188 protein-coding genes and 19 pseudogenes (2 of these 207 cut by a window edge) are annotated in these 228611 nt (G+C 70.8%); 85 read left to right on the top strand and 122 right to left on the bottom strand.

Annotation, left to right across the window (positions count from 1 at the left end):
- The 3 genes from AC4OXY_RS06760 to AC4OXY_RS06750 all read right to left on the bottom strand — a co-directional run.
- Positions 1-540, bottom strand: partial view of a substrate-binding domain-containing protein gene (locus tag AC4OXY_RS06760; RefSeq protein WP_491993430.1) — the start only. The gene continues 624 nt to the left of window position 1, outside the view; 540 of the gene's 1164 nt are visible here — the first part of the coding sequence; its start codon is at positions 538-540; its stop codon lies beyond the left edge, outside the window.
- Between the two features lie 68 nt (positions 541-608).
- Entirely contained in the window at positions 609-1703 is a 1095-nt protein-coding gene (locus AC4OXY_RS06755; RefSeq protein ID WP_491993429.1) for an ABC transporter permease, read from the bottom strand.
- Positions 1700-3253: a sugar ABC transporter ATP-binding protein gene (locus AC4OXY_RS06750; RefSeq protein ID WP_376294799.1), complete on the bottom strand. Its 1554-nt coding sequence runs from the start codon at positions 3251-3253 to the stop codon at positions 1700-1702. The genes AC4OXY_RS06755 and AC4OXY_RS06750 overlap by 4 nt, the downstream gene beginning before the upstream one ends.
- A 357-nt stretch (positions 3254-3610) precedes the next feature.
- On the opposite strand from AC4OXY_RS06750, the gene AC4OXY_RS06745 reads away from it, so the two are divergent.
- Positions 3611-4807 carry an IS110 family RNA-guided transposase gene (locus tag AC4OXY_RS06745; protein ID WP_491994612.1) on the top strand — a complete coding sequence of 399 codons (1197 nt, stop codon included), beginning with the start codon at positions 3611-3613 and terminating at the stop codon, positions 4805-4807.
- 8 nt (positions 4808-4815) lie between these two features.
- On the opposite strand, the gene AC4OXY_RS06740 is transcribed toward AC4OXY_RS06745, so the two are convergent.
- The 9 genes from AC4OXY_RS06740 to AC4OXY_RS06700 form a co-directional block, all read right to left on the bottom strand.
- The gene (locus tag AC4OXY_RS06740; RefSeq protein WP_491993428.1) at positions 4816-7638 is read right to left on the bottom strand and encodes a SpoIIE family protein phosphatase; all 2823 of its coding nucleotides are present in this window, start codon (positions 7636-7638) and stop codon (positions 4816-4818) included.
- A gap of 121 nt (positions 7639-7759) precedes the next feature.
- The gene (locus AC4OXY_RS06735) at positions 7760-8728 is read right to left on the bottom strand and encodes a cyclase family protein (RefSeq protein WP_491993427.1); all 969 of its coding nucleotides are present in this window, start codon (positions 8726-8728) and stop codon (positions 7760-7762) included.
- A 568-nt stretch (positions 8729-9296) separates the two neighbouring features.
- Entirely contained in the window at positions 9297-12275 is a 2979-nt protein-coding gene (locus AC4OXY_RS06730; RefSeq protein ID WP_491993426.1) for a condensation domain-containing protein, read from the bottom strand.
- Positions 12265-14100, bottom strand: coding sequence for an amino acid adenylation domain-containing protein (locus tag AC4OXY_RS06725; RefSeq protein WP_491993425.1), 1836 nt, complete (start codon positions 14098-14100; stop codon positions 12265-12267). Before AC4OXY_RS06725 ends, AC4OXY_RS06730 begins: the two co-directional genes overlap by 11 nt.
- Position 14101: 1 nt before the next feature.
- Positions 14102-16030 (bottom strand): non-ribosomal peptide synthetase, encoded by a 1929-nt coding sequence (locus tag AC4OXY_RS06720; RefSeq protein WP_491993424.1) that lies wholly within the window; start codon positions 16028-16030, stop codon positions 14102-14104.
- Positions 16027-19221 (bottom strand): non-ribosomal peptide synthetase, encoded by a 3195-nt coding sequence (locus AC4OXY_RS06715; protein ID WP_491993423.1) that lies wholly within the window; start codon positions 19219-19221, stop codon positions 16027-16029. The genes AC4OXY_RS06720 and AC4OXY_RS06715 overlap by 4 nt, the downstream gene beginning before the upstream one ends.
- 300 nt (positions 19222-19521) lie before the next feature.
- Positions 19522-20823, bottom strand: coding sequence for a condensation domain-containing protein (locus AC4OXY_RS06710; RefSeq protein ID WP_491993422.1), 1302 nt, complete (start codon positions 20821-20823; stop codon positions 19522-19524).
- 145 nt (positions 20824-20968) lie between these two features.
- Positions 20969-22309 (bottom strand): MFS transporter, encoded by a 1341-nt coding sequence (locus tag AC4OXY_RS06705; RefSeq protein ID WP_356031136.1) that lies wholly within the window; start codon positions 22307-22309, stop codon positions 20969-20971.
- Positions 22310-22628: 319 nt separating this feature from the next.
- Positions 22629-23357 carry a hypothetical protein gene (locus AC4OXY_RS06700; protein ID WP_491993421.1) on the bottom strand — a complete coding sequence of 243 codons (729 nt, stop codon included), beginning with the start codon at positions 23355-23357 and terminating at the stop codon, positions 22629-22631.
- A gap of 392 nt (positions 23358-23749) precedes the next feature.
- Here AC4OXY_RS06700 and AC4OXY_RS06695 point away from each other — a divergent pair, with 392 nt between their 5' ends.
- The gene (locus tag AC4OXY_RS06695; protein ID WP_491993420.1) at positions 23750-24877 is read left to right on the top strand and encodes a hypothetical protein; all 1128 of its coding nucleotides are present in this window, start codon (positions 23750-23752) and stop codon (positions 24875-24877) included.
- Here AC4OXY_RS06695 and AC4OXY_RS06690 read toward each other — a convergent pair.
- Entirely contained in the window at positions 24817-25653 is an 837-nt protein-coding gene (locus AC4OXY_RS06690; RefSeq protein ID WP_376294820.1) for a MerR family transcriptional regulator, read from the bottom strand. The genes AC4OXY_RS06695 and AC4OXY_RS06690 overlap by 61 nt on opposite strands.
- A gap of 138 nt (positions 25654-25791) precedes the next feature.
- Between AC4OXY_RS06690 and AC4OXY_RS06685 the strand changes: the two genes are divergently transcribed.
- Positions 25792-26199 carry a nuclear transport factor 2 family protein gene (locus AC4OXY_RS06685; protein WP_491993419.1) on the top strand — a complete coding sequence of 136 codons (408 nt, stop codon included), beginning with the start codon at positions 25792-25794 and terminating at the stop codon, positions 26197-26199.
- Between the two features lie 133 nt (positions 26200-26332).
- Positions 26333-27709 carry a hypothetical protein gene (locus AC4OXY_RS06680; RefSeq protein ID WP_491993418.1) on the top strand — a complete coding sequence of 459 codons (1377 nt, stop codon included), beginning with the start codon at positions 26333-26335 and terminating at the stop codon, positions 27707-27709.
- Between the two features lie 181 nt (positions 27710-27890).
- Here AC4OXY_RS06680 and AC4OXY_RS06675 read toward each other — a convergent pair whose 3' ends face one another.
- Positions 27891-28592: a Clp protease N-terminal domain-containing protein gene (locus tag AC4OXY_RS06675; protein ID WP_491993417.1), complete on the bottom strand. Its 702-nt coding sequence runs from the start codon at positions 28590-28592 to the stop codon at positions 27891-27893.
- A gap of 1285 nt (positions 28593-29877) precedes the next feature.
- On the opposite strand from AC4OXY_RS06675, the gene AC4OXY_RS06670 reads away from it, so the two are divergent.
- Entirely contained in the window at positions 29878-30774 is an 897-nt protein-coding gene (locus tag AC4OXY_RS06670; RefSeq protein ID WP_376294827.1) for a LysR family transcriptional regulator, read from the top strand.
- A gap of 72 nt (positions 30775-30846) precedes the next feature.
- Here AC4OXY_RS06670 and AC4OXY_RS06665 read toward each other — a convergent pair whose 3' ends face one another.
- From AC4OXY_RS06665 to AC4OXY_RS06650, 4 genes are all read right to left on the bottom strand, one after another.
- Complete coding sequence (locus tag AC4OXY_RS06665; RefSeq protein ID WP_356031238.1) at positions 30847-31617, bottom strand: SDR family oxidoreductase; 771 nt, start codon at positions 31615-31617, stop codon at positions 30847-30849.
- Positions 31618-32079: 462 nt separating this feature from the next.
- Positions 32080-33831, bottom strand: a complete 1752-nt coding sequence (locus AC4OXY_RS06660) for a sigma-70 family RNA polymerase sigma factor (protein WP_491993416.1) — start codon at positions 33829-33831, stop codon at positions 32080-32082.
- Between the two features lie 798 nt (positions 33832-34629).
- Entirely contained in the window at positions 34630-35670 is a 1041-nt protein-coding gene (locus AC4OXY_RS06655) for a vWA domain-containing protein (RefSeq protein WP_356031123.1), read from the bottom strand.
- 158 nt (positions 35671-35828) lie between these two features.
- Positions 35829-36776, bottom strand: coding sequence for a GlxA family transcriptional regulator (locus AC4OXY_RS06650; RefSeq protein WP_402068039.1), 948 nt, complete (start codon positions 36774-36776; stop codon positions 35829-35831).
- Between the two features lie 299 nt (positions 36777-37075).
- Between AC4OXY_RS06650 and AC4OXY_RS06645 the strand changes: the two genes are divergently transcribed.
- Complete coding sequence (locus AC4OXY_RS06645; protein ID WP_376294836.1) at positions 37076-37876, top strand: alpha/beta fold hydrolase; 801 nt, start codon at positions 37076-37078, stop codon at positions 37874-37876.
- A 302-nt stretch (positions 37877-38178) separates the two neighbouring features.
- Here the strand turns inward: AC4OXY_RS06645 and AC4OXY_RS06640 are convergent, their stop codons facing one another.
- From AC4OXY_RS06640 to AC4OXY_RS06625, 4 genes are all read right to left on the bottom strand, one after another.
- Complete coding sequence (locus tag AC4OXY_RS06640; protein WP_356031118.1) at positions 38179-39087, bottom strand: NmrA family NAD(P)-binding protein; 909 nt, start codon at positions 39085-39087, stop codon at positions 38179-38181.
- A 203-nt stretch (positions 39088-39290) separates the two neighbouring features.
- Complete coding sequence (locus AC4OXY_RS06635; protein ID WP_356031117.1) at positions 39291-39422, bottom strand: hypothetical protein; 132 nt, start codon at positions 39420-39422, stop codon at positions 39291-39293.
- A gap of 798 nt (positions 39423-40220) precedes the next feature.
- Positions 40221-40715: a glycosyltransferase gene (locus AC4OXY_RS06630; RefSeq protein ID WP_491994800.1), complete on the bottom strand. Its 495-nt coding sequence runs from the start codon at positions 40713-40715 to the stop codon at positions 40221-40223.
- Positions 40716-41169: 454 nt separating this feature from the next.
- Positions 41170-41391 carry a hypothetical protein gene (locus AC4OXY_RS06625; RefSeq protein WP_356031115.1) on the bottom strand — a complete coding sequence of 74 codons (222 nt, stop codon included), beginning with the start codon at positions 41389-41391 and terminating at the stop codon, positions 41170-41172.
- 204 nt (positions 41392-41595) lie between these two features.
- Here AC4OXY_RS06625 and AC4OXY_RS06620 point away from each other — a divergent pair, with 204 nt between their 5' ends.
- Positions 41596-42618, top strand: coding sequence for a DNA-directed RNA polymerase subunit alpha (locus tag AC4OXY_RS06620; protein ID WP_402068035.1), 1023 nt, complete (start codon positions 41596-41598; stop codon positions 42616-42618).
- Between the two features lie 541 nt (positions 42619-43159).
- Here the strand turns inward: AC4OXY_RS06620 and AC4OXY_RS06615 are convergent.
- The 3 genes from AC4OXY_RS06615 to AC4OXY_RS06605 all read right to left on the bottom strand — a co-directional run bounded on the left by AC4OXY_RS06615 (position 43160) and on the right by AC4OXY_RS06605 (position 46279).
- On the bottom strand, positions 43160-44098 hold the full coding sequence (locus AC4OXY_RS06615) for an alpha/beta fold hydrolase (RefSeq protein ID WP_491993415.1): 939 nt from the start codon (positions 44096-44098) through the stop codon (positions 43160-43162).
- A 390-nt stretch (positions 44099-44488) separates the two neighbouring features.
- Entirely contained in the window at positions 44489-44650 is a 162-nt protein-coding gene (locus AC4OXY_RS06610; RefSeq protein WP_491993414.1) for a hypothetical protein, read from the bottom strand.
- Positions 44651-45583: 933 nt separating this feature from the next.
- A complete protein-coding gene (locus AC4OXY_RS06605) occupies positions 45584-46279 on the bottom strand; it encodes a hypothetical protein (RefSeq protein WP_491993413.1) in 696 nt (231 codons plus the stop codon).
- A 591-nt stretch (positions 46280-46870) separates the two neighbouring features.
- Here AC4OXY_RS06605 and AC4OXY_RS06600 point away from each other — a divergent pair.
- Positions 46871-47470 (top strand): GNAT family N-acetyltransferase, encoded by a 600-nt coding sequence (locus AC4OXY_RS06600; RefSeq protein WP_491993412.1) that lies wholly within the window; start codon positions 46871-46873, stop codon positions 47468-47470.
- 758 nt (positions 47471-48228) lie between these two features.
- Here AC4OXY_RS06600 and AC4OXY_RS06595 read toward each other — a convergent pair.
- The 4 genes from AC4OXY_RS06595 to AC4OXY_RS06580 all read right to left on the bottom strand — a co-directional run bounded on the left by AC4OXY_RS06595 (position 48229) and on the right by AC4OXY_RS06580 (position 51826).
- On the bottom strand, positions 48229-48861 hold the full coding sequence (locus AC4OXY_RS06595) for a hypothetical protein (RefSeq protein WP_491993411.1): 633 nt from the start codon (positions 48859-48861) through the stop codon (positions 48229-48231).
- 339 nt (positions 48862-49200) lie between these two features.
- On the bottom strand, positions 49201-50016 hold the full coding sequence (locus AC4OXY_RS06590) for a 1-deoxy-D-xylulose-5-phosphate synthase N-terminal domain-containing protein (protein ID WP_491993410.1): 816 nt from the start codon (positions 50014-50016) through the stop codon (positions 49201-49203).
- Entirely contained in the window at positions 49982-50539 is a 558-nt protein-coding gene (locus tag AC4OXY_RS06585) for a hypothetical protein (protein WP_491993409.1), read from the bottom strand. Before AC4OXY_RS06585 ends, AC4OXY_RS06590 begins: the two co-directional genes overlap by 35 nt.
- A 444-nt stretch (positions 50540-50983) precedes the next feature.
- Positions 50984-51826: a S1 family peptidase gene (locus AC4OXY_RS06580; RefSeq protein ID WP_491993408.1), complete on the bottom strand. Its 843-nt coding sequence runs from the start codon at positions 51824-51826 to the stop codon at positions 50984-50986.
- 928 nt (positions 51827-52754) lie between these two features.
- Between AC4OXY_RS06580 and AC4OXY_RS06575 the strand changes: the two genes are divergently transcribed.
- On the top strand, positions 52755-54155 hold the full coding sequence (locus AC4OXY_RS06575; RefSeq protein WP_491993407.1) for a hypothetical protein: 1401 nt from the start codon (positions 52755-52757) through the stop codon (positions 54153-54155).
- 515 nt (positions 54156-54670) lie between these two features.
- Here AC4OXY_RS06575 and AC4OXY_RS06570 read toward each other — a convergent pair.
- The 3 genes from AC4OXY_RS06570 to AC4OXY_RS06560 all read right to left on the bottom strand — a co-directional run bounded on the left by AC4OXY_RS06570 (position 54671) and on the right by AC4OXY_RS06560 (position 58581).
- Positions 54671-55291 carry a hypothetical protein gene (locus AC4OXY_RS06570; protein WP_491993406.1) on the bottom strand — a complete coding sequence of 207 codons (621 nt, stop codon included), beginning with the start codon at positions 55289-55291 and terminating at the stop codon, positions 54671-54673.
- A 905-nt stretch (positions 55292-56196) separates the two neighbouring features.
- Positions 56197-57330 (bottom strand): nitric oxide synthase oxygenase, encoded by a 1134-nt coding sequence (locus AC4OXY_RS06565; RefSeq protein ID WP_491993405.1) that lies wholly within the window; start codon positions 57328-57330, stop codon positions 56197-56199.
- Between the two features lie 108 nt (positions 57331-57438).
- A complete protein-coding gene (locus tag AC4OXY_RS06560; RefSeq protein ID WP_356037634.1) occupies positions 57439-58581 on the bottom strand; it encodes a globin domain-containing protein in 1143 nt (380 codons plus the stop codon).
- A 1112-nt stretch (positions 58582-59693) separates the two neighbouring features.
- On the opposite strand from AC4OXY_RS06560, the gene AC4OXY_RS06555 reads away from it, so the two are divergent.
- The 8 genes from AC4OXY_RS06555 (at position 59694) to AC4OXY_RS06520 (ending at position 80939) form a co-directional block, all read left to right on the top strand.
- A complete protein-coding gene (locus AC4OXY_RS06555) occupies positions 59694-60782 on the top strand; it encodes a hypothetical protein (RefSeq protein WP_362823560.1) in 1089 nt (362 codons plus the stop codon).
- Between the two features lie 90 nt (positions 60783-60872).
- Positions 60873-61658 carry an alpha/beta hydrolase gene (locus tag AC4OXY_RS06550; protein ID WP_491993404.1) on the top strand — a complete coding sequence of 262 codons (786 nt, stop codon included), beginning with the start codon at positions 60873-60875 and terminating at the stop codon, positions 61656-61658.
- Positions 61659-62549: 891 nt separating this feature from the next.
- Complete coding sequence (locus AC4OXY_RS06545) at positions 62550-64385, top strand: asparagine synthetase B family protein (RefSeq protein WP_491993403.1); 1836 nt, start codon at positions 62550-62552, stop codon at positions 64383-64385.
- Positions 64386-64590: 205 nt separating this feature from the next.
- On the top strand, positions 64591-66396 hold the full coding sequence (locus AC4OXY_RS06540; RefSeq protein WP_402070253.1) for an acyl-CoA dehydrogenase family protein: 1806 nt from the start codon (positions 64591-64593) through the stop codon (positions 66394-66396).
- Positions 66393-75845: an amino acid adenylation domain-containing protein gene (locus AC4OXY_RS06535; RefSeq protein WP_491993402.1), complete on the top strand. Its 9453-nt coding sequence runs from the start codon at positions 66393-66395 to the stop codon at positions 75843-75845. The genes AC4OXY_RS06540 and AC4OXY_RS06535 overlap by 4 nt, the downstream gene beginning before the upstream one ends.
- Positions 75846-75847: 2 nt before the next feature.
- Positions 75848-77149, top strand: a complete 1302-nt coding sequence (locus AC4OXY_RS06530; protein ID WP_356037645.1) for an MFS transporter — start codon at positions 75848-75850, stop codon at positions 77147-77149.
- Entirely contained in the window at positions 77146-80187 is a 3042-nt protein-coding gene (locus AC4OXY_RS06525; protein WP_491993401.1) for a type I polyketide synthase, read from the top strand. Before AC4OXY_RS06530 ends, AC4OXY_RS06525 begins: the two co-directional genes overlap by 4 nt.
- Complete coding sequence (locus AC4OXY_RS06520) at positions 80184-80939, top strand: thioesterase II family protein (protein ID WP_491993400.1); 756 nt, start codon at positions 80184-80186, stop codon at positions 80937-80939. Before AC4OXY_RS06525 ends, AC4OXY_RS06520 begins: the two co-directional genes overlap by 4 nt.
- Positions 80940-80956: 17 nt before the next feature.
- On the opposite strand, the gene AC4OXY_RS06515 is transcribed toward AC4OXY_RS06520, so the two are convergent.
- Positions 80957-81268, bottom strand: a complete 312-nt coding sequence (locus AC4OXY_RS06515; RefSeq protein WP_491993399.1) for a hypothetical protein — start codon at positions 81266-81268, stop codon at positions 80957-80959.
- Between the two features lie 75 nt (positions 81269-81343).
- Here AC4OXY_RS06515 and AC4OXY_RS06510 point away from each other — a divergent pair, with 75 nt between their 5' ends.
- A complete protein-coding gene (locus AC4OXY_RS06510; RefSeq protein WP_402070262.1) occupies positions 81344-82930 on the top strand; it encodes a Na+/H+ antiporter in 1587 nt (528 codons plus the stop codon).
- 119 nt (positions 82931-83049) lie between these two features.
- Here the strand turns inward: AC4OXY_RS06510 and AC4OXY_RS06505 are convergent, their stop codons facing one another.
- The 5 genes and pseudogenes from AC4OXY_RS06505 to AC4OXY_RS06485 form a co-directional block, all read right to left on the bottom strand.
- Complete coding sequence (locus AC4OXY_RS06505) at positions 83050-83670, bottom strand: DinB family protein (protein WP_362823925.1); 621 nt, start codon at positions 83668-83670, stop codon at positions 83050-83052.
- Positions 83671-83712: 42 nt separating this feature from the next.
- A pseudogene (locus tag AC4OXY_RS06500) lies at positions 83713-83823 on the bottom strand (transposase); the annotation flags it as partial.
- A 218-nt stretch (positions 83824-84041) separates the two neighbouring features.
- On the bottom strand, positions 84042-84335 hold the full coding sequence (locus tag AC4OXY_RS06495) for a hypothetical protein (protein ID WP_491993398.1): 294 nt from the start codon (positions 84333-84335) through the stop codon (positions 84042-84044).
- Entirely contained in the window at positions 84332-84721 is a 390-nt protein-coding gene (locus tag AC4OXY_RS06490) for an MmyB family transcriptional regulator (protein WP_491993397.1), read from the bottom strand. The genes AC4OXY_RS06495 and AC4OXY_RS06490 overlap by 4 nt, the downstream gene beginning before the upstream one ends.
- A gap of 228 nt (positions 84722-84949) precedes the next feature.
- Positions 84950-85495, bottom strand: a complete 546-nt coding sequence (locus AC4OXY_RS06485) for a hypothetical protein (RefSeq protein ID WP_356040098.1) — start codon at positions 85493-85495, stop codon at positions 84950-84952.
- Positions 85496-86197: 702 nt separating this feature from the next.
- Here AC4OXY_RS06485 and AC4OXY_RS06480 point away from each other — a divergent pair.
- The 3 genes and pseudogenes from AC4OXY_RS06480 (at position 86198) to AC4OXY_RS06470 (ending at position 88479) form a co-directional block, all read left to right on the top strand.
- On the top strand, positions 86198-87382 hold the full coding sequence (locus tag AC4OXY_RS06480; protein WP_402070269.1) for a sensor histidine kinase: 1185 nt from the start codon (positions 86198-86200) through the stop codon (positions 87380-87382).
- Positions 87379-88060, top strand: a pseudogene (locus AC4OXY_RS06475) (response regulator transcription factor). Before AC4OXY_RS06480 ends, AC4OXY_RS06475 begins: the two are co-directional and overlap by 4 nt.
- Entirely contained in the window at positions 88057-88479 is a 423-nt protein-coding gene (locus tag AC4OXY_RS06470; protein ID WP_356040090.1) for a hypothetical protein, read from the top strand. The pseudogene AC4OXY_RS06475 and the gene AC4OXY_RS06470 overlap by 4 nt, the downstream one beginning before the upstream one ends.
- Before the next feature lie 547 nt (positions 88480-89026).
- Here the strand turns inward: AC4OXY_RS06470 and AC4OXY_RS06465 are convergent.
- A complete protein-coding gene (locus AC4OXY_RS06465) occupies positions 89027-89977 on the bottom strand; it encodes a LysR family transcriptional regulator (protein ID WP_491993396.1) in 951 nt (316 codons plus the stop codon).
- A gap of 117 nt (positions 89978-90094) precedes the next feature.
- Here AC4OXY_RS06465 and AC4OXY_RS06460 point away from each other — a divergent pair, with 117 nt between their 5' ends.
- Both AC4OXY_RS06460 and AC4OXY_RS06455 read left to right on the top strand, forming a co-directional pair.
- Positions 90095-90907: an inositol monophosphatase family protein gene (locus AC4OXY_RS06460; protein ID WP_491993395.1), complete on the top strand. Its 813-nt coding sequence runs from the start codon at positions 90095-90097 to the stop codon at positions 90905-90907.
- Between the two features lie 60 nt (positions 90908-90967).
- Positions 90968-91615 carry an NADPH-dependent F420 reductase gene (locus AC4OXY_RS06455; protein ID WP_491993394.1) on the top strand — a complete coding sequence of 216 codons (648 nt, stop codon included), beginning with the start codon at positions 90968-90970 and terminating at the stop codon, positions 91613-91615.
- On the opposite strand, the gene AC4OXY_RS06450 is transcribed toward AC4OXY_RS06455, so the two are convergent.
- From AC4OXY_RS06450 to AC4OXY_RS06430, 5 genes and pseudogenes are all read right to left on the bottom strand, one after another.
- Entirely contained in the window at positions 91605-91988 is a 384-nt protein-coding gene (locus tag AC4OXY_RS06450; protein WP_491993393.1) for a hypothetical protein, read from the bottom strand. The genes AC4OXY_RS06455 and AC4OXY_RS06450 overlap by 11 nt on opposite strands.
- A gap of 292 nt (positions 91989-92280) precedes the next feature.
- A complete protein-coding gene (locus tag AC4OXY_RS06445; RefSeq protein ID WP_491993392.1) occupies positions 92281-92517 on the bottom strand; it encodes a hypothetical protein in 237 nt (78 codons plus the stop codon).
- Between the two features lie 263 nt (positions 92518-92780).
- Positions 92781-94478 (bottom strand): alpha-keto acid decarboxylase family protein, encoded by a 1698-nt coding sequence (locus tag AC4OXY_RS06440; RefSeq protein ID WP_491993391.1) that lies wholly within the window; start codon positions 94476-94478, stop codon positions 92781-92783.
- Positions 94479-94753: 275 nt separating this feature from the next.
- Positions 94754-95538 (bottom strand): annotated as a pseudogene (locus AC4OXY_RS06435) (winged helix-turn-helix domain-containing protein); the annotation flags it as partial.
- 49 nt (positions 95539-95587) lie between these two features.
- The gene (locus AC4OXY_RS06430; RefSeq protein WP_376295539.1) at positions 95588-96466 is read right to left on the bottom strand and encodes a helix-turn-helix transcriptional regulator; all 879 of its coding nucleotides are present in this window, start codon (positions 96464-96466) and stop codon (positions 95588-95590) included.
- Between the two features lie 144 nt (positions 96467-96610).
- Between AC4OXY_RS06430 and AC4OXY_RS06425 the strand changes: the two genes are divergently transcribed.
- Positions 96611-97627 (top strand): aldo/keto reductase, encoded by a 1017-nt coding sequence (locus AC4OXY_RS06425; RefSeq protein WP_491993390.1) that lies wholly within the window; start codon positions 96611-96613, stop codon positions 97625-97627.
- A gap of 235 nt (positions 97628-97862) precedes the next feature.
- Here AC4OXY_RS06425 and AC4OXY_RS06420 read toward each other — a convergent pair.
- Positions 97863-98150: pseudogene (locus AC4OXY_RS06420) on the bottom strand (IS982 family transposase); the annotation flags it as partial.
- 444 nt (positions 98151-98594) lie between these two features.
- Between AC4OXY_RS06420 and AC4OXY_RS06415 the strand changes: the two are divergent.
- A complete protein-coding gene (locus AC4OXY_RS06415; RefSeq protein ID WP_491991204.1) occupies positions 98595-99866 on the top strand; it encodes an IS256 family transposase in 1272 nt (423 codons plus the stop codon).
- Positions 99867-100015: 149 nt separating this feature from the next.
- Here the strand turns inward: AC4OXY_RS06415 and AC4OXY_RS06410 are convergent, their stop codons facing one another.
- The 3 genes from AC4OXY_RS06410 to AC4OXY_RS06400 all read right to left on the bottom strand — a co-directional run bounded on the left by AC4OXY_RS06410 (position 100016) and on the right by AC4OXY_RS06400 (position 102996).
- Positions 100016-100687 carry an enoyl-CoA hydratase-related protein gene (locus AC4OXY_RS06410; protein WP_491993389.1) on the bottom strand — a complete coding sequence of 224 codons (672 nt, stop codon included), beginning with the start codon at positions 100685-100687 and terminating at the stop codon, positions 100016-100018.
- A 175-nt stretch (positions 100688-100862) separates the two neighbouring features.
- Complete coding sequence (locus AC4OXY_RS06405; protein ID WP_491993388.1) at positions 100863-101906, bottom strand: SLAC1 family transporter; 1044 nt, start codon at positions 101904-101906, stop codon at positions 100863-100865.
- Positions 101907-101979: 73 nt separating this feature from the next.
- Positions 101980-102996 (bottom strand): alcohol dehydrogenase catalytic domain-containing protein, encoded by a 1017-nt coding sequence (locus AC4OXY_RS06400; RefSeq protein ID WP_491993387.1) that lies wholly within the window; start codon positions 102994-102996, stop codon positions 101980-101982.
- A gap of 234 nt (positions 102997-103230) precedes the next feature.
- Here AC4OXY_RS06400 and AC4OXY_RS06395 point away from each other — a divergent pair, with 234 nt between their 5' ends.
- A complete protein-coding gene (locus AC4OXY_RS06395; protein ID WP_362817037.1) occupies positions 103231-103803 on the top strand; it encodes a TetR family transcriptional regulator C-terminal domain-containing protein in 573 nt (190 codons plus the stop codon).
- Between the two features lie 42 nt (positions 103804-103845).
- Here AC4OXY_RS06395 and AC4OXY_RS06390 read toward each other — a convergent pair whose 3' ends face one another.
- Positions 103846-106197 (bottom strand): SpoIIE family protein phosphatase, encoded by a 2352-nt coding sequence (locus tag AC4OXY_RS06390; RefSeq protein ID WP_491993386.1) that lies wholly within the window; start codon positions 106195-106197, stop codon positions 103846-103848.
- Positions 106198-106586: 389 nt separating this feature from the next.
- The gene (locus tag AC4OXY_RS06385; RefSeq protein ID WP_362817040.1) at positions 106587-106799 is read right to left on the bottom strand and encodes a hypothetical protein; all 213 of its coding nucleotides are present in this window, start codon (positions 106797-106799) and stop codon (positions 106587-106589) included.
- Here AC4OXY_RS06385 and AC4OXY_RS06380 point away from each other — a divergent pair.
- Complete coding sequence (locus tag AC4OXY_RS06380; RefSeq protein WP_491993385.1) at positions 106798-106965, top strand: hypothetical protein; 168 nt, start codon at positions 106798-106800, stop codon at positions 106963-106965. The two genes, AC4OXY_RS06385 and AC4OXY_RS06380, sit on opposite strands and share 2 nt — an antisense overlap.
- 325 nt (positions 106966-107290) lie before the next feature.
- Here AC4OXY_RS06380 and AC4OXY_RS06375 read toward each other — a convergent pair whose 3' ends face one another.
- Positions 107291-107848 carry a DinB family protein gene (locus AC4OXY_RS06375; RefSeq protein ID WP_376295554.1) on the bottom strand — a complete coding sequence of 186 codons (558 nt, stop codon included), beginning with the start codon at positions 107846-107848 and terminating at the stop codon, positions 107291-107293.
- 750 nt (positions 107849-108598) lie between these two features.
- On the bottom strand, positions 108599-111376 hold the full coding sequence (locus tag AC4OXY_RS06370; RefSeq protein WP_491993384.1) for an ATP-binding protein: 2778 nt from the start codon (positions 111374-111376) through the stop codon (positions 108599-108601).
- Positions 111377-111909: 533 nt separating this feature from the next.
- On the opposite strand from AC4OXY_RS06370, the gene AC4OXY_RS06365 reads away from it, so the two are divergent.
- Both AC4OXY_RS06365 and AC4OXY_RS06360 read left to right on the top strand, forming a co-directional pair.
- Complete coding sequence (locus AC4OXY_RS06365; RefSeq protein WP_491993383.1) at positions 111910-113124, top strand: trypsin-like serine peptidase; 1215 nt, start codon at positions 111910-111912, stop codon at positions 113122-113124.
- Positions 113125-113367: 243 nt separating this feature from the next.
- Complete coding sequence (locus tag AC4OXY_RS06360; RefSeq protein ID WP_402070755.1) at positions 113368-114636, top strand: protein kinase domain-containing protein; 1269 nt, start codon at positions 113368-113370, stop codon at positions 114634-114636.
- Between the two features lie 368 nt (positions 114637-115004).
- Here the strand turns inward: AC4OXY_RS06360 and AC4OXY_RS06355 are convergent, their stop codons facing one another.
- Together AC4OXY_RS06355 and AC4OXY_RS06350 are read right to left on the bottom strand one after the other, a co-directional pair.
- Positions 115005-115850 (bottom strand): hypothetical protein, encoded by an 846-nt coding sequence (locus tag AC4OXY_RS06355; protein WP_491993382.1) that lies wholly within the window; start codon positions 115848-115850, stop codon positions 115005-115007.
- 59 nt (positions 115851-115909) lie between these two features.
- On the bottom strand, positions 115910-116560 hold the full coding sequence (locus AC4OXY_RS06350; protein WP_356038034.1) for a papain-like cysteine protease family protein: 651 nt from the start codon (positions 116558-116560) through the stop codon (positions 115910-115912).
- Positions 116561-116913: 353 nt separating this feature from the next.
- Here AC4OXY_RS06350 and AC4OXY_RS06345 point away from each other — a divergent pair, with 353 nt between their 5' ends.
- The 4 genes and pseudogenes from AC4OXY_RS06345 to AC4OXY_RS06330 all read left to right on the top strand — a co-directional run.
- On the top strand, positions 116914-117798 hold the full coding sequence (locus AC4OXY_RS06345) for a hypothetical protein (RefSeq protein ID WP_356038085.1): 885 nt from the start codon (positions 116914-116916) through the stop codon (positions 117796-117798).
- A 470-nt stretch (positions 117799-118268) separates the two neighbouring features.
- The gene (locus tag AC4OXY_RS06340; protein ID WP_356038200.1) at positions 118269-118718 is read left to right on the top strand and encodes a DUF4395 domain-containing protein; all 450 of its coding nucleotides are present in this window, start codon (positions 118269-118271) and stop codon (positions 118716-118718) included.
- Between the two features lie 7 nt (positions 118719-118725).
- Positions 118726-119154, top strand: a complete 429-nt coding sequence (locus tag AC4OXY_RS06335; RefSeq protein WP_491993381.1) for a thioredoxin family protein — start codon at positions 118726-118728, stop codon at positions 119152-119154.
- Positions 119155-119604: 450 nt separating this feature from the next.
- Positions 119605-119812, top strand: a pseudogene (locus AC4OXY_RS06330) (ISL3 family transposase); the annotation flags it as partial.
- Positions 119813-119862: 50 nt separating this feature from the next.
- On the opposite strand, the gene AC4OXY_RS06325 reads toward AC4OXY_RS06330, so the two are convergent.
- Entirely contained in the window at positions 119863-120387 is a 525-nt protein-coding gene (locus AC4OXY_RS06325) for a MarR family winged helix-turn-helix transcriptional regulator (RefSeq protein ID WP_376292372.1), read from the bottom strand.
- A gap of 52 nt (positions 120388-120439) precedes the next feature.
- Between AC4OXY_RS06325 and AC4OXY_RS06320 the strand changes: the two genes are divergently transcribed.
- On the top strand, positions 120440-121360 hold the full coding sequence (locus tag AC4OXY_RS06320) for an EamA family transporter (RefSeq protein ID WP_491993380.1): 921 nt from the start codon (positions 120440-120442) through the stop codon (positions 121358-121360).
- Positions 121361-121785: 425 nt separating this feature from the next.
- Here AC4OXY_RS06320 and AC4OXY_RS06315 read toward each other — a convergent pair whose 3' ends face one another.
- Positions 121786-122040 carry a hypothetical protein gene (locus AC4OXY_RS06315; RefSeq protein ID WP_376292375.1) on the bottom strand — a complete coding sequence of 85 codons (255 nt, stop codon included), beginning with the start codon at positions 122038-122040 and terminating at the stop codon, positions 121786-121788.
- A gap of 41 nt (positions 122041-122081) precedes the next feature.
- The gene (locus AC4OXY_RS06310) at positions 122082-122483 is read right to left on the bottom strand and encodes a Mu transposase domain-containing protein (protein WP_491994799.1); all 402 of its coding nucleotides are present in this window, start codon (positions 122481-122483) and stop codon (positions 122082-122084) included.
- On the opposite strand from AC4OXY_RS06310, the gene AC4OXY_RS06305 reads away from it, so the two are divergent.
- Positions 122464-122730 carry a hypothetical protein gene (locus tag AC4OXY_RS06305; protein ID WP_491994835.1) on the top strand — a complete coding sequence of 89 codons (267 nt, stop codon included), beginning with the start codon at positions 122464-122466 and terminating at the stop codon, positions 122728-122730. The genes AC4OXY_RS06310 and AC4OXY_RS06305 overlap by 20 nt on opposite strands.
- 44 nt (positions 122731-122774) lie before the next feature.
- Here AC4OXY_RS06305 and sigJ read toward each other — a convergent pair whose 3' ends face one another.
- On the bottom strand, positions 122775-123728 hold the full coding sequence (sigJ, locus tag AC4OXY_RS06300; RefSeq protein WP_491993379.1) for an RNA polymerase sigma factor SigJ: 954 nt from the start codon (positions 123726-123728) through the stop codon (positions 122775-122777).
- 161 nt (positions 123729-123889) lie between these two features.
- On the opposite strand from sigJ, the gene AC4OXY_RS06295 reads away from it, so the two are divergent.
- Positions 123890-125026 carry an LUD domain-containing protein gene (locus tag AC4OXY_RS06295; protein ID WP_376292384.1) on the top strand — a complete coding sequence of 379 codons (1137 nt, stop codon included), beginning with the start codon at positions 123890-123892 and terminating at the stop codon, positions 125024-125026.
- Positions 125027-125441: 415 nt separating this feature from the next.
- Here the strand turns inward: AC4OXY_RS06295 and AC4OXY_RS06290 are convergent, their stop codons facing one another.
- From AC4OXY_RS06290 to AC4OXY_RS06275, 4 genes are all read right to left on the bottom strand, one after another.
- Entirely contained in the window at positions 125442-127760 is a 2319-nt protein-coding gene (locus AC4OXY_RS06290) for an MMPL family transporter (RefSeq protein WP_491993378.1), read from the bottom strand.
- Between the two features lie 224 nt (positions 127761-127984).
- Entirely contained in the window at positions 127985-128473 is a 489-nt protein-coding gene (locus tag AC4OXY_RS06285) for an LmeA family phospholipid-binding protein (protein ID WP_491994798.1), read from the bottom strand.
- Between the two features lie 717 nt (positions 128474-129190).
- The gene (locus tag AC4OXY_RS06280; RefSeq protein WP_376292394.1) at positions 129191-130396 is read right to left on the bottom strand and encodes a cytochrome P450 family protein; all 1206 of its coding nucleotides are present in this window, start codon (positions 130394-130396) and stop codon (positions 129191-129193) included.
- 536 nt (positions 130397-130932) lie between these two features.
- Positions 130933-131124: a hypothetical protein gene (locus AC4OXY_RS06275; protein WP_362817073.1), complete on the bottom strand. Its 192-nt coding sequence runs from the start codon at positions 131122-131124 to the stop codon at positions 130933-130935.
- Positions 131125-131533: 409 nt separating this feature from the next.
- On the opposite strand from AC4OXY_RS06275, the gene AC4OXY_RS06270 reads away from it, so the two are divergent.
- The 4 genes and pseudogenes from AC4OXY_RS06270 (at position 131534) to AC4OXY_RS06255 (ending at position 134102) form a co-directional block, all read left to right on the top strand.
- The gene (locus AC4OXY_RS06270) at positions 131534-131695 is read left to right on the top strand and encodes a hypothetical protein (protein ID WP_491993377.1); all 162 of its coding nucleotides are present in this window, start codon (positions 131534-131536) and stop codon (positions 131693-131695) included.
- A 163-nt stretch (positions 131696-131858) separates the two neighbouring features.
- Positions 131859-132770 (top strand): annotated as a pseudogene (locus AC4OXY_RS06265) (ADP-ribosylglycohydrolase family protein); the annotation flags it as partial.
- A gap of 39 nt (positions 132771-132809) precedes the next feature.
- Positions 132810-133181: a CPCC family cysteine-rich protein gene (locus AC4OXY_RS06260; RefSeq protein ID WP_491994797.1), complete on the top strand. Its 372-nt coding sequence runs from the start codon at positions 132810-132812 to the stop codon at positions 133179-133181.
- Between the two features lie 234 nt (positions 133182-133415).
- Positions 133416-134102: a hypothetical protein gene (locus tag AC4OXY_RS06255; RefSeq protein WP_491993376.1), complete on the top strand. Its 687-nt coding sequence runs from the start codon at positions 133416-133418 to the stop codon at positions 134100-134102.
- Between the two features lie 225 nt (positions 134103-134327).
- Here the strand turns inward: AC4OXY_RS06255 and AC4OXY_RS06250 are convergent, their stop codons facing one another.
- A complete protein-coding gene (locus tag AC4OXY_RS06250; protein WP_402070764.1) occupies positions 134328-134699 on the bottom strand; it encodes a sigma-70 family RNA polymerase sigma factor family protein in 372 nt (123 codons plus the stop codon).
- Between AC4OXY_RS06250 and AC4OXY_RS06245 the strand changes: the two genes are divergently transcribed.
- Positions 134592-135404, top strand: coding sequence for an SDR family NAD(P)-dependent oxidoreductase (locus tag AC4OXY_RS06245; RefSeq protein ID WP_491993375.1), 813 nt, complete (start codon positions 134592-134594; stop codon positions 135402-135404). The genes AC4OXY_RS06250 and AC4OXY_RS06245 overlap by 108 nt on opposite strands.
- On the opposite strand, the gene eno is transcribed toward AC4OXY_RS06245, so the two are convergent.
- Positions 135390-136697 carry a phosphopyruvate hydratase gene (gene eno, locus AC4OXY_RS06240; protein WP_376292406.1) on the bottom strand — a complete coding sequence of 436 codons (1308 nt, stop codon included), beginning with the start codon at positions 136695-136697 and terminating at the stop codon, positions 135390-135392. The two genes, AC4OXY_RS06245 and eno, sit on opposite strands and share 15 nt — an antisense overlap.
- A 163-nt stretch (positions 136698-136860) precedes the next feature.
- Between eno and AC4OXY_RS06235 the strand changes: the two genes are divergently transcribed.
- The 3 genes from AC4OXY_RS06235 to AC4OXY_RS06225 all read left to right on the top strand — a co-directional run bounded on the left by AC4OXY_RS06235 (position 136861) and on the right by AC4OXY_RS06225 (position 139464).
- On the top strand, positions 136861-137283 hold the full coding sequence (locus AC4OXY_RS06235; RefSeq protein WP_356038240.1) for a MarR family winged helix-turn-helix transcriptional regulator: 423 nt from the start codon (positions 136861-136863) through the stop codon (positions 137281-137283).
- A gap of 470 nt (positions 137284-137753) precedes the next feature.
- The gene (locus tag AC4OXY_RS06230; protein ID WP_356038242.1) at positions 137754-137972 is read left to right on the top strand and encodes a hypothetical protein; all 219 of its coding nucleotides are present in this window, start codon (positions 137754-137756) and stop codon (positions 137970-137972) included.
- Positions 137973-138267: 295 nt separating this feature from the next.
- Positions 138268-139464, top strand: a complete 1197-nt coding sequence (locus tag AC4OXY_RS06225; RefSeq protein WP_491994612.1) for an IS110 family RNA-guided transposase — start codon at positions 138268-138270, stop codon at positions 139462-139464.
- Between the two features lie 215 nt (positions 139465-139679).
- Here the strand turns inward: AC4OXY_RS06225 and AC4OXY_RS06220 are convergent, their stop codons facing one another.
- Positions 139680-140429 carry a class I SAM-dependent methyltransferase gene (locus AC4OXY_RS06220; protein WP_491993374.1) on the bottom strand — a complete coding sequence of 250 codons (750 nt, stop codon included), beginning with the start codon at positions 140427-140429 and terminating at the stop codon, positions 139680-139682.
- Positions 140430-140604: 175 nt separating this feature from the next.
- Here AC4OXY_RS06220 and AC4OXY_RS06215 point away from each other — a divergent pair.
- Positions 140605-141113 (top strand): annotated as a pseudogene (locus tag AC4OXY_RS06215) (IS30 family transposase); the annotation flags it as partial.
- 103 nt (positions 141114-141216) lie between these two features.
- Here AC4OXY_RS06215 and AC4OXY_RS06210 read toward each other — a convergent pair.
- Positions 141217-141696 (bottom strand): DUF732 domain-containing protein, encoded by a 480-nt coding sequence (locus tag AC4OXY_RS06210; RefSeq protein WP_491993373.1) that lies wholly within the window; start codon positions 141694-141696, stop codon positions 141217-141219.
- Positions 141697-142037: 341 nt separating this feature from the next.
- On the opposite strand from AC4OXY_RS06210, the gene AC4OXY_RS06205 reads away from it, so the two are divergent.
- Complete coding sequence (locus AC4OXY_RS06205) at positions 142038-142310, top strand: hypothetical protein (protein WP_491993372.1); 273 nt, start codon at positions 142038-142040, stop codon at positions 142308-142310.
- 310 nt (positions 142311-142620) lie between these two features.
- On the opposite strand, the gene AC4OXY_RS06200 is transcribed toward AC4OXY_RS06205, so the two are convergent.
- Complete coding sequence (locus AC4OXY_RS06200; RefSeq protein ID WP_491993371.1) at positions 142621-143337, bottom strand: TetR/AcrR family transcriptional regulator; 717 nt, start codon at positions 143335-143337, stop codon at positions 142621-142623.
- 115 nt (positions 143338-143452) lie between these two features.
- Between AC4OXY_RS06200 and AC4OXY_RS06195 the strand changes: the two genes are divergently transcribed.
- Positions 143453-144151, top strand: a complete 699-nt coding sequence (locus AC4OXY_RS06195; RefSeq protein ID WP_491993370.1) for an NAD(P)-dependent oxidoreductase — start codon at positions 143453-143455, stop codon at positions 144149-144151.
- Positions 144152-144437: 286 nt separating this feature from the next.
- On the opposite strand, the gene AC4OXY_RS06190 is transcribed toward AC4OXY_RS06195, so the two are convergent.
- The 3 genes from AC4OXY_RS06190 to AC4OXY_RS06180 form a co-directional block, all read right to left on the bottom strand.
- On the bottom strand, positions 144438-144929 hold the full coding sequence (locus AC4OXY_RS06190) for an alpha/beta fold hydrolase (protein ID WP_491993369.1): 492 nt from the start codon (positions 144927-144929) through the stop codon (positions 144438-144440).
- An 854-nt stretch (positions 144930-145783) separates the two neighbouring features.
- Positions 145784-145984: a hypothetical protein gene (locus AC4OXY_RS06185; protein WP_376292424.1), complete on the bottom strand. Its 201-nt coding sequence runs from the start codon at positions 145982-145984 to the stop codon at positions 145784-145786.
- Between the two features lie 147 nt (positions 145985-146131).
- Entirely contained in the window at positions 146132-146338 is a 207-nt protein-coding gene (locus tag AC4OXY_RS06180; protein ID WP_376292426.1) for a hypothetical protein, read from the bottom strand.
- Between the two features lie 266 nt (positions 146339-146604).
- Between AC4OXY_RS06180 and AC4OXY_RS06175 the strand changes: the two genes are divergently transcribed.
- The gene (locus AC4OXY_RS06175; protein WP_491993368.1) at positions 146605-147447 is read left to right on the top strand and encodes a hypothetical protein; all 843 of its coding nucleotides are present in this window, start codon (positions 146605-146607) and stop codon (positions 147445-147447) included.
- A gap of 23 nt (positions 147448-147470) precedes the next feature.
- Here AC4OXY_RS06175 and AC4OXY_RS06170 read toward each other — a convergent pair whose 3' ends face one another.
- From AC4OXY_RS06170 to AC4OXY_RS06140, 7 genes and pseudogenes are all read right to left on the bottom strand, one after another.
- Positions 147471-147683 (bottom strand): hypothetical protein, encoded by a 213-nt coding sequence (locus AC4OXY_RS06170; RefSeq protein ID WP_362817097.1) that lies wholly within the window; start codon positions 147681-147683, stop codon positions 147471-147473.
- A gap of 588 nt (positions 147684-148271) precedes the next feature.
- Positions 148272-148757 carry a hypothetical protein gene (locus AC4OXY_RS06165; RefSeq protein WP_491993367.1) on the bottom strand — a complete coding sequence of 162 codons (486 nt, stop codon included), beginning with the start codon at positions 148755-148757 and terminating at the stop codon, positions 148272-148274.
- A gap of 415 nt (positions 148758-149172) precedes the next feature.
- Positions 149173-149391: a hypothetical protein gene (locus AC4OXY_RS06160; RefSeq protein WP_491993366.1), complete on the bottom strand. Its 219-nt coding sequence runs from the start codon at positions 149389-149391 to the stop codon at positions 149173-149175.
- 87 nt (positions 149392-149478) lie between these two features.
- Positions 149479-149772 carry a hypothetical protein gene (locus tag AC4OXY_RS06155; protein WP_491993365.1) on the bottom strand — a complete coding sequence of 98 codons (294 nt, stop codon included), beginning with the start codon at positions 149770-149772 and terminating at the stop codon, positions 149479-149481.
- A 128-nt stretch (positions 149773-149900) separates the two neighbouring features.
- On the bottom strand, positions 149901-150380 hold the full coding sequence (locus tag AC4OXY_RS06150) for a hypothetical protein (RefSeq protein ID WP_491993364.1): 480 nt from the start codon (positions 150378-150380) through the stop codon (positions 149901-149903).
- Positions 150381-150574: 194 nt separating this feature from the next.
- A pseudogene (locus tag AC4OXY_RS06145) lies at positions 150575-151657 on the bottom strand (SpoIIE family protein phosphatase); the annotation flags it as partial.
- Between the two features lie 45 nt (positions 151658-151702).
- Positions 151703-151999, bottom strand: a pseudogene (locus tag AC4OXY_RS06140) (PAS domain-containing protein); the annotation flags it as partial.
- Between the two features lie 447 nt (positions 152000-152446).
- On the opposite strand from AC4OXY_RS06140, the gene AC4OXY_RS06135 reads away from it, so the two are divergent.
- Positions 152447-152920, top strand: a complete 474-nt coding sequence (locus AC4OXY_RS06135) for an Hsp20/alpha crystallin family protein (protein WP_356038330.1) — start codon at positions 152447-152449, stop codon at positions 152918-152920.
- 708 nt (positions 152921-153628) lie between these two features.
- Here the strand turns inward: AC4OXY_RS06135 and AC4OXY_RS06130 are convergent.
- On the bottom strand, positions 153629-158167 hold the full coding sequence (locus tag AC4OXY_RS06130) for an HAD-IC family P-type ATPase (RefSeq protein WP_491993363.1): 4539 nt from the start codon (positions 158165-158167) through the stop codon (positions 153629-153631).
- 693 nt (positions 158168-158860) lie between these two features.
- Here AC4OXY_RS06130 and AC4OXY_RS06125 point away from each other — a divergent pair.
- Entirely contained in the window at positions 158861-159655 is a 795-nt protein-coding gene (locus AC4OXY_RS06125; protein WP_491993362.1) for a SigB/SigF/SigG family RNA polymerase sigma factor, read from the top strand.
- A gap of 596 nt (positions 159656-160251) precedes the next feature.
- Here AC4OXY_RS06125 and AC4OXY_RS06120 read toward each other — a convergent pair.
- The 12 genes and pseudogenes from AC4OXY_RS06120 to AC4OXY_RS06065 form a co-directional block, all read right to left on the bottom strand.
- Entirely contained in the window at positions 160252-160473 is a 222-nt protein-coding gene (locus AC4OXY_RS06120; protein ID WP_402068775.1) for a DUF5133 domain-containing protein, read from the bottom strand.
- Positions 160474-160667: 194 nt separating this feature from the next.
- Positions 160668-161600 (bottom strand): non-homologous end-joining DNA ligase, encoded by a 933-nt coding sequence (gene ligD, locus AC4OXY_RS06115; protein WP_491993361.1) that lies wholly within the window; start codon positions 161598-161600, stop codon positions 160668-160670.
- A gap of 204 nt (positions 161601-161804) precedes the next feature.
- Positions 161805-163654: pseudogene (locus AC4OXY_RS06110) on the bottom strand (complex I subunit 5 family protein).
- 11 nt (positions 163655-163665) lie between these two features.
- On the bottom strand, positions 163666-164010 hold the full coding sequence (locus AC4OXY_RS06105; protein ID WP_491993360.1) for a sodium:proton antiporter: 345 nt from the start codon (positions 164008-164010) through the stop codon (positions 163666-163668).
- Entirely contained in the window at positions 164007-164762 is a 756-nt protein-coding gene (locus AC4OXY_RS06100) for an MnhB domain-containing protein (protein WP_402068781.1), read from the bottom strand. The genes AC4OXY_RS06105 and AC4OXY_RS06100 overlap by 4 nt, the downstream gene beginning before the upstream one ends.
- Positions 164752-165057, bottom strand: coding sequence for a Na(+)/H(+) antiporter subunit B (locus AC4OXY_RS06095; protein ID WP_356040454.1), 306 nt, complete (start codon positions 165055-165057; stop codon positions 164752-164754). The genes AC4OXY_RS06100 and AC4OXY_RS06095 overlap by 11 nt, the downstream gene beginning before the upstream one ends.
- The gene (locus AC4OXY_RS06090; RefSeq protein ID WP_362817120.1) at positions 165054-165362 is read right to left on the bottom strand and encodes a cation:proton antiporter; all 309 of its coding nucleotides are present in this window, start codon (positions 165360-165362) and stop codon (positions 165054-165056) included. The genes AC4OXY_RS06095 and AC4OXY_RS06090 overlap by 4 nt, the downstream gene beginning before the upstream one ends.
- Before the next feature lies 1 nt (position 165363).
- On the bottom strand, positions 165364-165657 hold the full coding sequence (locus AC4OXY_RS06085; protein ID WP_356040458.1) for an MrpF/PhaF family protein: 294 nt from the start codon (positions 165655-165657) through the stop codon (positions 165364-165366).
- Positions 165654-166142: a hypothetical protein gene (locus AC4OXY_RS06080; RefSeq protein ID WP_356040460.1), complete on the bottom strand. Its 489-nt coding sequence runs from the start codon at positions 166140-166142 to the stop codon at positions 165654-165656. Before AC4OXY_RS06080 ends, AC4OXY_RS06085 begins: the two co-directional genes overlap by 4 nt.
- 618 nt (positions 166143-166760) lie before the next feature.
- A complete protein-coding gene (locus AC4OXY_RS06075) occupies positions 166761-167318 on the bottom strand; it encodes a hypothetical protein (RefSeq protein ID WP_356040462.1) in 558 nt (185 codons plus the stop codon).
- Between the two features lie 185 nt (positions 167319-167503).
- Positions 167504-168041: pseudogene (locus tag AC4OXY_RS06070) on the bottom strand (thiamine pyrophosphate-dependent enzyme); the annotation flags it as partial.
- Positions 168042-168740: 699 nt separating this feature from the next.
- Complete coding sequence (locus AC4OXY_RS06065; protein WP_376292454.1) at positions 168741-168923, bottom strand: hypothetical protein; 183 nt, start codon at positions 168921-168923, stop codon at positions 168741-168743.
- A 129-nt stretch (positions 168924-169052) separates the two neighbouring features.
- Between AC4OXY_RS06065 and AC4OXY_RS06060 the strand changes: the two genes are divergently transcribed.
- The 4 genes from AC4OXY_RS06060 to AC4OXY_RS06045 all read left to right on the top strand — a co-directional run bounded on the left by AC4OXY_RS06060 (position 169053) and on the right by AC4OXY_RS06045 (position 172208).
- Complete coding sequence (locus AC4OXY_RS06060) at positions 169053-169805, top strand: UdgX family uracil-DNA binding protein (RefSeq protein ID WP_362817128.1); 753 nt, start codon at positions 169053-169055, stop codon at positions 169803-169805.
- A 2-nt stretch (positions 169806-169807) separates the two neighbouring features.
- On the top strand, positions 169808-170539 hold the full coding sequence (locus AC4OXY_RS06055) for a DNA-formamidopyrimidine glycosylase family protein (RefSeq protein WP_491993359.1): 732 nt from the start codon (positions 169808-169810) through the stop codon (positions 170537-170539).
- A 497-nt stretch (positions 170540-171036) separates the two neighbouring features.
- Positions 171037-171363: a plasmid stabilization protein gene (locus AC4OXY_RS06050; RefSeq protein ID WP_356038354.1), complete on the top strand. Its 327-nt coding sequence runs from the start codon at positions 171037-171039 to the stop codon at positions 171361-171363.
- A 71-nt stretch (positions 171364-171434) separates the two neighbouring features.
- The gene (locus AC4OXY_RS06045; RefSeq protein WP_356038357.1) at positions 171435-172208 is read left to right on the top strand and encodes a GAF and ANTAR domain-containing protein; all 774 of its coding nucleotides are present in this window, start codon (positions 171435-171437) and stop codon (positions 172206-172208) included.
- An 87-nt stretch (positions 172209-172295) separates the two neighbouring features.
- Here AC4OXY_RS06045 and AC4OXY_RS06040 read toward each other — a convergent pair whose 3' ends face one another.
- Entirely contained in the window at positions 172296-173039 is a 744-nt protein-coding gene (locus tag AC4OXY_RS06040; protein WP_356038360.1) for an ANTAR domain-containing protein, read from the bottom strand.
- 127 nt (positions 173040-173166) lie between these two features.
- Here AC4OXY_RS06040 and AC4OXY_RS06035 point away from each other — a divergent pair, with 127 nt between their 5' ends.
- Positions 173167-173523: a MarR family transcriptional regulator gene (locus tag AC4OXY_RS06035; protein ID WP_356038363.1), complete on the top strand. Its 357-nt coding sequence runs from the start codon at positions 173167-173169 to the stop codon at positions 173521-173523.
- A gap of 150 nt (positions 173524-173673) precedes the next feature.
- Here AC4OXY_RS06035 and AC4OXY_RS06030 read toward each other — a convergent pair.
- The 3 pseudogenes from AC4OXY_RS06030 to AC4OXY_RS06020 form a co-directional block, all read right to left on the bottom strand.
- Positions 173674-173947 (bottom strand): annotated as a pseudogene (locus AC4OXY_RS06030) (hypothetical protein); the annotation flags it as partial.
- A gap of 835 nt (positions 173948-174782) precedes the next feature.
- Positions 174783-175241 (bottom strand): annotated as a pseudogene (locus AC4OXY_RS06025) (cation transporter); the annotation flags it as partial.
- 135 nt (positions 175242-175376) lie between these two features.
- Positions 175377-175451: pseudogene (locus AC4OXY_RS06020) on the bottom strand (copper-binding protein); the annotation flags it as partial.
- Between the two features lie 269 nt (positions 175452-175720).
- On the opposite strand from AC4OXY_RS06020, the gene AC4OXY_RS06015 reads away from it, so the two are divergent.
- Together AC4OXY_RS06015 and AC4OXY_RS06010 are read left to right on the top strand one after the other, a co-directional pair.
- Complete coding sequence (locus AC4OXY_RS06015) at positions 175721-176128, top strand: DUF6153 family protein (protein WP_356038369.1); 408 nt, start codon at positions 175721-175723, stop codon at positions 176126-176128.
- 75 nt (positions 176129-176203) lie between these two features.
- Complete coding sequence (locus AC4OXY_RS06010) at positions 176204-177859, top strand: multicopper oxidase family protein (RefSeq protein ID WP_491993358.1); 1656 nt, start codon at positions 176204-176206, stop codon at positions 177857-177859.
- A gap of 186 nt (positions 177860-178045) precedes the next feature.
- On the opposite strand, the pseudogene AC4OXY_RS06005 reads toward AC4OXY_RS06010, so the two are convergent.
- From AC4OXY_RS06005 to AC4OXY_RS05995, 3 genes and pseudogenes are all read right to left on the bottom strand, one after another.
- A pseudogene (locus AC4OXY_RS06005) lies at positions 178046-178617 on the bottom strand (M4 family metallopeptidase); the annotation flags it as partial.
- Between the two features lie 437 nt (positions 178618-179054).
- A complete protein-coding gene (locus tag AC4OXY_RS06000) occupies positions 179055-179918 on the bottom strand; it encodes a TIGR03620 family F420-dependent LLM class oxidoreductase (protein ID WP_491993357.1) in 864 nt (287 codons plus the stop codon).
- A gap of 272 nt (positions 179919-180190) precedes the next feature.
- On the bottom strand, positions 180191-180634 hold the full coding sequence (locus AC4OXY_RS05995) for a hypothetical protein (RefSeq protein ID WP_491993356.1): 444 nt from the start codon (positions 180632-180634) through the stop codon (positions 180191-180193).
- A gap of 595 nt (positions 180635-181229) precedes the next feature.
- On the opposite strand from AC4OXY_RS05995, the gene AC4OXY_RS05990 reads away from it, so the two are divergent.
- The 3 genes from AC4OXY_RS05990 (at position 181230) to AC4OXY_RS05980 (ending at position 184157) form a co-directional block, all read left to right on the top strand.
- Positions 181230-181649 (top strand): hypothetical protein, encoded by a 420-nt coding sequence (locus AC4OXY_RS05990; RefSeq protein ID WP_356038383.1) that lies wholly within the window; start codon positions 181230-181232, stop codon positions 181647-181649.
- 118 nt (positions 181650-181767) lie between these two features.
- Positions 181768-182904, top strand: coding sequence for a PLP-dependent cysteine synthase family protein (locus AC4OXY_RS05985; protein ID WP_356038386.1), 1137 nt, complete (start codon positions 181768-181770; stop codon positions 182902-182904).
- Entirely contained in the window at positions 182901-184157 is a 1257-nt protein-coding gene (locus tag AC4OXY_RS05980; RefSeq protein WP_491993355.1) for an MDR family MFS transporter, read from the top strand. Before AC4OXY_RS05985 ends, AC4OXY_RS05980 begins: the two co-directional genes overlap by 4 nt.
- Before the next feature lie 12 nt (positions 184158-184169).
- Here AC4OXY_RS05980 and AC4OXY_RS05975 read toward each other — a convergent pair whose 3' ends face one another.
- On the bottom strand, positions 184170-185549 hold the full coding sequence (locus AC4OXY_RS05975; protein ID WP_491993354.1) for an MFS transporter: 1380 nt from the start codon (positions 185547-185549) through the stop codon (positions 184170-184172).
- Between the two features lie 159 nt (positions 185550-185708).
- Here AC4OXY_RS05975 and AC4OXY_RS05970 point away from each other — a divergent pair, with 159 nt between their 5' ends.
- Positions 185709-186068 carry an ArsR/SmtB family transcription factor gene (locus AC4OXY_RS05970; RefSeq protein WP_356038394.1) on the top strand — a complete coding sequence of 120 codons (360 nt, stop codon included), beginning with the start codon at positions 185709-185711 and terminating at the stop codon, positions 186066-186068.
- A gap of 229 nt (positions 186069-186297) precedes the next feature.
- Here AC4OXY_RS05970 and AC4OXY_RS05965 read toward each other — a convergent pair whose 3' ends face one another.
- Entirely contained in the window at positions 186298-186702 is a 405-nt protein-coding gene (locus tag AC4OXY_RS05965) for an ArsR/SmtB family transcription factor (protein ID WP_376292478.1), read from the bottom strand.
- A gap of 115 nt (positions 186703-186817) precedes the next feature.
- On the opposite strand from AC4OXY_RS05965, the gene AC4OXY_RS05960 reads away from it, so the two are divergent.
- Entirely contained in the window at positions 186818-188791 is a 1974-nt protein-coding gene (locus AC4OXY_RS05960) for a heavy metal translocating P-type ATPase (RefSeq protein ID WP_491993353.1), read from the top strand.
- Positions 188758-189189, top strand: a complete 432-nt coding sequence (locus tag AC4OXY_RS05955; protein ID WP_491994796.1) for a (2Fe-2S) ferredoxin domain-containing protein — start codon at positions 188758-188760, stop codon at positions 189187-189189. The genes AC4OXY_RS05960 and AC4OXY_RS05955 overlap by 34 nt, the downstream gene beginning before the upstream one ends.
- A gap of 369 nt (positions 189190-189558) precedes the next feature.
- Here the strand turns inward: AC4OXY_RS05955 and AC4OXY_RS05950 are convergent, their stop codons facing one another.
- Both AC4OXY_RS05950 and AC4OXY_RS05945 read right to left on the bottom strand, forming a co-directional pair.
- A complete protein-coding gene (locus tag AC4OXY_RS05950) occupies positions 189559-190212 on the bottom strand; it encodes a thioredoxin-like domain-containing protein (protein ID WP_491993352.1) in 654 nt (217 codons plus the stop codon).
- A gap of 114 nt (positions 190213-190326) precedes the next feature.
- Complete coding sequence (locus AC4OXY_RS05945) at positions 190327-190755, bottom strand: hypothetical protein (protein ID WP_362817154.1); 429 nt, start codon at positions 190753-190755, stop codon at positions 190327-190329.
- Positions 190756-191438: 683 nt separating this feature from the next.
- On the opposite strand from AC4OXY_RS05945, the gene AC4OXY_RS05940 reads away from it, so the two are divergent.
- Genes AC4OXY_RS05940 through AC4OXY_RS05930 form a run of 3 tightly spaced genes read left to right on the top strand, consistent with a single transcriptional unit; the run spans position 191439 to position 195110 of the window.
- Positions 191439-192512, top strand: a complete 1074-nt coding sequence (locus AC4OXY_RS05940) for an extracellular solute-binding protein (RefSeq protein ID WP_356039487.1) — start codon at positions 191439-191441, stop codon at positions 192510-192512.
- A gap of 14 nt (positions 192513-192526) precedes the next feature.
- Positions 192527-194050 carry an ABC transporter permease gene (locus AC4OXY_RS05935; RefSeq protein ID WP_356039485.1) on the top strand — a complete coding sequence of 508 codons (1524 nt, stop codon included), beginning with the start codon at positions 192527-192529 and terminating at the stop codon, positions 194048-194050.
- 1 nt (position 194051) lies between these two features.
- A complete protein-coding gene (locus AC4OXY_RS05930) occupies positions 194052-195110 on the top strand; it encodes an ABC transporter ATP-binding protein (RefSeq protein ID WP_491993351.1) in 1059 nt (352 codons plus the stop codon).
- Positions 195111-195275: 165 nt separating this feature from the next.
- Here AC4OXY_RS05930 and AC4OXY_RS05925 read toward each other — a convergent pair whose 3' ends face one another.
- Entirely contained in the window at positions 195276-195698 is a 423-nt protein-coding gene (locus tag AC4OXY_RS05925; protein WP_491993350.1) for a MerR family transcriptional regulator, read from the bottom strand.
- Positions 195699-195753: 55 nt separating this feature from the next.
- Here AC4OXY_RS05925 and AC4OXY_RS05920 point away from each other — a divergent pair, with 55 nt between their 5' ends.
- On the top strand, positions 195754-196725 hold the full coding sequence (locus tag AC4OXY_RS05920; protein WP_491993349.1) for an SDR family NAD(P)-dependent oxidoreductase: 972 nt from the start codon (positions 195754-195756) through the stop codon (positions 196723-196725).
- A 451-nt stretch (positions 196726-197176) separates the two neighbouring features.
- Here the strand turns inward: AC4OXY_RS05920 and AC4OXY_RS05915 are convergent, their stop codons facing one another.
- The gene (locus AC4OXY_RS05915) at positions 197177-197410 is read right to left on the bottom strand and encodes a hypothetical protein (protein WP_491993348.1); all 234 of its coding nucleotides are present in this window, start codon (positions 197408-197410) and stop codon (positions 197177-197179) included.
- Between the two features lie 392 nt (positions 197411-197802).
- Between AC4OXY_RS05915 and AC4OXY_RS05910 the strand changes: the two genes are divergently transcribed.
- From AC4OXY_RS05910 to AC4OXY_RS05900, 3 genes are all read left to right on the top strand, one after another.
- Positions 197803-198393, top strand: a complete 591-nt coding sequence (locus AC4OXY_RS05910) for a hypothetical protein (protein ID WP_491993347.1) — start codon at positions 197803-197805, stop codon at positions 198391-198393.
- Positions 198390-199046, top strand: coding sequence for a vitamin K epoxide reductase family protein (locus AC4OXY_RS05905; protein WP_491993346.1), 657 nt, complete (start codon positions 198390-198392; stop codon positions 199044-199046). Before AC4OXY_RS05910 ends, AC4OXY_RS05905 begins: the two co-directional genes overlap by 4 nt.
- 459 nt (positions 199047-199505) lie before the next feature.
- Positions 199506-200624: an MFS transporter gene (locus tag AC4OXY_RS05900; protein WP_491994795.1), complete on the top strand. Its 1119-nt coding sequence runs from the start codon at positions 199506-199508 to the stop codon at positions 200622-200624.
- A gap of 76 nt (positions 200625-200700) precedes the next feature.
- Here AC4OXY_RS05900 and AC4OXY_RS05895 read toward each other — a convergent pair.
- Both AC4OXY_RS05895 and AC4OXY_RS05890 read right to left on the bottom strand, forming a co-directional pair.
- Positions 200701-200991 (bottom strand): annotated as a pseudogene (locus tag AC4OXY_RS05895) (acyl-ACP desaturase); the annotation flags it as partial.
- Positions 200992-201043: 52 nt separating this feature from the next.
- Positions 201044-201370 carry a PH domain-containing protein gene (locus AC4OXY_RS05890; RefSeq protein WP_362817167.1) on the bottom strand — a complete coding sequence of 109 codons (327 nt, stop codon included), beginning with the start codon at positions 201368-201370 and terminating at the stop codon, positions 201044-201046.
- Between the two features lie 271 nt (positions 201371-201641).
- Here AC4OXY_RS05890 and AC4OXY_RS05885 point away from each other — a divergent pair, with 271 nt between their 5' ends.
- The 9 genes from AC4OXY_RS05885 (at position 201642) to AC4OXY_RS05845 (ending at position 207424) form a co-directional block, all read left to right on the top strand.
- Positions 201642-201866, top strand: a complete 225-nt coding sequence (locus AC4OXY_RS05885) for a hypothetical protein (protein ID WP_491993345.1) — start codon at positions 201642-201644, stop codon at positions 201864-201866.
- 109 nt (positions 201867-201975) lie between these two features.
- Entirely contained in the window at positions 201976-202317 is a 342-nt protein-coding gene (locus tag AC4OXY_RS05880) for an ArsR/SmtB family transcription factor (protein ID WP_376292499.1), read from the top strand.
- Positions 202314-204050, top strand: a complete 1737-nt coding sequence (locus tag AC4OXY_RS05875; RefSeq protein ID WP_356039459.1) for a SulP family inorganic anion transporter — start codon at positions 202314-202316, stop codon at positions 204048-204050. Before AC4OXY_RS05880 ends, AC4OXY_RS05875 begins: the two co-directional genes overlap by 4 nt.
- A complete protein-coding gene (locus AC4OXY_RS05870; protein WP_376292503.1) occupies positions 204047-204460 on the top strand; it encodes a pyridoxamine 5'-phosphate oxidase family protein in 414 nt (137 codons plus the stop codon). The genes AC4OXY_RS05875 and AC4OXY_RS05870 overlap by 4 nt, the downstream gene beginning before the upstream one ends.
- A complete protein-coding gene (locus AC4OXY_RS05865) occupies positions 204457-204882 on the top strand; it encodes an ATP-binding protein (protein WP_356039455.1) in 426 nt (141 codons plus the stop codon). The genes AC4OXY_RS05870 and AC4OXY_RS05865 overlap by 4 nt, the downstream gene beginning before the upstream one ends.
- A 70-nt stretch (positions 204883-204952) precedes the next feature.
- The gene (locus AC4OXY_RS05860) at positions 204953-205354 is read left to right on the top strand and encodes an STAS domain-containing protein (protein ID WP_356039453.1); all 402 of its coding nucleotides are present in this window, start codon (positions 204953-204955) and stop codon (positions 205352-205354) included.
- A 58-nt stretch (positions 205355-205412) separates the two neighbouring features.
- On the top strand, positions 205413-205769 hold the full coding sequence (locus AC4OXY_RS05855; protein WP_356039451.1) for a zinc ribbon domain-containing protein YjdM: 357 nt from the start codon (positions 205413-205415) through the stop codon (positions 205767-205769).
- A 453-nt stretch (positions 205770-206222) separates the two neighbouring features.
- Positions 206223-206573: an ArsR/SmtB family transcription factor gene (locus AC4OXY_RS05850; protein ID WP_376292506.1), complete on the top strand. Its 351-nt coding sequence runs from the start codon at positions 206223-206225 to the stop codon at positions 206571-206573.
- 446 nt (positions 206574-207019) lie between these two features.
- Positions 207020-207424, top strand: a complete 405-nt coding sequence (locus AC4OXY_RS05845) for a hypothetical protein (protein ID WP_491993344.1) — start codon at positions 207020-207022, stop codon at positions 207422-207424.
- Between the two features lie 135 nt (positions 207425-207559).
- On the opposite strand, the gene AC4OXY_RS05840 is transcribed toward AC4OXY_RS05845, so the two are convergent.
- From AC4OXY_RS05840 to AC4OXY_RS05790, 11 genes and pseudogenes are all read right to left on the bottom strand, one after another.
- Positions 207560-207958 carry a pyridoxamine 5'-phosphate oxidase family protein gene (locus AC4OXY_RS05840; RefSeq protein WP_491993343.1) on the bottom strand — a complete coding sequence of 133 codons (399 nt, stop codon included), beginning with the start codon at positions 207956-207958 and terminating at the stop codon, positions 207560-207562.
- A 38-nt stretch (positions 207959-207996) separates the two neighbouring features.
- Positions 207997-208494, bottom strand: a complete 498-nt coding sequence (locus tag AC4OXY_RS05835) for a hypothetical protein (RefSeq protein WP_362817179.1) — start codon at positions 208492-208494, stop codon at positions 207997-207999.
- Between the two features lie 204 nt (positions 208495-208698).
- Complete coding sequence (locus tag AC4OXY_RS05830) at positions 208699-208788, bottom strand: DUF6126 family protein (RefSeq protein ID WP_362817180.1); 90 nt, start codon at positions 208786-208788, stop codon at positions 208699-208701.
- 14 nt (positions 208789-208802) lie between these two features.
- Positions 208803-209156, bottom strand: coding sequence for an ATP-binding protein (locus AC4OXY_RS05825; RefSeq protein WP_491994794.1), 354 nt, complete (start codon positions 209154-209156; stop codon positions 208803-208805).
- A 119-nt stretch (positions 209157-209275) separates the two neighbouring features.
- Positions 209276-209614 carry an ArsR/SmtB family transcription factor gene (locus AC4OXY_RS05820; protein WP_356037584.1) on the bottom strand — a complete coding sequence of 113 codons (339 nt, stop codon included), beginning with the start codon at positions 209612-209614 and terminating at the stop codon, positions 209276-209278.
- Between the two features lie 5 nt (positions 209615-209619).
- On the bottom strand, positions 209620-209826 hold the full coding sequence (locus AC4OXY_RS05815) for a hypothetical protein (RefSeq protein ID WP_491993342.1): 207 nt from the start codon (positions 209824-209826) through the stop codon (positions 209620-209622).
- An 827-nt stretch (positions 209827-210653) separates the two neighbouring features.
- The gene (locus AC4OXY_RS05810; RefSeq protein WP_402068826.1) at positions 210654-211289 is read right to left on the bottom strand and encodes a hypothetical protein; all 636 of its coding nucleotides are present in this window, start codon (positions 211287-211289) and stop codon (positions 210654-210656) included.
- Between the two features lie 224 nt (positions 211290-211513).
- Positions 211514-212038, bottom strand: a pseudogene (locus tag AC4OXY_RS05805) (gluconokinase).
- A 129-nt stretch (positions 212039-212167) separates the two neighbouring features.
- Positions 212168-212359 carry a hypothetical protein gene (locus AC4OXY_RS05800; protein ID WP_356037592.1) on the bottom strand — a complete coding sequence of 64 codons (192 nt, stop codon included), beginning with the start codon at positions 212357-212359 and terminating at the stop codon, positions 212168-212170.
- A gap of 71 nt (positions 212360-212430) precedes the next feature.
- Positions 212431-212982: pseudogene (locus AC4OXY_RS05795) on the bottom strand (phosphotransferase family protein); the annotation flags it as partial.
- Between the two features lie 445 nt (positions 212983-213427).
- Positions 213428-213579 (bottom strand): annotated as a pseudogene (locus AC4OXY_RS05790) (transposase); the annotation flags it as partial.
- 101 nt (positions 213580-213680) lie between these two features.
- Between AC4OXY_RS05790 and AC4OXY_RS05785 the strand changes: the two are divergent.
- The gene (locus AC4OXY_RS05785; RefSeq protein ID WP_491993341.1) at positions 213681-214277 is read left to right on the top strand and encodes an AAA family ATPase; all 597 of its coding nucleotides are present in this window, start codon (positions 213681-213683) and stop codon (positions 214275-214277) included.
- A gap of 1485 nt (positions 214278-215762) precedes the next feature.
- Positions 215763-216104: an iron chaperone gene (locus AC4OXY_RS05780; RefSeq protein WP_356037600.1), complete on the top strand. Its 342-nt coding sequence runs from the start codon at positions 215763-215765 to the stop codon at positions 216102-216104.
- A gap of 364 nt (positions 216105-216468) precedes the next feature.
- On the opposite strand, the gene AC4OXY_RS05775 is transcribed toward AC4OXY_RS05780, so the two are convergent.
- The 4 genes from AC4OXY_RS05775 to AC4OXY_RS05760 form a co-directional block, all read right to left on the bottom strand.
- Complete coding sequence (locus AC4OXY_RS05775; RefSeq protein WP_491993340.1) at positions 216469-216849, bottom strand: DUF4158 domain-containing protein; 381 nt, start codon at positions 216847-216849, stop codon at positions 216469-216471.
- Positions 216850-216999: 150 nt separating this feature from the next.
- A complete protein-coding gene (locus tag AC4OXY_RS05770) occupies positions 217000-217560 on the bottom strand; it encodes a cysteine hydrolase family protein (RefSeq protein WP_356037606.1) in 561 nt (186 codons plus the stop codon).
- A gap of 248 nt (positions 217561-217808) precedes the next feature.
- Positions 217809-218915 carry a serine hydrolase domain-containing protein gene (locus tag AC4OXY_RS05765; protein WP_491993339.1) on the bottom strand — a complete coding sequence of 369 codons (1107 nt, stop codon included), beginning with the start codon at positions 218913-218915 and terminating at the stop codon, positions 217809-217811.
- A 229-nt stretch (positions 218916-219144) separates the two neighbouring features.
- The gene (locus tag AC4OXY_RS05760) at positions 219145-219783 is read right to left on the bottom strand and encodes a TetR/AcrR family transcriptional regulator (RefSeq protein WP_356037612.1); all 639 of its coding nucleotides are present in this window, start codon (positions 219781-219783) and stop codon (positions 219145-219147) included.
- A 68-nt stretch (positions 219784-219851) separates the two neighbouring features.
- Between AC4OXY_RS05760 and AC4OXY_RS05755 the strand changes: the two genes are divergently transcribed.
- From AC4OXY_RS05755 to AC4OXY_RS05740, 4 genes are all read left to right on the top strand, one after another.
- Entirely contained in the window at positions 219852-221456 is a 1605-nt protein-coding gene (locus tag AC4OXY_RS05755; RefSeq protein WP_491993338.1) for an FAD-binding oxidoreductase, read from the top strand.
- A gap of 842 nt (positions 221457-222298) precedes the next feature.
- A complete protein-coding gene (locus AC4OXY_RS05750) occupies positions 222299-224506 on the top strand; it encodes a putative Ig domain-containing protein (protein ID WP_491993337.1) in 2208 nt (735 codons plus the stop codon).
- Positions 224507-224743: 237 nt separating this feature from the next.
- Positions 224744-225016, top strand: coding sequence for a transposase domain-containing protein (locus tag AC4OXY_RS05745; protein ID WP_491993336.1), 273 nt, complete (start codon positions 224744-224746; stop codon positions 225014-225016).
- A 393-nt stretch (positions 225017-225409) separates the two neighbouring features.
- Entirely contained in the window at positions 225410-225757 is a 348-nt protein-coding gene (locus AC4OXY_RS05740) for a hypothetical protein (RefSeq protein ID WP_491993335.1), read from the top strand.
- A gap of 488 nt (positions 225758-226245) precedes the next feature.
- Here AC4OXY_RS05740 and AC4OXY_RS05735 read toward each other — a convergent pair whose 3' ends face one another.
- A complete protein-coding gene (locus AC4OXY_RS05735; RefSeq protein WP_491993334.1) occupies positions 226246-227871 on the bottom strand; it encodes a phospholipase D-like domain-containing protein in 1626 nt (541 codons plus the stop codon).
- Positions 227872-228149: 278 nt separating this feature from the next.
- A protein-coding gene (locus tag AC4OXY_RS05730) for an Ig-like domain repeat protein (RefSeq protein ID WP_491993333.1) crosses the window boundary here: on the bottom strand, positions 228150-228611 show its 3' portion. The gene runs 1218 nt beyond the window's last position; the window shows 462 of its 1680 coding nt (coding positions 1219-1680); the start codon falls outside the window, past its right edge — the gene reads right to left on this strand; it ends in the stop codon at positions 228150-228152.

Genomic DNA, 228611 nt, shown 5'->3' with positions numbered 1-228611 from the left:
CCGCCGGCTGGGGCCGGGGGAGGCGAGCGCGTGCCAGCCGATGAGTGGGATGCCGGCCGCGTTGGCCTGAGCGACCTGCTGCGAGGTCGAGCCGGGATCGAAGCCGCCGATGACGATGCCCGAGGGCCTCAGCGTCACGGCCTCGCTCATGGCCGCCTGGATGCCGACGGGGCTGCCGCCCCCGTCGATGACCCGGACGTTCCAGCCGATGACGCGCACGGCATCCCGCACGCCGTCCGCGACGCCCGCGACTCCTGGGTTCGTCATGGTCTGCGCGACGTAGACGATCGTCCTGCCGGAGACCGCCGCGGGGCCGCCGGCCGGTCCGTTCCGGGCGGTGCCGGTCTTCTCCGCTCGGGCGACGGCGGCCTGGGCCCTGGCCTGGACCGCGGGGCAGCCGCTCGGGCCCGTGGTGGAGACGGCGGGGCCGTTCGACGAGCCGCGCTGGCAGCCGGCGAGGCCGGCGAAGGCGGCCAGCAGGGCGACGGCGACGGACCGGGCCGTGACGGCGCGGGGCAGGGCCTTGCGGTTGCTGTGCACAAGAGCTCCTCGCGGAGGGACGAGCGGCAGGGTGCGTCCGGGTTCCGGAGCCGGGGCCCTCGCGTGGATCATGGAGCGGTGCCCGGGGTTCCGCCGCCGGAGGCCTTCGACGGAGGCTGCGGCGTGCCGGCCGGCGCGCCGCGGGGCGCGTCGGCGCCGGTGCGCAGTCGGCGCGCGGAGTAGCCGGCCAGTCCCACGGCGAGCAGGAGAGTGCCGCCGTAGAACAGGGGAGTGGTCCAGAAGTCGCCGCCCATCTGTGCGATGCCGGTGAGGCCTACGGCGAGTACGGCCACGGCGACGACCGTGCCCAGGGCGTTGGGGCGGCCCGGTTTGATCGCGGTGGAGCCGAGGAGGGCGCCGGCGAAGGCGGGCAGCAGATAGTCGAGGCCGACGCTGGGATTGCCGATCTCCTGCTGAGCCGCCAGCAGCACACCGGCGCAGCCGACGATCAGCCCCGATGCCGTGAACGCGTAGACGGTGTACCTGCGGGTCGGGATGCCGACCAGCTCGGCGGCGCGCGGATTGGCACCGATGACGTACAGGCACCGGCCGAGCGGCAGCCGCTCCAGCACCACCCACAGGGCGACGGCGAGGCCGAGCACGTAGAACGCGGGCAGCGGCAGGCCGAGGAGCCGGGAGTCGTAGACGTCGGTGAAGGCCGCCGGCAGACCGCCCGGGCCCGGGACGATGCGGCCGCCGCCGGTGACCCAGCCGGTCACGGCGTACAGCATGCTGCCGGTTCCGAGGGTGGCGATGAACGAGTCGATCCGGCCGAACTCGACGACCACACCGTTGACAGCACCCACGACCGCGCCGCCGACGATCACCACGAGGCAGGCCCAGGGCCAGGGCCACGCGGCGTGGACGACGAGTTGCAGCACCATGACATGGGCCAGGCCGAGACCGTAGCCGAGCGAGAGATCGAACGAACCCGTGACGACGGGGACCATGGCGGCGAGCGCGAGGACCGCCGGGATCGACTGGCTGAACAGGATCGAGTCGACGGTGTCCCGGGTGGGAAACGTCTGCGGCAGCGTGAGGGAGAAGACCAGGAAGAGCAGCGCGGTGAGGACCAGGAGGCCGTAGGCGCTCACGAACTGCCAGGCCGGGCCCCGCCGGTGCGGCCGGGAGCGCGGCGCGAGGGAGGAGGGCGGGGCGGTCATGAGCCCGTGGTGGTTCCGTGGTCCGGAAGGGCCGAGGCCGCCCGGGTGAGTCCCGAGACCGTGAGGCCCGCACCGCTCAACTCGGTCGTCACGCACCCGCGGACGAACACCAGGGCGCGCCGGCACACGCCCGCCACCTCCTCGAAGTCGGACGAGACGAGCAGGACCGCGAGCCCGGCGGCCAGCGCCTCGTCGAGCAGCCGGTAGAGCGCGGCCTTGGCCCCGACGTCCACGCTCGCGGTCGGCTCCTCCAGGATCAGCAGGCGCAGGCCCGGCCGGAGCCACCGGCCGATCAGTACCTTCTGCTGGTTTCCGCCGGACAGGGTGGCGAGCGGGGCCTCGCTGTCGCGCGGACGCACCGCGAACCGCACGATCAGCTCCGCCGCCCGGGCGCGTTCACGGCGGGGACCGATCCAGCGCAGCGCGGGCAGGCCTCCCGCGCGGGGATTGGCCAGGAGGTTCTCGCGCACGGTCAGCCCCGCGGCGCAGCCTTCCCGCTGTCTGTCGCCGGGTACGAGGCCGACACCGCGAGCGACGGCGTCCGCGACCGTGCGGGGGCGGTAGGGCCTGCCGTCGAGGAGCACCCGGCCGCCGAGGAAGGGCCGGGCCCCGGCGAGCGCCCGGCCCAGGTCGCTGTGTCCGGCGCCCGAGAGGCCGACCAGGCCCAGGACCTCCCCGGCCCTCAGCCGCAGGGCGACCGCTCCCGTGCCGGCGGTCCGTGCGCCGTCGAGGGTCAGGACGACGGGGCCGCCGGCGGCGCCGGTGGCGGGGCGCGGACGGGGCGGTTCCGCGCCGACGATGTCGTGCACCAGACGGGCGGGGCTGTGGCCCGCCAGCGGGCCGTGGCCGACGAGCCGGCCGTCGCGCAGGACGGCGAAGGTGTCGGCGACCTTGTACACCTCGTCCAGGCGGTGGGTGACGTAGAGGACGCCGTGGCCCCGGTCGCGCAGGGCGTGCAGGACCTGGAAGAGCCGGGCGCAGTCCGCGGCGGGGAGACGGGCGGTCGGCTCGTCGAGGACGACGAGTCGCGCGCGGGCGGCCAGGGCCCGGCCGATGGCGACCAGTGAGCGTTCCGCGGGGCCGAGCCGGGCGATCGGCGTGTCGGGATCGAGGTGTCCGGCGACGGTTTCCAGGGCGTTGGCGCAGCGCTCCCGGGTCCGCTGCCAGGAGATCAGTCCTGCGCGGCGCGGATATCCGGTGGTCAGGGCGAAGTTCTCGGCGATCGTCATCCATTCCACGAGCCCGAGGTCCTGGTGGATGAAGGACATGCCGCTGGAGGCGGCGTGACTTCCGAGGGGATGCCCGGCCACCGTGATCCGGCCCGCGTCGGCCTGGTGGACGCCTGCCAGCACCTTGATGAGCGTGGACTTTCCGGCACCGTTGGGGCCGAGCAGGGCGAGGACGCTGCCGGCCCGGACGTCGAGGTCGACCCCGTCCAGTGCGAGGGTCCCGCCGAACCGTTTGACGAGCCCGCGGATACGGACCAGGGCGCCGTCCTCGACGTCCCTGACCGCGTACGCGGAGGTGTCGGGAGGGTCGGGCACGGACATCTCCGGGGGTCGGCAGGGCGATTTCTTCCCGACTTTCGCCGGTGATACTAGTGGAGAAAATCATGGCATTACGGATTTGTCGCCCGTTGCGCCCCCAACGGGCCAGCCGCGCCGACGACCTCAGGCGGCTCTACCTTCTTGATCGGGTTGATCGAGCCATTCGTAGGGTTGGGTCGCCCAGGGGTGCTGGGTGTGGCTATCAGGCGGCTGCCGTCTCGTGGCATACGACGCTTCGCCGCCCGGCACCCCACGACGACTCGGCCGCCGATTAGGAAGTGCGAACAAGTCGCTGTGTAGAGCAATGCCGGCGAGGTCGTCTGTGGTACGAGCAGAACGAATACGCACGTCAGGAGCATGATGAGCCGGATATGGGCGGGGATCGACAGCGGCAAGGGCCACCATCACGGCCTTGCTCTGGACGCGGACGGCAAGACGCTGTTGTCGCGGCGGGTCGCCAACGACGAGCCCGAGCTGCTGAAGCTGATCGGTGACATCCTGGACCTGGCTGGCGGCCGTGAGGTCACCTGGGCCATCGACATGACCGGCGGGGAACCCGCGCTGTTGCTGGCCCTGCTGGTCAGCCACGGCCAGGAGGTCCTCTACATGCCCGGCCGACTGGTGAACCGGGCCTCCGACGGCTACCGCGGCGAGGGCAAGACCGACGCCCGTGACGCCTACGTCATCGCCGACCAGGCCAGGATGCGCCGGGACCTGCGGCCCATCCGCCCTGGCGACGAGGCCGCCGTGGAACTCAAGCTGCTGACCGGACGCCGGTCCGACCTGGTCGAGGACCGCACCCGCGTCGTCAACCGCCTGCGCGGCACCCTGCTGAGCATGTTCCCGGCTTTGGAACGAGCCCTGGACGTGACCAACACCGGCCCGCTCAGGCTTCTGACGGGCTACCAGACGCCGCCCGCGATCCGCCGGGCCGGCGTCATGCGGCTGACGAAGTGGCTGGCCAACCGCAAAGTCCGCAACGCGAGAACCCTGGCCGAAGCAGCCGTTGAGGCCGCCGAGCGCCAGCACACCTCCATCCCGGGGGAGAAGATCATCGCGAAGCTGGTCCACACCCTGGCCGAGGAGGTGATGGCCCTCAACGAGCAGATCGCCGAGATGGACAAGCTCATCGAGGGCCGGTTTCGCGAGCACGAACTCGCCGACATCATCCTGAGCGTCCCCGGCATCGGCGCGACCCTCGGTGCCGAGTTCCTCGCAGCCGTCGGCGGCGACCTGGACGAGTTCGACTCTCCGGACGCTCTGGCAGCCTTCGCCGGCGTCGCCCCCGCCCCTCGCGACTCGGGCAAGGTCAGCGGCAACCTCCACCGGCCGATCACCTACCACCGAAGGCTCCAACGCGTCTTCTACACCTCCGCGCTGGTCAGCGTCCGCTACGACCCCAACTCGCGGAAGTTCTACGACCGCAAACGCGCCGAGGGCAAGAAGCATGTCCAGGCCGTGCTCGCCCTCGCCCGCCGACGCGTCAACGTCATCTGGGCCCTGATCCGTGACCGGCGGTGCTACCAAGTCACACCGCCGGTGACCGCAGCCGCTTGACAACAGCATTAGGAAGCGTCGAGCCCGCATTCGGCCCAGATGACCTTGCCCTGCCCGATGTAGCGCGTACCCCAGCTCTGGGACAGCTGGGCCACCAGGAACAGACCACGGCCGCCCTCGTCGGTCGTGGCCGCGCGGCGCAGATGCGGGGCGGTGTTGCTGGTGTCGGAGACCTCGCAGATCAGGGTGCGGTGGCGCAACAGGCGGACCCGGACGGGCCCGGAGCCGTGGCGGATGGCGTTCGTGACCAGCTCGCTCAGCACGAGCTCCGCGGCGAAGGAGGCCTCTTCCAGTCCCCAGTCGGCCAGCTGCCGCAGGGCCGAGGCGCGGACCTCGCTGACGAGAGCGGGGTCGGCGGGCAGCTCCCAGGTGGCGATCCGCTGCGGGTCCAGGGCGTGGGTACGGGCGACGAGCAGGGCGACGTCGTCATGGGGGTGGGCCGGCGCCACGGTGTCGAGGACCGCCTCGCAGATCTCCTCGGGTGTGCGTTCCGCGTGGGCGAGGGTGGCGCGCAGCTGGTCGAGGACCACGTCGACGTCGCGCTCCCGGTCCTCGATGAGTCCGTCGGTGTAGAGGACCAGGCCGCTGCCCTCGGGGAGGTCGATCTCGACGGCCTCGAAGGGCAGGCCGCCCAGCCCGAGCGGGGGCCCGGCGGGCAGGTCGGGGAAGGACACTGTGCCGTCGGGGCGGATCAGCGCGGGGGGAGGATGCCCGGCGCGGGCGATCGTGCACCGCTGTGTGGTCGGGTCGTAGACGGCGTACAGACAGGTCGCGCCGATGATGCCCGATTCGCCCGCGGCGGGCTCCTCCCGGTCGAGACGTCCCACCAGGTTGTCGAGTTGGGTGAGGACCTCGTCCGGGGGGAAGTCGAGCTCGGCGAAGCTGCGGGCGGCGGTGCGCAGCCGGCCCATGGTGGCGGCCGACAGCATGCCGTGGCCGACGACGTCGCCGACCAGGAGGCCGACCCGGGTGCCGGACAGCGGGATGACGTCGTACCAGTCCCCGCCCACGTCGGACTCCGCGGGCAGGTAGCGGTGCGCGACCTCGACGGCGTCCTGGTCGGGCAGGCTGTGCGGGAGCAGGCTGCGCTGGAGGGCCAGGACCATGGTGCGCTCGCGCGTGTAGCGCCGGGCGTTGTCGATGGACAGGGCGGCGCGGGTGGCGAGTTCCTGGGCCAGCGAACGGTCGTCGTCGCCGAAGGGAGCGGGGTCCCGCCCGCGGTAGAAGGCGGCCACGCCCAGGACGACACCGCGGGCGATCAGGGGGACCGCGATGAGGGAGTGAACGTGGGTCAGCAGCTCCTCGGTGCGCTCGGGGTCCTGGGCGAGCCAGCCCGCGGCGGCGTGCAGGTCCGGCTCCAGCACCGCCTTCCCGCTGGTCAGACAGCGCAGCTGCGGAGTGGTCGGACCGTAGTCGATGCGCTTGCCGACCGGGTGGAACGGCCGGTCGTCGCGGATGCCGTGGACCACCGTCCGGTACAGGCTGGTGAGGGGGTCGGCGGCCTCCTCGCCGCGCGGTACGGCCTCGGGCAGGTCGATCGTGACGTAGTCGGCCAGTCGCGGCACCGCTGTCTCGGCGAGCTCCTGGGCGGTGCGGAGGACGTCCAGCGTGGTGCCTACGCGCGTGCTCGCGTCGCTCAGCAGCTCCAGGCGGCGCCGGGCGGCGAGGGCGTAGCGCCCCACGTGCGGCTCTCCGACCAGCACGAGTCCTCGCGCCGGGGACGGGGAGCCGGGGCGGCCGCCTGCCGTCACGCCGGGCTCGCCCACCGAGGCGCCCTTGGCGCGCGCACGGGTCCGGCCGGGCGCGAGGCCGGGCACCGTGGTGAGGCGGGCGGCCCGGGACGAGGGGACGGCGGGGGCACCGGAAGCGGCGGCTTCGACAGGCAGGCGCCATGGCTGCCCGGCCGGCGGCGGGACGAGGAGCGGTTCCTGCGGTGCGGGTCCGGGCAGGACGGCCTCGGCGACGAAGCCTTCCACCCCGGTGGCGCTCGTCATCGGACGGCTCACCAGGGTGACCCGCCGGCCGTCGGACAGGCGGACACGGACCGCGGCCCGCTGCCCGCAGGAGATCAGCTCGGCGGCCCGTGCCATGAGGATCTCGCGGTCACGGGGACGCAGTGCGAGGGCCAAGTCTCCGACCCCGACGTTGTGGTGAGGGCCGGTGGCGGTTGCGGCGCCGGTGTCCAGGTACGCCCGCAGCAGGGCCCGCTCACGGTCGGAACTCTGCCCCAGCAGCCGCCTCTCGATGGCGTGGGCCGCCCTGCGTATCACGGTGGCCAGCGCCGGGTCCTCGGCACTCCGGGGATAGCCGAGGCACAGCACACCCTCGATGCGGCCGCTGAGCGGGTCGCGGACGGGAAGCGCACGGCAGGCGTTGCCCTGAGAGCGCTCGGCGAAGTGCTCGGCGCCGTAGACCTGGATGAGGCGGCGCTCCGCCAGCGCGAGACCGATTCCGTTGGTGCCGGCGTACTGCTCGGCGAACACGAATCCGGGCTCACGCTGGAACGCCGGGAGGCTTCTGGCCAGGGACGCTGATCCGAAGCGGCGCAGGAGGACCGTCCCGCTCGCATCCGCGACGGAGATGTTCATCGCGCTGTCGGCGAACCAGGACTGCAGCCGGTCGAGTACCGGCACGGCCGCGCGGACGATACGGGCTTCACGATCGAAGTCGGCCCGGAAGGGAGGACCGGACTGGTCGGGCGAGAGCCCCAGGGCCCGGCAGCGCTGCCACGAGTTCGAGATCGGGGTGCGCACGCAGTCTTCGACCGGCTCACCCTCAAGAAAACGCTCACGGGAACGGGCGGGCCCCGTGCCGTCTGTCGCACGCCCCATCAGTGTCGGTTTCCCACCTGGCAGAACCACGTGTCGCCTCACTCGAGCCTGCAAGAGTTCCTTTTCCAAACAATAGAGCCAATAGGGCATAGGCGAGAAACCGGACATCGGAGGCGGGTGGTCACAGGACGGCGACCGGATTGACGGGCGAGCCCGTCCCGCCCGGGACGTTCAGCGGCGCCACGACGAGCAGGAACTCATACCGCCCCGCCTCCGCCGTCGCGGCCGACAGGGCCTCCAGATCGAGGTTGTCCAGCAGCGGCACCCCCATCGCGGCCACGACCAGGGCGTGGACGGGCGAGTGCACGCCGTCGACGGGTGAGGGCCGTACGTCACTGTCGCCGTCACCGCCGAGCAGCGCGATGCCGCGATCGGCCAGCAGCGGTACCGCGTCCACGTGGAAGCCCGCGCTCGCCGAGGCGGAATCCCAGGCACCGAGGTCCCCACGGCGGCGGACGTGCCCGGAGCGCAGCAGCACCGCGTCGCCCTCGCCGATCCGCACACCGAGCGCCTCCTCCGCGGCGGCGACGTCCTTCGCGTGCACCGCCCGCCCCGGCTCCAGCCAGCGGATCCCCAGGACGGTGGGGAGATCGAGGAGGACTCCCCTCGTGACGAGGGGGCCGAGTGCCGACACCGCGCCGAATCGGGCACCTGCCGCGCCCACCACGTCCTCGGCCGCCCGGCCGCCGTACAGCCGCCCTCGATAGGCGACATGGCACAGGGCGTCGAGATGGGTGACGGCCTTGCCGTGGTAGTCGGCGGCGATGAAGTCCTTGTGGGTGGACGGTTCCGGGCGCTCCACGTCACCGAGATCGGTCATGTGGTGCAGCGCGGGCCTGGGGTTGTCCGGGCCGGGCACGGTGTTCCAGGGCAGCGCCAGCGGGACGACCTGCCCGGACCGCACGCTGGCCGTGGCCCGCCGCACGTGCTCCGCCGTCACCCGGTTCCAGGCGCCACGGTCGGCCGGGGCCCAACGGCCCCATGTGCGCACCGCCTCGAAGAGCGCGTCGAACTCCCGGCGGGAGACCGCGGGCCGGTCACCGGCACCGGCGGGCCCCGGATCCGGGTCGTCGGCGGAGTTCGGGCTCATCCGCACTCACCGTCCCCGGCTTCGACACGGCCCCGGCGACGGGGCATCGCTGCGCCGGCGGGACACCGTCGTGCGGCCCGCCGTCCCGGAATCCCAGCTTTGCACGACCCGCGCCGAACCGCCGGTTCACGCCTCCGCACGGCAGGCGCAGCCGCGGGGCGGCCCGTAGATCGAGGAGGAGCCGGTGAGGCGGGAAGGGAGCGCCACTGGTGGCATGGCAGGTTGATCACGCGGCCCTGTTCGCCGCCACACCGAGCCCCTGTCCGGTGCTCGGTCCGGACCTGGGCCGGAGGCCGAGGGGGTCCGACATCTCGGTGCTTCCCTGCACCGGACGCTTGCCACCGGCCGGGCCGACACGATGGCGCTCCAGAAGTACGACATCCCCGTCATGGGGCGGCCGGGGGTCTTCCAGGAGCGGACACACGCAGCCGTCTGATCACCAACGGCCCCGGTGCCCATGCCACGCCACCCCAGGACGGCACCGGCACGAGGCCTTTCCGGCGGAGTGTGCGGTGTGCGGCGAGCGGCGCCCGGTGCCTTCGCGCAGGCTCCGGGCGCCGTCGGGGCGTCAGCTGTCGTCGCCCGTCATGCCGTCGATCATCTCGGCCAGGACGGTCCGCCGGTCCTCTCCCGGCCGTGCCCGGAGGACACGGGCCAGGCGCGCGCTGTCGTAGTGCCAGTGGTGGTCGAGGTCCTGCGCGACTTCGCCGGACTCACGGACGTCGGGCCGTGAGCCGAGCAGTTCACCGAGGTCGTGCGCCAGGTCGTGCCAGGACACGTGACCGCTGCAGGCGTTGGCGACGCCGTGGACGGGGCGGTCCAGGCACTCGGCCACCGCGCGGGCCAGGGCTGCCGCGTGCACCCAGGCCACCCCGTACCAGGGGTGGCCGCCGGTGCCCGGACGCGGCAGTTCGATCGCGCCGCCGCGGTGGGCTGCCTGGTAGAGCCCGCCGATGGCGCCCCAGCGCAACTGTTCGCGCAGCCTTTCGTGCGCGCCCCAGACGATCGGTGAGCGCACGGCGCTCGCGCCCCCGCGCCCCTCGGTGCCCGCGGCGCGCAACAGCATGGCCTCGCAGTCGAGTTTGCCCTTGCCGTACGGGCTGACGGGCTCGCACATGGGGGACTCCTCGGCGACCCGGTCGGTACGGGGATGACCGTAGGCGTCCACGCTGCTGACGAAGACGAAGGGGCCCCGTCGCCAGGCGCCGACCATCGTCTCCATGGCCGCCAGGTCGACCTCGGGGCGGGTGAAGGTGCTGGCCGCGTGGACGATCGCGTCCGCGTTCGCGACGGCGTCGCGCAGTCCGGCCAGGTCGGAGAGGTCGCCCTCGACGACGTCGACTCCCTCGGCGGCGATCAGATGGGCGGACTCGGGCCGGGCGAGGGCCAGCACGGGGCGGCCCCGGGCGGCCAGTTCGCGCAGGACGAACGCGCCCACGCCACCCGTCGCGCCGGTGACCAGAACGGTCCCGGCGCGCACCTTCCGGGACCGGTCCGGCCTGCCCACGGCCTTGGCGGCGGCCTGCTGTGCCGCGCGTTCGTCGAGGAGCGCGGTCAGTGCCCGGGGGGTACGGGCCTGGAGCACATCGAGACCGGTCAGGGGCAGTCCGAGCTCGGTGCGCAGTCGTTCGGCGAGCTGCACGGCGACCAAGGAGTGACCGCCGAGGGCGAAGAAGTCGTCGTCGGGCGTGGGGACGGGACCGAGCAGTTCGGTGAAGGCCCCGGTGACGGCTTCGGCCCGGGCACCGGACGGCGGGTTCGGCGCGGGTGTCCCGGGCAGCCGGGCGCCGTCGAGCTCTCCGGAGACCGTGCGCGGCAGCGCGTCGAGCAGCGTGACCGTGGCCGGTACGGACTCCGGCGCCAGCGTCCGCCGCAGCAGACCGAGCAGTTCCTGGCCGGACGGACCGACGCTGTCGCGCAGGACGGCATAGGCCACCGGCGGCCCCTGGGCGGGCTGGATCACCGTCGCGTCGGCGACCTGCGGCTGAGCGCGCAGGGCCCGTGCCGCCGGGTGGCCGGCGCCGTCCGCGCCGTCCGCGTCGGCGCCGTCACCGGCCGGCGTCGACCGGGCCTCGGCAACGGGGCCCAGCAGCTTGCTCAGCGCACGTTCCGGGGCGGTCGTCGCGGCGTCGAGGAGCGCCGCGTAGTGCCGCGCGGTCGCCTCCGCGACGGTGTCGTCCAGCGCGTCGCCGTCGTACTGGACGAGCGCCACGGGACGTGCGGCATCGCCCAGCCCCAGTGCGTAGGACAGGGTGAACTTCGCGCCGTCGGTGCTGACATCGACGTACTCGGCCGACGTGCCGGGCAGCCGGAGCACCGTCGGCTCGCCGAGCACATCGGCGGTGACGCCGACCAGCGCGGTGCCGTCGCCGCCGCGCGCCGTGGCGCCGAGGCGTTCGAGCACGAGGTCGAAGGGGATGTGCCGGTGGCGCTGGGCCTCCAGAAGCGCGTCGCACACCCGTCGCAGCAACTGGGCGAAGGACGGGTCGCCGGAGGCGTCGACCCGTACGGGCAGGGTGTTGACGCACAGACCGACCAGGCCGCGCATCGCGGTTCCGCTGCGATGGGTGCCCGCCACGCCGATGACCAGGTCGTCGTCGCCGGTGAGCCGGTGCAGGGCGGCGAAGGCCGCGGTGAGCGACACCGTGAACAGCGTGGCGCCCCGCTCGGCACCCAGCCTGCGCAGGGCGTCGGGCAGCGCGGACCCGAGCGGCACGCTGTGCACGGCCGCCGGCCGGCTGCCGGTGCACGCCGCGACGGTCGTCGGCCGGGGCAGCCGGGGCGGGGTGGCGTGGGCCAACAGGCCGCTCCAGCGGTCCAGTTCCGCGGCGAGGCCGGGGATCCCGTCGTGCTCGCGGCGCGCGTGGTCGGCGTACTGCGGTGGCGTCGTCAGGGTGTGCCCGCCGAGTGCGTCGGTGGCCGCCGCGTAGAGCGTGCCGAGTTCGGCGGCCACGGTCTCCAACGACCCGCCGTCGATCGCGATGTGATGGAACGTCAACAGGACGGTGTGGTCCAGCGGTCCGTGGCGCAGAACCAGTGCGCGTACGGCCTGCCCGGCCGCGAGGTCGAACGGCCGGGCGGCCTCCCGCCGCAGCAGCGCCGGGGTGTGCGCCGCGTCGGTGTCGACCACGGGCACGGGGACCGTGCGCGGTGCCCCGAGCACCACTTGGCAGGGCTCGCCCGCATGCTCCGCGTAGCGGGTGCGCAGGATCCCGTGCCGGGCCACCAGCGCGCTGAGCGCGGTCTCGAACACGGCCGGGTCGAACGGGCCGCGCACCCGGGTGGCGAACGGCACGTGGTACGAGGCACCCGCGCCGCCGAGCCGTTCCGTCAGCCACATGCGACGCTGGGCGCGGGAGAGGGGGACGGGGTCGCCCGCCGAGGCGGTGCCGCGAGTGTCCTTCGGCGTGCGGGCGGCGTCGCCTGGGGCGGCGCCGGCGTCGGTGGCCGGGGTGCGCTGTGCCGCTCCGGCGCGGGCCCGGCGCAGCAACTCCCGCTGGAGCTGCTGCTGTTGCATCCGTGACGTGGAGTCGGCGTCAGTGGGCATCGCTGTGCTCCGGGCTCTCGGGGTGGAGGTCGCTGTGGGCGGCCAGCAGGGCGCGTTCGACCAGGTCGGCCTGTGCGGCGACGGTCGGGGCGGCGAAGAAGTCGGCGAGGGAGAGATCGACGCCGAGTTCCTCGCGCAGGTCGTCGGTGACGGCGAGGGCGAGCAGCGAGTGGCCGCCGAGGGCGATGAACTCGGCGTCGGCGCGAGTGACTTCGCTGCCCAGTGCCCGGCTCCAGACCTCGGCGACGGCCTGTTCCAGCGGGGTCAGGGCGGCCGCCGGGCTGTCGGCGGGGTCGTCGCCGGACGGCAGGGCGCGTTCGGTCAGCGCACGCCGGTCGACCTTGCCGGCCGGCGTGAGGGGAAGCCGCTCCACCACGGTGACCGCGTCGGGCACCAGGTGCGCGGGCAGGAGACCGGCGAGCCGCTCGCGCAGGGCTTCGGCACGGGGCACGGGCCCCGGCGCCGCGACGACGAACCCGACGAGGCGCGCCTCGAACGTCCCGGCGCGGTCGACGGCGACGGCGGCGTCGTCGACCTCCGGCTGCCGGCGCAGGGCGTGTTCGATCTCCGCGGGTTCGATGCGGAAGCCGCGGACCTTGACCTGGTCGTCGTTGCGACCGTGGAACTCCAGGATGCCGTCCGGGCGGAAGGACGCGATGTCGCCCGTACGGTAGAGCCGGCCTGCGACGGGGTCGTCCACGAACCGCTCTGCGGTGAGCTCCGGCAGACCCGTGTAGCCGTGGGCGAGCCTGCTGCCGCCGATCCACAGCTCGCCCCTCTCGCCGACCGGGACCGGGCGGCCGTCGGCGTCCAGGACGTGCGCGGTGGCCCCGGCGATCGGCCTGCCGATCGGCGGCGGAGCGTCGCAGTCGCGCTCGGTGACCCGGTGGGCGGTGGCGAAGGTGGTCGTCTCCGTCGGCCCGTAGCCGTTGACGAGCTCCAGCCAGGGGAACGTGGTGAGCACCTCACGGGCCGGCGCGGCGGCCAGGGCCTCGCCGCCCACGACGACCGAGCGGAGCTGGGCGAAGACGCGGGAGCGACGGGCGGCGAGCTGGTGGAAGAGGGCCGTGGTGAAGAACGCCACCGTCACGCCGTGGCGCTCGACGTGCCGGGCCAGGTCCTCCAGAGAGGGCCGCTGCACCGTGCAGACGACGACCGCGGCGCCGTTGGCGAGCGCGCCCCAGACCTCGAAGGTCGAGGCGTCGAAGGTCATGGGCGAGTGGAACAGGACGCGGTCGCGGGCGGTGAGGGTCACGTAGTCCGGCGCGGTCACCAGCTCGGCGACGGCACCGTGCGGGACGGCGACGCCCTTGGGACGACCGGTGGAACCGGATGTGAACATGATGAACGCCGCGCCGTCCGGATCGGACTCGTCCAGCGGCCCGCCGTCCGGCAGCGGCTCCTCGGGCAGGGCCAGGACGGGCCCGGTGAGCGCGGCCGCCTCCAGCAGCTTCGCGTCGCCGACGGTGAGCGTCACCCCCGCGTCGGAGATCATCGCCTCGGTGCGCGGCCGGGGCTGGGCCGGATCCAGCGGCACGCACACGGCGCCGGCCAGCCACAGCGCGAGCTGCGCCACGACCGTGCGGGCCGACCGGTTCGTCAGCAGCGCCACCCGGTCGCCGCGGACCACCTTGTTCTCCCTCAGGCGTGCGGCCAGGGCGCGGCCGGACCGGAGGAGACCTCCGTAGGTGAGGGTGGTGTCGCCGTCCACGACGGCCAGGGCGTGCGGGGCGAGTTCGGCGTGCCGGACGACGAGCGCCGGGAGGGCCGTCGCCGCGGGCGGGTGAGACGGGGTGCGGACGGGCTTCGGGCTGAGAAGTGTCATGTCAGGCTCCTGCCGGTTGCGGGGTCCGGCGCTGGTCCAGGAGGGCGGCGAAGGCGCGCAGGTCGGTGCTGCGCAGCAGGTCCCGAGCGCGCGGGCGTACTCCGGTGGCGTGCTCGACGGCCACGAGCAGCCGCGCGGCGACGACGGAGGTGCCGCCGGCGTCGGTGAAGTTGTCGTCGAGGCCGGTCCCGGGGCGGCCGAGGAGGTCACGTACGGCCGTCAGGACGAGCCGTTCGGTCGGTGAGGCGTCGGCGAGGTCGTCCTGGGCGGCGGCCGCCACGGGAGCGGAGCTCTGGGCCGCCAGGGCGATCCGGTCGACCTTGCCGTTGGCGTCGAGGGGGTAGCGGTCGACGATCCGGACGGCGGCGGGAACGGCCTGCTCGGGAAGCCAGGCGCGCACCGCGGCGAGCAGCTCGCCGGCGGCGGGTTCGGTGCCGTCCGCGGGCCGGACATGGGCGACCAGGCGGGCGTGCCCGGAGCTGTCGCGCAGCACGGTGACGACGGCACCGCGCACCCGGGGATCCTGCTCGAACGCGGCCTCCACCTCGGCCGGTTCGATCCGAACCCCACTGATCTTGACCTGGTCGTCGAGCCGCCCCAGGAACTCCAGGCAGCCGTCGGCGTTCATCCGTACCCGGTCGCCGGTGCGGTAGAGACGGTCGACCGCGGGCCGCGCCAGTTCCTCCGGCGGGGCCGTGAACCGGTGCGCGGTGAGCTCGGGGTCGAGGTAGCCGAGCGCCAGGCAGTGGCCGCCGATCCGCAGCTCGCCGTCCCGCCCGCGGGCGACCGGCCTGCCGTCGTGGTCCGTGACGACGACGGTGACACCGGGCAGCGGGGTGCCGATGGGCGGCGGGGCCTGCTCGCCCGCCGTCGCGTCGGTGCCCCGCATGGCGTGGGCGGTGGTGACCACGGTGGCTTCCGCGGGGCCGTAGGCGTTGTGGACGGTCGCGGTGACGTCGGGGCCGGGGTGGCGGCGCATGCGGTCGCCGCCCACGACGAGGTGGCGCAGCTTCAGGCCCGTGGGCCATGGCCGGTCCAGGAGCGGTTCCACGGTGGGGGTGGCCGCCACCGAGACCGTGACCTGGGCGTCCCGCCACCAGTCGGTCAGCACCTGCGCGTCCCAGCGGGTGTCGTCGGGGGCCGGGACGAGGGCGGCACCGGAGGTCAGCGCGGCCCACAGCTCCAGCAGGTGCGGGTCGAACGCGACACCGATGAGCAGCGACTGACGGTCGCCCGGTGCCAGTCCGGTCTCGGCCCGGTACCAGTCGAGGGCGACGGACAGCGAGGCCTCGGCCACGGCGACCGCCTTGGGTCGGCCGGTGGATCCGGAGGTGAGGACGGCGTACAACGCGCCCTCCGGCGCGCGCCGCGCACCACGGCCGCCGCTCGCGGCGAAGGCCGCCACCACGGTGGCGGGGGCGTTCACGCCGTCGGTGGGCAGGGGGAGCGGGCACCGCTCCCCGGTCCGGTGGCCTTCGGGCAGGACGCCGGGGTCGCCGACGAGGCAGACGACGTCGAGGTCCTCGGTGACCGCCTGGGTGCGCCGCTCGCCGGGGCGAGGGCCGAGCGGCAGGTACACGGCGCCGAGCCGGGCGAGCGCGACCGCGGTCACCACGAGGGCGGTGGAGCGGTCGAGGCAGACGCCCACCAGGTCCCCGGGGCGAACGCGGTCGCGCAGGGCGGCGGCCACGTCCGTGGCGGCGGTGTCGAGTTCCTGGTACGTCCAGGTCCGGGCGCCGTCGATCACGGCCGCCGTGTGCGGCGCGCGCAGGGTCCACTCCTCGAAGCGGGCGAGCACGCGGGTCGGTTCGCCGGAGGGGCCGTGGGCGATGCTGAGCGTGGTGCCGGTGCCGGTGCCGGTGCCGGTGCCGGTGCCGGTGCCGGGTGCCGTGGACCTGGCACCGGGGTCGGGCGGGGTGTGGTTCATCATGACTCCGAGGAACGTTCGGCGACGGCCGCGAGGGCGTCGGCCTGGTCGGCGAGTACGGGGTTGCCGAAGAGCAGCTTCAGCGGCGGGCGGGTGCCCAGCCGGGGCTCCAGCCAGGCCGCGAGCTCGGCGGCGAGCAGGGAATGTCCCCCGCTGCGGAAGAAGTGGGAACCAGCGTCGAAGCGGCCGTGGCCGAGGACCTCGCGCCAGCCCTCCGTGAGCAGGGCCGTCATCGGATCGTCGGACACGGCGGCCGCCGGCCCGTGCGCGGACCCGGCGTCGGCCTCGGACCCGGAGTGGGTCCCGGACCCGGCCTGGACTCCGGACTCGGCGGCGGTCACGGGGTCGAGCGCGGCCGCACGACGGGCCAGGGCCGTACGGTCGGGCTTGCCGCCGGAGAGCGTCGGCATGGAGTCCAGCACGGCCCACCGGGCGGGCACGAGAGGGCCGGGCAGCCGGCGGCTCAGCTCGGCGTGGAGCGCCTTCTCGTCGAAGTCCGCGCGCTCGGCGCCGTCTTCGAGGAAGCCGACGAGGCGGGGCCCGCCGGGGCTCTCACGGTCCAGCACGACGGCGCACGACCGGCCGCCGAGCGCAGCGGACGCCGCCGCCTCGATCTCCTCCAGCTCGATGCGGTGACCGCGCAGCTTGACCTGGTTGTCACGCCGTCCCAGGAAGTACAGCAGACCGTCCGAACCGCGGTAGCCGAGGTCCCCGGTGAGGTAGACGCGCTCCCCGCCGAGAGCGTCGACCGCGACGAACCGGGCAGCCGTCGCCTCCGCGTTGCCCGCGTACCCTTCGGCGAGACCGGGCCCGGCGATGGCGAGTTCACCGACGGCACCGGACGGCAGCGGGCGGTGGTGGTCGTCCAGTACATGGACGCGCTCGCCCGGCAGTTCGGTGCCGAGCGGAACCTCGGCGCCCTCGGCGAGCGCCGCACGGGAGACCTCGTGCACGGTGGAGCTGATGGCCGCCTCCGTGACGCCGTACACGTTGAGGACGGTGGCGTCGGTGTCGGCGAGGATGCCGCGCAGTGCCGGCGCGGGAAGGCGTTCGCCGCCGAGGACCAGGAGCCTCGGTGCCCAGCTCTCGTCGCGCAGTGCGGGGCGCAGGTCCTCGCGGGTGGCGAGGAAGTAGCTGGTGGGCAGGTTGGCGACGGTGACCCGGGCGGATGCCAGCAGGTCGGCGAGTTCCGCACCGGTGGGCACCTCGTGCTCGGGCAGGACCAGACACGCACCGGCGTGCAGGGCCGGCAGCACCTCCTCCAGCGCCACGTCGAAGGACGGCTGGGCGAACATCAGGACCCGGTCGGAGGCCGTGAGGCCGAACCGGTCCGCGGTCGCGGTCAGATGGTGCTCCAGCGCCGCGCGGCCGACGGCGACCGGCTTCGGTGTTCCGGTGGAGCCGGAGGTGTGGATGACGTAGGTGGTGCCGGGCAGCACACCGGCCTCGTGGGCGCGGGGCAGCACCGGTGCGTCGATCCGGGCGGTCGGCAGCGTGTCCGGCAGGGCCGGGGTGGTCTCGCCGGTGAGGACCAGCGCCGGGGCGAGCCGCTCCAGCAGCAGTCCGAGCCGGCCGGGCGGGTCGGACGGGGACAGCGGGCAGTACACGGCGCCGGTCCGCAGGCATGCCAGCAGGGCGACGACCGAGTCGGCCCCGCGGGGCAGGACCACGGCCACCGGCCGGCCGGGCGTCACACCCGCGGCGCGCAGACGCTCCGCGAGGGAGCCGACGCGCTCGTCCAGCTCGCCGTAGGTGAGACGGCGCGCGCCGCACAACAGGGCGGGCAGAGAAGGGTGTTGAGCGGCCACGGGATCGAGCAGATCGCGGTCGGCGGCGACCGGGACGGGCCGGGCGGCGGGCTCCACGACGGCGGGAGCGAGCGCGGCCAGCGGCGCCTCGGGGGTGTCGAGGTAGGCGCGCAGCAGGTCCAGGAACCGACCGGAGAGCAGCCGGGCGACGTCCTCGCCGAAGAGGTCGGCGTCGTAGTCCCAGACCAGGGTCATCCCGGGCGCGCCATGACGCGGGGTCACACCGCGCCGGTCGTCCGGCAGCAGCACCACGTCGAGGTCGAAGCGGGTGGTGCCGGTGTTGAACCCCTCGAAGAGGGTGATGTCGAGGCCGGGTACGTCGATCTCGGGCAGCGGTGCGTCGTGGGCGCTGAACATGACGGAGAACAGCGGATTGTCCGCGCCCGAGGTGTGCATGCCGAGCGCCCGGGTCAGCTCCTGGACCGGCACGTCCTGGTGCGGCAGGGCACGGATGAGGGTGTCCGTGACGTCGTCCATGGTGTCCTGGGCGGGAGCGGCGCCGTCCAGGACGAGCGGCAGCGGGATGGTGTTCACGAACATGCCGACGGCGTCCTCGTAGCCGAGGGGGCGGTTGCCGACGGCGGTGCCGATGACCATCCGGGAGCGGCCGCTGTGCCGGCGCAGAAGCTCCGCGAACAGACCGAGCAGCGTGGCGAACGGGGTGAGACCGCGGGAACGGGCGTGCCCGCGCAGCCGCTCGGCGAGATCGGCGCCGATCGTCTGCCGCAGTTGCCCGCCGTGGTGCCGGCGGCGGGCGCCGGGGCGGGCGAGGCCGGGCAGTGGCAGGTCGTGGGGCTGGTCGCGCAGCTCGTCGCGCCAGAAGGCGAGGGACTCGGGCGCGAGGGCGGCCTCGGCCCGGGAGCGGACGTGGTCCGCGTACGACGGGGCGGGCGGAAGCTCCAGCGTCTCGCCGAGGACATGGGCGCGGTAGACGCGGAAGACGTCGCCGAGCAGGGTCGCGAAGGAGTGCCCGTCGTGGATCAGATGGTGCTCCACGTGGACCAGCCGGTGATGACGCGCGGCGAGCCGCACGAGCGTCCAGCGGATCAGCGGTGCCTCGAAGGTGTCGAGCGGCGACTCGGCCTCGGTGCGCAGCAGCCGCGCGAACTCGGCCTCGGGGTCGGCCTCCTCGCCGAGGTCGACGGTGCGCAGCCGCGGCAGGCACCGCGGCGCGACCCGCTGGCCCGGTACGGATCCCGTGGCGGCGACGAGTTCGAGCCGCAGGCCGTCGTGGCGGGCCAGGGTGGCGGCGAGACCCCGGCGCAGCGCCTCGGTGTCGAGGGTGCCCCACAGGTCGAGTGATGCGGTGAAGTTGTAGGCGCGACTGCCGGGCTGCAGCTGTTCGTGCAGCCAGACGATCTCCTGCGACGAGGAGAGCGGAAGCATGGGCGATCCCTGAGGTCGTCGGGTCGGTGTCCGGCGCCGGTCACGGTCGTGGCCGGCGGTGGTCGTGCGGGCGGCTCCGCGGATCGCGCGGTGCCGTGTCAGAGGGGGTGGTGCGTGAGAGTGCTTCGGGTTGCGCGCATCCGGTGCGTGCGATGCGTTCCGCGCGGCGAGTGCGTTCCGGTGTGCCGGGTGCGCTGGTGGCGCAGGGAGGGGTGCACGAACGGCGCCTGCCCCACCGAACTGCCCACCGACCTGCCTGCCGAACTGCCCAGCGGTTCGGCCGCGTTCGGGTGCAGGCGGTCAGCGCACGGTCCGCTCCGCGGGGCGCAGCGCCTCGGTGAGCGCGTCGAGCGCCCGGTGTGCGGTGTCGTCGTCGAGGACGGCGCGGTCCCACACCATCCGCAGCCGGATCTCCGCTCCCTGGGTGACGGAGACGGCGAAGGGAGCGCGGACCGGTCTGCCGTCGACGTGGATCTCCCGTCCCTCGACACCGGCCAGTCTGAGCGGCGGCCGGCGGCTGTCGTCGTCCACGGTCAGCAGTCCGTCGAGAGCACCGGTCCAGCCCGAGCCGGCCGCCCGCACCGCGGCCACGACCACGTCGAACGGGACGTCGGCCCGGTCGAGGTCGTCCCACCAGGCGTCGGCCGTCGCCCCCGCTGCGGGCTCGTCCCGGGTGTCGGCGGGGAAGACGACGGTGTTGAGGAAGCAGCCGACGACCGGGTCCGCACCGGCGGGGCGGCCGCCCCACGGGTAGCCGAGCGGGACGACGTGGCCCGGCCCGTACAGCGCGCGGGCCGCCGAGCGGCAGGCGTCGAGCAGCGCGGGGAAGGGTACGCCGTGGTCGGGCGCGGGCAGCCGGGCCTGGGCTGCACCGCTCGGGAGCGCGCCGTCGGGTACGCGGGCGGTGCGGGCCGCAGGGGCCTGGGCGCGCAGGGCGTGCAGCCGGTCCGCCCAGTACGCGGTCGCCTCGGGTGTCTCCGCCCGTTCCTCGGCGGCGAGTTGGAGAAGGACGGCTTCCCGGTAGGCGGCGCGTTCGGCTTCTGTCCGCTCGCGTTCCCCGGCTGGCGGACGGGGCCCGGTGGCGTCCTCGGCGTACGCGGCGCCGAGTTCCTCGACGATCCGCGCCAGCGAGCGGCCGTCGCAGACCGCGTGGTCCAGGACGACGGCGACGATGTCCTCCTCGCGATCCGTGTCGCGTACCAGGAAGAGCCTCAGTGGTGGGCCGTCCGGATCCCAGTCGGCCAGCGCACGGCGCAGTGTGTCCGCGGGCCGTTCGCCCGGAGCGGGAGTCGGCCGGGTCACGTGGACGTCCGGGTCCCCGACGCGCAGCACGGGGGTCCCGCGGACGACGGCCGGCCGCGAGCGCAGCACGGTGTGCCGCGCGGCGAGCCGGCGGGCCGCTGTCCGCAGACGCTCGGGGTCGACGGCTCCGTACGGGAAGGCGAAGAACATCGGCACCACGTCGGGGCGTCCCGACGGGTCCAGCGAACGCACCAGTACGAAGCGGCGCTGTGCCCCGGTGACCGGCAGCAGGGCGTCGGACCGGTCGTCGGCGGTGAGACGCCGGAAGCGGGCCAGGTACTGGCCGGTGATGCTGAGCACTTGGTCCTCTCAGTCGTGGCCGCGGTGGCGCGGCACGGGGCGGTGGCGGGTACGGACGATGTGCGGCCTGCCGCACGGGTACGGCGGTGGCCGGTGGGCGGTGCTCGCGCGGAGCTGTTCCGGCGGTGCCGCTCGGGTCGGGCGGTCAGTGGGTGGGCGCGGGAGCGGACTGTTCGGCACCGTCCGCGGTGGTGGTCTCCTGCGGGCTCCCGGGGGCCGCGCCCGCCTGGGGGTCGCCGGGTCCGGGCAGGTCCCGCATCCGGCGCAGCGGGGAGAGCAGCAGCGGCAGCGGTACGGCGAGGAAGCCGGCGGCGCACCAGGCGAGCGCCGTACGCGACCCGAAGGACCCGGCGAGAGCGCCGCCGAGGAGCGCGCCGAGCGGCAGGGTGCCCCACATGAGGAAGCGCAGCGTGGCGTTCATCCGGCCGAGCAGCCGCGGCGGGCACAGCCCTTGACGGAAGCTCACCTGGGCGACGTTGTAGACGACGGCGCCGAAGGAGACGACCGTCGATCCGGTGGCGAAGAGGACCGCGCCGAGGACTCCGTGGCCGGACAGCGGCCAGAGCACGGCGAACGGGCCGGTCACGATGACGGACAGGAGGATGACCCGGGCCTGGCCCAGCCGGGCGGCGAGGCGCCCGGCGCACAGGGCGCCCAGGAGTCCGCCGACGGCCGATCCGGAGAGCACCAGCCCGAGCGCGCCCGGCTTCAGCCCGACGACGCGGACGAGATGCACGGTCTGTGTCGCCATGAGGACGGCCGTGCAGAGGTTGGCGAGGGCGGTGGTGAGGGCGATGACGCGGAGGAGCGGGTGGCCGACGACGAACCGGACGCCTTCGCCGATCTCCTTGCGCAGCGACCCGCCGGCCGCCGCCGCGGGCGTTTCCTCGGGCTGCTCGACGCGCAGCAGGAACAGGGCGGAGAGCAGGTAGCCGATGGCGTCGGCGATGACGGCGAGGTGTGCTCCGGCGAGCTGCACCAGTCCGCCGCCGACACCGGGGCCCGTCACCTGGGCGGTGGACCGGACCGTCTCCAGAGCGCCGTTGCCGGCCACGAGCTGCTCGCGGGGGAGGATCTGCGGCAGGTAGCTCTGGTGGGCGACGTCGAAGAACACGGTCGCCACGCCGGTGACGAGCGCGACGGCGTAGAGCTGGGCCATCGTCAGGACGTGGGCGAGCGCGGCGGCGGGGACGGTCGCCATCGCCGCGGCGCGCACCAGGTCCGCGCGGATCATCAGGGGGCGCTTGCGCATGCGGTCCGTCAGTGCTCCGGCGGGGAGCCCGACGAGCAGGAAGGCGGCGGTCTCCGCGGCGGTCAGCAGGCCCACCTGGAAGGCGGACGCGTGCAGTTCGAGGACGGCCACGAGGGGGAGGGCCACCAGCGTGACCTGGGCGCCGAGCTGTCCGGTGGCAGCTCCCGCGAGCAGCAGCCGGAAGTCGCGTATGCGCATCGGGCCACCGGTGGCGGCTCGGGATGTGACGGACATGTGAGCGACATTCACCGAAACTGCGATCCGGAGTCAAAGGATCGCGGTCAGTTTCGGTCGATTCTTGCGTCTGTTTGGCGCCAAGGTAGGAAAAGTTTCACATAAACGAGGTTCCTCCCGCATGAATTACCGTCACCGGCCAAGCCGCACGGGTTCGGTGAGGGCGGGCGACGACGCGGATGCGAGGGGCGCCTCAAGTGGCACCCCTCACATGGAGTGGTCAGTTCATTCCTGACCGAAAATGCACATGCGTGATCACGACCGTGCGGAACCTCTCGTTCCGTCGGCTATGCGATTCTCGACCGCAGGTGTTGCTCCGTCAGCCGTTCAGCACCGTGCGTTCTCCCATCACCACGACAGGGTGGAGCGTGGGGTCGAGGGTGTGCAGCAGGTACTCCATCGACGACTTGGACTGGCTTATGCACGCCGATGTGCCGCTGCCGTGGTCCATGTGCAGCCAGATGCCGCCGCCTTCCGACTGCCCCTCCGGCCGGGCCGGGTCGTTGGGCGGGGTGCCCTTGACGCGGTTGTAGTCGATGGCGATGACGTAGTCGAAGTCGTGCCAATACGACCTCTTCCAGGACCGGGGCGCCTGGAAGCCCGCGGAGCGGGTGTACGGCAGCTTGGCCCAGGGCGCGGCGAGCACACCGCCCGCGTCACTCAGCGTGAACACTCCCACGGGGCTGCGCAGATCACCCTCGTGGTGATGCGTCGTCCAGCCCTTCCGCCCGTTGTGCGCCGGCCAGGACCGCTCCTGCCGCCACCCGGAGCCGTGTTCGGTGAAGACCGCCACGGTGGAGTCGGGGGAGTTCTCGCCCGCCCCGAACACGGCCACGACCTGACGCGAGTCGGCCGGCACCTGTTTCCACCACCGATCCCCGATGCCGGGTACGCGCCTCAGGGCCGCCTTTCGAGGGCGGGCGGCGTCCGCCTGGACACGCACGGCGGCGCTCCGATGACCCCCGGCGCCGCACGCAGCGAGGGACAGCACCAACAAGACACCACAGCTTGCGACGGCGGCTGCCCGCACGTGACCTCTGCTTCGCATGCGCCTCATGATCGCAGGTTGCTTCGAACGGCTGTGCACAGCTTGGTCATACGCCGCTCGGTGGCCACGACGCGCGGTCGTAGACCGCAACTCCCACCGATGCCGGAGGGTTCGCCGCCGATGGCGGCTGTCGATACGGCCGTGGGCCGCACCCGAGGCCGTTGCCACCGGCCGGGACACGGGCTGACGATGTGCGCTGTCGTGCCGTGCCGCCGGCGCCGGCCTCCCCGGCGGTTGATGGCCTTTCTGGACTACTTCGCGTGCGCCGTCGCGGCGCTCGGCTTTCTGGCCACCCGCAGCTCCGCACCGAGTGCCGGCGCGCCCGGACAGCCCCGGCACGCCGCGAGACCGGGGTCCTGGTCGCCACGCCTGGCCCAGCCAGGGAGCAGCGAGTGAAACACGCCCTGTTGAGGCCGCCCGAGGCGCGCTGGCTGAACTCTGCGCGGCTGAGCGCACACCTGGACCTCGCCGCCCACACCCGTGTCCACCCGCCACTGGCCGAACCGGACCGGGACGCTCTGCTCACCCTGGCCGAAGCCCTCGCCCCGTCCGGCCGCGGCGGCGCCGGCTTCCCGTTCGCCCGCACGGCCCAGGTCGTGCTCGCCACCGCCGACCGCACCGGCGCGCCGCCGGTCATCGTGGTGAACGGCGCCGAGGGCGAACCGGCCGGCGCCACGGACAAGACGCCGCTCGGCGGCGCTCCGCACCTGGTACCGGACGGCGCCTGCCTGGCCGCGACTGCGTTCGGTGTCGAGGAGATCGTGATCGGAGTCGCCGCGGGCAGCCCCGGCGAGAGAGCGGTCCCGGCCGCCCTCGTCGAGCGTGAACTTCCGTGCCCGACCCGGACCGTATGCCTGCCCGAGCGCTTCGATTCCGGCGAATCGGGGGCCCTGATCCGGGGCATCAACGGTCTGCCGGTGGTTCCGGCGCCGCTGAAGACCCGCGCGGCCGACGGCGGACCGCGCGGGGTGCGCCGCCGTCCGGCGCTGCTCGCCAACGCGGAGATCCGGGCCCGACTCGCCGTCGCGGCCCGGCGCGGACCTGCTCACCGTCGACCGGCCCAGGACGAGGAACTCGCGCCGGTCCGCACCTTCACGACCGAGCTGCTGCGCCGGCCCGACACCAACAGGTACATCTCGGGCATGGTGTCCGGTGGCTGGGCTGAGCTTCGCACACCGGGGCCGGGGCCTGCGCGGGGAGCCGCGTCGTTGACCGGGAGCTTGTACGGTCCCGCATGGCGGCACACCGAGGGCGACGGACGTTGTCGCCGTCACTGTCGCTGTCACCCGTCTTCGATCCGCGGCATCCGGAATCCGGGCGGGCGGACGGCTGAGTACGTTGCTCAACCCCCGCTGGCCACCCGCCAGTTGTGGGCGATCACCACTTCTGCCCCGCCGAGGCGCAGGGCGCCTACGGCACCGCTACAGACGCACGCCGGCCTTCATCGGCGTCCGCGGGGCTACGTGTGGTCGGGGATGCTGGTGCGGAAGACGGGCCAGCAGACTTCGGTCCGCCACTGAGTGCTGTCGGGGGTGTGGCGCCGGCTGTGCAGGTAGTACTCGCGCATCGGGCCCTGGACGGCGAGTGCGTGACGTGCGACGTACGCGGCCAGGGTGCCGTAGGCGCGGTCGACTTCCGAGGGCGGCCCGCAGTGCTCGATCACGGCGAGTTCGGCCGGTGGCACGAGCAGAGGTTGGACCCTTCCGACCGGGCGGAGGGGGCCGTCGCAGGGCACGAAGACGGTCGCCTCTCCCCGGTGCAGGGTGAACAGTTCGTCCCCGTACACGCCGCCGGCGTGCCCGGTCTCCCGCAGCCCCTGGCTCGCTACCGTCGCGAACAGTTCGCCGAGGGCGCCCTGGAACCAGGCTGCCATGTCCTGGCCCTCGACCGTCGCAGTGATAGCCGCGGCCTGGACGGCGCCGACGCTGCGCAGCTCGATACCGGGGAAGTCGGCGGAGGCGGGCGCCGACAGGAGGTCGCGCAGTGCCGCCACGGCGCGCTGGGTGCGGCCCAGTTCCTCCTCCAGCCGGTGAAGGTGCGCGCTGATGTGCCGATTGCGGGTGGGAACGTCTGAGGCGGCCAGGACCGTTCTGATCTCCTCCAGAGGCATCCCGAGGTCGCGGAAACGGCGCACGATCTGGGCCGTGGGGATCTGCTCGGCCGAGTAGCGCCGGTATCCGCTCCTCGGATCCACATCGGCTGGTTCGAGCAGCCCGAGCTCGTGGTAGTGGCGCAGGGTTTTGACGGTCATGTGGGTGGCTCGGGAGAAGTCCCCGATCGACAGGTGGCTCGTCACCCGTCGATTGTGCGGCCTCCCGTAGGGGGAGAGTCCGGCGGAGCCCTTGCCTTGACTCTCCCGCGACGGCCGCCGGAAGCCTGCTGCCCACGGCCGGAACCGGGCCGCCGATCACACCGAGCAAGGGAGCGGACCTCCATGTCACACATCACCACCGCCGTCGATGTCGACGAGGTCGTCGGTCGCTACGTCGCCGTCTGGAGCGAGGCGGACGCCGCCGCACGCCGGCGCGCTGTCGCCGAGCTGTGGGCCGCGGACGGCGTCGAGTTCGTCGAGGGCACCCAGTTCCGCGGCCACGACGCACTGGTCGACCGGGTCGCGGAGGCGTACGGGCTGTTCGTCGCGTCCGGCACCTATCACGTCACGCACGACGACCACGTCACTGTTCACGACGACATCGTCATGCTCACCGTCCAGCTGACGTACGCCTCGGGCCCCCAGGTGGGCCAAGTGGCCTGGGCCGCCCGGGTCTTCCTCGCCCTCGACGACGACGGCAGGATCCTTCAGGACTACCACCTGACCGTCCAGCCACTGCCCGAGGCATAGGGCCTGGCCGGTCCGCCCCGCGTGGTCGTCTCGGAACGGGATGCGGGAAGAGAGCGGGCCCAGCCCCGCCTCGTCCGGTTCCCGTGTTCGTTTTCCCTGGGGCCACGGTCAATATCGTCTTAACATCCGTCAGATGAAGGCTCATGGAATATTCAAGAATCGCCTGAGGCCCGCTGTGGCCGCCGCCGTGCATGCGGCGGCGGCCCTGCTGCTTGTTCTGGCGGGCACCGCTCAGGCCGCACCCGGCGACAACCCCGGGGCACTGACGACGATCACCTCCTCCTCGGAGCTGTCCAAGCTCCAACTGGTCGAGCACCGCGTCCCTACGGCTTCTCTCGACAACCTGGCGAGCGAGATGGGCACGTCCCGCGGGGTCGACCAGGTGCTCGCCAGTGCCAACCATCCGATGCGGAACGCGGCGGACTGCCACAGCACCGAGACCGCCGCCCTGCCGGTGAAACCGACCGCTGAGTCCGCCTACTGCTGGGACACCGGTGACGCGGTGACGCAGGACTGGCTGCCGCAGTCCGTGACCTCTTCCGGGGACGCGGACAACGACGGTATGTGGGGCACCAACAAGGTCATCCTGGCCGGGTGGGGGCAGAACGGCGCCACGACCAGCGACCACATGGGCCGTATCGCCTTCATCGACGCCAACGATCCGGGCAACTTCAAGTACCGCTGGGTGCTGCCGGTCATCCCGCTCAACGGCGGTACCGACTACCGCGCGCTCAAGTCCCACCTCGGCGGCATGGTCTGGTACCAGGACAAGCTGATCGTCACGTCGTGGGAGGGGGACGCCGACAACAACGTGATGTACGTCTTCGACATGAAGCGGATCCTCCAGGCCACCGTCAACAGCTCCGCGATCGGCAAGGTGAGCGGCGGCTGGTCGGCGGACGGCTATCAGTACGTGATGCCGGCCATCGGCTCCTACAGCCTCGCCGGCGGGGCCTGCAACGCGGACAACGACGACTCCCGGCCGTGCTTCGGCTCCATCTCGCTGGACCGCAGCAGTGTGCCGGACAGCCTGGTCGCCACCGAGTGGTTCTCCTCCGGAGGTACCCAGCCCGCCCGCATCTGGCGGTACGACTTCAGCTCCGAGCCCGGCTACCTCGCCACGGACAGCAGCGGCCACGTGAACGCCTCGGCGGCGTACGAGACGAAGGCCGTCGGGCTGCAGGGAGTGCTGTCGCACAGCGCCACCAGCGGCGGCACACCGAACTTCTATGTCGACGATGCGCGCGGCGGCGTCGGCCAGCACGGCATCCTGTGGCGGCAGAACACCAGCGGGGCCAAGGGGGCCGCCAACTGCGGGCAGGACATCACGTACGCCTGCTGGGGCCAGCACACCGAGAGCATGTCCTACTGGTGGAGTACGGGCCGGATGTGGACGCTCACCGAATGGGCGGCCGACAGCGCGGGGCACTGGACGGGAACCGATACCGCGATTCCGCAACGGGTCCTGTACTCCGTGCCGTTGTCCTCGGTAGACAGCTCACTCGGCTGACCGAGCCGTGTGCCCCGGCACATCGGGTCCCGCCCCGCCTCACCCGAGTGCTTCGTGGCCGCGCCGCGACCACGTTCGAGGTTGCCGACGTCGGGCGGGGCGGTGGCACCAGCGCACCGCCCCGCGTCGGATGGGAAAGCCGTGCCGGTCCGGTCCTTCGCGGCGGCCGATCGTCTCCTTCCTACTCGCCGCGCGCGGCGAGCCGTTCGGCGATCTCGTTCTTGACCGTCTCGTGCAGTTCATGTGCCGTGAAGCCGAGGCCGCGCAGGATCCGCGCGGCCGGGCTCTCCTCGACGCGGATCAGGCCCAGCAGCGTGTGTTCCGTGCCGACCCAGTCGTGGCCGAGGTCGGCCGACGCGCGGCGTGCCTGGACGATGGCCTCCTTGCTCTCCGGCCGGAAGGCGATGTGACCCCGCAGTGCCTTCTCCCCGGCCGGCGGCATCGCTTCCTCGATCGCGTCGCGGATGCGTTGCTCCGACCCGGTCTTCGCCACCAGCACCTCATACGCCAGGCCCCGCGGTTCGCCGAGCAGGCCGAGGAGCATGTGTTCGGTGCCGATGAAGTCGTGCTTGTGCGTTCGGGCGGCCTCCTGTGCCAGCACGATGCCGTGCCGGTTCAGGTTGGTGAACCGCTCGAACGCGGCGGGCGTGTGGCGTTGCTGGGCGGCCTGTTTGGACACGCCGATGGCGTCGCCGATCTCGGTCCATGACGCGCCGGTCTGCTTTGCCTTGCTGACGTAGTGGTCGATGAGCTGGTCACCGAGGTCGGACAGCGTCTGGGCGCGAAGTCGCGCCTCGCTGATGCGGGCCAGTTCGTTGGCGTCGGGGAGTTCCTCGTCGAGCCGGGCGATCAGGTCGGCGAGGCTGATGTCGAGTGGGCTCATGCGTCAATTTTAAGTTGACGATCGGTCGCCGTCAACTTGTAATTGACGATCGATGCGGCGCTCCGCTGGCCGTCCCGCTGACCAGGGTGCGCTACGGGATGCGAGCCGAGCTCCACCGTGAGTGTCCCGGGCGGACGGTGCCGGGCTGTGCCGGACGGGTCCCGCCCCGCCAGGCTGATCGGCACCGCTGCGTGTCCCTTGGCTGTCGTGATCGTTGCCGGGGTATGCGAAAGATCATCACGACCGCAGCGCTCGCCTTGGCCGCCATCGCCGTGGCTGCTCCAGCTCATGCCGACAGCGGCGACGGTGGCAACGGCAGCGTCGCCACTGCGCCGACCGGGGATATGGACCGTACGCTTCTGTGCGCACTCACTTCGATCACCGGAGTGGGCAGGGGCACTCATTTCTCCGACTGCGTGAACGGCGGCCCAGCGCAGCCGTAGCGCGGTCCGCAACGCATCCATGGAGCGGATCGGTACGACGGAGAGGTGCCCCAGCCCCGATGGGGCACCTCGACCGCGCCGACGGTGGCGACGCGGCGCAGAAGAGTCATCGGTGGTGCGCGACCGCCGTCTCAACGGCGGACCAAGCATCACGGGACCGCAAGTGTCCTTGGGCAGCGAAGCCTGCTGAAGAGGGGCCGGATACCGATGGGGCCCTGAGCCGCGTGAGCTCGATCGATCACCGGCTCCGACCCATGACACCTGGGACGGCGGCCGGACGAATCCGGCGACCGTCACGACACACAGGCCAACCGGGTCGAAGCCCGTGGCGAAGCCGTGGTCGGGTGAGAGGGTCGCCCCGGACTCCTCGACCTCCTGCGCGCCGACGAGAACCTGCTGCGCACCGGCCGGCCGACGTACCTCAACGGCCATGCAGAGGTGCACTTTGCGGCTGAACCAGGACAACTCGACGGGATCGGCCCCGCCCGCAACGACAACAACCAGATCCGCCTGACACCGTCCAACAGCCAGGTGCCCGCGTCGCCCATGGTCAACTTGGGGTTGTCCGTCCGGATCGAGGCCCGGCCGGGACACGAGGAAGAGGTTCAGGCCGCCATCACCGCGGCGCTCACGGACGTCGAGGAGCAACCGGGCACCGCAGCACCTGGAGGCAGGCCGTGCCCGCCTGGCCCGGCTCCAGGAGTTGTTCGCGCACCCGCCGACGATCGAGTACGCCGATGTCCTCGCAGCCAAGATCCCCGGTACTGCCTGCTGGTCGGACTTACCATGACGACGTTGACATGGGGGGACCGCGGTCCACCGCAGGGAGGGAACGGGAGCCGATGAGCCTTCGTCAGTTCGAGTACGCCCTGGCCGTCGCCGCGGAGGGCTCGGTGACGGCGGCGGCGGAGCTGCTGCACGTCGCCCAACCGTCGATGTCCCAGCAGATCCGTAACCTGGAGCGGGAACTCGGCGTGGAACTGTTCGCCCGCACCCCGACCGGACTGGTGCCCACCGTGGTCGGCCGCGCCTTTCTGCGGGAGGCGGAGGTCGCGGTCAGCGCGGCACGGCGGGCGAGGGCGACGGCGCGGGCCGGTGCCGATGAACTGGTGGGCGAGCTGGTGGTCGCGGCGCAGTTGGGCTTCGGCACGCGGCAGCTGCCGGGCGCGCTGGGCGCGCTGCGCCGCCGCTTCCCACGGCTGGAGGTCACCGTCTTCGAGGAGCCGAGCTCCGCCGAGCTGGAACGGCTGTGCCGCCGGGGTGTGCTGGACCTCGCCCTGATGGCGGCGTGCGAGCGGAGCCCCGCCGACGCCCACCACCTCGGCGACGAGGAGTTCGTCGTGGTGCTGGGCGCCGGGCACCGGCAGCTCGCCGCGGACCGGGTGGATCTGCGCGAGCTGGAGGGGGAGCCGTGGGTGAGGTTCGACCGTGACAGCGCGCTCGACGGCGTGCTGCTGAACGTGCTGCGGGAGAACGATCTGACCCCGACCACGGTCGCCCGCGTGTCCCAGACCGCGACGGCCGTGCGCTGGGCCGCCCACGGGCTGGGGGTGACGCTCGTCCCGGCCTCCGCGGTCCCCCATGGTCACGAGCACCTCGTGCGCCCGGTGTTCCCCGTCGTGTCCCAGCCCGTCATCGCCGTGCTCCGGGCCGGCGCGGGCCCGGCGGAGACGGCCCTGCTCGAATTCCTGCGTCAGGAGATGTGGTCCGATTCCGATTTCTTCTCACCGGTGCCCTGACGGCCTGGTGGAGGGAAGCGGGTGCCGCTGAATTCCTTTTGCCGCACAATGTGCCCCGGAATTACGTCGGCGTCAACCCCTGGGGAATTCTCCGCCGTCCACGACGAGATTGCTCCCGGTCAGCCAGCTCGCCCGGTCGGACACGAGGAACAGCACCGCGTGGGCGATGTCGTCCGGTTGGCCGTCACGCCCCAGCGGCACGGTGGTGGTGTTCTGGACCAGTGTCGGGTCCAGGCGCGCCCACTGCTCCCGCGTTGCTTCGCCGCCTGGGGTTACGACCTTGCCAGGAGTCACTGTGTTGACCCGGATCCCGAACGGGGCCAGTTCCGAGGCCAGCCCCCGGCTGTAGTTCTCCAGCGCCGCCTTCGCCGCCGTGTAGTGCAGGAACGGGCCTACCGGGGTGGGGACCACGGCCGAGGAGACGTGCACGATCGTCCCCGAACGCCGTTCCCGCATCCCCGGTACCAGCAGCGAGTCCAGCCGAACCGATGCCAGGTAGTTGAAGTCCAGCGCGTCCTGCCATTCCTCGTCGGGAATGGCCGAAGCATCCTTGTACGGTCGCGCCCCACCGGCGTTGTGGACCAGGACGTCCACCCCGCCGAGCACTTCCTGCGCGGCCGCGGCGAGCGTCTCCAATCCAGCACGTGTCCGGACGTCGGCCGGCACCAGGGTGGCCCCCTCCGGCACTGCGCTCGTCGCCGACCTGGCGGTCGTGAGCACCTCGGCACCCGCGTCCAGGAGTTGGCGCACGACGGCCGCTCCGATTCCGCGAGAACCACCCGTGACGAGGGCTCGCTTTCCCTTGAGCTCTCGCGTTCCCGATCCGTTATCGATCGTGGTCATGCCATTGGTCCTCTCGATCGCGTAATTGTCCGCCCGACAGAAAAGATTCGACGTGCGCAGCGCGTGAATCTTCGAAAGAATCGCGCCTGTCGCCGCGTCGAGCTGCTTCACGGTACGTACGGAAAAGAGCGAGAGGCAAAGACGAAATGCCAGCAGGGGGCATAGGCAATTCCTATGGCGCCCGGCGAGAACCTGTCCAAGGCCAGCGGCCGGCCAACCGGCCCCACGCGAAGATCCGGTCCGCGCCGCGACCGACGGTAGGCAGCGTGACGGTACGGGCGGAGCGCCGGCCGATGGGGACGGCGACGCAGGACAGCAGGCCGTCGTAGGCCGCCACACGGGAGAGCGCCGAGCGTGCTTGAGGCAGCAGGGTGTCGGAGCGTGAGCCGTTGGACCAACGCGCTCGTCACCAGCTTGGAGGCAGTCCCGTAGCCCGCGCGCCGACCCACGGTCAGAGGCCCGTCAGAGTTTGGTACCGAAGTCCTGGGTCCACAGCGGGCCGCCGGAGGCCTGGTTGACGCCCACGCCTATTTCCTTGAAGGCGCAGTTGAGGATGTTGGCCCGATGGCCGGGGCTGTTCATCCACGCGTCCATCACGGCCTGCGGGCTCGACTGGCCCTTGGCGATGTTCTCGCCGTATGTCGACCACTGGTAGCCCGCCGCGGTGATGCGCTGTCCGGGGTCGGTGCCGTCCGGGCTGACGTGGTCGAAGTAGTTGCGGGCGGCCATGTCGTCGGAGTGGCCCTGAGCGGCCCTGTCCAGGTCCGCGTTCTCGCTGACCGGCGAGCATCCGGCGGTCGCTCGCTGCTGGTTCACCAGCGTGATGACCTGGGCGACCTGTCCGGAGGCCGTCGGCGGTGCCTGCGGTGCGGTGGGAGCGCTGGTGGTGACGGTCGACCGGGGAGCGGGTGTGTCGGTTGTCCGGACGGGTCGGGGGCTCTTCTTGGCGGGACTCTTCTTCTTCGTGTGGGTCGGGGAGGGCGACGGGGACGCCGAGGGCGAGGACGAGGCCAGTGCTGCGCTGGGTTTCGCGGCGTCGACGGCCGGGTCGTCGGAGGAGCGTTCGGCGGCGGTGGTGTGCGGTGCGGGGTTCGAGCCTGCATACCAGATGCAGGCGCCCGCCAAGCCCGCCACCGCGACGGCTGTGCCGGCGGCCCGCCGTCGTATGCGTCGGCGCCGCCGGGCTTTGCTGCGGGACTCCTGCCGGCCGGGCTCCGCACGGTGCCCGGCCCCACCCGGGCCTTCGCCGGAGGCGGAGGCCGGTGCGGCGCCGCTCGGGCCGAAGCCCGGCCGGGCAGCCGAGTGGCCGCCGCCTGCGTACGGCTCGGCAGAGGAAGGGACGCCGTACCCGGCGCCGCCGTCGGCCGGGGAGGGGCCGGGCTGCGCCGGGAACGGGGTGGTTGCCGCGACCGGGGCCGTGGCGACGGCCGAGCGGGTGGCGGCGAGCAGCGCCGACGACGCCGCGACCAGGGCCAGCCCGGCCAGCAGACCCTCGGCGGGCAGCAGGCCCTGCCACAGACCGCCGCAGCGCGTGCAGTCCCGGGCGTGGCGCGCTATTCGTTTGCGCCACAGTGCCGAGGGCAGTCCGTCCCAGGTGGCCAGCAGGGCGCGCTGGTCCTCGCACGGCGGGCGCGTGTCGAGTGCCCGTACCACCACACGGGCCGCTTCGAGGCGTGCCTTCATCCGCTGTACGCGGACAGCGGTGTGCTGGGGTGACAGTTCCAGGGCTGTGGCGACCTCGGCGCGGGTCAGTTCACCGGCACACTCCAGCCACCACAGCGCCAGCACTTCCTGATCGTCGGGCTCCAGCCAGCGGGTCGCGCGGGCGGTTTCCTGCCGTTGCCCGGACAGCTGGAGCCGCATGATGGTCAGGTCCACGAAGTCGGCGCCCGGGTCCGCGAGTTCGCCGGCTTCCTCGACGTCGGCGGGGGCGAAATGCCGGTTGTGCCGGTATGCCCGCACGCGGTTCATGGCGATGGCCACGAGCCAGGAGCGGAAGCTCTCGGGGGTGCGCAGGTCACCGAGCGCGTCGAGGGCGCGGAGCATGGTCTCCTGGACCACGTCGTCGACGTCGATGGAGCCGTTCAGCGCCCGGCCCACGATGTTGTAGACCAGCGGGAGATATGCGCTGACCAGGGCGTCCTGGGCCGCCGGATCTCCCGCTCGGGCGGCGTTCACCAGTGCCGCCGTCTCCTCCGTGCGCTGTGTACTCATCAAAACTTCCCTGTTCTCGACGCCGAACGGTGCTGTCCGATATCTGGGAGACCGCTGGGTGCGGCGCCGATAACGGTTACTCGGAGAATTGCTCGACTTCTTCGGTGCGTGGTCTGCCGCGAAGGCTCACAGCATCGACACACCGTCCGCAATGGAGGAGGTCACACCGAGCTCCAAAAGAGCGGTGCCATGTGCGTCCGTCGTCTTGCAGGGTTCGGGCAGGACGCGCTCGACCGATGAGGTCGCCTGCCCCCCTCGGCCGTATCCGGCAGGGCGCGGCGGCCGACTGCGGCCGAGGTCCCGCTGTCCGAGCCACGCTCGGGCGTGGCCGTGGACCACCGGGCGGACACCTCGCTGCACGGCCGGCTATGTGCCCCGCCTGACCGGGCACCCGTCCGACCCTGCCCCCGCCCTCGCCGCCACCACTGCCCTCGCCACCGGCACTGGCGAAGTGGGGGAGTGGCGGGGCAGGGCGCTCGCGCTCACCGTGCGGCGTCCTGTGGCCTCCGCGCGTGTGCACCACATCGGGCTTCGGCGAGTGAACGGGCTGTGCTGTGGGGTGTGAGGGGGACCCTCCGTGTTCCGGTCCGTCGTACGGAGCGCGCTCCGGTTCGTCGGGTGGCGTGCAGGGTGTGGCGGGTGGTGGTGCGCAGGTGGGTCAGGGTGTCGGGATAGGCATCCAGGGTGTAGTCGACGTCGAGCGCACCGGGCCGGCGGCGGCCGGACAGCCACTGACCCACCGGCCGGTGCACAGCGGCGTCGGCACTGGTGCGTAGGCCGTTCCGTGGGCCGGGGATGTCAGACCATGAGCAGGAGTCGTGTGTTCGGGACGAGCTTTCGGTTCACGCTGGTGCTCTGCACGAATATGGTGAAGTCGTCGTTGTGGTCCGGCTTGACGCGAACTTCCTCGCCCGGCAGGCCGAGCAGAGCCCGGGCCGCGGGCCCCGTGTAGACCCGGTCCGTCTTCTTCTCCAGTACCGCGATCTGCTTTCGTGCCTGGACCTTTTCCGACTTGCTCAGTTGGTAGAACGCACCGCCGGTGCGGTATGTGTGCCCGCAGGCGATGACCCAGTCCCGGATCGCCGCGTCGCGAGTCACAGCTATCAGCTGGTACTGCGACGGATTCACCGGGGTGAGGCCGGCCGCCTTGATGGTGTCCTTGTTGACCGCCTCGGCACCCGTGGAGAACACCGCCCGCGATCCCCGGATGCCCCGGGTGCGCCCCACCATGAACTTCTCGGTGGCCTCCTGGATGACCTGCCCGGCCTCCTCCAGACCCTGTGTGCTCGTGGCGTCCCAGACGGCGATGTTGTCCTTCGGGAAACCGCACTGCATGGCCTCGCGCTTGCCCATCTGGTCCGGCACGAGGACGGCCAGCGTCCAGTTGTCCGCCTGAGTCGCCATCATCTTGGCCACGGCATCGACCAGTTCACGTGGGTCCGTGGCAGGGGCACCGGGGCAGCGATGACTTGCGTTCTCCTGCCCGTCGGTGAGCACGAACGTCAAGAAGCTGTGGTCGCCGTACAGTTGAGCCGTCTGCGCGAGCTCCCGCTGTGACTTCAGTGCGGCCGCCAGCAGCGCAGTCATGCCACCGACCCGGTACAACTGCTTCAGTGACGGCATCCTCAGCACGTCCTTGTCGTAGATGACGCACTCCACCTTGTCCGCGAAGACGTACACGGTGACGCGAGTCTCCTGGTCCAGCTCCCTCGACCGGCGGGCAAGATAGGCAATCTGCTGGTCTGCGACCTCGACGACCTTGCGACTCAGATGCGACATGGACGAACTGGCGTCCAGCACAAGAGCAACGTGATTGATGTAGTTCTGACTTCCGGACAAGACAGCTCCCCCTCGTTCCGACTCGATGCTTCCACCGTCTCACGCACCACTGACAATCGATCTTGACTCCCAACGTGGACCCTGGTGCGTGTCAGCTCGCCCTGCGCCCCGCCCCGCACCGACCCGCTCAGCTCCGCCCGTCGCGCTTGCCTGCGCCGTCAGCCACCCTGGTGCTGGAAGGCGCGGCGATAGGCCGTGGGCGTGGTGCCGACAGTGTCACGGAATCGGGCGCGCATGTTGGCGCCGCTGCCGAGGCCGCACCGGGTGGCGATCTGTTCCACCTGGAGGTCGGTGGTCTCCAGGAGTTCTCGCGCGCGGTTGATGCGGGCGGTAAGGAGCCATTGGTGGGGGCTTACACCTGTTTCCTGGCGCCATAGGCGGGTCAGGCTGCGCAAGGAGACGCCGGCGTGGTCGGCGAGGCGGGGGATGCTGAGGTCTTCGTCGAGGCGGCGCAGGGCCCATGTCCGGGTTTCGGTGAGCGTGGTGGCCTGGGGGGTGGGGAGGCTCCTCGCGATGTACTGGGCCTGTCCGCCGTCGCGGTGCGGGGCGGCGACGATCTCCCTGGCGATGTCGTTCGCGACGGCTGCGCCGAGGTCCTTGCGGACCATGTGCAGACACAGGTCGATGCCGGCCGTGACGCCCGCGGAGGTCAGGACGGTGCCGTTGTCGATGTAGAGGACGTTGCGGTCGACGCGCAGCTGAGGGTAGAGCTCTTCGAGGGCATCCGCGCTCGCCCAGTGCGTGGTGACGGTACGGCCGTCCAGCAGTCCGGCCGAGGCGACGGCGAAGGCGCCGGTGCAGATGGAGGCGATGCGTATCCCGGCGCGGCCCGCGAGCTTGAGAGCGGCCCTCACCCGTGGGTGCGGAGGGCGCCGGAAGTCCTCGAAGCCCGGGACGATGATCGTGTCCGCATCGGCGAGCGCTTCGAGTCCCGCGGTCAGTCCGAGGGTGAAACCGGCGCTGGTGCTCACGGCCTCCTGGGTGTCCCCGCACACGGTCAGCTCGTAAGGGGTGTTCGGACGGGTGTTGAAGATCTGCGTGGGGATCCCCAGATCCATGGGCAGCACGCCGTCCACCGCCAGGACCATGACCTGGTGCCTGTTCATGGCCGTAATATTACGGCCGTCTCCTGTCCCAGAGGGGGCGAGCCAGTCGCCCTTCCCGGACCAAGGGGCGTCACGTGGGTAAATCTCCTGTTCAGACCCGGATCATCCGCCCGAAGAGCAGTGGCCCATCTGCACCATGCATTGGCCCCATTCATGGCCCAAAAAATGCGCATGCGGGCAGATGAGCCGTGGCGTGGATGGGAGGCTCCGGAGCAGGATCGAAACGCGAACGCGGGGCAACCGGCTCCACACACCAGTGGACCGGCCCGAGAGTCCCGGCCGTGGACGAGGAGTTGACTGTGACTTCGCAGAATGTGGTGGGCCGCTTCTTCGACGTGCGGGGTGGACAGGTGTACGCCCACGTCCGCGAGGGTGACGGCCCGGCTCTGATCTTCCTCCACTACTGGGGAGGATCGCGGCGCACCTGGATCCCGGTGCTGCAGCGTCTGGACCCCGGGCAGGGCTTCGTGGCCTACGACCACCGCGGATGGGGCGACTCCACGAGCGTGCCGGGACCTTACGACCTGGAGCAGCTCGCGGACGACGCGCAGCGGGTCATCGACGTGCTCGGAGACTCCCGCCATGTGCTCGTCGGGCACTCTATGGGCGGCAAGGTGGCCCAGATGCTGGCCGCACGCAAGCCCGCGGGCCTGACGGGAGTCGTCCTCGTGGCGCCCGCGCCGCCCGCACCGGTCGGAGTGACCGCGCACATGCAGGAGACGATTGCCCACGCCTACGACAACGAGGAGGCGGTTCTTCAGAGCATCGACCTGATGCTGACCCACGGCGGGCTGACTCCCGAGCTGCGCCGGCAGGTGGTCGAGGACAGTCTGCGCGGAGGCGACCAGGCCCGTCTCGCCTGGCCGCGCCAGGGCCTGGTCCAGGACGTGTCGGCCGGTGTCTCGGCCATCGAGGTGCCGGTACTGGTTCTCGCAGGCAGCCACGACAAGGTCGAGCCCCCGACCGTGCTTGCCGACCACCTGCTGCCGCTGATCCCGACCGCCTCACTGACTGTCCTGAGGGGCACCGGCCACCTCTCGCCCCTTGAGGTGCCCGACCAAGTGGCCGCGCACATTGATGCGTTCGTCGCTCAGCTGTAGACAGAGCACGGCACTTCAGCCGCGCATCACCCTCCCGCGGGGTGACCGGACACCGCTCCATGGGCCGTACAGCCGCCCCTGTTCCCCGCCCGCATCCACCGATCAAGGCGCCACCCGGCGACCGTACCGATCTACCCCGTGCCCGGGCACCTGACGAGAGAGACACATCGCGATCACCGATGCACACCTGTCCGCCTTCGAGCGGCCCGACCTCCGAGTTGCTGTTCGTCGCCTGCGTCCTGCACGGCATCGGACTGGCCAGGGCCGTGACCCACGCGTCCAGATCACGATCGACCCTGGGGCTACGAGGCCGGTGTGTTCCTCAGGAGGTGGTCGAACCCGAGCGGGGGGCGTCCGAGGAGTTCGGTGATGTCGTTCGTGGCGCGGTCGTAGCGGTTTTCGCGGTGGAGCCGGGCCATGGTGGCGATGTGCTCGAAGACGTGGGGCGGCAGGTCTGCCTTCTTCAGGTCGTCTTCCAGCCATTCCTCGTACGGCACGTCGACATAGGTCACGGGGCGGCCCAGGGCTGTGGAGAGTTCGGCGGCGATGGCATTCATGTCACGGGACTGTGCGCCGGTCAGCTCGTAGACCCGGCGGGATGGCGAGGTCGGGGCGAGCAGGAGATGTGCGATCACCTCCGCCACGTCGGCCGCGGCGACCGGAGAGGTCCGGGCGGAGCCGAACGGGAGGCGAATCGTACTGTCACGCTGGACCGAGGCGGCTGCGACCCGGGCGAACAGCGGGTTCTCCATGAAGACCGTGGGCCGCACATGTACGACCGGTGCCCCAGACCAGTCGAGGACGTGCTCGGACAGCCAGTGCAGTCGCTGCTGCCGGGATTCGGTGGTGCTGGTGAGGCTCATCTGCGACACCGTCATCTGCGACATGCTCACCAGCAGATCGAGGCCGTCACCCTCCTGGATGGCCGCCGCAACTGTCGTGGCGGCCTCCAGGTATACGGGGGACACGCTCATCCCGAAGTAGGCGCGGCGGCAGCCCGAGAGTGCGTCGACGACGTCGGCGCCGTGCGTGAGGTCGCCGACCACCACCTCCACGCCGTCCAGGGCCCGCAGCACCGCGGCCCGTTCGTCGTCGTGATGCACCAGAGCCCTCACCGGCATACCGTTCGCTCGCACATGATCGAGGACCATGTTTCCGACTCCGCCGACTGTGCCACCGACGCCGGTGACAAGGATGGGTCCTGCGCCCATGTCGATCGCCTCCTGTAGTTCGGACCGGGGTGTCCGGTTGCTCGGGAATGTCCGGCCTCGGGTTGTGTCGGTCGTCCGCGCATCCGCCGACCGACGTCTGGGTGATGTTTGTCCGCAAGTCCTCCTGCCGTACCGGATTCCCAAGGCGGGGAGACTGCTGAAGGGCTTGTGGACATGGGCTCACCTGACGTTCTGATGGCTGGTCATGAGCCGGGGACAATCACCATCCGGAAGCGCGCCTTGCCGGTCGGCGTCTTCCGGTAGTCGGTGTCCACGCCGTCCAGTGGCACGGTCTCGGTCACAGGCCGGATGCCGTGCAGGGCGCTGAAGGACATTGCCCTTCCTCGACGTCCGATGCGGTGCCGGCCGGGTGGCGGTGCAGGATGGAGGTGCCGGTGAGCGGTTGGGACGGGGGTGACGCCCAAGAGGATGGTGTCGGCTCCGATGACCACGAGTTCCCCGCAGGGGAGGCGGGCCGGGCACTGTGGCGGTGATGGCTTCGGAGTTGCCGGCGGTGGCGAGGACGCCCCGGCGCGAACGAGGGACTGGAGGGACCTGGCGACCGGGGTGCCGTAGGCACTGTTGACGTAGTGGTGAGCGCCGAGTTGCCGGGCGAAGTCGGCCTTCTCCGCGCCCCGCGCGATCATCACGGTCCCTAAGCCCGTCGCCGCCGCGAACTGCACTCCGAGATGGCCGAGGTCGCCGAGGCCGAGAACCGCGACCAAGTCGCGGGGCCGAGCGGAGCTGTTCCGCAGGCCGTTGACGACGGTGACGCCTGCGCAGGCCACAAACGGTTGTCGTGCATGTAAAGATCTTTGGAGTGGCACTCGGTGTGGGCACTCGCCAACGCCATGGCCGCATCCCAATTCCGGAGCCGTTCCGCTGCCCGGACCCGCTCGAACACTCCACAGCAAAGGTGGCGGAACCTGTGGATTCGGGACATGGTTCGCTCGACCACCCGGGCGATGGGTCCAGGCGGTCGGAGTTGTCGACTGGTGCATGGGCCCACGCTGCATTGGCATCGGCGTCCACTACCTGTCCGGCCATCTCCGCTCGGCGGCTCGGCCTCGGCCTCACCGTCCACCGTGCGCGGCAGCTCACTCTGGAGATGATGGATCGGGCCGACATCATCCTCACGATGGACGTCGCGGCGCTCGACGTCCTCCGCGAAGTCTGCGGCGAGAGTAATCGGCCCAAGCTCGCCCAGGACCTCGGTGACCGAGACATCCCGGACCCTGATAGGCAAAGACCAGGCAATGCTCAACGTGTGTGCCGTCCTCGTCGAGCCGGGAAGGGATCTGCATGTCCGCCGGCCTCACCGGTGAGCGGCTGACTCGCGACGGACGGAATCTCGTCCACGCGCCTGTCCAATATGTCCGGACGGCCGTATGCGGGGGCCGCTCCGACACGCCCCGCCGAACGCGGGGGTCGGCCAGGAGCGGACCTACCGATTCCGGCAGTCGGGCCGACGACACCTTGCTGGTGGGGGCGACCGCCGCTTCGCTCCGCTTCAGGTGCCGAGCGTTGTGCGTCTGCCCGTTCCCGGCCGGCGACGCCAGCGACACAAAAAAGGTGGGTTTGCCTAGTTCGGTCAGTTTCGCCTGTGTCCCCGCCCCACTCCTCGACATCACCCCGGGCTGCACCGGTGGATGACGTCCGCGTCCGGGACGGCCACATCCCCGCCGGTCGCCAGCACCACGTCGGGCTGGAGCCGGTCGGTCGCCCGACGAGCTCGGAGTGGGCCGAGCGGCACCCGGGCCATGTCCGTCACGGCGGCTGGCGACGCCAACTTCGTATGTCCGCCGGTCCCGCCCCTCCGCCCGTGACGACGAGGCGGAGAGAGGCGCGGTCCACTGCCACCTCGTCCGCGGTGCGAGCGGGCGCCCGGACAGGCCGCACAGCGGCACCGGATCGGTCAGGGCGTGCACTGTCACTGTCCGGCGCCGGCAGCGGGACCGGGGAGACGCATGGACGGCCCGAGTGACGGAGCGTGGGGTGGGCTCCCAGCAGTGGGACGATCCTGGTGGCGCGCCTTGCAGGTCTCTGAGGAGCGCGGCGTGCCGCGCTTGGGGACAGGGGGGCCTACAGTTTGGTCATCTTGGCGTACGGGCTCAGGATCCGCACTTGTTCTGAGCCGAAGTCCACAAGTACCGCGATTCCCTCCTCGATGCTGATGACCCGGCCGAGGCCGTACACGTCGTGTGTGACCTGGTCGCCTTCGGTGAAGTGCTTGGGGGCTGGTGTGACGGGGGCCTTGAAGGGGCTGGTGGGCAAGTGTCGCTTCGGTGCAGCAGGCTTTGTCATTGCCCCTAGTATGCGCCTACCGCCCGCGCTGGTGGCTGTCTCGCTCATCGTTCGGCTCCACTCCGGCAGGAGTGGGGCCTGCTCGTCGGTCGGCAGACGGGCGGTGTCGGGCGGTTCGGCTTCACTATCAGGCCGTACGACCCGTACCCTTCGTGGTGTCTACGGCGTCAGATAGCGGGCGCCAAAATCTGGAGGCAATACCTCGTGCTGATTGCTCAGCGTCCTTCGTTGACCGAAGAGGTCGTCGACGAGTTCCGCTCCCGGTTCGTGATCGAGCCGCTGGAGCCGGGCTTCGGCTACACCCTCGGCAACTCCCTGCGCCGTACCCTCCTGTCGTCGATCCCCGGCGCTGCTGTCACCAGCATCCGCGTCGACGGTGTCCTGCACGAGTTCACCACCGTGCCGGGCGTCAAGGAGGACGTCACCGACCTGATCCTCAACATCAAGCAGCTGGTCGTCTCCTCGGAGCACGACGAGCCGGTCGTGATGTACCTGCGCAAGCAGGGTCCGGGTCTGGTCACCGCCGCCGACATCGCGCCTCCGGCCGGTGTCGAGGTGCACAACCCCGACCTCGTCCTCGCCACGCTCAACGGCAAGGGCAAGCTGGAGATGGAGCTGACCGTCGAGCGCGGTCGCGGCTACGTCTCGGCCGTGCAGAACAAGCAGGTGGGCCAGGAGATCGGCCGTATCCCGGTCGACTCGATCTACTCGCCGGTTCTGAAGGTCACGTACAAGGTCGAGGCCACGCGTGTCGAGCAGCGGACCGACTTCGACAAGCTGATCGTCGACGTCGAGACGAAGCAGGCCATGCGTCCGCGTGACGCCATGGCGTCGGCCGGCAAGACCCTGGTCGAGCTGTTCGGTCTCGCCCGCGAGCTGAACATCGACGCCGAGGGCATCGACATGGGCCCGTCCCCCACGGACGCCGCCCTGGCCGCCGACCTCGCGCTGCCGATCGAGGAGCTGGAGCTCACGGTCCGCTCCTACAACTGCCTCAAGCGTGAGGGCGTCCACTCGGTGGGTGAGCTCATGGCGCGCTCCGAGGCCGACCTCCTCGACATCCGCAACTTCGGTGCGAAGTCGATCGACGAGGTCAAGGCGAAGCTGGCCGGCATGGGCCTGGCCCTCAAGGACAGCCCGCCCGGATTCGACCCGACCGCCGCCGCGGACGCGTTCGGCGCGGACGACAACGGGGGCACGGGTTTCATGGAGACCGAGCAGTACTGATTGCTGCGCCGGGTCGCGGCCGAATCCAACCCCGCCCGGCCGTAGCAGCTGTACTCCTTCCGGGTACTTGATGGTCTCGGGTACCAGCACGGAAGGCAGTGGTAGCCCTTCACGCGGCGCTGTATGCCGGAAGTGAGGGCGGTCACGGCAGGTACGGAAGGGCGTGGGGCTTCGGCTGGGTACGTGGCCGGAGCCCCACGCTCCGTTCCGGCGGGGGTGGTTACGCCTCCCAGCCGGCTGCCGCCCGCCATGGGACTCGCCCCGGCTACCGGCCCCTCCGGAGCGTGCGTTCGCGGTGTGCGTCCGTCGCGGAGAGTGGGGCAAGCAGTTCGTGCGAGCTATGTCGCTCTCCGGGCTCGCCACTGTGGCCGACCGGGCCTCGTGGGCTTGCTACGACGGAAAGAAAGCCTGACTGCTGTTCCATCGCTGTATCGCTGCATCGCCGCGAGGCTCGCGTGATCACGAAGTGCTGCCAACGCTCTTCGTCGTGTGGATCGTGCTGGAGCATGTGTGGTTCTGGTCGTGTACGGGGGCGGCGGAGTCATCGGGAGGCCGCGGTTGATGCTGCCGTGAGTCTGTCCACGGCCGTGGCGACTTCCTCGGGACTGGAGATCATCGTCAGGTGCCGGGCGCCCGGGATGAGCGTTGCAGGCGGTGCGCCGATGCGCCGGGCGGTCTCCTGAGGCGTCTGCCGGGTGAACACGTCGTCCTGGGCGCCGAACACCACCGACTTGGGCAGGCGCACGTCGGCGAGCCGGGCCACCTGATCCGCGGGCAGACCGGGCACACCGGCGGCCAGCATGCTCCACAGCGCGTTCTCCGCGCCCGGTACGCGAAGCGGGCGTCGCCACTGATCGAGGCCGGCCGCGTCCAAGCGTGGACAGGCGGGCCCGCACTGTGCGTCGTACACGCTACGGATCACCGTGTCGATGCCGAGCCCGATCCGCAGCAGGCTGGTGCGGTACGGGTCGATCAGCACGTACTTGAAGGCCGGCGGCGGCCCGGCACCCGTGTCGAGGGCGTCACCGTCGAGAAGCATCACACCGCCCAGCCGGCCAGGAGCCCGCAACGCTGCCTCGGTGACCACGGCGGCTCCGCTGGAGTGCCCCACCAACAGCGGGCGCTCGCCCGGACCGCCGAGGTGCATGGCGTCCAGGAAGCCCATGAGCTGCCGGGTGAAGTGGTCGACGGTGTAGGGGCCGCGGCGCTCGCTGTATCCGTCGCCGGTCAGGTCGAGCGCGTACACCCGGTGGTTGCGGGCGAGCAGAGGGGCAAGGCGCGACCAGGTGTCGACGGATTCGAAGGCGCCGTGCACCAGGACAACGGGTGGGCCCCCCGTGCCCCAGGTCTGGTAGCGCGTGCGGATGTCGGCGGCCTGCACGTACCTGAGTCCCCGCGGCGGCGCGTCGCGTCCGGCCGTGACGCCGTTGTAGACGAACGAGGCCGCCGTGACGACGACGAGTACGACGGCACTGCCCAACGCGGCGCGCCGCAGCCACCGCCGCAGCCGGGCACGGCGTGGCCGGAGCGCGCGACTGGCAGGGACTGGCGTTGGAGCGGATGACGGTTGGGTGCCCCCGTCTCCGTCGCCACCCGGGGCGCCGTCTCCGGCTCGGCAAAGATCAGCTGTCACAGCGCAAGCATCGCCCACGGCACACTCGCGGTCATCCTGCGGGAGGAGCCTCTGTGACTACTCCTCTGGGCGTAGGGGAGTACTGGGCGCATGGGAGGGCCGGGGTGTTCTGGGCGGTGGCCGACGTGGCTGCTGGCCGGGATGCGGGGGCGGGCGAGACTCTTCGGGTGAATTATGTGAGTGATGGTTGTCTGGTTGGTGGTTCGTTATTTGTTGGGTGGTCCGTAAACCATATATTCATTCCAGCGTTTGCTGTGGCGGCGCTGGTACGCAGAGTTTGTTGATGTTTTTGCTGGCTGCGATGTCGGGAGGAACTGTCGTGCGAGTGGCTCGGTCTGTTTTCGCTGCTGCGACGGTGGCGGTTTCTGCCTCTGTCATTGGGTTGCCGTTGTTCTTCACGGATTGGGTGTCGCGGGGTTCGGGGGTCGGGCAGGTTCGTATGGTCGGTGCGGTGGGGGCTTCGTGGGGTGAGGGTGGGGCGTCGGGGTTGCCGTTTGCGGATCCGGGCTGGGAGGGGGCGGGTTGGTCGTGTCGTCGGTATGAGGGTCCGTATTGCGGTTGGGTGAGGGCGTATTGGGGTGGGTGTGACAGGGAGTGGGGTCTGAGTTTCGGGGTGAAGGATCCCGCTGTGTTGTGTCCTCTTGATCCTCGTCCGACTTCTTCTGGTGCGGCGAGTTCTTCGGGTTCGCCGAGTCCCTCTGGTTCGCCGGGTTCTTCGGGTGGTTCGGGTTCTTCGGGTGGGTCGGTTGCGGGTGGGGGTGGTGGTTCTTCTGCGGGGCTGGGCAGCTTAGAGGGCCGCGGCCGTGGGGCTGTGTCGGGTCGTTCGGCCGCTTCGGGCGGTCTCGGCGCTCTGCGGCATCGCCGTGGGGGGCGGTTGGTTCAGGCGGGCTCTGCGGGGAGGCCTGCGGTGGGCGGTGGTGCCGGTGGTCGCGCGCGTTCACCGGAGGTGCGGCAGGGGGAGGCGGGCGTGCCGTCTCCTGGTGCCAGCCTGCATGCCAGGGCCGGTGCAGCGGCGGCGGAGGACGGTGGCCGGGCCGAGTGCGCAACGGGTCTTGCCCGGGCTGCATGCACGGCGGGTCTTGTGCAGGCGGTCCATGCGGCCGTGAAGGGTTATGTGTCAGTATGTCCAGCGGTCGGGTGGACTGCCGGAGGTGGTGATTGTGCGGGTGCGGGTGCGGGTGCGGGTGCGGTGCCGTCCGGGCGTGGCCGGTCCGACTCTCTTTTCGGGGGTGTGCCGCTCGGCGGCTGGGAACACTGGATTGCCGGCATCTCGGGTTCCTGACGTGGTGTGGGGTCGGGGACCGGGGGTGCTGCCGTCTTTTGGGTCGGGTGTCAGTCGTCGGAGCGGTGTCGGCGGTGCCAGGCGGTGGCGAGCATGCCGAGGAGCATGAGCAGTCCGCCTGCTGCGATGAGGATGTGCTGGGTGCTCAGGAGGCCGGTGCTCCAGCGGGCGGCCGTGTCCGCGGGGGCGTCTTTGCGGGGTGAGGGAAAGGTGGAGGGGCTGGTGCCGCCGTGCGGACCGGCGCGGTCTTCGCTGTCGTCGTCGTGGTTGTGGTCGTTGCAGTGGGCTTCGGGGAAGGGGAAGGCGCGTTTGTGGTTGTCGTAGGTTTTCACGACGAAGAGGGGGTGGATTCGGAAGAAGTCGCGGATGGCGAATTCGTACTGTCCGGAGGTCTGGGTGGGGTAGTTCACGCTCAGGAAGGTGGAGACGGTGAAGGTCGACCAGGGCTGTTCCGGTGACCAGGGTGTGGATTTCGGGGTGCCCTGCAGGACGAGGGCTTCGGGTCCGCGGTGGCCGTTGGTGAGGAACGCTCTGATGGTCGGTTCGATGAGGACGACGCGGCGGTGGCTGCGGCAGTCGCGCCAGGGGTTGTGGTGGTCGTGGTCGCGGTCCCCTTCGTGCAGCCGGACAGAGGCGGGGGTGTGCCGTGCGGTCGCGGTCGCGGGCGCGGTGGCGTGGGCCGGTGGGGATGCGAGGGCGATGGCTGCGCTGGCCAGTGGTGCTGCGACCCAGGGGCGATGGTTCATCCGGTGACCTCCGTGAGTGGCGGGCGCGGGCAGCCTCCTGCCGGCCGGGATATCCGAATCCTGGTAGAAACTATGAGAAATCAGCTCGTCATATCGTTAACGTCCACGGGTGCCGTACTACTTGTCACTCCACCGCAGCAGTCCCGTGGGGAGCCGAACCGCGGGCGGTCTTCTCCCGTCTGGCGGAGGCTGGTGGCGAGGGCGTTTGGGGCGGGGCGATCGAGCTCTCGGCGCCGTACCGAAGGCGCCGGTGGGCTTGTGGTTCATGAGCGCAATCAGGCAGGCCGGTGCGCTGCACCATGCGCTCGTCCGGCGCCCTCCCCAGCTGGGCCCTCAGGATTCGGCGGACCTGCGCGGCCGTGCGATCTGCGTGCTCCTTCTCCAGCGTCATAGGGTTCGAGGCCGACCGACCCGACGAGTTGTGGGTCGCTCCCTTCCCTGGTCCCCGTTCCTCGCCGACGGACCTGGCGGAAGCCTTCCGCTGCTCCTACGTCGACGAGGCCATGGCCCGAGCTGTTTCAGCGAGGTGGGCGGCGGCTGGGTACCTGTTTTGGACCGAGGCGTCTGAAGGGGAACCAGAGATCGCGGTGAGTGCGTCACGTGATCGTGACGACTTCTCGGACGTGCTTGCGCACTGCGAGCCCTAGCGACGCGGAGAGGATCACTGACCTGCACACTCTGGCTCGAACGGCGTACTACCAGGCAGGTGGACTGTCAGCCATGGAGCTCGCTCCCCCCGAAGCGCTCTCCAGCCGCCAGGAGAGCTGGATGCGTGCGATCCAGTCCAACGACCGGACTGTGGTGTGCGCGGAGCGAGAGAGCGAGTTGGTGGGCGTTTTGGCGATGGGCCCTCCCTACGAAGCTGATGTCGATGCCGCGTCTACGGGCCAGCTCTACCAGATTCACGTCCGCCCCGGCCTTTGGGGACACGGCATCGGCAGCCACCTGCACGCGGCATTCGTGCAATTTCTTCGCGATGCATCACTGGCCACGGGTGTATTGGAGGTATGGGAACGCAACAGCCGAGCCCAGGCCTTCTACACCCGGCACGGATGGAGGCGGGATGGACATCATCGGCCTGGTCCGGGTAACGCGCGCTACGTTCGCATGTGTCTCGGCCTGGGTCTCGAAGCACAACCGGGTCGAAGTGGTCAACTCGCTGCAGAGTCCCGGGCCAGAAGGGGGTACTGATCCACCGGCACCTCGCCGAAGAGAACGAAGTTCGTGTGCTGCTGTTCTCAGCGTGTGGTCGGTTGGCGGAATCGGCGGTAGTGCGTTCCTCCGCTGATCAGGGCTGTGATGCTTACGGCGGCGGCTGTCCAGATGCCGTCGGCGCCGGTCTCCGCGAGTGAACTTTCCGTCCGCTACTGCGCGAGCGCATGCGGCGTGCCGCGCGCGGTGTGTGGTGTGAGCTGCTTGTGCGGCGCCGGAGGGGTCGGCCGCGTCGGCGTACGGAGCGGGCCGGCGGTGTGTGCGGGTGGGTTCGCTGGGCTGGCTGCTGGGGGAGTTCAGGGTAGGGCGCCCGATCGTGACGGGTCCGCCGGATGCATTGTCGTGGTGCCCGGGATGGCCCTTACCGGGTGTCCAGGCTTCCGGTGCGCGGCCAGCCGGCAATGGCTGACGTGGTCGGCGGGTGCTCCGAGGAGGTGCGTGGCCCCCGTTTCAGGGGCGGGCTCCTGGCGTAAGCGCTCGCGCCTGTTCCCACTGTTCGGGGGGTGCGGTGGAGGCACGGAGGGCAGCGGGGCGGCGGGGGCGGAAGATGCCTGGGCGGGCGGGCTGGCTGGTGGTGGGGGGAAGGGTGCGGGCCCGGGCACCAGGGAGTGATGCCTGGTGTCCGGGCCCGTTGGCGCGCGTGTGGCGCGTGGGTTGTCGGATAGCGGTTGGGGGGGGTGGGGTTTCCCGGCTCGATTGCGGCGGGCCGGGGCCCCGTGTGTGCTGTCGTATTGCGGTCAGTCGTTCCAGCCGCCCTCGCCGCCGCCCTCGCCGCCGCGGTCGCCGCCGCGGTCCCCGCCCCGGCCGCCCTCGTCCCAGCCGCCTTCGTGGTCGCAGACCACGCGGAAGCTGGCCACGACGCCGTCCTTGACGTGGACGCCGTCCTTGACGTGGAGGTCGTCGACGCCGAAGCTCGTGCTGTGGGCGCCGACGGTGGCGATGGGGGCGCCGTTGTCGCAGACGGCCCCGCGGAAGACCTCGACGCGCTTGTGGCTGTCGTTGCGGACGTTGAGGGTCTTGGCGCCCAGGCCGCTGATCACGGTGATGCAGTCGCCGGGGCGGGCGGAGTAGGACCGCTCGTTGACGAAGATGCGGCCCTCTTCGTGGCGCCGGCCCTCTTCGCGGCGGCCGCCGCCGCCTTCGTTGCCCTTGCCTTCGTTGCCCTTGCCTTCGTTGTTGTTGTTGCTGTTGTTGTTGTTCTTGCCCTGTCCGGAGTCGCCGCTGAAGGGTGCCTGCGGGGCGGCGACGGCCGCGGGGGCTGCCTGGGGGGCCGGGGCGGAGGCCGCCGAGGCGTAGGTGATGCCGGTGACGGCGAGTGCCGCGGCGGCTCCGGCTGTGGCGGTCACCATGGTGGAACGAGCGAGCTTCATGTCGCTTCTCCTGTCTGTTATCTCCGAGATGTCGGCTCGTCAGCCGACTGCGATCAAACGTACTCATGGCTGTCGTATCGGTCATTTCGGAATGTCGATGGGAGGGGGCCGATCGGGGTATATGCGGCTGCTTCCGCCGCTCGGCCGGGATGTGAAGTGACCGGAGAAAAAGGCGTATTGAATGACGATTAGCCCTTCCGAATGATCTGCTGACGCTTGCTCACCCCATATCGACCGCGTGTCGCTGCGAAATGCCTGAGTTGGTCCGTGCTAGAGGACCGGCTGTGCCGAAGTCTGCTCGTCGTTCTACCCGGCAGGACACGGCACGGCGGCGGCGAATCAGCGCTCTTCGGGCCCGGTGTTGTCGGCTGGCAGCAGGAAGCAAGCCGTGGCGGCCGGGTACGGGACCCTGCGGTGGGCTTGGAGGCAGAGGTCTTCGGGTGGCGGAGCTGCTCTTGCCGGCCGTCGGAAGTCGGTGCAGGGCGGGGGTGCGGGGTGCACGGGGCGAGCACCTGGCCTTGCTGAACGGCTGCATGCGGTCGGCGGGTTCCTCGGCGGCCGTGATGTTCGGGATGGCCGCCTCCTCCTGAGCGCGCCAGGGCACCCAGCCGTCGAGCAGGCGCGGCCGCCCTCGCAGGACGCGCACCGCCGACGCGGACCTGCGCGGAGTCGCTCAGGCGGTGAGGACCTTCCAGGCCGCCCCTCGATGGGTGCTCCATTGCCGACGATGGTGACGATGTGCCGGCCCGTTTCCGGCGCGTGCTGTCCGGCCTTGGCCATGCCGTCGGCGTACGACAGGACCGCCGATGCGGGGGAGTGTGCGATGTGGTCGTGCGTGGACTCCTCCCGGCTGAGGTATCCGGAGAGCCCGCCGCGTTGCCGCAGCCCGGAGAACTCACCGGCCCGCCCGGTGGCGACCTTGTGGACGTGTGTGTGGTGCCGGACATGCCATGGCAGTCGGTCGCGCGAGGAGTCGAGGAGCCGGTGCAGTGCCAGGGGCAGTTCCGCGGTGCCGAGGTTGGGTCCCGGATGGGCGCCTGCGGCCGCGACATGGCGGATCAGGAAGTCGCGGATCTCCCCAGCGCGCCGGATCGGCTGCGCATGGCGCGGTTTCTTCAGGTCAGAGGGCTGGTTGACGCGTGCCGGCAGGCTCATGACGCTCCTCCGCGATGCTGCCGTGCTGTCGGCGGATACTCAGGGCAGCCGATGCTTGCTGGAAGAGTCGCTGCTCACCGGGAGACCGATGCCCCGAGGGCTCTCTGCTCCAGGGCGTGCCGGAGGGCGGAGCCGACCGCGGGGCGGGTGCCTCCGGCCGGCTGACGCATGCCACCGGGCGTCCTGCCGACCGGTGCAGACGTGGCGTGACGAGGGACCACGCACCTTCGCTCTCTGGCTCCTCCTGCACCCATCGCACGTGCGCGGCCGCAGGGAAGTGGGCGAGTTCCGCCGCGAGCTCTGCCTCGGCGAACGGGCAGAGGCGCTCCAGCCGGACGATGTCCGTGTCCGTCGGGCCGGAATGTCTTGGCGGTGGGCGTCGGGGTCGTGGGGGGACCTTGCCCGTGCACAGCAGCACGCGTTCGACCTGGACGGGGTCCACCGTGGCGTCCGGCAGGACCGGACGGAAGGAGCACTGGGCGCACTCGGCCAGGGTGGAGGTGGCCGCCTTCGACCGCGGCATCGACTTGGGGGTGAAGACCACCAGCGGCCTTCGGCCGCCCAGAGTCTGCTGCCTGACCGGATGGAAGTAGTCGCCCGGCAGAGAGGGGCGGGCCCACGGTCGTGTTGCCCTGCGCGCACAGTTGCTGGCGGTCTTTCGGCATGACCGCGACGACACCTACGTGCCGTGCCGGTGGCAGACCTCGGCGAAGGACGCCGCCGGTCTTGGGCGTCCCTGTCCGTGTGAAACACAACGCCGTCGACTCGGCGGCCGCGGGTGCGGACCGCCATGTCGATCGTGCCGGTGACGAGTTGGGTGCGCATCCGGTCGGTGATGGACCAGCCGGTCGCGTGGAGCGGGCGGATGTCGATGACTGCGGCCGGATGCAGCCACCCGGCTGCCCCTTATCAGGCAGGCCCTGAGGGGAACGCCCTGGCGCTGCACTCGCCAGGGCGTCCGTATGGGTTACGGCTTCGGGAGGGCGCAGGTCGGCAGGGTGAGGTCTATCTGGTTGCCGGAGCCCACGCAGGGGGCGATGAGGTAGGTCTCCTCGGCGTAGCCGATGCCCTGGTGGATGGTGACGTTGCCGTTCTGGTCCACCTCACAGGGGTTGTCCAGTGTGCACTGCTCGCCGTTCTCATTGGTGGTGTTGTTGACCGCCACCACCTGGCCGGTCGAGGTGTCTATGACCGGTGAGCCCGAAGTACCGCCGATCACATGGCAGCCGGAGGTGTACCGGACGGAGTCCTTCCAGGTCCAGTCGGCCTCCCTCACCTCGTGGGCGAAGCCGTCTATCGCGCAGGAGTAGGTGGACTGCCAGTACCCGGAGACCACCTCGATGTTGTGCCCCTGCACCGGGTGCGTGGTGGCCAGCGGCAACGCGTCGATCTGGTACTGCTGGCGGATCTGGGCGTAGGTGCTGCTCAGTTGGTACAGCGTTATGTCGGTGTCGGTCATCGTCGCGTACAGCACCTTGGTGGCCTGCAACGTGCCGACCTGGTTCGCGTCGGCGTCCAGCAGCGTGAACGTACGGCTGGACGGCTGGTCGGTGATGACCTGCCCCGCGGCGGGCATTCCGCTCTCCAGGCAGTGCCCGTTGGTCATGACCATCGCCGGGTCGTCATCCGCCGCGGCGGGGGAGCGTACGACGGATCCGGAGCAGTCGTCCAATGCCACGGTCCCGGCGAAGCTGACCTGTGCGTCCGCGGGCCTTGTCGCGGCCTCGACCGGTGCGGCGGTCACGCCGAGCAACGTGATGACGGCGAGACTTCCTGCCGATAGAGCGGCGATGAGAGAAGGTCTGTTCATGTGGGGGGATCCTCTCCGTACCGGAGTGTTTCCGGATTTGGCATGCGCATTGTCGGATGGCGGGGTCGAGAAGAGAACCCCTCGGGCAGTGGACAGGGGCCCGCCGGGTGCGGAGCGAAGCGTGGCGTGCATGCCTGACCCGGCCGAGCGCGTCGGCGGGGACGCCGGATACGGGACGGCGTACTGGGCGGACATGTCGGACGACGCCCGCGAGCCGTGCGGCCAGTACGGCTGCAAGTACGACGAACTGGTCCTGGACGGGGGTGCGGAGACCGACGTGTGCGATGGCGTGGTGCCCGTCCCCCCTCCCTGCGGAGCGGACGCGCTGGACGAGGAGGCCGGGTCGTCGAATCGGACGACCTCGGCGACTGCGAGACGCCGCGGGAGCCGAGCAGGAAATGTGGGGCGGGGCATGATCGGCGCCCCTTGGCGTCGTGCCGATTCGGTAGTCATCCGCAGGCCGCGGCACCTCGGACATGGAGAAACGGGTGACGCGCAACCGCCCCTGCTGTTCGACCTCTCGCTGGACCGTCAGACGTTCCGCGTTGAGGCTGATCCTGCTGCGCACGTTCTGAACGAGGCGCCCGTAGGCATGTCGGCATGAGGGCCCAACGGGCGTGGGAATTCGCCATGTTGGGGTGCCCCGGTGCCCGGCGTGAGCGTTCAGCTCGGTTCTTCCCCGAGCCTCCCGCACAACAGATCCGTCACGAGCTCCCGCGCCTGCGCGAACCCGCTTGCCAGCAAGGGCTCCCGTTCTGGGGCCGGCTGCCGCACCTGTTGTCGTCGTTCGTCTCCCGCACGCTTGTGGGCGAGCGTGCGCTGGTGCTCCGGTACCAACCGGACAGAGATATTCGATCAACTGCTCAACTCGTCAAAGGGGCACGCCATAGGCTGCTGCCCCACACGAGGGTCAGTCGAAGGGGGCGTCGTGCCACGGTCCGACACGGCGGTCAGGGCGCGTACCCGCCTGTTGTTGATGTACAACCTCACACCTCAGGTACGGGTGCCCGACGAGATGCTCCGCCCGCTGACCGAGGCGTTCGACCTCGGCCGGTTCGCCGCCCACGTCGAGGCCGCTGGGTTGTTGCTGCCCCGGCTGGTGCTGCACGAGCGCGTACCCGAGATCACGCTGCCGCCGAGCGCGGTCCGGGTCGACGGTGCGGCGATCACCCTGGCCGTCACGCCTCGCCGGGACCCGCTGCTCTTCGTGGACGTCGAGATCGAGGACGGCGCGGACGGCTCGGACGCAATCGCCGAGACCCTCTACGCCACCTGGCAGGACCGCTCCGCGACGCGCGTCGGCGGGGCGCCGCTGACCGAGTGGCTCGACGGGCGCCTGCGCGCGTACGGCGTCACGGACCTGCCCGCCGACCAGCCGCCGCTGGAGTTCGGCCGGAACGTCCACCAGAGCGTCTTCCCTGGTGCGGAGCTCGCGCGACGGCTGCTCGCCGAGCACGTACCCGGCGACGCGGTCGGCCCGGACGTGGTGACGATCGTGCTCCGCGGCACCATGGACGGCGGCACCGGCGCCACGCTGGGCATACGTCGGCCCGAGATGCTGAACAACCCGGGCCAGACCATGGTCGCGCACGGCAGGGGCGTGTCAGCGATCGTCGGCTACGCGCCGCCGGTGGAGAACGCCTTCGGGTTGGCCGCGGCCGGCATCCTCAACGCGGTCGCGGCGGTGCACCGCATCCGGCGGCAGGCGTTCGAGGCTCTGGAGCTCGACCGGGTCGCGGTGGTCGAGACGGCGGACGATGCCCGCACTCTGGTCGCACGGCTCTCGCGTCGGCTCAGCGACCTCCAGCTCGACCTGAGCTTCAGCGTCGAGGCGTACGCCGATACGACTTTCATCCCGGAGCTGCTGGTCGAAGGCTTCCACTCGTCGCTGCGCGGCGTCGCGGCGCTCGCGGACGCGCTGGCCAACACGTCGCGCATCGTCGAGCGAGTGGACGCGGTGCTCGCGACGCGCCGCGTCGATCTGGAGACGGCGTCCCAGCGGTACGCCGAGCGCCGCGACCGGGTGCTGGCCGCGGCGCTCGCCGCCGGCTCGGTCATCGCGCTCCCGCCTGCACTGCTGCTCGCGTTCTTCGGTGTCAACAGCAGCGACGTGGACCCGCGCCGGTCGATCCTGGACGTCCACCACTACGGTGTCGCATACGCGCTCGCCTGGTTGCCGTTCCTGCTGCTGATGGGGGCCGGCCTGGTCGCACGCCGCCGCATATCGCTGCGTCTGTCCGACCCGGACGCCGACATTCCGGCTGTCGATCCCGACCGGCGCCGAACCCGGCGCACCTGGCTCGGACGATCGCGGCGACGCGGTCGGTGACGCCGAGCTTCGCGGACACCGCGGACACGGCGGACATGTCGCTGCGCAGGGTCTTGCCGGAGATGTCTGGCTCACCGGCCGGTCACCACCACGCGGGCGAACAGGGGCACCGTTCGAAGGTGGACGCGGTGTCGGGGCTGCGTGTCCGAGGTGTGGTCCGTGGCGGCGGAGTGCTGCGGCGCCTTGAGCGGCGCGTGTGTCCCGGTGTGGGGCAGCGCGGGGCGGGCGCGGCTCGTAACGGCTCCGATCTCACCCGTTCGGCGGTGGGGAAACGCCGGGAGGCAAGCCACTGGCGAGGGCGCGGGTAAACGTGCCCGCGGGCCGCCCGCGGTGCAGAAACCCCAGGTGGATCGGTCAGTGAGTGAAACGACGCCGCCCGGGCGCCAGGGTGTGACGCCTGGTGTACGGGCCTGGTGGTGTGTGCATGGCGTGTGGGTTGTCGGACAATGGTGGGGATGGGGTCCCCGGCCCGATTGCGGCAGGCCGGGGCCCCATATTGCGCGGTCGGTCTCGGATCAGTCGTTCCAGCCGCCCTCGCCGCCGCCCTCGCCGCCGCGGTCCCCGCCCCGGCCGCCCTCGTCCCAGCCGCCTTCGTGGTCGCAGACCACGCGGAAGCTGGCCACGACGCCGTCCTTGACGTGGACGCCGTCCTTGACGTGGAGGTCGTCGACGCCGAAGCTCGTGCTGTGGGCGCCGACGGTGGCGATGGGGGCGCCGTTGTCGCAGACGGCCCCGCGGAAGACCTCGACGCGCTTGTGGCTGTCGTTGCGGACGTTGAGGGTCTTGGCGCCCAGGCCGCTGATCACGGTGATGCAGTCGCCGGGGCGGGCGGAGTAGGACCGCTCGTTGACGAAGATGCGGCCCTCTTCGTGGCGCCGGCCCTCTTCGCGGCGGCCGCCGCCGCCTTCGTTGCCCTTGCCTTCGTTGCCCTTGCCTTCGTTGTTGTTGTTGCTGTTGTTGTTGTTCTTGCCCTGTCCGGAGTCGCCGCTGAAGGGTGCCTGCGGGGCGGCGACGGCCGCGGGGGCTGCCTGGGGGGCCGGGGCGGAGGCCGCCGAGGCGTAGGTGATGCCGGTGACGGCGAGTGCCGCGGCGGCTCCGGCTGTGGCGGTCACCATGGTGGAACGAGCGAGCTTCATGTCGCTTCTCCTGTCTGTTCTCACGGAGATGTCGGCTCGTCAGCCGACTGCGACTAAACGTACTCATGGCTGTCATATCAGTCATATCGGGAGTGTGTGGCAGAGGGCCGATCGGGGTATCTGCAGCCCTGTCTGCCCCTCCGTCGGGATGTCAAGTGACCAGAGAGGAAAGGCAGATTGAATGACTATTAGTCCTTCCGGTTGATCTGCTGACGCTTGCTCACCCCAGGCCCCCCGCGTGTCGCTCTGAAATCCGTGCGTTGAACCGTGTTAATGGAACGGCTGGCCGAAGATGGCCCGGCAGGAGTCGCGCAGTGGCGACGAGTCAGCTGTCGCGCGACGCCGACCGCGGGCCCGCGCCCTGATGGAGTTCACCCGGCATCGAGGCGCTGCACTCCGGCCTGACCGGTCCCGGTGTGACGGAGCGGTGCAGTTGGCGAGTGAGCGGTGCGGTTGGCGGGTCCTAGAGGACCTCAGAGGCGGCGACTCGCGGCCGGCGAGATCGCAGCCAGATTCGCGATCAGCGCGCCATCCATGAGGGATCATGAGGCTGCCGCGGCTGTCCAGCGTCGTGGAACACCGGCTTCTGGTGAACTGTCGAGTCGCACCGGTTGCCGCGGCACGCTGCTTCCGGCGAGGTGTTGGCTCAACGCCTGAGCCGGAGGACGCCTCTTCCCCCGGCGAACACGGTCGCACGTCGCCCTGGCGGCAGAGGACGGCGGCACCCGAATGGATGTCACCGTCGAGCTGTCCGCACGACCTGCGAGGCAGCGAGCTCTTCGTCGATGATGCCGAGGCTTCCCGTTTCTTCCGCAGCGGGGTGATGGGCTACTCGGCCACCAGCTCTGGCCGTCGCCTGGACGGCATGGAACGGCTGACCAACGCCACCTGGATCGGATGCCCCCTCAGGCCGTGCCGTAGGGGCATCCTGTCGGCACTCCTGTGGTCCGGTGTACGAAGGCCGGCCGCAGGTCGGGATCCTCGGGGTCGTAGTAGTGGTGGAACACCGCGGTCGCGCCTCCGGACAGGGGCGGGACGATCCAGCTCCAGTCGGTCGGTACCGGGCGCCCGTGCCGCCTCTCGCGGTCCACGTGGGCGAGGAACCGCCGCGACTCCGTGTGGTGGTCGGCCATGCTCACCCCCGCCTGCTCGTAGGAATGCAGGACGGCCAGGTTGAGCTCGACCAGGGCGCGGTCGCGCCACAGGGTGCGCTCGTTGCGGGTGTCGAGGCCGAACAGTTCGGCGACGGCGGGCAGCAGGTTGTATCGGTCGGTGTCGGCGAGGTTGCGCGAGCCGATCTCCGTGCCCATGTACCAGCCGTTGAAGGGCGCGGCCGGGTACGTGACCCCGCCGATCTCCAGCGACATGTCGCTGACGGCCGGTACCGAGTACCAGCGCAGACCGAGGTCGGCGAATCCGGGATGGTACGGATGCGTCAACGGCACCTCCAGCACGGCGTCCTCGGGCACCTCGTAGAACTCCGGGGCCAGGCCGGAAGCGGGCTGGACCAGCAGCGGCAGCACCTCGAAGGGGGTTTCGCCGCCCTTCCAGCCCAAGTCCCTGGCCAGCGCCACCCGGTGGGCACTGCGAGGGTCGTCCGCGTAGCGCACCAACTGCTCACCCAGCAGCCTGGCGGCGGGACGGCCGGGGCGATCGGGGGCGAAGACGCTGATGACCGGCCGGATACGGCCTCCGTTGGTCGCGATCCGCAGATGCTCGAAGCACTCACTGGCGATGTCGTCGGGATGCGTGACGTGCCGCAGGTCCCGCACGATCAGGTTGTTCCAGTAGAGCCGGCCTATGCAGCGCGCCGCGTTGCGCCAGGCCACCCGCGCGCCGAACGCCACCTCCGCCGGAGTGTGTTCGTACGTGCCGAAGCGGTCCACCTGCGCCGTGACCTCCGCGAGCCGTCGGCGCGGATCGCCGTCGCCCGGGTTCTCGGCGGCGTACTGGCGGATGAACACCTCGGCGGCCGCCAGAACGGCCTCCTGCGCCGGTGGGCGGCGCCGAGCTGAATAGGGCGAAGGGGGGAGCTGCACTGGATTGTCTCCTGCTCGGGGTCTGGCACTCATACCGGTCCGGCGGGCGGGCGCGGCAAGCGGGTGGCAGCACGGCCGGGGCCGGGTCGGCCGGATCGGACCGGGCGCTCAGTCCTCGGGCGGTTCCCGCAACTGCCGGGGCAGCAACGAGGCCTCAAGCGCGGGCACGTCGAAGGGGTCGAAATGGATCCGCTCCGGCGGGATGCCCTGCCGGGCCAGGGTGGCTCTGGCCTGCGTGACCATGTCCACCGGCCCGGAGAGGAACGCCTCGTGCCGGTACCACGGCCCGAACTCCTTCAGCACCCGAGGCAAGGTGCCCTCCAGCCCCGCAATACGCTCGTGCGACACCGCGGCCCGCACCGAGAGCCAGTGGTGCCGCTGGGACATCCTGAGCATGTCGTCCAGGCCGTAGAGCTCCTCAGCGGTCCGCGCGCCGACGAAGACGTCGACGTAGCGCTCTGTCCCGGTGCGGGCCGCGTCCTCGACCAGGGCCTTGATGGGGGCCATACCCGTCCCGCCGGCCACGCACACCAGGTCCCGCTCGGTGCGCGGGTCGAGCGTCATATCACCCTGAGTGGGTCCGAGCCGCACCACGTCACCGGGCTTGGCGCTGTAGACCAGGCCCTGACTGACCTGGCCCTGGGCGATCGCACGCACGTGGAAGGTCACGGTGTTGTCCGGTCGCGGTGCGTGCGCGGGCGAGTAGTAGCGCCACGCCTTGGGGTGCCAGGGCGTCTCCACGCTCGCGTACTGGCCTGCCGTGTACGGGTAGGGCGCGTCGGGCCGCACGGTGATCTCCGCGATGCCATGGCCGCGGTGCAGGTGGTGGATGATCTCCGCCTCCCACACCGCGGGCGCCGTGCGGGCGTCCTCCCTCGCGGCGTGCATCATCACCTGCGCGACGACGTCGTATCCGTGCGTCCATGCGGCGGCCAGCTCCGGGCTCCACGCCGGGCCGGCGTAGCGGGCCAGGGAGGTGAGCAGGCACTCGCCCACCGCGGGGTAGTGGCCGTCGAGCGCCCCGAACTTGCGGTGGTCGCGGCCCAGCCTGCCGCAGAACCGGATCAGGTTCTCCGGGTCGTCGACGAGGTCGACGATCTGCAGCAGGCCGCGCAGCAGCCGGTCGCGCTGGACGTCCAGATTGTCGGGGAAGAGCCCGCGCACCTCGGGGTGGCGTGCGAACAGAATGGCGTAGAAATACACCGTCATGTCCGCTGCGTACGGACCGACCACGGCCACGCTCGCGCGCATCAGGGCGATTTCCTCCGCGGTCAGCGGCACGAGGTCGGGCAGCGGACTCGGCGTCGGGGGTGAAGGAGTGGACGGAGGCTCTGCTGATTCCGGTGACTGCGCCGCGGCATCCGCTGCGTCACGGCGTTCTCGCGACGCACGGGAGAATATCACCGGGCGCCTCCCGCTTCATATTGAATCGTCATCACCATGAGGGAAATTCAGTTTCAGGGCAGTGGGGAGCGGGGACCGCCGCTACCAGCGCAATCGGTCGCGGCTGCCGGGGACAGGCCGATGGCCGGCACAGGGTTGCGCTGTGCCGGATGCCCACCCAGCACCCAGAAAGGGTCCGCCATTCGGCTGTGACGCCGTCACGATACGACGCCACGGATCAACTCGGCCGCGCGCGGGCGACTTGGGAACGGACGGGGCGGAACTCCCTGGGGCGTCCTGCCGTTCGGTGGTGATCGGCAGGAACGCATTCACCCTAATGCACAATCTTCACCCGTCAACCGGAGGATAGGCACGACCTCGCCGCCACTCGCGTGCCTTCGCCCCGCAAGCTTGCCTGTAACGCGCGCGTTCGGCGCCGAGCAGGGGGAATTGATGCGGAATCGACCGGAGGAAGCGTGTGGAACCGGCCGGAAACAGACCTCCGGCGCGGCGGACGGGCAACTCCCGGTAATCCTTTCCCATTTCTGCTGGTGAGGCGTCGAGCTCGCCCCGAATTGCCACGTGAAACCAGTCGGGTTCGGTCGCTGCTGCGGATTCACAAGGCATGGCTCATGACAGCGTAATACCAGGTGAATTCAACAAGCTGAACATGATCTCTGTCGGTAAATCCGGATATCCGGGGCACTTCGTCGGGCTTCGCGAGGCTCGATCACGAGCTCGATCGCGAGCTCGACCGGGTGGTGCGGCGTCGGCTGGGGCAGGGCGCGGCGTGGGTGGGGAGCGCGCAGACGAGGGGCCGGAGCCGTTCGTAGACTGATCGTGGGGTCTCGCCGGTTGAGCTCTGCGGTGATGGGAATGCGGCGAGGTGAAACGGGCGCGGGGAACCACGCCTCCGCCCTGTGTACACGCACCCGCGCACCAAGCTGATCATCCACCTCCTTGAGCGCGAAGATAGGCCCATGGAATACATCGTCGCCGCGGGAGGGGTACTGGTCCTGGCGCTGGTCCTGACCAGCATCCTGCGCACGCTCGTGGTACCCCGAGGCCTCTACTCCGCGCTGGTGTTCCGCCTGTGGTGGACACTGCGCAGACTTCTGCGGCTCAAAGCCCTCCGCGGCGGCTACGACGCGATCGACCGCGCCCAGACCTGGCTCGCCCCGCTGATGCTCATCGGCATGCTCGCCAGCTGGCTCGCCGGTGCGCTCCTCGGCTTCGGCCTCCTGCTGTACTCGCTGTCCCCGCTGTCCTGGACCACCGCGTTCCGGGAGGCCGGGTCCAGCCTGTTCACGCTCGGTTTCGCCAGTGGAGCAAGGCTGAAACTGTCGGTGCTCGACTTCGTCGCCGCAGCCACCGGCCCCGTTCTGATCGCCCTGCAGATCGCCTACCTGCCCACCCTCTACGCCGCCTACAACCGTCGCGAATTGGAGGTCACCCTGCTCCAGGCACGGGCCGGCGAGCCCGCCTGGGGGCCGGAGATCCTCGCCCGGCAGTGGCTGGTCGACACCGAGACCGCCCTGCCGGCGCTGTACCGGGCCTGGGAGCGGCTCGCCGCGGACATGGGCGAGAGCCACTCCACGTACCCCATCTTGCTGACCTTCCGGTCGCCGCGTCCGCACCGCAGCTGGCTGGTCGGGCTTGTCGCGGTGATGGACGCGGCGGCGATGCAGCTGGCGCTGGACCCCCGGCTCGCCCCGCCGGAGGCCCGGCTGGTGCTGCGGGCCGGCTTCACCGCTCTGCGTGACATCGCCCGCGCGCTGCGCATCCCTTTCGACATCGACCCGTCGCCGGATGCGACGATCCGGCTCACCTTCGCCGAGTTCGACGCGGCCGTGGACATGCTGGAGTCGGCCGGCTTCCGGGCCGAACGCCCGCCGAAGGAGGCGTGGCCGCACTTTCAGGGCTGGCGGGTCAACTACGAGGCGATCGCCTATGAGCTGTGCCGCCGCTGCGACGCCGTACCCGCGTTGTGGACCGGCCCCCGCGACTTTCCCGGCGGCCCGATCCCGCCCGCGCGCCCGGCGGACCGACGGCCTCGCGGCCTGGCGTAGGACGGCCGGGACCGCCCCTCGCCCACCGGCGGTCCCCGGCCTGTGGCGGGAGGTTCCCAATGGCGGACTGAAGCACCCACTGGCTTCCCCATGGAGAGGCCAGTCCGTGAGACATGGCTGCTAAACTCCTTTGGGAGGGTTCGTGATCTCTCCCAGGTTGGCCCGCGTGATGAGCGAGGTGCCCTACCAGTCACGTCCCGCAGGTTCTGGGTTCACGTGCCCGCCCAGTACGACCCCGCACAGCCGGCGTCGCTGATGGTGTTCCAGGACGGATGGTGGTACCTGGACCCCCAAGGAGAGGTCCGTGGCGCGATCGTCCTGGACAACCTCGTCCATCGCGGCGACATCCCGGTCACCATCGGGGTGTTCGTCGACCCCGGCGTCTTCCCCGACGCCGAGGACCCGAAGAATCGCAACACCGAGTACGACGCGTTCGACGACCGGTACGTCAGTTTCCTCCTGGACGAGATCATCCCCGAGGTCACGCGGCGGTACACGATCGCAGAGGACCCTGATCGGTGGGGCATCTGCGGTGGCAGCAGCGGCGGCAACTGCGCCTTTACGGCAGCGTGGCTGCGCCCGGACACGTTCCGCCGTGTCATCGGGTGCCTGTCCAGCTTCACGCAGATGCCAGGCGGCAACCCGTACCCCGAACTGATCCCCGGCGTTCCCCGCAAGCCACTGCGCGTCTTCCTGCAGGCGGGCCATCGTGATCTGCGCTGGAACGAGCCCGAAGCGAACTGGCTCGCCGACAACTTGCGTGTCGCGGCCGCGCTCGCGGAAGCCGGTTACGACTTCCGCCTAGTCCTGGGCGACGGCGGCCACAGCCCCAACCACGGTGGGGTCCTGCTCCCTGATGCCTTGCGCTGGTTGTGACGGTCGGGTGATCCCCCGGACTAGCCGGTCGGCTGGTCCGGGGCTGCGTCGTAGCGGCGCCGGTCTCGGATCTGGGCCCAAGGCTTCGATGACCCGGTCGATCCCGCGAGCTTGTCGTTCAGGATCCGGACCTCCTGGGCGAGTGTCCGAACGAGCCGGGCGATCACAGCCTCACCTGGGGCGGTTGGTGGACCGGGTGCGGTCACGGACGAGATCGTCGCGGCGGTTCGTCAGGAGCCGGAGCTCGATGACGGCCACGTCGCCGGGCGGCCATGTCCACGGCACCGTGGTTCAGCGGTACGAAGCCGCCCCAGTCGGGATCGATCTGCCAGACATCACCGGCGGGCCCTTCAGGATCAGCCGGATGAAGTTGCCGCAGCCCTGCTCGGCCGGCATGAGCGTGCCCCGGGTCATGGCCGGTACTCCGTCGGCAGATCGATGCCGGTCTCAGTGGCGGCTGTGATGCTGACGACGAAGACGTCGGGAGTGCCACGCCCTTTTACCGGAGTTGGCCTCGGAAGATGGCGATCTGCGTTTGCGGTAGGAAAATTGGAGTAGGAAAACAAGACATCGTGGTGGCGTGAAAGTAAACGGCGGTGGGCCGTTGGGGGATTCCGGGGGCGTGGGCATCCTTGCTGGACAGGGCAGTGGGCGGTGTTTCCCGGGCTTCGGCCCGTCGGTGCTCTCCCGGAGTTTGTCGAGGGTGTTCCCGTTCCGGGACCGGTCGGTGAAATGGATCACAGACGTGCGGCGGCGGCGCTCACTAAGATCACGATTGTCGAACGTTCGGCTCCGGTTCCCTGGCCTCTTCGGTCCCCATGAGACGCCACGCAACTTGAGCCATGTGTTCAAGCGTCGACATCCCTGCACTGCCTGAACGTAAGGAAAAGTGTGTCCGGTATTGCCGGTTGGCTCGATCGACGCCGGGATTTAAGGTCTTTCGGCTTGACGGTCGAGCAGATGGCTTCCGATCTCGTCGTCCGTGGCCGCGCAGGCGGCACAGTATGGCAGGAACGACAAGTCGCCCTGATCCAGAGGGACTCGGCGCAGGCCCCGCAGCCACCGCGGTCCCCGCAGTCCTGGCGGGCCGCGGTCGTCACCGATGACCTCGGTGACACCCTCGCCGTCGCGGTGTGCGACGGACATGTGCTGCCCCCCAGCGACCTCGATTCCCCGACGACCGGTTCGGACATGCCGGTCACCGGTGGCAGCGCAGCGGCGCGGGCCGTGCTCAAGGCCTACCTGCGGTGGGGCCGTTCCGCCCCGGCTCATCTGGACGGGACGTTCGCCTTCGCCGTCTGGGACGTCCGCACCGGAGAACTGCTCCTCGGCCGCGACCGGTTGGGTGTGAAGCCCCTGAGCTACGCGCTCACCCCCGAAGGGGTCGTGTTCGCCTCCGACGTGGCCACCGTCGTGCGCCATCCGATGGTGCGGGCCGAGCTCGACGGGGCTGGACTGGGCGCCGTCCTCACGCAGTTGCGCAGCCCCGGTCTGGGCGTACTGCGCAGTGTGCGCGAGGTGCGGGCCGGTCATACCCTCTGCATCGCGGCGGAGGGCCGTACCGAGGAGCCGTACTGGCGCCTGGAGGCCCGCCCCCACGAACTCGGCCTCGACAGCACCGTGAAGCACCTCAGGGATCTGCTGGAGGACGCGGTGGCCAGGGCCGAGCCCGGCGAGAGAGCAGCCGTGCTGCTGTCGGGCGGGCTCGACTCCAGCGTGCTGACGGGTCTTGTCGCCTCCGGCGGCCGCAGCGCGCCGCAGACCTTCACCGTCCTGTTCGGCGACACGTCCGCACCCGTCCCGGACCGGCCGTACGCCGAGGAGGTGGTCCGGCTGTGGGGCTGCGACCACCGGGAAGTCGCGGTCCGGCCCGATGAGTTGCTGGACCCGGTGACCTTGGCGGAGGTGCTCGCCGCGAAGGATCAGCCGACACCGTTCGGCGACAAGAACATCACCCCCTATCTCTTCAGCGGGCACGTGGCGCGGCATGCGCGGGTCGTGCTCAGCGGGGAGGGCGCGGACGCGCTGTTCGGGGGCCTGGGCGGTGCCATCGACGAGGGCCGGGTCCTCACCTCCTTCCCGTGGATCGAGCGGTCGCGGCGGTTCGGGATGCCGTACGGCATCGGCACCGGGCTCTTCGACCGAGCGCTCCTGGAGGACGTCGACGTCGACGGTCATGTCGACCGCATGTTCCGTGAAGCACTCGACGAGGTTCCCCATCTGCCGGGCGCGGCTCCGGTCGACCGGCTCGCGCGTCAGGTGGACTACCTCACCGTCACCCGGCTGCTGGAGCAGACGGTGCTCCACTCCGAGCGGCTGAGCACCGCGGCCGGCCTGGAGGTGCGGTTCCCCTTCACCGACCACCGCCTGCTCTCCGTACTGTTCAACGTGCCGGCGGCGATGAAGTCCTTCGACGGCAGGGAGAAGAGCCTGCTGCGCACGCTGGGACGGGACGTGGTCCCGCCGTCGGTGCTCACCCGGGCCAAGGTCCCCTACCCGATCACCTACGACCCCCACTACAAGGCCGGACTGGTCGGCAGGCTGCGGGACCTCCTCGACGACACCACCGCGCCCGCACGTCCGCTCGTCGACCTGCCGGCGATCCGTCGTACGACCGAGGACCCGGCACTGCTCGACCGCGGAGGCTGGCTGGGCCGCGCCGATGCCGAGATGGTGCTCCAACTCGACGACTGGATGCGGCGCTTGAACGTACGGACGCGGGTGTAGCTGGCCGTAGAGGACAGTCGGCGGGCGTCCTGAGCGCCCACGCCCGGCCCCCTTCCTGCCGGAAGTCCCTCCTGCCCGAACCTCTCTTCCCCGAACCCTTCATTCTTCTCCACCTCTCACCGCCACGCTCGCCCACCCCTGCTCACACACAGGGTGACTTGGCATGCCCCAATCACGGGCACCGACCTCGATGTGAGGACCTCCTTTGGCAAGTTCACCGTCAAGGACTACACGGAACGCGACCAGCGACCCGGACCGTGTCAGCTTCCTGGAGGAGCTGTACCAGGGACGATTCCGCTGGGACCTCATCCGGGACTTCCCGGTGCAGGACCCGGCCGACGCGCGGACCGGCGACCGGATGACCGAGGAACTGGACGCCCTGCTGCGCGAGCGCGTCGACGCCGACGACGTGGACGCGCTCGCCGCTCTGCCCGAGGGCCTGCTTGACGAACTGGGCGGTCGCGGCTACTTCGCCCTCCAAGCGGACACGTCCCTGGGCGGACACGCACTCTCGCACTACAACACCTTCCGCATGGTGTCGGCGGCCGCGGCGCACTGCACCCCGGTGGCGCTCTCCCTCGCCATCGAGAACGCGCTCGGCGCCGGGGCCTTCCTGTCCGTCGTCCCGGACGGGCCGCTGCGCGAGCTGCTCGGCGACGTGGTGTGCCGCGGCGCCCGGTCCGCCAGTGCCGACAGCGAGCCCCAGGGCGCGGCGAACCAGCGCCGCTTCACCACCGCGACCCGCATCGACGGCACCGACGACTACCTCCTCAACGGGCGCAAGGTCTTCGTCGGACACGCACCCGTCGCCGAGCTGGTCAGCGTCTCGGCCACCGTCCACGAGGACGGGGCCGACCGGGTGCGGATGTTCTTCGTCCGCACCGACAGCCCCGGCGTGACCAGCGGAGACTGGCACACCTACATGGGCATCAAGGGATTTCCCAACGGCTGGCTGGAGTTCCGGGACGTACGGGTCACCGGCGGGCACATGCTGGTCGAGCGTGACGCCGGGCATGTCGTGCGGACGACGCCCGCGACCGCACGCCTGGTCGGCCGGGGCCGGATGCACCTGATCGCGGCGCCCGCGCTGGCCGTCGCCCGGCTGTCCGTGGGGTGGATGCGGGACTTCGCGTCCCGCCGTGTCATCGACGGGCGGTCGCTGTCGGAGTACGACGAGGTGCGGCGCCGGCTGGCCGACAGCCTGGCCGAGACGTTCGCGATCGAGACCATGGCCCAGTGGTGCCTGCTCCCGGACGACCAGGACAGAAACCTCAACCTGCGGTTCGAGCAGAACGCCGTCAAGAACGCGGCCTCACTGCTGGCCTGGGACATCGCCGAGCGCGCCATGTCCCTGCTGGCGGCCGAGGGCTACGAGACGGCGGCGAGCAAGCGACTGCGTGGCGCTCCGCCCGTGCCCGTCGAGCGGTACCTGCGCGATCTGCGCAATCTCCGGATCTCGGGCGGTGTCGACTTCCAGATCGACAACTGGATCGGACGGCTGTCGATCCTGTCGTACTACTACCCGGAACCGGAACACGCCGAGGAACTCCTACGGGACGGCGCGGTGCCCCTGGACACCACGGGCACGGTCCTCACGCCCCGCAATCTGGACCACCTGCACTGGGCGGCCGACCGGACCCGGGACTTCGGGCGCACCTGCCTCGAACTCGCCCGGCGCCACCCCGACCGGGAGGAACTCGCCGCCCAGGAAAGGACGTTGATCCTCCTGGCCGGCACCGCCAGGGAACTGCTCGGCATGTCACTGACCCTGGCCCGCGCCTCCACCCTGTCGGCGTCCGGGGACGACGGCGCCCAGCCGCTGGCCGACATCTTCTGCACCGCGGCCAGGCAGCGGATCGACGATCTGCACCGCCGGCTCCAGTGCCCGCCCGCCCCCGACGTCACCGCGGTCACCACCGCCTGGATGTCCGGAGCCGGATTCGGCTTCCTCACCCCCGACGGCACACCCCGCCCGTCGCACGCTGACCGCACCGAAGAGAGCGCCATATGAACACCCCCGCGCAGTGCGTCCCGCTGTCCGTCGGCCAGGAGGCGATGTGGGTCGCCTGGAAGCTGGACCCCGGGCAGTGGAGCCACATCATCCCCACCCCCTTCCGGGTGCGCGGCACCCTGGACCTCGAACGGCTGCGCCTGGCGGTCGCCGAGGTCGGCGAGGCCTTCCCGCAGCTGCGGGCCCGGGTGCGCACCGGACAGGAGGGATCCGTCCTCGACTGGTCGGACGCACCCGAGATCCCCGTCCGCCGCAGCCGCACCGAACTCGGCCAGGACGCCGCGATCCGCCAGGCCTGGCAGACCCCGTTCGACCTGCGCACCGGACCGCTCGCGCGCGTCGACCTCATCGACGGCCCGGACTACACGGTCCTGCTGATCGCCGTGCACCACCTGGTGTACGACGGCGCCTCCATCCTGCTGCTCCTGGACGCCCTGCGCACCGCCTACCAGGGCGACCCGCTGCCCCGCGAGGACCACGCCCCGGCGCTCGCCGCGTTCGCCGCGCACTCGCGCGAACTGGCCGACGGCCCGTCCGGCGAGGCCCACCGCCTCCACTGGAAGGCGGAACTGGGCGACTTCGGCGGCGACTTCGCGCTGCCGGCCGGCTCGGAGGAGCCGCGGTACACCGTCATCAGCGAGAAGCTGCCGGCCGACCTGGCCGCCGCCCTGCGCACCCGCGCCACCGAGGAAGGCATGTCCTTCGCCACCGTGCTCATGGGCGCCTACTTCGCGCTGCTGAGGCGGCACAGCGGCGCGTCGGACGTGCTGTCGTTCCTGCCGTACCACGGCCGCTGCCTGCCCGAACTGACCGGGCGGGTGGGCTACTTCGTCAACGCGCTGCCCGTGCGGGTACCGGTGCGCGACGACGACACCTACACCGACCTGCTCGGCCGTGTCCGCGCGCGGGTCAAGGAGAGCCTGGCGCACGGCGATCTGCCGCTGCCCGCCATCATGCGGTCCGCGGGACTCACCGGCCCCGACGCCCAACGGCGCACCCATCAGACGGTGTTCCAGTACTGGCACGCCGGACTGCGCGACGGCGTCGACGTCCACGACGTGCGGCTGCGTCACGACGGCGCAGAGGCACGGCTGAGCCTGCTGGACATGGAGAGCACCGCCGGCTTCCGCCTCGCCCTCATGGTCCGCGAGGACAGCTGTGGCACGCACCTGCTGTGGAAGGACCCGGCGGGCTCGCTGGGCGCCTCGGTGGTGCGCGCCATGGCCGACGACTATCTGGCCGTGCTGCGCGCGATGGCGGACAACCCGCGGGCCGGGATCGGCGGCGTGGCGGCAGCGGTGGCCGCCGACGCGGGAGGCACCGCACACGACGGAACCGCACACGACGGCGGCGACAGCGACCACTCGCCGGCCGCCACCGGCGTCGAGGACGACGCCCGTCTGACGGTGATGGCCGAGGTCTGGCAGTCCGTGCTCGGCACCGGGGCCGTCGCGCCCGGTGACTCGTTCTTCGAGCTGGGCGGCCACTCCCTGCTCGCCGAGATGCTCGTCGGCGCGGTGCGCGAACGGTTCCCGGCCGCCACCGCGACCATCCGGCTGCTCTTCGACCACCCGCGGCTGGCGGAGTTCACCGCCCACGCGCTGCCCTCACCGGCTCCCGCCGACACCCGCCGTTCGGCCGAGGACCCGTCCGACCAGCCCACTGCGGCCGTCACGGCCACGCCCGCCGCCGGGGAAGCCACCGCCGGCCCGGAGACCTCCGCCGCCGGGGACCCGGTCCAGGGCGTCGGAGACGTCTTCCCGGCCTCCAGCTTCCAGCGCCGTATCTGGCTGGCCCAGCGCGTGGGCGGTGACCAGGCCGCCTACAACGTGCCGCTCGCCTGGCGTGTGGAACACCCGCTGGACGCCGTCGGCGTCGGCCGGGCCCTGGCCGCGACGATCGAGCGCCACGAGATCCTGCGCACCGCGTTCCACGAGGTCGACGGCGATCTCATGCAGACCGTGCGCGCTCCGTGGGCTCCCCGAGTCGAGCGGGTCGACCTCGGTGACCGGCCGGACCCCGAGGCCGCGCTGCAGGACTGGATCCGCACCGCGGCCCACGAGCCCTTCGACCTGGCCTCGGGACGGCTGCTGACCGCCGCGCTGATCGAACTCGGGCCGGCCGGCCAAGTGCTCTTCGTGTGCCTGCACCACCTGCTGTGGGACGGCGAGTGCGAGGACATCCTGCTCAGGGAGCTGGACACCCACTACATCGAGGCGAGCGACCCCGAGGCATCCCGCACCGACGGGGACACCCCGGTCGCGGCCGCCGGGGACGTACACCCGACCTCCGCGCACCAGGAACGCATGTGGTTCGTGGACCGCTTCGAGAACGGCCATCTCTACCCGGGCGCGCCCACCTATCACAACCTCCCGCTCTTCCTGCGCCTGGAGAAGCTGCCGGACCGCGCCGAACTGGCGGACCGGGTCGCGGCCGTCGTACGCGCCCATGAGGCACTGCGTACGGAACTGGTCGAGCTGGACGGCCGGGTCGTGCAGCGGGTGCGGCCCGACGCCACCGTCGTGCCCGAGTGGCTGCGGGCCGCGCCCGGTGCCGGGGCCGGGGCCGGGGTCGGCGTCGACGTCCCGGACGTCCTGACGGAATGGGCACGCACGCCGTTCGACCTGTCCGCGGGTCCGCTCCTGCGGATCGCGGTCCGGCCCGACGAGGGTTCCTCCGGAGGCTGGGTCGCCCTGTGCGGGCACCAGGCCGTGATCGACCGGGTGTCCCTGGAGACGGTGGCCGGGCAGATCCTGGCCGGGCCGGACGCGCGGGCCCCGCGGCCGACCGGCTACCAGGCGTGGCGCGACGCCGACGACGAGGACACCCGCCGGGCACATCTCGCCGCCCGCGCCGCCGTACTACAGCCGCCCGCCGACCCGCTGCGCCTGCCGGAGCGCCGTACCCGTGACGCCGTCCACGTCTACGAGGAGCGGTCGGTGGCGTTCACCGTGCCCGCCGACGTCGCGCTGGGCCGGGTCGCCGAGCGGCTCGGGGCGCAGGTGGCGGACGTCGCCCTCGCCGCCTTCGCTGCCGTGCTCCAGTGGTACTCCGGCCAGGAGGACATGGTGCTCGGACTGTCCCACGCCGGGCGGCGGGAGCAGGACCGGCATGTCGTCGGACCGCTGAGCAACCTCCTGCCGGTGCGCCTGCGCCCGCAGGCGGACCTCTCGTTCGCCGGACTCGTCGAACGCACCGCGGCCGAGACGGCCCACGCCCGTGCCCATGACCGGGCTCCGTTCGACGAGCTGGTCCGCCTGGTCGACCCGTCGAAGGACATGAGCCGTACGGCACTCTTCGACGTCCTGTACAGCTACCTCCCCGCCGCGGCGGCGCTGCCCGCCCCGGAGGGCACCACGGCACGCCTGGTGGACGCCGCCGGGGGACGCGGCAAGTACGACCTGCACCTGTGCCTGCGGCCGGACGGCGACCACGGCCACCGCGCCCATCTCGTGTACAACGGCCGCTACTTCGACCACGACCAGATCACCGCGATGGCCGCCCACTACGTCACGGCACTGCGCGTGCTGAGCGAGCGGCCCGACTCCGGCGTGGCCGACATCGACCTCCTGTCCGAGGCGGAGCGCCACACCCAGCTGCGGGTGTGGAACGCCACCGAGGCCCACTACGACGAGACCCCCGCCCACGACCTCATCCGGCGCCGCGCCGAGGCCAGGCCCGCGGACGTGGCACTGACCGACGGCGCGCACTCGGTCGCCTACGGCGCGCTGCTCACCGACGCACAGGCGGTCGCCCGCGGCCTGCTCGCCGCGGGCGTACGACAGGGAGAACTGGTCGCCCTGCTGTTCCCGAGGGGCGCCGACCAGGTGCGTGCGGTCCTGGGCACCCTGCTGGCCGGGGCCGCCTACCTGCCCATCGACCCCGCCATCCCGGACGAGCGCCGGGAGTTCATCCTCTCGGACTCGGGCGTGCGGCTCGCGCTCGCCCCGTCGCACGCGGCGGACGGACACGGCTTCGACGGGCAGGTGCTCGCCCTGGACGAACTGCTCGATCCGGCGCACCGGGACGACGACGCGACACCGCTGCCGTCGGTCCCCCTAGACTCGCCCGCCTACTGCATCTACACCTCGGGCACCACCGGCCGGCCCAAGGGGGTCGTCCTCACCCACCGCAACCTGGTGCGCCTGCTCGTCAACGACCGGCTTCCGTTCAGCTTCGGGCCGCAGGACGTGTGGACGATGTTCCACTCCTACGCCTTCGACTTCTCGGTGTGGGAGCTGTTCGGCGGCCTGGTGCACGGCGGCCGGGTCGTGCTCGTCTCCGAGGACGAGACCCGGGACCCCGGGCTCTTCTTCGACCTGCTCCAGCGCGAACGCGTCACCGTGCTCAACCAGACGCCGAGCGCCTTCCGCAGGCTGCTCGGCCTGCGGCCCTCGGCACCGGGCGGACTCGCCGCGCTGCGCTATGTGATCTTCGGCGGTGAGGCGCTGCGACCGGCGATGCTGACCGAGTGGTCCGAGCGGTTCCCGCACGTGCGGCTGGTCAACATGTACGGCATCACGGAGACCACCGTGCACGCGAGCGTGCGTACCGTCTCCCGTGGCGACATGGAGACGGACACGAGCGTCGTGGGCACGCCGATACCGACCACGCGGCTGTATCTCCTGGACCGGCACACCGGCCGCCGGCTGCTGCCCGTCGGCACGGTCGGTGAGATCTACGTCGGCGGCGACGGTGTCGCGGGCGGCTATCTGGGCCGGCCGGAACTGACCGCCGAGCGCTTCGTGCCCTCGCCGTTCGATGACGGCACCCTGTTCCGCAGCGGAGACCTCGCCGCCCAACTGCCCGACGGCAGCCTGCGTTTCATCGGACGCGCCGACTCCCAGGTCCAGCTGCGGGGTTACCGCATCGAGCCGGGCGAGGTGCAGACATGCCTGTGCGAGCACCCGGACGTCTCCGACGCCGTCGTGTTCGCGGAGGACGACCGGCTGATCGCCGTGGTGCAGAGCGAACAGGGGCTGGGCGCGGGGGAGTTGCGCGGCCATCTGGCACGCCGACTGCCCTCGTACATGCTGCCCTCGCTGTTCCACGTGGTGGCGAGCATCCCGCTCACCGTCAACGGCAAGGTCGACGTGGCGTCGCTGCGGGCGCAGACCGCCGCCCTCGCCGCTCCCGCCCGGCGCGAGCCGCGTGCCGGTACCCCGGCCGTGCTGGCGGCCGTGTGGCGCGAGCTGCTCGAAGTGCCGACGGTGAGCGAGGACGACTCGTTCTTCGGGCTGGGCGGGCACTCCATGCTCGCGGTGCGTCTCATCGGCGAGATCGCCGAGCGGTTCGGCGCGGACCTGCCGATCAAGACGCTGTTCGAGACGCCGCGCCTGGGAGACCTGGCGGACCTGATCGACCGGGCCTCGGGCCGGTCGTCCGCCGACGCCGCCCCGCCCACGCCCGGTGCCACGCCCACTGTGGCACCGGAGGCGACGGCCTCGGCGACTGCCGGTCCCGGAGACCGCTCGGCGGCACCCGGCACGGAGCCCGCATCGCCCGCGAGCGCCTTCCAGCGGCGCATGTGGCTGGCGGAACAGACCGGCCAGGGCTCGCCCGCCAACGTCTTCCTCGGCTGGACCGTCGAAGGCCGGCTGGACCCGGCGGTCCTGGAGGACGCGCTCGCCCGCCTCGTCGCCGGGCACGAGATCCTCCGGACCGCGTTCCGCGCACAGGGCGGCACCGTGCGCCAGGTGGTCCAGGCGCCCTGGCGGCCCAGGATCGAGATGTGCGAGCCCACCGGTGCGGAGGGCCCCGAGGAGACGGCCACGCGCTGGCTCGACGGCGCCGCCGGCCGCCAATTCGACCTGGCCTCGGGCCGGTTGCTGCGAGCGGCCGTCGCCGACTGCGGGCCGCGCGGCCAGGCGTTCATGCTCTGCCTGCACCACCTCGTCGTGGACGGCGAGTCCGTGCCCGTCCTGCTGCGCGAGCTCGAACGCTGCTACCGCGACAGCCTCGCCGGGCTGCCGTCGGAGCCGCCCGCACTCCAGTACCGGGAGCACACCGCCGCCGCCGAGCGCTCCGGAGACCCGCACCGCGCCGCCGACCTGGACTTCTGGGCGGACCGGCTGGCCGGCTGGCCGGCCCGGCTGGACCTGCCCGCGCCGGTGCGGACCGAGGCCGACGGAGCAGTCCGCCTCGCACTCCCCGAAGGGCTGCTGGGCCGACTGCGACCGGTGATGGACGAGCACGGAGCGACCTGGTTCATGCTCATGGCGGCGGCGCTCGCCACCGGCCTGCACCGATGGAGCGGCCTGCCGAGGGTGACCTTCGGCGTTCCCGCGAGCACCCGTGACCGCGGCTCCGCCGACCTGCTCGGCCCCTGCCTCAACCACGTCGTCCTGCGCTCCTCGACAGCGGGCGACGCCCCCGCTCGCGAGACGCTGCGCGCGATGCGCACAGAAGTGCTGGACGCCTTCGAGCACGCCCGCACGCCCTTCGACGACGTACTGGCCCGCCTGCGCCCCGAACCGGCAGCGGACCGGCCGCCGTACGGCGACGTCGTGCTCAACATGAACCTGCGCGGCGACCGGCGCGCCGTGCTGGGCGGCGCCGTACTGCGCCCGGTGTTCGCCGAGTCGCTGTGGTCCCACGAGGCCAAGTTCGGCATCACACTGACCGTGGCCGAACAGGACGGCGAACTGGACGCCGTGCTCTCCCACCGGGGCGACCGCGTGTCCGCCGCCGACGCGGCCCGCCTCGCGGACTCCGTCGCCGCGTTCCTCGTGGAACTCGCCGACGGCCGACGGCCCGCCCAGTACCGGGACTTCGTCCACGCCCAGGAGACGGCCCGCGCCGGCGCCCGGCACGAGACGGATCTCGCGTACTGGAGCGAACACCTCGACGGGGCACCCGCGTACGTGGAACTGCCCGCGCCCGAGGAACCCGCACCGCACGGGGTGGTGGACATACCGATGCCCGCGGGTGTGGGCGAGCGGCTGCGCGCCCTCCACGAGCGGCACGGCATCTCCCCGTTCATGGCGGCGGCGACGGCACTGGGCATCCTGCTGCGCCACCGCACCGGTACGGACGACGTGGTGATCAGCAGCCCGATGACCAACCGCGGTTCGGGCGGCCTCGCGGACGTCTTCGGGCCGTGCCTGAACACCGTGGCGCTGCGCTCCCGGCTGCGGCAGGACGCGACCGTGCGCGAGGCGCTGGAAGCGATGCGGGACACGACGCTGGACGCCTTCGCGCACCGCGAGGTGGCCTTCGAGGACGTCGTCGACCGGATCAACCCGCCCCGCAGGCCGGGCCGTACCCCCTACTGCGACGTCTCGCTGGCGTTCAGCACGGCCGCGGTGCGCCCGCCGACGCTCGGCGGACGCGCCCTGCGCGCGGTCGAACTCGACGGCGGCGACGCGGCGTACACCGGAAAGCTCGGGCTGACCGTCGCGCTCGTCCTCGACGGCAGCGAACTGCGCGGCCGCATGGCCTACCACGGCGGCCTCGTCCGGCGCGACGACGTGGCACAGATGGCCGACACCCTGGCCACGCTGCTGGCCCAACTGCCCGAGAACCTGGACGCCCCGGTCACCGGGCTGGAGCTGATCCCGCACGAGCAGCTCGACCGGATACGCACATGGGAGCACGGCCCGCTGCCGGGTCCCGCGACCACCGTCCCCGAACTGGTGCTGGAGCAGGCGCGCGTGCGGCCCGACGCGACGGCGATCGACAGCAGCCGGGGTGCGCTCCGCTACGCCGGGCTGGTGGCCCGCGCCCGCTCGCTGGCCGGGACACTGCGCCCGCACCTCCCGGCCGACGAGCCCACGGTCGGGCTGCTCCTGGAGCGCGGCGAGGACTTCGTCGTCGGCATGCTCGCCACCTGGTTCGCCGGGGCCGCGTTCTGCCCGCTCGACCCGTCCTGGCCGGCCGCCCGGCAGGAGTTCGTCCTCGGCGACGTCCGCGCCGACGTGCTGCTGACCCGAGCTGGGATCACGCTGCCGTCGACCGGCCGGGCCACGGTCGTCGACGTCACGGACGTGACACCGGCCGAGGCGGCCGAGAACGGTGCCGAGGCTCTTCCCGCATGGTCTCCGCAGGCCACGGCCTACGTCATCTACACCTCCGGCACCACCGGAACCCCCAAGGGCGTCGTGGTCCGCCACGGCGGCCTCGCCAACCTCGTACGGTCGGTGGGCAGCACGCAGGACATCGGCCCCGGGGACCGCTGCACCCACCTGCTGAGCGTCAGCTTCGACTCCTCGCAGATGGAGGTGTGGCAGGCCCTCGCCCATGGCGCCTGCCTGGTCCCGCACGAGGAACCCGTCGCCGCGTCCACGCTCGGTGAGTGGCTGGACCGCAAGGGCGCGACCGTGGCGTTCAGCGCCACCGCGCTGGCCGAGGCCATGTGGAGCACCGGCACCGCCCTTCCGCGCGGGCTGCGCTGGCTGGGCATCGGCGGCGCGGCGCTCTCCCAGCGTCCGCCGGCCGGGCTGCCCTACCGGCTGCTCAACTCCTACGGCCCCACCGAGAACACCGTCGCCGCCTCGGAGCACATCGTCGACGGCTCCGGCACCGCGCCGCTGAACTGCATCGGGCGGCCCATCGCCGGCGTGCGGATGCTCGTCCTCGACGCGGCCGGCCGACGCTGCCCGCTCGGCACCACCGGCGAGATCCACCTGGCCGGTCACAGCCTCGCCGTCGGGTACCTGCGGCGTCCGGAACTGACGGCGGACCGCTTCCGCACGATCGAACTGGACGGCGCGCCGCTGCGGGTCTACCGCACCGGCGACCTCGGCCGCCGCCTGAGCGACGGCACCGTGGAGTACCTGGGCCGGGCGGACCGGCAGCTCAAGCTCCGTGGTTACCGCATCGAGCCGGGCGAGATCGAGCACTTCCTGCTGCGCCGGCCCGAAGTGGCCCAGGCCGCCGTGACCGGCGACCCGCAGCGCACCCCGGCCCTCGTCGCCTATGTGACCCCGCAGGGTGCGCACCGCCCCGACAGCGCCGAACTCCTGCGCCGCGCACGGGCGGAGCTGCCCGCCTTCATGGTGCCGGAGGCCGTCGTCGTACTGCCTGCCCTGCCACTGACCACCAGCGGCAAGGTCGACCACGCCGCGCTGCCCAGGCCCGAGCGCACCGACCTGGTCGGGGCGGCCGGTCACGTCGCACCGGGCAACGACACCGAACGGCGTGTGGCCGCCCTCTGGTCGGAGGTCCTGGGGCTCGCCGCGGTCTCGGTCCACGACAACTTCTTCGACCTCGGCGGCAACTCCCTGGCCCTGGCCAAGCTGCACAGCAGGGTCGTCGCCGCCTTCGCCCGGGAGCTGCCCATCACCGCCCTGTTCGAGCACCCGACCGTCGCCGCGCTGGCGAAGGCACTCGACTCGGCGCGTCGGTCCGGCGAGTCCACCGACGGCATCGCCGAGCCCAGGCGTCCGCAGCGCTCCGGCAGGCAGAACCGGCGCGGCCGGCGCCGTCCCGGTACGAAGGAAGGTGCGTGATCATGACGAACGGGACCACACCGGCCTCCCCGGTCACACCCGCGCCCGGCATCCGGCAGCACCGGACCCTGCGCGTGCTCCTCGTCGCCGAGACCATCTCGATGCTCGGCACCCAGCTCAGCGCGGTCGCCATGCCGTGGCTCGTGCTGCAACTCACCGGATCCGCAGGTGACATGGGGCTGGTCATGGCGGCGCAGCTGGCCGCCATTGCGGTGTTCGGCTTCTTCGGAGCCTCCTGGACCGGACGCCTCGGGCCGCGCACGGTCATGCTCGTCGGGGACACCGTCCGCGGCCCGCTGGTGGCACTGCTGCCGGTGCTGTACTTCCTCGACTGCCTGAACACGGCCACGTTCGTGGTGGTGATGTTCGCGATCGGCGCGTTCTACGCCCCGTACGCAGCGAGCCAACAGGCCATCCTGCCGGGCGTCGTCGGTGAGGACGAGCAACTGCTCGGCCGGGCCAACGCCGCCCTGCAGAGCGCGACCCGGCTCAGCGTGCTGCTGGGCCCCGTGCTCGGCGGCGTCCTCATCTCCCTGCTCGGCGCGCCCACGGTGCTGATCGTGGACGCGGTGTCCTTCGCCTGCTCGGCCGTACTGCTGCGACTGTGCCTGCCGCAGACGCCCACGACCGGGAAGGGCACGGGGCGTCGTTCGCCCGCGGCCGGGTTCCGGCTGCTGATGCGGGACCGGCTGCTGGGCAACTGGTCGGTGGCGCTGGCACTCGGGGAGATGGCCTGGCAGGCGCTGTTCGCGCTGCTGCCGGTGATCGCCGTGACGCGGGAGCACGGCTCCTCCGTCGTGGCGGGCGCTCTGCTGACCGCCTTCGGCGGCGGCGCGCTCGCGGGCACCCTGCTGGCCGGACGGCTGCTGCGCCGGGTGCCCGCCAGGACCCTCGCACTGACCGGTCGCGTGGCGCTGGGCGCCGGCTTCCTCGCACTGCCGCTGCCGTTCGGTGTGCCGGGCCTGTTCTGCCTGCTGGTGTGCGTCGGCTTCCTCAACGGCGTGTCCTCCGCGCCGGTCGCCACCGTCCGGGTGCTGCGCATCCCGGAGGAGCACCGCCCCGAGGCACTCACGGTCGCCACCGCGCTGGCCCTGATCGGCGGCACTGCGGGCTGGGTGCTGTCCGGCACGCTCGCCCAGAAGGCCGGACTGACCCCCGCCTTCTGGGGGCTGGCCGCCCTGCAGCTCACGGCCGCCGCCCTGTTCGTCTTCGGCGCCCTGGGCACCGCGTCCCCGCCCACCGCGCCCTCGACCGATGACCCCGCCGAGGTCACCCGCACCGACCCCGCGAAGGACTCCCGATGACGTACGACCAGCAAGAAGACCAGGAAGACCAGGAAGGCCAGGAACACCTCGTCGCCGTGGTGGGCATGGCGGGCCGGTTCCCCGGCGCCCCGGACGTGGAGCGCTTCTGGGAGAACCTGTGCGCCGCCCGCGAGACGATCTCCGTCCTGCCCGACCGCGCCGACCCGGCACACCCCGACTACGTACCGGCCTACGGCGTGCTCGACGGGGTGGGCGAGTTCGACGCCGCCTACTTCGGGCTGTCGGCGCACGACGCCCTCATCACCGACCCGCAGCAGCGGCTGCTCCTGGAGTGCGCCCATGAAGCACTCGAACGGGCCGGGCACGGCGGCGAGGACCGACCCGTGACGGGCGTCTTCGTCGGAGCCGGGAACAACGGGTACGCCGAGGCGGTCCGCGCCCGCATCGACGAGTTGCCCTTCCTCGACGAATGGCGGCTGCGGCAGGCCACCGCGCCCGACTTCGTCAGCACCCGCATCGCCTACCACCTGGACCTGACCGGGCCGGCCCTGACCGTGCAGACGGCCTGCTCGACCTCCCTGGTGGCGGTGCACCTGGCGGTGCAGGCGCTGCTGAACGGCGAATGCGACCTCGCGCTCGCCGGCGGCGCGAGCGTCGTCCCGCACCTGCCCCGCATGCGCTACACCCCGGGCGGCATCGTCGCGGCCGACGGCCACTGCCGCGCGTTCGACGCCGACAGCGACGGCACGGTCGGTGCCAGCGCGGTGGGCGTGGTCGTCCTGCGGCCGCTGTCGGACGCGCTGGCGGACGGCGACCACGTGCACGCGGTGATCCGGGGTTCCGCGGTGAACAACGACGGCCGGCACAAGGCGGGCTTCACCGCGCCGAGCGTGGTGGGCCAGGCCGAGGTGATCCGTCTCGCCCACGAGGCCGCCGGCGTCGATCCGGACGAGGTGGGCTATGTGGAGGCGCACGGCACGGGCACCGCGCTCGGCGACCCGATCGAAGTGGCCGCGCTCAGCCGGGCCTTCGGGCCCGGAACCGGCCGTGGTGGCGGCCCCTGCCTGCTCGGTTCGGTGAAGACGAACATCGGTCATGCCGACTCCGCGGCGGGCGTGGTGGGCTTCATCAAGGCGGTCCTCAGCGTGGAGCACGGCGTCGTCCCGGCCACGCTGCACTACCGAAAGCCGAACCCGGCCATCGACTTCGCCTCGTCCGCCTTCGAGGTGAGCGGCAGCACGCGCGCGTGGCCGACGGACGGCCCGCGGATCGCCGGAGTCAACGCGCTCGGTGTCGGCGGCACCAACGCACACGTGGTGCTGGAACAGGCGCCACCGCCCGCGGCCTCCACACCCGTCCGCCGCAGGCAACTGCTGGTGGTCTCCGGCCGGACCCCGCAGGCCGCCGACACCGCGGCGAGCCGCCTGGCCGACCACCTGGAAGCGCACCCGACGACGCCTCTGGCCGACGCGGCATGGACCCTGCAGTCCGGCCGCGCCCACCACGCCCACCGCAGGTTCGTGGTCGCGGGCGACACGCGGGAAGCGGTGAACGCCCTGCGCGGCCGGGCGGCGGCGACGGGCGTCGGCGCGCCGTCCGACGTCGAACAGGTCTTCCTGTTCCCCGGCCAGGGCGGTCAACACGTCGGCATGACCGCGGAGTTGTACGACACCGAGCCCGAGTTCCGGCGACACCTGGACGAGGTGGCCGAGGCGGTCACGGGTCCGCTCGGACTGGACCTGCGGGAGGTCCTCTATCCCGGCACGCAGGCGGAGCGGCCGTCCGCCGCCGAGCGGCTGGCGACCATCGGCGTCGGCCAGCCGGCGGTGTTCGCGGTGCAGTACGCCACCGCACGGCTGCTGATGTCGTGGGGTCTGCGGCCGAGCGCCGTCACCGGGCACAGTCTCGGCGCGTACGCCGCGGCCTGCGTCGCCGGAGTGTTCTCACCGGTCGACGCGGCCCGGCTGGTGGCCGAGCGCGGCCGGCTCCTCGCCACCGTGCCCGCAGGCGCGATGGCGGCCGTACGCCTGCCCGAGGCCGAGGTCCAGCCGATGCTCCCGGCCGATGTCACGATCGGCGCGGTGAACGGCCCGGGCCAGTGCACCGTCACCGGACCGGCCGCGTCCATCGCCCGTTTCGCGGAGGAACTGACCGGCCGGGGGATCGAGGCGCGGGTCCTGCGGATCGCCACTGCGGGCCACTCGCCGCTCGTCGACCCGATCGCGCACCGCTTCGCCGAGGCGGTCGAGGCACTGCCCCGCGAGCGGCCGGCCCTGCCGGTGCTCTCGGACACCACCGGCTCCTGGGCGGATCCCGAGGAGATCCGCACCGCCGCCCACTGGGTACGGCACCTGCGCCGGCCCGTGCGGTTCGGCGAGGTGCTGGACACCCTCTTCGGCACCCCGGACCGCGTCCTCGTCGACGTCGGCCCGGGTCGCACCCTGGCCACGCTGGCCCGCCAGCACGAGCGCTACGACAGCAAGCAGGCCGTCGTCCACGTCGCCCCGCACCCGGCGGAGGAGACGTCGGAGACGGCGACGCTCCTGTCCGGCGTGGGGGAGTTGTGGGTCCGCGGCGCCCGGCCGGACTTCCCGGCTCTGCACGGCGCCCAGCCACGCCGCCGGGTACCGCTGCCGACCTACCCGTTCGAGCGCCGGAACCACCTGGTGCCGGCACCGCCCGAGCCCGGTACGCCCGCGGTGCCGTCCGAACCCCACGGCCGTCCGGTGCCGCCGCCCGCACCCACCGCGCCGCAGGTGGCCGAGGCACCGCGGACGGAGACCGAGGCGGCGACAGCGGCCGGCCGGCCGTCGGAGCACCCGAGCGTGCTGGACGCCGTACTCGGCGCCTTCACACAGGCGCTCGGCCATCCCGACATCGACCCGCACGAGGGTCTCTTCGACCTCGGCGGTGACTCACTGACCGCGACGAAGCTCGCCGCCTGGGCCGCCGCCTCGTTCCACGTCACCCTCAACGCCGGGGACGTCCTTCGCTCCCAGACCCCGTCGGCGATCGCCGCGCTGCTCCAGGAGCGCGGTGCGGCATCCGATTCCGCCAAGGAGACTTCCGCCTCATGACCGCCACCCCGCCGCTGGGTACGGCCACCCGCCGCAGCCCCTGGCTGACCGGCCGCCCCCTGGCCCAGCCCCCCGAGCGCCACCTGTACTGCTTCCCCCACTCCGGCGGGTTCCCCGGCGAGTTCGTCCGCTGGGGCCAGCAGTTGCCCGGCACCCAGGTGTACGGAGTCTGCCTCCCGGGACGCGGCAGCCGCGCCGCCGAACCACCGCTGACCGACCTGGGCACGGTGGTACGCGAGCTGCTCGACGCCACGCAGTTCACACCGCCCTACGATCTCTTCGGGCACAGTCTCGGCGCGCTGGTCGCCTACGAAGTGACACGGGAACTGATCGCCCGGGGCCGCCCGCTGCCCGAACGGCTCATCGTGTCGGCGTGCCCCGCACCACACCGACCGCGTCACGCGGCACGGGTGTCCGACAAGACGGACGCCGAGCTGGTCGCGGCCCTCGACGAACGCTACGGCGGCATCCCGCCGCAGATCGCCGCGGACGCCGACCTCATGGCCCTGCTCCTCCCGGTGTTCCGCGCGGACCTCACCCTGCTCGACAACTATCGTCACCAGGCGGGCGAGCCGCTCCCGGTGCCCCTCGACGTGCTCGGCGGGGACACGGACGTCGTCACCGGCGAAGCCCTCACGCAGTGGAAGGAGCACAGCACCGAGTCCGTGACGGTGCGCCGGTTCCCCGGCGGTCACTTCTACTTCCGCGACGATCCGGCACCGCTCCTGAGCGTGCTCGCCCGCCGGACCTGACCGCCGGCCGCTTTCGCTCAGGGACGCCACGGCGAGCGGTGGCCGAACGACCTTCGGTCCGGGTGCGGGGCCAGGGACAGCCGCATCAGATGGATCAGTCGTGCTCGATGCGCCGGCTCCGACACGGCCTCGTTCCCGCTGAAGCGCGGCTGTTCCCGCCCCGGCAGCGGACGGATGACGTCGTCCGGCGCGGACGGACCGGCGTCCCCGGGGACGCCGGCCACCGGGAGAGGCGGTGCCTCGAACCAGATGCCGTGGATTTCGCGATGCGGATGGTTCGAGTGGGCGAGAGCGAACTGCCTGAGCGGCGCGACCATCGGCTGCGTCACCGCGGTATGTCGGTTACGTTGATAAAGCACCTGGTCACAGGGGGACCACAAGATGTAACTCACCGGGGACGCTCCATGACCGGCCTGATCGTCGTCCTGCTGCTGGTGGTCCTGGCCACCGCCGTGGCGACAGGTGCCCGGCGCTGGAGCCTGCCCGCCCCCTCGCTCCTCGTGGTCGCGGGCCTGGTCGTGGGACTGATGCCCTGGGTTCCCGAGGTCCGCCTGCCGCCTCACGTGATCAACGTGCTGGTGCTGCCACCGCTGCTCTACGCCTCGGCCGGGGAGATCTCCGTCCGCGACCTGCGTACCGTGTGGCGGCCCGTGACCGGCCTGGTCTTCGGCCTGGTCCTCGTCTCGGCCGTCGCCGTCGGGTACGTGGCTCATGCGATCACCCCGCTCACCGCCGCGACCGCGTTCATCCTCGGCTCCGTCCTGGCCAGCACCGACCCCGTGGCCGTGACCGCGCTCGGCCGGCGCCTGTCTCTCCCACCGCGTGTGCAGGCCATGGTGCAGGCGGAAAGCCTGTTCAACGACGCCACCTCCCTGGTCCTGTACAAGGTCGCCGTGGCCACCGCGGTGTCCGGCAGCGCCATCAGCGTGCCCGGGACCGCCCTGCAGTTCCTGATCCTGGCAGGCGGAGGAGCCCTCATCGGGGCGGCGCTCGCCGCAGTGGTGGCCCTGATCCGCAGACGGACCGACGACCCCATGCTGGAGACCGTCATCGCATTGGTCAGCCCTTACGCCTCCTACGTCATCGCGGAGCAGTCGCACACGTCCGGCGTGACCGCCGTCATCGTGTCGGGGGTCGTCCTCGGCAGCACGCGCCACAAGCTCGGCGACGCCTCCGTCCGCCTCCAGGTCCGCGCCGTCTACGACACCGTGACCTTCCTGCTGGAGAGCGTCGTCTTCGCTCTGATCGGCCTTGAGCTCCCCTCGGCCGTCCGTCATCTCGCGCGCGACGAGCACGGCTGGCCGCTGTGGGTGCCGGTGATCGCCTTCACCCTGCTGGCGATCCGCCTGCTGTGGATCTTCCCGCTGTCCGCCCTGATCCACCACCGGCACGGGCAGGGCGACAACCGCCTGTCGTGGCGGGTCCCGGCCGTCCTGTCCTGGGCGGGCACCCGAGGCGTCATGCCGCTGGCAGCCGCGCTGTCCATCCCGCTGGCCACGCACACGGGGGCGCCGCTGCCGCACCGGGCGCTCATCCTCACGCTCACCACGGGGACCGTCGCGGTCACTCTCGTCTTCCAGGGCTTCACCCTGGCCCCCGTCGTCCGCCGCTCCGGCATCGCGCTGGAACCCGAGCACACCGCCCGCGAGGAGGCCCGGACCCGCCGGCACATCGCCCGCGCCGCTCTCGACGAGCTCAAACTGCTCGGCGATCCGGAACACCTCGCCGATCTGGGCACCGCCGCACAGGGCGCGCTCAAACAGGCCCGTCGTCATCTGGAAGCCCGCATCCACCAGGTCGAAGACGCCCACTACAGCGACCCGGACGCCCGCCCCGCCGACGCCTACCGCGAGATACGCCGCACACTCATCGCCATCGAGGCGGCCGAACTCCAGCGCCTCTACCAAGCGAACAAGATCAGCCACGACACCCGGCGCCGGATCCAGTACGAACTCGACCTCGAAGAAGCCAGCCTCCGCCCCCGCGACTGACTGCCGGCTTCAGCAGCCCCCTCATACGTTGGTGCGGAACCGGACAAGACCTCGGCAGCGGCCACGGCGTCGTACAGGGCGCGGAACAGGATCTGATCACGGCCCCTGCGCGTCACGCGCTAAAGATCCGCCGACGTGTTGGCGGAACCGACGCGGTCGGCCCTGGCGACGGCTGCTGCGGCGGCTCGCTCGATCTTCGCGCAGTGGGCTTCCCAGAAGGCCGGATCGTCCTGCGGGAGCGCGTATTCAGCTGTCGTCCCTGTCGAGTTGTCGAGCTGCTCGCGCAGGATGTCGGCGTGTCCGGCGTGCCGGCTGGTCTCGGTGAGCATGTGGACCAGGACGTTGAACAGCTTCACGTCGGGGCGTGGCCACCAGGGCACGTGGCCGGGGGAGTCGATGGCGAGGGCCGTGATCGTCGCGTCCGCGTGCTCCCATACACGACGGTAGCGATCGATGATCTCCTCACGCGTCTCGTGCTCGGTCGCCCACATGTCGGCGCCGCGTTCCCCGGCGTCGTCCCACCGGGGCAGCGGTTCGGCGAACGGCCGGTCGAAGACTTCGCCGAAGTACCTGGACTCCCAGACCGACAGGTGCTTGACCAGGCCGAGAAGGTTGGTACCCGTGGAGGTCAAGGGGCGGCGGACGTCGTACTCGCCGAGCCCGTCGAGCTTCCAGAGCATCGCTTCGCGCAACACTCGGAGTTCGCCGTGGAGGTAGTCCTTCATCAATGCATCGATCACGGAGCACGAGCCTGCCATGCGGCCCCGACGGGCTCAAGGCGTCCACTCCCGGGGCAGATGCAACTGCCGGTCCGGCGGACACGATGCCGTGTCGGTGGCGGCATGGACACTGTCCGCGACCTGGCAGTTCGCCCGCTTCCCCACAGCCGCGCAGCCCCGCAGTACTGGGGGCCACCCCGGCATCGCCGCGGACAAGCTGCGATGCACGTTCGCCGCGGCCGGCTGGCAGGTCATCGTCCTCAAGAACGCCACCCGCCGCAGGAGTTGTTCGCGCGACCGGACGGGGAGGCACTGCGTGCGAAGCCACGCCGACCTCGGTGTGAGCAGCCATGCCTCCGACGACACGCGCGACGCCTTGTTGTCCGGCACCGTCATGACCAGGTGCCGGTCGCGATGACGCGCCGGCCGCCGGTTCCGAGCTGCTGTCGGGGGAGACCGGAGGAGGCCTGCACGGCCGTGCTGGAGGGGATACTTCCGTCGGCCCGTGGCCTCGGGCAAGTCGGGCGAGAGGCGTCGCGGGAGGGCCGCGCGTCGTGCCGCGCCCGCAGACGGCGGAAGTCCTCGTCCGCCTTCAGCTCGGCGACGAACCGCGCGGTCCCGGTCTCACGCGGGTCGGCATCCTCGTGCAGGGCCGCGTCGCGGTCTGCGCGGCGATCTCCGGTCATTCCGGGAGCAGTTGACGGACCTCAGAGGAAAGGAACATGTCCCGGGCCAGGTCGTGCCCGGGTTCATACATCGGGGCAAGTGCGCGGGCCCGCTTGTTCGCGGCCAGCACGTCGAACCGCCGGTTGCGCACGTACGCCGAGCCGTCCACCCACGTGTCGAGCAGTTGGTGCACGTCCGGGGCGACCTCGGTCTCCGAACGCCGTACGGGATCCAGGGCGGCGAGCGCGCTCATGCATGCCGAGGCGTCGGCGTCCAGCTCCAGCGATTGCCCGAGCGCGTCCCCGGTACCTGCGGTGAGGGATGCCGGTCGACGCCCTGTGCCAGCCGGGTCGTCCCGGCGCCGACCGGAGGCGGGCAGCTCCGCGGTCGTCGACGAAGAAGTCACCCAGGAGATGGGTGACGCGGTGTTTCCGCACCGTGTGGATGATCCCCTCACACATCAGCGCCGGCCCTGTCTCGCAATGCCTTGCCCCTGGCCGGGTCTCTCGCATAGGCGATGTCACGCAGGCGCAGTCACTGGGGCTCCTTGCCTTGGCTCTCGCTCGCGCCTTGTCGGTCGCGCGGAGGGCGGGGACGGTGCCCCGCCGGGGACCGACGTGTGTGCCGTGCGGCGTCAGGCCGCGTCGTACTGCTGGGTGGGCGCGCTGGTGGTGTCGGTGAGGTGGGCGCGGGTGGCGCGGGTGCCCTTGGCGAGGAGGGCGGTGGTGCGGGCGACCAGCATGCCGATGGCCAGGAAGATCAGCGCGTCGGTGAGGGCGTCGCCGGTGATGCGGTGCGTGAGCATCCAGCGGCCGAGCTGGGCGGGGAAGATGTGCACGGAGGCGTACGCGAACAGCAGCCGGGCGCCGATGACGACGGTCCACAGCGCGGCGTAGGGGGCGCGGCCGGTGGAGAAGGGGGCCTTGTGGTCTTCGTCGTAGCGGACCTTGAGCAGCGCGGCGGCGAGCAGACCGAGCAGCAGGCCGGCGGCCAGGCCGATGATCTCCAGGGTGAGGCCGTTGCCGTGGGTGGCGATGTTCTTGGCGAAGATCGGCACGACCGCCGCGGCGAGCAGGATCGGGCGGGCGAGGCGGAGCCAGGCGATCTTCTTGTAGCCGAGGTCGGCGTGGAGCACGGTGGTCAGGACGGCGAGGTTGACGATCCAGACGCTGGCGTTCATGGCGGGTCCTTCGCGGTGTGGTGGTGCCGGGGACGGGCTGACGTCCTCGAAGCTACGAGCGGGGGCGGGGTCGGTTCGTCGGTCTGTGGGTGGGTGCCGGGTGGAGTCCGGGTTGATGCCGCTGAGCTGCGTGAATGCCCTCTCGGTTGGGTGGTGGCGCATACGCGAGCGCCCCTGGGAGCGGATCCCGGGGGCGCTGGGTGTGGTGGTCCGAGGGCGGTCGCTCAACCACGGGAGGTGAGGCGCTTGACGAGACGGACGACGAGGCCGATCAGCATGGCGTTTCTCCCTTCACAGCATGGAAAGTCCGGGACGGGTACGGGCGGAGCGGAGCGGGGATCAGCCGCGGCGCTTGAGTGCCTTGACGAGACGGACGAGGAGACCGATCAGCATTGCTGAACTCGCTTTCGGTGGGCGTTGTTTGGGGTGCCTGACTGGTTTCCACGCTAGGTACGCGGCCGGGGCGGTCGCGTCAGCGTGATGGTGGAGCGCGGGTGGAGACCGGGTTGACGCCGCCGGTGGTCGCCGGGTGCGTGGACGGCAGGCGCCACCGTCTTTTCCCCGTGCCGGGTGGTGCCCCTGCGGCCCGGCACCAGCACTGATGGCATTGATGCGGGGCGCGGTAGGGTCCGTTTATCGCGTCAGGCCCAACCCGAGCTGTCCGGCCCGGCCGGCGCTCGCCTGCTTGTTCCGGGAGTCCGCATGCCCGCCGCCGTCCCCGCGCTTCGCGACCGGCCTGCCTATCTGTGGGGCATCCGCGTCATGCGGCTCGCCGGTCTGGCGGCCCTGCTCGCCGCCACCGCGCACGCTCATCCACCCGCCGGCTGGCACGGCCGGGGACTGGCGATCTCCTGCGCGCTGGGAGTGACGGCGGGCGGGTGGCTGCTGTGGATCGCCGCGGAGCACCGGCAGCGACTGCTGACCACGGCGCTCGCCGCGACGGCGCTGGGCGGGGGTGCCCTGGGCGGACTGTCCCCGCACTCGCCCGGCATCGCCGCGGCGCCCGTGGGGGCGATGGTCGCGGCGGCGGCCCTGGCCCCCGAGACATCCATCGCGATCGCCGTGGCCGCGTCACTCGCCCTCGCCGTGACCACCATCGTGGTCGGCGGGGGTACGGCGGTGATGCTCGGCTACCTGGTGCTCATCGGTGCCGGTCTGGGGACGGGCTTCATCCGTCTCGGCTACGTCGAGCGCGCCGACCAGGCCGAAGCCCTGCTGGAACAGACCCGCCGCGCCCAACAGGCCGAGGCCCAGGCCGCCGTCCTGCACGAGCGCACCCGGATCGCCCGCGAGATCCACGACATCCTCGCCCACTCCCTCGGCGCCCTGTCCATGCAACTCGAAGCCGCGCAGGCACTGCTGCAGAAAAGCCCGGCAACCAGCGAGGACCCCGCCCTGGGCAAGGCCCTCGGATGTGTCGGCCGGGCCGGCGACCTCGCCCGCGCGGGGCTGACCGAGACCCGCCGCGCCGTCCATGCCCTGCGCGAGGACAGCGCACTCCTGCCTGAGCTACTGGCCCGCCTGACCACCGGGCCCGAGCAGGACGGCACCGCCCCGGCCGTCCGCCTCCAGGTCCAGGGCACTGTCCGCCGACTGGAGCCGGACGCCACCCTCGCAGTGCTGCGCACCGCACAGGAGGCGGTCACCAACGCGGCCAAACACGCCCCCGGCCAGCCCGTCACGCTCACCCTCGTCTATGCCGAGGACCACACCACGCTCACCGCCGCCAACCCACTGCCCGACGCCGCCGCTCCCCGGCCCCTCGGCGCCAGCGGAGCCGGCTACGGACTGACCGGGCTGCGCGAGCGCGCCCTGCTGGCAGGCGGCACCCTTCACACCGAAGTCATGGACAACACCTGGCGGGTGTGCGTCACAATTCCCAGGTGACCGGTACCACCTCGCCCATTCGAGTCCTCGTCGTCGACGACCAGGCCGCCGTCCGGGAAGGACTGGCGCTGCTGCTGGACACCCTCCCGGGTGTCGAGGTCGTCGGCCAGGCCGAGGACGGCAACGCCGCCGCCGCGCTCGCCCGCGACCTCCAGCCGGACGTGGTGCTCATGGACCTCAACATGCCGCACTGCGACGGCATCGAAGCCACCACCCGCATCCTCGCCGACCGTCCGGACATCCGCGTCGTGGTGCTGACCACCTACGAGGACGACACCTCCATCCTCGGCGCCCTCCAGGCCGGCGCCCTCGGCTACCTGACCAAGGCCGCCACCCGCGCCGACATCGGAACGTGCCGTCAAGGCCGCCGCAGCGGGTCAGGCCGTCCTCGACCCCGCTGTACAGCGCACCCTGCTCGCCGCCGCCACCGGCACACCCGCCCCGGCCACACCCGCCGACTCCGCCCCGGACGATCTCACCGCCCGCGAGGCGGACGTACTGCGCCTGATCGCCGAAGGCCGCTCCAACCGGGAGATCGCCCGCCAACTCGTCGTCAGCGAAGCCACCGTCAAGACCCACATCAACCGCATCTTCACCAAGACCGGAAGCCGCGACCGCGCCCAGGCCATCCGCTACGCCTACACCCACGGCTACGCCGAGCCCGGAACGAGCACGTGACCACCCACCCGACGACACCACCGACGACACCCCCGACGCCGACCCGCTCCGGGCTCCCACGCTGGGTCGGACCGCTCTATCTGGCCCTGAGCGCGATCCTTCTGCCCTGGATCGTCTACCTCTCCCTCTCCCTGCCGGGACGCCAGCTCTCCGAGCACTACCGCATGGCCTGGGTCGGCTTCGACGTCTTCCTCCTCGGCCAGCTCGCCCGTACCGGTGCCTACGCCCTGCGTCCCCGCCGGCGCGACCGCGTCCCTCCGCACGCCGCTGCCAGCGCCGCCATGCTCTGCGTCGACGCATGGTTCGACGTCACCACCAGCACCTCGCACGACCTGCCGCTCTCCCTCCTCCTCGCCGCGGCCGTCGAACTCCCCCTCGCCGGCCTGTGCTGGTGGCTCGCCAGCCGCCCCCGCACCTGAGCACCCAGTCCAGCGTCCTGCCTCTACGCGCATCGCCGCACAGTGCAGGCACAGCCGCCGATCACGCACTGGGATATTCGCGGCCAAGTGACTGCCCGTCAGGTGGCCGCGAGCGGCGAGCGTGAGGCGGCCGACGGCGCGAGGCCGCGGCGCTCGGGCGGAATCGCGGTCGCGGGCGAGGACAGTACCTGTCGCTGCCCGAGGAGTTCGTCGTGCTCTCGTACCGGAGTTCCGGCACGGTGCACGAGGTCCGGCGGACGGAGACGGGCTGTGCGGTGGCCGAGCTCGGTGAACTCGGCTCCCACACGGCCCCCCACTGCACCGTGACGCTCTTGTCGAGCATGGTCTGCCGAGCCCCGGACACGACACGATTCTCAGGAGGCCGAGCCACCACCCGAACTCACGCGTCGGCGCTGCTCTGATGGGCCACCTGCGGGCCGTCTGCCACGGCGAGAGCCCGCCGGATGCGCACACGCTGTTGCTGCTCGACCTCGTGAAGGCGCCCAGTCGAGTGAACGGAACGATCCGCGGTTGACCGATCGGGAGTTCATCGGCCCGGCTTGCCGTGGGCTCCCGCCGGCCGGGAGGCGGGCGGCGGTGGCGTGAAGAGTGCCCGGACGGTTTCGGCGGCCAGTTCGCGCAGCCAGGTGTGGGCGCGGTCGTCGTCGTAGCGCTGGTGCCACAGCAGGTACAGCGGGACGTCGGGCAGTTGGAGCGGCAGCGGCAGGGTGATCAGGCCGAGCTGCTCCCGTGCCGTGCGGGTGACCGCCTCGGGAAGGGTGACCATCAGGTCTGTGTCGAGAGCGAGTTGCAGTGCGAGGGCGGCGGTGGGCCCGGCGGCGACGACGTGGCGTTCGTGGCCGAGCGTGGTCAGGGCGTCGTCGATCGGGTCGCGCAGGCGTCCGCGGCGCGAGACGGTGAGGTGTTCGGCGGCCGCGTAGCGCTCGACGCTCAGCGGGCCTTCGGTGAGCGGATGTCCGGGACGGACGGCGACGACCAGGTGGTCCCGGCCGACGAGGCGGTGGCGGATGTCGGGGAGCGTCGGCCGGCTGGAGCTCGATTCGAGGTCGACCTCGCCCCGGCGCAGCTCGGGGGTGTCTGTGCCGGGCTCGGCGGGCAGGCGCAGCTGGACGCCGGGGGCCTGGTGGTGGACGGCGGTGATCAGGGCGCTTGCGCAGGCGGCGGTGAGGGCGTCGTGCCAGCGCACCGTGAACACCCGCTCCAGAGCCGACAGATCGAGTTCCGCTTGCTCGGCCAGAAGGTGGTGGGCTTGCTGGACGAGGGCGTGGACTTGGGCTCGCATGGCCAGTGCGCGGGTGGTGGGGACCATGCTGCGGCCGGTGCGGACCAGGATCTGGTCACCGGTGGCCTTGCGGATGCGGCCCAGGGAGCGGCTCATCGCCGGTGCGGTGACATGGAGGCGGGCCGCTGCCCCGGCGACACTGCCCTCCTCCAGCAGCGCGTCCAGGGCCGTGAGCAGGTTCAGATCCAGTTGCATGAGAGTAACTCTACGAGTGAAAAGCATGCACTTGTTGTTAATCATCGGGCCGCCTACCTTCGAAGTGCGGTCGCGGGCCAAGCCGCCCCGCATCGACCGAACCCCAGGGAGCCCGTCATGAGCACAGCCGTGCCGTTCGACGCCGACGCGCCGCTCATGTCCGACGTGACCGCCGCGGTGAAGACCGCCGGCCGCACGCTGCGCGACCGCTACACCACGCACGCCCGAGGCGTGAGTCTGAACGAGGTCGTCGACGAGATCCACGCCAACGACGACGCAGTGCTCGACGTGCTGCGCGAACCGCTCCTGCGGGCCCGGCGAGGATCGCACTGGGCCGACGACGAACTGGCCGGAGGCGCGCTCCCGCCCGGGGAATGGTGGGTCGTCGACCCGGCCGAGGGCAACGTCAACCACGTCCACGGCATGCCGGACTGGGCCGTCACGGCCACTCTGGTCCGCGACAATCAGCCGGTCCTCACCGTCGTCCACCTGCCGCTGACCGGCGACACCTACACCGCCGTCGCGGGCCACGGCGCCCAGCTCAACGACCGGCCCCTCAAGGTGTTCGCCAAGACCGAGTTGGCCGCCGCACTCGTGGGCACCGGCCAGGCCAAGCCCGGCGAGGACATGGACACCTTCCGCCGCATCGGCGAGTCGGTCACCGCCATGCTCGTCAACGGCCTTGTCGTACGGGTGTCCGTGCCCGCCACGATGCAGCTCATCCACGTCGCCGCCGGACGCATGGACGCCTTCTGGCAGTTCTCCGACGTCCGCTCCGGCCTGGTCGCCGGCGCCCTGCTGGTCCTGGAGGCCGGAGGCACCGTCACCGACCTGGCGGGCGAACCCTGGAGCACCGGCAGCCGCGACTTCCTGGCCGCCGCCCCCGGCATCCACACCCCCGCCCTCACGGTTCTCAAGCCGATCGCCTGACCGCGCAGCGGCCTGTATCCCTCCGTTCGTGCCACCCGACACCGCAAGGAGCATCGCCTCATGACCAGCATCGGCATCCTGGGCGCCGGCCGCGTCGGCGCCAACCTCGCCGGCAAACTCGCCGCGACCGGACACCACGTCGTGCTCGGCCGCCGGAGCCCGAAGGAGGAGACCGCACAGCCCGCCGAAGACGCGGGCCCCCGCGTCTCCTTCGCCGACCAGCGCACCGCCGTCCGCACCGCGGACGTCGTCATCAACGCGACACCCGGCGACAGCACCCTGGACCGTCTCACCGACCTGCGAGCCGAACTCGCCGGAAAGATCCTCGTCGACGTCTCCAACGCCACCCGCGACGCCGACGACGGCCTGCCCGGCGACCTCGTCTACCCCGGCAGCAGCCTCGCCGAGCAACTCCAGGCCGCCCTGCCCGACACCCGCGTGGTCAAGACCCTCAACACCATGCTGTTCATGGTCATGACCGCCCCCGAAACCCTGGCCACCCCGCCGACCGTCTACGTCTCGGGCGACGACGAGGACGCGAAGAAGACCGTCACCGGTCTGCTCGGCGACCTCGGCTGGCAGAGCACATGGATCGAGGACCTCGGCGGCATCACCACGGCCCGCGCCACCGAGGCCATGGTCCTGGTGGTGCCCCACGTCCTGCGCCGGCACGGCTTTGCGCCCTTCGCCGTCTCCCTCACCCGCTGACCTCACCGGGGCCAGGCGGGAAACCGTCCGCGACGTCGTTCGCGCCGCAGACCCAACTCGCCTTCCGCGCCGCAGCCCTGGGCCCCGCCGCCTGCACGCACATGTCGTACGACAACGGCGGTGTTCCGCGCGGGCGAGGTTTCAGCCGCTCCATCGGTCCGCTGGGCAGTTTCGCTGTGGCCGCGAACGTCCAGACCAGGAAGGTGGCGAGCACAGGCGCGGCCGCGGGGTGAACCGCGGCCGCGCCGAAGCCGGTTCGCGCGACTGCGGCAGGGGCGAGCAGGAACAGGAACACCGCCCACACGACTTCCGCCAGGAACGCGAGGGACAGCCTGGTACCCGCAGAGCCGCCCGGCCGGGAGGGATCGGCCACGCTCCAGCAATCGAGCCAGTACGACGATGAGCAGCAACGTGCCGACGAACAAGCCGAGTTGACGCAATGGAGCACGCAGGGCGGCCCACATCGTGGGGTGGCGGCCGGGAGACGCACTCCAGACGAAGACCGTGAAGACGACCGGCGCGCTGACGATGAGCAGCCACGGTGTGGACAGGAGCGCGCCCCAGCGGTCCGTGATCGAGTCGCGTATGTCCTGCGCCGAGCCGAGGGCCACGACATCCGCGAGTGACACCGCGATCGCCGCGTAGGTTCGGAGCCTCTCGACGCGCTACACGTCCGGATCGCGCACCGAGTCGGAACCAGCGCCACGGAGGAACAGGCGCCAGGCGGCGCGGCGGGCGCTGCGGGCGAGGCGGTACAGCCCCATCACGGGAGTCAGCAACAGCAGAACCGGTGACAGCAGAAGCAGTACGCCGCCGGGCAGACGGCCGAGGAGCCCGAGCAGCGCGGGCCAGTCCCGGAACTGTTCCGGGCCGCCGGGGCCGGGGGACGGAGGAACGGGCACCCCGTTCTGCGCCCGGGCCGGAAGTGGGCCACTTCCCGGTCGGATGGAGATCAAATTCTGCACACCTCGACCTCGGGCACCGCTATGCCTTCAACGCGTCACCGGCAAGACGCGCGTGCCCTGCGAAGCGGTTCCCGCATGATCGGCCACCACCGCGTCCGGCGACCTGCGCTTGCGTTTGACGGCTCGGATGATCTGGCGGAGGTCGGCCGCTGTGAGGTTTCCCAGATGCCGTTTCACGAGCGACCGCGCCTGGTTGCGGGTTACAGGAGCTGGGCGCCGTCGCGGTGGTGCGGGCCGCGGGGCCCGTAGTCGACGTCGGCTCCGTGGTTGCTGCTGGCAGCGATCGGGGCGGGGATGTCGTGGGGGTCCATGACCGACTCGATGAAGATCATCTTGTCGTTGGGTGCGCTCATGGCTTTGCGCAGGTCGTCGGGGGTCTTCACGACGAAGGAGCGCGCCGTGGTGTCCGGGCACAGCACCTTGGGCAGTTCCGCGTACGCCCAGGCGGCGATGTCGTTGTAGCGCTCGTCCCGACCGAGGTAGCCGCGCTCGATGGTGTATCCGCCGTTGTTGATCAGCAGAACCACGGGCTTGTGGTCGTGTCGCATGATGGTCGACAGCTCCTGCGCGGCCTCCTGGAAGGAGCCGTCGCCCACGAACAGCAGGTGGCGGCGCTGCGGCGCAGCGGTCAGCGTGCCGAGCAGCGCCCCGACCGAGAAGCCGATGGAACCCCAGTTGACCGAGCCGACGAACGTGCAGCTCTCCGGCAGTTCGACGCCGAACAGCGCGTACGAGGTGCCGTTGTCGACCAGGAGTACGTCGCCGGGCTTGACGTACTCCTGCACCGCCTTCCAGTACGCCGTCTGGGTGAGCTTCGCGGAGCCGTCTGCCGCAGGCGGCTTCGGCGCCGCGGGCTTGCGGACGGTGCGCTCGGCGACCGGCGAGACGGCGTCGATGACACCGCGCAGAACGTCCTTGAGGTTCACCGCCTGGAAGTTCGCGACCCCGACGTCGGCCGAGTGGCTGCGCAGGTGGATGGACTCGGCGGGCAGCTTGGCCGAGAAGTCGCCGGTGGTCACCTCGATCGGCCGATAGCCGATGGTCAGCAGGCGCTCGCTGCCCTCGACCGCCTCGATCGTCTCCGGCGCGCTCGCCCTGCCGTTGTAAATGCCCACGTAGTTGGGCAAGGTCTCGTTGATCACCGCCTTGGCAGTGCTGCACGCCGCGATCGGCAGCCTCAGCTTCTCGGCCAGCTCCGTCACCTCCGCCGCGACGCCGAACCGGTCGACGTCCAGGTCCACGAGCATCGCCGCCGACTTCGCCCCGGACAGGAAGCTCGCGACCGCGGCGACACAGGAGCGCAGCCGCTCGGGATCGCTCGGCGGCTGCTCAAGTACCAGCGGTTCGGTCGGGACCTCGATCTCCAGGTAGGCGATGTCGGAGGGCACCTCCATGTAGACCGGGAGCTTCTCCCGCCACGCGGTCGAGATCAACCGGTCGATCTCCATCGCCGCATTGCGCGGCGTCAGCCTGACCTGGGCCGCCGTAACCTGCGAGAAGGCGCTGAGGAAACGGTCCCAGGTGCCGTCGGCCATCGTGTGGTGCATGCCCAGATTCCGCTCGATCGACCTGAGCGGGATCGATCCGCAGACGGCGACGACCGGGACGTGCTCGGCGTAGCATCCGGCGACCCCGTTGATCGCGCTCATCGCGCCCACGGCGTTGGTGACCAGGAACGCGCCCATGCCCTTGAGCCGCGCGTATCCGTCAGCCGCGTAGGACGCGTTGAGCTCGTTGCAGTTGCCGACCCACTCCATCGCGCCGCCATCGTGCATCTGCTGGAGCAGTTCGAGGTTGTAGTCACCCGGGACGCCGAACACGTGGCCGATCCCGGCCTCCGCCATGCGGCGGAGCAGGAAGTCGCCGATCGTCATCCGTTTGGTCTGGGACGAAGGCATCGCAGTGGTCTCCTGATCGAAAAGGTCATGATGGGGCTGGCCACACCCCCCTGGCTCGGATCAGCGGGTACTACTCCGTGACATGTCCTTCAGACAGCCGGCCGACGGCTTTCCCATACTCCCCGCCGTGCCGGACCGACGCGCGCGGACCAATCCGGCCGAGTGAACCGGCTCGTGCGGTCGCACAACACCGTCCAGGCTCATCTGGCCATCTGGTCAGCTTTCGAGGGTGAGGCCGGTGCCGGCGAGGCGAACGTCGATCAGGTGCGGCCGCTGTGACCCGGATCCTGCTTCACGAGCGACCACACTCTGTCCTGCGGACTCAAGGCAGGTGCGTGGCTGGAGAGTTGGAGGACGGTGAGCCAGTCGACGTGCGTGCCGAAGAACGTGCACAGCGGATCAGCCGGGTGCAGGCGCAGGTTGTCCCAGACCAGCACGATCGAGCCACCCAGCTGGATGTGCTCCCGTACCAGCAGATCGCGCGGGTCCCGCCAGCCGATCCCTTTCGGCGGCTCTGACGCCTCCCGGTACTCGCGGACCGGACAGAACAACCGGGACCATTCCCTCGCTTTGGAGCACGTCGTCCGGCCATGGACACCCGACCTGGGCCCCGGCCGCGCCCCCGCACCACCGGCGTACAGCCTCCGCGACCCCAGCTCCTCGCACGCGGCGGGATCATCGACTGCCCGGCCTGATCCTCGAAGACCACCCGGGCGTCGCGCTCCGCCGCGATGATCTCACCCGCGGCCACACCTCCTGCTCCCACACCTCCACCCCTCCCTTGTCGCGCTCGATCGCCCGCCGGGCCGGCTGCTGCCACGACCAACCGCTGCTGCCGCAGCAGCCGCCGGGTGCCCTCCACCGTGTAAGAGACGTGCAACGACCGGCCGATCACCGTCTTGATCCGCGCGAGCGTCCACCACTGATCCGCCCACCCGTGTACCAGCGGCCAGCGCTTCAACTCCTGCTCGAACCGGGCCATCTGCGTCCCGCTCAGCCGCGGCCTACCCGAGTAGCCTTGCGCGGCGCCCCCGGCCGCGCTGCCCTGACGGCACGCACGAGGACTGAGTGTGACGACTATGCGATGCTCGGGCGCCAGGTGTCCGAGCTCAGCCATTCGGCGGAACCTGGGAGTGGCCAGACTGGTGCGCGGGAGCGCTCCAGCTGGCGAGGAGCCTCAGGCGGTCTGCGGAGGGGGAGCCCGGTTCGGCGGTGTAGATGCCGAGGGTCTGGTCGGGGTCGTCGGTGGCGGTGAAGGACTCGTAGCCCAGGACGAGGTCGCCGACGAGGGCGTGGTGGTAGTGCTTGGTGCCGTGAGTGCGCTGGAAGACGTCGTGATCGGCCCACCAGCGGCGGAAGTCGGGGTCGCGGAGGGAGAGTTCACCGACGAGGTCGGCCAGGGCGGGATCGTGAGGGTAGCGTCCGGCGTACAGGCGCAGGGACGCCACCGCTCCGCGGGCGCCGTCCTCCCAGTCGGCGTGGAGCGTGCGCACCTGCTCGTCGAGGAAGATGAGCCGGGCCATGTTGCGTCCGCGTGCGGGCAGTGTCTCGAAGTCGGTATAGAGGGCGCGGGCGAGGTGGTTGCTGGCCAGCACGTCCAGACGCCGCCCCAGGACCAGGACCGGGACGTCCGTGAGCGTGTCCACCAGCAGCCGCAGGCCGGGACGGACACGCTGCGGCGGCAGCGGGCGCGGACGGGAACGGGACGGGCGCGCGATCCGGAAGAGGTGCGCGCGCTCAAGATCGTTCAGTCGAAGGGCGCGCGCGATAGCGGCGAGGACCGCCTCCGAGACGCCGGCGTGGCGCCCGCGCTCAAGGCGGATGTAGTAGTCCACGCTTACGCCGGCGAGCTGGGCGACCTCCTCGCGCCGCAGTCCGGGCACCCGCCGGGTGCCGGGATGCGGCGGCAGGCCCGCCTCCTCGGGGGTGATCTTCGCACGGCGTGAGCGAAGGAATTCCCGTAGCTCCGCATTCAGCTCCTGACCCATGGCACCACGGTAGATCCGGCAGACCCCGGCGCGGAGCCGCGAGGGGGGCCCTGCTGGACCCCTGGTCGGATCAGGCTTCTCACCTCGGCCGACGGCCGTGTTTGGCTGGCAGCACAGCACCACAAATCCAGGAGGCGATCTGCGATGAAGCGCAGGATTCTCGGCGGCACCGGCATGTCGGTGAGTGAGTACGCACTCGGCGCGATGATGTTCGGCGCCATGGGCAACACCGACCACGACATGTGCATCGGCATGATCCACACCGCGCTCGACGCCGGCATCAACCTCATCGACACCGCGGATGTCTACTCCGGCGGGGAGTCGGAGGTGATCGTGGGCAAGGCGCTCAAGGGCCGCCGCGAAGAGGTCGTGCTGGCCACCAAGTTCGGGCTGCCCATGGGAGACGACGCCAACCGGCGCGGCGGCTCGGCCCGCTGGATCCGGCGCGCGGTCGAGGACAGCCTGCGCCGACTGGACACCGACCACATCGACCTCTACCAGATGCACCGCCCGGACCCCGACACCGACATCGACGAAACCCTCGCCACCCTGTCGGACCTGGTCCGTGCGGGGAAGGTCCGGGCCATCGGCGGCTCCTTCTTCGCGCCCGAGGAAACCGTGGAGGCCCAGTGGACGGCCCAGCGCCGCGGCCACCACCGCTTGCGCACCGAGCAGTCCCCGTACTCCATCCTCACCCGCGGCATCGAGAGCCGCGTGCTGCCCACCGCCCAGCGGCACGGCATGGGTGTGCTGACCTTCGGCCCGCTCAACTCCGGCTGGCTCTCCGGCCGCACCGACCCCACCACGGGGCACCGCAACGCAGGGCTCGGGGCGAAGATGTTCGACCTCTCCCAGCCCGGCGTGCAGGCCAAGGCAGACGCCGTCCAGAAGCTCACCGCACTGGCCGCCGAAGCCGAACTGCCGCTCGCCCACCTCGCCGTCGCCTTCGTCCGCTCCCACCCCGCGGTCACTTCCGTACTGATCGGCCCCCGCCGCCCCGAGCAACTCGCCGATCTCCTCACCGGCGCCGACGTGGAACTCGGCGACGACATCCTCGACCAGATCGACGACATCGTTCCGCCCGGCGTCGACGTGAACCCGGACGACTTCTACATCGACCCCACCCCGCCCATCACCGACAAGCGGCTGCGCCGCCGATGACGCAGGGCAGTGCGACTGCTGACGACATGCACCTCGTTGTACCACCGGCCCTGACCAGCAGACACGCCCTTTCCAGAGGAGCCCAGTCGCCTGATCGGTCCCGCCATGACGTCCTGTGCCGGGCAGTCCGCCTATGCAGCGCGCCCGCATGGCGCAGCCTGGCCCGGGCCTTGACCGGCTGCGGGACGTCAGCGCGCAGATCAGGAATGGTTGACCGTTTCAACTGCCCTTCCCGGTTGTCGAACCAGAGGTCGCTGTCCATGGCCAGCTCCCGGATCATCCGCTTGACCAGGGGCAGCGCCGCTCACAGCCGCTTGTTGTAGCTCGACTGTTGAGGGAGGTAGGGGACCATGCCGGTCAGGTGCTTGCGGGCGAAGCACAGCCAGCGCGCCTCGGAGCGGTGGCCGAGCAGGGCTTGCGCCACGGCAAGGCGGACGAGCCCGGAGTCGGTCAGCAGCGGCGGCCGTCCCGTCCACCGAGTCCCTCCGATCTCGTCGTCGAATTCCACCTCCAACGCGGTCAAGAGCCGCCTGCGATGCCAACGCCGCGAAAATGTTCGGCCGCTGCGAAGAACGCACTGGCATCACCCCGTTCATGAACCTGGTCACCCAGGTCATGAGCACCGAACCCGATGCCAGCGCCAAGCGCGTCTTCTGGATCGTCGACAACGGCTCCTCCCATTGAGGTAACACGGCTCCGACCGGCTGGCTGCAGCGTTCCCGAACACGGTCATGGACCACACCCCCGTGCACGCCCTGGCTGAACCAAATCGAGATCTACCGGGCTCGACCGCCACACCGTCGGTCACCACGAAGAATCCTCCGGCGCACTGGCAGCGTGATCAACCCCCGAAGGACTTCCAGAGCCGACCACTGTGGGGCGTGTCTGAAAGATCGTGTAAGTCCGTGATGTGACAGGCTGGTCAGGGCTCTGACCTGGGGCCTTTGGCCAGCCGGGACGGACGGACATGAACGACAACGAGATCCCGGCCGTCGAACCGGCCGAGGACAAGCTCGTGGATGAGGTCGTCGAGCGGCTGCTGGACCGCGCCGACGCCTCGGGCGCAGCCCTGCTGGGTGACGGCGGGCTGCTGACAGAGGTGACCCGGGCCGTGCTGGAGCGGGCCCTGGACGCGGAGATGACCGATCACCTCGGATACGAGAAGCACGATCCCGCGGGCCGCGGCTCGGGCAACAGCCGCAACGGCACATCGCTGAAGACGGTGCTGACCGATGCCGGCGCGGTCACGCTGGCCGTTCCGAGGGATCGTGACGGGTCCTTCGCGCCTCAGCTGGTACCCAAGCACGCCAGGCGACTTGCGGGCTTCAACGAGCAGGTCCTGTCGCTGTATGCCCGCGGCATGTCGGTGCGCGACATCCGCTCGCACCTGGCCGGCCTGTACGGCGTCCAGGTCTCACCGGACCTGGTCAGCAAGGTCACCGACGCCGTCACCGACGAGCTCGACGCATGGCAGAACAGACCGCTGGACGCCGTCTGGCCGATCATCTACATCGACGCGCTGTGGGTGAAGATCCGCTCCGGGTCCGTGGCCTCCCGGCCGGTCTACCTGGCCGTCGGGGTGGACATGGACGGCTGCAAGGACGTGCTCGGCCTGTGGGCCGGCGACGAGGGCGAAGGCGCCACGACCTGGATGACCGTGTTGTCCGAGCTCCGCAACCGCGGCGTCGAGGACGTGTGCATCGTGGCCTGCGACGGGCTGAAGGGCCTGCCCGACGCGGTCACCGCGACCTGGCCCAAAGCCACCGTCCAGACATGTGTGATCCACTTGATCCGTGCCTCGCTGAGGTTCGCCTCCAAGCAGCACCACACCAAGCTCGTCTCGGAGCTGAAGGCCATCTATGCCGCCCCGACCGAGCAGGCGGCCGAGCAGGCCCTCGCCGACTTCGCCGCGGGCGAGCTGGGCCAGAGGTATCCCGCGATCGTGAGGACCTGGCAGGCCGCGTGGAGCGAATTCACCCCCTACCTCGCCTTCCCGCCGGAGATAAGGAAGGTCGTCTACTCGACGAACCTGATCGAATCGATCAACGCACGGCTGCGGAAGGCCACCCGCAACCGCGGCCACTTCCCCTCGGAACAAGCCGCGCTGAAGGTGCTCTACCTCGCCGTCCGCGAGCAGATCACCCCCAGAGCACGCGATGTCAACCACGTCGCGGCACACTGGAAGAAGGCACTGAACCAGTTCTCACTCTTCTTCGAGGACCGGCTCAACACCAAGTGAAATCCGAGGACTTACACAAAGTTCCGTACGCGTCCCCACTGTGAAGCAGTTCTGCCGGTCGGCCTCACCGGCGGTGGCGATCACCGGCCGGGAGGTGGCTTGGCCGTCTTCGTGCCCCGCCCGGTCCGGCGACTTCCCCCGGTACGGCGTCAGCCCAGCGGGTCGGTCGTGTCGCGGAGCATGGTGAGGACGGGGGCGTACATGCGCGTCTTGATGGTTCCGAGGCTGTCGCCGGCCTTGCTCGCGTGAGCCTCGGCGAGTTCGAGGGCGGCGGTGCGCAGGGCGTCCTCGTCCACGGCCTGATCGACGATTCCGGCGGCGGCTGCTTCCTGGGCGCCGAAACGACGGGCGGAGACCATGGCGTGCTGGGCCGTCTGCGGGGTCAGCCGGGACTGGATGAGGGCGGACATGCCCGGAGTGAAGGGGATGTTGATCTCTGCCTCGGGCAGGCACCAGAAGCCCCGGTCGGCGCGCATGAGACGGAAGTCGTGGGCCAGGGAGAGCATCGCTCCGGCGGCGAACGTGTGTCCCTGCAGTGCGGCAACGCTGATCAGCGGGAGGGACAGGAACCTCGCGAACAGACCGTGGACCGAATTGACGTAGTCCACGCGCTCGTCGCTGTGTGCGGCGAGCCACTCGAGATCCAGACCGTTGGAGTAGAACTTCCCTGTCGCAGCGGTCACCAGGGCGCGGGGACCTTCCGACTTCTCCACCTCGTCGAGAGCTGCGTCGACCGAGGCGATCCAGTCGGGGTGGAAGCGGTTCTCCCCGTCACCGAGGTCGAGAACGAAGACGGCGTCGTGGCGGTCGAGGGTTGGCATGAGGGCTCCTTGGGGACGTTTCGGTGGGGCAGGGCACATGGGTCGGGTGGAGTTGGGTTCTGCTGGGCCGCACGCCGGTGCCGCAGGCTGGCACCTGCCGGTGGACCGGGCCGGTGGGCGCTGGAGGAACGAGGCGATGCCTCCGGCATGCGTCTCTCCGCCGCCGGAGCGGAGGTCAGCTGAGAAGCGTTCGCCGGGCCCGGTGACGCAGGGTGGCTGCGGCCAGCAGGACCAGCGCCGAGGTCGCACCGGTGAGGAGGATGGCGGTGAAGGCCGGCACTCCGGGGAGCTCGGACGCGTGGATCCAGCGGATGGTGAAGTTGGTGGATGCCGCCACCGGGAAGCTGAAGATCCACAGGCCCGGATGGAACGCGGGCTGGCGCAGCTCGGGCAGGAGGAAGACGACGAGGAGGACGGTGAAGAGCAGGGTTCCGGCGAAGCCGTAGCCGACGGTGTCGAAGACGCCCTTGTGAGCGGCGGTCCAGGCGATTCCGCCGGTCGCCGGTGGGATGGTCAGGACGGTGAGGGCCGGGCGGGCGGGCCCGGGCAGGGGGCCACCGGTGACGAGGCTGCCGAGGATGACGGTGCCGAAGGCGAGCCAGTACAGCAGCCCCACCGCGAAGGCGGCGTCGGCGACGCCGGGCAGCCTGAGCGTGGAGGCGACGGCACTCGCCACGAAGGGTGCGGAGGAGAGGGGCAGCAGATAGCCCGGGTGCAGGGCGGTGGTGCTCAGGGCACCTGTGAGCCAGTGGGCCAGAAGGCGTGCGGCGAGCAGGGCGGCCACGGTGAGGAATATCGCGTAGACCCAGCGTGCCCCCGTGAGCCCGAAACGGGAGAAGTGGCCCGCGATCAGCATGCCGATGAGGGGGACGTATGCGAGGGCGAAGCCGTCGCCGGGATGACGCATGTCGTGGCGCAGGTTGCGCCACCGGGTCCCGCCATGGCGCAGGTACTGGGCCAGCAGCACCAACCAGACGAGGCCGCTGACGGTGAACAGCGCGTCGCTGACCTGTAGAGCGGACGGAAAAGTGGTTACCGCTGCCTGCCAGGCCCCGCCGAGGCCGGCGGCGCCGAGGGAGACGGACAGCAGCCTGATCCGTGCGGCGCGGGTCGCTTGGGAACCGTAGGCGTCGGAGACGATGTCGGCGGCTGGACGCGCGGGCCCGCTGCCGCGCGGGGCCGTGCTGGTGTGCTCTGTCGTGTCGACCATGTCGGTCATGGGGGAACCTCAGGGGGATTGCCAGGGGCGCGGGCCCGGACTCGCCGGCCCGGCGGCGCAGGTCGTGGCGTGGTCAGGCGTCCATGTTCAGGACGACGCGGAAGCGTGCCTTGCCCGAGAGCATCCGTTCGTAGGCGTCCAAGGCCCGGGTGAAGGGCATGGTCTCGGTGGCGGGGCGGATGCCGTGGGCGAGGCTGAAGGCGAGGTTGTCCTCGTTCTGGATCGACGATCCGGTCAGGCTGCCGACGATGCGGCGGGTGCCGAAGATCAGGTCGGCTGTGGCGACCGTCAGCGGGTCGGGGGCGGCGCCGACGACCACCAGCGTGCCGCCCGGGGCCAGCCCGCGGACCAGGGGGTTCATGGACGTACCGCTGGATGCCGTGGCGACGATGACCGAGGCGCCGCCCAGGTCGGCCAGTGCCGTGCCGGGGTCGGTGCCGGTGCTGTCGATGTACTCGTGGGCGCCCAGTTCCCTGGCGAGCTTTTCCTTCTCCTGACCGCGGGCGACGGCGGCCACACGGTGTCCGAGGCTGCGGGCGTACTGCAGGGCCAGGTGACCCAGTCCGCCGATCCCCTGCACGGCGACCAGGGCGCCCGCGGGGGTGGGGGCCTGCTGGAGCGCGGTGAGGGTGGTCAGTCCGGCGCACAGCAGCGGGGCCGCCTCGATGGCCGGCATGCCGTCGGGGACGCGGACCAGTCCGCTCGCGCGGGCGTACGTCACCTCCGCGTATCCGCCGTCGACGGTCGTGCCGGTCTGTTCCTGGTTGCGGCAGTTGACGAAGTCGCCGCGGCGGCACGGTTCGCACTCCCAGCAGTTCCCGTTCAGGAAGCCCACGCCGACGCGGTCGCCTGGCCGCCAGGCCGTGACGCCCGCGCCCACGGCATCGATCACGCCGACGATCTCGTGGCCGGGGACGACGGGGCGTGAGGGGTCGGGGCGCAGTCCTTCCACGGCCAGTACGTCGGAGTGGCAGACACCGCATGCCTCCACCCTGAGGCGGACGTGTCCGGGCTCCGGTTCGACCAACTCGCGCTCGACGAGCCGGAGCTGGTGGACACCGGTCGCCTCGAATGCTCGGTAGGCGGACATGACGTTTCTCCTCGGTGCTGCCTCTGCCGACACAGGGAGGGCGGGGCTGGGGGCGGGAACCGGCATCCAATATGACCGGTCGCTTCAATATGACCGGTCGCTTTAAAATTAGTCAAGCAGGTCCGAGGACAGAGCCGGGCCACGATGCCGTCGTGGGCGGGAGTCACTCCCCGCGGCCTGGGTTTGACCTGCGGTAAGGCGACCGGACATATTGAACCCGAGGTGGTGGTGAGGATGGCACGCGCGTCCAAGCGCGAGGAGATCGCGCAGGCAGCCCTGGAGCAGTTCCGCACACGGGGCTTCAATGCCACCGGCATCAGCGACATCACGTCGGCTGCCGGGGCTCCCAAGGGCTCGTTCTACAACCACTTCGCCAGCAAGGAGGAGAGTGCTCTCGAAGCACTGAGCCGCTACGCCGCCGAGTTGCGGTTCGACCTGCTCGACACGCCCGGACGCCCCGCGCTGGAGCGGCTGCGGGCGCACTTCGAGTTCCTGGGCGCGGACACGGTCGCCAGCGGCTTCGCCCGCGGATGCCTGGTGGGCAACCTCGGCGCCGAGGTGGCGGACCACTCCGCGGAGATCCGCTCCGCCGTCCAGGGCGGCTTCCAGCGGTGGGCCGCGCACATCCGGCGGGTGCTCACCGAAGCCCACGAGGCAGGTGAGCTGGACGCCGCTCTCGACGTCGAGGAGGCCGCGCTGTTCATCCTCAGCGCCTGGGAGGGCACGCTGATCGCGGCGCGGGCCGACAAGTCCTCCGCTCCCTTCGACGCCTTCTTCCACATGGTCTTCGGCGTCCTCCTGCGGTGATCACGACCGGCCGCTCCGTACACGACTCGTCGCCACAGCGGCCTATGGGCGCTGTTGCGGGAGGCATTGCTCGGTCCAGACCGTCTTCGCGTCGTTGGTGTAGCGGATGCCCCAGTTGTGTGCGAGCTGGGCGCAGATGAACAGGCCGCGGCCGCCCTCGTCGACCGACCGTGCGTGGCGCAGCCGCGGGGCGGAGGTGCCGCGGTCCTGGACCTCACAGGTGAGGGCGCGGTCGTGGATGAGGCGCAGCAGTACGGGTGGGTCGCCGTACCGAAGGGCATTGGTGACCAGCTCGCTGACGATTTCCTGTGTGTCGTAGGCGGTGTCCTCGTCCAGGCCCCAGGCCGCGAGTTGGTGCCGGGCGTGCCGCCGTGCGAGGGCAGGGGCGGTGGGCTCCGCGTCCAGCGCCCAGGTGGCTACGCGGTCGGCGGGGAAGGGGCGGGTGCGGGCGAGGAGGAGGACGGCGTCGCCGGGCAGGGTGTCGGCGCGCAGCCGGTACAGGACGTCGTCGCACAGGTCCTGGAGGGGCCGATCGGTGTCGGCGAGCATGCGCCGGAGCGACTGCGGTTCGCTTGTGCCGTCCTCGCCCCGTACGGCGGACAGGAGCGAGGCCGTGTAGAGGGCGAGCACGTCTCCGTCGGCCAGGGCGACGGTGGTGGTGGCGTACGGGGGCCCTTCTCCGACGCCGAGGGCACCACCGTTGGCCGGCTCGACCACTTGGGTGCTGGGACCGGGGCCGACGATGACGGGCGGCGGGTGTCCGGCGGAGGCTATGGCGCACGTGTGAGTGAACGGATCGTAGAGCACGCACAGGCAGGTCGCGCTGAGGGGCTGCGTGCGCAGGGGATCGCCCCGTGGCAGCGCCCTGCGCTCGCGCACGAGACGCGCCGTGGCGTCGTCGAGCCGGGCGAGGAGCTCGTCGGGTTCGAGGTCCAGTGCGGCGAGCGAGGCCATGGCGGTCCGCAGTTGCCCCATCGTGACGGCGGTGTGGATGCCGTGCCCTGCGACCTCCCCGACCACCAGGAGCGTTCGGGCGCCGGGCAGGGCGCAGGCGTTCGACCAGCCGCCCGCACCCCGTTCGTCGGTCACATGCAGGTTGGCGGTCTCGATCGCGGTCTGCGACGGAGGTGCGGGAGGCAGCAGATGGCGCTCCAGTGCCGCCGCGATGGTGTGCTCGCGGGTGTAGCGGCGGGCGTTGTCGATACCCAGGGCGGTGTGTGTGGCCAGTTCCAGTGTGAGGGCGAGTTCTTTCTCGTCGAAACCGTCGGATCGCTTGGTGCGATAGAGGCTCAGCAGCCCGAGCACCTTTCCACGCAGTGTCAGTGGTGCGACGAGCAGGGCGTGCGCGCCGGATGCGCGAATTGCCTCGGCCCGCGCCGGATCGGCCGCCAGCCAGGGCGTGTCGGGGCCCAGGGCAATCGTGCGGGGCCTGAGGTCGGCCAGGGCCTGCGCGTACGGGGTCGGAAACGGCAGCGCGCGGACGTCTCCCACCGGATGCGCCCTGGCCTGCCGGTCACCGCCGCTGTTCCCGAAGGCGGCCCGGCGTAGCGGCACATCCCGTCCCAGAGGACTCAGCGGTGGCTCCTCTCCCCGCACCACAGGCTCCACCACTTCCACCACGGCGACATCGGCGAACCCAGGAACCAGAGCGTCGACCAGCCCCTGGCAGGTGGCCACCACATCCAGGGTCTGTCCCACCCGCTCCCGGACGGCATACAGGGCCTGGACTCCGCGGTGTGCCTTCTCCTGACCGGTCACGTCGTGTGCCACGACCACCGCCCCCGGTGCATCGTGCAGGGGCAGCACCGAGACGGTGTGCGTGTGCTGGGGCACGCTCTTCGGTTCAGCCCGCATCACGTGGTCCGTCATCGACGTACCGTCCGTCATGGCCTGGCGCAGGATGTGCGCCAGTTCGCCGGGGGATGAAAGGGGCCACACATCGGGCAGGGGGCGTCCTTGGATCTGCCGTGCGCTCGCGCCGGACAGGGCCTGCGCGGGAGCGTTCGCCGACACGACGTGCAGCTCTTCGTCCACCACGAACAGAGCCCCTGCCATGTGGGTGGACACCGCATCGAGCACCGCGCTCTCGATGCCGGGAGCCATCCCGTCCGCAGGTAGGAGGAAGATCCTCCACGTCACCGAACCGTCCTCGCTCAGCACCGGCTGCACGCGCAGGCCACCGTCGGCGACTCCCGCTGCGCCATCACGCAGGGCGTCGTGCCCGCCGCGCTCCGCGGCATCACCGCCCGGTGCGGCGACAGGGCTGACCAGGTCGGTCACCGGCCGCCCGATCACCTCGCCCGCCGGGTGCCCCAGCAACTCCTCCGCCTGGTGGCTCCACTGCACGACCACGCCTTTACCGTCCACGATCATCAGCGGCGTCTCACCGGCCACGGCAACCACCTCCGTCTTCCAGCTTGCCCGGTGGCCAAGGGCTGCGCCGCCGCAGATCGACTCCCAGCTGCGGCTCTGCACGAAGGGCGCTTCGAGAGAACCGTTACGACCGCCACCGCCGGACCGCATCGAAGCGCGGGCGCCGACGACACGGGGCTGACCGGCGGATCCTCGCGGCCCACGCCGGTTCCGGCTTGGCTTACGGCGTCCCCAGGATCAGCGCCCGGGTGCGTGACGCCGATGAACCAGTGAACGATGAGAGAGCCGCTCGGCTGATGAGGTCACCGCGGATCGCCCGGCCGCGGCGGAGGCTGCGTCGCCGACGCCGGGCCGCCCCAGCATCGTCAGCCGTGGCGACATGGTCGTCATCAACGACATGAGGTCCGGTCTCATGGGCTGGGTGTCATGCGCAGTTCGACCCAGACGAGTTTGCCGGCGGGTGGCCGGTCCTGGCCATCGGCCTTGAACGCATCGGCGTCAAGATCGCACATACTCTGGGTGCCGACGTCACTGGTTTCAGCCACAGCGAGAACAAGCGGGAGGGCGCCGAGCGGCTCGGCGCGGACCACTTCCACTCCACCGACGACTTTGGTCGGCTCCATGATGGGCGGCAGCCGGGAGGCCCAGGAGATTCTCGACTTCTGCGCGGCCCACGCGCTCGACTCAGGCATCGAGTTGGTCAGTGCAGCGGAGATCAGCGAGGCCTTTAACAGGGGGGTGGAGAACGATGTCCGCTACCGCTCCGTGATCGACGCCTCGGCCGTCTGAAGCGGCTTTAGGTTGTACGGCGTGGGGCGAGCGTGCCATCCGCAGGCCGCACCAGCTCGGCGTGCCGTGTCGGTGGGCAGCGGCGGGTCCTGTTCGGAGCCCGCCGCTGCGCCGTGCCCGGCGTGAGGGCCGCTCCCATCCACGCCCTGTCCTGTGACGCCGGTTCACGGCGTGGGCCGAGCTACGCCGTGGGTGTTGTGAGGGATTTGGGGGGACAGGTCGGGTGGAAGCAGGGGAGGTGTTGTCACAGGCAGCCGGTCAGCTGTCGCGATCCGGCCGTGGTCCTGTTGACGGCCCGCCTGACAGCCCTTCACCGCGCCGTCGGTCAGCCCATGCTCTTGGCGCCGTCCAGGGACTCGCGGATGATGTCGGCGTGGCCGGCGTGCTGAGCGGTCTCGGCGATGATGTGCATCAGCACCCGGCGGGCCGACCACTGCGCGCCGGGCTCGAACCACGGGGCTTTCGGCAACGGCTGCGCGGTCTCCAGGTCGGGCAGAGTGGCGACCAGGTCGTCTGTCCGGCGGGCCACCTCGGCGTAGTCGGCCAGCACACCAGCCAGCGTCTCACCGGGCAGCAGCCGGAACTCGTCGGCCCGCCGGGCCCAGTCGGCCTCGGTCATGGCCGTGAAGTCTCCCAAAGCCGACGGGCCGTTGAGGATGAACTCTCCCCAGTTCCGCTCGACCGCGGCGACGTGCTTGATCAAGCCGCCCAGGCAGAGCTCGCTGGCGGTGGTCCGCAGCCCCGCCTGCTCATCGGTGAGGTCACGGGTGGTGAAGCGCAGGTAGTGCCGGTGCTTGGCCAGCATCTCCAGCAATTCGGCGCGCTCACCGGTGACGGCCGGCTCCCCAGCCAGGTCGCGGGTGGTCAGCTCGTTGGAGGTCATGGTCTCCGCCTTCCGGTGTTCCTGTTCCGTCGGTCAAGGACCACACTAGGAGCCATTGCGGTCAGATGCTGTCCTAAATTGCCAGTTTGCCAGTTGCCAAGGACAAAGGACGGACCGCAGTGACGACCAACTCTCGGCACTCGTACTGCCGCAGGCTGCCGCCCGGGCCGAGAAGACAGCTCATCTGGTTGGTCGGCGGCAGGGAACGAGCATCGAGCGATGCCGGGCGACGGACTGTACCGGCCTATCGGCACCGCATTCTGCATGTCGAAACACGGCCCGCCGCCATCACGCTCTGGTGGGACTGGTGTGATCAATGTCGATGAGAAGCGATGTCACTGCATCGCGAACTCGTCGGCCGGCCGACGTGGCTTTGTAGGGCCCGGCCCCGTTGGCGGAGGTGGGGCTCGGGTCGGTGGGGTGATCGGTCCGCGAGTCTTGATCGCCGCAGGGCGCCGGGAGTGAGGTCGAGACCGAGTTGCGCAGGGAACGTCCGGCAGCGCAGCTCGCTCACCGGTCAGGCCCGCTGCTGCCTGAGTGCGCCGACCGCCGAGCCATCAGGCACGAACGGCACCTGCGCGTTGCCCTGGACACCTGCACGGACCGCGACCGTCGACTCAGCCCCGCCCCGCCTGTACCCGCATCAGCGGCCTCCTCACTCCGTGGCGGCAGGAAAGACAGCCCGGGAGACCCCGCTGCCCGGGATGTCACTCTGTCGCGACCCGGGCGACTTACGTGTGCTGGGCGGTGTCAGTGCCGTAGTTCCCCGGTGTCCGCATGGTGCGGCTCTGCTGTCCGCTCTTCCCACTGCGCAGTGGTGCGCGGTTCATTCGGCCGCAGGCCCGCTGCGGCGATCTCCGCGCGCGCCCGCGCCGCGAGGCCTTCTGCGCCGCACCGCTCCGCCACATCAGCACCCTCGAAGAGGAGTTCCGCCGCTCGCTCGGCACGGCCGCAGCGTCTGAGGGCGATGGCGAAGTCAACCAGTGCCTCGGCGTACAGGTACTGGTTCGGGGACTTGCTGAGCGTCTCCACCGCGCGCGCCAGCAGCACGAGGGCGTCCCCGTCCTCGGACACCGCCGCGCTGAAGCGCAACGCCTCACCTTTGGCGGTGGGCGTGCCGTAACGCTCCGCTCGGCGCAGTGACTGCGCTGCGAGAGCGCGGGCGCTCGTGGGCTCGTCCGGGGCGAGGGCGAGGGCGAGGTGTCCCGCCCAGGGACACCAGGTCGGATTGAGTATGCCCTTGGCCTCCAGTCGTTCCCCAGCGGCGGTGAGTTGGGCGATGGCTTCCTCACGACGGCCACGGGCGAGCAGCAGGCGCCCGTACAGCGCCTGGGGGTCCGGGAAGACCACCGCGTTGGGGTAAGGGGGCGCGAAGTCGTGCATCTCGGCGACGCTCAGCGCTTCCTCGCTGTGGCCGCGGGCCAGCAGGACGTCGAGCAGCAGACCGACCGCGTACCACTTGGCGGGCAACCTGGGGCCGACGCGGTCGGCCAGCCGGACCGCCTCACGCGCGCAGCGCTCGGCCTCGGCGAGCATTCCGCGCCGGAAGTGGACCAGGCCGAGGAGGTTGAAGCCGAAAGAGAGGTGAGCTCCGCTCCAACCGACCTGCTGGCATTCGGCGATGGCGGAGCTGAACAGTTCCTCCGCACGGTCGCACTGGTCGGCGTACATGTATCCGAGCGCGGTGATGCTGGGCAGTTCGAAGCCCCAGTCGGGGTCGGTGTAGCTGAGCCCCACGGCGCGTGTGGCGACGGCCAGCGCGCGTTCGGCCGGCTCACCGCGCAGCGTGGCGTCCCAGGTACGCAGGCACAACAAGGCCTTCTCTCCGACGTTCTGCCCGGACAGATGCTCGGCGAGCCGCGCGAGTCGACGGGAACGTACAGGCGCCTGTACCTCCTGCGCGTCGAAGACCCGCCACAGGTGGTGCGCGGCCTGCAGGCGCAGCCGCGCCCCGTACGACCGTGTGTGGGCGGCCTCGGCCCCCACCACAGCGGCTGCCTCGCCGAGCTGGTCGTTGTGGGCGAGGGCCTGGGCCAATCGGAAAGTGGCGTCCTCTCTGAGCGCGGGGTCGAGGTCGGGAAGCTCCAAGGCCGCAGAGAGGTGGTTGACCGTGGTGGCCGGGGAGGTGAGCAGAGCAGAGCAGCCGAGCTCGTAGAGCACCGCCGCGCGCTCCTCGGCCGGGGGCGGTTCGCGCAGCGCACGCTCCAGGCAGCGATGAGCGGCGTCCGGGGCGCCTTGGCGAAGGTTCTCCCGCGCGGCCGCGCGCAGTTGCTCGACGGTCTGTGGGTCGTTGCCCGGATGGGTCTCCAGCAGGTGCCGGGCGGCGACAGTGATGTTCAGGCCCGCGTCGATCACCGCACAGGCGGCCTGCCCGTGAATGGCGGTGCGCATCGCCGAAGGAATGGCCCGGTACACGGCAGTGGCGATGAGGGGGTGGACGAACTCAAGCGTCCTGGTGCCGGTCAGGATACGAGCGACGCGCAGTGTGTCCGTGGCGTCCTGAGCCTCGGCCGGTGGCAGCCCGGCCACCGAAGCCACCAGTTCGGGGGAGATCTCGGTACCGAGTACCGCTGCCGCCCAGGCAAGCCGCACGGCCCGGTTGCCGAGCTTCTCCAGTCGCTTGACCAGTCCGGTGCCGCGGGAGGACGCACCAAGGACTCGCAGCAGATGGGCCGACTCCTCGGAGGGGGTGAGACCTCGGTCCTGGACCTTGGCGACGAGTTCGACGGTCTCGTAGGGGTTACCGCCGGTGACGGCCCAGCACTCGCGGCAGAACGGATCGTCCGCCTCCGGCCCGAGTGCGCCGCGCACCAGCTTTGCGACCGACTCCGGGCTGAGGGCGCGCACGGTGATCGGATGCGAGCCGCGGCCGCCGACCAGTTCACGGAACGCCTCGGCCTCGGCGGGCAGTTCGTCCGGGCGGTACCCCAGGACGATCAGGACGGGAAGTTCCTGCACTCGCACGGCGAACGTGGCCAGCCAGGTGAGGGACTCCGCATCACCCCAGTGAGCATCGTCGACGACCATGACGATCGGCGCCCTGCGCACGGCGAGTTGGGTGAGCACCCAGTCCAGCCCGTCCCGGACGCCCTGTGGATCCGGCACGGCGCTACCGGCCTGCTGCGCGAAGAGGCCGACGGCCGGCCCCGCGATCTCGTACCAGCCCCCGAAGATCTCGCGACGCTCGGCCTCGGCGCAGGACGCCAGGACAGGCTGCAACAACTGCCGGACGACGTGGAAGGGAACCGTAAGCTCCTGCTCGCTGCCGCGCGCGGACAGGACCGTGCACCCGTGGGCGGCGGCCATGCCTCGGATCTCCGCCAGCAAAGTCGTCTTGCCCAGCCCCGCGGCGCCGCTCAAGAACAGCAGCCCGCCACCTGAACCACCGCCGTCCGCCGAGCGGTTGCACAGCGCCTCAACTGCCGCCCGCGCGGCGGCCACTTCAACGTCACGCTCGTACAGGGGCGTTACCGCCCGGCTGGGGCCTGCCGAACCAACTCGCCTCTCGCTGCGCTCCTGCTCCGGCACGCTATTCCCCTCGCTCCCCAGCCTGTTGGCCAGCCTAGCGAAGTGGGGCGCTCCGTGGCCGAAATGTGCAGGAATCGTGTCGATGGCCTTCCCGGCGGGGAGGAGAAGTGGTATGCCGTGTGCCGCCGCAGGGGGGTACCGGTCGAGTCGCGATCCCGACGCGCCGCCTGCTCGGTGACCACACAAGCCCGCGGCAGGACGGGGCGGTTCGGGTCTTCAACCGCGCGGACAAGCTGCCGATGCGACGTGCTCGGGCCTGTGCTCGTAGCGGCGATGGCGACGCCGGCGTTCGATGAGCCGCGCGATGGCGCGTTCGACGATCCGGCGATGAAGGTCCCGGCGCGTCTGACGGGAACTTTCACCGCCTCTCCTCCGTTCGCCCGCGACTCCCCAGGCATAGTGGGGTGTCGCACGTGAGAGGCCTCCAAAAACATGAGTCCTTCCTCTCGTGCGCGCAGCGCGTGACCGCGCTCAGTATCGGCCTGCGTGGACACGGCCGAGCAAGTACACGTTCCAACGGGGGATATCGCACCATGCGTTCCATATCTGTGCCCTTCGCACGTCGACGCGGACGGCAGCGCACCGTTCTCGCCACCACCGGGCTCGCCGCGGCCCTCGCACTCACCGCGACCGCCTGCGGCGGCTCCGGTTCGCACACGGCGAACGGCGGCGCAGGTGCCACCGCTTCCCAGTCGGCCGACGGCGCCGACGGCAAGGTCCAGGTTCCGGCCGGCCTCGCGAACAAGCTGAAGGAGCACGGGATCGACGTCTCCCAGTGGGAGAGCGGCGGCTGGAAGAACTGGGACAAGTCCAAGTGGCTCAGGGACGCCAAGGACTTCGTCAACCCGGTGATCAAGGGACTGTGGAAGCCGGACCGGATGCAGTCGGCGCAGGAGGCCAACAAGACGGTCTCCACCCAGGACGCCTCCGCCGGGCAGGGCACGAGCGATCAGCCCCCGCGGCCCGTGCAGGCCCTGCCCGAGAAGACCCCGTACCACCAGTACTCCGCCCCGGTCGGCAAGGTCTTCTTCGACTCGCCCCGTGGCCCGATGGTCTGCTCCGGCACGGTCATCAAGGACGTCAACCACCCCGGCAGGTCCAACCTCGTGTGGACCGCCGGCCACTGCGTGCACGCCGGGCGCGACGGCGGCTGGTACCGCAACATCGCCTTCGTGCCGTCGTACAACGACGACGGCGACTCCGCGGCGCAGATGCGCACCGCCGGCGCCGCCGAGGCCGCTCCGTACGGCACCTGGTGGGCGGACTGGGTCTCGACCTCGAACGAATGGATCCAGCGAGGCGCCGAGGTGGGCAACGACGGGTCCCCGTACGACTACTCCGTCCTGCACGTGAAGCCGGAGAACGGCAGCGGCAAGTCGCTGGAGGAGACCGTCGGCGCGGCGCTCGACGTGGACTTCTCCGCGCCCTCGGCGAACCAGGTCGCCGAGATGGGCGCCTGGGGATACCCGGCGGCACCGCCGTACAACGGCCTGAAGATGTTCAAGTGCCTCGATCGGCCCGGCCGGCTCTCCATGGGCCCGGCGCTGCCGGACATGTACCGCATCGGCTGCACCATGACCGGCGGTTCGTCGGGCGGTGGCTGGTTCCGGGTGGTGAACGGCAAGACCGTGCTGGTGTCGAACACTTCGATCGGCCCGGCCGACCACTCCTGGCTCGCGGGCCCGCCGTTGGGCCAGGAGGCGAAGGCGGTGTACGAGAGCATGAGCCGGAAGTACGGCGGACAGTGACACACGCGTGACGAAGGGCCGCTCCTGTCGACAGGGGCGGCCCTTCGCGTTGGCCGTCAGAGCCCGTGTGAGCCCGCCGGGTCTGCGCAGGCCGTCGGTGTCCGCCGGTGTCCGCCGGAGTGTCGGGGCGCGGCCCCCGACCACTGCCGGGGCGTGCCACAAGGTCGGCCCCGGATCACAGAGATCCCACAAGAACGGCCCCTACGGTGCCTCGGCGGAAGTCGGCAACGAGGGGGGAACACCATGGATCGCTCACGTCATCTGGGCGGACGCTACCGTCTGGAAGAGGTCCTGGGGCACGGGGGGATGGCCGAAGTATGGCTGGCATACGATGTGTTGCTGTTCCGCCAGGTCGCCGTGAAGACGCTCCGGCCGGAACTGGCGGCCGATGCCGAACACTGGGCGCGTTTCCGCCGTGAGGTCGTCTCGGCGGCGCTGTTGGGCCACCCGTCCGTCGTCGCCGTGTACGACGCGGGCGAGGACACGATCGACGGTCACCTCGTCCCGTACCTCGTGATGGAGTACGTCAAGGGCGCCACACTGCTCCAACTCGTGCGCGAGGAACCGGTCGTCGGGCCCGAGTACGCGCTGGAACTCACCGCCGGCGTGCTGGAGGCGCTCGATCACGCCCACCGTCACGGCATCGTCCACCGGGACATCAAACCGGCGAACGTCATGCTCGGCGACGAGGGCACCGTGAAGGTGACGGATTTCGGTATCGCCCGCTCCGTGGATCGGGCGGGTACGACCCTCACCCGTACGTCGGTGGTGGTGGGCACGGCCGAGTATCTCTCACCGGAGCAGGCCCGGGGCGAGCAGGTGGACGTCCGTACCGACCTGTACTCGACCGGCTGCCTGCTGTACGAACTGCTCACCCGCCGACCCCCGTTCACCGGTGACAGCCCGCTGGCGGTGGCCATGAAGCACCTCTCGGAACCGCCGGTGCCTCCCTCCGTCCACGTCCCGCAGTTGCCCGCCGCCTACGACACCCTGGTCCTGCGCGCGCTGGCCAAGGACCGTGCGGACCGGTACCAGACCGCCGAAGAGATGCGCGACGCCATCGGGAAGGTACTCACAGAACGTGCCACGCCGGTCACGTCGGCTCCGCTGGCCCCGCCCGCTCCGCCTGCGACGCTTCGGCACACCCAGCCACAGCCGCCCCGGGATCCCCGGAAGGACCGCCCCGTGCGCCGACTGCGCATCCGCCGGCCACTCCAGGCGATGGCGGTGCTGCTGGGAGCCGCCGTGTGCACCTACGTGATCATCGGATCCCACGCCCCCGCTCGTCCCCGGATCGCGGCACCCTCGCTGATCGGTGACACGATGGCCGAAGCCCGATCGAGCGCCCAGGCAGTCGGCGTACGCGTCCAGCCCGTCCGACACCGGGCGTGCCCTCACCCCGGCACGCCCGTCGGCCGCGTGTGTGAACAGACACCCTCGCCCGGCAGCCAGGTCTCACGTCACGCCATCCTGCGGATCACCCTGTCTCCCGGCACACCTCAACAGAGGTAGACCTGTCTTGCGGCTGCCCTGCTCAGGCCGCCGAATCCGCGGTGCGGGTCGCGGAGTGCCGGGCCGTCGTGCGTCCAAGCCGAACGCCAACGAATACGACCGGAGGCGACCGAACGCGACCGACCCCGGGGCCATCGCGCGGTACGGAGAGCCGGGGGAGCGGTGGATGTGATGGAGAGCTGGGATCGGGCGGCGGCCCAAGTACCCCGGGAACGAGACCACTTGGCGGCAAGGCGTGGACGCTGATGCCGATGGGCGCGAAGTCCGGGCGCCCGTCGGCACGGGTCCGGCCGCGGCTCACCCCCGTGCGCCAGACCGGGGATGAGCCTGAGGCACGGGGGTCCGGGGATCCGGCCCGGGAAGCCCACTCAGCCGACGCGGCGCGAGCGGCGCAGGCGGCGGAGGCCGAAGCAGGTGCCGAGCAAGGCGGCGACAGCCGCAGTGGCGGTGCCCGCGGTGACGGCTGCTCCGGCAGCCGCCGTAGGGGCGGCGGACACGCGCGGGGGCGCGGCCGTACCGCCGTAACCGCCGCCCTTGCCCGCCCGGTCGTAGGCGGACCCCGGGAGCTTGTCGCCGTATTTCGCGTGGACCAGGTGCTGGTAGGCGGCGAGTATCATGCCGCCGTTGCCCACGGCGCGCCGTGCGTCGGGGTCGAGCGGCAGCACACGGCCGTCGCGCACCATGTACCACGCGTCGATCTGCGGTTCCTCGAAGACGGTTCCGATGCCGTGCGCCTCGCTGACGTAGTCGGTCTCGTCGCCGCCGGTCGCGATGTTGACGACCTTCCAGCCCTTCGCCGTCCGTGCGGTCCACACCGAGGCGACCTGGCCGTCCGCGGAGACCGCCTTGGTCGCGACGAACTGCCGGTCGGCCACGGGGGCGCCCGGGCGCCCCGCGACGAACCCCGGGTCGAGGAAGGAGACGGTGACCGACGGCCCGACGAGGTGCGGCCGGGCCGCGCGCTGTGCGGTCGCGCCGTCGCGGGCGAAGAAGCGAGAGAGGGTGAGGAGGGTGGCCGGGGTCGACGCCGCATCATGTGCCTGAGTGGTGTCGGCGGCGGTGAAGGGCGCGGGGAGGGTGCCGGCGGTCGCCGCGTGGGCGGTGGCGGGGGCGAGAGCGCCGAGGGTCGCGGTGACGGCGAGCGCCATGACCGCCGCGCTCTTGCGGACGGGCTTACGGCCGGCGGGCGCGTGCCCGTTCGGCGTGCGGTGCATCGACGACCTCGGGGTTGGTGACGTCTGGGTCGGTGACGTGCGGATCGGCGTCATCGGGGTCACGCTCCGATCCCGTAGAGCGAGTGGGTCCACGTGAACGTGTTGTTGCTCACGTAGTAGTCGTAATCCCCCCAGTTGTAACGGTAGTTGGAGGGCCACGGGTCGCCCCAGTAGACCTGGTTGGTGGAGGTGTCGTAGCCGTACAGCACATGCATGTGCCCGCCCCCGGAGTTCCACTCGATGCGCGTCTCGACCGGGCGATCGGCGCTGATCTCCGTCTGCACGGTGCTGTAGCGCAGGTAGCCGCTCACGTATCTGCCCGGGTTGATACCCATCCAGTCGAGGGCGTTCTGCACGTCGTCCAACGCGGCCTGCCAGTTGCCGCAGGCGCTGCCCTGGGGCCGGTTGAAGGCGGCGTCACAGAACTGGTTCTGGGTGTAGTTGCGCCCGAACCACGAGGCGATGGTGTCGCCGCTCGCCGCCCAGCACCAGTTGCTGTTCTCCTGGGCCTGCATGGTGATGTTGAGCCGCTTGGCGGCGGGAACGGCGGGGTGAGCCGCGGCCCGAGGAGCGGCGTGCGGGGCGGCGTCAGAGGCGGAGCGCGGAGCGGCGTGAGCGGTTGCCGTGGGCACGAGGGCGGCCGCCAGGAAGGCGACGGCCGCGAGGGCCGTTGACGCCAGCCGTCTGCGACCCCGGGTGGTGATGGACATGGCGTTCCTCCCAGTCAGGGTGGGGGTGGAGGAGCGCGTCCGGACGCTGCGACAGCAGCATCGATCTCTTGTCGGGTTTCGGTCAATGACGTTATCCACAGGGCTGGCGGCGAAGTGAACACCACCCGTACGGTTGTGAACGCCACAGCAGGTACCAGCAGGTGGCAGCGCGCGTCACGCCCTGTTCCAGGACGGGGAAGTGAACGTTCATAGATGAACGATCCGAGGGGGGTGGGGGGGAGGCCCAAGTGACAGCACACAGCACCGATCGCCGCACCACCCCACGCTCCGCCGCCGGTCCAGCCCCCGGCTCGTCCCGCCGCCCCACCCCCGAGGCCGAACTCGCCGAAGTCCTGCGCACCGGCCCGTTCTCCGCCGCGCTGCGGGCCGCGCTCGCCGCGCGCGGGCTGGCTCTGCATCGCGTGCAGCACCGGCTCGCCCAGCGCGGCATACGTGTCGGTGTGACCAGCCTCAGTTACTGGCAGCGCGGGGTGCGGCGGCCCGAGCGGCCCGAGTCGCTTCGTGCCGTCACCGCGCTGGAGGAGGTCCTGGAGCTTCCGCCGCAGGCCCTCACCCGTCTGATAGGCCCACGTGCCACCAGCGGCCGTCCCCCGGCGGCCCGCCCGTATCGCACCCTGCTCGAACCGGCCGCCGCGCTCGAATCGCTGCTGGCGAGTCTGGCGGCACCGGCGGACGGCGGGCTGCACACCGTCATCCACTACGAGCACGTTCACATCGGTGCCCATCGAGAGCTCACCGCACGCGACTCCCAACACGTCGTACGGGCCCACCGCGATGGCGTCGACCGCTATGTCGCCATCCATCACGGCGACCCTGGCTGCGACACGGAACGAGTACGGGTACGAGGTCTCGGCAACTGCCGGGTCGGGCGGATCCGACGTCACGGCGCTTCGGGAGTGATCGTCGTAGAACTGCTCTTCGACGGGCGGTTGAGAGCCGGCGAGACCGCCGTCCTGGGGTACCGCTTCGAGGACGGAACCGGCGCGCCCAGCCATGAGTACGTTCGTGGCTTCACCTACGGCGGCGGCCAGTACGTCCTCCAGATCGGCTTCGACCGCACCGCCCTGCCCGTCCACTGCCGCCGCTTCTCCCGCCCCTCCGCGACCGCCCCTCGCGAGGCGGTCGCCGATCTGACACTGAACGCCCATGGCTCCGTCCACCTCGTGGAGCAGCAGATACGGCCGGGCGTCCTCGGCATCACGTGGGAATGGGACTAGGAGTTGTCCGCGCGATCACGCTGGAACTCGCATGACTGCGGACGCAACGGCAGCCGTGACCATGGTGGGTTGGCGGACCGAGGGCTCTCCTCCGCGGCGGCTGGACGAATGGTGCGGGTGCGGGGGGCAGGAGTGGCAGAGGCCGTCATCGGATGAATTTTTTTCGCGGAACGATCGAAAACCGGCCTATTCGAATGCGGAAACGACTGCTGATCGGGCACGCGTACCGGTTCCAGCTCACCCCGGTGCTGTGAGGGCCGTTCCTGACCCCCCGTTGGTCGGCCCCCGTGTGTCCGGCAGGTGGGCGGTGATTGACCGCGGTGCGGGTGACTGCTGCAATGACGGCATGTTCTCCGCGACGTTCCTGGTGATCAGGGCGCACATCGATTTCGGTCGCGTGTGGTCCGCCGCGTGTTGTTGACCGCGCGCCCCACCCACCGGAATCCCTCCCTACCGTCCCGGAGTTCTCCATGCCCGACCGCACCCCCGGTGTGCCCGTCCGCGTCGACCCGCGTGGGCCGCGCTTCGCCGCCGTTCTCACCACCCTCGTTCTGCTTCTGGTCCTGGTCACCGGCAGCGGCGTGCTGCTCGCGGCGCAGGGCGCCGTCTTCGCTCTCGGTGCGGTTCTGGGATTGCGCTGGTCCCCGTACGGCTGGCTCTACCGTCGGTTGGTGCGTCCCCGTCTCGGGCCGCCGCAGGAGCTTGAGGACGAGCGGCCGCCGCGGTTCGCGCAGGCCGTCGGCCTGGGCTTCGCGGTCGTCGGCGCGGCGGGTTACCTGTCCGGTGCCACCTGGCTCGGCATCGCAGCGAGCGCGGCGGCGCTCGCGGCAGCCTTCCTGAACGCAGCCTTCGGCTACTGCCTGGGCTGCGAGCTCTACCTGCTCGCGGTCCGCAGCCGGGCCCGTCTGAGCCAGGGGTGAGGCGGCCGTGAGCGATCCGACCGGGCTGATCGTGGCCGCCGTCGTGCTGGTGGCCGCGACCGTCTTCGGGCTGGTCCGCGTCCGTCGCGACGGCAGGCTGCGCGACGGTGGCCGGGGCGACGCGCTGCGTTTGTCCTCCGGTGAGCTGGGTGCGGCGCTCGGCGAGAGGGCGACGCTGGTGCAGTTCTCGACAGCCCTGTGCGCGACCTGCCCCGGCACCCGGCGACTGCTGGTCGGCGTGGCCGCCGAGACGCCCGGCGTGCGCCTGGTGGAGATCGACGCCGAGGCGCGGCTCGACCTGGTGCGTCGCGTCGAGGTGATGCGCACGCCTACGGTGCTGGTCCTCGACCGCGCTGGTCGCGTCGTGCGCCGCGCCTCCGGGGCGCCGACCCGGGCCGATGTGGTGTCGGCGGTGGAGTTGGCTACGGCGGACTGATCGCCGAGTCCGGCGGGTCCGGGCTGTGATGAGGGCTTGGGTGGCCGGGTCGTGTTCGAGGCCGAGGTCGCTGAGGCGTCTTGCGGGGCGGGGATTGCAGGCGTGCCGGGCGGCGTCGTTGGGTCCGCAGGCCCGGTAGAGGCGGATGGCGTGCTGGGCGGGGCGTTCGTGGTCGGGGTGGATGGTGCCCAGGTGTTCCAGCAGCGCCAGGACGGTGTCCCGCTCGCGTGGTGTGGCCTCGGAGTCCTCGGCCTTGCGGGTCAGACAGAACGGGGCAGGCGGAGCCCGGCGTCGGTGGCCCTCATGGCGAGGTGCTCGCGTACTGTGTCGACCCAAGGCAGTCGCCGCTCTGGGCGAAAGGGCCGCTGCCGCAGGGCCTGCGATCCTGGAAAGAGCGGACCCTCAGCAGTACCCGCCCCGCCGGAGCGGATCGGCGAGGCCACCGACGCCGACCTGCCTGGTATCAGCAGTTTCGCGGCCGGGCCTGAACAACGACTCCGATGCGGTGACTGCCGGGCTGACCAGTGACTGGAATTCCGGCCCGGTCGAAGGAGCAGTCAACCGGATCGAGACGATCAGACGGTAGATGCTCAGACGACAGATGTTCGGCCGCGTCGGCTTCGGCCTCCTGCACAAGCGGGTCATGCTCTGCTCATGAGGGCTTCCGTCAGAGCTGCCAAGGCGCCGGTCGCAGACCCCGGGGGCGGGTCAGTCACCGCGGGAAGGACGCGGATGCTCCATGCGGGAGAGCCAGTTCGTGAGCAGAGCCTCCAGTGACTCGGCCTCGGTGGGCGTCAGTAGATCCAGCAGGTGGCGTTCGTTGCGCATGTGGTCGGTGAACGCGCGGTCGATCAGTTCACGTCCGGGTTTCGTGAGGGCGACGATCCGGCCGCGCTGATCGTCGTCGGCGCGGCGGCGGGTGACGAGTCCGGCTCGCTCCAGGCGGTCGATCCGCTTCGTCATCGCGCCGGTGGTGACCATGGTGTGCGCGGCGAGCTCACCGGGTGCCCGCTCGTATGGGTCCCCGGCGCGGCGCAGCGCGCACAGCACGTCGAACTCTCCCTCGCTGAGGCCGTAGTGGCCGTACACGAGGCAGAGTTCCTCCGTGAGTCGGTCGGCCAGGCGGTGCAGCCGTCCGATCACTCCCTGCGGGGTGATGTCGACGTCGGGGCGCTCGCGGCGCCAGTCCGCCTGGATGCGGGCCACGCGGTCCATCGGTTCGCCGTGCTCCATGCACCCCATGATAACTTCCCGGGAAGTTATATTAGCTTCCATGGAAGCTAATATGCGCTGGGCAGCACTGACCGCGGTCGCACCGGTGGCCTGGGGAACCAACTACTTCGTCACGCACGAGTTCCTGCCGGCCGACCGCCCGCTCTACGGGGCTGCCCTGCGGGCGCTGCCCGCCGGCCTTGTCCTGCTCGCCCTGCGCAGACAGCGGCCGCGCGGCGCGTGGTGGTGGCGGTCCGCGGTGCTCGGGCTGCTCAACATGAGCGTGTTCTTCGTCCTCGTTTACGCCGCCTCCCAACTGCTTCCGACAAGCGTCGCCTCGACCGTCATGGCGGTGTCCCCGCTGACGATGATGCTCATAGCCTGGCCCCTGGTGTCCGAACGTCCCCGGACCGCCCACCTGGCCTGCGCCGCGATCGGACTCGCCGGGGTCTGCCTCATGCTGCTCACCGGGACGGAGGGGGTGAGCGTGCCGGGCGTCCTCGCCTCGACCGCCGCCATGCTGGTGTCGTCCTTCGGGCACATCCTGGCCAAACGGTGGAGTGCCGGTGTCGATGTGCTCGCCTCGACCGCCTGGCAGCTAACCGCCGGCGGTCTGTTCCTGCTCCCGGTCGCCGCCGCAGTGGAAGGCCCTCCACCCGCGCTCTCGACGCCGACTCTCCTCGCGTTCGGCTACGTCGCCCTCGTCGCCACCGCGCTGGCCTTCACCGCCTGGTTCACCGGACTGCGGTACCTGCCGGCAGGAACCGTCGGACTGATCGGACTGCTCAACCCTGTCACCGGCGTCCTGCTCGGCACAGCTGTCGCCGGAGAGACGCTGACTGTTCAGCAACTGTGCGGACTGGTCCTGGTCCTGGCCGGAGTTGTCCTCGGTCAATCCAAGCGCGCGGGCCGACGCGACAGAAGTCAGGTACCTCCCCATTCGGTAGCCGACGAGCGTCCCGTGCAAGCACCCTCTACGCGCAATGCCCCGTGACGATCAGAAATGCGGGTAGAAGCGCGGGCAGAGCCCGGGCAGGGATACGCGCGAGGACGAGCGAACTTCCGCCGTCTCACCACACATCGCTGATATCACGGGTAGCGATCGACTGATCGCCTCACGGAACCTGTGCGTTTGGCCCCACCACTGGACGACGCCATACGCTCCCCGCTGCGGGAAGCTCTGCACTGTGACCCGGGGGCTTTCCCGCGGGGAACCCGGACCGCCTGCGGTGGGTGCGGAAGTTGGCGGCATCATCGCCGGCGGCTTCCGCGGCCAGCAGAACCCCTTCGGCCGGGTCCCGCCTATGGGCCCTGATTACGGGGAGCAGGTCGGTCAATGCCCGCCGAATGTCGGGGAGTTTGAGTCTGCGGGTCAGTTCCATCGCCCCGGCGAGGGGGTCGCCGTGCGAGCCGGGGACGTTACGAAGAGCGGTGGCCGTCGCTAGTCCCCTCTCCTTCAGGGGCGACGGCGCAGCGGGGCGAGGCGGATGTGCCCGGCTGCAGGCTGTGGCCCCTGGAGGGGCGGGTCGGCTCGGGAACGCGGCGTCCGATGTGGTGGTCGAGGATGGAGATGAGGTCGTTCTCGGTGAGCCGGCGGGCCGGCGCCGCGGTGCCCAGGGCCTGGTCAGCCTCGGCGGCGCCGTGGAGTTTGGCGAGTTGGTCGGCCTCGGCCATCTCCGGCCGCATTCTGCGGGCGCCGGCCGCTGGGGGCTCCACTAGGACGCGGCCTCGGTTCGAGCCGCAAGAAGGCGGCCTCTTCGGCGCTGCTGGCTTTCGGGGGGGCGGTCGCCTTCCCTGTCCTCGCGGGGCGGGCAGGGCTCGTCCTTGACCGACGGGACGCCCGGGGCGGATCGCTGGTGACGGGCGGCCTCGACGGCGGCGGTCTCGGTGACCGTGGTGACGACGACCTCGTCGCCGTGGAAGCGGGCCCAGACGGTCTGCCCGGCCAGCCGGCGCGGAACCGAATACCGAACCGAATCGATGGAGAGTGTCGCGCCGTTGGCGACTTCGACGTCGTCCCAAGGGCCGCGGCCAACGGATTCTCGGGCAGCGCGTGCTGTTCCTCGGCGCGGGCCTCGGCGGTCCGTCCGGCGCCGGATGGCCCGGCGGATCTGCATCGCTGCCGTGCGGGAGACTTCCCGGCCCATCTGGGAGGCAAGCAGCGACGCGGATGTCCTCCGGCAGTTCCTCAACGACAACGGAATCCGTGGAGTCGAAGCCGTGTTCGTCACCACGGGCCTGTTGAGCTGCGACCTTGCCGAAGCTCAGCGAGCCTTCTTCAGCGTTCCGTGGCGCGACGCCGAACGCCGGTTCCACAGCGACGCCTTGGGCCTGCTCGCCGAGGACGCCGCTGACGGCACCTGAGAGCAGGCGGAGGCCTGACCACCGTCGCCGGCCCGTGGGGACGGTCAGGACAGTTGCCATGGGTGGAGCTTGTCCGGGTTGCGTACTGCCCATATGCGCGTGATCCGGTCGTCGTCGGAGACCTCGAACGCGAACACCGTCTCGATCCGGCCCTCGGACTCGACCACCAGGCCCGGCAGCCCGTTGACCGTGCGCTCAAGGATCGTGCGGGGCGGCGCGAACCGGGCGATCGTGCGGTAGAGGTGGGCGATCTGTTCCGCGCCCTCGATCGGCAGCAGGTGGGCGATGGCGCGGCCACCGCCGTCGGAGATCGCGGTGGCGCCCGGGTCGAGCAGGCCGAGCAGGGCCTCGATGTCCTGCGCCTCCCAGGCCGCCCTGAACTGCCGGACGACGCTCGCCTGCCGGGCCGCGTTCGGGCTCGCCCCGGCCCGCGCGGCGGCGATGCGACGGCGGGCCGAGGACGCCAGCTGACGACACGCCGCCGGGCTGCGGCCGACGATCCCGGCCACCTCGGCGAACGGGTAGCGGAAGACGTCGTGCAGCACGAACGAGACGCGCTCGGCCGGAGTCATCGACTCGAACACGACCAGGAAGGCCATGGTCACCGACTCGTCGAGGGTGATCCGGTCGGCCGGGTCCACGACGGCGCCGCCCGCCGCCCCGGCGATCCACTCGGCCGGGTCGGGCAGCGGCTCCGGGACCCATTCGCCGACGTAGGTCTCCCGCCGGGCGCGCGCAGAGCCGAGCAGGGTCAGGCAGATGCGGCTGGCCACCTTCGTCAGCCAGGCACCCGGCGACTCGATGGCCTCCTGCTGCGCCCGGGACATCGCGTACCAGCGGGTGTAGGTCTCCTGGACGACGTCCTCCGCGTCGGCCAGGGAACCGAGCAGCCGGTAGGAGAGATTGAGCAGCTGTCGCCGCTCGCTCATGATCGTGCTCAGACCCGGGTCCTGCTGCTCGTCTGTCTGCCGCTGTGTGTGTTCCGACGGGGTGGTCATACGCTCTCCGGCTCCCTTGTTCACGGTCCCTCTCCATTACGACGAATCAGAGCGGCGGAATGTGAGGTCGGCGGTGCGCCTCACATTCGGCGGGGCTGCGTGGTCGGACTGGTGAAGAGGAGCACACCGTCCACAGGACACGACGAGACAGGACGCTGAGCATGAACGACTTCCAGGAGATCGCCGACCGCGTCGAGATCGAGGCGCTGCGCGGGGAGTTCACCGACGCCGCGATGATGCGCGACCGTGCCCGCCTCGCCGCGCTGTTCACCCCCGACGGCGTTCTGCGCATGCCCAACGTCCCGGTCGAGCTCATCGGCCGGGAGGAGATCCGGACCGGAGGCGAACGCCTGCAGAGTCAGTGGGACTTCTTCGTGCAGAACAGCCACCCGGGCACGATCCGGATCGACGGCGACACCGCCACCGGTCGCACCTATATGCAGGAGATCGCGCGCGTGCTCGACGGCCGCTCGGGCCTGAACTTCGCCATTTACCACGACACCTACCGGCGTACACCGGAGGGTTGGAAGTTCACCGAGCGGGTCTACGAGGTCAGGTACGTCGACACCACCCCGCTCCGGGGTTCGGCGCCCGGCCCCGACGCTCAGGGGCATGGGTCCGGTAAGCCCGAGGACGCAGGCCGGGCGCCGGGCACGATTGAGGCGGACGCGTCGGCCACGGGTGCGGCCGACGACTTCGGCGCACCGGCGTCCGTCGAGCGGCTGGACCGGGCGGTCGCGGCGCTGCGGGCGAACGGCTTTACCGCCGAACTGCTCGACGACGCCGCGGCGGCCCGCGCCCGCGTCAGGGATCTGATACCGGAGGGCGCGGGCGTGTTCACCGGGGCCAGCGAGACCCTTCGGCTCTCCGGTATCGCGCGGGACATCGAGACGGGCGACCGCTACCAGGCCATCCGGCCGCGCGTGCTGACGATGGACCGCGCCACCGAGTTCGACCAGATCCGCAGGCTGGTGGCCACCCCCGACGTCTTCGTCGCCAGCGTCGCGGCCGTCACTGAGACCGGCTCGCTCGTCATCGCCTCGGGCAGCGGCAGCCAGCTGCCCGCCTCCGCCGGCGGCGCCGCAAGGGCGATCTGGGTCGTCGGGGCGCAGAAGGTGGTGCCCGACCTGAACAGCGCTCTGCGCCGGGTCGAGGAGCACGCCCTTCCGCTGGAGACCGCGCGCGCCCAGGCCGTCTACGGGCAGCCGAGCGCGGTCAACCGTCTCCTCGTCCTCAACGCGGAGCCGCAGCCCGGGCGCGGCACCGTCCTGCTGTTGCGCGAAGCCATCGGATTCTGAACCACCAGGAGTCGTCCAAGGGCTGCTCCCCGCAAGGCGTGCCTCCACTGGCTGTGGCGGAGCGTAGGTGCACACGTCGGTGGCCGGCTGAACGGCGACGACGGACGATCGCGAGGGCACGGCCCTGCTCACGCAGCAGGGTTCCGAAACTTTGCTGTGCTCAGCGGGCGCGGCGCCGTGCTGACGACGAATCGATGCCCGGCCCGGCCCGGCCTGGCCACGCCGGGCCGGGCCGGAAAGTCGGCTACCCGCCGCGGGTGCGCCTCCCGGCCGTACCCCTCGGCTGACCGGCCTTGCTCTTTGTCCAGGAGTTCGTGCGGATCCGCATCCGTCTCAACTCGTGGACGCGGCAAGGCCGGAGCCCGTGACCGGGCGATGGTCACGGGCTCCGGTGGGCTCGTTGGCGGCTGTTGTGTCAGTGCGGGGCCTCCTGGACGGCCCCGCCGACCGCGACGGGCAGACCCGGACGACTGTGCCCGTCCGTGCCGTCCGTCTGCTGATATGCCGCCAGTCGTTCGCCCTCGATGTCGAGGTCGGGCAGCAGCCGGTCCAGCCATTTCGGCAGCCACCAGCCGGCCCGTCCGACGAGGGCGAGGACCGCGGGGACAAGCGTCATGCGGACCAGGAAGGCGTCGATGAAGACGCCGACGGCGAGGGCGAAGGCGATCGGCTTGAGCATGGTGCTGCCGCCGGGGATGAAGCTCGCGAACACCGCGAACATGATCAGGGCTGCGGCGGTGACCACGCGGGAGGCGTGGCGCGAGCCGGCCAGGACGGCCTCCCTCGGTGCGGCGCCGTGGACGTGTGCCTCGCGCATGCGGCTGACCATGAACACCTCGTAGTCCATGGCGAGTCCGAACAGGACGGCCATCACCAGGATGGGCAGGATGCTGACCACCGGCCCGGTCTCGGCGACGCCGAGCGCGCTCGCGAGCCAGCCCCACTGGAAGACGGCCACGACCGCGCCGAAGGTGGCGGCCACCGAGAGCAGGAAGCCCAGGCTGGCTTTCAACGGGACGATCACCGAGCGGAAGACCAGCAGCAACAGCAGCAGCGACAGGCCGACGACGACGAGCGCGAAGGGGATCAGCGAGCTCGCCAGCCGGTCGGAGACGTCGATGTTCACGGCGGTCGTACCCGTCACCGAAACCTTGGCCCCCGTCTGCTGCTGCCAGGTGGGTGCCTCGTCGCGGATGTGCAGTACGAGGTTCTTCGTCTTCTCGTCCGAGGGCCCGGTCTTCGGCACCACCTGGATGACGGCCGCGTTCCCATGGTCGATGACCTGCGGCTCGCCGACCGCCGCGACGCCGTCGGCGGACTTCAGATCCTTCACGAGCGCGGCGGTGGCCGCTTGCGGGTTCGTGGCACGAGAGGTGTCGGCGTGGACGAGCAGCGGCCCGTTGAACCCGGGCCCGAACTTCTCGGAGACAGTGTCGTACGCCTGCCGCTGGCTGCTGCCCGCCGGGGCGGAACCGTTGTCGGGCAGGGCCAGTTGGAGGCTGTGGGCCGGGATTGCGACCGCGAGCAGGCCGATCAGGACGGCGAGCAGCGTGAGCAACGGGCGGCGGATGGCGATCCTGCCCCAGCGTTCGCCCATCGTCCTGCGCCCGCCGTGTTCGCCTGCGTGCCCGCTGCCGTGTTCGCCTCCGTGTCGGCCGTCGTGTCCGTCGTCTCCGTCGTGTGCGCCTCCGTGGGCGGCCTGCTCTCGGCGGGTGGCGCGCGAGCCCGGTTTCGGCCGCAGCCGTTCACCGGCGAAGCCCATCAGCGCGGGCAGCAGAGTGGTGGAGACGCCGACGGCGATCAGTACGGCTGCCGCGCCGCCGACGCCCATGACGGTGAGGAACGGGATGCCGACGACGGCCAGCCCGCACAGCGCGATGATCACCGTCAGTCCGGCGAAGACGACCGCGCTGCCCGCCGTGGCGGTGGCCCGGGCGGCGGACTCCTCGGTGTCCATGCCGGTGGCGAGTTGGGAGCGGTGACGGGAGAGGATGAACAGGGCGTAGTCGATACCGACCGCGAGTCCCAGCATCGAGGCCAGGGACGGGGCGGTGCTGGAGATGGTCGGCACGCCGGTGAGCGCGGACAGGCCCAGCAGGGTGACGGCGACGCCCGTGATCGCCGTCAGCAGCGGCAGGCCGGCCGCGAACAGCGAGCCGAAAGTGATCGTGAGGATGACGAGGGCGACGGCCACGCCCATCAGTTCCTTGGTGTGGCCGGTGCTCTTGCTGCTGCCGTACGCGGATCCGCCGACCTCGACCGTGAGCCCGGCGTCCTTTGCGGGCCGGGTGGTCTTCTCCAGCGAGGTGAGGCTGTCGTCGTGCAGGTCGGCGCGGCTGACCTGGTAGCGGACCTGGCCGAGTGCGGTGGTGCGGTCCGGCGATATGACCTTGCTCCGCACGGGGTCCGTCACGCCGACGACCTGGGGAGCCTTGTCGGCCTTCGCCATGGTGGCACTGACCGCCTCGGCGTACTGCGGCTCGGTGATCTCGTGGCCCTCGGGGGCGACGAAGACGAGCTGGGCGCTGGTCCCGGCCGCCGAGGGCAGCTCCTTCTTGAGGGTGTCCATGGCGGTCTGGGCCGGTGAGCCCGGGACGGTGAACTCGTCGTTGGTCGTGCCGCCGAATGTGATCACGCAGGTGACGACCGCGGTCAGTATCAGCAGCCAGGCGGCCAGCACCGCCCGGCGATGCCGGAACGCACCGCGGCCGAGCCGGTAGAGGAGGGAAGCCATCGAAAAGGTGCTCCTTGAGGGTGACTTGCCGGGGTGAGCGGCACGTTGGAGCCCGCGTACGGGGCCGGGCAGCGCGGGGTCAGGTGCGGAACGCGGCAGGGCCGCCGCTCAGGACGAGGCGGAGGCCGCTGTCGGTGACCGTGAGCCGACGGGGCCGCAGCTTCAGCGGAAGGTCGGTCGGGGAGACAGTGCGGGTGCCCCCGGCCGGGATCTCGTTCGCCAGGTCATCGGGGAGGGGGTGGTTGCCGGTGAACGTGGGCCGGCCGGATGTGACGCGGATCGTCCGGCCGGTCGGCCAGGACAGGAGTGACGGGGACGGTCAGGGCGCCGGCAGGGCCGATGCGCGCGATCAGCCGTCGGTTCGCGGGATCGGGGACCACCACGCTGTCCGGACGGCTCCCGCCGGCGCCGGCCAGGGACGCGGGGTCGACGTCGACGATCACGCTGGACGATCCGACCGCGCCTCCCTCCCCGCTCCGGCGCACCTGATGCAGGTGGGCATCGACGGCGAGGCCGATCACGTGCCGGGCGGACACCACGTCCGCCGTCAGCTCGACGTCCGGGAAGGTGCCCCGCGCCAGCTGCCACAGCGCGGGCATGTCGCCCAGCCCGACGTCCGGGGTGGTGCCCAGGCGAGTGCCGGCCACAGTCGCGATCCGTTCGGCGATCCGGTGCCGGACCAGCGCTTCCGCCGTGTCGGCGACCGCGGTCAGGGGGGAGGACGGCGGCCGGGACGAGCGCCGTACGCCGCCCCGGGCACAGCCTGGAGGCCACCCGGCCAGAAAGTGTCATGACTGACACGATACACAAACTGTCATGACTGACACTTTCCATGGATGCGGCAGGCAGCCGGGCCCGGGGAATGGCGCGTCAGGATGAACGCGTGGTGCAGGAGGGGGCCGTACGGAACATGCGGGACGCGCAGGACCCGCAGGACGTGCACGACCTGCAAGGCGGGCCTGGTCTTCGCCGAGGTCCTCGACTTCATACGCTGCTCAAGCAGGAGATCGCCCGCCGCCCGGCGGGCGAGCCCTCGCAACACCGCCGTACTGGGCGGACCGCTCGCCGCCGCCGGGCGCCTCGACGGCGGCCTCGGCATCACACGTGTCATATGCCGCTCACGCCCACGTGGACCGCACGCTTCACCATCCGGCGCGTTCAAGATCCGCTGGTTCTACGACGGAACGCCCCGACCCGTGGAACGGCGCGACTTCGCCGCCCCGCTGGCAGCCGCCGTGGCGGTTCCCGCGGCCCTCGGCACCTCGTCTTCGGCCCAGGCGCGGGCGCCGTACCTGTACGACGTCGGTTTCGTCCGGCATCCGGAGACGGCGGAGCCGGCCCGGTTCGCTGCGGTCGGGCGTGCCGTCTGCGGAACCGTACGCGTGCCAGCTCTCCAACCGGATTGAGTCGCTGTCACGAAGGAGCCGTGTCTACCAGCGCACCGGCAGTTCGCGCAGGCTCCGCATGAGGCTGTTGCGCCACTGCGGTGTGCCGTCACCGTCGAAGGCCAGGCGGGGGCAGCGGTCCAGCAGGATGCGTAGGGCCAGGGATGCCTCCAGGCGGGCCAGCGGGGCGCCCAGGCAGTGGTGCAGGCCGTACCCGAAGGCGAGGTGGGCGCGGGTCGCGGCCGGATCGCGGTGGATGTCGAACCGTTCGGGGGCGGGGAAGCGCGCGGGGTCGCGGTTCGCGGCGGCGATGGAGAGGACGACACGGGCGCCCGCCGGTATCCGGGCGCCGCCGAGGGTGATCGGTTCGGCGGTGTAGCGGTAGGTGCCCGCCGGCACCGGCGACTCGAAGCGGAGCGTCTCCTCCACGGCGCCCTGCAGCAACTCGGGGTCGGCGCGGAGGGCGGCAAGCTGCCCGGGATGGCCGAGGAGCAGGTGGACGGCGTTGGCGATGAGGTTGACGGTGGTCTCGTGCCCTGCGACGAGCAGGAGGAAGGCCATGCCGAGCAGTTCCTCCGGGGTGAGCCGGTCGGCGCCGTCCCCGTCGTGGGTGCGGACGAGGGCGTGCAGCAGGTCGCTCTCCGCCGCGTCCCGCAGCCGCCGTTTCTCTTCCGCCAGCCCGGCGAGATACGCGGCCATCTCCTGCGCGGCGCGGGTGGACTGCTCCGCATCGTCGAGGGCGACGACCTTCGTGGACCACGCCCGGAAGGCAGCCCGGTCCAGGTCTGGCACGCCGAGCAGCTCGCAGATGATGGTGAGGGGCAGTGGATAGGCGAATGCAGCCACAAGGTCGGCACGACCGTCGGCGACCACGGCGTCCAGGAGCGCACCGGCCGCCTCCTGGACGCGGGGTCGCAGTGCCTGGACGCGGCGGGCGGTGAACTCGCGGGCCACCAGCGTCCGTAGGCGGGTGTGATCGGGCGGATCGGCCTGGAGCATGTTGCGGCCCACGGAGTACAGCCCGTCGTCCTCGAAGTCGGCAGAGTGCCGTACGTCAGTGCGCAGCCTGGGGTCGACGAACGCCGCGCGCACTTCCTCGTGCCCGACCACCAGCCACGCCTCGTCCCCGGTGGGGAAGCGCACGTGGTGGACAGGCCCGCGGGAGCGCAACGCGGTGAAGGCGGAGTACGGGTCAGCGGTGAAGTCGTCGGTGAGGTCGGCGAGTCGGACGGTGGCGTGCTGTGTGCGCATCGGCGGCTCCCGGGACTGAAGTGGGGACTACTCCCCGATTAGATGTTGGGAGTGACCCTAGCATGAACCGGGGAATTGTCCCCGGTTCCGTTCCGTCCCTTGGCTGGGGATGCCGACCCCTTGAATTGAACGCGTTCAAAACATGTGGCAGGCTCGCTCCGAGTTTGCGCTGGAAGGTCGCGACGGTCTGCAGCTTGCTGTGTGCACGCGGCTGACACTCTCAAGCGGATGGATGGGGGTATGGATTCAACGCACGAGGTCCTGGCCGAAGCTGACCATGGCGGGCAGTCGGCACCACGGCCAGGTGGCAGGATGCGCCACCCGGCCCATCGACTCAACAGGCCCTTCGGCCTGGTGGCTGCAGTTCTCGGGTGCCTGATTCTCGCGTGCACTTCGTGCGCCGGCGCCGGCGGCGAAGCAGCCGTGATCCAGCAGGCCGAGCTGGTCGGGGATTGGAGTAGTGCGGCCGGCGCCAGAATGCACGTGTCGGCCGACCACAGCCTGACAGTGAGTGGCATCAACCACGCCGTGCCTGACTACAGTTGTTCTACGAACATCACGGTCGGCAGGTGGCGGTTCTGGGTGCAGGACGGCTCGCCGCAGAGCTTGACAGCCTCGGACTCGGCGACCGAGGGGGAGTCCTTCACGGTGTCGGCGAACACCGGCGATTCGACCAGATGGTGCGACCTCGAAGCACGGGTCCAGCGTGATGGCCGAGGGTTCAGCATCTGTCTCGTCCTGGACCTTGACCAGACATGCACTGTTGAAGAGCTCCTGCGCAAGGACTCGACACAACCCCTCCAAGGCTGCCCGGCCACCGACCCTCCTCCCACCTCTTCGTCCACCGCAGCGCCGCCTGCGCGCAGAACCTCCCACCCGGCGTCGTAGAACGCCTGGCACGCGACGAGGGCTGGGTCGTGCGCCTGTCCCTTACCGAGGACTGCGCACAGACACCTGCCGAGGTTCTGCTCGACATGTGCCGGACGTGGGACGGCTATTCGGCCGCCTGCTTCCCGGAACGCCCCCACTTGCCTTGCCAGAACACCCTGCAGTACACCGACGACGCCGACCCCTCTATGCGCCGACTCGCCCTCGAAGACCCCGCTGCCACGGCGGACCTGGTCGAGAGGTTCAGCCGTGACCCCGACCGCGGTGCGCGCTGGCGGGCCCTACGCGACCCCCGCCTCACTGCACCACGCCACCGCCACCGCCACCGCCACGGCCGCAGTCGCTGACCCGCCCGTCCCGGAGCACGTGATGCACCACCTCCTGGACCGGCAGCCACCAGGCACGACCTGATCAGCTGGGTGTCGGTCAGCAGGGCGGCGGCGATGTGCGTGCCTCGACGCGGTCCCTCCGCAGCTTCCACCGTCGCCGCCGCGATGGGCGGGCCCGCCAGTGCATTCCTCCACGCGATGAAACCAGTGGCCGGCATGGGCTGGAATTGGCACGATGTCCGGCAATGGCCTCCCACTCGTACTCCTTCAACAGTCTTCCGGTCGATCCCATCGCCACCGCCCGCGACGCCTTGAACGGCCTGGCCGTCGGCGACGCCTTCGGAGCCCAGTTCTTCGTCCCCGACAACCTCCCCGCTCTGCGTGCCCAGCAACTGCCCGAAGCGCCCTGGCCATGGACCGACGACACGGAGATGGCCTGCTCCGTCCACCAACTCCTCATGCGACGAGGCGCGGTGGACCAGGATGAACTCGCCCGCTCCTTCGCCGAACGGCACGACTTCGACCGCGGCTACGGTCCTGCGATGAACCGCCTGCTGCGCCTGGTCCGCCAGGGCGGCGACTGGCGTGAACTCGCGGCCGGACTGTTCGACGGTCAGGGCTCCTGGGGCAACGGGGCCGCGATGCGCGTCGCCCCTCTCGGCGCCCGCTACCCAGGCGACCCGGAACACGCAGCCCGGCAGGCTGCCATGTCCGCCGAGGTGACCCACACCCACCCCGAGGCCATCGCCGGGGCCGTCGCGGTCGCCGTCGCCGCCAGCCACGCCGCGGACCGCCGCAGCGAACCCGTGACCGGCCCGGACCTGCTCGCCACCGTTTTGGACCTTGTCCCGCCCAGCCGGGTACGCGACGGCATCGTCGAGGCCCGTACGCTCCTGGACCAGCCACACGTCGAACTCGCCGCCCATCATCTCGGCAACGGCCGCCAGGTCAGCGCCGTCGATACGGTCCCCTTCACCCTCTGGTGCGCCGCCCGCAGTCTGACCGATTACGCGACTGCCCTGTGGACCACTGCAACGGCCGGCGGAGACGTCGACACCACCTGCGCGATCGTCGGCGGCATCGTCGCCTCCCGCGTCGGCACCGAAGGCATCCCCGCCCCCTGGCGCAACAGCACAGAGACCCTGCCCGCTTGGCTGCACGGACGCCAGTCCTGGAACGCCGCCCACACCGCCACCGTGGCCGACCGCCACCCCTGCCCCTGCTGCGGCGACCTCGTCCACGACGAACCGCGCGGCTCGAGCGACATCTGCCCGGTGTGCTTCTGGGAGGACGACCTCTCACAACTGCGCTGGCCGACCACGACCGGTGCCAACCGCGTCTCACTGATCGAAGCGCAGCGCAACGTGCAGCGCTTCGGGGCCTGCGACCAGCGCGGCCTGCGTTTCACCCGCCGCCCACTCCCCGACGAACCACTCGACCCCCTCTGGCGACCGATCGACCCGCAGCAGGACTCGTTCGAGGACCCCCACGACCCCGTACCCTGGCCCGACTACCAGCCGGACCTCTACTGGTGGCGGCCGACGTTCTGGCGGCGCGAACCCAGATGACCGGCAGGCAGGTCGGCCGTCCCGCAAGCTACTGCTCACTGTGGCCCGACCCACCGAAGCTCTTGTCCACTGGCGGGATGCCGCCCCCTCAGGGCCGCGGCTGCCATCGTTCCCAGGAACCCAGGCAGCCCCGGGAGGCGGTCGGCAACCGGTGACCGTCCCGCCGCACGACACGCTCCGGCCCTGTCCGAGAATGATCGTTGACACGGTTGTGACGGTCGGACGGGGGATGAGATGACGACGGGTACGAAGCGGGGCGGGAGGAAGCGGGCGGGGGATCCGGAATATCCCCGCCGCCCGGTGCTGACCGCTTTGTTGGTTCCGGTGGCCGCGCTACTGCCGCTTGTCGGTGGGGTATTGGGGCCGCTGCGCTGGATGCTGGTGCCCTCGATCGTGTTGTGTCTGGGCGGCGTGGTCTGGCTGCTGGTCGCGGTGATGTCGTTGTCTCCTTCCGCCGTGCTGCGGCGGGTGGCCCTGGCGCTGATGTTCGCGCCGATGATCGCCACACCGTTGTGCGCTATGCAGGCGTCCCAGGCCCTGGTCCTGCAGGCACGAGGCGTGTCGGAGTCGGCCGTGATCACACGGATCGAGGTCCACCACGGGAAATCGACCACCTATGACTGCACGCTCCGCTACGACGGTTCCGCCACACCGACCGCCGATGCCATCTCATGCGGTGCAGACGACCGGGTCGGCGAACGCGTACAGGTGGTGCGGGATCCCGGGGGGCTGGTCGATCCGGAATTCGACTGGCGGGTGCGTGCCGCCCGGGCCGATGTCGTGTTTGCCGCCGCGTCGGAGATCGCCTTGATGGTCGTCTCCGTCTTGGCCGTCGCAGTCGGCGCGGTCATCCACATCGTCGGCCTCCGGCGTGCGGGCACAAGCTGCCCAGTCGGCACGGACCTCAGACCCTCCAGCTGAGGCGCTCGCAGGCCCGGTGAAGTCTCGGCCAGAGGCCGTAAGGCGTAAGAGCCCAGTCGCTTTTGGACGCTGCTCTGGACCGAGAACACCGCTACCCAGCTGGCCCAGGGCAGGCCGTAGCGTGACGGCCGGGAACGGCAGGCTAGCTCGCCGGCCCGCCGTGGACGGGGCCATGCTCGGGGTACGACTGCAGACTCGACCACGGCGCGCCGCCGGTACTTCCGGTCAGCTGGGGTCAGTTGCGCTCTCGGTGAGGCCCAGCAGTTCCGCCGTTGCCGCGGTGCGGTGACCGAGGGCGTCGCGCAGGATGAGGGCCGGGTCGGGGTTCTGGTCGGGCAGGCAGTCGAAGAGGAAGTCGGAGTAGGCCTGCAACCACAGGGACTCGCCCAGACGGGAGGGCCCCGGACGAGAGGCCGCCGACGGCTCAGCCGGCACCGGACGGCGACGAATGGTGCGCAGGGCGTTGAGGCAGCGGTTTGTGGCGATGCGGTGCAGCCACGTCCGGACCGAGGAACCGGCCTCGAAGCCGTCCAGGCCGATCCGGGCAGCCAGGAGGAGGTCGCGGCGCTGCGCCTCTACACCGGTGACCGGTGCCAACCGCGGCATCGGACGCGCACTGGTCGAGGCGGTCCTGCGCGGGAAGGCGCGACGCGTCTACGCCGCGACGCGGCAGCCCAGCCTGGTCGGTCACATCCAGCGGCACAGGCCGCACAGATCGAAGCGGTCGCGGAGCAGATCGAGGATCTGGACGTGCTCGTCAACAACGCGGGACTGGCGATCTTCGACGATTTCGGGGACCGTCAGGTGCTGTCACAGCACCTGACGGTCAACTCCTTCGGGCCGGAAGCCGTCACGCAGGCGTTCACGCCTCACCTGCCGCACCTGCGACGGTCGCGCGGGGCCATGGTCAACGTGCTGTCGCTGGCGACGCTCGCGTCGGTGCCGGGATGGCGGGGTACTCGGCTTCCGCGGCCGCGGCGCTCGCGCTCACCCAGACGCTGCGCCTCCAGCTCGCCGCTCAGGGCGTACTGCTCGAACGCGGGAACGCCGCGCTGCCGACCGACCTGCGATGAGCCCGACGGCACCCACAACGGGCCGCGCGCCGACAACGGCCGACCCGCAGTGCAGACCCGTCTTCGCAAGGCTCATAAGGTCCGACACTGCCGCCAGGTCGAGGTCGCCGACACCACGCACGCCCAGGCCGCCCTGCAGAGATCTGTCTCCCTGGCACGCGAGCGGCCCCCGATCGATCTGGGAGCCCGCGTGGCCTCCATCTCTGCCTGCTGTTCAGGCCCGACGTAGTGCGGAGCGGCCCGCGTAGCGTGCCGATTCGCCCAACTCCTCCTCGATCCGGATCAGTTGGTTGTATTTCGCCGTGCGGTCGGAGCGGGAGAGCGAGCCGGTCTTGATCTGACCGCAGCCGGTGGCCACCGCCAGATCCGCGATGGTGGTGTCCTCCGTCTCGCCCGAGCGGTGGGACATGACAGCCGTCCAGCCCGCCTGGTGGGCCGTGGCCACGGCGGCCAGCGCCTCGGTCAGGGTCCCGATCTGATTGACCTTGACCAGGACCGAGTTGCCGACGCCGGTGCGGATACCCTCGCGCAGCAGCGTCTCGTTGGTGCAGAACACGTCGTCGCCGGTGAGCTGGCAGCGGTCGCCGACGCGGGCGGTCAGCTCGCGCCAGCCCTCCAGGTCGTTCTCCGCCATCGGGTCCTCGATGGAGACGACCGGGTAGGCGTCGATGAGCTTGGTCAGGTAGTCGGCGTGCTCGGAGGGGGTGCGGCGGACCCCCTCGCCCGCGTAGTCGTACACCCCGTCGCGGAAGAACTCCGACGACGCCGGGTCCATGACCAGGCCGATGTCCGTGCCGGGGCGGTAGCCGGTGCGCTCGATGGCGGTCATCACGAAGTCGAGCGCCTCCTCGGCGGTACGCAGCGCGGGCGCGAACCCACCCTCGTCGCCGACGCCCGTGGAGTGCCCGGCTGCCAGCAGATCGCGGCGCAGGGTGTGGAAGACCTCGCTGCCCATGCGTACCGCTTCGGCGAAGGTGTCCGCGCCCACGGGCGCGATCATGAACTCCTGGAAATCCAGCGGATTGTCGGCGTGGGCGCCGCCGTTGACGATGTTCATCATCGGCAGCGGCAGGAGGTGGGCGTCGGCGCCGCCGAGGTAGCGGTAGAGGGGCTGGCGGTGGGCCGCGGCGGCGGCCTTGGCGGCGGCGAGGGAGACGCCGAGGATCGCGTTGGCGCCGAGCCGGGACTTCGTGGCGGTGCCGTCGAGGGCGACCAGCGCGGCGTCGAGGCCCGCTTGGTCCGCCGCGTCCCGGCCGCGCACGGACGCCGTGATCTCCCCGTTGACGTGGGCCACCGCGTTGTCGACGCCCTTGCCGTGCCAACGCGCGGAGTCTCCGTCGCGTAGTTCGACGGCCTCCCGGGCCCCGGTGGAGGCGCCGGAGGGGACAGCCGCGCGCCCCAGGGACCCGTCCGCCAGAACGACGTCGACCTCGACCGTGGGGTTGCCCCGGCTGTCGATGATCCGGCGGGCGGTGACGCTCTCGATGCCGGCGTCCACGGTTCCGACTGCCTTTGCGGACATGGGATGTCCTTCCCGTTGTGGTGTGCCGTGGCCCCGGCTGCGACGACGCTGGCGCTGAGCCCGACAACGGCAAACTGTACAGCAATGCTGCTCAGTTTTGCTGTACAGCATTGCTGTGCAGGTCAGGTGCGCAGCCTCGCTGACCAACGGGGTAAAGTGCCCTATGCCCACCTCGGAAGCCGCCGCCATCGCCGTCGAACTGCGCACAGCGATGGGCAAGCTCACCCGACGCGTCAAACACGAGGACCGCATCCCGCTGGGCCAGGCCGCCGTGCTCGGTGCACTCGACCGCAACGGCGCCATGACCACCAGCGACCTCGCCGCCGATCAGCGCGTACGCCCCCAGTCGATGGCCCGGGCGGTGGGGCTTCTCATGGAACAGAACCTGATCACGCGCCGCGCGCACCCCACCGACGGCCGCAAGTCCCTGGTCGAACTGTCGGACGCGGGCCGGGCCGCGCTCGAAGCGGAGCGCGGCCGCCGGGCCGGGTGGCTCGCGCAGGCCATCGAGGCCGAACTCACGGAAGAGGAGCGGGCGTTGCTGGCACGGAGCGCCGCCCTGCTGGAGCGGCTCGCCACGCGCTAGTACCCCGCCAGGCAACGTTCGCTCCGTCGCGACGCCCGGCACGCGCCCCGAACTCTCGGCTTCGAAGCGAACAGGGACGTACCCCCCTTCACCGCACCTGCCGAAGGCCCAAGTGCGCCCACCACGACGACTTCCGCTTCCGGCTCGCCACGTACGTGGCCGACGTCGACATCTCCGCCACGGCCGGGCGTGGTCACCGCGACAGCGGGGCGGGGTAGGGGTACAGGTGTCGGCGGCCGTGTGCCGCGGCGCGCCACAGCAGTGCCGCCGTAGTCATCGAGGGGCATCGCCGCGACTTCGTCGTCGAAGTGGAGGGACGGGTGGTCAGGCGGGCCAGCCGGTCGAGTTGGGCAAGTTCTCGGTCTCCCAGCGTTACCTCAGCCCCCACGAACTCCGTAGCGATTGAGGCGTCCTGGCGGCGCTGATCATCCTGCGTCATTCGGGACGAACACACCTGGCTCGCCGCGTTCATGTCCGAGGCTTGGGACAACCACCCTGACGAGTACGCGGCAGGTGTCGCCGACTCGATCAACAAGGTCTTCAACCCCGTCAAGGACTTCCATGCCGCGGCCGATGTCCTTCATGTAGACGCCGATGCCGCCTGGATGCTGCCGATTTACGGAGGCCGCCGCCTCGTGGCACATCTCAGATCGCTGGGCTGGATGCCGTACGCGCTCCGACCGTCATGAGGCAGGTCCAGGAAGGTCTGATCCTGTCCGCTGGGCGTCGGCGGCGGGAGCTTCAGGATCAGGCGGCTCTACCTTCTTGATCGGGTTGATCGAGCCATTCGTAGGGTTGGGTCGCCCAGGGGTGCTGGGTGTGGCTATCAGGCGGCTGCCGTCTCGTGGCATACGACGCTTCGCCGCCCGGCACCCCACGACGACTCGGCCGCCGATTAGGAAGTGCGAACAAGTCGCTGTGTAGAGCAATGCCGGCGAGGTCGTCTGTGGTACGAGCAGAACGAATACGCACGTCAGGAGCATGATGAGCCGGATATGGGCGGGGATCGACAGCGGCAAGGGCCACCATCACGGCCTTGCTCTGGACGCGGACGGCAAGACGCTGTTGTCGCGGCGGGTCGCCAACGACGAGCCCGAGCTGCTGAAGCTGATCGGTGACATCCTGGACCTGGCTGGCGGCCGTGAGGTCACCTGGGCCATCGACATGACCGGCGGGGAACCCGCGCTGTTGCTGGCCCTGCTGGTCAGCCACGGCCAGGAGGTCCTCTACATGCCCGGCCGACTGGTGAACCGGGCCTCCGACGGCTACCGCGGCGAGGGCAAGACCGACGCCCGTGACGCCTACGTCATCGCCGACCAGGCCAGGATGCGCCGGGACCTGCGGCCCATCCGCCCTGGCGACGAGGCCGCCGTGGAACTCAAGCTGCTGACCGGACGCCGGTCCGACCTGGTCGAGGACCGCACCCGCGTCGTCAACCGCCTGCGCGGCACCCTGCTGAGCATGTTCCCGGCTTTGGAACGAGCCCTGGACGTGACCAACACCGGCCCGCTCAGGCTTCTGACGGGCTACCAGACGCCGCCCGCGATCCGCCGGGCCGGCGTCATGCGGCTGACGAAGTGGCTGGCCAACCGCAAAGTCCGCAACGCGAGAACCCTGGCCGAAGCAGCCGTTGAGGCCGCCGAGCGCCAGCACACCTCCATCCCGGGGGAGAAGATCATCGCGAAGCTGGTCCACACCCTGGCCGAGGAGGTGATGGCCCTCAACGAGCAGATCGCCGAGATGGACAAGCTCATCGAGGGCCGGTTTCGCGAGCACGAACTCGCCGACATCATCCTGAGCGTCCCCGGCATCGGCGCGACCCTCGGTGCCGAGTTCCTCGCAGCCGTCGGCGGCGACCTGGACGAGTTCGACTCTCCGGACGCTCTGGCAGCCTTCGCCGGCGTCGCCCCCGCCCCTCGCGACTCGGGCAAGGTCAGCGGCAACCTCCACCGGCCGATCACCTACCACCGAAGGCTCCAACGCGTCTTCTACACCTCCGCGCTGGTCAGCGTCCGCTACGACCCCAACTCGCGGAAGTTCTACGACCGCAAACGCGCCGAGGGCAAGAAGCATGTCCAGGCCGTGCTCGCCCTCGCCCGCCGACGCGTCAACGTCATCTGGGCCCTGATCCGTGACCGGCGGTGCTACCAAGTCACACCGCCGGTGACCGCAGCCGCTTGACAACAGCATTAGGAAGCGGCGTGGTGAAGTTCGGGGAACCCGCGGCGGCAGCCTTGCGGACGGCTGCCCAGCCGCTACTTCGATGACTTTTCCGCCGCTCCGGCCAGGCGGTTCAGTGTGACGCCGGTCGCGATTCCCTGGGCAATGCGGCCGAAGACGGCGGCTGGATGGGGGCCCCACTGACCGGAAGGCCGGCGAGGGCTCCGAGGTGTGGATCAGGCGCGGCACCGCAGCAGGGTGAGCGGCGGGTTGGCATAGAAGTCCTGCCAGAAGTCACTTCCGAACTTCTCGATCCCGGCCGGTGAGATGGGCAGCGAAATCCATGTGACCTCAGTGAATCCCGCCTCTGTCAGGCACCGCTCGTATGTCTCGCGCTTCGGAGGAGTCGCATCGAAGGAGACCTCTTGACCCGGCAGCAGGGCGGTAATCCTTGTCGGGATACCGTGCTCCGAATCTCCTTCCCTGGCTTCGCAGCGAAATCCGTACTTGTCCAGCGGCGGACCGTCGAAACGGTATTCGGGGTTCTGCGCGAACAGCACGAACGGTGCCCCCGGCTTCACGCTGGCATGGATCGTGCGACACATTTTTTCGACAGCCGTCATGTCGTCGGCGTAGTTGAAAAGCTGTACCGCTACCGCGATGTCGAACGGCTCCTCGGGCTCGGCCAGCTCGGCGACGTCGCCGACGGCATATCGCACACCCAGCGGCTGAGCCTGCTCGATCTTCTCGCCGACCGCGATCATCTCGCCGGAGATGTCGATACAGAAGACATCGGCCGCACCGCGCCGCTTGAACTCGCGGGCGTAGAATCCAGTTCCCCCACCGAAATCGATGACACTCTTGCCGGTGACGTCGCCGACTTCGGCGAGGACGCCAGGAACTTCCCCGTACTGGATGATCGGCAGCGCCTTGAAGCCCTCGAAGGATTCGCCGATCCGGTCGTACTGCTCACGTGCGTTGGCCATGCGTCATTCCCCCTGCGTGTGCGTGTGGTTGTCCGCCTGTTCGGCAGTCTCTACGGGGTCGGCCGTCGCGTCGTATTGGCGTAAACTACAAATATTCCGTCAGTTGACCGGATCCATATACGACGAGGCCCCCGCCGACCGTGGCTTGAGTTCTGGTAATCGTCGGGAGTGGCACTGGGCCCCCGAGCAAAGCCTTCACGCTCTGCGTAGACGGTTTTCGACCGGTCGGAGATGCGCGTGGTCCACGAGACGACCTACAAGGCCCTCTACGTCGAGGGCCGTGGAGAGCTCCGCCGCGAACTGACCAAGGTACTTCGAACCGGCCGGGCCATGCGCCGGCCGCGCCGGCAGTCCGACAAGCGCCGGCCCAGCGCCATCAAGGGCATGGTGATGATCAGCGACCGGCCCGCAGAGGCCTCCGATCGAGCGGTCCTCGGGCACTGGACAGGCGACCTCATCATCGGCAAGGACGGCAAGTCCGCGAACGCCACCCTCGTCGAGCGGGTCACCCGCCACGTGATGCTCGCCCACCTGCCCGCAGGCCACATCCCGGTCTACTTCTGCAACCCAGCCAGCCCCCGGCAGCGGGGACCGAACGAGAACGCCAACCGGCTGCTGCGGCAGTACTTCCCCAACGGCACCGAGCTGACCGTCCACAGCCGCGAGCGGCTGGACGGCGTCGCCGCCAAGCCCCTGGCCGCAGCCAGTTGATCACCCGTGCTGCCACGACTCCTGGAATTCGCCTAGAGGCTGACGGGGGCTTCGACAGGTGCTCAGATCGTTCCCGTCAGCTCTGGTGCCAGCGGTACTTGTCCTGCGGACAGATGTACGCCCTCACCGCCGCGTTGATCATCCGTGCCTGGTCCGTTGTCACGGGGTTGTGCGGGGAGGCGAAACGCCGCTTGGCTGCCGCGATCTCGTCTCGGCCGCCCAGACTCGCGCAGTGCTCACGTCCCCACTGGATCACCTGCTCCGGAGTGGTTCCCAGGAACGCGGGACGTGCTCCCAACATGGCGCTTATGTATCTCTCTCGTACCTCGCCGGTCGGCTCCGGCGGCAGCACGGCACGAGCCGGTGTCGGGGCGAACGGCGGCGCGGACGCGGTGGTCGACGGCTTCCCCATGGTGGGGTCCTTGCCGTGATAGGCGGACGATGGCAACGACGTGTCTCCTTTTCCCGTGCGGCACGCGGAGAGGAGCAGCATGGCGGCTGCGGCTGCCGCCATGGTGATCACTTTCGCTGTGCCGATGGTCATGATGTCCTTCACGCGGGGACGCAGGCCCGGCCCTTCCGGGTAGCTGTAGCGTCTCCCGTTCCTTCGAACGGAGGCCGAGCAGCCCGGGAACGGCCGGACGGCACGATCATTGCTCGGCGGGATCCTCCCACCATCCGCTGATCCGGTACGGCCAGTTCTGGTGAACGACGCTGAGTCTCTGACCTCACTTCTCGCTGTGGTCGTCCACCCGTCCAGTCGGTGATCGGTGTCGTCCATCGGCCGGTACAGGGCCATCCACACCGCGACCGGACATACGGGCTGATGAGGATTCCTGAAATTGGATCTGCCCGCAGAATGTGCTGTTTCCCGGGATCGATGTGCGGGTGGGGCGGGTGAACGGCTCCTCCAGCGTCCTGGTGGTGGATGCGGTGTGGCCGGCTCGTCCGGGCCGGTGCCTCGACTGCGGCGAGCAGGCGAGGCGCGTGCACAGCACGTACCAACACACCCTGAACGAGCGGCCTTTGGACTTTCGCCAGGTCATCGTCCGGCCGCGGGTGCGCCGGCACTTCTGCGACCGGAAGAGCTGGTCCCGCAAGACGTTCGTCGAGCAGGTGCCGGGCCTGTCCGAGCGACGCCGCCGCTCCAGCACCGGGCTGACGGGCTGACTGCGGTCGGATCACGATCGAGCTCGGCGGACGCCCGGCCACCTGGCTGTGCCGACGTCTGCGGATGACCGCGGGCCGGACCCGGCTGCTCAGGCTGCTGAAGGCGGCGACGGTACCGGACCGCGCCCCGCGGGTGCTGTGAGTGGACGAGTTCGCCTTCTGCAAGGGCCGCACTTACAGCACCGTGCTCGTCCACGTCGAGGCCGGCCGCGTCGTGGACCAGCGCGGACAGCTCCTCGAACGTCTCCGCCCTCGCACGTGGGGCATGCCCAATTCCGGAGTTCACCGAGCCTGTCGGCGTTTGGGACGCTCAGCGTCGACGTGGGATGCGCAGCGTCTGTATGAGCTGGGCGAGTTCCTCCCGGAAGAGCTTCTCCGGGCTGGTGGTCTGGGTGTGCATGTGGCCGTAGACCTCCAGTGACACCAGTCCATGCAGGTGCCCCCAGATGCGCAGGGCGAGGGCGACGGCTGCGGGCGGCAAGTCCGGGAAGGCCGGACGCACCTTTTCGAGGAGCCCAGGGTCGAAGTCGGACCAGTCGAAGGCGCTGTCCTGGTAGAGGTGCCGGGCGTGGGGCCAGGCGGCTGCCGCGAGGGCGGTGAGCCCGGTGCAGACCCGGCGAGCGGCATCCGGGGCGGGGCCTCCCTCGGGGGCCTGGTAGCCGGGCACGGGGTCACCGTAGATGAGGCGGAACCCCTGGGGGTTGACCAGGGCCCAGGTCCGGAAGGCGTTGGCCCACGCCTCGATCCGGATGGCTGGATCGGCGGAGGGCGTGGTTTCCCAGGCCGTGTCCACAGCGTCGGCCAAGGCGGTGTACACGTCGTTGATCAGCGTGGTGACCAGGTCGTCCCTGGTCGGGAAGTACCCGTAGATGGCGTTGGCGGTCATGCCCATCTCGCGGGCGATGGCCCGCAGGGTGATGGCGTCCGGCCCGCCCTTGGCCATCAACGCCAGTGCCACCTCCTTGATTTCGGCCGTGGTCTCGGCCCGGAGCCGCTCGCGTCTTCCCCTGCTTCCCGTGGCTGTCACAACCGGCACTCTACAGCGTCGACTTACTGAGCCTTGTAACTTAACTTCACGCCGTATAGTTTCTGCACGGCGTCACCAACAGTGGCGTCCTACTTCTGCATGCACAGGGGAGAACATGCACATCGGAGCCACGGGGACCATCGGCAGCCGGGTCGTCACCGAGGCCCTCGACCGAGGCCACAACGTCAAGGCGTTCAGTCGGGACGCCGTTCAGGCGCAGCGCGAGGAGCGTCGGGACAACATCACCTGGACGAGCGTCGACGTCCTGGACCCGAAGAGCATCGCGGGCATCCTGCCCGGCCTCGACGTCCTGATCAGCGGATTTCAGCCGGGTAATGCCGCCAAGGACTTCGCGGACACCGTCCGGCGCTCGATCGCCGACCCGACCGTCTATGCGACGGCGGCGCGGGCTCTGCTGAAGGCTCTGGAGAGCCGCCCACAGACCCGGCTCATCGTGATCGGCGGCGCCGGCAGCCTCGAAATCGAACCGGGAGTGGTGCGCGCAGACTCCGACGAACTGCTGCACGCCGCCCTCGACCAGCTTGGGTTGCCCCGCGAATACGCCGCAGCGGTACGCGGTCACCGCCACGCCCTGGCCGTCCTGCGGACCTCGAACCGGCTGTGGACCTACTTCAGCCCCGCGGAGGAGATCGGCCCCGGCGAGCGCACCGGCCGCTTCCGGATCGGCGGCGACCAGCCGGTCCTGGACGCCGACGGCCGCAGCCGCATCTCGGTGGAGGACGCGGCCATCGCCTTGATCGATGAGGCGGAGCTGCCGCGCTTCGTGCAGCGCCGCTTCACCATCGGCTACTGACAGCCACAGCCCACGCCCCCGTGGGGGACCTCATGAACTCCCCCACGGGCGCGGCAGATCCGCACTTGGGCGTAGCCATCACGCGACCGCGCCCAGAGCCCTGAAAGGTTCGGACCACCACCGCGCACGGCCTGCATGCCGGCGGCGCCGGTCCTGCACGAGAAGCCGATCCGAGACGTCCCCACCGGAGGTGCCGTGTAGGAGGAGCCACAGCCACCCACCGGCACGTCCATCTCCGAGCCGTCTCCGTAGTAGTGCAGAGAGCCCCGCTGGACGCACCCACTGCTCACCGGGCCGAATCCGACCATCGCTCCCGCAGGCCAGGCGTGCGGACTGGCAATGTTGTAGGTGACGTCGTAGTTGACGGCCACCACATCCTGGTTACCTCCGGAACGCCCCGTCGCACTGCCAGTGCGCCATAACGTGGTGGTACTCGCTGTCGCCGGGGCGCGGGTCCCGTGCTTGAGGGCCGGGCAGCAGGGTCGACGGTGGGTCCCACGAGCACCATCCCGACGACGCGGTCCGGATGCCGCACGGCGGCATCCACCGCCACCTGGCAGCCGAAGGATCCGCCGCGGAGCACCACGTGGTCCAGGTCGACGGCGGTCAGCCACTCCACGAGCAGGTCGGCCAGCGCCCGCAATACCAGCGGGTGCCGGGGTCCGGCGCTGGCGCCGAACCCGGGAAGGTCGACGGTCCACGTGTCGTGACGATGACCGAGGATCTCGGTGAACGGCCGGAACTCCCGGCTGGAGACTCCGGCACCGTGGACGCACACCACCGACGGTGTCCGGCCCGCGATCCGTCAGGCCACGATCGGTCGGCCACCCACCGCCACCGTGATCCGTTGCATGATCGATCCCTACCCGGAGTCCGGAACGACGATCAGGACACCGCCCCTCGTGTCCGCGCGAGGCGCCGGTTCGGCTGGACCCGACGGCAGCACCGGGCAACCGGATCAGCATGACCTGGGGATTTGTGCTCGTCGACGTAGATCTCGATCGTGACGCTCATGCGTCTTGAGTACGTGGCGGTGAACTCCGGCTCGACCATGGTGGATCCGGGTCCGCCCGCGAGGGCTTCGGGCAGGCCGTGTGGTGGAGCAGGGTCGCTGCCCTGGCGTACGCGCACGAGGACACCAAGGCAGAGTCGCACGCTCGGCGGGTGAGCCGGGTGAGCCGGGTGAGCCGGGTGAGCCGGCCGGGGCGAAGGCGGCGAGGGCGCGGTCGGCCGGTCAGGCTCCGATCTCGTCCGGCCCTACCGCCGTGCCCTGAACCAGCGGCAGGGCAGATGACCGGTACTCGCGCCGACCACCGTGCTGCTGCCAGCGACGCCTACGGTCCGGACAGGAGAAGGTGATCGGCATCCCCAACGATGTCGTCGCCACCGAGGTGGTGTGCCGGCTGCGCTGCATCCGCCATGCCAGCGCGCGCTGCGAGTCACCCAACTGCAACCTCCTCGCCGAGCGGATCGTGATCGCCGGTTATCAGGAGCTCATATCTGGAGCTCACCTGGTGGATCCGGTGGATGGAGACCACAACCCCACCACCCGGCGCATGATGGAGTCCATCCCGGGACAGGCAGAGGAACACGCCTACGACCTCGCCAACCTGCTGGAGACCGACACCCGGCTCACTCGCCCGACGTCCAGGCCTGTGGCCCACCGCCGCGCCACTCGATCAGGTCCGAGTCGTCGACCGTCGTGTCGGTCTCCGGGAGGCCCTCCCGGCGCAGAAACTCCACCACATCGAGCAGGTGGTACGCGGTACCGACGAACTCGCCATGGATCGTGACCTGCCGGCCGCCGTCGGGGCCCGGCGGCTGGACAGTCACAGGCGCGCCTTCCATGCCCACCGGGTTCCCCGTCGCCGAGGCACTCATGCCGGCCCGCGCCCGTCGAACACTGTCCGTGACCGGGTATGAGAGGCGTGGGCGTCCGTCCCGCTGACCCGACTGGGCGGCGGCGTGCGAGGGCGCCGCTCACCCGGGGCTACCGCTGGGAATCGCGAGCTCACGGCCACGGTAGAAGCCTTCCCGCTCCTCCACGACGTACGGGGCCATGGCGGCACGCCGCTGCGTCTCCGGTTCGGACGTCCGCCAGGCGTCGCACGTCTCCTGGGACTCCCAGAAGGACACGCCGGTGATCTCCTGTCCGTCCTCGGACCAGTACGCGAAAGCACGGCGCATACCCCGTGGACGGGTGGCCGGCCGCCACGCCCTCTCGAAGTCATCGAGGGTGCCCGGCCGAATGCGACGCGTGGTCACCCAGACGAAGTTTTCCGCCACCCCGGCCTCCTCCGCTACGTCGGCCCGGCTTGCCGGCGCCCATGTGACCACCGTAGGTCCGCGGCACCGATGGCGCCTGCGCGGCGATGTCACGTGCTCCCGAGAATCCGGCACGGAAGGCGGAACATGATGGATGTATATCCCCGTTCCGGGAGGAGAGGTGCGGAATGACCGAGTCCTGCCCTGGTGGTGCCGAGGGCGTGGCGGGCGGCAAGTCACGGTTCGACGACATCTACGACCGTCCGGACCCCCGCGCGTACTTCCGGCGGCTGGCCCCGCTTGAGTACGAGATCCCGCATCACGCCCAGCCCGTCTTCCGGCAGGTGGCGGCCGACCGGGCCGCGCTCGCCGATGGCCACCGGGGCAGGCCGGCGATGCTGGACGTGTGCTGCTCGTACGGGATCAACGCCGCACTGGTGAACCACGACGTCACGCTGGCGGAGATGTACGAGCGGTACACCGCTCCGGGGCGCCGGACGATGCCCACGGCGGAACTCGCGGCGCAGGACAAGGAGTTCTATGCCGAGCGGCGTCGACCGGACGCCGTACCCGTGTTCGGCCTGGACGTTGCGGCACCCGCCGTGCGGTACGCGTGTGAGGTGGGCTTGCTGGACGCCGGCTTCACCGACGACCTGGAGCAGGGCCCGCCGGGGGCCGGCCTGAGCGGCGCGCTCGCCGAGGTCGGCCTCATCACGCTGACCGGCGGCGGCAGTTATGTCACCGCCCGGACGTTCACGGCACTGCTGGGCGGCGTCCGAAGGCCGGTGTGGGTCAGCGCGTTCGTCCTGCGGACGGTGTCGTACCACCCGATCGTCCGGGCACTGGCCGCACACGGTCTGAGTACTACCGTCGACGTCACCCGCACCTATCCGCAGCGTCTCTTCACCGACGAGCGGGAACAGCGGTATGCGATCGAGGCGGTACGGGCACTCGGAGGCGATCCCGCAGGGTGCGAGGAGGACGGTCGTTTCCACAGCCTGCACTACGAGTCCCGGCCCGATACGGGGTGACACCCACGCGGCCGGGCAAGGACTCACCGTGCGCAGCCGACGTCCAGTACCTCGACCACGTCGCCGTGCACGGTGTAGACGAGCCAGCACCACTCGCCGAACGCCGCTGCCAGGTCCGGCGCCCGGGTCTCCGCGCCCTCGGCGACCGCGTCGATGAGCGCGATGATCTCCTCGTGCGTCTCGTCCGGCATGTCGAAGAGCACGTTGGCGGCGGGTTGGATCAGTTCGATTCGCATGACACCCCCGCGGACGGGCAAGCAGGGCACCAGGTGAAGCGGCGTACACCTCCGCTCGGCTCGATGACCGGGCAGAACCCGGGGAAAGTTCCTCATGACCACCATAAATCCACTGCATCGGCGTCAGCGCACGGCAGTGCGCGCTGCCCGCCCCGGCGCCTGCACGCGTCTACGAGACGGCCGCCCGCGCGAGCGGTTACCACGCCGATGTGTCCACGCTGGACATCAAGGAGTGGTAGGAGATTCCTGGGGTCGGCGAGTCGATCGCGGAGAAGGTCGAGGAGTGCGTCCGCTCCGGCAGTGTGTCGGCGGTTGACGGGATATGCGCGCAGATCCCGGCCGGCGTCCGGCGACTTATGGCGACCCCCGCGCTCGGCCCGAAGAAGCCCCTGGCCCTCAACGAAGAGCCTAAGCCGGGTCACTGCGCCGCGTGCGGCAGGACCTCCACCAGCTGTGCCCCCCCCGCCTCGGCCGGGCGCCCTGCCCCTTTTTCGGCGCCGATATTTCACGCAGACACGCAGGTAATCCAAATCTCAACATGTGGGCGCTCCTGTCCGTTAGGTAATTCGCTGAATAGCATTCCGCTAATCAAAGGAGTTGCAATGGGTGAACACGTTCACGTCCGCGTGTGGGACGGCCTGAGTGTGAGCGATGGCGGCGAATCGATCGAGTTCTCGCACTGCCGGTGTGGCGCCACCTGGTCCACGACCCACCGGGTGGACGAAGGAGCCCCAGAGGAGTAGGCGGGTACTCGCCGGAGGCGAAGGTGCCTCCGGCGAGTACGGTGCGCGGGCGGCCGTCGGAGAGGCGGTGGCGGACCTGGTAGGTCTCGCCCTTGGTGGTGTTGTGCAGGCCGGTCTGCCGTAGCCCGTCGCCGGTGTCGATGCGGTCGTAGTCGCCGGGCCTGTCGTCGGCGGCCAGGTCGGCGGCGCGCAGGGGGCCGCCGCACTGGAGGAGGGCCGGACCGGTCAGCTCGTCGGGCAGCGGGTCGAAGTCGGGGAGCCCGGAGATGTCGGGGCCGCGTTCCAGCTCGCTCCGGGCCGCCTCCCCAGACGGCAGCGGGGGCTCCGGCACGGCGCGGTTGACGGAGGCGAGCTCGGGCAGCCGCAGATCCGGGTACGGCGCGCCTTCCCGGCTGCCGATGCGCGGGGGTCGGTGATCGTGCCGGTGAGGGCGGAGACGGCGGCCGTCTCCGGGGAGGAGAGCCAGACCGCGCCATCGTCGGTGCCGGAGCGGCCGAGCCAGCCTGCCTGGTGGATATGCGCTCTGGCGGCGATCAGGTCGAAGGTGGCACCCGTCCTGGCGAGGTCGGCGAGGAACTCGCGGGAAGTGGGTTGACGTCGAAGCTCACGGCCGGTCGGTCCGGCGGCCGACGACGATGACGGCGGCCACGGCGAAGTCGCACAGGCTGAGGTTGGCGGAGAAGCCGATGACGGCCTGCCTGATGGGCTCGCCCCCGGCGAGATCGACCTCGCCATGCTCGAACCGCTCATCGCCCGTCCCACCTCGCCCGGCAGCGTCGTACCGGTGCGTCCGGTTCGCGGAAACCGGCCTCGCGGTCCTCGGCGCGCAGGAAGTCGCGCACCGCCGCGTCAGAGGGGAAGACGGAGGTGGTGGCGCCCGGCTCGGCGCCCTGTTGGCGATGACGTGCCGGTCCATCGAGGACAGGCAGTAGACCCGACCGCTCCAGCACACGGAGGTCCAACAAGACCGGGATGACCCACTCACAATCCGGTCCGGGGCAGTCTGGCAAGAGCGTGTCGTACCGGTGAGCGGATGCGACACGCTCATGGGTTCAGCCCAGCAGAAGGGTGACAGCGCCGACCCGGCAGTTGTTCCAGGCGATGCCTGCCCGTGCGCCATGGGTGGCGGTGACCACCCAGGGGGAGACGAGAAGCCAGACGCCGAAGGGTGCAATGGTCCATGCCAGGCGGAACATCCGTTCGTGGACGACCCAGGGCGAAATCGCGGCATATACGCCAGCCAGGAGGCTCAGACCCTCAAGGTCGATCGCCCTGCCCGAGGAAGCCGTGCGTTCGAGTCGCTCCCGCATCTCTGCAATCTCGGGGTGCTGTCGCCTCCTCTCCATAAGGGGCTTTATGTATATACCTTTTGTGGAGAATGAGCCGCGCTCAGGAAGGGGAAATGCCGGGTCGATGGTCGACCCGGACGGAGGTGGTCATGCGAGGAAGGACGTCCCGCCGGGCGCGCGCAGCACTACCGGCCGCTGTTCGTGCCCAGCGTGATCTGACCCATCCCGCGTTCCGCCGCCACCGCCCATTCCGATTCACCGGATACGGGGAGGGGCTGCCGGCACGGCGTTGATGTGTCGATGTTCGGCGCGGCCCGGGCGATGGCCCTGGCCGTTGCCGCGGCTTCCTCGTCGTCCCGTGCGGACACCGCGAGAAGGCGGAAGGGGGCGGGAGGCCGGAGTTCGACGCATACCGCGGGTCTGTCCCGTCCCACTGCTGCGAAGTCCTTCCCGGCCTGATGACAGCGCGCACCGATGGACAGGGTGCCGGCCATGCAGATGCCGCGCTCGTGCACCCCGCGCAGGGCTCGCCACCAGTCAGGCTCGACGGTCACCCGGCACACGGCCGCCAGCGGCACACGAACGTCGCCACGACGGGCGGCCGCCTTTTCCCACCACGCCAGATGTACGACCACTTGATCTTCTGTGACGAGCATCTCCGCCATGGTTGAGCGCCTCCTCACCCCGTGGGATCTGGGGCCGTGGCTGTCGTCCCGCCACAGGGGACGTCGGCCTCGGAACCTCGTCCCGGGCCCCTTGCCCCACGGGTGCGGGTGGTCCGCCTTGCAGCCTTGGTGCGCCTGTCCGCGGAGAGCGCTTGCGGTGCGGGCGCTCGGTATGGCTGGACCGGGTGGCGCAGCGGCGGGGGCTGCTCGGCCCAGACGGTCTTCCCGGTGGGCGTGTGCCGGGTGCCCCAGCGCTCGGCGACCTGACCCACCAGGAACAGGCCGCGACCGCCCTCGTCCAGAGCACGGGCCCGGCGCAGGTGCGGGGTCGTACTGCTGGCGTCGGAGACCTCGCAGATCAGGGCGGTGTCGTGGATGAGCCGCAGCTGGATCGGGGGCTGGGCGTGGCGGATGGCGTTGGTGACCAGTTCGCTGACGATCAGTTCGGTGCTGTCGGCGGCGTCCCGGAGTCCCCAGACCGAGAGCTGGCGTGCGGCCCGTCGGCGTGCGGTGGCGACGACGGATGGATCGGCGGGGAGGTTCCAGGAGGCCACATGGGAGGCGCCCATGATGTGGGTGCGTGCGACGAGCAGGGCGGCGTCGTCGTCCGGGGTGCCGGGCAGGAGTGTTTCGACGATACGGTCGCATGCCGCCTCGGGCGAGGGAGCGGCTCGGCTCAGGGTGTCGAGCAGGGTCCGCTGTCCGGAGCCGATGTCGCGGTGGCGGGTTCGGACCAGTCCGTCGGTGTACAGAACGATCAGGCTGTCTTCGGGCAGCCGGCTGTCGGTGGCTTCGAACGGCAGCCCGCCCACGCCGAGCGGCGGTCCGGGGACCACGTTGAGGAAGCGCACCGCGCCGTGGGGGGTGACGAGGGCCGGCGCGAGGTGGCCCGCGCTGGCCATGGTGCAGTGGCCGGAGATGGGGTCGTAGACGGCGTAGAGGCAGGTCGCGCCCACTTCGCCGACCGATTCGATGCCCTCTTCGATCTCTTCGAGGATGAGGTCGTCGAGCTGGGTCAGCAGTTCGTCAGGGGTGAGATCGACGTCGGCGAGGGTACGTACCGCCGTGCGCAGTCGGCCCATCGCGGCGGAGGCGTGGATGCCGTGGCCGACGACGTCGCCGACGACCAGGGCCACGCGGGCGCCCGAGAGAGGGATGACGTCGAACCAGTCGCCGCCCACACCGGCCTGCGCGTCGGCCGGCAGATAGCGGGTTCCGGTCTCCACGGCCAGCCGCGTCGGGCGGTGGTGCGAGAGCAGACTGCGTTGCAGCACCAGGTCGGCGCCGTCGGCCTCCTGCGGAACGTCGGCCTGGAGGAACCACTGCACGTGCTGCTCGGCGTCCATGAGCGGACAGGCCCGCAGGTCGGCTTCCACCTGGCGGCCCCCTCGGTCGCGCAGCGCGACCCGCCCCGTCCACGCCTGCCTCTGTGCAGCCCTCCGCCGGGCCGCGTCGGGAAGACCGGAGCCCAGGAGACCGGCCGCCGGGCGCCCGACGATCTCGCCCGGCGTGTATCCGAGCAGCAGCCGGGCACCACGGCTCCACGCGGTCACGACGCCCTGCGCGTCGATGGCCGCGACGGCTGCGTCCGCCACGTGCGGAGTGACATACGTGCGCATCGTTCTCAGTCCCGTATGTGTCCCGGCGGGTCGGCGAACGCGCCGCACACCGCCGCGTCACGACGGCCAAGAGCCAACATTCAACTAATGGAACACCGACAGGCGGATGAGCATTCCGCTGACGGGTGCCGTCCGCCAGCGCCGTCCGGGTCGATGCCGTCGGCCTCAGCGATGCGCGAAGAGGCGTTCGTTCCTGCCCGCCCGGTGACCATGCAGGACCGGCCGCTCACGGTGTGTTGCGACTCCACCTCGCCGTACACGGAATCGCGGGAGCACGTGCAGCGTGTCCTGGCGCGTAGCGAGCCGGCGTTCACGGGGCGTCTCGGTGTTGCGGTCGATGAGGACGGTCCGAACCGGCAGTCAACGGCGGTTGATTCGCCCGGCCGGGCGGAGACGCGCACCATGGAAAGTGACCCACATAGCCCCACCTCGCGGAGGTGAACCGCGATGACGCTGCCCGTACGACACCGGCCCGGCAGCTTGCTGGAGCGGCGGCTTCCAGGCTTCGGATGGGGTGAACCCATCGCTGCCGAGTTCGACGAGCTGTTCCAGCGGATGAACCAGCTGCTGGAAAGCACATCCGCCCCAGGCGAGCCGGCCTGGTCCCCTGCGGCCGACATGCGGGAGACCGACGACGCCTATGTGATCGAGGCCGACCTGCCCGGGATCAAGCGGGACGACATCGACATCGAGATGAGCGAGCGGGAACTGCGCATCACCGGGGAGTGCAAGGAGCGGGAGCGCGAAGGCGTCCTGCGCCGCAGCACCCGCCGCACCGGCCGTTTCGAGTACCAGGCCCTCCTGCCCGCAGATGTCAGGTCGGAGGAGGTGAGCGCGACCCTGCACGAAGGTGTGTTGACCGTCACCGTGCCCAAGTCGCAGGCCACCAAGCCGCGGCACATCGAGATCACCGAGTCCTGACCCCTGCTCGGTGCGTGCTGCGAAGCCGTCGCACGGCAGAGTTCATCCTGCCCGAGCAGCTCTGCCGTCCGACGGTGATCTGCCGGGACAGCGAGGTGCGGACACGAAGATGTCGGTGCCCCACGTCACGACCGTCGCCGCGGCACTTCGCGCCTGCCGGTCCGCATGGGCCGCTCTGGCGCCGGATCCGGCGAGCTCGCCCACCTCTCGTCGGCTTGACGACGACGAACCGGGCCGGGCGGGAAACCACTGCCTCCCGCTGAGCCGATGCAGGCCCCCTGTATGCGCCACGTCTCGGGGCCGCAGCGCATTTCGGTGTCGAGCACGATCAGGCCGAGGGGCGGGATCAGGCCGAGGGGCGTGGCGTGCACGAGGCGTTCCACGGCCGTCGGATCTGCGGCACGTACCGCCGCGTCGCCTGATCACCGAGCAGGCCGAGTCCTGACCGACGATCTCCCGCCCGCCCCGGATAGCCGTCAGAGACCGTGCCCCCTCAGGTGTCGACACTGGCCGCAAGGTCGCCTGGACAAGGGCCCTATCGGGTTGGTTGACGGGGAGGCGAGCAGCGCTGGGCAGGTCGGTAAGTGCGGTGATCTGGCCGGTGATACGGCGCAAGCCGGCGGCGTTGCCACGGGTGGGTCAGGGGCCTGGTCCGGCAGGGCGAAGATGCCGTCGAAGTGGACCAGCGCGGGTGGGAGGTGCGGACGTCTATGGCCGGACAGCGACTTGGAGCCGTCGGAGGAGTTCCTCGATTCCCGGTACCAGCCGGGGGCCCAGGACGGCGACGCCCATCGCGGTGGCCACTCCGGCCCAGGCCACCGGACCGAGCGGTGTGCAGCCGAAGAACTGGCTGATCAGTGGCGTCTCGACAAGGGCGACCAACACCGCTGCCGAACCGAGGGCTGTCATCAGCACCAGCGGGCTGTGCCGCCGGCCGGTCACGGTCTGGGTGAGCTGGGCTCCGACCACCCCACACAGCGCCATCGTGCTGGTCCGTCGCGCGGAGCCGGGCGTGATCGTGCCGATCAGCCAGGCGGTGCTCGCGCCCAGCGTGGTGACGATGCCCCGTTCGCGAATCTGACGTGTCAGCGGATCGCCGAGAGCCGCGACGCCGACCGGGACGCTGTCCGCCAACGCCGATTCACCGTCGGGGTTGTCCTCGGAGGTCTCGTCGCGTGGTGTGACCGAGACCGCCATCGCCGGGAACATGTCGGTGAGCAGGTTGACCAGCAGGATCTGCCGCGTGGACAGCGGTGAGGCGCCGGAGAGCAGGGTCCCGAGCACCGAGAAAGTGATCTCACCCGCGTTGCCGCCGATCAGCACGCTGATCGCATCCGCGACGCTGCGCCACAGGGCTCGGCCCTCGGCGACGGCGGCGACGAGCATGGACAGGTCATCGCTGGTGATCACCAGGTCCGCCGCGTTCCGGGCCGCGGCCGAGCCGCGGACCGCGATGCCGATGCCGATGTCGGAGGCGCGGATGGCGGCGGCGTCGTTGGCACCGTCGCCGACCATGGCGACCACTCGCCCGGCCGCCTGCAGCGCCTCGATCACCTGCAGCTTCTGCTCCGGTGCGACGCGGGCCACCACGTCGCAGTCGCCCAGCAGGCGCGCCCGTCCGGCGCGGTCCTGTTCGGCGAGTTGGCCGCCCGTGATCACCGATACGTCGTCGGGCCAGCCGAGTTGGACGGCGACCGCACGAGCCGTCTGCGGGTGGTCGCCGGTGAGCATGACGGGCCGCACACCGGCGTCGCGGAGATCGGAAACCAGCGGCGCGGAGCTGGGACGAGGGGTGTCGGCCAGAGCGACGTAGCCGAGGAGTTCCAGGTCCGCGAGAGGGCGATCGAGCGCCTCGGCAGGTTCTTCGGCGTCCGTCAGCGGGCGGCTGGCGACCGTCAGTATCCGCAAGCCGTCCGCGGCCAGGGACTTCGCGAGGTCGTCGGTGCTGTCTGTGCAGGCAGGCAGTACGACCTCGGGGGCGCCCTTCACCAGCAGCACGCGGGAATCGTCCGCGGTGGCGCCGACTGCGGCGGCGTAGCCCCGGCTGGCCTCGAAGGGCTGGATCGCGAGGGGCTTGCGCCGTGAGCCGGCCGGGGCGGCGGCGAGGATGGCCTCGTCCGTGGAGTGCGCGTGGATACCCGCCTCGTGGTCGGGGGTGCGGCAGGTCAGCGCCGCCGACTGCAACAGGGGCGCCGCCTCGGTGGCGTCGGCCGGGTGCTGGTCGCCGTCCGCCGTGGCGACGCGCACCACGTGCAGGCGGTTCTGGGTGAGGGTGCCGGTCTTGTCGAAGCAGATGGTGTCCATGCGACCGAGGGCCTCAAGGGCGCGTGGGGTGCGCACCAGTACACCGATCCGGCTGAGCCGACGGGTTGCCGCCAGTTGTGCGACGGTCGCCACGAGCGGCAGCCCCTCGGGAACGGCGGCCACCGCGACGGCCAGTCCACCGCGGACCGCCTCGCGCACCGGTCGGCCGCGCAGCAGCGACAGCCCCGTCACGGCCGTTCCGCCCAGCAGCGTGAACGGCAGCATCCTGCCGGTCAGTTCGTGCAGCCGGGCCTGGACGCCGGGCGCCGGCCGAGCGTGTGAGGCGAGGCGGGCCGCACGCCCGGCCTCGGTCTGGTCGTCGGTGCCCACCACGACGGCACGGCCATGGCCGGCGGCCACGGTGGTGCCGGCGAAGACCATGCAGTGACGGTCGGCCACCGGAGCCTGCGGTGTGGCGTCCACCTGCTTGGCCGTCGGCAACGACTCGCCTGTCAGCGAGGACTCGTCCACCTCCAGGTCCTCGGCCTCGATCAGCCGTCCGTCGGCCGGTACGACGTCTCCGGTGTACAGCTCGACCAGCTCGCCCGGCGCGAGGCGGCGCGCGTCCACGGACCGGGTCTTCCCGCTCTCCACGTCGACGATGCGACGGGCCTCCTGACGCTGCCCCAGCTTGAGGCCGGCCAGCGCGTGCTCGGCGCGCAGCCTTTGGAGCCCTCCCACCAGGGCGTTGACCCCCAGCGCGCCGGCCACCAGCAGCCCGTCCACCATCGCCCCCAGGAGAGCCGACGCGGTCGCGCCGACCAGCAGCAGGGGAGTGAGCGGGTCGTGCAGTTCGGCGCGGACGGCGCCGACCAGACGGAACGTCAGGCGAGCGGGGGCGAGCACGGGAAGCCTGGCGGCCCTGCCGGCGGACTCCCGGAAACCCGCGAGCATGCTCGGCTCCACCGTCCGGGCGCCGGTCCGCAGCCGCGCCAGCACCTCCTGGGGCTGTAGCGCGTGCCAGGGGACTCGGGGCGGCGGGTGCGGCGCATGGTGGGCACTCGCCTGGAGCGCTGCGCGCCAGCCCGATGCGAGGGAGGCGGCTGCGGCGGCGTTCACCGGACCGATCCGCAGGCCCAGCGGGAGGGTGACGCGTTTCGAGCGGGCGCCCCGGGTCACCACCAGCAGACCGGCCAGCGCGGCGCCCGCCTCGGCGAAGAGCTTGGAGTGCTCGCTGACGGTCCGCGCGGCGGGGATGGCTGCCAGCAAGCGCCACGCGCCTTCCAGCCCGTGCAGCAGCAGGACGTCCGCGCCCCACACCACCGCGCTGCGGGCGTCGGTGAGGGAGACGGCGATGTCGCTGCGCAGCAGACCCGCGAGCACGTCACGGCTCTCGGGGTTCAGTTCTTCCTCGGTCTTGGCCCGGACGCAGGGAACGTGGGCCACCGTGAGCACGACGCGGCCCTCGCCCTGAAGCTGCTCCACCGCGTCGGCCAACGGCACGTCCAGGCCGACGAGTTGGTCCACGAGCGCGTCGAAGTCACCGAGTGATCCGTCGTCCCGCACCACCACGTGGAGACCGGCCCGGCGGGCCGCGTCCAACGCGGCCTCGGCCAGTGGGTCGATCTCCCAGCCGACCAGCACGGTACCGATGTCACGGCCCCGCTCCGAAGCGATCATCAACCCGGTGTCCGACTCTCCCTGGTCGGGCACCGGGCGCAGTGCGAGCCTGTGCTCCTCGTCGGGCCGCAGGGCGGCCGCCGCGGCCTGCCACAGATGGTCGTGGTCCCATTCGGGCACGTTGGGGTGGACGTCCAGGACCGTCCGCCGGGTGCTTCGCAGCGCCTCGGGATGGAGGACCACCGTGTCGACGAGCTCCAGCTGCCTCAGCCGGTCCAGGCTCCGGACGAGCACGCCCTCGCAGGCCAGCTCGGTGCACAGGGCCGCGGCGAAAGCGGCTGGTCCGTAGCGCGCGGCTTTGGGGTTCCCGGCCAGCAGCGCCTCGGCGCTCTCGTGGACATCGCGGGTGAAGAGGAGGGCTCCGGCCGCGCCGAGGAGGGCTCCGGTGACAGCATGGTCCCGGTACTCCTCGCCCGGGTACCGGTGAAGCGGCGGGCGGGCGACCTCGCGGCCGGCCAGGCTCAGCCGTTCCGGCGCGCAGACGGTGTCGTGCGCGGCGTCGAACGCGGCGGCCCGCGCCACCGCCTCGGCCAGCTGACCCGCCCGCAGTGCGGCGTCCAGCGCGAGGGCGGTCGGCGACTGCCCGATCCCGTTGGCGGCCGCGTTGACGGCGGCCAGGACCAGATCCGTGGCCGAACGGCCCAGACGGCGTCGCAGCACGGTCCGCATCCGCGGGTCCTCACGCAGCAGTGCCACCCCGGCGGTCAGCAGGCGCGGCCCCTGCTTCAGGCGGACAGTCCGCGCCGCGACCGCGGTGCTGATCCCGACCGCGTCGCAGAACAGCGCGAGCGCCCCGGAACGTATGCCTCCTGTATGGCCCGGATGCGCGGGCTCCAGGACATCCTCCTCCGGCCGCTCCAGCTTCTGCCGGCCGGCCAGTTCCGTCGCCCTGTCCACCACACGGTCGGTGACGGCGTCCTGCGTCGTCTGTATCACCAGCCGCGCCAGCCCGCCGTCCCAATAGGCGGCCAGCACATCCGGATGTTTCGCCAGACCGGCTGCCACGCGCCTGGCAGCCGCCTCCATACTGCGCACGGTGGCGCCCGGACGTGGGCGCAACGGGAGCTGCACACGGGTGCCGGCACGCCAGTATCCCTGGCCGGGAGCCATGGCGTTCAGGCCGACCCGGCCGACCCGCACAGCGCTCTCGGACACCGTCACTGCACCGCGTTCGGTGGCACGTACCCCCGCTTCTGCCGCGGAGGCCGCCAGCCGGACAGCAGCACGCGTGCTCGGGAGGACGCGGCGAGCGACCTGCGCCGGCGCCCGCACCGAGAGGCTCAGCCCTGCGGCTGGAAACCGGCTCAAAGCGCTCAGGATCATCTCTCACCTCGCGGAACCGCTGGAGTCACCGACCGGCAGACCGGCCCGAGGCCTTCTTGGGAGGGCGCTTACCGGCCGCGCGGCCACCGGCCTGCGACCTGCGACTTCCCTCGGCACGCCCCGGGCGGGACTGTGTCAGCCAGACCACCGCGGCGCCAGCGGCCGCCAACGGCCACTCGACCACTCCAGCGGCACCCATCAGTCCGGCGCCCGCGTACGCCGCCATGCGTCGTGATCGGGGGGAGACGACGCCCACCGTGTCAAGGACGGTGTCGAACGCGTCCTTGACCGCGGTCGCGCCTGGTAGACGGCTCACTGTCGTCGTGACGGTGTCGACGGGATGGAGCAGCTTCTCTGTCGCCGCGGACGATGACGCTCGCGCATTCTCGGTCATGTCCGTCTCATCTCCTACGGAGCCCGTCCGCGATGCGGATCGGGTCGGTGGCGGGTGTCCGGTACCGGGTACCTGGTACGCGGAGCCTTACACGGAGAACGGCGGTCGGCCGTCTCATGAGCTGTCGGACGCGGGGGTTTAGTGTCCCGGTTCGCGGGAACGGGACGAATATGGTGTTTCGGACAGGAGGCACATCCGTGGGTCGCGACGTTCTTCGTCGCCCGGATGGAGTCGTCCGAAGCGCGATCGCCATTCCACGGTGAACGGTCGTTCGTTCCGTAGGAGAGTGGCGAGACATCATGCCAAGTCGTACGACTGCGCCGCATCGTGTGCACGACGACGCCCCGGATACCGAGCAGGCGTTTCTCCTGCTCGCCGATCTGCCTTCTGGCCGCAGACACGACACACTCCGTGAGGAGCTGGTCGAGGCGTGGCTGCCGATGGCCGAAAGAATCGCCGGCCGGTTCCGCGGCCGTGGGGAGAGCTACGAGGACTTGTGCCAGGTCGCCGCGCTCGGACTGGTCAAGGCCGTGGACCGTTTCGACCCCGGGCGGGGCCACGCCTTCGAGAGCTATGCCGTCCCGACGGTGACGGGAGAGATCAAGCGGCACTTCCGCGACCACATGTGGTCGCTGCATGTGCCGCGACGGGTCCAGGACCTGCGCAACCGGGTCCGCACCGCCTGCCGGGACCTGTCCCGTGGAGTGGCGGACGGCTTGCCGAGCGTCGGCGAGATCGCCGAGCAGGCGCATCTGAGCAAGGAGGACGTCAGGGCCGGACTGGACGCGCTCGGGAGCTTCAGCGCGCTGTCCCTCGACGCCGACGTCTCTCAGGGGCAGGACGGTTACTGTCTCGGCGACACGCTGGGCGCATGCGATCCGGCGCTGGACACCGTCGTGGACCGCGAGGCCGTCAAGCCCCGCCTGGAGGCCCTGCCCGAGCGCGAGCGCGCCATCCTCTACATGAGGTTCTTCAAGGACATGACCCAGAGCAGCATCGCCGAGCAGTTGGGGATCTCCCAGATGCACGTCTCGCGCCTGATCAGCCGCTGCTGCCATGACCTGCGCGACGCCGTCCTGGAGGACGCCGCGTAGGGCTTGTCGATTCGATCGAGACGCCTCATCGGGAATCAAGGAGCCACGTGCCCCGGCGCCGGGGGCCGTGCCAGGCCGACCGGGTGACCGTGGCCGTCGCGAGTGCGCTGACGGAGACCGCGGCGTGATGGCGTGAGGCCCAAGGATTGCACAGCGTGCGATGCGGACTGGTCCTCGAAGCGCCCGTGGGTGCCGAAGTCCCTCCCGCCCGCGCCATCCAGCGGCTGGGTACCACGGCGTTGGCGGCCAGCGTGCCGCACGCAGTACTTCCGCCGCCCCAGTACTCTCGGCGGCGCGGGTGGTTCGCCGCGTGCACCACGGCACGCGCGGCGAGTTCGGGCTGGTATATCGGGGGAACCGGTTGCAGGCGGCGCGCCACGAGCGCGACGCGGTCTCCTCGTGCGGCGAAGGCATGGGCTGAGGTCCTGACCGCGCCTCCGCTGGCGCCGGTGATCACCACGACCCGCGGGCTGTGCCGGTACGGAACCCGACCGTTGCCGGGTGATCCGTGCTCCGTCCCGCTCGCGTATCGCCCGGTGCGGTGCGGTCGGCAGGTGCTCGGGACGTCGACGCTCTCGCCTGTAGACCCGGTGCGCTCAGCCGTGCTGGAAGGCCGATGACGCGGCCATGAGACGTTCGGCCCGCATCGCGGCGTCGGCGACATCGTGTTGCCCCGTGAGCACGCACAGTGTGTAGGCGGCGTCGTCGAGCTGGCGGCGGCGCAGCGGGCTCGACGGCTCGCTGAGCAGGGCGGCCTGCGCGTCCCGGTAGGAGCGCAGCGCAGCGGCGACGGTTCTGACGTGGGGCGTCAGCATCATGGTGTCCCTTCGCCGGACCAGGCCGTTCGGACCTGGTTCCGCTGAGGCGACCGGAGCGGCGCGGCGTGCCCTCCGGTCCGGCAGTGCCGGTGCCGTGCGCCTCGGCGATCGTGCAGGTCTTCCGGATGCGTTCCATGGTGCGCGTCCTCACGCGAACGGGCGACTCGGCCTTGTCCCGCACGGCCTCCCACACGTCATGCGAGGTCGTCGAGGCGGTGTCGCGCCCTGTCGAGGGAGCGACGACAGCGGCTCAGGTCCCGCCACGGGTTCCCGTGCTTCTCCAGGCGCCCGGGAAGGGTGCGCAGGGTCCAGCGCCGCGGGCCCAGCTCCGGGTCGTCGAGTTCCGTCCACTCCAGCGGGGTGGCGACCGGGGCGTGGGGACGGGCGCGTACCGCGTAGGGGGCGACCGAGGTCTGGGCGTAGGCGTTGCGTTGGGTGTCCAGGTAGAGGCGGCCCCGGCGCTTGTTCTTGCGTGCCTCCGTCGTCAGCCGGTCGCTGTGCCGTGCCGCGAGCAGGTCGGCGACGCGCCGGGCGAAGTGCCTGGCCGTGTCGAAGTCCGTGTGCCGGTCGAGCGGTACCAGGAGGTGCAGGCCACGGGATCCCGTCGTCATCAGCGCGGGCCGCAGCCCCAGCTCGGTGAGCAGGTCGCCCAGCCGGCGCGCGCCCCACCGGACGTTCTCGAAGCCGTCGCTCGCACCGTCGGGTGGGTCGAGGTCGAAGACCAGCCGGTCGGGGCAGTCCAGGCAGTCCGCCGGGCTCAGCCAGGGATGCGGGGTGATGCACGCCTGGTTGGCGAGGTAGACGAGGGTGGCGGTGTCGTCACAGACGGCCATGGTGAGACTGCCGCCCTCTTTCGGCACCCGCACCGTGCGGATCCAGTCGGGGAAGTAGTCGGGAACGTCCTTGTGGTAGAAGGACTTTCCCCCGTAGCCGTCCGGATGGCGTTCCATCACCAGCGGCCGGCCCCTGAGATGGGTGAGCATCGGGCGCGCCACGGTCCGGTAGTAGTCGATCAGCTCGGCCTTCGTGATCCCGTCGTCCGGGAACAGTTCCTTGTCCGGGTTCGACAGCGGCACGACGCGGCCGCCGACCCGCATCTCGTCCTGGGTCCTCGTCCGGGTGCTCATGCGTTCCACCTCGATTCGCCCCTGCGCCGTACCCGCACCACGGCCGGCACGGCGGTGGACAGGTTCGTCACCGGGGCGGAGACGGGCATCGGGAGCCACCCCTTTCCGCCGTAGGAACTCCCGGCCGTCCGAGTGCCCGCCGCACGGGATCCCAAGCAGGCGAAGCGTTGCCTCCGGTCACGGGCCGGTGGTGCAGCCGGTGCACTACAAGGTCATGGCGACCAGCAGCACCGCCACCCCGACGGCCAGCCAGGCCACGTAGTCACCGAGGTGCCCCGAGTGCAGCCGTCGCAGCGGTACGACGACGCGCTGTCCCACCCCTTCGCAGACGGCCGCGGCGCGCCGCACGAGCGGTGACCGGAGCGTGGGACCCCAGACTGCGGCCGCGGCGAAGAGTACGGCCAGGGCCGTCGAGGCGAGCGCGAGAAGCACGCCCTCGGCGCTCCACCCGGCGTCCGGGACCGGCGAGGACGGTGCGACGGTGTGGCCGAGGACGGCGGCGGCGTACGCGGTGCGGTCGGTGAACTGACGCGCCGCGCGGGCGAGGGCGACGCCGCATCCCGGGAGCAGCCCGACGGCGAGCGAGGCGGCGAGCAGTACGGCCGGCACGGCGAGCATCGGGACGGGGACGCGGCGCTGCGGATCGCGGATCTCCGGTTCCTCACCGTCGCCGGTCGTCTGCGGACCGGCGTACCGTTCACGGGGCGGAGGCCCGGCACCGCCGAAGATCCGGGCACCGGCCCGCATCACGGCCCCGCCCGTGAGAGCCGACACGAACACGAACACCGCGGGAAACCAGGGGAACTGATCCTCCCCGGCGTGTTCGGCGACGGCCTTGCCGAGAGCCGTGCCGAACGGCGGCAGGCCCGCCAGCCCGAGACCGCCCAGGGCGAACAGCGCGCCGACGAGCGGGAGATCGCGGCCGCGCCGGTACAGCCTGTGCTCGTCGACGGAGCCGTGCCGGTCGAGCAGGACACCGGTCGTCGCGAACAGGGCCGCCTTCACTCCGGCGTGGGCGGCGACGTACAGGGCCACCCCGGCCGTTGCGGCGGGGGTGAGCAGCGCCGTACCGGCGAGGAAGAGGCCGACGTGCCCGACGGTGGAGAAGGCGAGCAGACGCTTGAGATGCCGCTGCTGCCAGCACATCACCGCGCCCACCAGCGCCGTCAACACCCCGGCTGCCACGAAGACGGCGCGCAGATGCGGCTGCGCGATGCCGTGCGGCCCGGAGAACACGACCCAGTAGACGCGTGCGACGCCGTAGACCCCTAGTTCCACCATGACGCCCGAGAACAGCATGCACACCGGGGTAGGCGCGACGGAGTGGGCGTCCGGGAGCCAGAAGTGCAGGGGCACCACCGCAGCCTTGACCAGCAGTCCGGTGACGATCAGCACGAAGGCCACGGACAGCAGGACGTCGGCACGGTGCCGGGCCAGCTGCACGCCGATCTGCGCGAACCCCAGCTCACCGGTGCGGGCGTACACGAGGCCGATGCCGAGCAACGAGCAGTAGGCGCCGAGGGAGTTGACGACACCGAAGACCAGGGCGCCCTGCACCGGCCGTGGATCCTCGATGCGATAGCCCGTGAGCGCGTAGGCGACCGCCCCATCAGCTCGAAGAAGACGAACGCGTCGAACAGATCGCCGGTCAGCGCGAACCCGACCATCCCCGCCTCGAACAGCAGCAGGAGAGCCGGGAAGGTGCCCGCGTGCGCCACGGGCGGCTCGTCGAAGTAGCGCCAGGAGTAGACGACGACCGCGAGGACGAGCACGGCGGTCAGCAGGGCGAGACCGACACCGATCCGGTCGCCGACGAGCACGATGCCGACGCTCTCGCCGTGCACCGGGGACCAGCCGCCCAGCCACGAGACGCTGCGCCCGTCACCGGTGCGCAGCCACAGCCAGGTGAGACAGCCGGCCTCCAGCACCGCCCAGGCCGTGACCAGCGCGTCGATGGCCGGACGCGGCAGCCGTCGTCCCACGACCACGAGGGCGACGGCACCCAGCAGCGGTACGGCGACGGCGAGCGGCAGCAGATCGGCGGTTCGCGGCATGCCCGGCCCCGTCAGCCCTTCAGCCCTGTCAGGGAGTCCGGGTCGATCGTGCCGTGCCGCTTGCGGATCTGCATGGCGAGCGCCAGCAGCAGCGCGGTGACCGTGGCGCCCACGACGACGTCGGTCAGCGCGAGCGCCTGCACGACCGGATCGACGGTGCGGGTGCGCAGGGGAGTGTCGGTGAAGTACGGCGCGATGCCGCCGCGCCGGTATCCGACGGTGAGCAGCAGCACGTACGTCGACGACTGCGCCACGGCGAGACAGCCGACCGCGTGGATGATGTCGCGACTGGTGACCATGCCGTACACGCCGGCCAGGAAGATCCAGCCGGCTGTGAGGAAGGGCAGGACCGTCATGTGCCGCTCCCCGGGCCTGAGTTGTCCGCCGACTTCACCTCGACGGCCTGGTCGAGGAAGTTGGCGAGCAGGACGATGATGCCCGAACCGACCTCGACGCCGACCGCCGCGTTCAGCAGCGGCACCAGGCCGCCCGAGGAGAGCTGTCCGAAGGTGCCGAGCGGCAGCACGTTCTGGAGGTAGGCGCCGCCCGCCACCAGCCCGGCCAGACCCAGCGCCGCGAAGGCACCCGCGCCGAACGCGTCGGCCACGTCGAGCACGGCCAGCGGACGGATCCGTTTCAGCACGCGGTAGTCCGCGGCCACATATGCCATGTGCAGCCCGGTGGCGAGAATGACACCGCCCTGGAAGCCGCCGCCCGGCGACAACTGGCCGTGCGCCACGATGTACACGCCGGTCAGCAGCGTGAGCGGCACCATCACCAGGCCCAGCAGCCGGGTACTGGGCAGGACCCGGCCCGCGCGTGGCCGGCCGATCCGCTCGTCGCGTGCGTGGCGCAGGAGCACGATGGTCCCGAGCACCGAGGCGAACAGGATCGACTCCTCCCCGAGGGTGTCCAGGGCACGCTGGTCGAAATTGACCGACGAGACCACGTTGGCGGTGCGCTGCCGCAGGGACGCGGCCACCGCGCGGGTGGCGTAGGGGTGCACCGCCGTCCCGAAGTGCGGCAGTCCGGTGCAGGCGAGCGTGTACACGACGGCGAACACGACGGCCGCGGCCCAGAACAGCCGGACACGTGCGCTACGACTCATCGCCGCCCTCGGGCCCACGGCCGCCCTGCTCGTGGCGGGCTGCCGTGTCGCGGCGCACCTTGCGGACCGTCAGCAGGATCAGCAGCGGGGTGACCGCCGTACCGACGCCCAGCTGGGAGAGGGCCACGTCGGGCGCCTGGAGCAGGGTGAACAGGACGGTGAGACACAGGCCGAGGACAGCCAGCAGGACGGCCTGCCGCACCGGGTCGCGGGCGAGCGCCGCGGCGGTGGCGCTCGCCGCCACCAGCAGCAGTGCGACGGCGATCAGATATTCCTGGGCGGTGGCGGTGCTCACTCCGGGGAGTCCCTTCGCAGCAGATGGTCGTGCTGGGCCGTCGCCCTGCCGATCGCCATCGCGGTGACCGCCCCGCCGAGCACCACGATCACCGCGATGAGGAGCAGCTTCACGGCGGCGCGCCCGGGCCCGGTCTCGACGGCCAGGGCGAGTACGACGAGCGGTCCGCCGACGGTGGAGGCGGGGGTGAGGGCATGCAGCCGCTGATACGGCCGGGGTAGCGCCACCAGGCCAACGGTGGAGAGGAGGAGCACGCCCGTCCCGGCGACGAGCAGGACGAGCGCGCATACATGACGAGCCGTCATCTCATGTCTTCCCGTGGGTCTGACGCGTGTCGGGGGCCTCGATCGACCGGCCGCCGAGGAACCGGGCGAAGACCAGCGTTCCGGCGGGCCCGAGCACGGCCAGGACGAGACCGAGGTCGGTGAAGGAACTGCGGCCGAATCCCTGGGCCGTCAGCAACAGGACGGAGGTGACGACGGTGGTCGCGAGATTGAGCCCCGCGAGCCGCTCGACCGCCGAACCCCGGCCGGCGGCCCACACGCACGGCGGCATTCCCAGAGTCAGCAGGACCGCCGTCGCGAGCAGCCAGGCGTTCACCGCCGCCGCCCCTCGGTGAGTACGTCTTCCAGCCGCGTACGGTCTTCGGTGAGGAAGTGAACGACGGCGCGTTGCCCGCCTTGCATCTCCTGCCCTTGGACGTCGACGACGTACGCGCCAGGTGTGGCCGACAGCACGGCGCACGCCCACGCGGCGCCCGTGCCGGACCGTAGCGACAGCGTCTTCAGGCTTCCCTCCGGCGAACGGCCGCGCACGGCACGCGCGGTGACCCCGCACAGCCGCCCCAGGTCGCCGAGAACCGCACCGGGCCACATCAGAGCAGCCGATGCCCACCTCCGGGCTCCGCCGAGCCCGGCCCCCGACGCCGTGCGCACGGCGCGTGCCGCGACCGCCGCGATGGCCGCTCCCCCCGCGGCCACGAGGAGTTCGAGGGCCGTGACGGGGGTGATGAACATGAGGTCGACGGCGACCAGCACCGCCCACCACACCAGTACCTCGCCGGTGGCCGGCCACGTCTGCCGCATCGCCCCTCCTCACGCGGGTGTGCCGTCGCGGACCAGCAACGTGTACCGCGCACGGCGATTCCCATGCTCCACGCACGCCGGTGAGCGCGATCCGTCAGGCCGAGCATCACCGTGATGGAGCACCACCGTGCGTGATCACACCTGCGCAGTTCGAACCGTGCGCAGGTGACGCCGACCACCGTTCTCGCGTGACAGCGATCCGCCGCTGACGGGATCGTCGAGCGGGATACGAGCTGCGGATGTGGAGGTAGGCGTGGCCGAAGTCCTTGTGCGGGGCGACGGCCAGTGGCCTGACCCGGTGGCAGAGTCTCCAGCTGTCGGTGGGCGTGCGGTGGCGCCGGGGCAGGGTTCCGGCTGGAAGGGGCGGCTGACCTGGCGATCGCCTCCGACGTCATCGCCTGCCTCGGCCCCGCCACCCGCCGCGCCGCCCGGCAGGCCATCACCCGGGAACCGCCTGTGGTCCACCAGTGATGGCGCCGGCCGCCGATGGCGTGACCGACAGAGCCGAGGAGGTACAGGAGGCATCCGATCATGCGCAGGCGGTTGAAGAACGAGCGGTAGTGGCGCTCTGCGCCCGCACCACCTGGCGGGGCGAGGTCCTCCGTGGACAGACCGCGGTCAGGCCGGGGCGTGGCGGGCCTGGCCGCCGTCGGAGAGAAGTTCGTCGAACAGCGCCCGGTAGTGGACCATGGCGCTGCGCAGCTGTTCGGTGGTGGCCTTGTGGCCCTCGCTGAGCATGTCGATCTCGTGGGCGGCCCTGTAGTGCTCAAGGGTGCGGCCGTGCTCCACGGAAAGATCCTTGAGCTGCTGCTCGTAGTCTTCGGTGGGGTAGCCGCGTTCCTGCATGACGGAGGTCACCAGCTGGTCCGCGTCGTGCACGGCGTCCTCGGGCCGGTCCACGAACTCGTGCTGCACGTGGTCCCAGTCCCGTGAGTATCGCTCGCGGAGACGGTCGGGCAGGGGCTTGATGTCGAGTCTGTCGTGTCGCTTCTCACGTGCGCTGAGCTCGCGCTCGGCAGCAAGTCTGCTGTCGGCCTCGTCGACCGTCCGTTCGTACTCGGGACCATAGCGCTCACGCAGGGCCCGGTGCCGTGTGAAGAGAGCCAGGCCTACAGCGATCAGCACGACGACGACCGCGACGGGAATGACGATTGCCAGAAGTGTGCCGGTGGACATCGAGCCGACCTCCTTCCGAAATCCTCGCTATCTGCTACCTGCCGTGTTCCCGATCTGCGGGAATTACGCCTCTTCGAGAAAGAGGTCTGCCGACGCCGAGAGCGCCGTCGTCGGCATCCACGGTGCCGTCGAAGAGGAGCCGCTCGAACGCCCATGCGCACGCGCCGCCGCATCGGGTGACATCGGCCGAGCGAGCGGGCGATGTCGGCGTACCCGACGTCGGGGATCGACTGGGGGGCAGGAACTGCGGGACGCCCTCCATCGCGCGCATCTCCCAGGTCACCTGGTTGAGGTCCCGGTTGTTGAAGACAGCGACGATCAGTCGCGGATCCGCCCAGTCCCGCCAGTCCTTGGCGATGGTGATCAGCTCCGCCATGCCGTTCATGTGCATCGCCCCGTCACCGACCAGGGCGATCGTCGGCCGGTCGCCGTGCGCGAACTTCGCACCGATGGCGTACGGCACGCCCGGCCCCGTGGTGGCCAGCGTCCCCGAGAGCGAGCCACGCATCGCGCCGCGCAGCTTCAGGTGCCGGGCGCACCAGTCGGCGGCGGAGCGGAGCCGGAGTCGGAGGACAGGATGACGTCGTCAGGGAGCAGTCCGCACAGCGCGTGGGCGGCGTCGCCGACGACGTTGACCTCGAACGGGTACCGCGGCCCCACCATGTGCGGGTCGATGTCGATCCGCACGGCCCGTGTCTGGCCCCTCGGTGCGTCGAAGGGCGTCTGTCCATGTCATGCCCTGCCGCCTGTGTCGCCGGAGGTAGCCCGGCCGGAGGGGGCTCTGGCGAGCGGCTCCTGCCGCCGGCAGGGGGCTTCCTCGGGATCGTTGGGCCCGCGAAGCCGGTCCTGCCGGGCGGGAGCTCGGTGCAGGACGACGCCGACAGACCGCGTAGACGTAAAGATGCCGCCCACGCTGGTCGGTCACGGACGGGGCAGCGCCGCCCCCGCGCATCGGCTCGCGCACCCGACCGACCGGGGGGCGAGCACGCTTCCAGGAGACCGGTCGTTGTTTCCACCGATCCGATCCCCGTGATGTCCGCCTGCGCTCGACGGCTCCTTGGCGCCTACCCGCCGCCCGCGGGCGCGCTCAGCCACGCGCCGGCCGGGGCCCAGGCCCGCCAGACTGCCGCGCTTGCCGCCCGTTTGCGGTACCTCACCGGCACTGACGTGCAACTGCTCCGCCTGTGCGGCCAGGCGGAGCCGACCAGCTGGACGCGCGCACGGGACACGATCCGCACGACAACGCCACGACCGGACACGCACGCCAGGCCCTGGCCGCGACCGAGCACCGGACCGAGACCAGCGGTCTGCGGCGGCTCGTGTGCCCGGAGCGTCCACGACAGCGAAGCCACCGTGCGTTGCGCCCCCGACCTGGTCGAATCCGTCGCCGCCGCCCTGCACCGACCCCAGCTGCTGGAGCTGTCACAGGGACCGGGTGCCGGTCGCCGGAGGGTCGGACCTCTTGTCGTCTTTCGCCTTGTCGCCCTCGGCCTTGGCCCGTACGTCCCGTGGGGTCGGGGTCACGATGCTCCGTTCCTCCGCGGACCGCTCTCGCGTCTTGTCGTCGGGCTGGGTGCCGCCCCTGCGGTTGCGGTTGGCATTCATGGCAACGTCCTCTCCTCTGTTCCACGCGGCGGGTCCGTGTCCATGCCGCGAGTACCCGGGTACTCGGAATCCGTAACGGCTCGCGCAGGGCGCACGGCTCAGGACCAGGAGGAGAAGGGGCGACAGGCCATGGCCGGAACGACTGCCGGGGCACCCGGCCGCGATCATGACGCGACGCCCTACCTCCCGGGACGGCGCGCGGGGCTGCCCGGGCTGCGGAAGGCGGCCGCGCAGTGCCGGGGCTGTCCGCTGTACCAGGACGCGACCCAGACCGTGTTCGGCGAGGGCGACACGACGGCACGGGTCCTGCTCATCGGCGAGCAGCCCGGGGACCAGGAGGACCGTCAGGGCCGGCCGTTCGTCGGCCCCGCGGGCAAGGTGCTGAGACGTGCCCTCGCGGACGCGGGCATCGATCCGGAGCGGGTGTACGTCACCAACGCGGTCAAACACTTCAAGTTCACGCGCTCCGAGGGCCGCAAACGCAGGATCCACAAGGCCCCGACACTCCGCGAGATGACCGCCTGCCGACCCTGGCTCAGGGCCGAGCTGAGAGTCGTGGCACCGGAGGTGGTCGTCGCGCTCGGCGGCACGGCGGGCAAAGCCTTGCTCGGCTCGGGATTCCGGGTGACCGAGCAACGCGGCGCCCTGCTGCCCTGGCCCGGCCTCGCCGGGAGCGACGGCGAAGGCGATGGTACGGGCGACGCCGAGCAGGGGATCAGCGGGCTGGTGGCGACGATCCATCCGTCCGCCGTGCTGCGCGCCGACGACGTCGACCGCACGCGGATCTACGACGGCCTCGTCGACGATCTGCGCATCGTGGCCCGCCTCATGGCCGACGGCGACGAACCCGACCGGCGAGCCCAGGGCCGTACCAGGAGTTAGCCATGCCGGAGTTGCCCGACGTCGAGGGTTTCCGCCACGTGCTGGACGGCTGTGGCATTGGCCGGTGCGTCCGGTGTGTCGACGTGCGCGACACAGGTGTACTGCGCGGGGTCGGTGTGCGACGCCTGCGGCGGGAGGTGGAGGGGCGGCGGCTCGGCTGGCCGTGGCGGCACGGGAAGTTGCTGATCGTCCCGGTCGGGGACGGCCCGGCCCTCGTCTGGCACTTCGGCATGACCGGTGAACTGGTGCGCGCCCGTGCCGACGATCCGCCTGCCGCCCATGACCGGGTCGTCCTGGCCCTGGACGACGACCGGCAGGTCCGCTACCGCGACCAGCGCAAGCTCCAGGGCATTCGGCTTGCCCCGAACCAGCGGGCGCTGCGACGGATGCTGGAACTCCTCGGCCCCGATGCCCTTGAGATGACCCGCGCCGACTTCCTGGACCTGCTCGTCGCGCGGCGGGGCGCCGTCAAAGGCGTGCTCATGGACCAGTCCCTCATCGCGGGGCTCGGCAACCTGCTCAGCGACGAGATCCTGTGGCGCGCCCGCGTGGCACCCCGGCGCCCTGCACGAGCGCTCGACTCCGCCGAGGCGCGCCGTGTGTTCACGGCGATGCGCGGCGTACTCGCCACCGCCACACGGGCCGGCCGCGTACCACGGCGTCGAACCTGGCTCACCGGCCACCGCGACGACGGCGAGCCGGAGTGCCCCCGCTGCGGACGACGGCTGCGCTGACACCGTGTCGCCGGCCGACGCAGCGTCTGGTGCGCACACTGCCAGCACTGATCGGGCCGTCGCACCAGCCGGAGGGCTCCTCGGGCACGGGACGGTCCGGATGGACCCCGGTGTGCCGTGGGTCGAGGCCGAGCCGCACGCGTCTCTCTCCCTTTTCGGCCGTCACCCGGCGGCTCACCCGGATCAGGGGTGCCGTCCTCGTAGTACCCGCCCCACACACGCCACCGGTCGGCCGGGTTCGACGCCGAAGTATCCGCCATCTCCGATCAGGATCCACTACGGCGCCGCGTTCGCCGTCGGCGAGGACCGCGTACTCCCGCAGCACCCATACGGCCGTAGGCCGACGGAAGGGCACGGTGTACCGACGGACGGGGCCGGGCGCTCGGCGTGTTCCCCCGTCCTCCGTGGATGGGACGGCCGCGCCGGGGAACTCGTCCTCCAGTGCGGACTCCGGCACGAAGTGAAGAGGCCGTCACGGAAGGCGGAGGAGAGGCGTCATGCCATCCGGATCGAGTGCCAAGAGGGAACGGCAGTACGAGCACATCAAGAAGAGCGCCGAGGACCGTGGTGAGTCGACGCGGCGGGCCAAGGAGATCGCCGCGCGTACGGTCAACAAGGAGCGGGCGAGGTCGGGCGAGTCGAAGACCGCGAGCAAGGTCTCGACCCGTGACCCGAAATCGGCGTCCCAGCGCGGCGGGCAGCGCTCGCACAGCGGTGCGGAAGGTCCCACGAAGGACCAGCTCTACGAGGAGGCGAGGAAGCGCCACATCCACGGTCGCTCCTCGATGACCAAGAGGCAGTTGGAGAACGCCCTCGGCCGTTGACGACTGATGTACGAGGAACGGCGAGATGCCCAGGTCCGTCCGACCGGGCTCCGTGACGGGGAGGTGGGAGCATGCCGTCCGGTTCCGTCGCGAGCCCCTCGGGCGGCGGCGATCCTTCGGGTCTGGAGGAATGGCTGCGTGGCATCGAGGTGCTCGCCAGCGCGGCCAAAGGCGTCGACACCCAGCAGGTCCCGGAGGTTCTGTGCCGGGCCTGTGTCCGTCTGCTGCCGGTCAGCGGTGCCTCGGTGTCGATCTCCGGTGGCCCCACGGCACGAGCCATGTGGTGTGCCAGCGACCGTGTGGCGGCCCGGCTGGCGGAGGCGCAGTACACCCTGGGTGAGGGGCCATGTCAGACTGCGCTCGGTGCGGTCGGCCCGGTGCTGGCCGTGGACCTCGCCGAAGAGCCGGGCAGCGGGCGGTGGCCCGTCTTCGCCCACGAGGCCGTCGGGCTGGGGGTCCGCGCGGTGTTCTCCCTGCCGCTGGGCACGGACGAGGCGGCGATCGGGACCCTCGACATGTACCGTGACCAGCCCGGAGGACTGTCGGCGAGCGAACTGGCCATCGCGCTGTGGGCGCGGGACGCGATCACGCTCGCCCTCATGAAGCTGCTTCCCCACCCCGGCTCCGAACAGGTGCCGGGAGACGAGGGAGCGCCATGGATGAGGGCTTCGCAGGCCGAGCACAGCGAGGTGTATCAGGCCATGGGCATCGTGATGGTGCAACTCGGTGCGGATCCCGAGGAGGCTCTCGACCGGATGCGGGCGCGCGCCTTCGCCCAGGGGCGTACGGTCACGGAGGTGGCTCGCGACGTGGTCGCCCGGAGGTCCGGCTTCCGGCCGGAGTGACGGCCTGAACGTCGCCGGGCGAGGGTGCGTCGGAGACCGCCGCGCCGTGTCCGTGACACCGGGTGGAGCGTCTGACGTGCATCGTGCTCACGAAGGTCCGGATCCTTGGGACACGGGGCGTCGAGCCCGGCCCCTGCGGGTGCGGTGCCGTGACGGGCTGTCGGTGGTACGTGTCCGTGCCACGGCTGCCGTGAGTTGCCGTTGGACCTGGTCCGGCAGGGGTGCTCCCTGCACGGTGGTGACGACGTCCCTGGCCAGGCGGTGCAGCTTGATGTTGGTGTTCTGGGATGCCGCGACCAGTACATCCCATGCCGCGTCGGGGTCCAGGCCGAAGGATGCCATGAGGATGCCGCGGGCCAGGTCGATCTCGGGGCGGGTGCGCATGGCGCGCCGGAGCTGGATGACCTCGGTCTGCAGGAGACCTTCGTCGGTGTCCTCGCAGGGCGCCCCGGGGTTCCGGGCGGGGGAGAAGAGGCCGTGGGTGTCGGTGTAGGAGAGCAGACGTTGAACGGCGGGACTGGCAGCGGTCACGGTGACCGTCTTGCCCGCCGCGATCGCGTCGCGGCGTACGGCCAGGAGCACGTTGAGTGCGGAGCAGTCCGCGAGGTCCAGTTCTTCGAGGTCCAGGTCCACGCCCTCTTCGGAACGTGCGAGGGCATCGTCCAGGGCGCGGCGGAGGCTCTGGCTGTTGTCGAGGCAGAACTCTCCGGTGACGGTGACGGTCACACGGATGTCGCTCGGCCCCGCGTGCGCCAGCAGGCTTCTGATCGTCGGCGGCCTGCGGCCGGCATCATCGTCGGCAGCTGTCGTGTCCCAGGCCGGTAGCGGCATGCTCGCCTCCTCCGGTTTGCCGGTTGTCTCTCTTCAGGCTCACTCGGCCCCCGTGACCCGTCAAGCCCTGCACGAATCAAAGTTCGTGTTTTGGATAGCGCGAACAAGCGGTCGTAGCATGGTGACCATGACGGAAGTCCACGGAGTGCCCGAGCCGCACAATGGGTGGACGTTCCTGACCAACCATGCGCGCGTGCTGGCCAGCATCGCCGACAACCGCAACGCGCGCGTCCGCGACATCGCCGCGCGTTGCCGGCTCACGGAACGCGCCGTGCAGAAGATCATCGCGGACCTGGAGCAGGCCGGGTACCTCTCCCACACCCGCAACGGCCGGACCAATCAGTACAGCATCGACCCGGGCAAGGTCCTGCGCCATCCGGCCGAGGCCGGCCTGACGGTGGCATCCCTGCTGTCGATACTGCTCAGGGACGAGGCCGACCGCCAAGGCAGCGACGACAACATCAACGTCCGGCACGGGTCGTGAGCGGCCCGCCCCCGTTGCTCGTGATCCATTCGACAACGGCGTGATCCTTGAATCCGCTACTGCGATAGCACCGACTCCTGCGTTGACACATCGACACATCGACATGGGTGCCGGATCGAGCGGGATCCAGGAGTCGTTGCCGTGGCCGCCCCGGATCATGTGCTTGACCAGCGGAAGAGCCCGCCCGCAGACGCTTGTTGTACCCCGATCGATGGGGCGGGCGGGGGAACGGGTCGCTCAGCCGCTTGCGGGCGAAGCGCAGCCATCGGGCCACGGAATGGTGGCCGAGCACGGCCTGGGGCGGACTTTACAGCCATCGCGTTCCTCCGCTCTCGTCGTCGATCTTCACGTGGAGTGCGGTCAGGAGGGTCTTCAAGTCGGGCGCCGCAAACGGATCTTGGGGACCCTCGCCGCGTCCACACACCCGAACTACCGGCCCATCGCTCGTAAGAGCTCAGCCGCGCATTGACCGAACGGAGCCAGACCGCCATGCCGGACACAACCTCCGCCAGTCCCGGTCCTCGTGAGTTCTTGGCGCGCTACCAGCGGGCGATGCTGGACAAGTCCGCGGATGACCTGGCTGATCTGTATGCGGTCGACGCCGTCCACGAATTCCCGTTCCTCTTCCTCCCGGCATGCCGCCGCGTCACGAGGGACGCGAAGAGGTCCGCGCCGGCTACCGAGCGGCCTGGAGCGCAAGCCCGGCGCAACCGCAAGAGATCCGCGATGTCGTCGTGCATGACAGCACTGACCCCGAGGTGATCACCGTCGAGCGAGTCGTCACCGGGACCGTGACCACAACTGGCCAGCCCTTCAGCCTCCCCGGCCTCCTCGCGATCCGAGTCCGCGATGGCCAGATCGTGCACGTCCGCGACTACATGGACGGGCTCGGCGTGGCCCACGCCATGAACCGACTGGCCGCCGTGGTTGCCAGCCTCAGTGACCGCCACTGAAGCCCTGGCTTCGGACTCATTCGTACCAGGAAAAGCAGGCGAGTTGGGCGTATGCGCTGAGATGCCCGCTCGCGTACGCGAGGGAGAAAAACCCGCCTGGGCGGGGCACTGCGGCACTGCTTGCGTCGGCATGGCCATGGTCGGGCTCGTGGATAGGGAGCCACGCGGGTGCGGAAGGGCTGTGGTGGAGCAGGTCGGCCAGCGGCGCCGCGAGGACGGGGACGTCCCGCAGGAAGGCGTCAGTGGCCTGGCAGCCGCGCGCAGGGCGCTGATCCGGTTTTCGGCGATGGCAGGTCCGGTGCCGTCTACGGACACCAGCGTGCCCATGGTCGCGGCGCCGTGCCGGGCGTTCGCCCAGGTGGTCCGGTGGAAGGGGAGGGCGCCCCAGACCACGACCGGTGCGGCCAGGCTCAGCGACAGCCACTGCCAGTTGTCGAACTGCAGACCCGGCACCATCGCCATCAGGACCACGGGCACGGTGAGCACCAGCGACACGAACAGCCGCTGCCGCAGTGACAGCAGCTCGCCGTCGACCGGGGGAGCGACCTCGCCCGTGCCCTCGTCGGCCGCGACGGGTGCGGGCGGCTCCTCCGCAGTGTGGCCGGTCTTCTCCACCGTGGCGATCAGATCGGTGACGTCGACGCCTTCTCCGTAAGCGACCTTGGCCTTCTCGGTGGCGAAGTGGACGGTCGCGGTGACGCCGTCCATGCGGTGGAGCTTCTTCTCGATGCGGGCCGCGCAGGAGGCGCAGGTCCTGCCGCCGATCGAGAGCTCGACCTCGGAGGCGGGGGCAGGTGTCGTACTGGGGACTGGTCTTCCCGGGAGCCATGCTGGTCATAGGCGTATCTCGTGGAGGATGCCGGAGCGTGCGGCGTCCGTATCGGCGGAGCGGCACGTACCGGCGCGGGAGGGATTCGGGTATCCGGCCTCGTCGACGGCGGCCCGGACAGCCTCCTCGTCGAGGGGCGCTGCGCTTCTTCCTCCCGGGTGTGGATGCGCGCGACCTGGCTCGACGGGTGGCAGCAGGGCAGGTGCCGCGTGACACGCCAGGGGCGGCGGCGCAGGTCACCCTCCTCGAAGGTGTGCACCTGTGTTTTGGCTGCCCAGAACGCCGAAGCGGTCTGGGTGGCGGGCCCGGTGATGGTGTGAGGCGTTGCACACGTCTGCAGGTCGACGAGCGGTGCGTACCCCCTGGGGGTAATATTCGGACCTGGTGATCGATCCGCACGGCACAGGTGGAGTTCATGGTGGTACGGGCGGTACGCGGCGGCAGCGGTGCCGTCCGCTGGGCGTACGGGGTGTTGCTCACCCTGTGCGTCGCGCTGGCCGTGCTGGTGCACCACGACACGTCTGTGATGAGCGCCTCGCCGTCCATGCCCGGCTCCGTGCATGCCGCACACGCCATGTCTGACGATGCGGCACCGTCCGCCTCGGGCACCTCCCCGCACAACGCCGACGACAACGGCTGCGCCATGCCCGGGATGCAGCACTGCGGTGCAGCGGGCATCGGCTCGGTACACCTCGTGCTGCCCGGCCGGAGCACGACCGACGTGATCACGCCATCAGGCCCCGCCGGCGAAGGGCGCGCACCGGCCGCTGCGGTCGGCCGGGCCCCACCCGATCTGTCCGTCCTCTCGCAACTGCGCATCTAGGCCGCGCCGGACGGCGCGCGATGTGCCGTCCCTCCGCGACCACATCGGCAGTTACGACACAGAGGACGACAACCCATGAACAGCATCAACCGCCGCTCCGTTCTGCTCGCCGGACTGGGAGTCGCCGGCGTCGGCGCGCTGGCCGCATGCAGCGGCAGCGCCAGCGGCAGCTCCGGCTCCGCAGGCGGCAACGCCCTGGTGAGCCCGACCGCCTCGGCCGTCGCCGCCGCCGAGATGAAGCGCAGGGGCACCGGACGGCAGCGGAAGCTCACCCTGACTGCGGCTCCCGCCATGATCGACCTGGGCGGCGGCGTCATGCCCAGGACCTGGGCCTTCGACGGCCGCACCCCGGGCAAGGAGGTCCGGCTCTCGGTCGGCGACACCCTGGTGGCAGAGCTGTCCAACCAACTCCCGAACAAGACCACCACCTCCATCCACTGGCACGGCATCGCCCTGCGCAACGACATGGACGGCGTGCCCCCGGCCACCCAGACGGCCGTCCGGGCGGGCTCCACCTTCACCTACAGGTTCATCGCCGACGCCCCCGGCACGTACTTCTTCCACCCGCACGTGGGTGTCCAGCTCGACCGCGGCCTGTACGCCCCGCTGATCGTCGAGGACCCCAAGGAGCCCCTCGCCTACGACGACGAGTGGGTCGTACTCCTCGACGACTGGGTCGACGGCGTCACCGGGACCCCCGACGAGGTCTTCGCCGACCTCAAGCGGGGCATGGGTGACATGGGCGGCATGGACATGAGCGGAATGGACATGGGCAGCAGCCCGAGCCCCAGCAGTTCGAGCGACAGCATGGGGAACATGGGGGACATGGGCGGGATGAGCATGGGTGATTCCGCCTCCCCGTCGGCTTCGGCCTCCTCCGGTGGCATGTCGCAGAGGTTCATGCTCATGGGCGCCACCAGCAAGCTGCTCGGCGGCGACGCGGGTGACGTGAAGTACCCGCACCACCTGGTCAACGGCCGGGTGGCGGCCGACCCGGACGTCTACACGGGCAAGCCCGGCAAGAGGGTCCGGCTGCGGATCATCAACGCGGGCTCGGACACCGCCTACCGGGTGGCTCTCGGCGGGCACAAGCTGACCATCACGCACACCGACGGCTTCCCCGTCGAGCACCAGGAGGTGGACGCCCTCCTGGTCGGCATGGGCGAGCGCTACGACGTGCTGGTCACCCTCGGCGACGGCGTCTTCCCGCTCGTCGCCCTGGCCGAGGGCAAGAACGCGAACGGCCTCGCACTGGTGCGCACGGGCTCGGGGAGCATCCCGAAGGCGACCGTCCGCCCGAAGGAACTCGACGGCATGATCATGACGGCCTCCCAGTTCCGGGCCGCCGACGGCGTGCGGCTGAAGTCGGCGAAGACCGACATCACGCACCAGATCAAGCTGACCGGCACCATGATGAAGTACAACTGGGCCATCAACGGCACGCCGTTCGACATGAACCGTCCCGAGGCGCACCCCATCGTCATCGAGGAGGGTCAGCGCGTGCGGCTCGACTTCGTCAACACCACGGACATGTGGCACCCGATGCACCTGCACGGCCACACCTACCAGATCGGTGACTCCGGGCCGCGCAAGGACACCGCGATCGTGCTGCCCAAGAAGACGGTGTCGGTCTTCCTCGACGCCGACAACCCGGGCCAGTGGATGCTGCACTGCCACAACGCATACCACGGCGAGGCCGGGATGATGGCGAACGTGGCCTATCGCGCCTGACGTTCTGTGCGGCGGGTTCCGGGGCGGGCTCGTGCGGCGGCCTTGAGCCCGCCCCGGACGGGTCGGCCCCGACCCCGATCAGCCCGGCGTCGCGCCGTCGGCATGGGCCGCCCGGTCCGAGGTCGCATCGAGGGCGGCACCGCGTCGAAGGCACCCGCGGGTGCCGCCCTCTCGATCACCCGGGGATCAGCTGACGTTGACCGCCGACCAGGTCGCGGCCACCGCGTTGTACTCCGTGCTGCCGGAGTCGTAGAGGTCGGCTGCTGCCGAGAGGGTGTCCGAGCGGGCGTCCGAGGAGGCGGTGGTCGAGGTCAAGTACTCGGTCAGCGCTACGTCGGCGAGTCGTAGCTGATCCCGTTGATCGTCTTGCTGCCGCTGCCCTCGGACAGCAGGTAGAAGAAGTGGTTCGCCACACCGGACGAGTAGTGCACGTCCAGGTTGGCGGCGTCGGAGGACCAGGAGTCGGCGGAGTCGCCGTCCTTGCTGGGCTTGTCCATGTAGCGCAGCGGGGTGCCGCCGCCGTAGGTCATGCAGAAGCAGCTGTCGTCCCAGAGCGCGTTCGCGTAGTCGTTGTCGTAGTGGACGCGAGAGTAGGAGTCGACGCCGTCGTTCTTGATGCCGCTGCGGCCGAAGGTGTTCATGTAGAAGTTCCAGGTCTCCGGTGCGCCGTAGGCCGCGTCGTCGGCGGCGGACTGGTCGGTGGAGGAACTGGAGGCCGGCGTAGGCGCGCCCGTAGCGGGTGTGGACGGTGCCTCGGTGTCCTTGACGACGTCCTTGACGATCAGCTTCTCCTTGCCGGGGTCTGTGCCGAGGCAGTGATGGTCAGGCTGGTGGCGAGGAGGGCTCCTGCTGCGACCGCGGTGGCGATGGCCGGAGTGGTGCGCTGGTGGCGCACGTAACGGGGAGTCACACAAGCTCCCAGGGGGGCGTTGACTCGACAAATCAACTGGGCTTGACCGCCGTCCCCCATCCGGCGAGTTGGGGTGTGGCTGCGCTCTCGCACGTCTCGGCCCCGCACCACTTCGTGTGCGTCTCCTCGCCTCAAGTCGGCACCTGTGCCATGCAGGTGGAGGGTGGGACGGATTCCCCTGCCCGCCCCACGGAACGGCACTTCGCTGACCAGCCGTCGGCTGCCGCCGACGTGACCGTTGCTGCCGAACGACTCTGGCTCCGTTTCTGTCTCGCCAGGCGGTGCCTATGCGAGGAGCACAGCAGCCAGTTCACGCCAGGCGCTACGCGCGAACGTGCCCCGCGAGTCGGTGGCGATCTGCACGGCGATGTGGTCGGCGCCGGCCTTGCGTCGTTCTGCGAGGCCGGCCGCGATGTCCTCCGGCCTTCCCCAGAGAAAGAGGGCGTCGACGAGGCGGTCGCTTCCTCCGTCGGCCAGGTCCTCCTCTGTGAACCCGGACCGCAGCCACGCGGACCGATAGTTGGCCAAGGGCATGTACGGGGCGAGCGCGTCCCGCGCGCGGGCGCGTGCCGCTGCCGGGTCGTCGTGCGGGATGACGGTCTGCTCCAAGGCGAGCAGTGGCCCCTGCCCCAGCAGTTCCCTGGTCCGGACCACGTGCTCGGTGTCGACCAGGTACGGGTGGACGCCGAGGGACCGACGGGCCGCCAGTCGGGTCATCCGGGGCCCGTGTGCCCCGACCAGCCGTGCGGTGGCCGGCAGCGCCATGGCTGTCGAATCGAGTCCGTCCAGGTAGTCGGCCATCGCGGTGTAGGGCCGCCGGTATGTGTCGACTATTTCGCCGTGGCTGACGCCCAGACCGACCACCAACCGGTCTCGATCACCTGCTGGAAGTGCGTGGTAGGCACAGGCCAGACGACGCGCGGGCTGGGCCCAGATGGAAACACAGGCGGTGGCCACGGTGACCTGACGCGTCGCGTTCAGCACCCCGGCCGCGCGGAGCAGGTCACCCCGCGGATTGCCGCCGGGCTCACCGCCGAGCCACAGGGCCCCGTACCCGAGTTCCTCGGCCTCCGCCGCGGCGTCGGAGGCCTCGCCGCGGTCGCCGTGGGTGAACGCCAAGCTCCAGATCCCGAACGTCCCCAGTTCCATAGGCTTCCTCCTGATATCGGGTGCCGCCCTTCTTATCCGGGCGGCCACCTCCACCGCCAGAGCGCCAACGGGGGAGGCGCGCTCGGACTCGTTCAAATGAGCCACGCAAAAACGCGGCCAGTGAGGAAGCGGACTCCCCGGCCGTGGGGCTCACATCCGCCTGGTTCCGGACAGCCAGCGCCAGGGGCCCTCGCTCCGGCCGGACTGAAGGGCGCGCGCCGGTCGGACGAGCCTCGCGCATGACCCGTCGGACACGGTCCAGGAGTCTCGCGTCATGAGAGATCGCTGCCGGCGAAGGAGAGACTGGAGCTCTCATTCGTCAGCGGGAAGTCCGGCACGATCGTGTCAGCCGACGCGACCACGGCCGCGCGGTCGGCGGCCAGGTCGCGCACGACGGACAGACAGGACGCGGCCCGTACGTGAAGGCGAACGGTGCAGCGTTCGTCCCCCCACCCGCGGCGGCGCAGCACGTACTCGGCGCGCGCGGTCCGCAGCAGGACAGTCACGCCCTGAGTGGCCGCGCCCATCGCCAGGCCGACCGTGCAGGCAGGCCAGAAAGTCACTGTCGGCAACGAAGACTCCGCCGCGCACACCGTCACCGCGACGCAGGGCAACGCGTTCGATGCCGAACGGATCGCAGGCGGTAGGCCCGGCAGCTTCACGGCGCCGTCGTGGAAGGGCGCCTTCGGCCGGGATTCGAGCGTGCCGCTGGACATCCCGCGACGGCGGCCCTTGAGCACTGCGGCCCGGAGGATCGCGACGACGTCGGTCCAGGCCGCAATGTCGAATGTCGCCCGCGGAGCCGGGGTCGTTGGCCAGGGCCTGCCGGAGGGGCATCCGCCGACCGCGCGACCTTTGAGCTCGTCCTGTCGTGATTGCTCATCATGCCGGGCATCGCGGAGGCGTGCCCCTCGGCCAGGTCGGCCATGGCGATGGCCTGGCGATGGTGGGGGATCGGGGATCGGGGATCATCCCCGCCGCAGGCGGCCGGCAGAAGCGGCGTCACCGCTGCGGCAGCGGTCACCGTGATGGGACGGAGCAGGGGCGTGACACGCTCATGGCTCGGGAACTCCTGGAGGTGCCGAAGGGGCCTTGGGTGTGCCGGTACGTCGCCGGTGAACAGTGCAGCGGCACGCCACGCCGCAGGGACAGTCTTCAGACCGCGGGCGCCGGAGGTTCCCGGCCGCTCCCACGGCGCGCCAGGGGCTTCATGTTCCTCAGTCGTGTGGGGTGTAGGTTCCGGCGCCCCGCCCGGCCGCTACGCGGCTGCCCGAATATGACCCAGGGTGCCTGGTCCATTACGCTGTGCATGTGATCGGGCTGTGGATCAGGGTGAGGGCCGGCGGGCGTTCGGGCCATGTCGGTCTGCTGCTCGGTCTCGTCGTGATCATCGTCGTCCACCTCTCGGGCACGGTGCACGGTGCTTCCTTCGAGGGGCCGCACCTGGACGCCGTCGAGGCTGTGGGCGCGCACCACGGCGCATCAGACGCCCCGACCCCGGAGCACGACCACAAGGCCGGCGGGCACATTGATCACGCCGCGGACCGGCCGCGCTCCGTCTCCGCCGACGACATCGTCCTCGAACCCGGCGCTGGCGGGCTCGCCCTGATCCCGGTCGGCGCAACAGGCCCCTTCGGCACAGGCGCCACCGCTCCAGGCGATCCGCCAGGCGGCAAGGGCTGCCCCGACGGCCGGTACACCCTCGCGCTCCACTGCATCTGGCGGCAATAGGCACCGCCCGCACGCTCCGACCCCGGCTCACGCGCCGGCCCGAGGCGTGCCCGCGTGCCCACCGAACCGTCAATCACCGCCCCTGCCTTCGCGCAGGGCGCGAAGGAGCCGTACGCCCATGCATCTCTCCCTGCTCGAACAACTGGAACCGCCCGAACCCCTCGGCGCCCACGCGCCGCTGCCCCTGATCGCCCGCCGGCCGGCCCAACTCGTCGGCAACACCCCGGTCCTGTGGATCGACCAGCCCTTCGCCCCGCCCGGCCGAGGCTTCTACGCCAAGCTGGAGGGCACCAACCCCGGCGGCATCAAGGACCGCCCCGGACTGCACATGGTCCGCGAGGCCCGGCGGCGCGGCGACCTCACCCCCGGCGCGCCGATCGTCGAGTCCTCCAGCGGCACCCTCGGCCTGGGGCTGGCCCTGGCCGGACTGACCTACGGCCACCCCGTCACCGTCGTCACCGACCCCGGCATGGAACCCGCCATGGTCCGCCTGCTCACCGCCCTCGGCGCGCACGTCGACCGGGTCGCCGCCCCGCATCCGGAGGGCGGCTGGCAGGAGTCCCGCCGCGAGCGCGTCGCCGAGCTGCTCGCCCGCACGCCGGGTGCGTACTGCCCGGACCAGTACCACAACCCCGACAACGTCGCGGCCTACCGCCCGCTGGCCGCCGAGCTGATCGCCCAACTGGGACGCATCGACGTCCTGGTGGCCGCCGTCGGCACCGGAGGCCACTCCGCCGGCACCGCGTCCGTCCTGCGCGAATCCTTCCCCGGCCTGATCCTCATCGGGGTGGACTCGGTCGGCTCGACGATCTTCGGCCAGCCCGCCGCGCCGCGGCTGATGCGCGGCCTGGGCTCCAGCATCCACCCCGAGAACGTCGACTACGACGCCTTCGCCGAGGTCCACTGGGTCGCCCCGGCCGAAGCGGTCTGGGCCTGCCGCCAACTGGCCCGCCGCCACTACGCCTCCGGCGGCTGGAGCGTCGGCGCGGTCGCCCTGGTCGCCGGGTGGGCCGCGCGGACGTATCCGCCGGGCACCCGGATCGCCGCGATCTTCCCGGACGGTCCGTACCGCTACCTGGAGACCGTCTACAACGACGCCTGGTGCCGCGAGCACCGGCTCTTCAGCGAGGAACAGCCATGGGAGCCCGACGAGATCGCCGCCCAGGACGCCTGCGTGGTGACCGGCTGGACACGGTGCAGCCAGGTCCGCGACCCGCTGGGGCGCGAGCGGGTGAAGGCGGTGGTCGTCCGATGAAGGGGTTGCGGGCGCAGGTGGCCTCCTTCGACCGCCCGGCACAGCTGTTGATGGTGAACCAGTTCGCCATCAACCTGGGCTTCTACATGCTGATGCCCTACCTCGCCGACCACCTCGCCCACGGTCTCGGCCTCGCCGCCTGGACAGTGGGACTGGTGCTCGGCATCCGCAATCTCTCCCAGCAGGGCATGTTCCTCGTCGGCGGCACCCTCGCCGACCGCTACGGCTGTAAGCCGCTGATCCTCACCGGGTGCGTCCTGCGGACGGTGGCCTTCGGCCTGCTCGCGGTGGCGGGGACTCTGCCGGCGCTGATCGTCGCGTCGGCACTGACCGGCCTGGCGGGCGCGCTGTTCAACCCGGCGGTCCGCGCCTACCTGGCCGCCGACGTGGGACAGGAACGACGCGTCGAGGCCTTCGCCGCCTTCAACGTCTTCTACCAGGCGGGCGTCCTCATCGGCCCGCTCGCCGGACTCGCCCTGCTGACCTGGGACTTCGGGGCGGTGTGCGCTGTCGCCGCACTGATCTTCGGCGCCCTGGCCGTTCTCCAGACCCGCGCTCTTCCGCCTCGCCCGCCGCAGGAACGCGGCACTGAGCCGGCCTGGCGCGCGGTGGCCGCCGACTGGCGCACCATCGCCGCCAACCGGCCGTTCCTCCTCTTCGCCGCCGCGATGGCCGGCTCGTACGTCCTGGCCTTCCAGGTCTACCTCGCCCTCCCGCTGCGTGCCCGTGAACTCTTCGGTGACCGCACCGGGGTCGTGACAGGTGCCGTCTTCGCCGTCTCGGCGCTCGCCGCGCTGTCGGGACAGCTGAAACTGACGGCGTGGGCGAAGAAGACGCTGTCCGGTCCGCGGGCCATCGCCTACGGGCTGGTGGTGATGGGGGCGGCGTTCCTGCCGCTGCTGCCGGGACCGTACGGCGGAGTTCTCGGCACGGCGTGCGGCGTCGTCGGCCTCACCTTGTGCGCGGCTCTGCTCGCCTGGGGCGGGGCGCTTCTCTACCCGTTCGAGATGGACACCGTCGTCCGGCTCTCCGGGGACCGGCTCGTGGCGACGCACTACGGCGCCTACAACACTGCTTCCGGCATCGCGATCTCGCTTGGCAACCTGGCCGTCGGGGCGCTCTTCGACACCGGCGTGCGCTGGCTGCCGTGGACCGTGCTGGCGGCCACCGGGTTCGTGTGCGCGGGACTGGTGGCTCGGCTGCACCGTGCCGGGTACCTCGCGGTGCCCAGCCCGGTTCCGGTGCCGGGGTGACGCGGTAGGCGGTCAGGGGTGGGCCGCGTGCAGCGGGTCGGGCCGGTAGTGGTGGCTGTGCCGCCAGCCGGTTCCGACCCGTGTGGCACCGGCGAGGTGTGGGTGGTCGCCGTCGAGGCCGGCGTGGTCGTGCTCGACGACGACCACCGTCTCCCGCTGCGACCGCGACTGTGCCGACGGCGACCTCCACAGCCGCAGGGCCAGCAGGGAGGCGGCCAGCGCGATCACGCCCAGCGCGCCCACGGCCGACTCCAGTCCGGCCTCCGCCCCCACCCACCCTGCCAGCGGGTACGTCAGCAGCCAGCAACTGTGCGACAGCGAGAACTGCGCGGCGAAGGCCGCCGTACGCTCCTCGGCCGACGCCGCGTTGCGGATCAGCCGCCCGGTGGGGGTCAGCACCATCGAGCAGGCGGCACCGAAGGCCGCCCACACCACCAGCAGCGCGGGCCAGCGCCAACTCCCGCCGTGCGCGGCCGTGATCGCGCCGAGCCCGGCGAAGACCACGCCGAGCAGCAGGGCGCCGCGCAGCATCACCGTCCGGTCGGAAACCTTCTCCAGCACGCGCGGCAGGAGGAGGGCCACGATCATCGAGCCGCCGCCGTACGCGCCGAGCGCGAGGGCCACCATTCCCGCCGGCAGGCCCAGGAAGTCGCGGACGTAGACGACGGAGTTGACGGTCACCATCGCACTCGCGGCGGCGACCGCGAGATTCAGGGCGAGCAGGGCGCGCAGTTGCGGGAGGGTGAAGAAGAGGCGGCTGCCCGCGGTGGCCTTCGCGTACGCGCCGCCGGCGCGCGGCGCGGACGTGGCCGACGTGGTCGAGGGCTTGGGCAGGACCGCCGAGACCACGAGCGCGGCCGAGGCGAGGAAGCCCAGCATGGTGCCGGTGAACAGCCAGTTGTAGGTGATCACGGACAGCAGGGCCGCCGCCAGCGCGGGGGAGAACAGGCTCTCCAGGTCGTAGGCGAGCCGTGACATCGACAGGGCCTGCGTGTAGTCACGCTCGTCCGGCAGGACGTCCGGGATGATGCCCTGGAAGGTCGGGGTGAAGGCGGCCGAGGCGGACTGGAGCAGGAAGACGAGGACGTAGACCTGCCAGACCTGGCCCACGAACGGCAGGAAGAGCGCGACCGCGGCCCTGGTCAGGTCGGCGGTGACCATGACCGCCCGGCGCGGGATCCGGTCGGCGACCGCGCCGATCGCCGGGGCGATCAGGACGTAGGCCACCATTTTGATCGCGAGCGCGGTGCCGAGCACCGAACCGGCGTCGGCCCCCGCGATGTCGTACGCGAGCAGCCCGAGGGCCACCGTGGCCAGGCCGGTGCCGACGAGGGCGATGACCTGGGCGGCGAAGAGGTGGCGGTAGGTGCGGTTGCGCAGGACGGCGAGCATGGGGCGGCTCCCGGGCGTGACGGGTCGACAGCACGACGGCATGCCGATCGGCTCGGCATCGAGTGTAGCTGTCATGTGCGCATCTGCGCACATGACAGCTGGATGTCACCGTTCCCTGCCCGTATCCGCTCCGTCGCCGGCTGGCTCTAGGCTGGCCTCATGCCCCAACGCGACGCTGTCCCAACTGCACCCTCGACGCATCTGCGTGCTCCGGACAGCGCCCGGCTGGCCGAGGCGACCGAGGTCTTCGCCCTGCTCTCGGACTCGACCCGGCTGCATCTGCTGTGGCTGCTCGCACAGGAGGAGGCGGACGTCGGTTCGCTCGCCGAGCGGTGTGACGCGTCCCGGACGGCGGTCAGCCAGCACCTGGCGAAGCTCCGGCTGGCCGGACTGGTGGAGACGCGGCGCGAGGGCCGGCACATCCACTACAGCCTCCGCGACGGACATCTGCGGCGCCTGGTCATGGAGGCACTCAGCCACGCGGACCACCGGGTCAGCGGGACGGCCCCGCACGACTGACCGGGCAGCCGTCCTGCCGGATCCACCCTTCGGTGGTGAAGGTCTGCCAGGCTCAGTCGCCTTCGAGGGCCGGGGTGTTGATCTGGTTCGCACGGCGGCAGTTGAAGGCGGCGGTGTTGTCGGCCGCGAGGCTCGCCGTGTTGCCCCCGCCGTACTCCTCCAGGCTTCATCCGCCGGATGGGCGCTCCCGGTCAACGTGCGGCTTACGGCGGCCCGTCGACCGAGCCGGTCAGAGGCTCGGCACGGCCGCTTCTTCCCGCCTCGGCTCGGTGACGGCGCCGGCGGCGTCGCTCATGCCCAGGCGGAGGTGCTCAATGTGGTAGACGGCCTGGTCGAGGAGTTCCGCGACGTGGTTGTCGTAGAGGGAGTAGACCACGGAGCGGCCCTTGCGGGTGCCGACCACCAGGCCGAGGTTGCGCAGCAGGCGCAGCTGGTGCGAGCAGGCGGACTGCTCCATGCCGACCTCGGCGGCCAGTTCGGTCGCGGGCAGGGGGCCCTCGCGCAGGCGGGCGAGGATGAGCAGCCGTGAGGGGGTCGCCAGCGCCTGGAGGGTGGTGGCGACCTTGGCGGCGCTGGCGGCGTCCAGGCGCTGGCGCGGAACGCCTTCTGCTGACGGTGCGGCTCCATGACCCATGGGCCCATGGTAGCGGCACCTTCCATGAACACATGAATGTCTCTTCATTCGTTCCTGCTACGGTGGTGGAATCGGACAGCGCTCCGCCCCGCTACTGATGAAGGACCCCACGTCGATGTCATCCACGCTCACCCGCCCGGCGCCGCCCGGCGTCGCCCGTGACGCGGTGGCGCCCCGCCGCCGCACCCGGATCCTCGCCCTGCCCGAGGCCCGCTGGGCCGCGGCCGCGCTGGTGCTGTTCCTGCTCGCGCTGCCGCTGTACCTGGCCGGGGCGCCGGCCTGGGCGTCGGGCCCGCTGTTCGCCGCCGTCTATGTGACCGGCGGCTGGGAGCCGGGCTGGGCCGGACTCCAGGCACTGCGCGAGAAGACCCTGGACGTGGATCTGCTCATGGTCGTCGCCGCGCTCGGGGCGGCGGCGATCGGACAGGTCCTGGACGGCGCGCTGCTGATCGTCATCTTCGCCACCTCCGGCGCGCTGGAAGCCGTCGCCACCGCCCGTACCGCCGACTCCGTGCGCGGTCTGCTCGACCTGGCCCCCGCGACGGCCACCCGACTGACGGACGACGGCGGGGAGGAGACGGTGCCCACCGAGCAGCTGCGCGTGGGGGACACGGTCCTGGTGCGGCCCGGCGAGCGGATCGGCGCCGACGGCCGCGTACTGGACGGGGCCGGCGAAGTCGATCAGGCGACCATCACCGGCGAGCCGCTGCCGGTGGCGAAGGAGGCCGGGGACGAGGTGTTCGCCGGCACTCTGAACGGCACCGGGGCACTGCGGGTGAAGGTCGAGCGCGACCCTGCCGATTCGGTGATCGCCCGCATCGTGGCGATGGTCGAGGAAGCCTCCGAGACCAAGGCCCCCACCCAGCTGTTCATCGAGGAGGTCGAGCAGCGGTACTCGATCGGGATGGTCGCCGCCACCGTCGCGCTGTTCGTCCTGCCCCTGCTCTTCGGCGCGGCGTTGCAGTCGACGCTGCTGCGGGCGATGACGTTCATGATCGTCGCCTCGCCGTGCGCGGTGGTGCTGGCCACCATGCCGCCGCTGCTGTCCGCGATCGCCAACGCGGGCCGCCACGGCGTGCTGGTGAAGTCGGCCGTGGTCATGGAACGTCTCGGTCAAGTGGACGCGGTCGCCCTGGACAAGACCGGCACGCTGACCGAGGGCACCCCGCGGGTCACCGACATCCGCCCGCTGACCGGCTCCGGTCCGGGCGAGGACGAGCTGCTGCGGCTGGCGGCGGCGGCCGAGCACCCCAGCGAGCACCCGCTGGCCCGCGCGATCGTGGACGCCGCCCGCAGCCGCGAGCTGGACATTCCCGTGGTGGAGGGCTTCGCCTCCGCGCCGGGTACGGGCGTCACCGCGACCGTCGCGGGCCGGAAGATCGCGGTCGGCAGCCCGGCCCGGCTCCTGGACGGCGGCACGCACCCTGCCGTCGCGGTCGTGGCCGGCCTGGAGGAGGAGGGCCGCACCGCCGTGCTGGTCACGGCCGACGGCACCCCGGTGGGCGTGCTGGGCATCGCCGACCGGCTGCGCGAGGAGGCCGCGGGCACCGTCGCCGCGCTGGGCGAGCTGACCGGCACCGCCCCGCTGCTCGTCACTGGTGACAACCCGCGTGCGGCGGCCCGGCTCGCCGCCGAGGCCGGCATCACCGACGTCCGCGCGGGACTGCTTCCGCAGGACAAGGTCACCGCCGTGCAGGAGATGGAGCAGGCGGGCCTGAAGGTCATGGTGGTCGGTGACGGCGTCAACGACGCCCCCGCGCTCGCCGCCGCGCACACCGGCATCGCGATGGGCCGGGCCGGATCCGACCTCGCCCTGGAGACCGCCGACGCGGTCGTCGTCCGCGACGAGCTGGCGACCATCCCCACCGTGATCGCGCTCTCCCGCCGGGCCCGCCGCCTGGTGGTGCAGAACCTGGTGATCGCCGGTGTGTTCATCACCGGCCTGGTCGTCTGGGACCTGGCCGGCACCCTGCCGCTGCCGCTCGGTGTCGCCGGGCACGAGGGCTCCACCGTCATCGTCGGCCTGAACGGCCTGCGCCTGCTGGCCGACGGAGCCTGGCGCCGCGCCCGCAACGGGACCGGCCGGTGAGCCGCCGTACGACCGGCCCCACCACGGCGGGCGCGGCCCGCTGCACGGTCACCGTGTGCCGGGGCTGCTGCTGCGGCACCGCGAAGATCCCCGGCCTGGACCACGCCGGTCAGCTCGCCCAGTTGCGACAGGCGCTCCCCGACAGCGCCCAGGTGAGAGTGACCAGCTGTCTTGACGCCTGCGAACACGGCAACGTCATCGTCGTCCAGCCCTCCGCCACAGGCCGGGCCGCCGGCGGTCGGCCGGTGTGGCTGGGCCTCGTCAACGACACCGACGCCGCCGACGACATCGCCGCATGGATCGCCGCCGGCGGCCCCGGCCTTGCCGACCCGCCCGGCGTGCTCGACCTGTACGAGTTCACCCCCTCCCGCCGCATCCGCCGGGCCGTCGAGGGCTGACCCGACCCGCCAGCGGCCCAGGTGACAAGAAGACACGGACGGGCATCAGCAGCCCGGCCAACGGCAGGACGATGAAGACCACTTGGTGGACGTGGTCCTTGCCCGGCGGCAGTCCTCCCACCAAGTGCGCGATCCAGAAGGCCGGACAGAACCACGTTCAGCAACGGGTACCCGGGCAGCGGCCTGGTCCGGCTGGAGTTCGAGTTCGGACCAGCCAGGTTGTGGAACACCGCCTACGGCATGAAGCCTGCCGGCACGCGACCCGGTAGCGCGGCAGCCACTCCGGACCAGTCGGTACGGATCGCCGACCGCTGGCTGAGCGGCCGCCGAAGCGGACTGCGCGCCGCCGAGCCCGAGCTCACGACGGTGTCACGAGGCGGTGAGTCCGCCCGTGCAGGCCGCGCCCGGCTCGGGGGTCTGCGGGCCTTGGACGTACTTGGTGAGGAACTGGTCGACCCTCGGGTCGGCGGCTGTGTTGACGCTGAGCTGGTGGCCCCAGGCCGACAGCGTGATCGTCCCGGACTGAGTGCTGTCCGGGCTCATGAGCGTGTACGGGGTTTTGGTGATCCGGTCGGCGAGGGTCTTGACGTCCGCCTGCGTGGCCTTGCCGTTGTACGTCACCCAGACCGCACCGTGTTCGAGGGAGTGGACGGCGTTCTCGTTCGGGACGGCCTTCGTGTAGACGTTGCCGTTGCAGGTCATCCACACCGGGTTGTGGTCACCGCCGACGGGCGGGTTCATGGGGTAGGCGACCTTGCCCTGGACGTGGTTGCGGCCCAGCTTGCCGGCGTCCCAGGTCTTCTCGCCGGATATCGGCTTCGCGGCTGTGACGGCCTTCTGCTCCTTCTTCTGGTTGGCGTTGTTGATGGCGTACGTGCCCCAGCCGATCACCCCGGCGACGATGACCGTGCTGATCGTGACGGTGATGATGCGATTGCGGCGCTCGCGGGACTTCTCGGCGCGGCGCATCGCCTCGACGCGGGCCTTGCGGTCGGCAGCCTGCTTCTTGCTGTTCTTGCTCATGACTGTGTGTTCCTCGTCCCCGCCGCGTGGTGTCGTCGGGCGGTGGTGGGTGCAGGAGGGAGATGGACGGACGCCGGCGGCCGCATGCGTCAGCGGCCGGCACGGTGGCGTCGTCTATGTCCGTTGCACCTGGAGGACGTGGAGATCCGGGGCGCCGCGCGTGGGCGTGAGGCCGAGGGCGCAGGCGAGGGTGGCCGGGCCGGGGAGACTCGGGTTGCGCGGCAGGACCGCCGGTACCGGCTGCGCTGTCGCGGGGAGCACCGCGCGGGCGGCTTGAGTGTCCTGAGCGCAGCACATGTCACCGGTCGGGCAGTGGCCCGGGTGCGTCACGCGCAGCGCGTGGTGCTCGGCCGGGCCCTCCGGCGACGTCCGGACGGCAGACATCGCGGTCATGTGCGCGGGGGCATGGTCGCCGGCAGAACGCGCCACTGAGCCCAGGCACATCACCAGCGCCATGAGCAGCACGGCCAGGGCAGGGCACAGCGCCGCAGCCGGCGTGCTCCGCCACGCGCTGCGGGGCCTGCACTGGGGGCGACCGCTCATCGTGACGATGCTAAGCGGTTCCGTGAACACCCTTCCGGGCGGGTTCCGGCATTGCGTGCTGATGCCCGAGGGGAACCGTTCGTGACCGGGCCGCCCGCCGCACTTCTTCTTCGGCGATCCGGTACCGGGCCCACTCCAGCAGCTTCCGATCCCCTCCGTCGGCACGGGAGTTGGCGCCTGGGCAGCCATAGCGGACTGCCCACCGCTGTGCTGTCGTACGACGGTGACGATCTGCACGACGCGGGTGGGTAGGGCCGGGGCCGCTGGCCTGCGAGGTGGTGGTGGCCGAGGCAGTGGGCTCGCCGACAACGGAGCTGGAGCTGGAGCGGGTGGCCGGGTCGTCGGCCCGCACGGCGGCTGCCGGAGCGCCGATCATCCACTGCAACCTCCACAGAGACCCACTCGCTGTCACGCTTCGGTAACCGTTCGCGTGGGCGGTGGTGATGAGGCTGCCATGGGGTCTCTATGAACAAGCTATGTGATGGTCAAAAACGCGCCGTCAAATCGTGACACAGCAAGGCATTTAAGGGCGTGAGGGTGGCTGGATAGCTACTGGTCGGTGCTCGGTGCATGTGTTTTCAGGCAAGGCTTACCTAAGTACGGTGAGCCTTGCTTTGTTGATGGCGGGTGTGTGCCGTGGGGGCGGCGTCGGCGGCCCGTCCGTGTCTTGCTTCGGAGGTCCCATGTCTCGTGTCGTCCTGCGGTCCGCGTGCCGGTCCGCCGTGCTGGCGACGGCAGTGTCGCTGTCGGTCCTGGCGCTGGCGGGGTGCAGCGGTTCGAACGATTCGGGAAGCTCGGCCACGTCGTCGTCGGGTGGTTCGCTGAAGGGGCAGACGATCACCGTCTACAGCGGTCAGCACGAGCAGACGGTCAGTGCGCTGGTGAAGGACTTCCAGGCGCGGACCGGCATCAGGGCCAACGTCCGCTCCGGTGACGAGGCCGAGTTGGCCAACCAGATCCTCACCGAGGGACCGGCATCCCCGGCGGACGTGTTCTTCGCGGAGAACCCGCCCGCGCTCACCACCCTGGAGAACAAGGGCCTGCTGGCGAAGGCGGACGCCGCCGGCCTCGCGGCGGTGCCGTCGGCCGACAGCTCGGCCCAGGGCGACTGGGTGGGCGTCTCCGCCCGCGAGGCCGCGTTCGTCTACGACACCAGCAAGGTCAAGGCTGCCCAAGTGCCCGTCGGAGTCAAGGACTTGGCGGGCCCCGCCTGGAAGGGGAAGCTCGGCATCGCGCCGAGCGAGACGGACTTCACTCCTATCGTCACCAGGATGATCAGGACAGCGGGCGAGGCCGGCGCGAAGAGCTGGCTGGAGGGGCTGAAGGCCAACAGCAAGGTCTACGGCAGCAACGAGGACCTGGTCGCCGCCGTGAACCGGGGCGAGGTCGAGGGCGGCGTCATCGACCACTACTACTGGTACCGGCTGCGCGACGAACTCGGCGCCACCCACGTCCACAGCGCACTGGGCTACTTCAAGCAGGGCGACCCCGGCGCGCTGGTCGACGTCTCCGGCGCGGCCGTCCTCTCCCACGGCAAGCACCAGGCCGCCGCCCAGGCGTTCCTCGCCTACTTGACCAGCAAGCCCGCCCAGCAGATCATCGCCACCTCCGAGAGCTACGAGTACCCGCTCGCCGCAGGGGTGAAGAACACCAAGGTGAGCCGGGCGCTGACGGCCTCCGGACCGGTCACCCGGGCCGCTGACCTCGGCGACGGCAAGGACGCCCTGGAACTCCTGCAGTCCGTCGGCCTGCTGTGAGGGCTCTTCGTACGATGCCGGGTCCGCTGCCGCTGGTGGCGGGCCTGGTCGCGCTGCTGGTCGCCTCACCGCTGGTGTTCGTCGGGCTCCAGGCCGCGCAGGCCGGCGGGGACACCGCGCACCGCCTGCTGGTCCGGCCCGTGGTGGGCACGCTGCTGTGGCACACCGTCGCCCTCACGACGGTCGTCACCGCAGGCGCGCTCGTGCTCGGCTTCGCCGCCGCCTACCTGGTGGAACGCACCGACCTGCCCGGACGCCGGGCGTGGAGCGTGGCGCTGGCGATGCCACTCGCCGTGCCGGAGTTCGTCCACGGTTACTCGTGGGTCTCGCTGTTCCCGCAGGTGCAGGGGTACTGGGGTGCGGTGCTGGTGATGACGTCCTCGCTGTATCCGCTGGTGTTCCTGCCGGTGGCCGCCACGCTGCGGCACGCCGACGCCTCCGCCGAGGAGGTTGCGCGCAGCCTGGGGCGCGGCCGGCTCGCGACCCTGTGGCGGGTCACACTGCCGCTCACCCGCCCCGCCCTGGCGGGCGGTGCGCTGCTCGTCTCCCTCTATCTCCTGGGCGAGTACGGGGCGTTCGCGATGCTGCGCTACACCACGTTCGCCACCGCGATCTACAACGAGTACCAGACCAGCTTCGACATGGCCTCCGCCAGCCTGCTCACGCTCGCCCTGGTCGGCCTCGCCCTCCTCCTGGTCGCTCTCGACGCGCGCGCCGCGCGGCGCGGCCGGGTGGTGCGCGAGGGCGCCACCGGACGGGACTGCGCCCCCGTGCCCCTGGGCCGGTGGAAGCCGGTCGCCACAGGCGCGTTGGCCGCGGTGGTGGGGGTGACGCTCGGCGTGCCGGTCTTCGCGCTCGTCCACTGGCTGCTGCGCGGCAGTTCCACCACCCTGCCGTCCGCCTCCATCGTCACCGAGACCGTGACGACGCTGGGGTACTCCCTGACGGCGGCTGCTGTCGCCACGGCCGCAGCGGTGCCGGTGGCGCTCTACTCCTGGCGCCGCCCCACCCGCCTGGCCCGTACCGTGGAGCGCGCCGCCTATCTGACCAGGGCACTGCCCGGCATCGCCGTCGCCCTGTCGGTGGTGTACTTCGCGATCCGCTACGCCCAACCCCTCTACCAGCAGCCGTCGTTGCTGGTAGCCGGGTATGTGGTGCTGTTCTTCCCGCTCGCCCTGACCTCCGTGCGGGCCTCCCTGGCCCATGTGCCGCACGGAGTGGAGGACGTCGCCCGCTCACTGGGCGTCCGCAGGATCCTCGTCCTGGGCAGGATCACCCTCCCGCTGATCCTGCCCGGACTCGGCGCGGCCTTCGCGATGGTCACCCTCACCGCGAGCACCGAACTCACCGCCACACTGCTGCTGCGCCCCACCGGCACCGAGACCCTCGCCACCCAGTTCTGGATCTACACCACCGGCCTCTCCTACGGGGCGGCGGCGCCGTACGCCGCGGTGATGGTCGCGCTGTCCGTGCCCGCAGTCCTGATCCTGACCCGCCGCACCTTCCGCACGCCCTCAACCGCCCCTGAGGAGAACTGAGATGACCGGCCAGCCGGGCCTCTTGATCGAAAACCTGGAGGCGGCACACAGCCGCAGCCCGGTGCTCACGGGACTCGACCTCACCGTCGAGGACGGAGCCCTCGCCTGTGTCCTCGGCCCCTCCGGCTGCGGCAAGAGCACCTTGCTCCGCATCGTCGCCGGCTTCCATCCCGCGACCCGGGGCACGGTCACCCTGCATGGCCGCGTCCTGGACGACGGCCGCACCAGGGTCCCCGCCGAGCGCCGACGCATCGGGTACGTGCCGCAGGACGGGGCGCTCTTCCCGCACCTGACCGTCGCCGCCAACATCGGCTTCGGCCTTCCCCGCGCGGGCCGCCGCGAGCGGGTGGGGGACATGCTCGACCTCGTCGGGCTGGACGGCCTCGCCGACCGCCACCCGCACCAGCTCTCCGGCGGCCAGCAGCAACGCGTCGCCCTCGCCCGCGCGCTCGCCCCCGCGCCCCAACTACTCCTGCTCGACGAACCGTTCGCCGCGCTGGACGCCGCACTGCGTACCGAACTGCGCACGGAGGTCGCCGCCACCCTACGGCGCGCGGGCGCCACCGCGATCCTGGTCACCCACGACGTGGACGAGGCACTCGCCTTCGCCGACACCATCGCCGTGATGCGCGACGGCCGCATCGTGCAGGCCGACACCCCCCACACCCTCTACCACCACCCGGCCGACGCGGACATCGCCCGAGCCCTGGGCGAGGCCAACCTGCTGCCCGCCAAACCCGCTGACGGATACGCCACCACCGAGTTCGGCCCGCTGTCCCTCACCATCGACACCGAGCGGGGAGACGGTGTCGTCATGCTCCGCCCCCACCAACTCCGGATGACTTCCGAACCCGGCCCGCACACCGTCCGGGCCCGAGTCGCCGCCTGCCTGTTCCGGGGCCACGACCACCGCGTCGAACTCGCCCCGAACTCCGGCCGGGGCCTGCCCGAACGCCTCGTCCTCTACACGGACGCCCTGCCACCGGCAGTCGGCAGCCAGGTCCACGTCTGTGCGCAAGGCCCCGCCCACCCCCTCCGTGTCGAAGAGCGATTGGCGTAGACGGTGCCCACAGGCTCGTGCCGGAGGTACCGCCTGGTGGAGGCGCACGGCTGCGGTGGGGCGGGACGCCGTTGACGCCTTTGGTACGGCAGACGCTTGAAGCTGCCGAGCCATGGCTTGTCGCGCCGACGCCAGCGCACGCGACGCGGCTGTGCAGGCTTCGCCTCAGGCTGTCGGGTCCCAGAGCCCGGCGGCCTTGCCGCGGGCGAGATGCTCGGCGTAGACGTCGACTTTCCAGGCGATGACGGATCGGCACTCCTCCAGCGCCTGGATCTGTGCGTCGACGCGCTGTCGATGGGCGTCGAGCAGCCGCAAGCGTTCTGCCTCGTTGCCCGGACCTTCCCGTACCAGTTCGGCGAAGTGCTTGAGGTCGGCGAGGGGCATACCGGATTCGCGGAGCTTGACGCAGACCAGCAGCCAGTCGACATCGAAGGATGTGTAGCGCCGCCTGCCGCCCGACGTACGCCGGACCGGCCCGACCAGCAGACCCTCGCGCTCGTAGAAGCGCAGGGCGTGCACGCTCAGTCCGGTTCGTTCGGCCACCTCGCCGATGCTCAGCGGCTGCGAGGCGGCTTCGGTGGTCGTCATACCGCTCACTCCAGGACTTGATCTAGACCTTGCTCTAGATCGTAGCGTCGGGGTCATGACCATCACTGATCAGCAGCCGCTCGGCTCGCCTTTCTCCGCTGCCACCCCCGCCGAGGACATCATGGCCGGCCGCGACCTTTCCGGCATGACCGCTGTGGTGACCGGGGGCTACGCCGGGCTCGGCCTGGAGACCACCCGGGCTCTGACGGCCGCCGGAGCCCGGGTCATCGTTCCGGCCCGCCGCCCCCACATCGCCCGTGCCGCCCTTCAGGAGGCGAGGGACTGCGAGGTCATCCCCATGGACCTGGCCGACCTCGGCAGCGTCCGCTCGGCCGCCGCGCACATCAGCGGCTGCCTCGACCAACTCGACCTCCTGATGGCCGTCGCGGGCGTCATGGCCACCCCGGAGCAGCGCGTCGGGCCCGGCTGGGAAGGCCAGCTCACCGCCAACCACTTCGGGCACTTCACGCTCGCCTGCGAGCTCTACCCGCTCCTGGCCGCCGCAGGCGGCGCACGCGTCGTCGTCAACAGCTCCGCCGGACACACCCTGAGCGCCATCCGCCGGCACGACCCGCACTTCCGCACCGGCTACGACAAGTGGCTGGCCTACGGCCAGTCCAACACCGCGAACGCGTTGTTCGCCGTGCACCTCGACACCCTCGGGCGGGGCGACGGCGTCCGCGCGTTCGCACTCCACCCAGGCAAGATCATCACTGGTCTCCAGCGCCAGATGTCTCTTCAGGAACAGATCGACCGCGGCTGGGTGGACGAGCACGGCAACGTGATCGGCGCCGACTTCAAGACCCCCTCCCAGGGCGCCGCCACCGGCCTGTGGGCCGCCACATCCCTGCTCCTCGACAGCCGCGGCGGGCTCTATCTGGAGGACTGCGACGTCGCCCGCGTCTCCGCTCCCGACCAGCCCATGGACGGCGGCGGCGTCCGCGCGTACGCCGTCGACCCCGACGAGGCCGCCCGGCTCTGGGACCTGTCCGTCGCCGCGACCGGCGCCACCCCGATCCTCCGATGAACCCGCGCCCTGCATCGCCGCGCTGTCTTCCGCTGCGGCGCTCAGGGCGGTACGGGCCGCTGGGACGGGCGTCGCCTGGAACAGGGTGGTGCCCGCTGCCCGACTGGCCTCGTGCGAGCCCGAGCTACACCTATCGCCTTCAGCTGACGTCAGGGGCCTGGCGGCGCCCGACGTACCGTCGTCTGTGCGGCACGACCGACTGCATCGCCCCCCCGGCGCCTAGCGGACACGGGCATCGGCAACACGCCGGGCTTCACCGCATCCTGAAGCGGTGACTTCGTCATCCACCTCCACCGCGTCGTCACCGACAACGGCGCCTGCTGCTGCTCATGCGACTTCTCCGACACCATCGGAGGCCAAACTCGGCACCAGAAGACCAAGCCCTGCACACCTCGCCACAACGGAAAGGTCGAGCGGTGCCTGCGGTTCCTGGTGCGGTCTGGAACATCCACTACAACGGCCGGCCGCACAGTGGAGCGGGCGGCCGGGCACGCGATGAGGCGGACCGGCTGACCCGTTCCTGGCAGCGGGCCACCTGGCCGGGGTCGGTGACGAGGCGGCAGTGGCCGGTGGTCACGACGTTCCAGCTGGTGCGGCTGGCACGGTCGATGCCGTCGAGGACATGGTTGACCGGTCGGGCGGAGGGCAGCGCGTGCCGGGTGAAGATGATCCGCCCCATAGGCACGCTGCCGAGCAGACACGGAGCCTCGGTTCGGTGTCCGCGGGCCTTGGCGAAACGGCGGGCGGCCTCGTCCCTCACAGCACGGTCGACAGGGAGCGCGGAGTGGTGCCGATCGCGGTCCGCCCGGTGGTGGAAAGACGGGACCGAGATGCCATCGAGGGCGTGTCCTTCGTGTACGGCGGTACCTGTTCGCCGCACCGGGCCTGAGGCCTGGGCCACTGTCAGGTCTGACGGCATCCATGGAAAGCGACTCGAAACATGGTGTTCAAGGGCCGTTCGGCCCTTGTCGACCGCTGCACGTACTGACTTCACTGATCCCGCGGTCCCGCCTGTGGTGCCGCGTATCGCGAGGACGGAAGAGAGAACGCCGTACGGCGGGGGAGGCGGGCGCGGAGATGATCGCGGCGGTGGGGCACGGCGACCTGACGTCGGGCACGCTGGAGCTGACGGAGGCCGAACTGCGGGCGGCACTGGAGCGGTTCCCCGCACAGAGGGCAGGGCTGGTGCGGGCGGGGTCCGGTGTGCCGGTGGCGTTCGCGCGGGCGGTGCGGGCGGCGGGGCGGGAGCTGGTCGTGGTGATCCCCACGCAGGGGATGGTGCCCGTGTTGCTGCCGGAGCGGGACCGGGTGGCGGTGGGGGAGCTGGTGTCGCTCGCCGGGCAGGTGCGTCTGGTGGCGTACGACCTGGCCGACCGGGACGCGTGCATGGGAGCGGACGAGCGGATGATCGCCGAATGCCGGCAGTTGCTGGCCGTGCGGGACGGCTCGCCCTCCAACGGCCGTGACGCCACCGCGCACCTGGTGGCCTACGCCCGGGCCCGCGGCATTCCGGTGGAGGTCGTGTGGCCGGAGGGGGCCGCTCGCGAGGCGATACCGGGCGGACCGGCGCGGGACGCCGGACGCCGTTCACGCGGCAGCAGCCACCTCTCGACCACCATGGGCCTGGCGCCCACTGCGACCACCGGCAAGGCGGATCAACCTCGATGACCGGCACCACCCCTACCGCACACCGTCTGACCAGGAAATACGGACGACGAGGAGAGCTCACACCGGACGGCGCCACCAACGCCTCGCGCGTCCTCGCCTGGCTGCTGATCGTATCCGGGGCGCTTGGCATCCTCGCCTCCTTCGTGATCACCCTCGACAAGTTCCGGCTCCTGAAGGACCCGCACTTCTCGCCCTCGTGCAACCTCAGCCCGGTGCTCTCCTGCACGAACGTCATGAAGAGCGCCCAGGCGTCCGTGTTCGGATTCCCCAACCCGATGCTCGGACTGCTCACTTACCCGGTGGTGGTCGCCGTCGGATTCGCGCTGCTCGCCGGCGCCCGTTTCCGGCGCTGGTTCTGGCTCGGGCTGAACGCGGGCACGTTGCTCGGTGCGGCTTTCTGCATGTGGCTGATGACGCAGGCGCTGTACGAGATCGGGGCGCTGTGTCTGTGGTGCTGCTTGGCGTGGGCGACCACGATCGCGATGTTCTGGTACACCACCGCGCACAACCTCCGGCACGGGATCATCCGCGCACCGCGCGCCGTGGTGGCTGGGGTGCTGGAGTTCCACTGGGTGGTGCCGGTCACCTGGTACCTGGCCATCGCGATGCTGATCGTCACCCGCTGGTGGAACTACTGGCAGACGCTGCTCTGAGCATGTCCGTCGCCGTTCGGCCGGTTTCAACGGGCAGTGCGAGCAGAGAAGTTCATGCGCTCGGCGCGCAGGCACACCACCCGGTCCTTCGCCTGCCGGGTGGCGATGCCGACCGGCAGCGGACTCGGGGGGCGTCGGTCTCCTCGGTGTCCGGGGCGGCGGGCACGAGGCCGTACGTGAACGGATCTTGCACACGATCAGATATGCACCGCCGGGCGGCGCGACTCGCGGGCCAAGGCCCCAGTGCACCCGAAGAACCGTTCCCGCAGAGCCGTGCTTGATGATTCGAACGTGCCCCCATGCCGCTGGATGAATTCGGTTGCGGAGGACCGGTGAGCCCGGTGAGCTAAGCCCATGGACGGGGCCGCGGAGCAGGCGCAACAGTCGAGGGCCGAACGAGTCCATGTGGTCACGCCGCAGTCGGCTCCATGGCAGAGGGCGGCGGTGCTCGTAGCCCTCATGCTGGCCGCCTTGACCTTCAACACGGCGGAGAACCTGCCGATCGGCCTCCTGGAGCTCATCTCCGAAAGCCTGCGGGTGTCAGTGTCAGCAGTCGGTCTCCTGGTCACCGGTTACGGCGTGACGGTGGCCGTGGCGTCCGTGCCGCTCGCCCACGTCACGCGGACCGTGCCCCGGCGTCATGTGCTCACCGGTCTGCTGGCCGCGCTCGTCGTGTCCAGTCTGGTCGCGGCTCTGGCCGCCTCCTACTGGCTTCTCCTCGTGGCACGGCTGCTGACCGCGCTCGCTCAGGCGCTGTTCTGGGCCGTGATGGGTCCCGTCGCGGTGGGCCTGTTCGCGCCCGAGATCCGCGGGCGTGTGGTCGGGGCGCTGTCCGTCGCCGGTTCGCTCGCCCTCGTTGTCGGTGTTCCCGCCGGGACCTGGCTGGGCCGGCAGAGCGACTGGCGGGTGCCCCTCGCCACGCCGGCGGCTCTGGGGCTCGTCTCACTCGTGACGATCGCCGTCCTGCTGCCGACCTCGCGTCCGGAGGAAGAGCCCGCCGCCTACGGAACCGGTCCCGACGTCCGTCGGTTCGGGACCGTACTGGCGGCCGGGGCCCTGTCCGCCACCGGGGCGTTCGCGGGATACACCTACATCGTGAAGTTCCTGCACGACGTGAGCGGGTTCCCACCGAACACGGTCAGCGTCCTGTTCGTGGCTTTCGGCCTTGCGTGTCTGGCCGGGGTGAGCATCACCGGGACACTGCTGGACCGCTTTCCGCGCGCCGCGCTGACCACCGCCGTAGCCACGCAAGCGGTGGGCATGCTCGGCCTGTACGCGGCCGGCACCGAACCCGTGGCGGCGGTGGTGTTCCTGGTACTGACGGGCGGCGCACTCGGGCCGGTGTTCATGACCACCCAGAACGAGATGCTGCACTGCGCACCGGGCCGCACGGACATCGCACTCGCAGCGAACTCCGGTGCATACAACGCAGGCATCGCGGCAGGCGCCGCGCTCGGGGGACTGGTCCTTCCGCTCGCTGACGTGCGGGGCACCTTCCTCGCGGGCGGCCTGGTGACCGTCGGCGCCTGCACGGTGCTACTCGGTGGGCGGCTGCTGCCCGGGAGCGTCGAGGAATGATGCGGGGCCCCAACGGCAGTGCACGCATGACCATGCCCTCGCCGCCGTCCACGCCGTCGAGACCGCCTGGCGCGTTGATCACCTGCATGGTCTGGTCCGGGGCCAGTTCGAGGGTGGTGGCGAGCAGGGTGCGGCAGAAGATCATGTGCAGGTTCTCGTCGTCGGCGGCCTGCGCCAGCATCCAGTCGCAGACCAGGCCGCCGGAGGAGCGGGCGGCGTTGCGGTGGTAGATCCGCGTGGCCAGTTCCTGGAAGGCGTCGTAGGCCACCGTGTGCGGCGGCGAGTGCCGGTTGTCGGAGACGAGGCCGCCGCCCATGTGGGCCATGCGCGCGCGTTCCGGCGCCACCGGGTCCACACCGTCCCGTGTCGCCGAAGTGTGAGCACGCGCCCAAAGAAGCTGAGCGGGGCGAGTGATCGCTTCAACTTCGAGTAACCGTGATCTCATGGGCGTTGAGCACTTCGACGAGGCGCTCGGGCTCATCAGGTGTGATGACGGGCTTCACACGTCGGCCGAGGTCGACGATCAGCGCCACGCGCTTCCGTGGGCGGGAAGTGTCGAGGTTGAAGTAGTGGACGAAGTCCCCCGAACCCCAGAGGCGCCAGCTTCCCGTGCGGAGATCGAGCGGGATCCACTGCACCCCGCGGATTTGCGAGTAAGGGATCCGCTTGGCTGAGCCCCACGGGAAGTAGTAGCGGCGGATGATGAGCTCGCTGTCGGTGCAGGCCAGCAAACCGTCGTCGTACATGATGTGCAGCTTAGGTGGTCCCCACGACCTCCCCGATGATGAAGCGTCAGCCGGGCTGGAAGCCGCACTCGTGGCAGCGCGGGGTTGACGGTCTCGACGCCGTCGTAGAACTCACCGACGGCGTGGTCCCCTGTCGTACGCGATCGGGTCCGCGCCCGCCCCACCCTGCACGGCACGCTCGCCACCGCCGAAGGGCCCGGTCTGAGCCTTCGCCCCTCGTCCGGGCCGTCCTCGCCGAGAGCAGCCTCGCCCACGACATCACCCCGATGAGATGTCCCTCGCCGCCCCCGATCCGCTGGCCGTGCACGAGGCGGAGATGCTCACCCACCTCGACACTGCCCACGCCGACGCGCCCGCCCGCCCGAACCGGCTCGTCGAGCCCCGCCTGCCGATCGGCGTGGTCTGCGTGCGGCCTGCACGGCACCGGTACGGACTCGTCCTGCGCTCGAACATGCGGCGTGTGATACCACCACGAAGCGGATATCGGAATTGCTAAATTTCGCAATTGATTAGATGCTGTCTTCGTTGTGCTCGCAGGTAGCCGCGGGCACAGCTTCTGTCTGTCTCGCCCCCCGGTGGGGCTGTGCGAGGGAAGCTGAGGGGTCGTGTCGGTTCCGCTGTACCAGGCGAAGGCCGAGTTCTTCCGGATGCTGGGGCATCCCGTACGGATCCGGGTGCTGGAGCTGCTGCAGGAGGGGCCGATGCCGGTGCGGGAGCTGCTGGCCGCCATCGAGGTGGAGCCCTCCAGCCTGTCCCAGCAGCTGGCGGTGCTGCGCCGCTCCGGGATCGTGGCGTCCACCCGCGAGGGCTCGACCGTCGTCTACGAGCTGGCCGGCGGTGACGTCGCCGATCTGATGAAGGCCGCGCGGCGCATCCTGACCGAGATGCTCGCCGGGCGGAACGAGCTGCTGGCCGAGCTGCGGGAAGCCGAGGTCGCGGCCCGATGAGCACAACGTTCACGCGGGCTGTGCGCACCCGGATCACCTCGCTGCTGCCGTCCCGCGCCGATCTGGCGCAGATACGCCGTGATCCGCGCCGGGACCTGCTCGCCGGGCTCACCGTGGCCATCGTCGCGCTGCCCCTCGCCCTCGGCTTCGGGGTGTCGTCCGGGCTCGGCGCCGAGGCGGGCCTGGCGACCGCGGTGGTCGCGGGCGCACTGGCCGCCGTGTTCGGCGGGTCGAATCTCCAGGTCTCCGGGCCGACCGGCGCCATGACCGTCGTCCTCGTACCGATCGTCGCGCAGTACGGGCCCACCGCCGTGCTCACGGTGGGGCTGATGGCCGGTGCCATGCTCGTGGTCCTCGCCGTGCTCAGAGCCGGGCGTTATATGCAGTACGTACCCGCGCCCGTGATCGAGGGCTTCACGCTGGGCATCGCCGGGGTGATCGGGCTCCAGCAGGTGCCGAACGCGCTCGGTGTGCCCAAGCCCAAGGGTGACAAGGTGCTCGTGGTCACCTGGCACGCGGTCGAGGAGTTCGTGAAGGCGCCGAACTGGACGGCTGTCGGGCTCGCGGTCGCGGTGGTCGTGTTCATGCTGGCCGGGGCGCGGTGGCGGCCGACCGTGCCGTTCTCCATCATCGCCGTGATCGCCGCCACCGTCGTGGTGCAGGCCGCCGGGCTGGACGCGAAGCCGATCGGCGACCTGCCCTCGGGGCTGCCCGCGCCCTCCCTGTCGTTCCTCGACCTCGGTTCGCTCGGCTCGTTGCTGGCTCCGGCCGTGGCGGTGGCCGCCCTGGCGGCGTTGGAGTCGCTGATGTCCGCGGCCGCCGCCGACGCGATGACCGTGGGACAGCGGCACGACCCGGACCGCGAGCTGCTCGGCCAAGGGCTGGCCAACATCGCCGCCCCGCTGTTCGGCGGCGTCCCGGCCACCGGCGCGATAGCGCGCACGGCAGTCAACGTCCGCACCGGCGCCGGCTCCCGGCTGGCCGCCCTCGTCCACGCCGCGGTCCTCGCGGTGATCGTCTTCGCCGCGGCGCCCCTGGTGTCGAAGATCCCGCTGGCCGCGCTGGCGGGCGTGCTGCTGGCAACCGCGATCCGCATGGTCGAGGTCGGCTCGCTGAAGGCCATGGCGAGGGCGACGCGGTCCGACGCCGTGATACTCGTCCTCACCGCGGCCGCCACCCTCGCCCTCGACCTCGTCTACGCCGTCATCATCGGTCTGGTCGTCGCCGGTGCCCTGGCGCTGCGGGCGGTGGCCAAGCAGGCCCGCTTCGACCAGGTGCCGCTCGACCACGGCGACCACAGTGCCGAGGAGCACGCGCTGCTTGCCGAGCACATCGTGGCGTACCGGATCGACGGGCCGCTGTTCTTCGCCGCCGCGCACCGCTTCCTGCTGGAGCTGACCGAGGTGGCCGACGTACGGGTGGTCGTCCTGCGCCTGTCACGGGTCTCCACGATGGACGCCACCGGCGCTCTCGTTCTCAAGGACGCGGTGGAGAAGCTGAGCCGACGCGGCATCCTCGTCCTGGCCTCCGGGATACGGCCCGGTCAGCGGCGGGTTCTCGACTCTGTCGGCGCGCTCGGCCTGTTGCGGCACGAGGGCCGCGACTACGCCACCACGCCCGAGGCGATCGCCGCCGCCCGCGACCACCTGGAGATGGCCGGAGTCCTGCCCGCCGTCCCGGCCCGGCAGACGAGCCCGAAGAGCACACCCGCCAGCGAGGAACCCATCCGATGAGCCCACCCTCTCCTGTCCCACGCATGGTCGAGGTCTCCGGCGCGGAGGCGCTGTGGCTGCTGGAAGCCACGCAGCTGGGGCGCCTGGTGTTCGTCCAGCGTGAGACGGCCGTCGTACGGCCCGCCCGGCACGTGTGGGAGTACGGCCGGCTGATCGCCCGCACCCCCGTCCAGGCGGCCGCCGTGCCGCTGACCGCGACCTACCAGGCCGACGACATCCAGGCCGCGACCGGCACCGGCTGGACGGTGACCGCGACCGGGCCGGCCGAAGCGATCACCGACCCTGACGAGGCCGCCCATTACCGGCGCACGCTCGCGGGCTGGACGCACGGCCCCCACGACACGCTCGTGCGCATCCACCCGCAGACGGTCACCGGTTTCCGCCTCCTGAGGGGGGCGGGAACACGATGACCACGCAGCTGGAGGCGTTGCCGCACCGCCACGTGCTCACTCTGCCGACCGAGCCGGCTGCCGTCCGCGTCGCCCGGCAGACCGCCGAAGACGTGATGGTGGAGTGGGGCATCGGCCTGCGGCACCCCGCCGTGGACCCGGCGCTGCTGATCCTGAGCGAGCTGGTCACCAACAGTGTGCGGCACGCCGCCGTTCTGTCCCCGCAGCTCGCCGTGTTCTACGCCGCGGGCCGGGACTGCTTCGCCTTCGCCGTCCACGACCGTCACCCCTACCAGCCGCCGTTGTACGCGTCGGTCACCGGCACCGGTGCCGGGGGACTTGGCACCGTGATGGAACTCGTCCTCGGCCTGGGCGGCACCGCCATCGTGCGCCCGGACGCCGACGGCCAGGGCAAGAGCGTCTGGATCACCCTGCCCCTGTGACCCGGCCCCACCTTCGCTCAGCCGCACCCCAGCCCCGCAAACCCCCGGCAGCACAAGGAAGTTCCCCCGCATGACCATCGACTGGCGCTACACCATCGAGCAGGATCTCGGCATCCTCTCCGTCGCCGGATACCTCGGCCCCGAGGCGGTACGCCGCTTCTCCGGCGCGATCGGCTGGGTCGAGGCCCGCGGCAGCGGTCCGGTCGTCCTCGACCTGGCCGAGCTGCGCGGCTGGTCCGCCGAGGGCCAGCTGGCCATCACCGAGGCCGCCCGCCGCCTCGCCGGCTCCGGCCGGATCCTGGAGCTGGCCGCCATCCCGGCCGACGGCTCCCTGGTCCCGGGCGCCGACTGCCCGGACATCCCGGTCCACTGCGACCTGACCGCGGCCCTCGCCGCCCACGGCCGGGTCCCGTCGGGACCCGACGAGGCGCAGCAGGAGTGGCGCACCGACGGCTGGTCCGCGTCCGCCTGACCCTGCCTGCCCCCGCCTCATCTTTGCATCGACTCATCGAGAGAAAGACACTGGTCCCATGAGCGACACTCTTCCCCCTTGCCCCGAATGCTCCGGTACGTACACCTACGAGATGGGCGCGCTCCTCGTCTGTCCCGAGTGCGGTCACGAGTGGTCGGCGTCCGACGACGCGTCCGGTGAAACCGGCGGGGACAAGGTGATCAAGGACTCGGTCGGCAACGTGCTGGCCGACGGCGACACCGTCACCGTGGTCAAGACCCTCAAGGTCAAGGGAAGTCCGACGGGTATCAAGGCGGGCACCAAGGTGCGCGGCATCCGGCTCATCGAGGACGGCGTGGACGGCCACGACATCGACTGCAAGATCGACGGGTTCGGTGCCATGCAGCTGAAGTCCAGCGTCGTCAAAAAGGTCTGAACCCGCGCGCCGGCAGGGCTGGGGGCACCGCCGGTCAGCCGCGGGTGATGTCCCGTGCCTGGGGCACGCTGTGCGGAGCCGACTGTCCGTGACGGCCGCCGAAGGACAGCCTGAGCATGCGGCCCTCGCCGCAGCGCGGGCAGGTTCCGTCCGAGTCGACAGCGGTCGGTCGGCACTTCAGACGGCAGGCCGGGCACTTGAGCCATACAACGCCACTGCCGCGCAACGGTGTGATCTTCACACGAGCCTCCCTCGTCCGAGCTGTGGAATTGCTAATGTTAGCAATTGCCTAGTCCGTCACCACTGAATATGGGCGACCCGGTTCCTCGGTGCGGGTTCGGTTGTGCCGGTGCCAGGCGCGAGGATGGGTCGCATGTTCTTGACGAGTGGGTGGATGCGATGCCGAGTGCACCGGCTGGTGGGGCCGTGCCGTGCTGGACGGGGGGCGGCACGGTGAGTGCGCCGCTGTACCAGCTGAAGGCCGAGTTCTTCAAAACGCTCGGCCACCCGGTCCGCATCCGCGTCCTGGAGCTGCTGAGCGAGCGCGAGCACGCGGTCGCGGAGATGCTGCCCGAGGTGAAGGTCGAGCCCTCGCACCTGTCCCAGCAGCTGGCCGTGCTGCGCCGGGCGAACCTGGTGCGCACCCGCAAGGAGGGATCGAACGTGTACTACTCCCTCGCCAGCCCGGAGGTGGCGGAACTGATGCGGGTGGCACGCTCGATCCTGTCCGGCGTGCTTGCGGGACAGGCGGAACTGCTCGCTGACTTGCAAGCGGCCCAGCCGGAAGGGAAACCGCCGTCGTAGTGACGGCCCATCGGACGGTGATCGTCTCCCGGGAGTTGGACAGCCTCGCGGAACCGGGAGACGGTCGCCTCGCGGCCCCCAAGGTGACGCTCGCGGCCCAGCCGCCACTGGCTTGACCCGGGGCCAGGGTGCTGTCGGGGCGAGTTCGACACGGGTGGCGATGGTGCCGCGCAGCCCTCGACCAGGCCCCATGCCGGTGCCGGGGCCCGCCCTCTCCTCGGCATGTCCGTTCCATGCCAAGCTGGAGTGCCAGGGGTGGCAGGGGGAGCTGACCTGAAGGCAGGACGCCGCAGAGCAGTCGTACTCCTCGGGACGATGGGACGTCTGCCGCGGCACTGGTCGGGCTGTACGTGCTGACGGGGTTATGGCTGACCCCGACGCCGCCGACCGGTGGGCAGTAGCCATCGCCTTCGCCGTCGCGGCCTCCGGGGTGGTGGACAAGGCGCTTGCGCCGTGGGCCGCCCACGGCACGTCCGCGGCCACGCCCCCGGACGGGGATCCCCCTGATCCTCCGCTTCGACCTGCGCACAGGTACGGTCAGCGGCTCGGAGGCCGTCTGGAGCGCCGGCACGGACGCCGGAGGCGACGGCAACGGAGCCTTCGAACTCCAGCCGCTCACCGACGCCTATGTCGTCCCCGCCAAGGCCGCCCCGAGCGCCGGACGATGCGCCGCCAAAGCCACTCACCACCCTGCGGGCGGGTGGTTGCACTTCCGCCATGCCCCACCGGGCAGCACCTTCTGCCTGCGCGACACGACGAACGGTGACATCGCGGTGATCACCGTCACCGACGTCGACCACGGCAACTACGCAACCACGGACGACATCACCTACTACCGACACCGCAGTTGACCGACCGTTTCCGCCTGCCGCACCAGTGGTCGCGTCGGCGGCAGGGCGTCGCCGCGAGGCGAAACTTGTCCTCGGGCGGTCCGAGGCGCGAGCCGGACCCGATCGCGGGCGGGCCTGCGCACGTCGCGCCGCGTGTCAGGGACCGGCAACTCCCACCAGCCGGTAGCCACTGACGATTTCCGGCTGAATCCGCACCACGTGCCCCATCTCCGCGTCGACCCAGGGCATGAGCAGACTCCGGTACCGGGCCAGTGCCCCGGGATCCAGGATGCGGGTGGCCGTGCCGGTGATCACGACACTCCACCCGGTCCGTGTGGCCGCGTCGATCTCGTCGGCCTCGTACGCCACGACCTCGGACTGCAGCGCGCGCCCCAGCAGCGCGGAGCCGCCGTGCGTGCGGACGATGATGGCGCCCGCGTCCACGAGGTGGTTGACGGGTCGGATCGCGGGCAGCGCCTGATCGGTGAAGGCCACCCGGCCCAACTGCACGGTGCCCAGAAGCTTCAGGGCCTCGTCGCGGCTCAACTCGACCATGCGGGCAGGTGAACCGGGTCCGGAGGGTTTCGGGGTCGTCACGTCCGGTCCCCGCCCGGTGTCATGCGGCCGGCTCCTTCGGGCCACAGGACCTCGACATCCATGCCGCTGCTGCGGGCGAAGGCCACAAGATGGGCCGTCGCGTCCCGGCCGTCGGACGGGGAGCCGTCCCAGACCGCCAACAGCCGGGCGCACGAGCGCAGCAGGCTCTCGTCCGCTCTCACACAGGCACTGCGGTCGGACGGGTCGTAGTCCAGCAGCCGCACCTGCTCCGAGAGCAACAGCAGTTCTCCGGCCGCTCTGCGATCCAACGACTCCAGCACATCGGGCACGCCGTTCCTGGAGGGCAGGACGGTCACCAGCGCAAGTCCCGCGGCGCGGGCAGCCCTTCCGAACGCCACCGGCAGTCCTTGCCCGGCACGCACCAGCCCTCCCCTACCTGCCCGCGCGAACTCCGCCAGACGCCGGCGCAGCTCCTCCTCCAGCAACGCCAGCGTGGGCGCGGTGAGGTCGGGGTGTCCCACAACAGCGATCACCTCAGGCAGTCCTTTCTCCGCGCCTTCCACAGGCGGTGGGTTGCTGCCCCGAGGAGCGGTCATTCGAGAGAGACGGGGACATGGTGCGGCCGTCCGCCCCGACAGCCGATCTTCCTTGGCCGGATGGAGCCGGGCCATGGGCCGGCCGGGCCGATTTCAGGGCCGGTCGGCCCTTGTCGCGGGTGCGCGCGCCCTCGCATCGGGTCACTTGTGTGCGTGTCCGGCCAGGTTGAAGAGCAGCATCACCCATCCAGCGATGATGTGCGTGCCGAGAATGTAGAAGCCCGATGCCACTGACGTCCACGTGCCTACGACGGCATGTTGAACCGCACGAGGACGGCTTTGCCCTCATGGTCGACGGCGGGCTCCGCGCTGACGTCGCCGTCGTGGTCGGCGGCCAGCTCGGCCACCATCCGCAGCCCCGCGCCCATGCCCTCGTCGCTGAGATCCGGCAGCCTCGGCTCGGCGTCTGCGACGCTGACGACCAGCTGCCCGGCCGCGACCGTTATCCCCACGTCCATCACCGGCGAGCGAGGGGCGTGCCGCAGCACGTTGGCGACCAGCTCACTGGTGACCAACAGCACCGCGTCCGCGAATGCCGAGCCCGGTGCGACGCCGGCCGCAGGAAGGTGCTCAGTCACCGCTTCCCTCGCTCGCCTCACCGCCTCGGGCCCCAACGTGAAGGAGGCGATGTACCGTTGCACCACGGGCGGCACATGCTCGATGGCCGCAGCCGGCCGCCTGCCGCGCCGCCACGGCACCCGGAACCCGCCGTTGCCGGTCAACGCGTCGCCTCCGCCACGCGCAGTTCGTCCAGCAGGTCCTGCCGACCGGTCAGCAGGGTGGCCAGGATCCGCCGCGCGGCGGCGAGCAGCTCGGCCACATCACCCCCGGCCAGCTCGTACACCACCGTCGAACCGGTACGCGTCGCGGTCACGATGCCCGAACGGCGCAGAACGGCCAGCTGCTGTGACAGGCTCGACGGCTCGACCTCGATCGCGGCGAGGAGCTCGCGCACCGGCCTCGGGCCGTCCTGCAGCAGTTCGAGCACGCGGATGCGCACCGGGTGGCCGAGCATTCGGAAGAACTCGGCCTTCGCCTCATACAGCGGAACCGGCATCCCGATCATCCCTCCTCGACCCCCGTCTCCTCGACGTCCACCCCGTGCTGTCGCGCCAGCCGCACCGCGTCGTCCAGCTCGTCCTTGGCCACCGCGACGTCGTACGCGTCCCCCGCACTCACGGCAGCCGCCAGAGCGGACCGCGCCGCGCGTACCCGCGCCAGCAGCGCCTCGGCGACTTCGTTCACTACGACCTCCGGACGGTGGATCATCTAGGAACCACGGCAACTAACCAATTGAAGAACTCTTCAATTCGATTGTAGAGGGAGGGAACACCGCGACGGACACTGCGGGGACCGGCCGTCGGCCACGGAAGGTCATCCAACGGCCAGGAGCTGCGCGCAGAGGCAGAACTCACCCGACTGAGAGGCGACCTTGAACAGCGAGTCGCGCTTGAGTAAAAGGACGCCATGCGGCCCTCCTCGACCAGTCGCCTGTTTCGGCCCCGGCGGCGGCATCGCGGACACCGCGGGGACACCCAGCGGCGGCGGCCAGTGGGGCGATCGGCTCGCCGCACGAGAGTGTGACGACCAGTACGACCGCGACCGCGGCCGCGCCGACGAGGTTCACCGCCGCGTGGCCGAAGGCGCAAGGAGGAGGCCGGCCTCGCTGCCGTCGGCGCGGCGGTGGCGGGCGAGGGTCTTGAGGAAGCCGGGTCCGGCGGCGAACGAGGACGAGGCGGCGGAGAGCAGCAGCGCGAAGATCGCCCGGCCGAGGTGGCCACACCAGGTCAGGGCGGCGGCCGGTGCGTGAGTGCGAGCGCGAGGGGGATACGCGGCGGGGGTAGCGGGCGACCAGGTGGTGGCAGTTGACGATGACCAGCGCGATCAGCGCGACGACCAGAGCCACGGCGGGCGGCAGCCATGGGCTGGGCGCTGGGAAGCACAGGCATGAGGCTGTTTTCGTCGGCCGGGAACACGCGGGGGCCCACCGCCACCGCCGCCGCGCACACAGCTACATGGCTGTCCAACAGGCGTCGCAGCCCGGTCGCTCGGTCGCTCGGTCGCCCGGTGGCCCGGTGGCCCGGTGGCCCGGTGGCTCAGTAGCGCTGGGCCTTGGCGAGGCTGGGCGTCAGCCGGGACTCAGCGGATTGCCGGCTGAAGACGATCGGCTGGTCCTTCTTGCCGGGCTGGAGGTTCTCCGATCCCGTGAAGCGGGTCTCGACCACCTGTCCGGCCTGGTTCTTGAAGTCGATCTGGACGGCGTAGGACGCCTTGTGGCCGGTCTTGTTCGTGATGGTGACGAGGGCGGCGGCAACGCCTCCGGTCTGCGCCTTGGGCATCCCCGTCACGCCGACTTCGGACACCGCGTTGCCGCGCCCCTTCACGCCTTTGAGTTCCTTCTCGGCCGCCGCGGTCCGGCGAGCGGTCTCCGCCGACACCGACGCCTCGAACTCCGAGGCACGCGCGGACGCCGACGAAGCCGCGGCGGACGCGGAGGCCCGGGCGGAGGAGATGGCGGCAGACGCGGACGACGCCAGCGCGGACGGCATCGTCCCGGAGAACGACGCCGTGTTCGGCGAGGTCGGCGTTCCGGGAGTGGAGGAGCCGCCGGAGGAACCGCTGTTGCCGCACGACGTCAGCGCACCGGCTACTGCGGCACAGGCCAGCGCGATGGCGGCCCGGCGCAGGAGGCACCGTCCACGGGGTGGTACAACGCGATCATGGGAAGGCATGAGGTCTTCCTTCGGCCCGGGGTTGCTTGATCTCATCGTCGGCACCCGGCACGTGGCGCGCGACTCGGCCTGGACCTGATAGGTGACGCACTGGCGGTCGTACGAGCTCGAACGGTACGAAGCGGACGGTGCCGGCCTGGCATCTGGTGCGCCTCCCCGCCGCCGGAAGACGCGGGGCATGGCTGTTCGCCCTGGGGCGCGGGCCGCGGTCGTGAGAGCCCGTACTACAGCCGTCGGGCCAGCAGGGATGCGGCCAGGTCGGCAAGAGTGTCGGGGCCCGGCGTCGCGTCGAGCTCGGCTCCTCGCTCGTCCGGTGCGAGGGGTTCGAGTGTGGCGAGCTGCGAATCGAGGAGCGAGCCCGGCATGAAGTGGCCGGTGCGCCACCCGAGCCGGTTCACCAGCAGCTCGCGGTCGGCTGTCAGGTGCAGGAACAATGCTCCCGGGCAGGCTGCTCGCAGGATGTCCCGGTAGCGTCGCCTGAGTGCGGATCATGCGACCACCGCACCGGTGCCGGCCAGGTCACGCTCGTGCAGCCAGCGGCCGACGGACTCCAGCCAGGGGCGGCGGTCGGCGTCGTCGAGCGGTGTGCCGGCCGATATCTTGGGGATGTCGGCCGGGGAATGGAAGTCGTCGCCGTCCGCGAAGGGCATGCCCAGCCGCCGCGCCAGCAGACGGGCCACCGTGGTCTTGCCGATCCCTGCGGCGCCCGTCACCACGACGCACGGAGAACGGCGTTCAGTGGGGTTCATCATCCGGTAGCGCTTCTGGGTGCAGCAGGTCGCTGCGCCGTCGTTGTGCGCCCTCGTGCGGCCGGGGAGGCGGGCCGTCGGAGCCGGCCGGATACTCCTCCGGCGGGACGCGGGTGCTCTCCCATGCGTTCAGGACGGGCGCCGGGACCCGCCATGCCTCCTCGGCCGCGTGGCCACGGATGGACAGGCCGGATCGCCCTTCATGACGTCCAGCAGAAGCCGGCCGTAGGCGGGGAGGTGAGGCGGTTCCATCCGTGCGGTCAGCGAGAGCTGGGTGAGGGCCTGGGCGTGCGCGCCGATGCCCGTCACATCGAGGGTCATCCCTTCCGGCTCCAGTCCGAAGCGCAACACGTTGGGCAGGGCCTCTCCCTCCTGGCCGAAGGGCAGGTGGGGTCGAACAGGGCGTCGCCCCGGCCTGCTTCGGACCAGTCGATGAATGCCCGTGATCTCGTCGCCGTCGGTGAATACGTGAGCGATCTGCAGGTCGCCGTGGGTGAACACCGAAGGCCGTGGCCGGAGCGCGGCCTCGGCGATCCGGCGGTTGCGGGTGACCAGGCGGGCGGGCGGGACGTTGTTGGTCACGAGCCACTCGCACTCGCTGTCGAGGTCGGCCGTGATCGCGTCGAGGCTCCGGCCGGCTCGGCCGGGCCAGGGCGGCAATGGTGCGTCGTGCAATTTCCGGATGGCGGCACGCGCCGCGGCCCATGCCGTCGGGGTGCGGTGGACGGTTCGCCGAGGCGGTCGAGCGCCGTCCCCGGGACTGCGGCAATGGCGAGCACGGGCGGTTTGAGTCACAGGACTTCGGGCGTCGGGACCGGTGCCAGGGCCGTGGCCTCGATCTCGATGTCGATGCGTGCCTGGTCAGGGTCCACTTTCAGGAACGTGTCGCCGACGCGCAGCGTCGCGCGCTCGGAATGGGCGACGACGACCTTGACCTCTTCCATGGCGACCAGTATCCCGGCGTGACCGTCGGCGTCGCCGGGTTTATCCCGTGCTATTGAGCGGTTGACCGCGTCCCACTACCCGCTGGCCCCGTGCCCGACACCGACCGCCGACCAGGCCAAGTCCACCATCCTTGTTAGGACCCTTCAGAGCGCTGAGATCGGAGAACAGCCGATACCGACACCGACCAGCATGGGCGTCATGCCCGTGCAGCCATCGGCGCTGGCAGGAACGGCAAGGATTCCGAGGAACGCGACGGCTCCGAGGACGGTAGCGGCAATACGGCGCATGAATTCTGTTCTTTCCAGTCAGGTGGACATGTCCTGATCTTGCTTCCCGTAGCCCCGCGCCGACATGCCATGTGCCACTCGTGTGGGCCTGCGATATCGACCCTTGCCCTCCTATTCGGAGGCCTCCCAGGTCACGTCTGCTGGAGGTGTATCGGTGGTCAGGGAAAATACCGACCACGTGGGTGCGGCGGCGCATCTCCTTGTTCCATTTCTCCTGCGGGTTGTTCGATCAAACCTGACCTGCCGCCAGATCTCACGCGGGAATGCGGTGACGGTCAGCAGGGCGTGCTGAGCCGTGTCCAGGTGATCGGTCGGCGCAGCCCGCGGCGGTGGCGACATCGATGTCGAGCATCTGAGTCTGCGCGGACGCGTCGCCCTCGCTGTCTTGTCGAGCTTGTTCGGCTGACCGGATGCATAGGTCGATGAGAACACGTGGTCATGGCGTCGTGCCGCTGCTGGGCGACCCCGGCAGCGGCACGACATGGCCTGTCGGCGCCGCCGCACGCGTCGCGCACAGCTGCGGTTTGTGGGTACTGAGGGGCCGGTGCTCCATTGCGCAGGCGGACGTGCCGCTTCATCCCTTTCTCCAGTCGCTCAACGCGTGGGTGGTCTCCGCTGATCGTGGCCGTGGCCGAAAGCGCGTCGATAGGATGCGAGTACTGGAGCGTCTCCTGGTCCAGCAGGCCTGGTCGAGACGACAGATTCCGTCCTGGGAATGGCTTTTCGAACAGCGCCGTGCATTGGCCGAGTGCCTGGCCCTCGCACCGGTCGGCCGTCTACTGGTGCTCGACGACATGCAGTGGGCGGACCCGTGGGCGATAAGGTTTCTCGAAATCCTGATCCGCTGGCCGGTGGGGGAGCGGCTTGCACTGGGCGGTCGCGCACAGGCCTCGGCAGAGACCGGTGGCGCCGCGGGCGGCGTTGCAGGAGGGCATCGACGTAGGCTTCACCGAGCAGGTGCAGCTCGACCCGCGCACTGTTTCCCAGAGCCGAGTCTTGGTGGATGAGGACCTGGCTTACCCCGAGTTGACCCACCTGCACAGAGAGGTTGACGGTCTTCCGCTCTAGACGATCAAGTCCGATGTGTTCGATCGCCTGCGACAGCCAACTGAAGGACAGGTGTACTGGGGCTCGAACTAAATCACGGGAACTTCCGGCACGAACACCGCGTTTCTCCGAATGCTTGCTATGTGGGGCGCCGCGCTTCCGGCGCTGGCCTGTCTCCTGTTCGTCTGCGGTGTGGCCGAGTTGATGATGCGGCGATTCGAGCGGCGCAGCGTCCTTCACCGCGGCCGCGGTCCTGAGCACCGCCCCTTGAACGGCAGGCCCGCATCATCCTCCCGCCCGCCCGCGAGGCCGTTCACCGGCCGCGCGGGGGTGCGCAGCAACCCTGAGGAGCACCATGGCAAGGTCCTCTGCCCGACAACTGTGCATGAAGATCGGCAGAGCAGGACAACGGCGGGGGTGTGGGGTGTATCGCGTGCGCCTGGGTGGTCGCTTTCGCCGCCCACTTCATTTCTACTGGGCGCTGGGCGGCAACTGGGGTCTGAGCGTCTCGGCGGGGCCCCTGGCCGAGGAACGGCGTGGTTCGTGGCGGTGGGCTTGTGGGGTGTAGGGGATGCTGTGGCTTGTCGGCGGGGTGCTGGGATGGCTTCTCGCCCGGCCGTGGCCCCATTGCCTGGCCGGACGAGTGGTCAAGGCTCTGGGCTGGTCTGTTTGCGCTGTACTGCTGGTGCCGCGGCGTCGCGGTCGAGATGCTGTTGATAGCAGGCCAGGAGGCAGACGTAAGCCCGGAGCAGCGGCTGGGGACGCTGGTGCTGTGGAATCCTTGGTTCCTGGTCGGCGGTCTCGTCTTCGGCCTGTCCGCTCGGGAGTTCGGAAGAGCGGACGGTTCGAGTAGCGGACGCAAATGGGGCGGCGTCGACGTGGGCGGCACCACCGCTCACCCCGCCTGGGTGGTCGTCCGGAGCCCCGCACCACGGTCGCCGTGAGGTTCCTCCGTGTCCCGGCGGATCTCACAGTACGAGTGGGGCCCGGACCAGAAGTGCGCCGGCTTCTTGCAGCTCGCGCTCCCCGGCACCCGCATCCTCGCATCCACACGCTGCGCTGGTCGCGCTGTCGCCGACCACGCCAGGCCGTGGACTGTCACCGCCACTATCGTCGTCGTAGGTGCTCGTTCGAGGGGCGGGCGGAGGTAGTGCGCTCACCGCCTCGCCTCCAGGGCTCAGGCGCGGAAACCTTGGACCATCCGATCGTCGGCCGACTCACCCTCGACTCGTCCTTCCCCACCCTCCACCGAAGACCCCGACCAGCAGCTCATCACCCTGACCGCCGAGCCGGCACACCCAGCCACGACCATCTGCGGACCGCCAGTGCCGTCACCGCACAGGTTCGCCAGGTCGTTCGGAGCAATCATGCGGCGTGCGGTCGGTCCGGGTCTGGCAGCCGCTGGTGACGGGCATCGCGGATGGTGCTCGGCCAGACTGAGTCTTATGAACGCTGACGTGCAGACGTACATTGATGAGATCGCGTCCGAGCACCGCCCACTGTTCGACCGGGTGCATCGGCTGATTGTGGAGGCGTTCCCCGAGGCGAGCGTCGCGCTGTCGTACGGGTTGCCGACCTATCGGGTCGGCAACCGAAAACTGCATGTCGGGGCATGGCAGCACGGGGTCTCACTCTACGGGTGGGACAAGGATCGGGCAGCAGGCTTCACCTCCCGGCACCCGGGTCTCGTCAGTGGGAAGGGAACGATCCGGTTGCGCTCCGAAGAAGCGGCGGATGTCACTGACGATGAGCTGATCGGTCTCATCCGCGCTTCGCTGGAAGTCTGACATCCCGCAAGGCCGCGTGCGCCGGGCCGCTCAGGCTGCGACTTTGAGGGGGCGTCCCCGCCCCAGCGGATGCCCTTCTCACTCCCCACGCGGGCGCGCTCGCGACGCTGGGCGGCCCGTTCGTCCAGGGCGAGTTGGTCGGTGTGAAGCGGAGCTTGACTTGTTCCTTGCCGCCCGCCGACAGAGCTTGCTGCTCTCGCGGGCGGAGAGGCTGTGGGCGGCGCGTGTTCCGGTTCTTGTGTCAGTGATCGTGGCAGGCAGAGCGGATGCTTGGCCGACTTGTTCTGGATGAGTAAATCGACGGCTTGCGATGTGTGCCGTCCACTTCGGGGAGGCGCATGTCCATGGGGACGACCAGCAGCTGCTACAGCTGCTCGGCCAGATCGAACAGCAGCGTGGGGCGTTCGTTGCCGTTCCTGGCCCGCTGATAAAGCCGGCGGGCGAGCGAACCACTGGTCCAACTCGAACTCGAACTAGACCTTGGTGTACCCGCACTCTCACGGATCTGCTGCTCCTGGTGGTCCCAGCGGATCACAGCTGTGCCGTACCCCGCGAACGCACGCGGCTCCAGCCCGAGTTGCTCGGCAACACCGGCGACGACCACGGCAGGGACCTCTCCAGGGTTGTTCAGCAAGGTACCCAGAGAGCGGAGATGGTGCCGAGCTCGACGGCTCAGAGCCGGTGGGCACCGACGGAGCGGTTCGGTGTCAGCCGACAGCCCGGAGACGTTCCAGTGGTTTGCCAACCCCTGCGGTGTGCGCGTACGGCGACAGCTCCGGATCAAGGCCGCGGGCCATCGTCGCGGACCTGGGCGCGTCGATCCGGCTGGCCACCCCGCGAAGGCAGGCCGACCGCCGGAGCCGACCGCTCTGGTTGTCGTCCACCTGGTCTCCCGCTATTGAGGCGCGATCGTCTTGAGCCAGTCGTCGACGGTGACGACATCCGCCCACTGCGGGAACAGTCGCTCGATGAGGATCCGGTGCATCTCCGGGTCGGTGTCCAGGCAGGCGTCGGAGAGGACGGTGAGGCCGAAGTCCAAGTCGTTCGCCTGGCACAGGGTATGCAGCACCACAGCGCTGGTGGCGATGCCGGTGAGCACGAGATTGTCGATACCGCGTGCCCTCAGCACCACGTCGAGATCGCTGCCCGAGAACGCACTTGCCCGCCTCTTGGTGACCACCACGTCGCCCGGCAGGGGCGCCACCTCGGGGTGGATCTCGGTGCCTGGGGCGCCCTCGATGTAGAGGCGGGCCCGTGCGATGGCAGAGAGAGCCCTGTTGCGCGTGCCGACTTCCGGGAAGCCCGGACGTAACGCGATGACTACGTAGATCACGGGGATGTTCGACTCCCGGGCCCCGTCGATCGCCCTGCGCAGGCGTGGCAGGTATCCGGAGTCGTCGTCGGCGATGTCCACGATGGCTCGTTGGACGTCCATCACGAGAAGGGCGGTGCTCATGTTGTCTCCAGGAGCGAAGTCAGTTCGACGTTGAAACGGGTTGGGTTCTTCTGGTCGGATCCTGCGCGGCCGGCAATTGGCGGTGGTGCCCGTCGGGCGAGACGAGGCGGGCAGAGGCGCTCAGCCGACAGTTCGTGCGACGCGTAGTTATCGACGGCTCCCTGCATGGTATGAGGGGAGAGCCTCGCCGGTCCGGCAGACCGTCGATCGCCGCTCGTATGCATCGGACCTGATGGACGGTGCGGCCGTCAGTCGGCGAGTGCGGCGTTGACGAGTGCCTTGATGTACGGGAGGTCGTTGCCGGTCCCCGTCGGGTTGAGGGAGTACACCAGGCGGTGTCGGAGGTCGCGGGTGGCGAAGAATCCGTTGTCCCAGCCGGGGCGGGAACCGGTTTTGCCCCACGCGTACTCGCCGTTCGGGAGCTGGTAGCGCATGAGTCCGCCGATGCTGTAGCAGGCTGCAGGGCCGGAACAGTTCGTGTTGTCGGTGGCGTTGTTCGCATGCGGCACCTCGAACACCAGCTTCTGCTGGGCGGGCGGGAGCAGGCGGCCCCGGAACAGCGCGGTGGTGAAGCGGTCCAGGTCGGCGGCGGTGGAGATCATGCCTCCCTCGGCCCACGGGTAGGGGCTCTGCTCGGTCACGTCCTGCCCGTCGACGTACACCTCCGCGTGGGGCGAGGGGATCGTCGGGTCGTCGGCGGCGGGCAGGCTGGTGTGGCGCAGGTGCAGCGGCCGGATGATCCTGTGCTCCAGTTCGGCGGTGAAGGAGTGGCCGGTGACCTTCTCGACGATCAGGCCGAGGACGAAGGAATTGAGCCCGTTGTACTGCTGCTCGGAGCCAGGTGTGGGCGGCGTGCCGGTGGCTGCGGCGAACGAGTCGCGCAGGAAGTCCTCGGGCGTCACGGACTTCAGCTGCCATCCGGGTCCGTCGGCCGGGCCGGGGGTCGGTGCGGGTTTGGGCAGGCCGCTCGTGTGGTCGAGGAGATGGCGCACGGTGACGCGTTCGTACGCCTCGGGCAGCACCTCGGGGACATATCGCCGCGCCGGTGTGTCCAGGCCGATCCGGTGCTCGGCGACGAGTTGGAGAACCACCGTGTTGGTGAACGCTTTGGTGACACTGCCGATCCGGACGTACGCGTCAGTAGTCACCGGGCCGGCAGCGGCACCCGCGCCGTCCCGTCTGACCAGTGCGCCCGCGACGACACCGTCGGGCAGGTGGTCGAGGATGTCCTGGACGGTGGGGTTCGCGGACGCCGGGGCGCTGGAAGCCGGCGGGGCTGCCGCCGAGGGCAGGGCCGCACCGGCGGTGAGCGCGGTGGCCAGGGCGAGGGTGGTGGCGGCGAGGCGGGTGCGCATCGAGGTTTCTCCGGAACGGCGCCGATGGGAGTTGCTGACAACGTCAACTCTGCTGCCAGTCAGGGACGTTGCCCATCAGTGATCACCCTGATCGCAACCCCGACCTCTCCCTGAGAGACGCGGCTTGGTGCTGCCGCCACATTGGAAGTCCGGCGACATCTCGATCGCGCCGGACGTGCTCAGCCCGTGCTGGTCCAGCTGCTCGATGCGTCCGGCGTCGAGGTCCGGCTCACGTGCTGTCGTCGCCGTTGGCGAGGATGGTGTGGGCGGCTCCCAGGAGCCGTGCGCAGCGTCGGGTCATGGCCTCGGGTGACTGTTCGGGGTGGTTGATCCACCAGCGGACCAGGGCGGTGCACAGGCCGCGCCATGCGTGCTTGAGGGCGTCGGCGTCGAGCGGGTCGCTGGCTCCGGCGGTGTGCAGGAGGTCGGCGGTGCCGGTCGCGGCGAGGTCGTCGATGGCGTCGCGGAAGTAGGCCGCGCGACGGGCGGCGTCGCTGTCGGGTGGCAGCGAGGGGTCGTAGAGGACGAACCACGCCTCGCGCTGTCCGTCGAGTGCGGTGAACAGGGCGTTCAGTACGCGCAGGGGCGTGGGTGGTGCGCCGGTGTCGTGTTCGGCCATCGCGGCGCGGATGGCGCCCAGCAGTTGGTCGCCGACCGGGTTGAGGCAGGCGAGGTAGAGGTCCTGCTTGCTGCCGAAGTACTGGTGCAGGAGCGGTTTGGTGACGCCGACGCGGGTGGCGATGGCGGCCACCGTGGTGGCGTCGTAGCCGTGGCGGCCGAACTCCTCGGTGGCCGCGGCCAGGACCTGTCGTTCGCGCGCGGCCCTCGGTACGCCCTTGGTGCCGGCCCTGGAGGAGAGCGTTGTCATGCAACCAGATCTTACCTTAGGGTAATTTACCGACGGGTAAATTCCTTGGACCCCGCTGGAGCGCACGCATGTCTGCCACCGCGACCGACCCCCGTACCTCCCGCGCCCGCTCCTGGTGGGGCTGGGGCTACGCCGACGCCCACCCCGTCGACGCCGAATGCGCCGCGCTGGGGGCCCTGCTGCCGGGCACCCTGGCCCGCCCGCTGCCGATCCCCCACATCGCGGACCTGCCCATCGGCCGTCCCGCCGCGACGCCCCCGCCCTCCCTGGCGCACCTGGTCACCGCCGACCCGCAGGCGCGCGCCGCCCACGCCATGGGCAAGGCCTACCGCGACGTCATCCGGGCCCTGCGCGGCCGGCCCGGCCGGATCCCCGACCTCGTCGCTCACCCGACCGGCGACCAGGACGTGGCCGACCTGCTCGACTGGGCCGGCGAGCACGGCGTGGCCGTCATCCCCTTCGGAGGCGGCTCCTCGGTCGTCGGCGGCGTCGAGTACCGAGGCGACACCCACCGCGCCGTGCTGTCACTCGACCTGACCTCGATGGACCGCGTCCTGGAGATCGACACCACCAGCCGCTCAGCCCGTATCCAGGCCGGAACCCTCGGCCCCGTACTGGAAGACCAACTGCGGCCCCACGGCCTGACCCTGCGCCACTTCCCGCAGAGCTTCGAGTTCTCCACCCTCGGCGGCTGGATCGCCACCCGGGCCGGCGGCCACTACGCCACCGGCCACACCCACATCGACGACTTCGTCCAGTCCCTGCGCGTGGTCACGCCCGCGGGAGCCGGCACGTCCTGGCGCCTGCCCGCATCCGGCGCCGGACCGTCGCCCGACCGGTTCTTCATCGGATCCGAAGGCACGCTCGGCGTCATCACCGAGGCGTGGATGCGCCTGCGGGAACGCCCGCGCCACAAAGCCTCCGCGTCCGTGGCCTTCACCGACTTCCACCGCGCGCTGGACGCCGTGCGGGCCATCGCCCAGTCCGACCTCGCCCCGGCCAACTGCCGCCTGCTCGACCCCGGCGAGGCGCTGCTGTCCGGTGCCTCCCACGACGGCTCCGCCGTCCTGGTCCTGGGCTTCGAGTCCGCGACCTCTCCCGTCGACGACCGCCTCGCGGCCGCCGTGGACCTGGCCCGCACCCACGGTGGCCGGGGCGAGACGGCTGCGGCGGACGGCGACGCCCCGGCCGACGCGGCCGTGGGCGCGTGGCGTTCGGCGTTCCTGCGCATGCCCTACCTGCGCGACGGACTGGCCCGCATGGGCGCCGTCGTCGAGACCTTCGAGACCGCCGCCACCTGGGACACGATCCCCGTCCTGATCGACGCCGTCCGCACCGAGGTCGGCGCCGCCGCCTCGAAGGCCACCGGACACCCCGCCACCATCAACTGCCGCCTCACCCACGTCTACCCGGACGGCGCCGCCCCCTACTTCACCGTGGCCGTCGCCGGCCGGCCCGGTGGCGAGGTCGAGATCTGGGACGACATCAAGGCCATCGCGGCCGACGTCCTGCACCGCCACCACGCCACCATCACCCACCACCACGCCGTCGGCCGCGACCACCGCCCCGGCTACGACCTCCAGCGCCCGGAGCCCTTCGCGCTGGCGCTGCGTGCCGCCAAGGACGCCCTGGACCCCCACCGCATCCTCAACCCCGGCGTCCTGCTCGACTGAAAGAGCGGCGGTGATCGGGCGAGGGGGGGCAGCAACTGCTGCAACGACCTTCCCACGCAGGTCCTCCGGCGGCGAAACACGGGTGAACCACGGCATCTCCACTTGGCCGACCGGACGGCCGCAGCACCGATTCGCCGGTGACCCGGCCGGGTAACTCACCGCCCTGTTGGTCGTGCTGCTGCCGGTCCTGGCCGGTCCGCTCCTCGTCGGTGCGCGGATACGTGGCCTACCGGCGGCCCGTGGTCAGCCAACCGCTCACGGCCACTCTGGCCGGTGCCGCGGTCCTGGTCGCCGTGAGAGGAGGGACTTTCTTGCGCCACCCTCTTGCGTGGTGTCATGTACGGGTCCAGACTCCGGCTTGCAAACACGCGTGCACCTTGCGCGAACGTCCTTCACCCCCACCACCGGGCGTCCCCGGCTGCTTGAAGGGATGTTCAGTGCCACGCTTCACACTTGACCAAAGACGCCGCTGCGCCGCTGTCACCGGGAGTGCGGCCGCGATCAGCGTAGCGACCTGGAGCGGCGAGACGGATCGAGCGAAGCCGATGGTGCCGGCCGGGAGCGCGGTGAAGGGGATCAGCCACCGGACATGAGAGCGCCGCTTGCGGCGCGTCCTCCACGCGGATCGGGGCCGCTGTCGCGGCTGCGCGTCGCGGACCGGGAGTGACGCGCAGCCGCCGGCCGGTGCCACGAAGGCCGCGCGGAAGGTCCTGGCACCACCCGCGCCACGTCGCGCTCTCACCGGATTCGGCTCTGTCGTGCGGCAGCGGTCGCACCGGGAATCACACCGTCCTGCATCACCAGCATCTGGCACACCCGTTCACACAGTTATGAGGAGCAGTATGTCCAGATCCAGACCGGCAAGAGGAAGAAGACCCCTGCTGATCGGCGTCATGGCCGCGACCATGACGTTCGCCACCCCGGCCTTCGCCACTCCCTCGTTCGCAGCCGCCGCTGCCGCGGCGCCCCACACCGCTGCCCCCGCCCTTGCCCAGGTAAGCAGCGATCCGTACACCGACTCGCAGGCCCAGCACGCCACCGAGGTGGAGCCGGACACCTACAGCTTCGGCAGCACCGTCGTCGCCGCCTTCCAGGTCGGGCGCGTCTCGGGCGGCGGGGCGTCCAACATCGGATGGGCGACCTCCACCGACAGCGGACAGACGTGGACGCACGGCTTCCTGCCCAGCTCCACCACGAACACCGGCGGCACGTACTCCGCCGCCAGCGACGCCTCCGTGGCCTACGACGCCAAGGACGGAGTGTGGATGGTCTCGTGGCTGGGCATCGGCTCCGGAAACAACGTCGATGTGGAGCTGAGCCGTTCCACGGACGGCGGCCACACCTGGAGCGCCCCGGTCACCGTCTCCACCGGCACCTTCGACGACAAGAACTGGACGGTCTGCGACAACCACTCCGCCAGCCCGTACTACGGCCACTGCTACACCGAGTACGACGACGCCAACGCCGGCGACGCCGAGCACATGAAGACCTCGACCGACGGCGGTGCGACCTGGGGCGCGCAGCAGAGCCCCGCCGACAGCCCGAGCGGACTCGGCGGGCAGCCGGTCGTGCAGCCCAACGGAACCGTCGTCGTACCGTTCTCCTCCGCCACCGAGGACAGCGAGCGCGCCTTCATCTCCACCAACGGCGGCAGCAGTTGGGGCTCCAGCGTGCAGATCGCCACCGTGTCGCACCACCCGGTGGCCGGCCTGGAGGACGCCGCCGCCGACATGTCGCGGCTGGACACGCTGCGCGAGGGACCGCTGCCGTCCGCCGAGATCGACGCCTCCGGCCGGGTCTACGCGGTCTGGTCCGACTGCCGCTTCCGCACCAGCTGCACCAGCAACGACATCATCATGTCGACCTCGACGAACGGCACCTCGTGGAGCTCGCCGGCCCGCGTGCCGATCGACGCGGCCAACAGCTCCGCCGACCATTTCGTGCCCGGTATCGGTGTGGACCCCAGCAGTTCCGGCACCAGCGCCCGCATCGCGCTGACGTACTACTACTACCCGGACGCCTCCTGCACGGACACCACCTGCCAGCTCGACGCCGGCTACGTCTCCTCCGCCGACGGTGGCGCCACCTGGACGACACCGACCCAGCTCGCCGGCCCCATGACGCTGGCCTGGCTGCCGAACACCACGCAGGGCAGGATGTTCGGCGACTACATATCCACGTCCGTCCTGTCCGGGGGCAACGCCGTCACCGTCATCCCCGTCGCCCATGCCCCCAGCGGCACCACCTTCGACGTGGCGATGTACGCACCGACCGGCGGCCTGCCGATCGGCAGCGGCCAGCCTGGCGGCAACACCGTCACCGTCACCAACCCCGGTGACCGGACCGGTACCGTCGGCACCGCGGCGAGCCTGCAGATCGCGGCGACCGACTCCTCCTCGTCCGCCAAGCTCACCTACAGCGCGACCGGCCTGCCGCCCGGCCTGACCATCGCCTCCACCAGCGGCCTGATCTCCGGCACACCCACCACCGCCGGCACGTACCACGTGACCGCCACCGCGACCGACGACACGAACGCCACCGCCTCCACCACCTTCACCTGGACCGTCAACCCGGCCGGCGGCGGAACCTGCACCACCACCGGCCAGAAGCTCGGCAACCCGGGCTTCGAGTCCGGCACCACAGTGTGGTCCGCCAGCTCCGGTGTCATCGGCCAGTACGGCTCACAGGGAGAGGCCCCGCACAGTGGTACGTGGGACGCCTGGCTGGACGGCTACGGCAGCTCCCACACCGACACTCTCTCGCAGTCCGTGACCATCCCCTCCGGCTGCAAGGCCACCCTCAGCTTCTACCTGCACATCGACACCGCCGAGACGACGACCTCGACCGCGTACGACACACTCACCGTCAAGGCGGGCGGCACCACTGTGGCGACCTACTCCAACCTCAACGCCGCTACCGGCTACAGCCAGAAGACCTTCGACCTCTCCTCCCTCGCCGGGCAAACCGTCACCCTCACCTTCACCGGCACCGAAGACAGTTCCGCCCAGACTTCATTCGTCCTCGACGACAGCGCCCTGACACTCAGCTGACCCGGCCAACTCCCCCCCCCGTCCGGGGAGGACTGGCTGCGCGGCAGCGGCAATGAGCGTCAGCGCGGCCGTGGTCTGTGCCGCTCGCGGTGTGCTGTACGCCGACACGTCCTCCTACCGGCCTTCGTCCTGTGCTGACATCCGTTTTGGCATGTCAGCACAGGCGCGAGCCGTCTTGCTGCCGCGAACAGGGCTCGTGTCCGTCAGCGTTGACTGCCGAGGAAGTCGGCCGGCGTCGTGCCGTGCGAACCCGCCGACGCGGTCCTGACGGCGGCGAGGACGGTACAACGGCGGCTGCGCCATCTTCCGCCCCGGGTAGGGTACTTCCTGTTCGCCATGTGCCTGTTCCCTGAGGTCGGCTACCGGCCGGTCCGTGACGAGTTGACGGCTGGTCCGGCCCGTACGGCACTGTGTCGTTCGACGGCTCGCAGAGGGTTCCCGACAGCGGACGCACCCAGACCTGGCTGGGGCGGACATCTCATCACGGCTGCCTCACACCGGAGTCGATGATGCTGGTCCAGACCGGCCGTGCGTCGCGCCTGCTGCACGTGCTGGGGCCGGGCATGCTGCCAGGGGAAGACATCTACGGACGTTGACGGTCGCCGCACCGACCTGGTCTGTGCCCGCACCCGTCAGGTCAACCGCCTGCGGGCTCAGCGATGAGAGGTCTCTCCCGCTCTGCAGCGCGCGCTGACCCTGACGAATCAGGGGCGCCGGTCACGCTGCTGACTGCCTGTCAGATGCCTGCTGCGAGCTGGCGGGCGGTCGAGGGTGCTCCGGCGGCTGAGGCTCAGCACACAGCACTGACCGGCGAGAAAATCACGGTTCCCCACCCCCATCGAAGATCCGTATGGATACCTTCACGGGCACCCGGCCCCGCGTCACCACTGCGACAAAGCCAGCATGGCTCCGATCCGCGTCAGCGACGTGATCGGACCGCGAGCTTGGCGGCAGTCACGCACATATGCCGAACCGGCGGGCTCGATGGGGATGCGGTACGAGTTGATCGTGCCGCTCGTGGTCTCGTCCCGCGAGTACAGCGCACTGGGGATCCTTCGAGCTGATCGGGACCTCACCGACTCCGACCGGGAAACGGCTGCTCGATTGCAACCGGTGCTGATCGGCTTGCACACCCTGGCCGCCCGAGTCGTACGTCCGACGCCACCCGACTCCTTCGCCGGACAGCTCACCCTGCCCAAGCGTTGCCTGCGCGTGAACGCGAGGTTCTGCGGTTCCTGTGTCGCGGATTGACCACGCGTGCCGTCGCTCATCGGCTCATGACCGCGCCGGTACGGTTCTCGCCGCCCATAGGCTAGGTCTGCTAGGTGACGACTGGGGTGAGTAAGAACTCCTGACGAAATGATCTCCGAGGCGGTTGGGACACTTCGGGGCCATTGATGCTGCGCCGTTAGTTGAAGGGGCCCGGCGCGCACGCTCCTTGCCTGACACCCCCGGTTCAACGCCGTCAAGTGGGACTACAGCGGGCGAGGCGATGGTCGTGGAAGCGGAGGTTGGAGCGGGGGGCCCTGAGCTGCTCGTCAACAGTGCGGCTGTGGTGGCGAGTTGGCGGATGCGCTGCTTGGAGATCTCGGCGTGGGCGGCCTTGGGTCCTTACTCGGCGCTCGCTGGACTCGCCGGTGTGGGGAGGCGTGTGTCGGTGCGCCCCCGGGCCCCGGAGGCCAGTGTGGCGCAGAGGCCGGGGGCATCTGCTCAGCTGCTGCTCGTGCCTGTAGCGGGATTCATCCCTGGCAGACGCCACGTGCGTAGTCGAACGTGGCCGTCGCCTGCGAGTACTGCCACTGCGGCGCGAGCAGGTTCGCCTTGAGCTGGGTCGCGGCGTCGGGGCTCTCCACCACATAGCCGAAGTCCTGGAGCCAGGACGGGTAGAGGTTTTTCGAGCCGATGTAGAAGGCCGAGTCGTCGACCGACACCAGCTTGTGGTGTTGGGCGTAAGGGTGGCCGTCGGCCCACTTGGCGCTGTCCGAGCTGCGGAAGGTGGCCAGTTGGAGGGTGGAGCACATCGTCGTGCGGGCGGTGTTCTTGTCGCCGGTGAGCAGGGCGAGGCGGTCGCGCAGGGTGTCGCTGATCTCCGAGAGGGACCTGATCTGTGAATAGCCGCCGCTGCCGACCGCGCCCCGGTTGGCGGGGTCGCTGACCACGATGCGCACCTTCACGCCCGCGGCCATCTTCGCGGCGAGGGCGTCGTAGAGCCTGATGTCGTAGCGCGGCAGCGGCGGGCAGGTGGCGTTGAGGTCCTGCTGGGAGATCTCGATGTGGTCGCGGGCGCTCGCGAGGAGGGCGCGCAGGGCGCTCTCCTCGGGGTTGACGGTGTCGTAGTCGCGGTCGGCGTTGGTGTTGTCGTGCAGCCCGACGACACACTTGGTGTCCGCGGCGGTGGGCAGGGTCGGGCTGAACCTCGACGCCGGGTCGCTGTTCTTGATGCCGACGCCGAGGCCGCCGGCGGCGATCACGGGGACGTCCCCGCTGGGGCTCGGGGTGCCGGTGTCCCCGGCCAGCGACGGTATGCAGCCCGCACCGTTCGACGAGGCGAACCAGACGCTGGCGATGTTCGACTTGTTCGCGCATGTCCAGGACCACAGCGTGTCCAGGTACTTGCCCGCGGACTTCGCGGCGGGCCCGGTCAGCGCGAGGTCGACGTCCGTCACCGGGTGGGCGGTGTCGAGGTAGTCGTTCTTCCAGCCGTTGATGCCGCCGGTGACGACGGACTGGTTGTCGACGACGAGCAGCTTGGAGTGGTTCCAGGAGAACGCGGTCTTCGAGGTGGTCATCGATGCCACGTTCAGCGTGATGTCCTCGGCCGCCTTGCCCAGCTTGGCGGTCAGTTCGTCGCGGTATTTGGCCGGCATCACATTGAGGTGGTAGATCGGCGCGGCGCCGACGAGGATGCGGACCTTCAGCTTGTTGCCCGCGGCGGCCGATGCCTTGAGGCCGTCGACGATCGCGTCCTGAAAGGCCCCGTCAGGGAACGGTGCGAGGGAGGATATGTCGACGGTGTGCGTGGCCTTGGAGATGTTCTCGGTCATCTTGGCGAGCAGCCGCTTGGTGCCGGGACGATTGGCGCACTTGTCGTCGCCCCAGCAGCCGGCGGTCTGGAGCAGCCAGTCCGAGGGGTCGGCCGTCGAGGAGTCGAACCGGTTGCCCGCGGTGCGCTCCCAGACACTGCCTTCGAGGCCGGGCGAGACCTCGCGCAGCGCCTGCTCCACCGCGTCGAGGTGCGGGGTGGTCGATGGACCGGGGGAGTCCGCGAGGGCCGGAGCGGCGGGCAGCCCCGCGAGGACCAGAGAACAGGCAACGACGCGGCCCGTGAGACGGAAGCGACGGCGAAGCTGACGGCGGTGAGCCAATTCTTTTCGCATTCTGGCAGGCGCCAAGGGGCGCAACTTCAAGATCAACTTCTGGAGACTACCAACGACGTGAAGACCGCCAGACCGCTCGGCGGCACCGTTGGCCGGACATCGACGTGTCCAACCCCACCCTGCGGTTCCCCGCCGCCCGCCTGCAGGCCCGCCGCCGCGACCGCGGAACGCGTTGGCGCGCTTGAGCGCGGGCCGTCAGGCCCTGCTCGACCGGATCCCCGCTGACCGGCCCGGGTCAGCGTGTGCCCTGACCCGGGCCGGACGGCTCAGTGTGTGCTGACCTTGACCGTGCTTGTGACCTGAGCGGGTTCGGTGCGCGCGTCACCGCCGAAGACCGCGGTGAAGGTCGTGTTCCTGGTGACCTTGCAGGTGATGACGAGCTTGCCGTCACGATCCACCGTGGCCGCCTTCACCAACTCCTTCGCACCGCCCGCCGGTTGCGCGTATACCGAGACCTTGCGCTCCTTCCACGTCTTGCCGAGCTTGGCGGTCAGTGTGGCGTTCTTCCCCGACGTGACGGTCTTGCCGTTCCCGTCCAGGGTCAGCGTCGTCTTGTTGCGCGGGACCGCGACCGTGGCCGTGACGGTCGCGGGGGCATGCGTGTCGTCGCCGGGGTAGTGGAGGGAGTAGGTGACCGTGCCGCCCGCTTCCGGGGTGTCCTCGATCTCGAACTCGCGGTCGCGCGACAGCCACACCGTGCGGGTGCCGAGCGACTTGCCCATGGGTGA

The sequence above is a fragment of the Streptomyces sp. HUAS MG56 genome, assembly GCF_058673395.1.
Note: the sequence above shows the minus strand (reverse complement) of the source record. Positions and strands in the feature narration are given on the sequence as shown.

Excerpts from the sequence above, each read along its gene's own strand:
- AC4OXY_RS05890 (WP_362817167.1), bottom strand. The coding sequence starts at position 201,370 with ATGTACGACGACGGTTTGCTGGCCTGCACCGACAGCGAGCTCATCATC.
- AC4OXY_RS05910 (WP_491993347.1), top strand. The coding sequence starts at position 197,803 with ATGATCGCGGCGGTGGGGCACGGCGACCTGACGTCGGGCACGCTGGAG.
- AC4OXY_RS06635 (WP_356031117.1), bottom strand. The coding sequence starts at position 39,422 with ATGTCCTTCAGCGCCCTGCACGGCATCCGGCCTGTGACCGAGACCGTG.
- AC4OXY_RS05920 (WP_491993349.1), top strand. The coding sequence starts at position 195,754 with ATGACCATCACTGATCAGCAGCCGCTCGGCTCGCCTTTCTCCGCTGCC.
- AC4OXY_RS06380 (WP_491993385.1), top strand. The coding sequence starts at position 106,798 with ATGATGGGCGGCAGCCGGGAGGCCCAGGAGATTCTCGACTTCTGCGCG.
- AC4OXY_RS06630 (WP_491994800.1), bottom strand. The coding sequence starts at position 40,715 with ATGTCGAGGAGTGGGGCGGGGACACAGGCGAAACTGACCGAACTAGGC.
- AC4OXY_RS06750 (WP_376294799.1), bottom strand. The coding sequence starts at position 3,253 with ATGTCCGTGCCCGACCCTCCCGACACCTCCGCGTACGCGGTCAGGGAC.
- AC4OXY_RS06255 (WP_491993376.1), top strand. The coding sequence starts at position 133,416 with ATGACGACGGGTACGAAGCGGGGCGGGAGGAAGCGGGCGGGGGATCCG.
- AC4OXY_RS06640 (WP_356031118.1), bottom strand. The coding sequence starts at position 39,087 with ATGGGCGCAGGACCCATCCTTGTCACCGGCGTCGGTGGCACAGTCGGC.
- AC4OXY_RS06550 (WP_491993404.1), top strand. The coding sequence starts at position 60,873 with ATGGAGAGGCCAGTCCGTGAGACATGGCTGCTAAACTCCTTTGGGAGG.
- AC4OXY_RS06050 (WP_356038354.1), top strand. The coding sequence starts at position 171,037 with ATGCCATCCGGATCGAGTGCCAAGAGGGAACGGCAGTACGAGCACATC.
- AC4OXY_RS05765 (WP_491993339.1), bottom strand. The coding sequence starts at position 218,915 with ATGCGCACCCGCCTCGCCGCCACCACCCTCGCCCTGGCCACCGCGCTC.
- AC4OXY_RS06730 (WP_491993426.1), bottom strand. The coding sequence starts at position 12,275 with ATGCCCACTGACGCCGACTCCACGTCACGGATGCAACAGCAGCAGCTC.
- AC4OXY_RS06430 (WP_376295539.1), bottom strand. The coding sequence starts at position 96,466 with ATGGGTCAGGAGCTGAATGCGGAGCTACGGGAATTCCTTCGCTCACGC.
- AC4OXY_RS06480 (WP_402070269.1), top strand. The coding sequence starts at position 86,198 with ATGCCCGCCGCCGTCCCCGCGCTTCGCGACCGGCCTGCCTATCTGTGG.
- AC4OXY_RS06295 (WP_376292384.1), top strand. The coding sequence starts at position 123,890 with ATGAACGACTTCCAGGAGATCGCCGACCGCGTCGAGATCGAGGCGCTG.
- AC4OXY_RS06045 (WP_356038357.1), top strand. The coding sequence starts at position 171,435 with ATGCCGTCCGGTTCCGTCGCGAGCCCCTCGGGCGGCGGCGATCCTTCG.
- AC4OXY_RS06485 (WP_356040098.1), bottom strand. The coding sequence starts at position 85,495 with ATGAACGCCAGCGTCTGGATCGTCAACCTCGCCGTCCTGACCACCGTG.
- AC4OXY_RS06290 (WP_491993378.1), bottom strand. The coding sequence starts at position 127,760 with ATGGCTTCCCTCCTCTACCGGCTCGGCCGCGGTGCGTTCCGGCATCGC.
- AC4OXY_RS05820 (WP_356037584.1), bottom strand. The coding sequence starts at position 209,614 with ATGCCGGTTCCGCTGTATGAGGCGAAGGCCGAGTTCTTCCGAATGCTC.
- AC4OXY_RS06130 (WP_491993363.1), bottom strand. The coding sequence starts at position 158,167 with ATGATCCTGAGCGCTTTGAGCCGGTTTCCAGCCGCAGGGCTGAGCCTC.
- AC4OXY_RS06275 (WP_362817073.1), bottom strand. The coding sequence starts at position 131,124 with ATGCTGAACCCTCGGCCATCACGCTGGACCCGTGCTTCGAGGTCGCAC.
- AC4OXY_RS05900 (WP_491994795.1), top strand. The coding sequence starts at position 199,506 with ATGCTGGCCGCCTTGACCTTCAACACGGCGGAGAACCTGCCGATCGGC.
- AC4OXY_RS06735 (WP_491993427.1), bottom strand. The coding sequence starts at position 8,728 with ATGAGCCCGAACTCCGCCGACGACCCGGATCCGGGGCCCGCCGGTGCC.
- AC4OXY_RS06375 (WP_376295554.1), bottom strand. The coding sequence starts at position 107,848 with ATGACCTCCAACGAGCTGACCACCCGCGACCTGGCTGGGGAGCCGGCC.
- AC4OXY_RS05780 (WP_356037600.1), top strand. The coding sequence starts at position 215,763 with ATGAACGCTGACGTGCAGACGTACATTGATGAGATCGCGTCCGAGCAC.
- AC4OXY_RS06530 (WP_356037645.1), top strand. The coding sequence starts at position 75,848 with ATGACGAACGGGACCACACCGGCCTCCCCGGTCACACCCGCGCCCGGC.
- AC4OXY_RS05905 (WP_491993346.1), top strand. The coding sequence starts at position 198,390 with ATGACCGGCACCACCCCTACCGCACACCGTCTGACCAGGAAATACGGA.
- AC4OXY_RS05860 (WP_356039453.1), top strand. The coding sequence starts at position 204,953 with ATGACCATCGACTGGCGCTACACCATCGAGCAGGATCTCGGCATCCTC.
- AC4OXY_RS05885 (WP_491993345.1), top strand. The coding sequence starts at position 201,642 with ATGTCCCTCGCCGCCCCCGATCCGCTGGCCGTGCACGAGGCGGAGATG.
- AC4OXY_RS06155 (WP_491993365.1), bottom strand. The coding sequence starts at position 149,772 with ATGGAGAGGAGGCGACAGCACCCCGAGATTGCAGAGATGCGGGAGCGA.
- AC4OXY_RS06075 (WP_356040462.1), bottom strand. The coding sequence starts at position 167,318 with ATGTCCACCGGCACACTTCTGGCAATCGTCATTCCCGTCGCGGTCGTC.
- AC4OXY_RS06090 (WP_362817120.1), bottom strand. The coding sequence starts at position 165,362 with ATGACGGCTCGTCATGTATGCGCGCTCGTCCTGCTCGTCGCCGGGACG.
- AC4OXY_RS06740 (WP_491993428.1), bottom strand. The coding sequence starts at position 7,638 with ATGGGGCGTGCGACAGACGGCACGGGGCCCGCCCGTTCCCGTGAGCGT.
- eno (WP_376292406.1), bottom strand. The coding sequence starts at position 136,697 with ATGTCCGCAAAGGCAGTCGGAACCGTGGACGCCGGCATCGAGAGCGTC.
- AC4OXY_RS06725 (WP_491993425.1), bottom strand. The coding sequence starts at position 14,100 with ATGACACTTCTCAGCCCGAAGCCCGTCCGCACCCCGTCTCACCCGCCC.
- AC4OXY_RS06325 (WP_376292372.1), bottom strand. The coding sequence starts at position 120,387 with ATGGAGCACGGCGAACCGATGGACCGCGTGGCCCGCATCCAGGCGGAC.
- AC4OXY_RS06040 (WP_356038360.1), bottom strand. The coding sequence starts at position 173,039 with ATGCCGCTACCGGCCTGGGACACGACAGCTGCCGACGATGATGCCGGC.
- AC4OXY_RS06135 (WP_356038330.1), top strand. The coding sequence starts at position 152,447 with ATGACGCTGCCCGTACGACACCGGCCCGGCAGCTTGCTGGAGCGGCGG.
- AC4OXY_RS06150 (WP_491993364.1), bottom strand. The coding sequence starts at position 150,380 with ATGGCGGAGATGCTCGTCACAGAAGATCAAGTGGTCGTACATCTGGCG.
- AC4OXY_RS06675 (WP_491993417.1), bottom strand. The coding sequence starts at position 28,592 with ATGAGCCCACTCGACATCAGCCTCGCCGACCTGATCGCCCGGCTCGAC.
- AC4OXY_RS06660 (WP_491993416.1), bottom strand. The coding sequence starts at position 33,831 with ATGAGTACACAGCGCACGGAGGAGACGGCGGCACTGGTGAACGCCGCC.
- AC4OXY_RS05865 (WP_356039455.1), top strand. The coding sequence starts at position 204,457 with ATGACCACGCAGCTGGAGGCGTTGCCGCACCGCCACGTGCTCACTCTG.
- AC4OXY_RS05815 (WP_491993342.1), bottom strand. The coding sequence starts at position 209,826 with ATGATCCACCGTCCGGAGGTCGTAGTGAACGAAGTCGCCGAGGCGCTG.
- AC4OXY_RS05925 (WP_491993350.1), bottom strand. The coding sequence starts at position 195,698 with ATGACGACCACCGAAGCCGCCTCGCAGCCGCTGAGCATCGGCGAGGTG.
- AC4OXY_RS05785 (WP_491993341.1), top strand. The coding sequence starts at position 213,681 with ATGCATAGGTCGATGAGAACACGTGGTCATGGCGTCGTGCCGCTGCTG.
- AC4OXY_RS06305 (WP_491994835.1), top strand. The coding sequence starts at position 122,464 with ATGGCCCGGCGGATCTGCATCGCTGCCGTGCGGGAGACTTCCCGGCCC.
- AC4OXY_RS06585 (WP_491993409.1), bottom strand. The coding sequence starts at position 50,539 with ATGCCGCGGTCGAAGGCGGCCACCTCCACCCTGGCCGAGTGCGCCCAG.
- AC4OXY_RS05840 (WP_491993343.1), bottom strand. The coding sequence starts at position 207,958 with ATGGTCGAGTTGAGCCGCGACGAGGCCCTGAAGCTTCTGGGCACCGTG.
- AC4OXY_RS06365 (WP_491993383.1), top strand. The coding sequence starts at position 111,910 with ATGCGTTCCATATCTGTGCCCTTCGCACGTCGACGCGGACGGCAGCGC.
- AC4OXY_RS05870 (WP_376292503.1), top strand. The coding sequence starts at position 204,047 with ATGAGCCCACCCTCTCCTGTCCCACGCATGGTCGAGGTCTCCGGCGCG.
- AC4OXY_RS05930 (WP_491993351.1), top strand. The coding sequence starts at position 194,052 with ATGACCGGCCAGCCGGGCCTCTTGATCGAAAACCTGGAGGCGGCACAC.
- AC4OXY_RS06605 (WP_491993413.1), bottom strand. The coding sequence starts at position 46,279 with ATGAACCATCGCCCCTGGGTCGCAGCACCACTGGCCAGCGCAGCCATC.
- AC4OXY_RS06195 (WP_491993370.1), top strand. The coding sequence starts at position 143,453 with ATGCACATCGGAGCCACGGGGACCATCGGCAGCCGGGTCGTCACCGAG.
- AC4OXY_RS06455 (WP_491993394.1), top strand. The coding sequence starts at position 90,968 with ATGACCAGCATCGGCATCCTGGGCGCCGGCCGCGTCGGCGCCAACCTC.
- AC4OXY_RS06560 (WP_356037634.1), bottom strand. The coding sequence starts at position 58,581 with ATGCGCGCGAGCGTGGCCGTGGTCGGTCCGTACGCAGCGGACATGACG.
- AC4OXY_RS06350 (WP_356038034.1), bottom strand. The coding sequence starts at position 116,560 with ATGTCCATCACCACCCGGGGTCGCAGACGGCTGGCGTCAACGGCCCTC.
- ligD (WP_491993361.1), bottom strand. The coding sequence starts at position 161,600 with ATGAGCACCCGGACGAGGACCCAGGACGAGATGCGGGTCGGCGGCCGC.
- AC4OXY_RS06065 (WP_376292454.1), bottom strand. The coding sequence starts at position 168,923 with ATGAATGCCAACCGCAACCGCAGGGGCGGCACCCAGCCCGACGACAAG.
- AC4OXY_RS06060 (WP_362817128.1), top strand. The coding sequence starts at position 169,053 with ATGGCCGGAACGACTGCCGGGGCACCCGGCCGCGATCATGACGCGACG.
- AC4OXY_RS06535 (WP_491993402.1), top strand. The coding sequence starts at position 66,393 with ATGAACACCCCCGCGCAGTGCGTCCCGCTGTCCGTCGGCCAGGAGGCG.
- AC4OXY_RS06180 (WP_376292426.1), bottom strand. The coding sequence starts at position 146,338 with ATGCGCCGTGCTTTCGCGTACTGGTCCGAGGACGGACAGGAGATCACC.
- AC4OXY_RS06395 (WP_362817037.1), top strand. The coding sequence starts at position 103,231 with ATGGCACGCGCGTCCAAGCGCGAGGAGATCGCGCAGGCAGCCCTGGAG.
- AC4OXY_RS06280 (WP_376292394.1), bottom strand. The coding sequence starts at position 130,396 with ATGCGCACACAGCACGCCACCGTCCGACTCGCCGACCTCACCGACGAC.
- AC4OXY_RS05750 (WP_491993337.1), top strand. The coding sequence starts at position 222,299 with ATGTCCAGATCCAGACCGGCAAGAGGAAGAAGACCCCTGCTGATCGGC.
- AC4OXY_RS06460 (WP_491993395.1), top strand. The coding sequence starts at position 90,095 with ATGAGCACAGCCGTGCCGTTCGACGCCGACGCGCCGCTCATGTCCGAC.
- AC4OXY_RS06715 (WP_491993423.1), bottom strand. The coding sequence starts at position 19,221 with ATGCTTCCGCTCTCCTCGTCGCAGGAGATCGTCTGGCTGCACGAACAG.
- AC4OXY_RS06510 (WP_402070262.1), top strand. The coding sequence starts at position 81,344 with ATGACCGGCCTGATCGTCGTCCTGCTGCTGGTGGTCCTGGCCACCGCC.
- AC4OXY_RS05980 (WP_491993355.1), top strand. The coding sequence starts at position 182,901 with ATGAAGGGGTTGCGGGCGCAGGTGGCCTCCTTCGACCGCCCGGCACAG.
- AC4OXY_RS06175 (WP_491993368.1), top strand. The coding sequence starts at position 146,605 with ATGACCGAGTCCTGCCCTGGTGGTGCCGAGGGCGTGGCGGGCGGCAAG.
- AC4OXY_RS06520 (WP_491993400.1), top strand. The coding sequence starts at position 80,184 with ATGACCGCCACCCCGCCGCTGGGTACGGCCACCCGCCGCAGCCCCTGG.
- AC4OXY_RS06360 (WP_402070755.1), top strand. The coding sequence starts at position 113,368 with ATGGATCGCTCACGTCATCTGGGCGGACGCTACCGTCTGGAAGAGGTC.
- AC4OXY_RS05940 (WP_356039487.1), top strand. The coding sequence starts at position 191,439 with ATGTCTCGTGTCGTCCTGCGGTCCGCGTGCCGGTCCGCCGTGCTGGCG.
- AC4OXY_RS05755 (WP_491993338.1), top strand. The coding sequence starts at position 219,852 with ATGTCTGCCACCGCGACCGACCCCCGTACCTCCCGCGCCCGCTCCTGG.
- AC4OXY_RS05935 (WP_356039485.1), top strand. The coding sequence starts at position 192,527 with ATGCCGGGTCCGCTGCCGCTGGTGGCGGGCCTGGTCGCGCTGCTGGTC.
- AC4OXY_RS05875 (WP_356039459.1), top strand. The coding sequence starts at position 202,314 with ATGAGCACAACGTTCACGCGGGCTGTGCGCACCCGGATCACCTCGCTG.
- AC4OXY_RS06680 (WP_491993418.1), top strand. The coding sequence starts at position 26,333 with ATGAAGGCTCATGGAATATTCAAGAATCGCCTGAGGCCCGCTGTGGCC.
- AC4OXY_RS06315 (WP_376292375.1), bottom strand. The coding sequence starts at position 122,040 with ATGGCCGAGGCCGACCAACTCGCCAAACTCCACGGCGCCGCCGAGGCT.
- AC4OXY_RS05760 (WP_356037612.1), bottom strand. The coding sequence starts at position 219,783 with ATGACAACGCTCTCCTCCAGGGCCGGCACCAAGGGCGTACCGAGGGCC.
- AC4OXY_RS06105 (WP_491993360.1), bottom strand. The coding sequence starts at position 164,010 with ATGACGGTCCTGCCCTTCCTCACAGCCGGCTGGATCTTCCTGGCCGGC.
- AC4OXY_RS06320 (WP_491993380.1), top strand. The coding sequence starts at position 120,440 with ATGCGCTGGGCAGCACTGACCGCGGTCGCACCGGTGGCCTGGGGAACC.
- AC4OXY_RS06415 (WP_491991204.1), top strand. The coding sequence starts at position 98,595 with ATGAACGACAACGAGATCCCGGCCGTCGAACCGGCCGAGGACAAGCTC.
- AC4OXY_RS05770 (WP_356037606.1), bottom strand. The coding sequence starts at position 217,560 with ATGAGCACCGCCCTTCTCGTGATGGACGTCCAACGAGCCATCGTGGAC.
- AC4OXY_RS06650 (WP_402068039.1), bottom strand. The coding sequence starts at position 36,776 with ATGAACAGGCACCAGGTCATGGTCCTGGCGGTGGACGGCGTGCTGCCC.
- AC4OXY_RS06385 (WP_362817040.1), bottom strand. The coding sequence starts at position 106,799 with ATGGAGCCGACCAAAGTCGTCGGTGGAGTGGAAGTGGTCCGCGCCGAG.
- AC4OXY_RS06340 (WP_356038200.1), top strand. The coding sequence starts at position 118,269 with ATGCCCGACCGCACCCCCGGTGTGCCCGTCCGCGTCGACCCGCGTGGG.
- AC4OXY_RS06580 (WP_491993408.1), bottom strand. The coding sequence starts at position 51,826 with ATGAACAGACCTTCTCTCATCGCCGCTCTATCGGCAGGAAGTCTCGCC.
- AC4OXY_RS06230 (WP_356038242.1), top strand. The coding sequence starts at position 137,754 with ATGTCCGAGGCTTGGGACAACCACCCTGACGAGTACGCGGCAGGTGTC.
- AC4OXY_RS06440 (WP_491993391.1), bottom strand. The coding sequence starts at position 94,478 with ATGCCTTCGTCCCAGACCAAACGGATGACGATCGGCGACTTCCTGCTC.
- AC4OXY_RS06000 (WP_491993357.1), bottom strand. The coding sequence starts at position 179,918 with ATGGAACTGGGGACGTTCGGGATCTGGAGCTTGGCGTTCACCCACGGC.
- AC4OXY_RS05970 (WP_356038394.1), top strand. The coding sequence starts at position 185,709 with ATGCCCCAACGCGACGCTGTCCCAACTGCACCCTCGACGCATCTGCGT.
- AC4OXY_RS06220 (WP_491993374.1), bottom strand. The coding sequence starts at position 140,429 with ATGGCCAACGCACGTGAGCAGTACGACCGGATCGGCGAATCCTTCGAG.
- AC4OXY_RS06590 (WP_491993410.1), bottom strand. The coding sequence starts at position 50,016 with ATGAGCCTGCCGGCACGCGTCAACCAGCCCTCTGACCTGAAGAAACCG.
- AC4OXY_RS06100 (WP_402068781.1), bottom strand. The coding sequence starts at position 164,762 with ATGAGTCGTAGCGCACGTGTCCGGCTGTTCTGGGCCGCGGCCGTCGTG.
- AC4OXY_RS06625 (WP_356031115.1), bottom strand. The coding sequence starts at position 41,391 with ATGACAAAGCCTGCTGCACCGAAGCGACACTTGCCCACCAGCCCCTTC.
- AC4OXY_RS05950 (WP_491993352.1), bottom strand. The coding sequence starts at position 190,212 with ATGAGCAAGAACAGCAAGAAGCAGGCTGCCGACCGCAAGGCCCGCGTC.
- AC4OXY_RS05945 (WP_362817154.1), bottom strand. The coding sequence starts at position 190,755 with ATGAGCGGTCGCCCCCAGTGCAGGCCCCGCAGCGCGTGGCGGAGCACG.
- AC4OXY_RS06495 (WP_491993398.1), bottom strand. The coding sequence starts at position 84,335 with ATGACCGGAGATCGCCGCGCAGACCGCGACGCGGCCCTGCACGAGGAT.
- AC4OXY_RS06080 (WP_356040460.1), bottom strand. The coding sequence starts at position 166,142 with ATGCGGCAGACGTGGCCGGCCACCGGCGAGGTACTGGTGTGGTGGGCG.
- AC4OXY_RS06235 (WP_356038240.1), top strand. The coding sequence starts at position 136,861 with ATGCCCACCTCGGAAGCCGCCGCCATCGCCGTCGAACTGCGCACAGCG.
- AC4OXY_RS05810 (WP_402068826.1), bottom strand. The coding sequence starts at position 211,289 with ATGCCTTCCCATGATCGCGTTGTACCACCCCGTGGACGGTGCCTCCTG.
- AC4OXY_RS06120 (WP_402068775.1), bottom strand. The coding sequence starts at position 160,473 with ATGATGCTGACGCCCCACGTCAGAACCGTCGCCGCTGCGCTGCGCTCC.
- AC4OXY_RS05800 (WP_356037592.1), bottom strand. The coding sequence starts at position 212,359 with ATGACCCTCGATGTGACGGGCATCGGCGCGCACGCCCAGGCCCTCACC.
- AC4OXY_RS06720 (WP_491993424.1), bottom strand. The coding sequence starts at position 16,030 with ATGATGAACCACACCCCGCCCGACCCCGGTGCCAGGTCCACGGCACCC.
- AC4OXY_RS06685 (WP_491993419.1), top strand. The coding sequence starts at position 25,792 with ATGTCACACATCACCACCGCCGTCGATGTCGACGAGGTCGTCGGTCGC.
- AC4OXY_RS06755 (WP_491993429.1), bottom strand. The coding sequence starts at position 1,703 with ATGACCGCCCCGCCCTCCTCCCTCGCGCCGCGCTCCCGGCCGCACCGG.
- AC4OXY_RS06525 (WP_491993401.1), top strand. The coding sequence starts at position 77,146 with ATGACGTACGACCAGCAAGAAGACCAGGAAGACCAGGAAGGCCAGGAA.
- AC4OXY_RS06670 (WP_376294827.1), top strand. The coding sequence starts at position 29,878 with ATGAGCCTTCGTCAGTTCGAGTACGCCCTGGCCGTCGCCGCGGAGGGC.
- AC4OXY_RS06170 (WP_362817097.1), bottom strand. The coding sequence starts at position 147,683 with ATGCGAATCGAACTGATCCAACCCGCCGCCAACGTGCTCTTCGACATG.
- AC4OXY_RS06310 (WP_491994799.1), bottom strand. The coding sequence starts at position 122,483 with ATGCAGATCCGCCGGGCCATCCGGCGCCGGACGGACCGCCGAGGCCCG.
- AC4OXY_RS06355 (WP_491993382.1), bottom strand. The coding sequence starts at position 115,850 with ATGCACCGCACGCCGAACGGGCACGCGCCCGCCGGCCGTAAGCCCGTC.
- AC4OXY_RS06015 (WP_356038369.1), top strand. The coding sequence starts at position 175,721 with ATGGTGGTACGGGCGGTACGCGGCGGCAGCGGTGCCGTCCGCTGGGCG.
- AC4OXY_RS06570 (WP_491993406.1), bottom strand. The coding sequence starts at position 55,291 with ATGAAGCTCGCTCGTTCCACCATGGTGACCGCCACAGCCGGAGCCGCC.
- AC4OXY_RS05855 (WP_356039451.1), top strand. The coding sequence starts at position 205,413 with ATGAGCGACACTCTTCCCCCTTGCCCCGAATGCTCCGGTACGTACACC.
- AC4OXY_RS05985 (WP_356038386.1), top strand. The coding sequence starts at position 181,768 with ATGCATCTCTCCCTGCTCGAACAACTGGAACCGCCCGAACCCCTCGGC.
- AC4OXY_RS06010 (WP_491993358.1), top strand. The coding sequence starts at position 176,204 with ATGAACAGCATCAACCGCCGCTCCGTTCTGCTCGCCGGACTGGGAGTC.
- AC4OXY_RS05995 (WP_491993356.1), bottom strand. The coding sequence starts at position 180,634 with ATGTCCAGCGGCACGCTCGAATCCCGGCCGAAGGCGCCCTTCCACGAC.
- AC4OXY_RS06405 (WP_491993388.1), bottom strand. The coding sequence starts at position 101,906 with ATGACCGACATGGTCGACACGACAGAGCACACCAGCACGGCCCCGCGC.
- AC4OXY_RS06035 (WP_356038363.1), top strand. The coding sequence starts at position 173,167 with ATGACGGAAGTCCACGGAGTGCCCGAGCCGCACAATGGGTGGACGTTC.
- AC4OXY_RS06745 (WP_491994612.1), top strand. The coding sequence starts at position 3,611 with ATGAGCCGGATATGGGCGGGGATCGACAGCGGCAAGGGCCACCATCAC.
- AC4OXY_RS06700 (WP_491993421.1), bottom strand. The coding sequence starts at position 23,357 with ATGCGAAGCAGAGGTCACGTGCGGGCAGCCGCCGTCGCAAGCTGTGGT.
- AC4OXY_RS05965 (WP_376292478.1), bottom strand. The coding sequence starts at position 186,702 with ATGGGTCATGGAGCCGCACCGTCAGCAGAAGGCGTTCCGCGCCAGCGC.
- AC4OXY_RS05740 (WP_491993335.1), top strand. The coding sequence starts at position 225,410 with ATGGCTCCGATCCGCGTCAGCGACGTGATCGGACCGCGAGCTTGGCGG.
- AC4OXY_RS06595 (WP_491993411.1), bottom strand. The coding sequence starts at position 48,861 with ATGAAGCTCGCTCGTTCCACCATGGTGACCGCCACAGCCGGAGCCGCC.
- AC4OXY_RS06225 (WP_491994612.1), top strand. The coding sequence starts at position 138,268 with ATGAGCCGGATATGGGCGGGGATCGACAGCGGCAAGGGCCACCATCAC.
- AC4OXY_RS05960 (WP_491993353.1), top strand. The coding sequence starts at position 186,818 with ATGTCATCCACGCTCACCCGCCCGGCGCCGCCCGGCGTCGCCCGTGAC.
- AC4OXY_RS06400 (WP_491993387.1), bottom strand. The coding sequence starts at position 102,996 with ATGTCCGCCTACCGAGCATTCGAGGCGACCGGTGTCCACCAGCTCCGG.
- AC4OXY_RS06465 (WP_491993396.1), bottom strand. The coding sequence starts at position 89,977 with ATGCAACTGGATCTGAACCTGCTCACGGCCCTGGACGCGCTGCTGGAG.
- AC4OXY_RS06125 (WP_491993362.1), top strand. The coding sequence starts at position 158,861 with ATGCCAAGTCGTACGACTGCGCCGCATCGTGTGCACGACGACGCCCCG.
- AC4OXY_RS05975 (WP_491993354.1), bottom strand. The coding sequence starts at position 185,549 with ATGCTCGCCGTCCTGCGCAACCGCACCTACCGCCACCTCTTCGCCGCC.
- AC4OXY_RS06555 (WP_362823560.1), top strand. The coding sequence starts at position 59,694 with ATGGAATACATCGTCGCCGCGGGAGGGGTACTGGTCCTGGCGCTGGTC.
- AC4OXY_RS06665 (WP_356031238.1), bottom strand. The coding sequence starts at position 31,617 with ATGACCACGATCGATAACGGATCGGGAACGCGAGAGCTCAAGGGAAAG.
- AC4OXY_RS06705 (WP_356031136.1), bottom strand. The coding sequence starts at position 22,309 with ATGTCCGTCACATCCCGAGCCGCCACCGGTGGCCCGATGCGCATACGC.
- sigJ (WP_491993379.1), bottom strand. The coding sequence starts at position 123,728 with ATGACCACCCCGTCGGAACACACACAGCGGCAGACAGACGAGCAGCAG.
- AC4OXY_RS06410 (WP_491993389.1), bottom strand. The coding sequence starts at position 100,687 with ATGCCAACCCTCGACCGCCACGACGCCGTCTTCGTTCTCGACCTCGGT.
- AC4OXY_RS06055 (WP_491993359.1), top strand. The coding sequence starts at position 169,808 with ATGCCGGAGTTGCCCGACGTCGAGGGTTTCCGCCACGTGCTGGACGGC.
- AC4OXY_RS06425 (WP_491993390.1), top strand. The coding sequence starts at position 96,611 with ATGAAGCGCAGGATTCTCGGCGGCACCGGCATGTCGGTGAGTGAGTAC.